The following is a 230686-nucleotide window of genomic DNA, read 5'->3' as shown; positions in this document are numbered from 1 at the left end:
CGATTTCCGATTGGGCACGCCACATGAAGTTCCGCTTCACAATGCAAAGGGGGAAATAGATGACCCGCACCCGCTATAAAATCTACAACGAGCAGCTGCCCCATTTCCTGACGATGACGGTGGTTGGATGGATCCCATTGTTTGCAAATCCTGGAATCGCCTCCATTTTGCTTGAATCGCTCCGTTTTGTGCAAAAGGAACGCGACGTCATTTTATACGCCTATGTCATTATGGAGCACCATTTGCACCTTATTGCATCGGCGCCAGAACTGGGGAAGACAATGAAAGAGTCCAAGTCATACACGGCGAGAAGGATCATAGATTATTTAGAAGAGAAGAAATTGCTGCCATTATTGGAGGATCTGCATCGGGCAAAACTAGCCCATAAGGCGAAAAGCGAGTATCAACTGTGGCAAGAGGGAAATCATCCCCAAGAAATTTATAGCGAGGCAATGCTCATACAAAAGATTGAGTATATTCATACTAACCCGGTGCGGCGGGGATATGTTGATGAGCCGAAATGCTGGCGTTATTCCAGTGCGAGGAATTATGAAGGTATGCAGGGTCTGCTGGATGTAACAATGGATTGGAGAAATTAAGCGGTGTGTCATAACTTCCCGTTCCCAACGAGACGTTGGGAACGAGATGACACAGGCTTTTGCGTTTCCAACGAAACGTTTGGAACGAGGTAAAAATATTCTTGGTGTTCTTCGTGCGCTTCGTGGATGGCTACTGTTTAGGCTTTGACGGCGGCTCTGGTTTCGGCGGGGCCGAAGGGGGATCGGGCGGTTTTGTGGAAGGAGAAGACTTCTCGTCGGAGGATGGCGTCGAAGCAGCCTTCGAGTTCTTTTTTGAGTTTGTTGACCCTTTCGTCTCCGGACTCGAGCCTTTGTAATCCGTTTGATAGAACCCGCTCCCCTTGAAGATCATACCTGCACCGGAACCGATGATGCGCTCCAAGTTCGGCGTTTTACACGAGGGGCATATGGTCAGCGGAGGGGCCGTTATCGACTCATATTCCTCAAATTCGTGCTTGCATTTCTTGCATCGATATTCGTATGTCGGCATATTCTCTCTTCAATTCCCGTTAAGTCTTTTGAACCCGCGCGTCATCCGCACCGCCGCTTTTTCCAATTCCTGCATCGAGCAGGCGTACGATATTCGCGCATAATTCTTTGCGCCGAACCCGCTTCCCGGAACGATCACCACGCGCTCTTCATCCAGCAAATACTGTGCGATATCATCTCCCGATCTCAGCGTTTTTCCCTTCGCTTTTTTGCCAATGAATCCGCTCAGGTTCGGAAAGATGTAGAACGCCCCTTTCGGCTTGGCGCAGGTGATTCCTTCGATCGACGTTACCGCATCGTAGATGAAGTTCCGCCGGCGCAGGAATTCCGAAGCCATCGAATTGACCTCGTCGTCCGACCCCGTCAGGGCTGCGAGAGCGGCGTGCTGCGAAATCGACGAAGCGTTGGAGGTCACCTGGCTTTGCACCTTCTCCGCCGCATCGACGATCTCTTTCTTCGCTCCAAGGTAGCCGATCCTCCAGCCGGTCATCGAGAAGGCTTTTGAGACGCCGTTGACCGTGATGACATGGTCGCGCACGTCGGGAATCGACCCGATGCTAAAGTGTTTCGCTCCGTCGTATATGACCTTTTCGTAGATCTCGTCCGAGATCACGTAGAGGTCGGCTTTTGCCGTGACTTTTGCCAGCGCCTCGATCTCTTCCTGCGAATACACTGTCCCTGTCGGGTTCGAGGGGGAACAGAAAAGAAGCGCTTTCGTTTTCTTCGTGATTGCCCTTTTCAACTGCACCGGCGTCATCTTAAAATCGTTCGCTTCCGTTGTGTTGATGATGACCGGCACGGCGTCGACCAGCTTCACCATTTCAGGATAGGTCACCCAGTACGGCGCCGGGATGATCACCTCATCCCCCTTGTTGCAGATCGCTTTCAGGGCGTTGTAGATGGAGTGCTTGGCGCCGTTGGAGACGAGGATCTGCGACGGATCGAACGAGAGATTGTTGTCGCGCTTGAACTTATCGGCGATCGCTTTCCGCAGCTCGACGATGCCGGCGTTGATCGTGTAGCCGGTGTAATTATTCTCGATGGCGGAGATCGCCGCTCTCTTGATGTGGAAGGGGGTCGGGAAGTCCGGCTCGCCGGCCGTCAGCGTCACGACGTCCACCCCCTCGGCCTTCAATTTCTTGGCAATCGCCGACATGGCCAGCGTCATAGATGGTTCGGCCTTCGCAACTTGTCTCGATAACGATTTCAATGCAGGGAGATGTCCTTTCTTACTGAGGTTAGACTTCTGATGTGAACAATCATCGTTCGATTATAATTCGTAATTCGGGACTTCTGAGAAATGCCTGAGTAATGTCATTCTGAGGAGCGTAGCGACGAAGAATCCAGTTTTTCTTTTGAAAATGAGCGAATAGATTCTTCGCTCCGTTCAGAATGACTTTTGGACACCGGTTTCTCAGAAGTCTCAATTCATAATTCCTAATTCCTAATTATTCACTGCTCTCAGCTAGAATCCCTTGACCTTTTTCTGTAACCGCGCATAGACATTCGGCGGAACGAACGACTTATAGTCGCCGTTCAGCCGCGCAAGTTCCCGCACGATACTGGAGTTAAGATACGTGTACCGTTCGTGCGGCATTAAAAAAACGGTGAAGATCTTGTTGTCCTGTTTCCGGTTGATAAGCGCCATTTGGAACTCGTACTCGAAATCGGATATTGCCCGCAGGCCGCGGATCAGCGCGACCGCTTTTTTCTTTCTGGCAAAGTCAATGAGCAGTCCGTCGAAGGCTTCGACGGCGACGTTCCGGTATTTGTTCCGCCTGATGACCTCCTCGATCATCTCCACCCGCTCGCGCTCGTCGAACATCGGAGATTTGCTGGAATTGTTCGCGACGGTGACGATCACCTTGTCGAACAATTCCATTCCCCGTTCGAGGATGTCGATGTGACCGTTGGTGATCGGGTCGAACGTCCCCGGATACAATGCAATTTTCATGGCCGGCTTTCGAGTCGTGATTGGAAAAATGTGACCACGGTCCTCCCATATTTCCTCACGTCCGCCGCTGCACATAACGGACTTTCTTCAAAACGCAATTCCTGCGGGTGTTCGATGATCAGATACCCATCCTGAGAGACCACCCCGCTCCGAAAAATCATCGACGGCAGCCGCTGCAGGACTTCAAACTCGTAAGGGGGGTCGGCAAAAACAACATCGAACTGGCCTCGCGGACGGGCAAGGTACTCGAACACGTCGGCTGCGATCACTTCGCATTCCGAGGCCGCGATCGCCGCGAGGTTCTGTCTCAGGTATTCGACCGCGCGCCGCGAGTTTTCCACGAACACGGCCCGCCGCGCTCCGCGGCTCAGCGCCTCTATTCCCAAACTTCCGCTTCCGGCAAACAGGTCGAGCACCTGCGCGAGCGGCCAGTCGACCCTGTTCTGCAGGATGTTGAAGACCGAGCCTTTCACCCGGCTGGTGGCGGGGCGGACCGACAGATCGGCGACGGTCCGGAGCTGTCTTCCCTTGTGCTTGCCGGCGATGACACGCATCGCTATTCCGTTCTCAGCGCAAGGCCGACCGCCGACGCGTATTCCTGTTTGCGCGATTCGATATCCCGGTAATTCTTCAACGTCCTCGGGAGCGAGACCTTCCTGAACGGGTCCATGATCTCGACCGGGATGGAGACCAGCTCCTTCAGGCTTGAGACCAGCGCCGGCGAAACGATCCTGCCGTGGAAATAGACCGATTCTGCGCCGACCTCCTTCACGTACTCGGCCAGCTGGGCCATGTCGTTCTCCGTGCTCCATTCCATCGAAACGAAATTTCTTGTCTGCCCGCCGGCGAGGACGCTGGCGTCGAATGAACGTTCGTCCACACCGGCCAGCAGAACGCGTTTTGCCGCGGCCTCCGGATAGTTGAAGAGGAGGGCGTTCTCCGCGCCAAAATGGTCGACGTCGACGATGTTCAGCGTTCCGCTGAGCTGCCTGCAGACGTTGGCCAGGAAGTTGAGGAAAATTTTTCGTACGGCAACGAGCACCGTCGTGTTCACCTGGGTCTCCTCGTTTGTCTCCAGCACCATTGCGCCGAGGTTGAACGCGTTGGTGTTCTTGAGCAGCGCGTACTGGCCGAGTTCCCATTGGGCATGCTGGTCCAGCTCCGACTCGGAAAGCGAGGCGTCGGTCGGAATGGATTCCGCCACGACCATCCTGCTGTTCAGGCCGAAGGTCAGCGTGCGCGAACCGCTGCCGATCGTCTTGAAAAACGTCTGGAGTTCCTGGGCAAAGCCGCGCTCGCGCTGCGATGCTCCCGGCTGGCTGAACGCGTCCTGGTCGTCGAAGTTGAAGGATGAATTGAATGAGCCGGCCGCGGTCAGCGTATGTCCTTTAGGACTTTGCGCAATTTCAACAGCGGTGACCTGCGATTGTTCGAGGATGAGGGCGATATGACGTTCGGTTGATTTCATTTGAGTACCACGCGTGGGCGCAATTTTTCGAGTTTCTTGACTCCGATGCCTTTGATCTTTCTCAACTGGTCGACGGAAGAGAAGCCGCCGTGTTCGTCGCGATAGATCAAGATCTGTTCTGCAATGCCGTCGCCGATGCCGGGAAGCGAACGGAGCTCGTCTTTCGTCGCGGTGTTAAGATTGATCTTCTTCTTGCCCTTCCTGTCCGGCCTGCCGGCGACGATCGTTCCCGAATCTGCGGCCGGAGGCGCGGCCGTCAGGTACCGCGAACGCTCCTCAAACTCCTTGTCGGAAGCGGAATAGTCGAACTGACGGACCGGCTCCGGCGAGAAATACGCTTTGTACGCCTTGACCGAGACTCCGACAAGAAAGACGACCGACAGAAAAAAAAAGATTCTCTGCTCGTTCTTTGTGAAAGCAGCAAACTCCTGCAGACGCTTCAGCAGTTTCATGGGTTGTGCAATTGTTGGGGGACGGAAAAGAGGGTTCTTTTTCCGTCAAGAAAAAGTATTCCGTACTTTTTCGAAGAACGACTTATTCGCGTTCTTCTCATCTTCCGTCGGCACGATATGCTCGCTCGACGAAAGCTCCCGCAGCAATTCTTTTTCCCGTGCGTTCAGCTTTGCAGGAACCCAGACTTGAATTCGGATCAATTGGTCCCCCCGTCCAAAACTGTTAAGGTGCGGAATCCCTTTTTCTTTCATCCGCAGCATCTTGCCGGGCATCGTTCCCGGGTCGATCTTTACCCGCGAGCGGCCGGTGAGGGTCGGCACCTCGATATCGCCCCCAGTCGCCGCGTGCGGAAAGCTGATGAGGGCGTTGTAAATGATGTCGTCGCCGTTCCGTACAAAGTGTTCGTGGCGCACCTCATGGAACTCGACGATGACGTCTCCCGGCGGTCCCCCGCGCCTTCCGGCATTTCCCTGTCCCTGCATCGAAATATAATTTCCCTCGGACACGCCGGCCGGAACGTTGACTTTGATCGTCGATTCTCCCTGTTCGCGCCCCTCGCCGTCGCACGCCGTGCAGCGGTCGCGGACGATCTGTCCTTCGCCGTCGCAGTTCAGGCATGTGGTAATATTGACGAATTGGCCGAACATCGAACGCGAAACCTGGCGCAGTTCTCCGGTGCCGTTGCACTGCGGGCAGGTCGTTTTCGACGAGCCCGGCTTTGCGCCGCTGCCGGAACACGTCTGGCAGGTCTTCCATTTTTTGATCTTGATCTTCTTCTCGACCCCCGTCGCGATCTCTTCAAGGGTCAGCTTCAGCTGCACTTTGAGGTCGGAGCCGGCCTGGCCGGTCGTCCGGCGGCGCTGCTGCCTGCCGCCGGTGAACACGTCGTCGAAAATCGAGCCGCCGAAAATATCCCCGAAGTTCGAGAAGATGTCGTTGATGTCGGCCGAGCCCCTGAAGTCGGTGCCGCGCATTCCTTCGTGCCCGTACTGGTCAAAGCGCTGGCGCTTGGCCGGGTCGCTGAGAGCTTCGTACGCCTCGGCGGCCTCCTTGAATTTCTCTTCGGCTTCCTTGTTGTTCGGGTTCCGGTCCGGATGGTACTGCAGCGCAAGCTTGCGGTACGCTTTTTTTATTTCGTCCTGGGACGCGGTCCGCGGAACGCCGAGCACCTCGTAAAAATCACGTTTCGTTGCCATACTCAGTCTTCAAAATTCTCCGTCTTTGTCTGCTGGACGGGCGCTTCCGCCGGCGCCGAGGAGACGATCACCTTGGCATGCCGTATCACTTTGTCGAACAGCAGGTACCCTTTTTCCACCTCCTCGAGCACCGTGTGCGGAGGGACGTCGGTACGCGGCATCTGCATGAGCGCGTCGTGCACATCGACGTTAAATTCCTGGCCGACAACATCCATCGCCTTCAACCCCTGGGCTTCGAGGACCTTGAGAAATTTCGCATAGATCAGCTCGACCCCTTTGTAGAAAGGATCGTTCCCGGATTTTTCCTTGCCGCTCTTCAGCGAGCGGTTGAGGTCGTCGAGGACCGGGACGAGCTGGGTAATGATATTCTCGGCGGCGAATCTTGTGAGCGAAGAAAAATCGTTCTCCGTACGCCGCTTGTAATTGTCGAATTCCGCCGCTTTGCGAAGGAGCTGGTCCTTCAACTGGGCAGCCTGCCTCTCTAAATCGGCTATTTTTTCGTTCAGCACCGCACTCTCCGGCTTTTTGTCGGCCGGCTGCGCCGTTTCCGGCGCTCCGTCTACCGTCTGTTCTTTCTTGATGTCGTTATTCTCTTCCGGCATGTTTCCTTGGATTGAATCAATACGGATGTATGTGTTCGCGATCGCTTACGGCCGCAGGGCCATCGAGATAAGCTTCGCCATATAGTCGACGAGGGGGATCATCTTCGAATAATCCATCCTCTTTGCGCCAATGATGCCGACCGTGCCGCTGACATCCCCCGCGGCATATTGGGAGGTGACAACGCTCAGTTCCCGCATCTTTTCTTCCTGATTTTCGGACCCGATCGAGACCGAAATATTTCCTTCTCCAAATTCTTTTTTTTCCAGAATATGAACGATGATGTCCTCATTATCCAGCAGTTCGATGATGCCGCGGAAATTGTCGGCGCTGTTGAACTCCGGCTGCGACAGCAGGCTCTGCGTCCCCCCGATATGGACCTTGTCCTTGTTGCGCGCCTCGTCGAAGACCTTGTCGACCGATTCGACGAACAATCGTATCAAACCCGTCTCTTCGTTCTGCATGTCCCGGACGCGGTCGCGGAAGGTTCGCCTGATCTGCCGCAAGGTCAGGCCGGAAAGCCGTTCGTTGAGAATCCTGCTCACCTCTTCCAGCTTTATTTTGGGGATCTCGGAATGAACTTCCATCATGATCGTCTTCACCAAACCGGAGCGGATGGAGATTATGACCATCACCTTTGAGGCGGAAACCGAGACCAGTTCGAGCTTATCGAAGACTCCGGCGCTCACACGGGGCGTGGAGACGATTCCCAGCTGGTGCGAGATCGTTCCCAAAATTTTTGATGTTTCTTTCAGCACTTCGTCGGGATCGGCGCTCCCGTGGATCTGGGATTGAATGGCGGTCCGGTCCTGTTCCGAAAGAGTTTCCAGCTCGATCAACGAATCGACGTAAAACCTGTAGCCTTTGTCCGTCGGAATTCTTCCCGCCGAGGTGTGCGGGTGGTCGATGTATCCCAAAAATTCCAGATCGGACATGACGTTGCGAACGGTCGCAGGACTCAGGTCGAGGCCGTGTCTCTTCGAAATATAACGGGAGCCGACAGGCGTAGCGGTCTGGATGAAGCTGTAAATAATGCTCCGTAAGATCGTTCTTTCCCGTTCGTTCAAGCTCTCAGTCATTGTCAATCTGCCCGGTATGAAAAAACGCCGATATTCTATGAAAAGTACGAATTTTTAGGCGCTGAGTCAAGGAAGGAGGGGGGGATGGTGATGTCTCAGTTTGAATTATGCCAAACCACTCTTTTTTCTCTGTAGCCAGAGAAAGAAGCAAAGTCCCACTTTATGGGATCCCGCCTTTCATAGTTTTGGAAAGCGGGAAGAGAGATAACACGATAAATTGAGTCCTATACGCTGAATGGCAGGACTCAAGTGCAGGAAGGATCACCGCAGAATGCATTAAAGATCCGCATGACAAATCAGCACATGGTCAGAAAAGCGGGAATCGGTCGTCTCCCGTGAAGGCCTGGATGACGATCCTTACAGAATCTTAGAAACCGGAGACAAATGGTGGATGCGATCAAACAAAGGGGAGTGAGATATCAAACAGCAGCGCGGGATATTATCTCGCGAGCATTTCGACCTTCTGCTCTTTCAGGCGTTCCAGATTTCTTTCGAGCTGAGCCCGGATCTCGATGATGTCCTGATCGCCGGCATATTTTGTGTACACGATGTCCGAAATTCCGACGAGCGACCGGACGATCGATTCCACGGTATCCGCCTGGCGGCGAAGATCGGTGACCAGCTTGAGGAGAGGGTTGGCAAGAGTCGGGTCGAGCATCTTCTGGACATTTCTTTCGCAGACAGACGATTGAAGCTTGAAAATTGCGAGGGCGTTGTTGATGTGATGGGCGATCGTCCGCACGGTGGTCTGGAACATCTGAACGGCGGCTTCCATCTTCTCTTTTTCCAGCTGCTCCTTGTCTCGCGCCTGTTTATCCTTGCGAAAGAGATATCGTTCGTACACGCCGTGGAGCAAAATAGGGAAGTGATTAATTTCGAGATGTTCTTTGCGGACATAGTCGTAGGCGCCAAGCTTCATCGCTTCGACGGCGACTTCTTCTGTTCCGGCGGCGGTCATCATAATGACCGGAGTTTCCATTTTTTGCTCGTTGATCCATTGGAGCACCTGCAGGCCGGAAATATCCCCCAGGTTAAAATCCATCAAAACGATATCAATGTCCTTGATTTCTTTCAAGCGCTCGATGCCTTCGGTGCCGTTGTAAGCCGTTGTGACCCGAAAATTGCCCGTTTCCTGTAATTCCATTGCCAACACGTCGGCAAATGATTCTTCATCTTCGGTAATAAGAACGTGCAACGGTCTTTCCATCGATCGCTCCTCTTGAAACGTATTAAAAAAATGGAATTATTTAGGGAAGTAAACTTATTCGCGAAACCTTGGTGCTGGCAATTGTTTAGAAGGCAGGCCCGTTTGCGATGAGCAAATGTAAGTTGATAGGTAAAGAGAGTCAAGGCGAAATAAAAGATTTTCATAAATGTATGCACTTAGAAGGGTGACAATCCTGATAAACGAAGGCTTTGCGACGGGAGTAGGGGGACGAACGGCGCACGCGAATCATTTGGTATCGATTCGCCCTCGCAGCTTAGAGGCTGATCAGGATTGCAACTCCGCCGGTAATTGAGGATATTTTGACCGAGATCAATTCAAGTATCGATAAGTTTTCTTCCGAAAGTTCCTGTGTCAGAATCCCTCCAGTCGCTTGCCGAAACGCACTACGAGAATTTTCCGGTCGGTTCGATATTGGTCGCCAAAGAATTCCGGTCCCCGATCAGGCTGGTCTATGCTTTTGCCCGTGTTGCTGATGATATTGCCGATGAAGGGGATGCCCCGTCGTCAGTCCGGCTGCAAAAACTTGACGATTGGGAAGGGGAGTTCAGGGAATCCTTGGCCGGCCTCAGCGATGTTCCGTTCTTCATCGAACTTGCAGAGGCTGTCAAAGAGTATAGTATTCCGTCGTCTCTCTTCATCGACCTGATGGCGGCGTTCAAAATGGATGCCGAGGGAAGGGAATATCCGACCTTTGCCGACGTTCTTGCGTACTGCAGCCATTCCGCCAACCCGGTAGGGAGGATCGTTCTTCACATCGTGAGCCATGCGAACGACGAAACGTACAGGTTCTCGGATTCCATCTGCACTGCGCTGCAGCTGACGAACTTCTGGCAGGATTTGAGTATTGATATAAAGCGAAATCGTCTTTATATTCCCCGTGAGGATCTTGAGCGGTTCGGCGTAACTCCGGACGCACTCCGAAACGGCGGAACCGACGCCATTGCCCCGTTGTTGAAATTTCAGGTTGAGCGGACGAAGAGATTTTTTCTTGACGGCAAGCCGCTGTTTCATCTGGTCGATGCCCGTTTTTCGTTTGAACTCCGGGCGACGTTCCACGGGGGAATGAGGATCCTGGAAAAGATCGAACAGCTCGGGTATGATACAACGCGCCGCCGGCCGGCCCTCTCGATCGCCGACTGGCCCCTGATCGGATTTCGAACGCTACTCACACGCTGACATGGAATCACTTCTTGTAGCCGACATTATAGAAAAGAATAAACGGAGTAATTTCTATTACTCGTTCTTTCTTCTTCCGAAGCCCAAGCGCGACGCCATCAACGTCGTGTACGCCTGGTGCCGCACGACGGACGACATCGTCGACGAGGACGAGAACGTCAAGCGGAAGTATGTCCGGCTGCGCCAGTGGTCGCGGGAGTTCGAGCAGGCGATCGCGGGGACGTCGCGCTACCCGCTGCTGAACAAGCTGAGCCAGATCATCCAGCGGTTCAACATTCCGCTGAACCATTTTCACGACCTGATCAAGGGAATGGAAATGGACCTGTTGAAAACGAGGTATGCCACCTTCGGCGAGCTGCGGGAGTATTGCTACCGCGCGGCGTCGACCGTCGGACTGATCTGCACGGAAATTTTCGGCTATAAGAACGAAGGGGCGAAGGAATACGCCGTCAACCTCGGCATCGCTCTTCAGCTCACCAATATTTTGCGGGACATCAAGGCCGACGCGGCGAAGGGGAGAATTTATCTTCCGCTCGAAGACCTGGCCGAATTCGGGTACACCGAGGAAGAATTACTGGCCGGAACATACAACGCTCAGTTCATCCGTCTGATGAAATTCGAATGCGAGCGGGCCCGCTCATTCTTCAAGAGCGCTCTCGAGAATCTTTCGGAAGAAGACAAGCCGCTTTTCCTCGCGGCGCAGATCATGGAAGCCATCTATTTCCGGCTTCTCCAGGATATCGGCCGGGCGGAGTACAACGTTTTTTCCAAACGCATCAAGCTCTCCAATTTTACGAAGCTTCTGATCACCATCGAAGTATGGTGGAAGAACAGAAGGCTCTTCACGCATGCAGCTTCCCGCACGTAGTGCTCCCGATGTCGTTGTGATCGGCGGCGGCGTCAGCGGACTGACGGCGGCGGTCAGCCTTGCCGGGTCCGGTTATTCAGTTTGTCTCATCGAACAGAAGCAGCATTGCGGCGGCAGGACGTATTCATTTGTCGAAAGAGCGACCGGCGACGAGGTCGACAACGGCCAGCATCTGATGATGGGCTGCTATCATTCCACGCTGAACTATCTCGCCGCCATCGGCGCGATGCCTCTCGTTTCGGTTCAGGAGCGACTTTCCGTCTCCTTCCGCCACGCAGATCGCGGCCTTTTCCGGTTGCGTTCGGCTGCTCTCCCCCCTCCTCTCAACATCTTGGCCGGTTTGCTTCGGCTGAAAAGCCTTTCCTTCAGCCAGCGGTTGTCGCTGCTCCGTGTCGGAACGGCGCTTCTCTCCGCCAAGCCCGATTCCGACGAGAATCTCCGGGCGCAGACGGTTACCCAATGGCTCGATACTCTCGGTCAATCAAAAGAGAACAAGGAGTATCTGTGGGATATTCTTGCCATCGGAACGCTGAACGACTCGCCGGATGTCGTCTCTGCGGCGCTCTTCATCAAGGTTCTTCAGTCGGCGTTTTTGGGGAAGAAGCGCGATTCTTCCATGGTCATACCAAAGAGGGGCCTGAGCGTTGTTTTGGTGGATAACGCGGTCGAATTTCTGGAGCGGAACGGCGGCCGGGTCCTAACGGAGACGACGGTTGAAAGGGCCGAACTGGATGGGATGCAGATCTCAAAACTTGAGTTGAATTCCGGAGCTGCCGTCTCTCCGCGGGCCGTCGTTTCGGCCGTTCCATACTTCGATTTGCCGAGAGTGTTCGGCGGGGGGACGTCCGCCGTTTTGCCGGAGACGTCGTCCGCCGGCAGTTTCATCTCCTCGCCAATCGTCACGATCCATCTCTGGTTCGACAGGAGCTTTGTGGATGAGGATTTTACGGCGCTTCTCGATTCGCCGATCCATTGGGTGTTCAACAAATCCAGAATTTTTGAAAAGGAGAGCGGCGGCGATTATCTTTCGCTCGTCATCAGCGGCGCGGGGGATTTCATTGCAAAAGAGAAAGAGGAACTTCTTGCGCTGGCGTTGTCGGAGCTTCGGCGGTTTTATCCGGCGTGCGGCCGGGCTTCCCTTGTTCACTCTCTTGTCGTGAAGGAAAAACGGGCGACCTTCTCGCCGCGGGTTGGAACGGAAAGCGTTCGTCCATCGCACGCAACATCGGTCAGGAATTTATTTTTGGCGGGGGATTGGACCGACACGAAACTGCCGGCAACGATCGAGGGAGCGGCACAAAGCGGATACCGATGCGGGGCGCTGGTGCGGAAATTCCTTGAAGGCGCATCAGGAGATAGCGCGCGGTAATCTTCCCCCCGGTGAAAAGCTACGTCAGCGGAAAGAGGAGGCGGATGGTCGTACCTTTTCCCATTTCCGTTTCGATCTCGATCTTCCCTTTGTGGTCGTCCATCACTTTCTTCACGATCGCCATGCCGAGGCCGGTGCCGTGCTTCTTGCCGTACGTCACGAACGGCTCAAAGATCCTCCGCTTCACTTCTTCGGGCATCCCGGTTCCGGTGTCCTTGAAGTCGACCTTCACCATGTCGCCGGCGCTTTCCGTCGTGACCAGGAGCGTTCCCCCCGTCGGCATTGCGTCCGCCGCGTTGCTTGCGATATTATAGAAAACCCGTACGACCTTATCCTGGTCGATCCGTACCTTCCCCTGAAAATTGAGGTTCTTTTCCAGCTTGATGTTCCGCTTCGTCAGGTCTTTCTCGATGAAGGCGAGGACCCCTTCCATCACTTCGCCGAATTCCGCCGTCTGGATGTTGGTGGCGCTGACGCCGCGGCTGAAATCGAGGATCTCCTGCGTCATGTTGACGAACCGGTCGACCTGATGGATCATTTCGTCGGCGAGCTTTCCCGCTTCCTCGTTCCCCGATTTTTTCTTCATCACCTGCGCATAGACCCGCAGCGTCCCCATCGGGTTCTTGATGTCGTGGATGATGGTGCTGGCCATTCTTCCGACGGCGGAGAGACGTTCGCTGTTCACCATCTCCTGTGCAAGACGGGCGTTCTCGATCGCGATCGACGCGTGGATCGACAGAGCGTTGATGAACTCTTCGTCCTGGCTGGTGAACGGTCCCCCTTTTTTGTTCAGCATCTGAAAGACGCCGATAATTTTTCCGTCCCTGTTGCGCATCGGCATGCAAAGCATGTTGTTCGTCCGGAAGCCGGATTTCCTGTCGACCTCCGGGTTGAAGCGCGAATCGTTGTATGCATCGGGAATGTTGATCGTCTCCCCGGTCTTCGCGACGTAGCCGGACAATCCTTTGCCGATGGGGAGGCGGATCTCGATGACCTCGGTTCCCCGCAGCGCCTTCGACCAGATTTCCGATTTCAGCTCATCGATGAGATAGAGCGTCCCGCGGTCCGCAGAAATAGATTTGATCGAGGTCTCAAGGATGACGTCGAGGAGTTTATCAAGGTCGAGGGTGGAGTTGACCGTCTTCGCCGCGTCGATGAGCAAATTCAGTTTTTCTACCTGCCGGTTGGAGGCTTCAAGGTTCTTTTCCAGTTCCGCCACCACGATCTCGTCCGTCGAACGAAGCCGTTTGCTGATCGCCTTCAGCAGATTCAGCGTCACGATATGATTGGTCTTGATGAGACTGTCAAAATCGTGATTGGAGATGCCGGCGACGACGGTATTTTCCAGCGCGGTGGTCCGGGCAGAGCGATCGAGGTCCTCGATAAGCTCCATCTCGCCGAAAAATTCACCCTTGCCGAGGATGGCAAGCGGAGTTTCCATGCCGAATTTCGTGATCTTGGAGATCTTCACTCTTCCGTCGAGGATCAGGTAGAGGCGTTCGCCGCGGGTCCTTTCGTTGAAAATAACCGTTCCTGCGCTGAAGGTTTCCTCTTTCAGAGTCTTGGAGATCTTTTGCAGATCGTTGTCGCTGATGTACTTGAAGAGAGAATTGACGCGAAGGTTCTCGATCGTGAGATTCGTATTTTCCATGCGCGGCCTGAGTGTTTCGGCGTGAAGAAATTTTCAAGCAAATTTTTTTACATCAGCAGAAATTTACATATAAGCGTTTCGAGAGTCAAGGTGAGGGGCGAAAGGGGAGTCTCAGCACGAATTTTGCCAGACCTCACTTCTTTCTCTTTAGCCAGGGAAAGAAGCAAAGTCCCGCTTTATGGGATCCCGCCATTCATAGCTTTGGAAAGCGGGAAGAGCCCTTCGGAATCGGAACCCTCATGCCGACTCACAAGCTTGCCGTTTTCCTTAGGCGCGCATCGCGCCCAACGCACATACCCGCCGATTCCTTGCTTAAAATTTCAGCCGCTATTTGATCGCTATTCGAAATCGTCGGGTACGAGCAGGGGGAAGGATTCAATCGAAGGGTTCCAATTTCGGTGCAAAAATTCCCATATGATGATGTTCAAAAAACTTGTTGGCACCGAAATTGGCGGAAGTGCGGTTGGGATTGAATCTGAGCGTTACGATTTCGAAGGATTTCTTTGGATCCTTTCTTTCTCGGAAAGAAAGGATCCTATCAAATTGAGACACCCAGCGCAAGGGGGACCGTTCCAGGCCCGCAATCGCGGCTTTTAGGGGACGGATTCACTCGTTCTCAATCTCCGATCGCGAACGGAATGGATCTCGTTCTCGATATTTTCAGCCGAATGACAAATAACCGGAGCGCGAGGGGAAATTCTCAAACTTCACCGCCCCGGAGCGAGCCGGCCCAACTGCTGCTTCGCACAACAGCCGTGGCGGGCTTGACATTCTCGCAGTAACCCCTAACTTTCATTCCCAGTGACACCCCTCCTCTGAATATGCCTTTTCAAAGATAAGCTCCAAGATTTCGTAAGCACTATAAGCAATCCGTTCGTCGCATACTGGCAACGCTCCGTTTTTCTGTAAATCGGTGGGGTGTTCAGGTCCAGTTCAACGCATCGAATCTGTCCAGCGGGATCTATTTTTCGGAGCTGGCGTTTGGCGGCAAGGTCCAGATCAAAAAAATGATGCTGTTGAAATAATGTTCCGCAGGTTCCGGCGGGCGATTTCAACAGGAGAAGGAGATGCCATTTGGGAAAAATGATCACCGTCGTCAGCATTCTTGGTTTCGTTCTGTTGACGGTATTGTCCACATGCGAGGCTTATTCGCAGGAGCCGAAAAGCGATCCGCGTGAATCGAATCACCCCGGAGGCGGGGCGAGGGTACCGCCGCTCCCATTTTTTTCCGGCGCTCGAGGAGGACCCCTCAACGTGCGGGAAATGCCTGCCGTTTCCGCATTCGCCAAAAAGATCCGGACCGGCGTATTGAACCCTTCCCGATCGTCCGGGGCCGCATTTTATGTCATCGACACCGTCACTGCCGTCAGCACATATGATACGACAAGATATACGTTTGCGCACGATGCATTTGGATCGGTGGTCTCCATTTCTGTGAAGAAATGGATCGACGGCGAGTGGGTTGACTCTTGCCGCTACTTCTATGCTGAGGCCGGATATGAGTTGACAGAAGTGCTTGAGGATTGGGCGCTCGGCCAATGGGTCAATGTCGACAGCGTGACATATACGTTCGATTTTTCCGGGGATGAGATCGCGCGGGTACATGAACAATGGACAAACGGAGATTGGGTCAGCGTTGACAGCGTGGCGTATTCCTACGATGTATTCGGGAACCTCTTCTCTGTCTGGGAGAATCTTTGGACGAACGGCCAGTGGGTGAGCGACTGGCGCGATACGTACGAATATGATGAGTACGGGAATACGTCCTCGGTATTGAAAGAGGTCTGGACGAACGGCCAATGGGTCAACGACCTTCGCTACACCAATACCGCCGGTTCGAACGGAAGAATCCTGTCGGGGCTGACTGAACAGTGGACGAACAGCCAATGGGTTAACGTCGAGAGAACGACCTACAAGTACTACACGACCGGAGAGGTTTTCGAGGAAGTGAACCAACAATGGGGGAACAGCGAATGGGCGAACGTCGATAGCTCCGTATACACCTACAATGCATTTGGACAAACGTTGTCGCAATCGGAGAAACAGTGGACGAACAGCCAATGGGTGAACTTCGATAGTACTGCGTACTCGTATGATGCGAACGGAAACTCGTTGACACAGCTGGATGAACAATGGACGAACGGCCGATGGATGAATGTCGACCGGACCTCATACTTGTACGATTCCGACGGACTTGAGACGAGCGCCAGCTTTGAAGTATGGCAGGATTCCCTTTGGGTTCCGGCTGACGGAAACCTCTATTTTTCCGACGGAGTCGGAGACTACAGCTATTACAACGCCTGCACGATCTACACCATCTACGCAAATACGGCAACCGGTGTAGCCTCGGGTGCCGCCGGCATCCCCTTGCAGTTCGCCCTGTCGCAGAACTACCCGAATCCTTTCAACCCGTCGACGATCATTCAATTCACCGTACCGTCGAACGGTCGGGCGGTTCTCAAAGTATACAACATCCTCGGTCAGGAAGTGGCGACGCTGTTCAACGGCAACGCTGCAGCCGGGAGCTATCATCAGGTTCAGTTCAACGCATCGAACCTCGCAAGCGGGATCTATTTTTCGCAGCTGGAGTTTGGAGGGAAGGTGCAGATCAAGAAGATGCTGCTGTTGAAGTAGCTTTGTTTTACGGATTGTCTAAGTCCGGCGCGTGCTTCGCGTCGGACTTTTTTTATTCCTTACAAGCGATGCCGTGACTTCCTAGAAGCTATCTCAAAAATCCTTTGTATTGTTATTCTGACAAAGATCGAGCCGAGTGCACCAGTACGGCATGTCACCCTGAGCGGAGCGAAGGGTCTACGACAGCGAACCTTCATCTTTCTGTGCTGCTGCCGTGAGGTGGATTCTTCGCCGCTGCGCTCCTCGGAATGACAAGATCTGGGTTTTTGAAATGGCGCCAGTTATCTCATCACTCATCATCGCCCGACTTTGAAGGTTCGCGCTGTTCATGCGGGGCCTGGAAAGAGATGATCGTCGCGTGCGCCTGTTTCAAGACCTCCCGCACATGGTTGATATTGCGGCTGCTCACTTTCGCCTTCACGATCACGCTGCCGTCTTCATAGACTCTCTCTTCGATCTCCGCAAGGTCGTGCAGCGCGGAAAGCAATTTATGTTCGGTGTGCGCGATGGAAAACGTCAGGTCGATGCGGGAATGATGGATCGTCCTCAGGATCATTTCCTTCAGCCCGAGGAGGTTTATTCCCCGCTCGGCTGATATGAACACCGAAGGAATAAACTGACGCTGCAGTTCCTGCAAATGTTCACGGTCTTGCAGGGCGTCGATCTTGTTGAAGACGTAAAGGGTCGGCTTCCCCGCTGCGCCAAGTTCCTCCAGCGTGGAAATGACGACGCGAATTTGCTCGTCGAATTTCGGGTGACAAACGTCGATCACATGGAGGAGAATGTCGGCCTCGATAACTTCTTCAAGCGTCCCTTTGAACGATGCGACAAGATGATGGGGAAGCTTCCGGATGAAACCGACCGTGTCGGAAAGGAGGATCTTGGTGGAAGGCGAAAGCACCGCCGTGCGCGTTGTGGTATCGAGCGTGGCAAAGAGACGGTTCTCGACGAAGACATCCGAATCGGTGAGCGCATTGAGCAGCGTCGATTTGCCGGCATTCGTGTAGCCGACAAGCGAGACGTTCACGAAATCCTTTCGCCCGCTCCGCCGGGTTTCGCGCTGCCGTCCGATCTTTTCGAGTTTTTCCTCGAGGTGCGAAATTCGCTGCCTGATCATCCGGCGGTCGGTTTCTATCTGGGTCTCGCCGGGACCCTTGGTCCCGATGCCGCCGAATTGTTTCGAGAGATGCGTCCACGCGCGCGTCAGGCGGGGGAGGAGGTACTGCAGCTGGGCCAGCTCCACCTGCGTGCGCGCCTCGTTGGTCTTCGCGCGGCTGGCAAAAATATCGAGGATCAGCCCGCTCCGGTCGAGAATTTTCCTGTTGATGTTCGTCTCCAGGTTCCTGACCTGGGCGGGAGAAAGGTCGTCGTCGAAGATGACGCTGGCGATGTCGTCGTCTTCCACGAGCTGCGCGAGCTGCTCGACCTTTCCTTTCCCGATGTAGAATGCCGGATCGACCTTGTTCCGCTCCTGCATGATCCGGTGGACCACCACCGCGCCTGCGGTATCGGCGAGGAGCGACAGCTCGTCGAGATATTCCGCAGCCTGAAGCTTGGGAACGCTTCTGCTGACCAGCCCGACGACGATGGCACGCTCTTTTTGATCCCGGACGAGATCGATCATGCGGTTCCTTCCTGCTGCGGTTCGCGCGCAACGATCATTTCAATAAGGGCTGTGATAAGCGCGGCGGCGAGGAAATAACTCCACAATTCCACGCCGAACCTGCTTTGGAGGACGACAGCGCCGAGCGTTCCCGGATCGCCGACGACCGAGACTGCTTTCCGCTCGAAGCCGATTTGCCCGAGCATCGTCATCACCTCGGCCGAGGTCGCCCTCTCGGGAGCCGATTCGGCCGGGTCGACGTTCACGGCGATCTGCTGCACAGTATCTTTTTCCCGAAGAAGAGTATAAATTCCCGGCTGCTCCGTGCCGTCGAATGAAATTACCCGCGGAGAATTTCTCTGCGGCCGGACCGCGGTCGGGGGGAGCAGTGTTTCTTTCCCTTCGGGATCCAGCATGCGAAATACCGGTGACTGGCCTTCGGACGTCCCCCCGTTTCTCCTGGTTAATGTTGAAAGAGGCACGTCGACCCTGTCTCCGGCGTTCAGCGACGGCTGGGCGATGATCGAGCTACCTCCGGACGCTGCGTACAGGATCGTCTGATACAACAGCGGTACAAAAATTCCCTTGAGGGGAAAATCTGACCATTCGGCATTCGCCGCCGTTGAAAATCCGAGCATCCGTGCCGCTGCCCTCCCGGCCGAAATTTTTTCCCAAAGAAACGGCGTGCCGTCCGAAAGCGCAATGATCGAGCGGAGTTCTTTTTCGGAAGCGAACCGGACCGACGTCATGACCCGCGGCGACTCTACCCCCTTTTTTTCCATTTGCCCGCCGGAGGCAGTTTCGAACATTCCCTGGAAAACAGGATGATTGAAGTCTATTTTCTCGAAGGATCGGTAGGTCCCCGGCCCCCTTTTGCTGTCGAACGGCATGAGCTGCGGAAGGCCGAGCTTCGGCAGGAGGGAGGAGTTATACTGATCGACGTTGAGCAGATTTCCCGGAAGAAGTATGATCCCCCCTCCGCCGGCGGCGAATTCACTCAGCTGGTCTGCCTGCAGCGGCGAGAGCGACGCGACATTGGAAAGAACGACGACATCCGCTTGGGCGAGGGCGGAGTACGTTATTTGCTGCGGCGAGACCTCCGTCAGCGCCACCGGCGTTGAAGCCTCGTCTTCGTTGTGAGCGGTCAATGCGAGTCGGAGGTAGGTCGAGCTTTTCGGGTCGGACGACGAAAGAAGGACGGCGATACGCTTCGGGACGTCGACGGTGAACGAGCGGGAGTTGTCCTCGTCGAACGCATCGTCCTCAAGCTCGATCCTTCCGGAAACATATCCGGTACGCCGGGGGACAGCGGTAAACTCGACAGCGGTTTCTCTTCCCCCGTCGACAGTCACGCTCTTTTGCATCACCCGCACTCCGTCGAGGTACAGATTGACGAGACGATTCTGCGCCGGGGCAGTCCCGAAATTACGGACATCGGCCTTCACTATGAAGGGCTTCCCCTTTTGAAAAAGGGTCGGCGGAATCTCTATTTTTACGACGCCGATATTCTCAAACGGGCGGTCCGTGAGTGGGACGAAAAAAATCCTGATGTTCGGGTCGAGGGGAAAATTTGGCTGCATTCCGTTCCCGGCGGAGGACTTGCCGAGAACGCTGGTTTTCTGGTTGTCGGTGAAGATGTAAATTTCCTTGTTAAAATTCTTTGACATGCCGAGGTACCGCAGAGCGCATTGGAGCCCCTCCTCGACCGTCCGGTGTTTATAGCTCGCTTGCGTCTGCTCGATCTCCCGCCGGAGCTGGCGGATATCGTGGGTCGGCTCGGCGATCGTCGCAGCCGGAAGGTCTGAAAGCCGGATGAAGAGCGCATCGTCCCCCTCTTTCAACAGATCGGCAATCGCAAGGGCTGACGATTGCGCCTGCTTCAAAAAGGGGCCGTGCTCGCCGCGGAGGGTCATGCTGTACGAATCGTCGAGGATAACGGCGACCGTGGTGCGGGCATGCGTTCCGAGGCCGGCGAGCGTTCCGCGGAGGGCGGGGCGCGAAAATGCGATGACGACAAAGATGATGATCAGCGTCCGCAGAAGCAGGAGGAGCCATTGGCGAATCTTCACTCTCCGCATCGTGTTCTTCTGCAATTCCTTGAGAAAAGTCAGCGTGCTGAATTCAATTTTCCTGAGCTTCCGGATATTCAGCAGATGGAGAAGAATGGGGATTCCTGCCGCCGCCAGGCCGAAAAGGACAAAAGGATTGAGGAAGGTCATCAGTGCCGTTGCTCAGAGGAGCGGTCTCGCCGGCTCCCGAAAAATACGTTTCAATGCTCCGTTCCATGCAATATCGTGATTGCCGTTTGATTTATCAACTGCGGGGGTTGCATTGGTTTGGGCTGCGCGGGGAGTGGTTCATTGAGGAATTTGTGTCCGCAGGACAGGCATTCTTGCCTGTCCACAGAACTAGTCGGAGAAGAATGTCTGAGCTATGCATGCCGAAAATGGGACACTCCATCGCACAGAATTAATTGACAATACTCTAAAATAATCACATATTCCCGCCGCAAGCGCCGCCTGATTTTCCCCCTGCGGCCGGGGAGACATCGCGGCATTGAACAACCGATCTCTACATCGGAGAAGGAGGAATTCATGAAGGACATTTTCAGACAATTGTGGAAGCTTGGCCTTATTACCGTCACCGGTGCTCTCGGCAGCATGACAGTCGGGCTGATCATGCACGGCACCGAAGTCTTCAATTACAGGGACATTTATTTCGCCTATATCGCGTTCGGCCTGACCGGGGCGTTCATCTTCGCCTTCTACCACATTCGCGGGTTGTCGGAAGCGATCACGGCGGCGGTGTGCACGAGCGCGGTGCAGTTCATCGTCGCAACGGCGTCGATGCCGGTGCTCTATTCGGGGTTCTGGTCGTTCGGAGTGAACTTGCCGGTGGTGTGGCTGGCGTTCGTCTTCGAGCGCCGGCTTGCGGCATTCAGCTGGGGAAAATTCATCGTGATCGGGCTGGTCTACGGGACGATGTTCGTTCTGCTGACGATGATCGTCGGCGTACTCCAGAACGTCTCCGCCATTCCGCCGTCGGTGTTCAGGGATAATTTTATCGACGGCGTTCTGATCGGCACAGGGGTCGGTCTCGGCGTGCAGGCAGGAGAAGCGTTCATCCATTCACTGCCAAAGACGAACGGATAATAATTCGCGGGAGAATCGTCGAGACTCTCCCGCGGCTTGTTAATTGGTTGCAGTTCGGGTGGTTCATTTCTTGCCACGCTCCTCCCGCATCCGTACCAAAATTCACGCTACAGGTTCAGAAGGAAGTACTGCACGATCTTTACAAGATGTGCGACATCCTTGATGTCCTGATTGTGGTAGTCTGTCCAGAGAAACTTTCCGCTTCCGAGATGGTTCTCGACGATGACGGCGATCCTCGGGTTGGTCCAGGAGATCGTCGCATAAACGACAGAGGTCGGAGGCAGGTCTGTGAAATGCTCATACCCGGAGAGCTCCCTGGAATCGCCTGATGAATCCCAGCTTGCGACGGTGAACCCTACATAACCGGCGAGCGGCGGGCTGACGATCCTGATGGAATCCTCTGCAGGGTTGTCCTGACTGTCCTCCAGCATATAGTACGGCGGCCAGATCCGTTCGAGGTGGTAATAGTTGTAATGCCCGCCGTACATTTTCCCGCCCCCCTGGATATACCTGCCGTACGTTCTTGAGAGGGCCGCATATTCATCATCCCCTTCCGTACCTCCGTCGCAATCCGAAAAGACCAGCGTGTATTGCTTCAGATAGTTTAGGACTTTCGTGGAATCGATGTTCGCTTCCTCTTCCAGAGTGTCAATGTAAACAGAATCGAAGGCCGTGTATCCGATCACGCGCAGAACGTCCTCCAACTGCTCCGCATCCGCCGTTACGACGAGAACTCTCCCGAGGGTCGTGTTCTGCTGCAAGTGGAGCGGTGTGGTGACCACTGTGCCCGAGGCGCTCGCGCTGACGTTCACGGTCAGGGTCGCCTGAAAGACCGTCCCTATCGACGCGATGATCGTATGCTGTCCGGAAGGCGATTCGATGGTCGCTTTTCCGGTGCTGTCGGTTATCGCGGAGAAAGTACCGCTTTCGGCCGGGGGGTTTTGCAGCGCGAGCGTGGCGCCCCCCTGCGGTTGTCCTTGCGGATTGACGACCGTGGCGGTGACGTTATAGAGGGGAGCGTTTACTGGATTCGTGGTCGAGTCGTTCTTCTTGCATCCGCCGAACGCTGCAAGGAAGCAGGCGACGATCACAATGAGAGTTGAACCGCGGTATAATGAGAGCATTATTCTTCTCCTTCGAGTTGATGAGTGTTGACGTGTGAGCCAGCGGGGATTGAAGTTGAATAATTTGTTCGCCGCATGAGCATGGATCGGCAGGACATTGGCGTGATGACGCACGCCGGCTGTCTGCTTGTCCGTTGAGAACTTCTCCGCCGATCCTGGGCACAGAAAAGGCCTTTTGCATCCCCCAAAAAAACGAAGACCTCCTTCATTCCGTGAACCGGAAATCCGGAGGTCTTTTGATATCCTCAGCTCAACCGCCCCGTCGTCTTCCCCAGGAAGTCGGTTGTTCTTATAGCGTTATGTTCGGGTTAAGATACTTCCTTTTCAGGGCTATTGTCAAGACATTTATGAAGAGGATAGAAGTGTTGCAGCCCCGCCTCCGAGCTTGTTGGGAGAGGAGTTCCCTCGCTTCCGATCTTCGATCGGGAACGTAACCCAGCCCGCTGAAAGGGAGTGTCAGAAATTGGCATTCCCAACGAGACGTTGGGAATGAGAGTGGAGACTCTCCTACTATGCAATGGAGTAAGGGGCACATCGATCCCTTCAAAGAACCTATATCGTTTGACCATCATCCATATCATCATTCTGTGTAGCCCTTAAAACAGCAAGCCCGGACTCATCATCCGGGCTCGCCTGTTTTGCCGAACAAGAACTGGCGCTATTTTAACAGCATCATTTTTTTCGTCAGCATTGTCCCGCCGAATTCCAGCCGAGCAAAATATATCCCGCTCGCGAGCCGGGATGCGTCGAACGTCGCCTGGTGGTATTCTCCCGCCTTCGCCCCGCTATTGAAAAGCGTCGCGACTTCCTGCCCGATCGCGTCGTAGATCTTCAAGCTCGCCCTTCCGTCTTCCGGCACCGTGAATTGGATCGTCGTCGAGGGGTTGAACGGATTCGGATAATTCTGACCGAGCGAGAAGATTCTCGGTCCGGCGGCAACGTTGACGGTGACAGTCTGAGAATAGGTGAACGCGCCGTTCCTGTCGATCTGCATCAGCCGGTATGAATAGCTTCCCGACGATCCGACGTTATCGGTGAAGGAGTAATTGTGCGGGGCGTTCGACGTTCCCGCCCCTCCGACAAACCCTACACGTTTCCAGCTGTTCGCCGCCGTTGGTTGCTTGTCGGTCATTCTCTCAATTTCGAACCCTGCATTCTGCACCTCCGTTGCCGTCTTCCAGCTGAGTACCGCATCAGCCCCCGTCGAGGTTCCGGCGAACGCCGTCAGCTCGACCGGAAGGGCGATGGTATCGTGGTCCTCCCACGAGAGGAACGGATATCCATGGTTGATGGCCTTGTGAGTGGTATCCATATCCCAATAGTCATTCGTTCCGTTGGCAGTCTCGAGAACAAAATCCCATCCGGCGCCGGTGAACGTCGAGAGAGTTTGCATCTGGCCCGAAGTTGCTCCTGTTGCACCGGAGCCGGAACCCGCCCCGACGCCCGTCGACCCGGAGGAATCGGTATTCCAGAAACTGTTGCTGATCGTCGCGCCGTTCCCGCCGACAAGTCCGCCGACCTGCGAGACGCCGCTCCCGATGAGTTTGCCGATAGCGTAACTATTTACGATCTGCGCGTTGGCAGGGGACGTGTAGGTGTTGTAACCGACGAGGCCTCCAATCCCGCTGCCGCTTCCGTTGACGCTCCCGGTACTGTAGCAGTTACTAATCACGGTCCCCTGGTCATTGTGGCCGACAAGTCCCCCGACCAAGTTCGCGCCGTTCACGAGCGCGGAGCTGTAACAGTTTCTTATCGTCGAGGCAGCCGTCGCCATGCCGACGAGACCGCCGGTTTCCTGTGAGTCGCTCCCGGTAATGACCCCGCCGGTCGAGCAACTGTCGATCAGCGAGGATCCGCTTCCGGTTGACATCCCGACGAGCCCTCCCACTTCGCTCCCCCCTGTGATGTTCTCATTGGTGAGCCGGAGATTCCGGATCGTGCCGTCCGAGACGAGCCCGAACATGCCGATATAGTCGTTATTGCTGTTGGAGATATAGAGGCTGTCGATCGTGTGCCCATTACCGTCATAGGTGCCGTCGAAACTGGTCGACTGCCCCCCGATCGGCGCGAAGCCGCTGCCGGAATTCCATCCGGAACTCGCCGACGCATCGATGTCCGCAGTTTGCCGGAAGAACGAACTCCACGACGTTGAGTTTTGCGTCACCCAATAGAGATTGCTGAGTGAATCGATCAGGTAGGGATCGCCGGCCGTGCCGCTCCCGGAGGGAGTCGTTGCCGTCTGCGCAAAGGAGAGCGTTGCCGCAAAAGAAACGGAAATTAGCTTCCCTAAAAGCTTGCTCCAATCACACCGCATACCCTGCTCCTTTCTCTTCACTATTCACTCTTCACCCTTTACTTTTCACTATTTACTATTTTACCGTCAGCATCTTTTTTAATAGCTGGAGAGAACCACTACCCAAACGCCCCGAATGCGGGGCATGCCGGAAAACCTGTCCATTTGCGTTCAGCGATTTTTCCCAAGAGACCGCCTTGGGGTGGCGCTGATATCGTTAAAAAAGTAAGTCGGCTCTGCAGAAAGGGGGGACTAATGATGAAATTACTTTTTCCTTAAAATAAAATCAAGGCAAATAAGGGGGATTTGACGGTGCGCACGCTGATCCTTCGTGGCGGCGATGGAAGAAGTTCAAAGGGGGGATGACGTTGTGCCGAGAGGGGGATTCGAACCCCCAATGCCTTACGGCGCTAGCTCCTAAGGCTAGTGTGTCTGCCAATTCCACCATCTCGGCTGAGAGAATTAAAAATAAGGATTTGGCGGACGAAATTCAATTTCATTTAAGTTGAAGCAGGATAGACCCTTCGTTGTTCTCGAGGTGACATGTGGTTGATGGTGGCTCCGATATTCTCAAGGAAGCTGAGTCTCTGTCATTCTGAGGAGGAGCGCTCTTTGCGACGACGAAGAATCTTTCTTACCGTATAGATTCCTCGCTGCGCTCGGAATGACATGTGGTTGTTGATGGCTCCAATATTCTCAATGGGAAAAATTGTTGCCGTCTTTGTCAGAACGCCCGTCCCCCGAAAACCTTGATCACTGATCGCTGTTCCCTGATCACTGTTACTTGTCTTTTATCTCCTCCAGCAGTTCCTTCGCCTCTTTGCGGAAATCGTTGTCCTTCTGGTTCTCGGTCGGAAGCGTCGCAATGCGCGTCAGCTCCGTCTTCGCTTTGTCGTACTCGTCCACTTCAACATACGCCCGCGCCGCGTCGAGACGATACATGATGAACGTCGGCCGGAGCGCGATCGCCTTCTCGTAATTCGCCTTCGCATCGTCGTAATTCGCCCAGCTCAGCCCGAGCGGCCAGCGGATGATCTTCGGCTTCTCGCACAGCTTCGCGTGCGTCCGGCCGAGCACGTAATACGCCGCGGGATTGCTCTTGTCCAGATCGATCGCCTTCTCGCAGTCGGCCCTCACTTCCTTCACCAGGTCGATGGAATCCCATACTCCCTTAAAAAGCGCCACCCGTCCCGTCGCGATCGCCCGCCGGGTGTAGCCCATCGTCCCGTTCGGGTTTGCCTTCACCGCGCGCTCGGCAAAATCGAGCGATTTTTCATACATGTCCAGCTGTTTCGTCTTCTGCTCCTGCGTTACCGTCGGAAGGATCTCGCCGATGTCGCTGTACGCCCGGCTGATGCGCCAGAGGACCTCGTAGTTGGTCGAATCGGCGGCATACGCCTTCATCAGCACGTCGAGCGACTTCTGGTTCTCGAACGTCTGGAGGGAATAGGCATCGCTCGCCGCGATGAGCGAATCGACGCCGGCCGGTTGAAGGGGCTGTGCAGCAAATCCGGCCGTCGATACCGCCAGCGCGGCAATGAGTATGAGTCGGTGCATAACGATTGTCTCCTTAACGTGAATTGGTTCTATAGCGATGTCATCGTCGGAATGAAAGGGACGGGAAATGGCCGCATATCCCCCTCTTCCGAGGATGACTGGGGCAAATTTGCATCCCCCCAAAAAACCTTGTCCACAGATAACTATCCACCATTAAAAGAGTTGCCGTTCTCCAAACGCCCCCCTGATTCCATCCCTCCACCATTCCATGTTTCCAATATTCCACCCTTCCCCCATTCCACCCTTCCACCACTCCATCCTTCCCCCATCCCCCATTTCCACCGCCCCATGATACATAATCATTCCCCTTTTCGCAAACGCATTTCCAAAAATTTTTGCGACTTCCAAAGAACGGCTTCCACAAAAACACGACGCCCCTACGGCAGTTCCTCTGCACTCGGGCGGCTGACGAAACCATCCCCTCGGGTCCTGTGCGGTGCGTTCTTTTCCAAAAAAATCCTGATTCGTAACACAAAATTAACTTGCATTTTGTCCCCCCAATGCGGATATTTTCCCCGAACTACCGCATGTGCTTCAGCTGATTTTCTGTTCGTCATCAATTCGATACTCAGGCATACTCCCTAATGCCCTTGCGCAAATCCTATTTTCTCTGGAAAAGAATTTTCGACGTCGTTCTCGCGCTGACGCTCATGGCCGCGCTTTTTCCGGCAATGGTTCTGCTCCTCCTCGTCGCAGCATGGGAGACTCGGGCATTCCCCCTCTATGTTCAGGACCGGGGTGTCTCGCTCGAACGGGAGCGGTTCCGCATCTATAAACTCCGGACGATGCGCGAACGGGATTCCCGCGCGCACATTCCCGGCGCGGCACAGATCTTCTTCAGGCCCGAATACGCCGGCGACGTTCCCCGTATCTGCAGATGGTTCCGACTGACCGGACTCGACGAGCTTCCGCAGTTGTGGAATATTCTGGTCGGGGACATGAGCTTCATCGGCCCGCGCCCGCTGGCGCTCGCCGACCTCGAAACGATGAAACGCGAATCCCCTTCGTTCTATGATATGCGCGCGGCGGTCACCGCGCCGGCGGGACTCTCGGGACTCTGGCAGCTGTACGGCAGCAGGGAAGAAGGAGTCGAGAACCTCGTACGCCTCGATCTGTTGTACGAGCAGACCCGTTCGCTCGCGCTCGACCTCGCGCTCGTGTTGAAAACGATCCCGACCATCCTCTTCGCCCTCCGCTCCGATGCGATCGTGGGGAAAGCGGGAGACAGAAGGGAGAATTCAGATGTGAGAATGAAGAGCACAGAAGCACGGGCGCTGACGTTAAGACTTGGCACGCAGGACTAAACAGTAGGCAGTAAGGAGTAAGGAGTGACTGGCGGAAGGCAATACCAGACACCGGACACTGAGGACCAAGAACTCCTTTCCCAAGATCGTAAATTGAAATTCGTAAATCGTAATTCTTATTAACCCACACCTCATCAATCTCAGAAAGGATCCACTTATGAAAAAACTGTTTACTGTATTATGCATCCTCTTCCTGCTCGGACTCGGCGCACAGTCGACGTTCGCGCAGATCTTCACGGAGGATTTCAATTATCCACTTCAAACGCTACTGACAGTCGATAACACGGGATGGCTCGCACATAGCAGCGCTGGCACAAATCCCGAGCAAATATCCGACTCAAATTTGACTTTGTCTGGAGTTACAACATATCCATCCGGCGGGAAAGCCCTCGTGCTCAAAAGGACTGGACAAGACGTCAACTACAGATTCGTGGCATCGGAGTCGGATAGTATCACGTGCTCGACTGGATCTGGCGTAGTATATGCATCATTCCTGGTCAATATCGATACTGTCGGAACCACTCCAAATAATAAGTTAAATGCTGTCGGTGATTATTTCTTTCACTTTGGAGATTACGGCGGCGGAGCGCAGGCAGTCGGTACTACTATGAACACCTCTGATTTTTGGGCTCGTGTGTACGTCCGGAAATCTACAAAGCCTGACAGCTCTTTAACGTTTGGGATTGCCAGGGGTGCCCTCGTGTCAGGAACTGGGCTTCCCGTGTTTACTGACTCGATTTATCAGCGTAACACCACCTACCTTCTAGTAGTAAAGTACGACTTTGGCGGAGCTCCTCTCGACACTTCCCTCAGTGGAGCCGGGAATGCCAGTCTTTACGTCTTCCAATCGGGCGATGACTGGACTTCCGAACCGGGATCGCCCAACGCTCAAGCGTATGGCGATGGCGCGGCTTCGCAGTTTGGGACAGGTTTAAGTGTCGCCCATGAAATTTCATTTATTGCATTGCGTCAGGGATCAGCCACGACCGCACCTTACCTTGTCATCGACGGAATCCATGTCAGCCAGGATTGGACAAGTTTGAACTTGCCGGTTGAGTTGAAGAGCTTCACTGCGACGCCCAACGGGAAGTCGGTGGAACTTGCCTGGTCGACCGCGACCGAAGTGAACAACTCCGGCTTTGCGATCGAACGGAAGACCTCGACCAGCTCCTATCAGCAGGTCGGGTTTGTGGCAGGAAACGGAACGAGCAACGTTGGTCATCATTACAGCTACACAGACCAGGTTGCCGCCGGTACGTATACCTACCGTCTGAAGCAGATCGACCATAACGGTGCGTTCGTGTACAGCGCGGCCGTGAATGCGACGATCGGCCTCACGCCGGCTGACTACGAACTGAGCCAGAACTATCCGAATCCTTTCAACCCGACGACCATGATCACCTTTGCCGTGCCAACGGATCAGAAGGCGACTATGAAAGTGTACAACATGCTCGGGCAGGAAGTGATGACGCTGTTCGACGGCACGGCGCAGGCGAACCAGCTGATTCATGTGAACATGAACGCAAGCTCGCTCAGCTCCGGAACATACTTTTACGTTCTGCAAACGGGAGAGACCCGTCAGATCAAGAAGATGATCCTGCTGAAGTAATGTTGTAGAAGAGCTGTAGTTTTTTTGAAAAGCCAGCCGGTTGAAACGCCGACTGGCTTTTCGTTTTATAAAGGGGATCGAAAAAGCTTGTTCACCCTGAGCGAACCTGTTCCGCTGAAAGCGGAACAGGGGAGTCGAAGGGCTCAAGATGTCCTTCGTCTCGTGCCGCGATAAAGCCGCGCCACTCGCTCAAGATGTCCTTCGTCTCGTGCCGCGATAAAGCCGCGCCACTCGCTCAGGATGTCCTTCGTCTCGTGCCGCGATAAGGCTGCAGCACTCGCTCAGGATGTCCTTCGTCTCGTGCCGCGATAAAGCTGCAGCACTCGCTCAGGATGTCCTTCGTCTCGCCTCGCTTCGCGAGGCTCGCTCAGGATGAGCAGATTTTTTAATTATAATAAATGCTTGTTCACCCTGTCCCCTAAGGGACCCCTTCGGGGAGCAAGCGATCCCGACGAAGTCGGGGGAGCGCGTCGAAGGGCGCAACTTGTCATTCGTCTCGTGGCACGATAAAGCCGCGCCACTCGCTCAGGATGTCCTTCGTCTCGCCTCGCTATGCGAGGCTCGCTCAGGATGTCCTTCGGCTCGCCTCGCTTCGCGAGGCTCGCTCAGGATGAGCAGATTCTTTAATTATAATAAATGCTTGTTCACCCTGAGCAAGCGACCCCGACGAAGTCGGGGGAGCGCGTCGAAGGGTTGACTTCTCAAAGCAGCCAAGTACCCAAATCCACTTGCATCTTATCCCACCAATTCCAATATTGGTCCAGTTACTCTCCCATCTTTTTTCTCCCCAAAACCATCTCCCCATTTTTGTTAATTGTTAGGTCAGACAAGAATGTCTGACCTACGCACGCTTGTTAATTGTTCATTGTTGATTGTTAGCTGATAACTGATAGCTGCTAACTGTTAACTGAAAAAAAAGGGGGCTCCATGAAACCATTCTATCTTTTTTTCTCCGCATTTTTTCTTCTCTCTCCATTGTTCGCGCAAACGCCGCTTCCGATGTCCTCGACTGCCGGCATGATGTACACCGAAAATTTCTCTGACATTGCAGACTGGACGAACGGCTTCGCCTCCGGCACCGGGGCGGAACGCTTCGGCGCCGTGGATACGAATTCGCGCGGCACGATCCCGGACGGCATCAGGATCACCGTCCCGACCCAAAAATTTTCCACCGGTACCTCCGCCGGCGTCCAGCGGGGGACCGGAAATATTCTTCTCCTCGCCACCGGCACGGCGGATAATTCCGCTTCGGCCGCGATCGATCTTTTTGTGGACTTCACCGGCGTTGCGCCGGGGATGCTCAGCTTTCGATGGGGGGACAGCACCAACGGCACCGTCGGCGCCAGCCCGCGCTGCGCATCGCTCCGCGTTTATACGAGCGGGGACGGCGCCGCCTTCACCGAACTGACCGCGGCCGCGGTGCTGAATCTCGTCAACGGCGCGTTGTCGTTCGGGACTCTCTCCGGGATTCCGCTTCCTCAAAATCTTAAGAACTGCTCGGCGGCGAGAATCCGGTTCTATTGTTATAACGGCACCGGCGGAACGACGGGGAGCCGTCCGAAGATCAGCATCGACGACATCACGATCACCGCAGGTCCCGAGTCCGAGCCGAAGTCGCAGCCGACCGCGCTCGTTTTTTCGAACGTCGGCTCGACGTCGATGCAGGTATCGTTCACCCCGTCCGCAACCGCGGAAAGCTACCTCGTTCTCCGCCGCACCAGCGCATTGCCGACGGGGATTCCCGCCGACGGCAATTCCTATATTGCCGGTCAAACCATCGGAGACGGCGTTGTGGAATATGCCGGCAGCGGAACATCATTCACGGAAGAAGGATTGACCGCATCAACCACGTACGGTTACGAGGTCTTCGCCTTCAACGGAAAAGGATACGGCACAAATTATCTGACTGCGGCCCCGCTGACCGGAAGCAAGACAACCGGAGCAACTGCCGCCGCATCGCTGAGCGACATCGTCGCTATCGCGGGTTCAGAAACGGCTGCGATCTCTTCCATCTCAAATCATCCTTCGCCGCTCACATCGACGACCGGGACCCAGGTGTGGCAGGTCAAGATCCGGGACGGGGGAGCGGCATTGTCGGACGGCGACGGGAAGCCGACCATTGTCACAGGGCTGACATTCACGCAAGGCCCGGCCAACAAGGTCGCCGATTGGTCGAGCGCAATTCTTGCGGCCGACCTGTTCGACGGATCGACGCATCTCGCAAGCGGGACGATCGGAGCGGCTTCGCTCGTGTTCGGTAATTTTACCGCGACCGCGCCAAGCAAGGGGACAAAAACACTCTCGCTCAGGATCTCGCTGAAGACGTCGGGACTCCACGACGGACAGGTCTTCCAGTTCAAGCTGACACCGGCCAACACCATCACGCAGAACGACGTGACAAGCTCTCAGATGAGTTTGTTCCCGGCCGCGGTCTCGGACTCCGCGAAAAATGCGATCGGAGTCATAGCGACGCAGCTCGTGTTTATCGCTGCTCCGGTCCAGTTCGCGAACCTGAACACGAACATCAGCGTTTCGCTTGAAGCGCGCGACGCGAACAACAATAAAGACACGGAAGCTCACGGGAATGTCACAATACTTCTTGCGTCCGGGACGGACGCGCCGGGTTCGGCATCCGGGTTAACGAAAGTTCTGTCGTCGGGGTCAGTTTCATGGGATGATATCAGATTCACGAAAGGGGAGTTAGGCGTCAGCCTGACCGCCTCGAACACCGGAGGTTTGATCAACCCGACCTCCGGCGTATTCGAGACGACGAACGCGATCGTTGTCGAGAATTTTCCGTACGCCGTTTCCGGGCCGATCACCGGCGACGGCTGGAGCGCTCACGGCGCGGAAGGGACGAACCCGATCTGCGTCGTTTCTCCCGGATTGACCTACGCGGGATATCATTCGTCCGGCATCGGCAATGCCGCGCAGCTGTCGTCCAGCGGGGAAGACGACCATGTCACGTTTTTCACGATCGCCAGCGGGTCGGTGTACGCGTCGATGCTTGTCAATGTGAGCGCAGCCCAAAGCGGCGGAGATTTCTTCTTCCATTTCAGCACCAGTTCCCTCGGAACGTTCACGGGGCGCGTCTTTGTGAAAGACAGCGCCGGCAAGCTTGCCTTCGGCGTAAGCAAGAGCAGCACGGAGCCGAACTATACGCGCGCTGTCTATTCGTACAACACGACGTATCTTCTCGTTTTGAAATACACGTTCAAAAATAAATCTGACACCGACGACACGGCCGATCTTTTTGTCGATCCGCCGTTGAACGCGCCGGAACATACCCCCTCGGCAAGCGCTCCCGCCGGGGAGAACGACGCCCAGAGCATCGGAGCCATTGCGCTGCGGCAAGGAGGAGCGGGGACGGCACCGACGCTGAGAATTGACGGCATTCGTGTCGCAACCTCGTGGGGGAATGTCCCGCTTCCCGTCGAGCTGAGTTCGTTCACGGCTCGCACAGCGGAGGATGGGGTCGAGCTTCGCTGGACGACGGCGACGGAGACGGAGAATTACGGGTTTGAGGTGGAGCGGAGTACAATGAACAATGAACAATCAACAATGAACGGTTGGGTGAAGCTTGGGTTTGTGGCGGGACAGGGGACGAGCAGCAGCATACATCGTTATTCTTTCAAGGATGTATCCGCGGTGGTTGGGAGCTACAATTACCGTCTGAAGCAGATCGACCGCAACGGAAACTTCGAGTACAGCGATGAAGTGGAAGCAACGATAACGTTGGCGCCGAATACGATGCTGCTCGGACAGAATTACCCGAACCCGTTCAACCCGGAAACCAGCATCGAATTTGCGGTGCCGACGGCGGGCATCGCGACGCTGAAAGTGTACAACACGCTCGGTGAGGAAGTGATGTCGCTGTTCGATGGAGATGCGGACGCGAACCTGCGATATCGTGTTCGGATGAATGCGGGATGCTTGAGCTCGGGGATATACTTTTATGTACTGCAGTCGGGAGGGAAACGGGACGTGAAGAAGATGCTTCTGCTGAAGTGATTACGCAGATGGCGCTGATTTTGCGCTGATTGCAGATTGCGCAGATTGGGGTCTGGATAATTAAGTAGCGGAGTCTAGTTCCGTCTCTTTCATTCTGAGGAGGAGCGTTCTTTGCGACGACGAAGAATCTTTCTAACGCCATAGATTCCTCGCTGCGCTCGGAATGACATGTAGTTGTTGGTGGCTCCGATATTCTCAAAGAAGCTGAGTCTCTGTCATTCTGAGGAGGAGCGTTCTTTGCGACGACGAAGAATCTTTCTTGCCGCATAGATTCCTCGCTTCGCTCGGAATGACATGTAGTTGTTGGTGGCTCCAATATTCTCAAAGAAGCTGGGTCTCTGTCATTCTGAGGAGGAGTGTTCTTTGCGACGACGAAGAATCTTTCTTGCGGTATAGATTCCTCGCTGCGCTCGGAATGACATGCAGTTGTTGGTGGTTCCAATATTCTCATGGAAGCTGAGTCTATGTCATTCTGAGGAAGAGCGTTCTTCTTCCTGTGTAGATTCCTCGCTGCGATCGGAATGACATGTGGTTGTTGGTGGATTTAATATTCTCAAGGAAGCTGAGTCTGTGTCATTCTGAGGAGGAGCGTTTTTTGCGACGACGAAGAATCTTTCTTACCGCAGGGACCCCTCGCTGGCTCGGGGTGACAAATAGTCTCGGTCCGCCTTTTGTTCTCAGGCACTCAGGCCTCATGAAAGCCATTCTTTAGGGGAGAAACATGCGCAAATACTACATCTATATAATGACAAATAGAAAGATGACGTTGTACACAGGGTTGACAAATAACTTAGAACGCCGGGTAGCCGAGCACTGCATGCATTCGAATCCCGGATTCACATCTCGCTATAAAATTTCGAAGTTAGTGTATTTTGAAGAGTACTCTGACGTGCGCGACGCAATTTCGAGAGAAAAGCAAATTAAGGGGTGGGGGAGGCAGAAAAAAATTGATCTCATCTCATCGATAAACCCTAATTTTGAAGAGGTCAGATTTTAAGATAGATTCCTCGCTACGCTCGGAATGACATGTAGTTGTTGGTGGCTCAGATATTCTTAAGGTTACTGAGTCTATGTCATTCCGAGGAGGAGCGTTTTTTGCGACGACGAAGAATCTTTCACACGGTGAAAAAGTGAAGGAACCGACGACAGCATAGATTCCTCGCTACGCTCGGAATGACATGTAGTTGTTGGTGGCTCCAATATTCTCAAGGAAACCGGGTCCTTGTCATTCTGAGGAGGAGCGTTCTATGCGACGACGAAGAATCTTTCTTACGGCGAAAGAGTGAAGGAACCGACGACAGCATAGATTCCTCGCTTCGCTCGGAATGACATGTAGTCGTTGGTGGTTTCAATATTCTCAAGGAAGCTGAATCTCTGTCATTCTGAGGAGGACTGTTCTTTGCGACGACGAAGAATCTTTCTAACGGCATAGATTCCTCGCTGCGCTCGGAATGACATATAGTTGTTGGTGGCTTCAATATTCTCAAGGATGCTGAGTCTGTGTCATTCTGAGGAGCGCAGCGACGGATGCTCCTTCCGAAGCATCCCTTTGGGAGAATCCATGACACTACGAATTGGTGACCGCAGGCGTTTCTGATGGTACATTCCAGTGTAACGGAAATGCAGCGTCATGGATCCTCCGCGGAGGTCTTGCAAAGCCATCCCCTCGAACCTTCGGGCGGAGGGGGTAACGGGGAATAAAACGGGGTTGCCGCTGGTATTTCTTCCGCCGTTTGTTTATTTTTTCATTATGCGTGCTGTTGGTCATCGTCCCGCCGGGTTGCCGTATGTACATTAAATCAACGCTACGCCGGGTACATTGTGGAATGGTCGGAATGGGCCGGCGCCGAACGATGGGATCTTACGTACGAAGAGATTCGTAATTCATAATTCACATTATTAATTCATCGCGGGGGGGAGAATGGTGCTGTTGCTGAATGGGCGCTGGTTTGAAATCTTTGAGAACATCGAGGAAGAGCCTCGGCGTTCTTGTCTCTCTGATCGTTCTTCAATCATTATCCCTCTGGGCGCAGCCCGGAACTTACTTCGACGGTATTTCCACATCAAGCGCGACCTTTGTCACTGACCTCCAGAACCTGATCAATCCTCACACCCGCATCACCTACGACAATTACGATGAGACGAACATTGCCAACTTCGCCTCGCGCGATACGACGAACGGGCAGAAAGTTGTGACGTGTGTGTATTCCGGGCTTAACTACGTTTACACGCCGCCCTTTAAATGGTGGGGAAACGCCGGAGTGAACAATGACTCGGGATTCAGCCGCGAGCACTCCTGGTGCCAGAGTTGGATGCCGAGCGCGCACGCATCCAATTTTACAAGCTTGCCTGAGTATTCCGACCAGCATCACCTTTTTCCCGTGAATCAGGTACACGCAAACGACCCGAGGAGCAATCATCCTGAGGGAGTCGTTGTTTCTCCAACATACACTTTTTTGGCGTGCAAGGTCGGAACGGATGCGAGCGGGCATACCGTCTTCGAGCCTCGTCAGTCGCACAAGGGGGATTTCGCACGCGCTCTTTTCTACATGGCCGTTTGCTATAACGGCGTGAATGGCTACGACTGGACATTCAATCATCTCAACAATGTTATACTCGATTCGCTGAGCGAAGCAGCACAGGATGTGAACCTTCTTTTGCAGTGGAATAAAGACGACCCTCCCGACGCGTGGGAAGTATCGCGGAACAACTATATCCAATCGATCCAGAACAACCGCAATCCGTTTGTCGATCATCCCGAGTGGGCGAACTATATCAACTTCAACGACCTCTCGAAACTGACTCCGACGTATGCCGTTGAACCTTCCAACCATGTGACGAACCTTGCGATAGGGAACGTCACTTCGTCCAGTCTGACGGTCAGCTGGACGAACGCCGCGGCAGGGAGTCAGCAGCCCTCCGGGTACCTGATCGAGCTCTACGCATCGGACGATTATTTCACGCCCGAAGACGGTTCGGTCTATGCCGACGACACGGACCTGACCGACAACCGTGCGGTAGTGAATGTGGCCAACAGCGGGGGGACGTCGCACCAGTTCACCGGCCTCTCGTGCGGAACGACATACTATGTGCATATGTATTCTTATAACGGCTCGTCGTCGCAGATCAACTACAAAATCGACGGGACGGTCCCTTCCTGCAGTGCAACGACAGGGTCGGCAACGCTTGCCGCCGAGCCATCAAAGTATCCGGGAGGGTTCAACCTTACGACACCGACGATCACGAACTCCTCAATCACGATCCGGTGGATCGACTCGGCCGGAGGTACCGTTCCCTCCGGCTATCTTATCCTCGCGAATACCACGAACGCGTTCAGCGACCCTGTGGACGGTGTAACGTATTCGAACGATACCAACCTCGGCGACGGTTCGGCGGTTGTCAATGTCCCGTACGGCAGCGGAGATTCGCTGCAGTGTACCGGCCTCCTGAGTCTGACCAGCTACTCGTTCAGGATTTATCCCTACAACGGAAGCGGTTGTCAGCGCAACTATAAGACGGACAATTTCCCTTCGTCGAAAGACCAGGTCACCTACACCACCGGAGCCGCTTCGTCGTCGCCAACCGTCGTAGTGAACGAGTATTTTAATGCATCGGCGCAAAGCGGGGAATGGGTCGAGCTTCTGGTCATCCAGAACAACCTGGATATGCGCGGGATGCAGCTTCGCGACTACAGCTCCGCCGGCAATGCGCAGACGCCGGTCGTGTTTTCGAATGCAGCACTCTGGTCATCAGTACCAAAAGGAACGTTCATTGTTCTTCTTGGAAAGGGAAACGCGCAAGCGCAGGACTTTGATATTTCGGATAAGAAACTCGTCGTCAGCGACACCAACGCGACGTACTTTACCGGCGGTGCAAGCGGCTTCGATATTTCCGGCACCGCCGATGCGCTTGAGATCCTGACTTCCGGCGGCGGCCATATTCATTCCCTCAGTCATGGCAGTAAACCGGGGAGCATCGCCTCGCTTGCGGCGCCGACCGCAAATTCAACGACGGCTCCGGCTTCGGGCCACGTGGTTCAATTCGTGAATATCGGGTCGGTAAGCGACTTCGGGCTCGATTCAAAAACATCGGCAGGAGGGGCTGGAACAGAGGGTTCAGCGAACGACGCTGCCGAGTCAAGTTTTGTCGCGACCAATCTTCCCGTCGAGCTGAGTTCGTTCACGGCTCGTGCGGCGGAGGATGGGGTCGAGCTTCGCTGGACGACGGCGACGGAGACGGAGAATTACGGGTTTGAGGTGGAGCGGAGTACAATGAACAATGAACAATCAACAATGAACAGTTGGGAAACAATAGGGTTTGTTCACGGGTATGGAACGAGCAGCAGCGTGCATCGTTATTCTTTCAAGGATGCATCCGCGGTGGTTGGGAGCTACAATTACCGTCTGAAGCAGATTGACCGCAACGGAAACTTTGAGTACAGCGATGAAGTGGAAGCAACGATGACGTTGGCGCCGAATACGATACTGCTCGGACAGAATTACCCGAACCCGTTCAACCCGGAAACCAGCATCGAATTTGCGGTGCCGACGTCGGGCATCGCGACGCTGAAAGTGTACAACACGCTTGGGGAAGAGGTTGCGACTCTCGTGAACGGCAGCGTTGAGGCGGGAGTGTTGAACCGTGCGGCGTTCAACGGAGCCAGCTTTGCCGGCGGCGCATATTTTTACACCCTCAGGTCTGGAAGGTTTATAGAGACGAGAAAGATGCTTCTGCTAAAGTGATTACGCAGATGGCGCTGATTTTGCGCTGATTGCAGATTACGCAGATTGGGGTCTGGATAATTAAGTAGCGGAATCTAGTTCCGTCTCTGTCATTCTGAGGAGGAGCGTTTTTTGCGACGACGAAGAATCTTTCGCACGACGAAAGAGTGAAGGAAACGACGACAGCATAGATTCCTCGCTGCGCTCGGAATGACATGTAGTTGTTGGTGGCTCCAATATTCTCAAGGAAGCTGGGCCTCTGTCATTCTGAGGAGGAGCGTTTTTTGCGACGACGAAGAATCTTTCGCACGACGAAAGAGTGAAGGAACCGAAGTCAGTATAGATTCCTCGCTACGCTCGGAATGACATATGGTTGTTAGTCGCTTCAATATTCTCAAGGAAGCTGGATCCCTGTCATTCTGAGGAGGAGCGTTCTTTGCGACGACGAAGAATCTTTCTTACGGCGATAGAGTGAAGGAACCGAGGTCAGTATAGATTCCTCGCTGCGCTCGGAATGACATGCAGTTGTTGGTGGCTCCAATATTCCCAAGGAAGCTGGGTCTGTGTCATTCTGAGGTGGAGCGTTCTTTGCGACGACGAAGAATCTTTCTTACGGCGAAAGAGTGAAGGAACCGAGGTCAGTATAGATTCCTCGCTTCGCTCGGAATGACATGTAGTTGTTGGTGGCTCCAATATTCTCAAGGAGGCTGAGTCTATGTCATTCTGAGGAGGAGCGTTTTTTTGCGACGACGAAGAATCTTTCTTACGGCGATACAGTGAAGGAACCGAGGTCAGTATAGATTCCTCGCTTCGCTCGGAATGACATGTTGTTGTTGGAGGCTCCAATATTCTCAAGGAAACCGGGTCCTTGTCATTCTGAGGAGGAGCGTTCTTTGCGACGACGAAGAATCTTTCTTGCGGCGATAGAGTGAAGGGACCGAGGTCAGTATAGATTCCTCGCTGCGCTCGGAATGACATGTAGTTGTTGATGGCTCCAATATTCTCAAGGAAGCTGGGCCTCTGTCATTCTGAGGAGGAGCGTTCTTTGCGACGAAGAAGAATCTTTCTTCCCGTATAGATTCCTCGCTTCGCTCGGAATGACATGTAGTTGTTGGTGACTCCGATATTCTCAAGGAAGCTGAGTCTCTGTCATTCTGGGGAGCGCGGCGACGGATGCTCCTTCCGAAGCATCCCCTTTTCACTCATGGCTATAAACTGCTAACTGCTAACTGTTAACTGTTAGCTGCTACCTGTTGCCGTTCCTTCTTGCTTCTCTCTCGTGATTCTGCTATAATGTTTTCCATCATGACCCCGCGCCGCGTTCTTATCGTGATGCTGTTCCTCTGGTGTGCGGCAATCGCCGCTGCGCCGCTATTGAGCTCGCTCGGCGGTCCGCTCGCAGCGTCGGGCGCATTCCTCTACCAGTTGTTTTCCCGCGTCTGCCATCAGATCGACGGCCGGTCGTTCCATATCGCCGGATACAAATTCGGCGTGTGCATCCGCTGCACGTCCATCTACGGCGCCTTTTTCCTCGGCGTCCTTTTCGCCCCTTTCGCTTCCAGAACCATCGGCCGCCGGCTTTCATCCCGGTCGTTGATCCTTCTCTCCGCGCTTCCGATGGCTGCCGACGTCGCCCTGTCGGCGTTCGGCATTCACGAGAGCACCGCCGTCACACGAATGTGCAGCGGCGCCCTCTTTGGTTTCGGACTGAGCGTTCCGCTCGCCGAGCCGCTCGAAGAACTTGTGCAAAAAATCCTATCACGATCGAAGAATATTCTACGGATACCGTATGCGACCAAAGCCGGATAGACTGATGCCCGCGCTCTACGGCGGACTGATCATCGCGGGAATTTCCGCAATTCCCGGACTGAACCTCATCAACGTCTGCTGCTGTGCGGGGATTCTGCTGGGGGGATTCCTTGCAGTTCTTTTTTACAGGCAGGAGCTGACGCCGGAGATGGACCCGCTGACGTCGAACGACTGCGTGCGGCTCGGCGCGCTGACCGGAGTGATCGCCGCCGCGGCCGGAGCCGTGATCTCGTTCGTCGTTGCGCTCGTCTTCGGCAACATCGCCATCGAGATGATGATGAACATCGTGCACCGGATGAACGTCGACCTGCCGCCGAACATCGAGCAGATGATCGACCAGGCGTCGGAGGAGAGGCCTTCGGTCATCGGGATGATCGCGTCGCTCTTCTTTACGATGATTATCGACGTGCCGTTTGCGATCCTCGGAAGTCTGATCGGATGGTCGGTGTTCAAGCCGAAGCAGCAGTTCCCGCAGCAGATCCCCTGATCATCCGCGGAGCTTGATGCGGAAGGTCGTTCCGACGCCGAGCTTGCTCTCTTTGATGGAGAGTTTTCCTTTATGGTAGGTTTCGACGATCCTTTTTGAAAGGCTGAGCCCGAGTCCCCATCCCCGTTTTTTCGTGCTGAAGCCGGGGCGGAAGACGTCTTTCCGGTACGCCGCATCGATCCCTTTCCCGGTGTCGGTCACGTCGATGACCGGCGCGTTCCCGGCGCGCGAGATCCTGAACGAGATCTTTCCCTTCCCGTCCTCCATCGCATCCAGCCCGTTCTTCACGAGGTTCTCAAGCACCCATTCGAACAATTCGCGGTTGATCTTCGCCTCTACCGGCTCGGACGGCTCCACGACGATGTCGACCCGTTTCCCCATCTGCGGTATTCTCTTCTGGAAGTAGCTGATCACGCTTTTCACGACCTCGCCGAGATCCTCCTCGCGCAGGTCAGGGCGCGAGCCGATCTTGGAGAAGCGGTCGGCGATCTTGTTCAGCCGGTGCAGGTCGTTCTCCATCTCCGCGATCGTTTCGGCGGTCTTGGCGTCGGCTTCGGGGCGGAGCTTCAGAATTTCGGTCCATCCCATCATGCTCGACAGCGGAGTGCCGAGCTGGTGGGCCGTCTCCCGCGCCATGCCGACCCAGATGTTGCTCTGTTCGCTCCGCTTGATGTAGCTGAAGCCGATGTAGCCGACAAAGATAAAGAGAGAGGCGATGACGATCTCGATGTAGGGCAGCCACCGGAGGCGCGTCACGAGAGGCGACTCGCCGTAATGGACACGGCTGAGGATGATCGTGTCCTGGTACGAGACGACGATGGGGCGGTTGATCCGGTCCATTTCCGGGATAAGCGACCGGACGTACGCATCGCGCTCCGCTTTTGGAAGCGTCGTATCGACGTCGATGTTGCGCGAGGCCTTGATCTCGAAGTTCCCGGCGTCCGATTCGATGATGGGGAAGTCGATCGCCCGGATCAGCTCGTCGAAAATAAAATTATATTCTGCGCCTGAAAAAGGGCTGTTGGCGAGGTACTCGACCGATTTGGCATACAGGGCGGCCACCTCGCGCTCTTTTTGCTGCAGCCGGTCGACCAGGTTGTGCGTGTAGATGAGAATGGGGATGATGATGACGAACGCCGCGATCAGCAGCGCAGCTTTGATATTTCCGGATTTTGGACTGCGGTCGCTGAGGTTCATAAGAGGATTGGCTTCTTCGGCATTCGCAGGTCAGACATTCGCTCCTTCGGAGCATCCCTTCGAGGATTGCCTGTCCTGCAAAAACAGTTTTCTAATCGAGTTGCTGTATTCCCCTCACCGCTCGACGGTCTGGTCGCGCCGCGCTCCGACCGAAACGATCGACACGGGGACTCCCGACAGCTTCTCGATCGCTTCGATGTATTGCCGTGCCCTGGCCGGAAGCTGCTTGTATTTTTTTGCCGTCGAAATTGTTTCCTTCCATCCTTTATAGGAGCGGTAGACCGGCTCGACGCGTTCGAGCGTCTGGAGGGCGGAGGGGAACGATTTGAGCGGACGCCTGTCGATCGAATATCCGGTGCAGATCCTGATCTCGTCGAATTCGTCGAGGACGTCGAGCTTGGTGAGGGCGATCTCTTTCACGCCGTTGATCTCGAGCGAGTATTTCAGGCTGACCATGTCGAGCCATCCACACCGCCGCGGGCGTCCCGTCGTCGCGCCGAACTCGTGTCCCACAGTGCGGAGCTTTTCGCCGATGCCGTCCGTGTGTTCGGTGGGGAAGGGGCCGTTGCCGACGCGCGTGGAATACGCCTTCACGATGCCGATGATGTTTTTCACCGACGTCGGCGGGATGCCGAGTCCCGTGCAGGCGCCGCCGCTGGTCGGGTTGGAGGAGGTAACGAACGGATACGTACCGTGGTCGACGTCGAGCAGCGCACCCTGCGCTCCCTCGGCGAGAATATTTTTTTTCTTCTTCAGGGCGGCGATCAGGTATGCGGAAGTGTCAGTCACGTACGGGTCGATCTTCTTGTCGAACTCCTCGTACTCGCTGATCATCTTGTCGACATCGAGCACGGCGGAGCCGTACACCTTGCTGAGAAGCTGGTTCTTTTCCTCGATGTTCGATTTCAATTTATCGCAGAGGACCTTCCGGTCGAGGAGGTCGACCACGCGGATGCCGGTGCGCATGTACTTGTCGATGTACGCCGGTCCGATGCCCCGTCCCGTCGTGCCGATCTTGTTCGCCCCCTGCTCGCGGATGCTGTCGAGCAGTTTGTGGTACGGCATGATCAAGTGGGCGTTGTGGCTGATGAAGAGCCTTCCTTCGATCTTGATGTTGAAGGATTTGATCATGGCGATCTCTTCCATGAGGGCCATCGGGTCGATGACGACGCCGTTGCCGATGACGCAGGTGACGTGCTTGTGGAAGATCCCGGACGGGATGAGGTGCAGGACGTATTCTTTTTCGCCGATAACGACCGTGTGTCCCGCGTTGGCGCCCCCCTGATAACGAGCGACGATGTCGATGTCGTCGCTGAGCAGGTCGACGATCTTTCCTTTTCCTTCATCCCCCCACTGCGCCCCCACGATGATTGTTACTGGCATAACGGTGGTCGTTGTTGTGATGAAAAACTGCTAAACAATGTGACTGTCCATAGTACAAAAAAAAGGATGGAATCTCAAGGCGGAAGTGATTACGCAGATGACGCAGATTTTGCGCAGATGACTGATTTCGCAGATGAGGCAGTGCATAAGCATTGGTTATCTCCGTCTTCCTCATGTACGTCCATACGGCGTGGTGCCCCGTCGCTCTCTGCAACGGCAGATTCTGCCGTGACGGCGGTGCAGTGTCGTGGATCCTTCGACTCGTCCTGAAAAACGGACTCGCTCAGGATGACATGGACTGGGGGAGTACCCGACTCCTTACTGCTTACTGCTCACTGTTTACTTCCTACTGCTCACTGCTCACTGCTTACTGCTCACTGCTTACTGCTCACTGCTTACTGCTTACTGTCTACTGACTCCTGTCTCCTCTCCTTGCACTTCCTGAATTTTTTGCCTACTTTCATCACAGGAACATCATCATTTCAAACCCATCTTCAATGACGAGAGCAAAAGCAGCTTCATCCTCACGTAAAACTCCGAAAACCCTTCCGCCAAAAGGCGATGCTCTCAGCCAGCGCAAACTCGACTCCCGTGCAGAGGACTCGCGGCTGATCGCCGCCGCGATCGACGGCAGCCAGCCGGCCTACCGCGCCCTCATGAAAAAATATCACGACCCGATCTGCAACCTCCTCTTCCGGATGATCCACGACAAAGACGAAGTGGAGGACCTCACCCAGGAGGCGTTCATCAAGGCATTCCAGTCCCTCTCCAGCTTCAACGAGGAATTCGCTTTCTCGACATGGCTTTTCAAGATCGCCACGAACAACTGCATCGATTACATCCGGAAAAAGAAGCTGCAGACCTTTTCGATCGACAAACCGATCGAATCATCCGACGGCGATTTCTCTTTTGAAATACCCGATTCGACCTACGAGCCCGACCGGGAGATGATCGCCCGGCAGCGGACCCGGCTGCTTGAGCAGGCCATCAAATCACTCCCCCCGAAATACCGGACCGTGATCCTGATGCGCCATACGGAGGAGAAGGATTATGCCGAAATTGCGCGGCAATTGAAGCTTCCCATCGGCACCGTCAAGGCCCATATTTTCCGCGCCCGTGAAATGCTCTATAAAAACCTCCGAAAAAAGATCCAGCTCTATTGAAAGAATGCGTAACTCTCCCCCCTTTTTTTCGTAGTACGAAGAGAGGAAATCCGCACAAGTTGAGTGCGGCATTCGCTGTCACCGAGTCGCCGGTGCTCGAAAGTATTCAGCTCCGTGAGGTCCAGGAGGTCACGCTGGACGTTGAGCAGAATGGAGAGCCACCATGGACATGAGAATATTACCTATCGTACATAAAGCTGCGCCGTTCATCTTCAGCGCTGCGGTTGCCGTGCAGGCAGTCGCGGGGGGACTCCACAAAGAGATCAAACGGACATCGGAGAAAGAGGTCCACATCAAGCTCGAATCGTCCTTCGGCACCGTGATCTGTTCCAAAGGGGATCCCGAGAAAGTGATGATCTTCGACCTGAAGACGGAGGAGGGGCGCAAGCCGAACGTCGACATCGACTACCGCATCAACAAGGATGTCGGGTATCTCGACATTTCGCATGAGTCGGACGGAGAGAATTCCGTATCGCTCAACATGAACGATGACGACGAAGAAAAGAACGACGGGAATTTCCAGAGCGGGAAATGGTACATGCGGTTCACCGATGCCGTCCCGCTGTCGATCGATGCGTCGCTCGGCGCCGGCCGCGGGGATTTCGACATGACGGGACTCGACATCAAAGATTTCACGATGTCGGCGGGGGCAAGCTCGACCACCCTGCTGTTCGGCGAGCCGAACAAGAGCGAGATCGAGGATTTTGAGATCAAGTCCGGGGTCAGCAAGTTCGAGGGGGAAAAACTATGCAACGCCAACTTCAGACGGATGACGTTCGAAGGGGGCGTCGGCTCGTACCATCTGAACTTCGACGGCGAGCTCCACCGCGAAGTTGAGGTCAGGATCAAGATCGGGCTGGGGGCGGTGACGATCCTGATCCCGAGGGACTACGGCGCCAAGATCCATTACCAGGAGAACTGGTTCTCCAATTTCTCGATCGACCATGATTTCGACGAAGAACGCAAGGGAGTGTATGTGACCTCGAATTATTCCTCGGCCGAAGGGAGGCTGAATATTTATGTCGAGTCCGGCCTGGGGAGCGTGAAGGTGAAGCTGGAGGAATAAGAGAATTTTCGCGATAAAATTTTTATCCCCGCATGCTGCTGGCATCGGGGATTTTTTTTGACGGCATGGACTCGGGTTCCCTGAGAATATTGGAGCCACCAACAACTACATGTCATTCCGAGCGCAGCGAGGAATCTATACTGAATTCGGTTCCTTCACTCTTTCGCCGTAAGAAAGATTCTTCGTCGTCGCAAAGAGCGCTCCTCCTCAGAATGACAGAGACTCAGCATCCTTGAGAATATTGGAGCCAGCAACAACTACATGTCATTCCGAGCGTAGCGAGGAATCTATACTGACCTCGGTTCCTTCACTCTTTCGCCGTAAGAAAGATTCTTCGTCGTCGCAAAGAGCGCTCCTCCTCAGAATGACAGAGGCCCAGTAACCTTGAGAATATCGGAGCCACCAACGACTACATGTCATTCCGAGCGCAGCGAGGAATCTATACGGCAAGAAAGATTCTTCGTCGTCGCAAAGAACGCTCCTCCTCAGAATGACATGGACAGCGATAGTATCTGCCTGCTCACTGCTAACTGCTTACTGTCTCCTGTCTTCTGCTTTCTGACATCTCACTTCCCAAACTTAAAGTACTGCGACCACTGGTAGGGGGCGCTGAACGCGGCAGACTTGCTCATGGCGATGACGGCGGAGCGGTAGGCGTCGTTCACGCTGCTCCCCCGGGCCAGCGCGGTATAAAATTTTTCGCTGAAGAATTTATTCGGCTTCACGTCGGACGGCCGCATGGTGAGGATGATGTTGGACGAGCCGTTCATCATCAGCACCGCGGCATAGAGCGGCGTCAGTCCCGAGACGCCGGGCTGCTCGTCGGAAAGATAGACGACGGGGTACGGATGCAGGCTCAGGAAATTCGCAACCGGAATTTCGGCATCCGGGTCCGTGATGCTTCCGCTCGCCAGGACGAACGATGAGCGGCCGGGGAAAAGCGTGTCGGTCGCGAAGTCGGTCGAAAGCTGAAGCACGTCCCCCGACGATCCGAACAGCTGTTTCTCGCCGGCGTTCTGCGAGACATAGACGGCCGTCTCGCGGAAGAAACTCCGGATGTCGCGCAATTCAAAGTCGAGCGGCCAGTTGTTCCCCCGCGAATTTCCCATGGCGACGACGGAGTTGATGAACCGGGGGGGAGGCGGAATGCTTTTCGCCGCGGCGAGGTACGGCAGGTAAGAGACATCGGCGATCTCCACCATCGGCTTCACCCCTTCGTTGGTCGAGCGGGTGAACGCATGGAACGGAATATTCTCCATCTCGCGCGGCGGTATGATGACCACGCGCTGCACGAACAGCCGCTCCACGGGGCGCAGAAAATAATTGTACAGCTCCTGCGACAGCCGTTCGATGTCGGTCGTCTGAAAATATCCCGTCCCGATGCTGTGGATGTGCTCGTTGAGCATCAGGTCGTACTGGCGGACCTTCTCAAGCACGATATCCTTGTAGATCGGCACTTCCACGACGCTGACCGGCATCTGCCGTCCCATGCCGTCGAAGGAAACCACAAAAATAACGATGCGGTCCTCGGCGATGAGATAATCGAGCACGACCGTGCCGTAGGTCAGCGCTGAACGGAACTCCGTTTCCTGGAATGCCGGCGTGCGGAAGAGAATTTCGAGCTGGGGATCCTTTTGTGCAAGCGCCGATGCATTGGCCGACAGCGCTGTGCGTGCGGATGCGATGTCTGTGGCAAGCGATGCGATCCCAGCACCGTCGCGTTGATTCGCATTCAACCCCTTCTGATAAGCGAGTTCTGCCTCTTTCACGCTGAGCGCATGCATTTGACGACGGACCGCCTCGACGCTCTGCTGCGTGCTCTTGTCCCGGTATTGGAAGGGGAATGAACGGAGCCGGGCCGCGAGAGATCCTGTCTTTCCCTGTTCGAAGATGTCGAGCGCCTCTTCCGCGCGCCCCTGGCGTGCAAGCAGAATGACCAGCGGCTCGTACCAGTACGTCTCATCGGAGAAGGAGATCCCTTCAGCCGCCTCCCCACGCCGCATCCCGAAAAATTCTTCGTCCTCCCCCCAGTTGTTGAACTCGCCGGACTGTCCGCTGCGCAGTTCGAACGCGCGCCGGTAGAATGCGAGAGCGCCGTCCGTGTTCCCCTCTTCCTCTTTCATCATTCCCAGCTTGTAGTTGGCGTACGCTTCGCCGGAGATGTTGCCGTTCCGCGAAAAGAGGTTCATCGCCTGCTCGTAGTATGTTCCGGCGGCGATCGTGGCCTGCTGGTCCGGGTTCACCGCTGTGATTTTCCGTTCGCAGTCGGCGATCGCGGTCAATAAATAGCCGATGGCGATTTTTCTGCCGGCGTCTTTGGCGAGCGAGTACCCTTCGATGAAGCTTTGCTTTGCGAGCTGGTAGGCAAAATTGTGGGCGTAGACCTTGCCGAGGGCCGTGTAGAGGAGAATCAGCAGGTCGTTCGTCTGTTCGTTCTTTTGACTGTTCGGGAGATCTTCAAGGATGCCGATGCCGTCGTGGAACGATTGCGCCGCATCGCTCCATTCTCCGAGCGCTTCGAGCCCCCTTCCTTTATCGTAATTGAATTCCCCCTTCACGATCACGTTCGGGACGGTGCTGACAATGTTCTCGACCGTTGCAAACGCGGTCAGGGCCTCGTCCCTTTTTCCAAGCCTGGCATCGGCATAGCCGACACCCGAAAGAGCCCGGACGACCGAAGGGGAAGACCGCCGTTTATTGAACACCGCCAGCGCGGAAGTGAACTGAGCGAGCGCGTTTTCGTATTGCCCCGACCAGCAATACGCGTTGCCGAGGTTCATGCTCGTTTCGGGGTCTGGCTCGTTGTTGGATGCGAGCTTGCTGACGTCGAGCGCGTTGGCGAGCATGCCGATCCCCTGTTCGAAGTCCCCCAGTTCCACGGATAGAATTCCGACGGCGTTCATCATCCGGACCTCGGCCGCATGGTTTCCGGACTCGCGGTAGTACTTCCACGCCTCGCTGTAATTTTCCGTGGCGGCGGAAAAGTGGCCGAGTGAGGTTTCAACTTTGGCGGCGGCGGCGCGGTCCTCGGCGAGCCGTTCCCACTGCTGCATCTGCTGGTCGATCGGGAAGAGCTGCGTGAGATGTTCTTCCGCATGAAGGAAGTCATGCGCTCCCGCCTCTTCTGCGGCTTTCGAGCGGAGCTCCTGCGATCGCACGACAGGATCTTCATTATCCTCTCCGATGTTGCAGCCGCCAAGCATCAGCGCGGCGGCGGGAATCATCAGCGTAGCAATTCGCAGAGCGGAGTACGTTTTCAACTGAATGTCACTGTGAGGATGGGTGTTACGAATGTGACGGCAACCGGATGCTTTACCGGGCCGCACACAATATACTAACCCGCGGCGAAAAAAGAAAAGGCCGAACCCGGAGGATTCGGCCTTTCGGTGTCAATGTTCGAAGAGAGTTAAATGATGAACATCAGCCCTGCGGTTTCCGAATTATATTTTCCGATGTTGTAATCCGCATTGATGTCGAGAAAGAGGATCTTGATGCTCAGGCCTACTGTGAGCCGCGATTTGTCGTCCCCAGTCAGCGGCAAGTTGACGTTGATCAGCTGCGTGCCGGCATTGTTAGGCAGCGTAAGCGTCGACGTATAGCTGAATGTCATCTTGGAACTCTCCAGCATAAAGCCCGCGTACGGAGTAATATTGAGGGCGCCGGGACCGAATGTCTTGCTGGCGTTGATGCCGAATGCCGTTGTTTTTGTGGTGAAGATACTTCCTGCATCCAGCGACTGCGTAAAGAAACTGAGGCAGAGGTTGACCGGAAGAGGCTGCGGGAACCAGATACCAGGGTTGTGTTGAATGCCGAAACCGAAATATTTCAGCTTGCCATAATCGGCGTTATTATAGCTCGGCAGCCATCGGAATGTGAGCTGTGTGCCGACGAGTGTGCCGATGCTCAATTGAGGAGCGGCAAGAGGAATCGTGGAGATCGTTCCGAGGTAACCGGTGACCGAAGTGTTGATGACATTGTCGGGAATTGTGAATGATTGTCCATTCACCGTGATGGTTTGTCCCGGAAATTTTACTTGTACGAAATCATCCTTGGATCCGACAATCGTCGGCCCGGTAAGTTGGACGTTGAACGGCGTCGTGGCGATCTTATTGATGATTGCCTGCTGCTGGGCTCCCGGAATTAGATTCCAATTCGGGATACTCTGGGCAATTTGCGCGCTTTGCTGGTCGTCGAACGTGAATTGTCCTCCCACGCCTCCCGGTATCGTTGTGTTTGCATTCTTCATTGAAGCTCCCATCGCCACAAGACCAAATTCAAGGTCGAATCCATACATCTCGGCCGCCGGAGCTCTGTGGAACCAGCCTCCGTTGAGGTCTGTCCCGAATGCCGTGACGATCGGACTGACGTATCCCTGCACCGCACTTCCCGCCATCTTCTGCAAGGTCTCATCCAGTGAACCGCCTGATGCGGAACCCGAAACAATCAGCAAGCAGCAGAGCGACAAGAGCAAGAGGTTTTTCATTGTTTGACTCCTCGATGTTAGTGTGTGAAATTAGCTACGATAGCGGAAAGGGGGAAGAATCAAGATCCCATCAGGCAATGAATGGTTTCGAATAATTCTTTGTCAAATATACGTTAAAATCGTCTAAACGCAAAATATTTTTTTTAAGAGCGGCGCCGCCGTGTCTCCGGGCACAATGATGATCAATATACATTTCTGGATCGGGACAATTCAATCACACAAAAGTAGTAATTTAAAGGGGTGAGAGCCGCTTTATGGTGGTGTCGCGATTTCATAAACCGCGCCTCTTTCCCAATCCCAGAGGGTTCCGATTCCAAGAAGCTCTTCCCGCTTTCCAAAACTGTGAAAGGCGGATCCCGTAATGCGGGAGTTTGCTTCCTTCCCTGCCTACAGGGAAAGAAGAGTGGTTATCGGAATTTAGGCCAAGGCGCTGCCTTTAGGTATCCTGTGTTGCAATTATCATCACTTTTTTATACTATTGCACTGGTTCCTTTTATCACAACAGCGAGGAAGCGATGAAATCCACTGGAATAAAAAAATTGTATTATTCCATTAGCGAAGTAAGCAAGATAACCGACCTTGAGCAGTATGTGCTGCGGTACTGGGAATCGGAGTTCGAGCAGTTGAAGCCGGCCAAGAACAGGGCGGGGAACCGGATTTATACGAACAAGGATATCAAGCTCATCCTCTACATCCGCCAGCTGTTGCGGGAAGAACGGTACACGATCGAAGGGGCAAAGCAGGTCTTAAAATCCTGGACACCGGAGGTGGAGAGCGGCGAGCAATTGCAGCTCTTGCCGGCCGACGCACAGCCCGCACATGCTCCCGCGCTGGAAGCTGCGGCAGTTCACGCCGGTTCGGAGCGGAATTTACGCGAGGATCTGCTGGAAGTGAAATCGCTGCTCGAAGAGCTGTTGGTGAAATTAAATTGAACAAGGCGGGTCTTTGCGTCTGCAGAAACGAAAAAGTCTTTGCCGAGCGGCAAAGACTTTTTTTGTCTTGACTTATGCAAGGTCGGAACAGCGGAATTCGGCATCGACTGAATCAAAAGAGGTTTGCCGTCGTAGGACAGGCATTCTTGCCTGTCCCCGTAAAAAGTAAAGGTCGGACAGGAATGCCCGACCTACGAACGCTGAATACGATCACCGTGAATCCCCCAACGGTGTTCTTTCGAAAAATGTCGGAACGGCGGGATTCGAACCCGCGACCCCTACCACCCCAAGGTAGTGCGCTAGCCGGGCTGCGCTACGTTCCGTGCCAGAGTGAAACTATTACGACGCCAATGTACTAATTATGTCCTCGAATGTCAAAAGAAGTTTCAAGATCTTGTTTCCGCTTTGTGCATTTGTCCTCTTTGCGCTGCCGCTTCGCTCTTCTGCACAAATCGAAAATGCAAATCAGCTTGTCTTCGTGATCACCCCCGATTGGAATTCCACCACCGGCTTGATGTACTTGTTCAACCGGACCGGCGACGGGTGGCTGCAATACAATATCCCGTGGAAGGTGGTCGTCGGCGACTCGGGCCTGGCATGGGGAATAGGCCTCCACAAGATCCCCGCCGGCGAGCGGATGAAAACGGAAGGGGACCGCCGTTCTCCCGCGGGTATTTTTGAACTGGGGGATTTTTTCGGATACGATTCGCTCCCGCCGCCGGGGATCAGGTTTCCGTACCAACAAGCCACGAAAGCGCTCCATTGCGTCGACGACACCGGCTCCGTCTTTTATAACTCGCTTATCTCCGAAAATGAAGTCAAAAGAGACTCGGCGGGAAGGCTTCCGTGGAGGTCATCGGAAGTGATGAAAATGGATTCGAATTACTATAAATTGGGAATTGTGGTCAGGCACAACCCGCGTTCAATCCCGGGTAAAGGGAGCTGTATTTTCCTCCATGTGACAGGCTCCGACAGCTCAACAACGTCTGGCTGCACGGCGATGCGCGAAGAAAATCTTCTTTTTCTCATGCAATGGCTCGACCCGGATGATCATCCTTTGCTCGTGCAGCTTCCGGCGTCGGCCTTTCGGGAATATTTGCTCGAGTGGAATCTCCCTCTCCTCCTGAAAAATTAGCGGCGGACGAAATTCCCTCCTCAAAAATCTATGAAGTCAAAACTTAAAATCTTCATCGGCATCGTCGGTTCTCTCCTTGTCATTACGCTCGTCACGCTTCTCATCCTCCGCTATCTTGTCACGAAATCGTTTCCGGTGGTGGACGGAACGATCACCGTCGCAGGGCTGCAGCAGCCGGTGACGGTCCAGCGCGACGAGTTCGGCATCCCCCATATTTTTGCGGGCAACGAACACGACCTCTTCTTCGCCGAAGGCTACGTCCATGCGCAGGACCGGCTCTGGCAGATGGACGTCTCGCGGAGAGCCGGCGAAGGACGGTTATCGGAGGTCTTCGGGGCTTCGACGCTCAGGTTCGACAAGATGTTCAGAACGGTCGGCATCAAACGGATCGCCGAAAAGATCGAACAGAACCTGCATCCCGAATCCCGCCGCGTTCTCCAGGAATACAGCGACGGGGTGAACGCCTTCATTGCCTCGCACCGGGGGAAATATCCCATCGAATTCGACATGCTGAACTACACCCCGGAAGAGTGGAAGCCCCTTCATTCCCTCATCGTCGCGCGGATGATGGCATGGGAGCTGAACATTTCCTGGTACGTCGACCTCGTCCTCGGAGACCTGTTCAAGACGTTCGGCGAAGAAAAGGCGAACGAGATCTTTCCGACCTATCCCGAGAACATGCCGGTCATCGTCCCCAAAGAGCTTCGCGCCGATGCAATGCCCGACGGGCTCCTTAAGCTGATCGACATCGACCAGGATTTCAGAAAATTCTACGGCACCACCGGCATTCACATCGGGAGCAACGCCTGGGCGGTCGGGCCTCAGAAGTCTCTGTCCGGCAGGGCGATGATCGCCAACGACCCGCATCTCGGTTTTTCCGCGCCGTCGAAATGGTACGAACTCCATCTCCACGGCGGCGATTACGACGTCGCCGGCGTTTCGCTGCCGGGGGCACCGACCGTCGTCATCGGTCACAATCAGCACGTCGCATGGGGAATGACGAACGTGATGGCGGACGACGCCGATTTCTATCTTGAAATGACGAACGCCGGCGGCGAGTATCTCTACCGCGGCGTCTGGAGTCCGATGCCGGTGACGCTGGATACCATTCTCGTGAAAGACTCCTCGATGGTCGCGCTCACGGTGAAATCGACGAACCACGGACCGGTCATCAACGATGTGAACGGCGTCGGCTCGATCACGAAGGATGTTCTGGTCGCGATGAGGTGGACCGGGCAGGACGTGAGCGACGAGTTGTATTCGCTGCTGCTCATCAACAAGGCCAAAAATTGGAGCGAATTCAAAAGCGGGGTGAAGGAATTTACGGTTCCGGGGCAGAATTTCGTGTATGCCGATGCGGACGGGAACATCGGGTACCTTGCCGGCGTCCGTCTGCCGATCCGGTCGGCGCAGAATCCGACGCTGCCGATGCCGGGATGGACGGGGGAATACGATTGGAACGGGTTCGTTCCGTTCGAGCGCCTTCCGTCGCTGTTCAACCCGCCGCAGCATTTTATCGCCACCGCCAACAACAAGACGACGAACAGCTCGTTTCCGTATCACATTTCGAACCTGTGGGAGCCGCCGTCGCGGATCCAGCGGCTGGACGAGCTTCTGCGCAAGCAGGAGAAATTTTCGGTGGAAGATTTTCAGAGGATCCAGGGGGATTATTATTCGTTTTTTGCGAAGGAGACGACGCCGTATATTCTCCACGCGTTCGATTCGGCGTCCGTCGCCGACCCGGATGTTCAGACGGCGCTGAGCTATTTCAGGAACTGGCATTTTCAGCTCACGAAGGACGACGTGCCCACGACGCTGTTCCACGTCTTCTTCACCCATCTCATGAAGAATATCTTCCAGAATAAAATGGGGGATGAGCTTTTCCAAAAATATATTTTTATCGCGAACATTCCGTACCGCACAGTCCCCGCACTGCTGAAAAATCCGACGTCATGGTGGTTCGACGATCCTTCCACCCCCCGGGTCGAAACGCGCGACGACGTCATCAGGAAAAGTCTGGCGGATGCGATCCGGGAATTGAAGGCCACGCTCGGGGGGGAGATGAAGACATGGCAGTGGGGGATGATCCACACCATTACGCTGCGCCACCCGTTCGGGTCGCAGCCGCCGCTCGGCTCCGTTTTCAACATCGGCCCGTTTCCGATCGGAGGATCGGGGACGACGCTCAACAACGGGGAATATTATCTGGCCGCGCCGTACCAGGTCACGCTCGGTCCGTCCATGCGGCAGATCGTCGATTTTGCGGATATCAACGGGGCGCTTTCGATCATCCCGACGGGCGAATCGGGGCAGCCGATGCACGAGCATTACTCCGACCAGACGCCGTTGTGGCTGAGCGGGGAATACCATCCGATGCCGCTCGACAGCGCCCGCGTGGCGGAGGCGGCGAAGCATACCCTCACTCTTCTTCCTGCACACTAACGAGAGGACACCGTAGCAATGGAAGCACATGAACTCTACGGAAAAACAAAGATCGTCTGCACGCTCGGACCGGCTTCGTCGTCCGCAGACGTCCTGGAAAAAATGATGCGCGCGGGGATGGATGTCGTGCGCCTCAATTTTTCTCACGGCACGCACGAGGAGCATCTCGCTGCCATGAAGGCCGTTCGAGAGGCGGCCGGACGGGTCGGCGAGCCGATCACGATCCTGCAGGACCTGCAGGGGCCGAAAATTCGGACGGGGAAATTGGCGTCACCGCAAGTGCATCTCGCCGACGGGCAGAAGTTCACGATCACGATCAACGAGGTTGCCGGCGATGAAACGCGGGTATCGACCACCTATCAAAACCTGCCGAAGGATGTGAAGCCCGGCGACACGATCCTGATGGACGACGGTCTGCTGCAGCTCACAGTACTGAGTTCGACGGCGACCGATGTTGTGACCGAGGTGGTGCACGGCGGCATTCTCAAGGAGCACAAAGGGATCAACCTTCCGGGGGTGACGGTCAGCGAGCCGTCGATGACGGCGAAGGACATGGAAGACCTTGACTTCGGCATCGCGAACGACATCGACTATGTCGCGCTTTCGTTCGTCCGCACCGGCGACGACATCCGCAGGCTGAGGGAGTTCATCATCGCGAAGATCGACAAGAGGAAGAAGCTTCCCATCATCGCCAAGATCGAAAAAAGGGAAGCGCTGGAGAACATCGACGACATCATTCGCGAGGCCGATGCGGTGATGGTGGCGCGCGGCGACCTCGGCGTGGAATGCGCGACCGAGGACGTGCCGATCGCGCAGAAGATGATCTGCAAGAAGGCCAACGCCGCCGGCAAACCGGTGATCATCGCGACCCAGATGCTCGAGTCGATGATCGAGAACCCGCGTCCGACCCGTGCGGAGGCGAACGACGTCGCGAACGCCGTCCTCGACGGCGCCGATGCGGTGATGCTGAGCGGAGAGACCTCGGTCGGAAAATACGTCGTCGAAGTGGTGCAGACCATGGATTCGATCATCCGCCGGGCGGAAGAAGAATACCGGGACCAGCTCGACCTTCCGGACGAAACGGGGGAGCAGCAGGCGGAGATCTTCAAGGCGCTCGGGCGCGCGGCGTGTGTGCTGGCGAAGCGCATCGGCGCCGCAGCCATCGTGCCGATCACGCATTCGGGGGAGACGGCAAAGACGATCGCAAAGTACCGGCCGTACGGCAAGATCATCGCCGCAACGGACCGCGAGCGCATCAGGCGGAGGCTGAATTTGGTCTGGGGGGTCCGGTCGGTTCTCGTGCCGAGCATCGGGGACACCGATTCCACGCTCGCCGCCATTCAGCAGGAGCTTCTGAGATCGGGGTACGTCAAGAAAGGGGATTTCATCGTGACGACCGCAGGTATTCCTCTCCTGGCGCGCGGCACGACGAATATGGTGAAGGTCGAAAAAATTTCGTAGCTGAAACGTCCCCCGTTCGGGTGCGCTTACAGGCTGCTCTCCGAAATGTAATCGTCAATGTCGTATCGGACATTGAGCGAACGGTAATGCGTGTTCTCATAGCGCCGCCTGATCAAGAAGGGGAGCGCCACGATTCCCGCGATCACCGCCGTCCACGTAATGACTTTAAGCATGGTTCTCATCTGTTATTGAATGGGGAGGACCACCTCTTCGCCCAAGATGACAGAGTATGTGATCGCATCCCACTGTTGTTTTTCCATCTCGTCGAGCAGAAGTTCTTCAATAGCCCGGCGTTCTTCCTGCGAAAGGTTCTCAAAACCGAATGACGTTTCCATACTCTTTTCCTCCTTTCTTCTCTCTTAGATAACGAAGAACCGGAGAAAAAGTTGTGCCCCTTGTCAAATATTTTCATCCGTGCGGCACGGTAAGGTCTCACACGTAGTATTTCTTGACGTACTCCGCGACCATGCGGTGCGTGTTGTAGCGCGGCACCAGCGTTGCGATCGACCGGCGCACGCGCTGCAGCCAGCGGCGGGGGATATTCCGTTCGTCGCGGTGATAAAATTCCGGGATGATGCTTTCCTTCATCACCGTAAAAAGATTCTCCGCATCGACGATGTCCTGCTGTTCTGCGTGAGCCGGCGGTTCGTCCTTTCCGATCGCCCAGCCGTTCGTGTTGTCGCACGCTTCGCGCCACCACCCGTCCATGATGCTGCAGTTCAATCCTCCGTGGATCGCGACCTTCTGTCCGCTGGTTCCGCTTGCCTCGAGGGGACGGCGCGGGTTGTTGAGCCAGACGTCGGCTCCCGCCACGAGATGCCGCGCGACGTTGATGTCGTAGTTTTCAAGGAAGACGACTTTTCCGAAGAGGCGGGGATTATTCGTCAGGTCGATGACCTGTTTGATGAATTTTTTTCCCTCATCGTCGCGGGGATGCGCTTTGCCCGCAAAGATCAGTTGCACCGGCCGGGCTTCGTCGCCGAACAGCTGGATCGCCCGCTCGAGGTCAGTGAAGAGAAGCGGCGCGCGTTTATAGGTCGCAAACCGCCGCGAGAATCCGATCGTGAGGACGTCCGGGTTGAGGACCTTCTCGTAGACGGCGGTGCCGTTGCCGAAGCGCGAATGCTGCACGCGGAGCGTGTGCCGCGCAAATTCGACAAGCTCCCGCCGCAGCTGATAACGCATTGACCAGAGCGCTTCGTCCGAGATCGCCGGATCCTGAGCGGCCTTCGTCCAGAACGCGGGGTCGAGAAAATGTTCCTGCCAATCGCCGCCAAGATGTTTGTTCCAGAACCGCTCGGACGTTTCGTTGAGCCACCCGCCGATGTGGACGCCGTTCGTGATCGAACCGATCGGAACGTTCTCGGCGGGCGTCTCCTTGTACAGCGTCTTCCACATTTCGCGGCTCACCTGGCCGTGCAGCTGGCTCACGCCGTTCGCTGCGCGCGACATCTTCAGCGCGAGGACCGTCATGCAGAACGTCTCGTTCGCGTCGGCCGGGTCGATCCGTCCGTATCCCATCAGCTCTTCGGTCGAGATCTTCATCGCCTTGCTCATCGATGAAAAAGAATGCTCCATCAGATCTATGGAGAACCGGTCGTGTCCGGCGGGAACCGGCGTGTGCGTTGTGAACACGCACTGCCGTTTCACGCTCTCCGCCGCGGCGCTTGCGGAGCCGTTCTTCTCGAGAGCCTCCCGCAGAAGCTCAAGCGTGAGGAACGCCGAATGCCCTTCGTTCATGTGGAAGGTCGACGGATGGATGTTGAGGGCGCGGAGCAGCCGGACCCCGCCGACGCCCAGGATGATCTCCTGCGAGATGCGGGTCGTGCTGTCGCCGCCGTAGACGTGTGCCGTGAGGTCGCGGAAGCGTTCTTCGTTCTCGCGGACGTTCGTATCGAGCAGGTAGACGACGCTCCTGCCGACGTTCAATTGCCACGCGAGGAAGCGGACCGTGCTGAACCCGATCTCGACCGAGCAGCGTATCGGCTCCCCCTTCTTGTCCGTGACGATGTTCAGCGGAAGCTTTGACGGGTCCGCGGAAACGTACATCTCATTTTGCCATCCGTCGGCCCCGATGCGCTGCTCGAAATATCCCTGGCGGTAAAAGAGCGAAATGCCGATGAACGGCACTCCGAGGTCGCTTGCCGACTTTGTATGGTCGCCGGCGAGGATGCCGAGGCCGCCGGAATAGGTTCTCAAGCTTTCGTGGAAGCCGAACTCCGCGCTGAAGTATGCGACGGGCCCCTTCAATGTCTTGGCTTCGGATACCGCCCATTTCTTTTTGCTGTTCATGTACGCGTCGAATTTCTCCCACGCGGACTCTATGCGCGCCGCCATTTCGCTGTCCCCTAGGCGCGCGCGAACTTCGGCATTCGACATCTCCGCGAGAAGGGCGACGGGATTGTGATGCGTTCTCTCCCACACCTGTGGAGAGAGGTCGCGGAAGATCGCCTGCGCGTCAAAATTCCAGGACCACCATAAATTTTCGGAAAGCGATTGAAGTTTTGTCAACAAGAGGGATGAATCAGGTGCGGATGTTCGTTCGCTCATTTCAGCCTGCACAATTGTGGACGGGGAAAAAGTCAAAAACTTAATCTACTCAAAAAAAGCGTTAGAATCCAGAGAAAGCGGGGGTAGTGTCCTAATTTGAATTCTCATATCCCTTTCTTCTTTCTCTGTAGCCAGAGAAAGAAGCAAAGAGAGCTTCGCGGAATCGGAACCCTGGCGATGCTATCCTTCACACAAGCCGAAGAAAACGGCCCCGCATGCCATCCCGCTTGCCTGCCGTTTTCTAAACGCACGCATCGCCCTCAACACACACACACGTCCGCCGATTCCGCGTTTTGAAAACCCGGCAGCTTTTGGGTCATCTATCGAAATCGTCGGGTGCGCGCGTTACGATTTCGAAGGATTTCTTTGGTTCCTTTCTTTCTCGGAAAGAAAGGAACATTGTGAAATTAGGACAATACCAAAGCGGGGGGAAATTTTGGGAGGGAAAAAACAGTCAGTCTTTCTTTCTCATCAACTGCATTTGTTCGTTGGTCAGGAGCCACAGGAGAACGCCGGAGCCCCGCTGAACGGTCGACCCGACATCGATGCAGGCGAGCGACGCCTTCTTGACGCCGACCTTCGATTCGGTGGCCATGCCGATGAGACTTGCGATGAGACTCACGATGAGCGGCTTATGCGTGACGAGGAGGATGCGGCTGTCGCGCGGATACGACCGGAGTTCTTGAAACAGCCCCTCGGGTCTCGACGCCGGCCCCAGCTGCTCAACGGGACGGACCTCAAGGGGAGGGAATTGTGCAGCGACTAATTCTGCCGTTGCTTTTGCGCGAGCCGTCGGGCTTGTGAGGATGGCAGTGAGACCCAACTTCATGGCATGGACGGCGCCAGCGACACATTTGGCTTCTTCAATTCCTTCTGGCGTCAGCGCTCGGTCTGCGTCGTGCGAGGTCCCTTGGGCTTCCGCGTCCGCGTGGCGGAGAATAAATAATCTCATGTGATTACTCAGATTCCTCAGATTTTACGCTGATTCCAGATTTCGCAGATTGGTCTCTGCGGACAGAATATACTTTTCGTCTGATTTGAACGCTGGGGGTTCCGAAATTGAGAAGCAATCCGGCCGGAAGGTTTGAGACTTTTAAATAGTGAAGCAGCTTGTCTTCGAATGTACTCTCCAGCATGTGGACCGCTTTCAACTCAACGATAACGCTGTTGCTTACTAAAATATCGACGATGAAATCTCCGACAGGCTCACCCCCATAGACAACTTTCATCTTCTTCTGCTGTTCTGCCATAAGCCCCGCGTTCCGCAATTCCTTTGCCAACGCATTTTCATAAACTTTTTCTACAAACCCGAAGCCTAATTTATTATGTACGGTGAACGCAGCCTTTATGATCTTTTCGGTTATTTCCTTTTTTGGATAGTTCTCTTCCGAATATTCTTTCATAGCTCCCCCCGTTGATAATTTTTGTGTGCTTAAATCTGCGCAATCTGCAATCTGCGCTGCATCAGCGTCATCTGTAAAATCAAAGACTATTTCTTCTTTCGCACTCCTCTCACCTTTGCAAACCCCGGTTTCAACACGTCATAAATGATCGCGATCCGCTGTTTGTACGGGATGAACGCGCTCTTCATGGCGTTGATGGTGATCTTCTCAAGTTCGTCGAGCGTCAATCCGAAGTGTTCGGCGGCGGTATGATACTCGTCGGTCAACGTTATTCCGCTCATCAAGCGGTCGTCCGTATTCAGCGTGACCCGGAACTTGTAGCGGTAGAAAATGCCGAACGGATGCTCGTCAATATTCGCGACTGCGCCCGTGTGGACGTTGCTCGTCAAGCAGATCTCGAGGGGGATGCGCTTATCGAGCACATACTGCGCCAGCGTCCCCATGCTCAGAACTTGCCCGTCCTTCACCCTCATGTCTTCGATCAGGCGGGTCGCATGGCCGATGCGGTGCGCGCCGCACCATTGGATCGCCTGCCAGATCGATTCCTTGCCGAAGGCTTCCCCCGCGTGAACCGTGATGTTGAAATTTTCGCGCTGGATGTAATGGAAGGCGTCGATATGTTTCTTCGGCGGATAGCCCCCTTCTTCTCCGGCAAGGTCGAACCCGACGACTCCCTGGCTCCGAAAATCGACCGCGAGCTCGGCAATTTCCTGAGAAATTTTCGGGTCCATGTTTCTCATCGCGCAGATGATGAGCCCGTACTCCACCCCGAAATCTTTCTTGCCTCGTTCCAGTCCGCGAAGAACGGCTTTGACGATCGTCTCGTTGTGCAGCCCCTTCTGGCGGTGAAAGACCGGAGCGAAGCGGGTCTCCAGATAGACGATGCCGTCGCGTTTCATATCCTCAAGAGTCTCGTACGCAACACGCTCGAGCCCTTCTTCGGTTTGCATGACGCCGCAGGTATGTTCGAACCCTTCGAGGAAGAGGGGAAGGCTCCCGCGCTGGGCTCCGCGCTGAAACCATTGCGCGAGTTCGCCGGCGTCCATTGTCGGAAGTTTCGTATAGCGTTGATCGCGCGCTAATTCGATGACGGTCTGGGGACGGATGCCGCCGTCAAGATGATCATGGAGAAGGACCTTAGGGACTGAGCGGAGAACATTTTTGGTGAGTTTCATAGGGGACGGGAAGCAATGTTGATGGAATCTCCTTTTCGTAATGTACGGACGAAAGTCCTTAGTTCCAACAGGAGTGCTGCTTTTTTACCCATTTGCTTTTCGAATTCTCTTTAAGTAAAGTTGACACGGATTCCTATTCGATGACCGGGTGAATACAATGGACCTTGAAACCGAGATACGGCGAGAGCATTCAAAATATCAATGCCGCAGAATTGCGCGGTGGGTTGGCAGCGACAAAAAACGGTTCAAAGAATTGATGGAGCTATTTTTGAGGGGAGAATATCGGACGACGCAACGCGCCGCGTGGATCGTGATGCACTGTGCCGATAGTGACAAAGAACTTGCTCCCCCTTACTTCAACCGGATGATCGACCGCATGCTTCAGCCGGGGGTTCACGATGCCGTCAAAAGGAACGTTCTTAGGATCCTTCAGGATGTCGAGATCCCGACGCGGCTGGCGGGAAAAATTGCGACGATCTGTTTTGACCTGCTGGGATCGGCGAAGGAGCCGATCGCCGTCAAAGTGTTCGCGATGACCGTTCTCGCGAACATCGCTCAGCGGGAGCCCGACTTGAAGCGAGAGATCACAATTCTCATCGAGCAGCAAATGCCGACGGGAAGCGCAGGCTTTCGTTCAAGGGGAAGGAAGATCCTGAAGCGGCTGGAGCAATTGTAGAATGCATTTCGCAGGAGAGGCATTTGCCGGGGCATCCCCTTAGGACTTGCGTGTCTTACAGTTATCGCAATAACATTTGAATAATTTTAATTAGAGGTTATCTCAATAATATGTCGCATCATCCTTCCCAACGCGTCTGCGACCCGCAGGGTCGTTGACGATGCGCTCTCCGCTCTTCGAGGGGTTGAAAAACTCGTCTCGGTGAGATCCGCTTTCTCCCCCGGAGGGGTCCTTTGGGGACAGGATGTCCTTCGTCTCGTGGCGCGAAAGAGCCGCGCCACTCGCTCAGGATGAACGATTGTTATAGCCGTAAAAAAGCATGTTCACCCTGAGCAAGTGAGCGGAGCGAACGCGCCGAAGGGTCAATCTAATTCCATTTTTGAGATAGTTTCTAATATGGCCAGACAAGTTCCAAGGAGATGCCCCGAAGGCGCCCCGTTGTGACCTGTCGGTCCTACGCCAGCTTTTTCACTGCCTGGGTGACACTGCGAAGAATCTCCCCGTCGAGGATAAGTTTCAGCGCTTTTTGAATATCGTTGTACAGCACGCGGTCGCGCGTGAGATGCGGAATTGATGCCCGGACCGCTTTGTGCGCAGCCCGCGTTCCCTTGCCGCACTGGAGCGGCGCATGGAAGTCGATAGCCTGCGCCGCGCACAGAAATTCGATGGCGATGACGGTCTGCGCGTTGCGGAGAATGCGCCAGCATTTTTGAGCGCTGATCGACCCCATGCTGTTGTGGTCCTCCTGGTTGGCGGACGTCGGGATCGAATCGACGCTTGCGGGATGGGCAAGGACTTTGTTTTCCGACACGAGCGAAGCGGCCGTATACTGGGCGATCATAAAACCTGAATTAAGGCCGCCGTCCCGAGTAAGGAATCGCGGAAGACCGCTCAGCGAGCCGTTCACCATCCGCTCGATGCGGCGCTCGGAAATATTCGCCAGCTCGGAAAGGGCGATCGCGGCGAAATCCATCGCGAGCGCGATCGGCTGCCCGTGGAAATTTCCTCCTTCGAGATGCTGCCGTTCATCCGGAAAGATCAGCGGATTGTCGTTCGCTGAATTGATTTCGACGGAAACAACTCCGCTGACGTACTCGAGCGCATCGCGCGATGCGCCGTGGACCTGCGGCGCGCAGCGGAGGGAATAGGCGTCCTGCACGCGATGATCGCTGTAGCGGTGCGATTCGCGGATCTCGCTCCCGTGCAGGAGTGTTCTCAGGTTGCCCGCCGACTCTCTCTGTCCCTTGAAGGGGCGCAGCCGGTGGATCCTCTCGTCGAACGGCGTATCGCTTCCTTTCAAAGCCTCCACACTCATCGCCGCCGCAATGTCGGCAAGAATACACAACTCTGTCGCCATCCGGGAGATCAACGAAGCGTACGCCGTCATCATTTGAGTGCCGTTGATGAGGGCGAGTCCTTCTTTGGCGGTGAGATGGAGAGGAACGAGCCGATGGCGGTGCAGCGCTCTCTTCGCAAGCTCAAATTCTACATGCGTTTTCTTCTTGTTCCTTCCGCCTTCCCCAAAAACCGTTCCCTTACCCATCATGGTCAGGACAAGGTGGGCCAGCTGCACAAGGTCTCCGCTCGAACCGACGGACCCCTGCGACGGAATCACCGGGACGATCCCCGCGTTGAAAAATTTCGCGATAAATTCCACGGTCTCCGGGCGAATGCCGGAGAATCCCTTCGCAAGCGCGTTCATCCGAAGGATCATCATCGCCCGCACAACTTCGGGGGGCAGCGGCTCTCCCGTTCCGGCGGCGTGGCTCGCAATAAGGTTGTGCTGAAGCTCTTCGATCTTGTCGAAGGGAATGCTGACGTTGCTGAATTCCCCGAAGCCGGTCGTCACGCCGTAGATGCGTTCCTTTTTTTGCAGCCATTCTTCGACAAGCGTACGGGAACGCTGCATCTTTCGTTTTGAAGAGGGCGCCAATGAAATACGGGCCGGCTGAGTTGCCGCGCTGAAAAGCTGGGGAATCGTAAGGCTGCTGCCGTCGAGCTGAATGCGGATCACGGGAGGAGGCGTGCTAGTGGAAAAATTTTCCCAAATGTAGCGAGCTATTCGTTTACTTTCAAGAGGAGGGGGCTGCTGGGCAGTGTTGCAGTTCGAGGATTTCACCCCTCGCTCCTAAACTCTCTTTGGGAGCAGCGTGCGTAACTCGTCTTTCTTCCGAAGGCATCCGGCACTCGATTCACTCGGCTCCCGATCAGAGATTGGGAACGAGGGAAATGTTCCCCCTGATCCCGCCAAAAAACGGCGGAGCCGAAGGTAAAAGCGTCTCCCGTTTTCTCCGACCTGCCTACTTAAAGGAGCCCGCTTTCAGGCCATTGAAACTCTCGGGAAAATGAGCTATTTTGGCCACACCATCGTCTTTATCGACACTCATTGGTAAATGGATATTTCTTCCCTCTTTCAACAGAGGCATCTCAAACCGTTATGGTCGTACTCCACTGCCGGCGTTCTGTGGCGGCTTCTTTTTTCTGAAACAAATTTCATCGTCGGAGAAGAGAGGGACACGGATGCAAAACAGGCATCGTTCTTCTGCCTGAACGCCGCGAACGGAGACGTCCTCTGGAAAAGCGCGTCGTTCGGCGAGCCGTGGTGGATCGGCATCGAGGGGATCGTTCACGATAAAGTTTTTCTTCACGGCTTCAGGAAGCCCGACATGCCCGAGCATGGAAAAATAATCGCCGTCGACCTTGGTACCGGCAAAGAGTTATGGCGGAACAACGATTTTGCTTTTTATTCCGCATCGCCCGGCCGTGTATTTGCCTACCGGGATTTTTTTGAGAAACGGTTGTTCTACGAACTCGATGCGGCGACGGGGGAGTTCATCCAGGAGTTCAGCGAGCCCCCCGTCGAACTTCCGGAGACGAAGAACAGATACCGCGGACGCGAAAATTTTCTCTTTCCCGAATTCCTGACCGAAGACACTCCGGAATTTCCGATCGTTGCACCTCTTGTTGAACGTTTTTGCGGAAGGAGCGCCATCCATGGACCGGTGGAGTACGTGCGGACGGGGGGAAAACTGGTGTTCAACTACCATGCAACGCTGTCGCACGACGAAGAAAAAAATGTGGACCTGCTGGAAAACAAATTGTGCATCGTGGACGAGGCGAACGGGAAACAGGTCTACGCCGATGTTGTAAATTCTTCGACGCCGGGAGCCGTCCCCGACTCCTTTTTCGTTGACGATACGATGATGTACTATATCAAGGAAAAGAAAACGCTTGTTGCTGTCCCGCTCGTGAACCGCTGACGCATGAAATCGCTGACCGTCAAACATATCGACGCCTTCACCGCCAAGCCCTTTGCGGGAAACCCGGCCGCGGTCGTCCTCTCGGGGGACGGCCTCACCGAGAAACAAATGCAGGACGTCGCCAGGGAAATGAACCTGTCGGAAACGGCGTTTGTCCTTTCGCCGTCGACAAAAAACGCCGATGTCCGCATCCGCTGGTTCACCCCCTCGAACGAAGTCGCCCTGTGCGGCCATGCGACGATCGCAAGCTTCCATGCTCTTGCCGAAGAACATTCTCTCGGCATGCAAAAGAACGGATCGTATCCGTTTCGCCTGGAGACGGCTTCCGGTATTCTCGACATCCTTGTGGTGAAGGAAAAAGGGAAGGCGACGGTGAAGTTTTCGCTCCCGATGCCGCACTTCAATAAGAACCAGCACTTGAAGACCGATTTCAAAGCGTCGCTGGGGATGGACGAGGCGGGCTTCGATAAACGTCTCCCCTGCGTTGTCAGCGTCAACGCGTATATCCCCGTCCGGCGTCTTTCCGACCTTTACGATCTGCGCCCCGATTTCCAGCTGATGAAAAAAATGCTTGCGAGGAAAAAAATCCTGGGCTTGTGCGTCTTCTCGACGGAGACCATTGACAGGGCTTCGACGTTTCACTCCCGCTTCTTTGCGCCGAACGACGGCATCGACGAGGACCCGGTCACAGGTTCGGCGAACGGACCGCTCGGCGTGTACATGGTCGAGCAGGGGCTCGTCGGAAAATCGGACGGCGCGATCGAGATGATCGGCGAGCAAGGGGATATCATCGGCAGGGCGGGGCGCGTGAAGGTGGAGGTCCGGGTCGAAGGGGGCAAACCGAAATCTGTCGCGATCGTCGGCAGCGGCGTCACCGTCCTCGAAGGAGCGCTGACGCTCTAGGTCTTCACCGTCTTTCGGATAAAATTTATGGGACTGTCAAACATCCTTTTTACCGCGCTCCTTGTTGCGTCGTTCCTTTTTTTTGGGACCAGCGTCCGGCGGCTCCTTGCATATCTCCAGACCGGAAAGCCGGAAGACCGGTTCGACCGTCCGTTCGTTCGTCTGAGGAACGTCGTCAAGGTCGCTCTGCTGCAATCCAAGATCCTTCGAGAACCGCTGGCGGGATTGCTGCATGTCGCGATTTTTTGGGGATTCCTCGCCCTCATCGCCGCGGTGGTTGAATCGATCGGCGAAGGGATCGCGGGACACTTTTCGCTGCGGTTTCTGGGCGGAATATATTCACTCCTCACTTTCACCCAGGAAATCTTTTGCCTTCTCGTCATTGTCTCGGTCGCGGTCGCGTTGTGGAGAAGGTTCGTCTCCAAGGTGAAACGCCTCCAGGTTGATGCGCATGGGAATGCCGATGCGGCGGTGATCCTCGTTTGGATCCTTCTGATCGTCTCATCGCTTCTCCTCCAGAACGCATCGCGCATTTCGCTGGGCGAGTACAGCGCAGGATTGAACTATCCGTTGTCGTCATCCCTCGCCGGTCTCTTTTCGGGGGACGCTGCGTCGTCGGTGTGGAGCAGGATCTTCTGGTGGATGCACATCGTGCTGGTTCTCGGGTTCCTCAATTACCTTCCGTACTCAAAGCATCTTCACGTGCTGACGTCGATTCCCAACGTGTATTTTTCCAGTTTGAAGGCGCGCGGAGCGTTGAAGCCGATCGACCTTGCGGACGAGTCCGCCGTGAAATTCGGCGCAGCCGACGTCGACGACCTGACATGGAAACAGTTGCTCGACGGCTACACGTGCACCGAATGCGGCCGCTGCGATTCGGTGTGCCCCGCAAACCTTACCGGCAAGAAACTTTCCCCGCGCAAGATCATTGTCGATACGCGGCGGCGTACAATGGAAAAAGCCCCTCTCGCTGCGGCCGGAGAGGAGAACAGCGACGTCATGGCACGCACGCTCGTCGATACGTACATCTCCGAAGATGAAATCTGGGCATGCACGACCTGCATGGCGTGTGTCAACGAATGTCCGGTGACGATCGAGCACGTCGACGAGATCGTCGATCTCCGGCGCGGCCTGGTGCTGAATGAATCGCGGTTCCCTGCCGAGCTCCGCGCGACCTTCGACAACCTGGAGCGGAATTTCACTCCGTGGGGATTCAGCCATTCTTCCCGCGCCGACTGGGCTGAGGGGTTGGAGATTCCGCGCACGTCCGACGGCGGCGGCGCCGACGTACTCTTTTGGGTCGGCTGCGCGGGAGCGTTTGACGCACGGTACAGAAAAGTAACGCAGTCTTTTGCAAAATTGATGAAGCATGCCGGAGTGAAATTTGCCATCCTCGGCGTTGAAGAAAAATGCAACGGAGATGCCGCGCGAAGGATGGGAAACGAATACCTGGCTCAGTCGTTGATGACCGAGAACGTCGCAACGTTGAATGGGTACGGGGTCAAGAAGATCGTCACGACCTGCCCCCACTGCTTTCACTCGCTCAAGAATGAGTATCCGCAGTTTGGCGGCACCTATGAGGTCGTTCACCACACCGATTTTCTTCTGAATTTGGTACAGTCGGGAAAAATTGCGCCCTCGCGCTCCCAGACCGGGGCAATAACGTTCCACGATTCATGCTATCTCGCCCGGTACAACGGCGTCGTCGATTCCCCCCGCTCGCTGCTGCGCGCCATCCCCCGGACCTCGCTTGTCGAGATGCCGAGGTCGAAGGACAGGGGCCTCTGCTGCGGAGCCGGGGGAGGGAGGATGTGGATGGAAGAAAAGGAAGGGAAGCGCATCAATATAGAAAGGACGGAAGAGGCGCTCTCGACGCACGCAGGGGCCATCGGCACCGCCTGTCCATTCTGCATGACGATGATGTCGGACGGCGTCAAAGCGAAAGAAGCAGGCGACCGGGTCCAGGTGAAGGATGTCGCCGAGCTTTTGTGGGAAGCCGTGGAACCAATCAAAGCATGAAAGAGTTCAATATCATTTCACAAGGAGGCGTATGACGTACAGAGTTTCGGTCTACAAATATCTGGAGGTCCCCAAGACTGTCGCCCACGACACGGTCGAGGGGACGGAAGCGGAGGCGATCGCTCGGGCAAAGGAATCGCTTTTGAAATCCGACGGGGATGTGGTGGTCGTTGCCCTCGTCACGGGGGGGGAGACGCGGGTAGTTCAACGTTTTGAAAAGGTGAAGAAAGCTTCGTGAGGGGGATCTTTTCGAGGAATCGAAAGCCATGCTGTCCAATGAATCGGTTATGAGTGACGCCGCAGCCGCCAGGCGAATGGAATGGATGAGGGAATTCGAAGAGAAGAAAAGCGTTCCTTCGATCTGCCAGAAATATTCCATCAGCCGAAAGACGTTCTATAAATGGCTGAAGCGGTACAAGAGATCGTCGAACGACGCGCTCAGCCTGGGCGACCGCTCGAGGCGTCCGCACCACAGCCCGCGGGCGACGCCGCCGCCGATCGTGCAGCGGCTGCGCGAGCTGCGCGAAAAGACCGGTTTCGGTCAAAAACGTCTGAAGCTGTATCTCTCGATCTGGTACGACATCGAGCTGTCGGAGAGCGCGATCTGGAAGCTGCTGAAGAAGTCCGGCGTCGACATGAAGCAGAAGAAGTCGCATCGCCGGAAACTCCGCCCGAACGATGCGCTCCTTCCCGGCGACCGCGTCATCCTGATGTTCAAGTTCATCGCCAAGGGGGAGGGGGAACAGCAGTACGTCCAGTACAGCGCCATCGACGAATGTTCCCGTCTGCGCATCACAAAGATCTACGGCCGTCATTCGACCCTGTCGGCGCTCGACTTTATCCAGTTCAGCCTGATGCATTTTCCGTTTTTAATTCGTTATATTCAAACGCCGCTCGACAGCGTGTTTGCGAGCGTTTCAAAGCCGCGGTCACGGACGCATGCGTTCACGATGAACCTGCGGCGGCTCGGCATCAAGCACGAGGTCCCGTCCAAAAAGAAGCTCGCCGTGAACAGGTTTATGGAACGCGTCAGGCGGTTCGACGAGGTCGAACCGTACACGACGAGGCCGTTCTCAGCGCCCGACGAACTGCAGCAGGAGGCGGCGCGGTACCTCTACCGGTACAACAACGAGCGCCCGAACCCGCTCATCGAAAACATGGCTCCGGTGGAAAAACTCCGGACCTACCAGCAGTTCAACGGGATCGCAGTGTTCGACCCTTATTCCCTTTCACGATAAAACTTGAAACCGGCCAATGCAAAAGACCATTCTTGTTGTCGACGACGAAAAAGACATTGTTGAGATGCTCCAGTACAACCTCGAGAAAGAGGGGTACAAAGTCCTCACCGCGCGGAACGGCAAGCAGGCGCTCGAGCAGGTCAAGAAACATGTGGATCTGATCCTCCTCGACATCATGATGACGGAGATGAACGGTCTCGACGTTCTCCGTGAACTGAAGCGCGTCGAGCGGACGAAATCGATCCCGGTCGTTTTCCTCACGGCAAAGGGCTCGGAGGTCGACGAAGTGATCGGGCTCGAGCTGGGCGCCGAGGATTATATCGTCAAACCGATTAGCATTAAGAAGCTCATTGCTCGGGTGCGCACCGCCATCCGGCGAGACGCGAAGGACGACGCGGCGTCGGAAGCGTCGAACCTTCTCCGCATCGACGACCTTGAGATCAACGTGCCGAATTATACGGTGACGCTCGGTGCAAAGGGGCTCGTCTTCCCCAAAAAGGAATTTGAAACGCTCGTGTACCTTGTCCGCCACCGGGGAAGGGTCATCTCGAGGGACGTTCTTCTCAATGCTGTGTGGGGAGAAGGAGTGTTCGTGGTGGACAGGACGGTCGATGTCCACATCAGAAAGATCAGGGAAAAGCTCGGTAAGTACGCAGACATGATCGAGACCGTCAAGGGGGTCGGGTACCGCTTCAAAGCATGACGATGATCCACATCCAGACCAAAATAACGCTTACCTATTTAGCGCTCGCCGTCGTCATCATTGTCGCGGTCGGTGTCATCACCAGCCTCGAAATAGAATCGCTGTTCGAGGACCGGCTGGTCCATCAGCTCGAGCAGCAGGCTGATATCGTGCATCATCTTTTGATGGACAGGCAGTTTGGGAACGACCGCGGGCGCGCCGCCTCGATCCAGCAATTGGCCGACGTGCTCGGCGCCAGGGTCACGCTTGTCTCCGCCGACGGGACGGTCGTCGCCGATTCCGACGTTCCGTTCGATAAACTCTCCGCCGTCGAGAATCATCTCCTCAGGCCTGAAATTCAGGAAGCGATCGCGAAGCCGATCGGGACGAACATCCGGCGCAGCGCCACGGTCGGCAGAGATTTCCTGTACGTCGCAAAACAATACCGCGACTCCGTCCCTTCCCCGGCGATGGACAGCATTCGTTTCATTCGCGTGAGCGCCCACATGGAAGAGATGAAGGAGAACGTCCGGGATATCCGCTGGAAGATCTTGTGGGCGGGGCTCATCACGCTGACGCTCGTGGTCGGCGTGAGCATGTATGTCTCCCGGAGAATTTCGCGTCCGATGGTCGCGATCGCGGAGAACGTCGAGAAGATCCGCCTCGGCGACCTGGAAAAGCACATCGAGACGACCACCAACGATGAGATCGGCCACGTCGCCCGCGCGGTGAACGAGCTTGTCGACAAGCTGAAAGCCGATATTGTCGAATTGAAAAAACTGCAGCGGGCGCGGAGCGAGTTCCTCGGCAACGTCTCGCACGAGCTCCGCACGCCGATCTTCACCCTTCAGGGATATCTGGAAACCCTTCTCAACGGCGCGGTCGACGACCCGGCGGTGAACCGGCTTTTCATCGAAAAGGCTTCGGCCCATGCGGCGCGGCTCAACGCCCTCTTGAACGACCTCATCGACATCTCGAGGATCGAATCGGGGGAAATGAAGATGAGCTTCAGGTACTTCCGCGTCAATGAATTTCTCGAGCTTGTGGTCAACGATTTTCAGCGGGCGGCGGCACAGCGCCGCGTCACGCTCCGGCTTTCGGCGGAGACCGGAGACGAGGTCGAAGTCTTCGGCGACAAGGAACGGCTCCGGGGCGTGCTGAGCAACCTGATCGACAATGCGATCAAGTACAACAGGGAAGGGGGAGATGTGCTCGTTTCCACAGAGCCCGAGGAGAACAAAGTGCGGATCGTCGTTTCGGATACCGGAGCGGGCATCGGCGAAGAACATCTCACGCGGATCTTCGAACGGTTTTACAGGATCGACAAGGACAGGTCGCGCGAGGTCGGCGGCACGGGGCTGGGCCTTGCGATCGTCAAGCACATCGTTGAGGCGCACGGCAGCAAGGTTGAAGTGCGCAGTGTGGTTGGAAAAGGGACATCGTTCAGCTTCCTTCTCAAGATCTGATCGTTTTCCCCCCGCATGCCTCTTTCCGTTTTTTTTCAAATGATCCCTTGCAGCTCTGCACCTCCTTAAACGTCCTAATTCAGGCGTCGCGAATGAAAACTTAACAATTTCTTATCATTGAAGGGGGGAACGTCACTTGCACATTTGATTTGCTTTGACAAAATTAAAGCGGCGCTTATGGCAAAACCTTGGAAAATTGTCGATCTCAACCCTGACGAAAGTCTCAAGCAGTGCCTGCAGAAGATCGCGCTGACGCGGATCCAGGAGACCTTTTCGCACGAGCCGGCGACGATGCGGGGAGACGACCCCGAAGCGCTGCACGACATGCGCGTGTCGGCGCGCAGGCTGAGGGCGGTGCTCCGGATTTTTCGGGATTGTTTTTCCAGGAAGAAGCTGAAGAAACACGACGCGCGGCTTCAGGCTCTCATCCGCGCCCTCGGCGCCGTGCGCGAGCGAGACGTTTTCCTGGAATCGCTTTCTGCGTACAAAAATACTCTTGCCGCCACCGACCGCAAAGTGATCGACCTTCTGATCGCCCGGGAGACCACAGCCCGGCTCGCCGACCGCAGAGCGCTTCTGCGGGAGATGAAATATCTCAGAAGGATGAATTTCGCGGATTCGTTTGCCGCGTTTGTGAAGTCTTCATTGTGAAGCGTCATGGCAGCGTCCGCCGGTGTGAAACCGAACAAGACTTTTCGCGAGAACGCACGTGTGCTGGTGCCGTCCCTGTTCGACGAGTTCTTCTCGTACAGGAACCGCGTGGTCGCCCACCCGAGGCTCAAGGACGACCTGCATAAGATGCGGAATGCGGGAAAGGTCCTCCGGTACGCGATGGAGTTTTTCGAGGATGCATTTGATGCTGAATTTTCGCTCTGCCTGAAGACCGTCAAGCAGCTTCTCGATGTGATGGGACAGGTGCATGACTGCGACGTGAACATTCCGGCGCTTGGCACACAGCTGAAAGAGATCCGGGCGTTCAACCGCGCAACGCCGAACCCGGACGACAGGATACGCACGAAAGCCCTGGTCGACCTGATCCGCGCGGAACAGCATCGCCGTGATACGATGTTCGCCGATGCCTGCGCGATGATCGCCGGATGGGAAACGGAAAATTTTAGGCTGCGCATCATCCAATCGATGAACAAGCCGTGAGAAGAGGTATCCTTCAATTTTAACCGGAGAGAGCATTTGTTTATTTATATTCTGAGGCACGGCATCGCCGTCCAGCGAGGCACCGCAAGCTTTCCGGATGACGACAGGCCGTTGACGGACGACGGCAAGGAGAAGATGCGGAAGGGGGCAAAAGGGATCGCGGCGGTCATCGGCAAGATCGACCTCATCCTGACGAGCCCGCTCATTCGCGCGCACGACACCGCCAAGATCGCTGCCGACGCTTTGGGAGCCGACCACAAAGTCGAAGTGTGCAGAGAACTGCTGCCGGGAAGCTCCGCAAAAAAGCTGATGCTCTACCTCGCAAAGTACAAGAACCTGGAAGACGTGATGCTCGTGGGACATGAACCCGACCTCGGGTTTCTTGCATCGGCCCTTCTCGGCTCCGAGCATTCCATCATTGAATTCAAGAAAGGGGCCCTCTGTTGTATCGAGGTCTCCGGCATGCCGCCGCGCAGCGCGGGAACGCTCCGCTGGCATTTGCAGCCGAAACAACTTCGTGACCTCAAATAAAACCATAGGACAAACGCATGGCGCGACTTTTTGACCAACCCCGTCCGTACCCCGGCATCCTGATCATCGTGGAAGGGATCGACGGGTCGGGGAAATCGACCCAGCTGCAGCTTCTGCAGAAATGGCTGCTCAACTCCAAATACAGGGTGTTCTTCACGGAATGGAATTCTTCCGCGCTCGTCAACGAGACGATCAAGCGCGGGAAGAAGAAGAATCTCCTCACGCCGACGACGTTCAGCATTCTGCACGCCACGGATTTTGCCGACCGCCTTGCGCACCTTATCATCCCGCCGTTGAAAGCGGGAATGATCGTCTGCGCCGACCGGTACGTGTATACCGCGTTCGCCCGCGACGTCGTCCGGGGCGTCCATCCCGAATGGGTCCGGAATCTCTACGGCTTCGCCGTCAAGCCGGACATCCAGTTCTATTTCAAAGTGCCGATCGAGGTCTCGCTCAAGCGGATCCTGAACGGAAGGATCGAACTGAAATTCCATGAAGCCGGGATGGACCTCGGACTGAGCGACGATCCCCGCGAAAGCTTCCGGCTGTTCCAGTCGAAGATCCTCGAGGAATACGACAAAATTTCGGCGGAGTACGGATTGACGGTGATCGATGCGACGGACTCGATCCAGAAGCAGCAGTCGATTGTGCGCGACATCGTCCGCGAGCGCCTGAAAGATTACAAGCCGACCCCGTTCCTCCAGAAGAAGGAGAACGTCTATGTCGCATAAGAAAAAAACATTTTACGGCATCGGGCTTCCGTATGTCGACGTGAGCGACCTGAGCGGCAAGCTGATCGTGATCGAAGGGACCGACGGCGTCGGACGCTCGACGCAGCTCGAGGAGTTGAAAAAATGGCTCGAGGTGAAAGGCTACGGCGTGACGACGACAGGCTGGACCCGCTCTCCGTTGATGGAAAAAGCGATCAACGAAGCGAAGTCGGGGCACACGTTGAACTTTGATACCTTCAGCCTGTTGTATGCCGCCGATTTTGCGGACAGGCTCGAGCACGAGGTCATTCCGGCGCTGCGGGCGGGATTCGTCGTGCTCGCGGACCGGTACATCCACACCGCGTTCGCCCGGTCGTCCGTGCGGGGCGGGGACCGTCAGTGGATCAGAAAGGTCTTCGGTTTTGCCGTCGAGCCGGACGCCGTTTTTTACATGCGCATCACCCTCGAGGACCTGATCCCGCGCGTGATCAACAGCCACACGCTGCACAAGCGGTACTGGGAAGAACAGTCCGGCGAAGGGCTCGATTACTGGGAGTCGGGAATGGACATGCGCCTCGGAGACGATTTCTATGACAGTTTTGTCGAGTACCAGAAGCTGATCCTGAAAGAGTTCGACAAGATGACCAACGAGTTCAATTTCCAGGTGATCGATGCCGCGAAAAGCTTCGAAGACACCAACCGTGCATTAAAACAGGGTATTCTCGCAGTACTCGAAGATGAAGAATCAGAAGAAAAACCTCGCCGCCATTGACGTCGGTACCAATTCGCTCCATCTGCTCGTCGCTGAAGTCTCCCCCGAATCGGGGAACTTCAAAATCCTCGAACGTGAAAAAGAGATCGTCCGCCTCGGGTCCGGTTCGACCGACATGAAGTACCTCGCGGGGAACGCCGTCGAACGGGCGATCCACGCCTTGCGCCGGTTCAGAATGATCGCCGACTCGTATCACGCCTCCATCCGCGCCATCGCCACCAGCGCCGTGCGCGAAGCGCTGAACCAGGACGAATTTCTCCGGCTCGTGAAAACGGAGGCGGGGATCAAGATCGAGGTTGCGTCCGGGTTCGAGGAAGCGCGCCTCATCCACCTCGGCGTTCTCCAGGCGCTGCCGATCTTCAAGAAACGGCACCTGATGCTGGACATCGGAGGGGGGAGCACGGAATTTCTTTTCGGCTACCAGAGGAATATTCTCTACACCAACAGCCTCAAGATCGGCGCCGTGCGGCTGACGCAGCGATTTTTCGAGGACGGGGTCGCTTCTTCAAAATCGATCCGAGATTGCCGGCAGTACGTGAGAGGAATGCTCAGCCCGATCGCGCGGGCGGCGCGGAAGAACAGCTACGAAGTCGCGGTGGGGACGTCGGGGACGATCACCAACATCGCCCACATCATCCGGCTTCGGCGGGACGAGGAGTCGGAATCCTCGATCAACAATTTTACCTTCACCGACGACGAGGTTTCCGAAGTGGCGGAGAGGATCCTCGAACGGCACGATCCCGACGACCGGACCGAGATCGACGGGCTCGACCCGGCGAGGGCGGACATCGTCGTCGCCGGGGTGATCATTCTGGAAGAAGCGTTCCGCGCGCTCGGCATCAAACGGATGACGATCTCGGAGTACGCGCTCCGCGAAGGGATCATCCTCGATACGATCGAGAAGTTTCACCGGAAAAAGAAATTCGACCATTTTCACGATATCCGGTATACGAGCGTGCTGCACATCGCGGAAAGTTTCGGGTATGAAAAGGAACACGCGCATCAGGTGAGCCGGCTCGCGCTCGATATCTTCGACCAGACCGCGCCGCTCCATAAGCTCGGCGAAAGCGAGCGGGTCTACCTCGAAGCGGCCGCGCTGCTCCACGAGGTCGGGTTGTTCGTCTCGCACGCCCAGCATCATCGTCACTCATACTACCTCATCCGCAACTCGGAGCTCCTCGGATTCACGGAGAATGAGAAAGAGATCATCGCAAACGTCGCGCGGTACCACAGGAAGAGCCATCCGAAGATGAAACACGAGGGGTACTCCAGGCTCAGCGCCGACGAACGGGATGTTGTGATGAAGCTCGCATCGATGCTGCGCATCGCGGACGGGCTTGACCGGACGCATTTCTCGGTCATCAAAAGTCTGCGATGCAAGCGCACGCGGTCGGCGGTGCTTTTCAAACTGCGGCGGTCGCACAAAGCAAAGATCGAGCTGGAGGTCTGGGGGGCGAACAGAAAAAAAGAGCTTTTCGAAAAAGCCTTCCGCGTCAAGGTCCGCTTCTCGCCCGCGGCATAACTTCTTCTCTCTGCCTCGCCGCCATTTCCTTAACACATTGATAATACCGCTGTAATACCCTAGTCACGGCATTCCCCTATCTTTATGCCGGTCAAAGCATTTCTTCCACCGTCCGGTTGATGGATGCACGGCAAATTTCTCGCGTTCCTTGTTGTACTCACACTTCCATTCTGCGCCCGGGGACAGGAGCTTGAAACGCTTCTGCAGTCGGGGGACGATCGCTTTTTCCATCAGGAAACCGACGAAGCGCTCCGTTACTACGAAAAGGCGTATGCGATCGCTCCCCGGAACGACGAAATTCTTCTCCGGCTCGTCAGGGCGCAATGCGATCTCGGCTGGCTCCATCTCCATACCGATACGAGCTCGCAGTCATACTACCTCCATGCCGCGGCGTTCGCCGAATCGCTGCTGGCGCTGAACCCGTCCTCCCCCGCGGCGCATTTTTGGGTTTCGCTGACGCAGGGGAGCCTCATTCCGTTCGGCAGCATCTCGGAAAAAATGAGCCGCGGGAAGGAAGTCCGATTTCACGCCGAGAGAGCGATCGAGCTCGACTCGACGTTCGCGCTCGCCTACGTCGTTCTCGCTGTGTTCGAGCGGGAGAGTTCGAAACTTTCCTGGTTCGAGCGGACCATCGCGCGGGTCATTTTCGGGGAGGATCTCCACGGATCGCTGGCACGCTCGGAAGAGCTGCTCGAAAAAGCGGTTCAATGCGACCCGGGCAGCTCATACGCATTTTACGAAATGTATTTTACGAAAATGGCGATGGGGGACAAGGACGGAGCGGCAGAATCGTTGAAAAAAGTCCTTTCGCTTCCGGTGCGGAGCGAACGGGAAGAGCGGCAGCACCAGCACGCCCAGGAACGTCTTGCCGAGCTCGATGTTTCAGCGCGATGATCGGGCTCGCTACTCGACGGGTCCGGGGCGGATCATTCATTTTTTTTCCCCGATGTTCGTTTCTTTTTCTTTATCAGAAATATTTGGCGGTTTTTCCACCCATTTGGCCTGTTAACAATTTCTTAACATACGAGTAATATAAAGCTATTGTATTAAGTGTATTTTAGCGCACTCAAAAAAGCACGCTGCGCATCTCTCAATTCAATCTTATCTTCACAATTCATCAATTACAGAAAGGATACACATGAAGAAGTTCTTGTTTCTGCTGGCGGTTGGGCTCTTCCTCGTGTCGGAGGCTGCATTTTCGCAGATGACGTTTAGCGGTTACATGTTCGGCGATTATTATTACAATGTCACACGGGACCCCGTTTTCAACGTGAAAGCACCAGCGGCCTCGGCGCTGAGTTCAGCAGCTCCTGGAGCGGAATCGATGCAAGCGTTTCAGTTCCGTCGTATTTATTTCACCATGGACGATAACATTTCCGAGATGTTCGCTGCGCGGTTGCGTTTCGAAGCAGATCAAGCGGCCAACCCGGGTGTAACGTCGCCTAATACGACAACTCCGCCGAGCTCCGCAGACGAACTCGCCAGCGGCAAAATGGCTCCGTTCGTAAAAGAGGCTTGGCTTACTTGGAAGAACGTGTTTGCAGGAAGCAATTTGACGTTTGGTACCCAGTTAACGCCAGGGTTCGCGATTTCAGAAGCGAACTGGGGGTTTCGATTCCTCGAGAAGACCATCATGGATCAGAAGGGGCTCGTTCCGGCGGTCGATCTCGGGCTCTCTCTCAGAGGGAGATTGACTTCGGACGGGACGTTTAATTATTGGTTAATGATAGGAAATAATTCTTCGAGCGGAACCATCCCCGAGAACAACAAATACAAACGGTACTACGCGGATATTCAATACGTGACCTCGAACACCTGGAATGCAACGGCGTACATTGACTATGCTGATGCCGGAGAACTCGCAACGAAAACAGGGCTTGTAGGCAACAGCACATTGACGGAAGCGGTCTTTGTCGGCTACGGACGATCGACGTTGACCGCAACAGTGCCGACCCAGACAAATCTTGGAGCGGAAGTGTTCATGCAGCAGACTGCCAACGGATACACAGCCACCGGTGCGACATCGCCTTCTTCGAAGAACGCGCTTGGGTACTGGGTGTATGCTCAGTATTATTTTGTCCCGGACTGGGGCATCGTCGCCAGGTACGACAGCTACGACCCGAACACGGCAAGCGACAATGCCGCAAAGGGCGATTCGCGCAACTATGCATTAGGCGGATTAGTGTATAAGCCGGACGGTCGAGTTTTTATTTCGCCCAACATTGTGTATGAGTCTTACGAGACACCGGTTGGCGGCGCATCGATCAAAGCATCGCTGACGGCTCGTCTGACGTTCTGGTACATTTACCTCTGATAGCGGATCATTGTTATCCATTAACTTGAACGTGAAGGGACAAAAAATGAAATCACTGACAATCGCATTACTGCTGCTCGTCGCATCCTTGGTTGCCGGCGAAGCTGCACTTGCGCAGATGAAGCTGAACGGAGCGGGGGCGACTTTCCCGTACGTCATTTATTCGAAATGGTTCGACATCTACAGCAAGAAGAGCGGCGTCGAATTCAACTACCAGTCGATCGGAAGCGGCGGCGGCATCAAGCAGGTGACGGAAGGGACGGTCGATTTTGGAGCTTCCGATGCGTTCCTCACCGAGGCACAGATGAGCGCGATCAAGGAAAAGCAGGGCTCGGATGTTGTCCATATTCCCACCGTTATGGGGGCTGTCGTGCTTTCCTATAATCTTCCTGCGGCCGGGAAGGACCTCCGTCTTTCGCCCGATGTGCTGGCAGGAATTTATCTCGGACAGATAACCAATTGGAATGATTCCAAAATTGCGGCCATCAATCCAGGCAAGAACCTTCCCGACCAGGCGATCATTGTTGCACACCGTTCCGATGGAAGCGGCACCACAAACATTTTCACAGATTATCTGATGAAAGTAAGTAAACTGTGGGCGCTGAGTGTCGGTAAGGGGACATCCGTGAATTGGCCCGTCGGCTTGGGAGGAAAAGGAAACGAAGGGGTTGCCGGTCTTATCAAACAGTCGGAAGGGGCGATCGGCTACGTTGAATTGGCGTACGCTGTGCAAAACAATCTCCCTTATGCCTTGTTGCAAAACAAGTCCGGTAATTTCGTCCAAGCATCTTTTGATGCCGTCTCGGCTGCTGCAGCTAGTTTTGCGGACAACATGCCTTCGGATTTTCGTTTGATGATCACGGATGCCGGTGGAAAAGATGCCTACCCGATTTCCGGATTTACGTGGCTCTTGATCTATAAGGACATGAAAGATAAAACCAAGGCACAAGAAATAACGAAGTTCCTGAAGTGGGCTATGACCGACGGACAGGCCTACGCAAAAGACCTTTACTATGCACCGCTGCCGGGAGCCGTTGCGAAACTCTGCCTGCAAAAAATCGACACCATCACAATTAATTGATGTCTTGTGGCTGATACCTTATCGAGTCTTGCATTGCCGCTGGGACAGAATGCAGGCGGAGGAGCCGAGAATGCTCCCCCGCCTGATATTCCCGCCGAAGCGAAAAAAAGGCAGAATATCAATTTTGGGGATCTGGTGTTTCAGGGTTCGACCGCGTTCTTTGCATTTCTCGTCTTCGCGCTCGTCTTCCTGATGGCCTACGAGATGTTCAAGGGTTCAAGCTTGTCGATCGAGAAGTTCGGCTGGTCGTTTCTCGCGCGCGAGATCTGGGACCCGGTCCAGGAAGAGTACGGCGCGCTGGTGTTCATTTTCGGGACGATCGTCTCGTCGGTTCTTGCGTTGATCATCGCGCTGCCGCTTAGTATCGGCGTGGCGGTGTTTCTCTCGGAGCTGGCCCCGTCCTGGCTTGAAAAACCGGTCTCGATGCTCATCGAACTCCTTGCCGCGATCCCGAGCATCGTGTACGGTCTCTGGGGAGTCTTCGTTCTCGTCCCCTGGCTGCGCATATCGGTAGAGCCGTTCCTGTCGAAGAGTTTGAAATTTCTACCGCTGTTCAAAGGCGCCCCGTACGGGTTCGGCATGCTCGCCGCAGGGATCATTCTTTCCATCATGGTTCTCCCGATCATCACCTCCATCTCGCGCGATGTGCTGAAAGCGATCCCCACAATGCAGCGCGAGGCGGCCCTTGCGCTGGGAGCAACACGATGGGAAACGACGAGGATCATATTATCGGATGCAAGGTCGGGTTTACTAGGTGCGACGCTGCTGGGTCTCGGGAGGGCGGTCGGGGAGACGATGGCCGTCACGATGGTCATCGGCAATCGTCCGGAAATATCGGCGTCGTTGTTTGCGCCGGGCTACACGATGGCGAGCGTCATCGCGAACGAATTCACCGAAGCGACCTCCGACATGTACATCAGTTCGCTCATCGAGATCGCCCTCATACTCTTCGCGGTCACGGTACTTCTTAACGCTGCAGCGCGGCTGATCGTCTGGAGTGTGACGAAAAAATTCAAGAACGCATGAAACACGGGTATTCAAAACTTCACTATTGGCGGAAGTCAAAGAGCGCGATCACGACGGCGCTGTGCGTCCTGAGCGCCCTGATCGCCATCATCCCGCTTTTCCTCATCTTCTTCTATTCTCTCTCGCAGGGAATCGGAGCGCTCAACCTTGACTTTTTCACCCAGATGCCGAAGCCGGTCGGCGAAAGCGGCGGCGGGATGGCGAACGCGATCGTCGGAACGGCGATCCTCATCGGCCTCGGCACCCTCTTCGGACTGCCGATCAGCCTCTTTACCGGAATTTATCTCGCCGAACACAAGCACGGCACGTTTGCCGCGGTCGTCAGGTTCCTGACCGACGTGCTCAGCGGCATCCCCTCGATCGTGGTCGGCGTCGTCGCGTACATCATCGTCGTCCTTCCGATGAAACGGTTCTCCGCTTTGGCGGGGGGCGTGGCGCTCGGCATCCTGATGATCCCGACGGCGACAAGGACAACGGAAGAGATGCTCCTGCTCGTTCCACAGTCGATCCGGGAAGCGGGGCTCGCCCTCGGTATCGCCCGGTGGAAGGTCACGCTGCGCGTGATTCTTCCTACCGCACTGCGGGGAATCACGACGGGGATCATTCTCGCCCTTGCGCGGGCGGCGGGTGAAACGGCCCCGTTGCTGTTCACCGCTCTTGGAAATCGTTTTTGGTCGACGGAGATCGGCCAGCCGATCGCTTCGCTCAGCGTTTTTATCTATGATTATGCAAAGGCCCCGTTCTCGGACTGGAACAGGCAGGCGTGGGCGGCGGCGTTTGTCCTCATCTTTTTTATTACGATCCTGAACATTATATTTCGACTTGTCACGAGAGGACGCTATGCAGGAAACGGTCATTGACGAAAAGGTCACACAGGCGCCGCTCGTCATCGGAAGCAAACGTGAACCGGAAAAAACTATGAACGTAAAAGTTTCCGCTGTCAACGTGGAAGCGTTCTTTGGCAAGAGCAAAGTGCTGCACGGGATATCGCTCGACGTGCGCCAGAACGCGGTGGTCGCGATCATCGGCCCGTCGGGATGCGGCAAATCTACGTTCCTCCGGTGCCTGAACAGGATGCACGAAGTTGCCGGCGGTTCGCGCAAAGGCTCCATTATGCTGGACGGGGAAAATATCGACGAGTATGACCCGGTGGTTCTGCGCCGAAGGGTCGGGATGGTCTTCCAGAAGCCGAACCCTTTTCCGACAATGTCCATTTTTGACAACGTTGCGGCGGGATTGCGGCTGAACGGGATGGTAAGGAAGAATTCACTCGCAGAAACGGTCGAACGCAGCCTCCGCCAGGCGGCTCTCTTCGATGAAGTGAAAGACATTCTCGACAGGTCCGGGATCAGCTTGTCCGGAGGACAGCAGCAGCGGCTTTGCATCGCCCGGGCTCTCGCCGTGGACCCGGAGGTCATTCTGATGGACGAGCCGGCCAGCGCCCTGGACCCGATCGCGACGGCAAAGATCGAAGAGCTGATCCAGGAATTGAAAAAGACGTACACGATCGTGATCGTCACGCACAACATGCAGCAGGCCGCCCGCGTGAGCGACGAGACCGCGTTCTTCTACCTCGGCCAGCTCATCGAGTTCGGCGAGACGGAGCGGTTATTCACCTCACCTCAGAAAAAACAGACCGAAGATTACATCACCGGCCGTTTCGGATAGTCATTCTTATTACCAGATCCTAAATTTGTAATTTTAATTTTTTCCTTTTCATTTTTAACTTTTACTTTATCCCTCATGCCCCGACATTTTGAAATAGAGCTCGACCAACTTCGCACGAATATCATCAAGATGGGAAGTCTTGTGGACGAACAGATCGACCTCGCAACGACGGCCCTGCTTGAATCGAACGTCGAACGGGCGCGGCTGGTGATGGATCGCGACGGCAAGGTCGACGGGTTCGACAACCTCATCGATGCGCAGTGCGAACGGATCTTCGCGCTCACGCAGCCGGTTGCCACAGACCTGAGGCTGATCATGGCGGCGCTGAAGATCAACCATGAACTGGAACGGATGGGGGACATTGCGGTCAACATCGCCGAGCGGGCGATATCGCTTCAATACAACCTTGAACTGCTGCGGAGATCCCGCGTCATCGAAATGTCGAGCATCGCGCGGGAAATGGTGAAGCATGCGATCGATTCGTTCGTGAATAACGATCCGGACCTCGCTCGCGAGATCCTTCCGAAGGACGACCTTGTCGACAACCTCAACAAAAATATTTTCAACTTCCTCGTTTCGGAGATGAAGTCCCATCCTGAGATCATCGAACCGGCGGCTCATATCATCGTCCTGTCGCGTCATCTCGAGCGCCTCGCCGACCATGCAACGAACATCTCGGAGGATGTGGTCTATCTCGTCGATGCAAAGATCGTAAAACACCACGCGCAAGATATCGAGTAGGTATTCCCCCCGGCCCTTCGACGCGTTCGCTCAGGTTGAAAACTCTTCTATTACCCCCCATAAAGTCTTTTCATCCTGAGCGAGTGCCATGAGGCGGCACGAGGCAAAGGAAAACCTGCCCCATGGAGATGCCTCTGGCTGAAGGATTCACAGCACGTCACCGTCGCTATGGGAGTATGTACGGACGGAAAAATCGGGGGTGCCAAGCGGTTTCAACGTCTTCTCCGTGGGGCGAGTTTCCAACTCTCCCACGGCCGAAAAGGATCTTCGGCCTGGCTTACGTCCCGGAATGACAGAAACGGTGAACCGGTCTCTTAATAATTGATGTACTCCCCCTGCTTGATGTTGTCGCCGGCTGCGGCGATCACGCTGTCGTTCGCGCTGAGGGTGCCGAACACTTCGATCATTCCGTCGTTCTCATTTCCGGTGGTCACGTCGACGATCCTGGCGAGATGTCCGCTCACTTTGACGACATACTTTTTTTCGGTTGACGTGACCACCGCTGACTGCGGCACCACGAGCGCGTTCGTGTGCCCCGCCACGGGAAGCAGGATCTCCGCATACATCCCCGGCATGAATAATTTCTCCGGGTTCATGACGTCGATCTCCACCGCTTCGCTCCGGTATTTTTCGTCCAGCGAATTCGCCTGACGGGCGATCTTTCCGGTGAAGAGCCGTCCCGGCAGCGCTTCGACCGTGAAGGATACTTCCTGGTCTGCGTTCAGCTGCGTCGCGTACGTTTCGGGAACTTTCACCTGCAGCCGGAGCCGCGAGATTTGCTGCAGCTCCAGCATCGGCACACCGTCCGTTTTTGTTCCGACCGTCACCAGCGCGCCGGGATGGATGTTGCGCTGCGTGATCGTCCCGTCGAACGGAGCTCGCACGATCAAATAGTCTTTCAGCGTTTCGGTCGCCTTCCAGCTCGCGTTCTCGCTGTTGCAGAGCGCTTTGTCCGAGAGCATCGTCGAATGCGCCGTCTCAAGGTCGTTCGGCGAGACGGCTCCCGCGGTTTTCGAGGCGCGGAGGAGCCGGTCGTAGCTGTCTTTGCTTGCGTCGTACGCCGCCTCTGCCTTCAGGAATCGTTCATGGGCCGCAAGTTCGTTCTCCTCGATCTCCGGGGCTTCCATCTCCATGATGATCTCCCCCTCCTTGACGACCGACCCGATGTCAACGTTCATTTTTTTGATGTAGCCGTTCACTTTCGGAAAGATGCTCACGGCCTCATACGCGCTGAATTGCGCAGGCAGACGGAGAACGTTCTTCACTGCCTGCGCTTTGATAACGTACAGGGGATGGGTCGTCGAATCGATCGATGCGGTTTTTTTATCCGCTGCGGCCCCCTCGCTTTTGCTGCAGGAAAATGAGGCAGCGGCGAGAAGGATGGCCGTGACGGGAAGATACAATGCGGTTTTCATGCGTGTGAACTTTCTAATGTAATTGATTGATCCGGCAAGAGCGACGGGTCTTCATACGACGCTTTTGCCTGAACGAGTGAATAGACCAACGGAACAAAATAGAGCGCGGCGGCCATTGATGCCGCCAACCCGCCGATGACCGCTCGGCCGAGCGGGGCGGTCTGGTCCCCCGCTTCGCCGAACCCCGATGCCATCGGGATCATGCCCGCGATCATCGCGATGCCGGTCATGAGGATCGGACGCAGCCGGACGCCGGCGGCCACCTGCGACGCTCTTACGACATCCCGGTATTTCAAACGCAGCTCTTCGGCGTTCGTGACGATAAGGATGGCATTCGCCACCGAGACGCCGATCGCCATGATGATTCCCATGTACGATTGAAGGTTCAGCGTCGACCCGGTGAGCAGCAGCGCGATGAGCGAGCCGAACAGCACTGCCGGCACGGTCGCGAGGACGACGAGCGAAAGCTTGAACGACTGATAATTGGCCGCCAGCAGAAGAAGGATGGTCACGACGGCGACCACCAATCCGCTCTGCAGGCTTGAAAAGGTCTCCGTCAGCAGGCTCGACATGCCGCGGATCTCGATTTTCATTCCCGGAGGAAGTTCGCCGAGCTGGCCGATCGCTCCTTCAACGGCCGCCGTCGCCGTCCCGACATCCTTTCTATTGATGTTGGCGCTCACCGTGACGAATCGCCGCGGACCCGACCGGTCGTATTCCCCCGCGATCGTGTCGATGGAGAATGTCGCCACATCGGAGAGGATCGGCCGGTTCATCCCCTTCACAAGCGGGATGGACTTGATCTGGCTCATGTCGTCCATCATGTACTCGGGAACCTCCCCCTGGGTCTGGTAAGTGTAGGAATTGTTGACGTCCAACCAGAGATTTTTTTCGGTGAAGCGGCTGGACGACGTCGCATCCGTCACCGAATGCGCGACATCGTAGAGGTTCAGTCCCATCTGGGCGATCTTCAGCCGGTCGAAGGTGACGTTGATGACCGGGAACTTCAGCGGCTGCTGGATCTGGACGTCGCGGAGATACGGGACGTCGGACAGTTTCCGGCGAAGCCGGCCGGCGTACGTTTCAATATCCCCCATATTTTTTCCCGCCACACGCACCTCGATCGGAGTCGACGCCCCCTGGCTCATGATCTTTTCCGTCAGCTCGATCGGCTCGAAGCTCAGCTTGATGCCGGGGAGGTCTTTGTTGATCGCGTACCGCAGCCGCTCTTTCAAGTCGTCCAGGTTCACCTTGTAGTCTTCATCCAGCGCAACCTGCAGCACGGCCTCATGCGTTCCGCTGTTGAAAACGTACAGGTTGCTCGTTCCGAAGCTTGACGGGATCAGGCCGACATACGCGGAACTGATGCCGATGTGCCCGTCCACCGTCGAATCGATGATCGCGAGGATCCGGTGCACCGCGTCTTCGGTCCGCTCGAGCCTCGTGCCGTCCGGCTCGCGTATGCGCAGCTGGAACTGGCCGGAGTTGACCTTGGGGAGCATGTCTTTTCCGATGATGGTAAAGCACGTGCCGGCGGCGACGATGGTGGCGGCGAAATATGCTGTCACCCACATCTTCCTTTTCGGGAAAAGCTTCTCGACCTGTTTCAGAAAACCCGTTTTCAGTTTCTGGAAGAAATCGTTTTCGTCGGGATGCTTCTCCTCGTAGTTAAGATGCGAGTCGATCTCTCCGACCTCCGTGTTGTCCAGCGCGAGGCCGGCGTGGGCGTGCCCCTTTCCGTGCGTATGAGTATACCGCTCCGTTTTCAAGATCCAGTTCGTCAGCACCGGGACGAGCATCTGCGCCGCGAGGAACGAGATGATCATGGCAAAGCCGATCGACAGCGAGAGGGGAAGGAACATTGCTTTTGGAACGCCGTTCATGACAAACGAAGGGGCGAATACCGCGAGAATGCACAGGAGGATCAGCAGGAGGGGGAAGGAAATTTCCCTGCAGGCATCATAGATGGCGAGTTTTTTATCCTTTCCCATCTCCAGATGCTGATGGATATTTTCTATGGTGACCGTGGCCTGGTCGACGAGAATTCCGATCGCCAGGGAAAGTCCGCTGAGCGTCATCAGGTTGATGGTCTGTCCCGCCAATTTCAGGAACATCACGGCGCTGATGACAGAGACCGGAATGGTCGTCACAACGATAAGGCAGCTCCGCCAATCGCGCAGGAAGAGGAGCACCATCAGGCCGGTGAGCAGCGCCCCCATGGCCCCCTCGGTGACGAGGCTCTTCACCGCGTTGATGACGAAGACCGATTGGTCGAATTCGTACGAAATGCTGACGTCCTTCGGCATCAGGTCCCTCATTTCCGGGAGCCGCGCCTTCAATCCGTTCACCACGTCCATTGTCGATGCGTCGGCCGTTTTCACTACCGGAATGTACACCGACCGTTTGTCGTTCACGAGGGCGTAGCCTACGGTGATGTCGGCGGCGTCCGAGACCGTCGCAACGTCGCTCATAAAGACCGTGGAGGCGCCGTTCGTGACGATCGGGATCTTCTTGAAATCTTCGACAGTCTGTTCCAGCGAGTTATTGGTCGTAATGTACATCGTGTTGCCGATGCGGACGTTTCCCGAAGGGGTGATGACATTATTCTTGACGATCGCCTGCACGACCTCGTCGGGGGTCACGTTGTAGCTGCGGATCTTCTCCGGATCGATGTTCATCAGGAGCGTCCGCGCGTTGGCCCCCATCGGCGGGGGGGCCGAAAGCCCCGGAACGGTGGCGAACATCGGCCGGATGCGGGTCATCGCCAGGTCGTAAATATCCTTCAGCGCGCGGGTCTGGCTGCTGAAGACGAGTTCTCCGACCGGAAGGGACGAGGCGTCGAACCGGATCACTTGCGGAGGGACCGCCCCCGGCGGGAAAAAGTTCATCGCTCGGCTCACCTGCAGCGCTACCTGAGCGGAGGCTTCCGCCATATCGGTGTTCTCATAGAACGTCAGCTGCAGGATCGTCAGCCCCTGAATGTTCCGGCTCTGGATGTTCTTCACTCCGGTGATATAGAGGAACTGATCCTGCATGCGCGTGGCAAAGAATCCCTCCATCTGCTGCGCCGACATTCCGCCGTACGGCTCGATGACGTAAATGGTGGGAGAGTTGAGTTTGGGAAAGATGTCGATCGGGATCGTGAAGATCGCGACGATCGAGAATAAAATAATTCCCAGGAAAATGACGATGATCGTGATCGGCCGTTTCAGTGCGAAGTCTACCATGGTCCTTGCTCAGAAATTTGTAAGAAACGCGTTAAGGGTGTTGTTGGTGACCGCTTTGTTCAAAAGCGTGTTCAACAGATCGGGCAAGAGCTCCACCTCGTCGATCTCGGCTTTGTAAAGGAGGTACGAGGCCTCTTCCAGCTCGGTGATGTTCGCGATGCCCGCGTTGTACTGCGCCGATTTTTGCGCGAACACATTCTGCGCCGCGCTCAGCAGGCGGGGAATTTCCCGCTCCCTCTCCATCACTGCCTGGATCGCGATGTCCGCCTGCTGGAGCTGATGCTCAAGTTCGGTTCTTTGCTGCACCGCATCCTGCTGCATCGATTCGGTCTGCAGGTGCTGGATCGTCGTCCGGTCGCTCTGGTGCAGAAGGTCGACGATGTTGTACGTCAACGCGATGCCCGCCATGTAATTGTAGCGGCTGTAGTCCAGGCCCGTCGACAAGCTGCCGAAGACGTCCTTCGGGGAAATGCTCGAGCCGCGCATCCATGCGCTCCCGACCAGATACAATTTCGGGAGATAGCTTTTCGAGATCAGGTTTTCCTGCGACAGGGAATATTCCCACCGGTTGTTGTAGAAGGCCAGCACCGGATTTCCGTTGTCCACCGATTCGCCGGCGACGCTTTGCTGCATACGGCCGAGACGCTCCTCGGGAAGTCCGTAGAGCGTCGTATCGATGTCGAAATCCGCGACCTTGTACCCGGTATAGTAGAGAAACTCCTGTTTCAGCTTCCGGTATGCTTCGGACGATTGCACGTATTCGATCCGGGCCCGCGAGACTTCGGCGTTCGCGATCGACGAATCGACCCCCGGTTTGATGCCGCTCTTCGTGAAAGCTTTGATATAATTATAGAGCACGCTGTAACGGTCGATGTTCTTTTGCTGCACGTTGACCAGCAGCCGGTACCGGAGCAGTTCGAAATAGAGCTGGGCGACGTGGTACTGCAGCAGGTACGTCGATTCCTGGTAATCCGCGTTGCTGAAATCGACGAGAGACCTTGCCGCGTCGATCCGCGCCCCGTTCAAGCCGAAATTATAGAGCTCGTGCTGAAGGTAGGCAACGCCGAGGTTGCCGGAGAATGTGCTCGTGATGTTGTCGGTGCGAATTCCGCCTGAGGTGGATGGGATGATTCCCATCGGGAAGTACGAACCGCCGACGCCGTTGTCGGTGCCGAGGTCGACCTGGTCGCTGAAGAAAAACGCCGGGAGTTCCTGATGTTCGGCGTCGGTCACCGTCGCTTCGGCGCTCGCGACGAGATACCGTTTCGATTTGAGCTCCGGATAATTCACCAGCGCCGTGTTCAACGCCCCTTTAAGACTGATGACGGCCTTTGTTTGCCCCACTGCTGCGGCAGTTGTCATAACAGCAAAAGCCATCAAGACTAACTTGGACATAGAGTGATCCGCTATGAAGGAGTTAATGTATGCTGACCTCAATCTGAATTAAATTAGGGTTTAATTCATTTTGATCGGAATGGAACCAAGGAACAACTGAGTTTACGACAACGAAGGGGGCGCCCGTAAGGAAGGGAGACTGGAATGATACTGGGAGATGAACAACGTCGTGACGGTCGAGACAACGCTGCATCGAGCGGGAGAATAGACTCCGAGGGAGATGATGAGGTATGCAAAGATCTTGTCGTTGTCTTCCTGCAAACCTCTGTGAGTCCTGAACGTCAGCTCGCGCTGAACTTCGACAGAATTCAAGGCTTTGCCGTTGAAACGGCCTTCTGCCGGTTTGCTGCACTGGTAAAGTGCGCTGCGGAATTGAGAGGGGGAAGAAACGATCGGCTTTCCGGACAGAGATCCCCATTGCAATAGCGAAGCCGCTATGACAAAAAATAATACTGACGTGATCTTCCTGCTGTCCATGAACCACTATTGAACGTTGAAGACTTTTTTTCTGTTCAGCGGGGTAACTGCCGGCAACAATAACATACGAAATACTGAGGACATTTGCACGCCGAAATTGATGCCTTTCCGGCGTCTCATACCGGCCGCCTATACTTCTTAGACACCGTCGGATTGTCCTGGTATTAGACTGGAATTTGAGCCAATGGTTCCTTGCCGTGATCTTGACTCGACGAGGAACGCTGCATCGGCGCCTTTTTCTTGATTCCCTCCGCTTTTTTCAATATTTTCTTGTTATCAACCACACAGCCTCCCCCAACAAATTTGGAGTCATTGCCGCATGCCAGTCATTACGCTTGCAAATGAAAACAAGACGATCGAAGTTCCGGTCGGTGCAAACCTCCGCCGTGCGTTGCTGAATAACGGCGTCTCGCCGTATATCGGTTTTGCCAAGATCATCAATTGCCGGGGTTTTGAATTGTGCGGCACGTGCCGTGTGGAAGTCGTCGATGGAAAAGGGGCCTCGGCACGAAGGGAAGACGAGGAGCAGACGCTTATCAGCAGCACGCCGTTCTACGCGCGCCGGATCGAAAAAAATATCCGCCTCTCCTGCCAGACGTCGGTCATGGGGGATATGACGGTGAAGACCTATCCCAAAGTCGCCATCGACAAGGAGCGGACGAAGGAGATGATGATCAAGTCGGGCATCTCCGCAGTCTTCATCCTTCTCTTCGGCATCTTCTTTCTGGCGATGTTTCTGGATATGATCAAAATAATTTGAGAAGACAGAAGTAAGGAGACAGAAGACAGTAATCAGTCAGCAGTAAGCAGGATGGAGTCGGATACTATCTCGGTTCCTGTCATCCTGTCCTGAGGGGGTCCCTTTTTGAAAGGCACTCCTTTGGGAACTTCGCTCCGGTCCGCTCGCTATGAGAGGGACGGAGGCTGTGTCTGTCTTGCTGGGCGGCTTTCCGAATCGCCCGAACACCAGTTGACAACTCGCGCTGCAGTCGGAATTTTTCCTCCATGAAAATTTTCCTCGCATATTTCCGTCTCCCTTCCGTCAGGAATGCCGCCGTTCTTTATTTTCTGATCGCGGGGGCGCTCACGCAGGTCCCTCTCTTTAATTACCTGGGCTACGAATTTTCCGCGGTCATGACGATCCCCGCCGCCGTCTTCAGCGGCCTCTTGACGATCGGTTTCCTGAAGGTCCACATGCATCAGGCGATCTCACGGAGGAAATTTCTTCTGGTGCTCGCTCATTACTTTTTGGTCAACGGGGTGCTTCTCCTTATTCCGCTCGCCGTTATTTCGGCGAACGCGCTCGTGGTGAAGAACTGCTCTTTCATCCACGGCCTGGAATACTATGCGCTCCTTCCGTGCTGCGCCATGGTGTTCGGGGTTTCGCTGGCCCTGCCGATCGCTGTTCTTTTTCAGCGCGCGCGCACGGTCTTTCTCTTCATCGTCCTCGCGATCCTTTCTCAGATCGTCGTCATCACGTACACCGAGCCGCAGCTCTTTGCGTACAATTTCGTGTTGGGATATTTTCCGGGCATCACGTACGACGAAACCTTGAACGACGTTTCTTCCATCGTGCTGTACCGGGAATTCACTCTCATCGCATCGCTTTTCTGCATCGTTGTATTCTTCCTTTCCGTCAAAATGTTCTGGCCGGATTACCGGTGGCACGAGAACGTCCAGGCATTCAGGGTGAGAAAAGGGGATGGATTCCTCTACGGCGCCGCGCTCGCCTGTCTTCTCCTTCTGGCGTGGGGACATCTTGAACGGGGTGCGCTCGGTTTTGAATTCTCGGCTTCCGAAATTCAGTCGGAGCTTGGGGGGATGGCAGCAACCCCTCATTTTATCCTCTACTATCCGAACAATGCTCTTTCGGTGAATGATCTTCAGTATCTCAAGGCCGAGGCGGAGTACCACTATGCCGTCGATGTCTCGCGCATGGACGAACCGCTCCGGCCCGGCGAGAAGATCTCCGTTTACCTCTACCCGAACGGCGAGGCCAAAAGGCGATTTATCGGTACGGCAACGACCAACATCGCGAAACCGTGGCGGAGGGAGATCCATATCACGCTCGATTCGTTCGAGGAGACATTCCGCCACGAGCTGGTGCACGTCCTTGCGGCGAACATCGGCCTTCCCGTCATCGGCGCGAGCGACCGGATGGGGCTCAACGAAGGCCTCGCCACGGCGATCGACTGGAACTGGCAGGAATTTTCGCCGCACGAGTATGCCGCCGCCATGCAGCGCGAAAAACTGCTCGGCGACCCGGCCGCCCTCTTCACCTACACCGGTTTTGCCCTGCAGCAGGGTTCGTACGCGTATGTCGTGGCCGCTTCGTTCTCTAAATACCTGATCGACCGGTTCGGCATAAAACGGTTCAAGGAGGTCTTTCCCTCCGGACGCTTTGTCGACGTTTACGGCGTTCCTCTCGACCTGCTCATCTCCGATTGGGAGGCGTTTCTGCGGACCGTCAACGCCTCGGCTCTTCCCCGCGAAACGATACGCACGCTGTTCGCGCAGCAATCGATCTTCCGGAAGACCTGCGCACGGGTGACCGCCGAGAGAAATTCGAATGCCGTGCAGGCGATCCGCGTGAAAAATTTTGCCGAAGCCGAGGTCGAGTTTTCCGCCTCCTTCGATGACGCGCAGACGGCCTTCGCGCTCCGCGGATTGTTTCAATCGCTCATCGGACAGAGGAAATTCCGCGATGTCATCGACGCCTACGGCGCGCTGGACAGCCGCTCGATGCTTCGGTTCAATCCGGGAGTCCTGCTGCTGCTCGGCGACGCATACTGGTTCACGGGAGACGTTCCGGAAGCTTTGCAGGTGTACCGGCACGTTGAGGGATTGAATTACAGCACCGCGTTCTCGGAAGCGGCCGCCGTTCGGTGCCTCATCGTCCGGGAACCGAGACTGAACACGGCACTGCGGGATTTTTTTTACGGCCCGGCGGCGGACTCTTCGCGTACGCTTCTCCTGAAAAACCTCCTCGGTTTCAGCGACTCGCGCACTGCGGCGCAGTATCTTCTGGCCGCAGAACAGTTCCGCACAAAGCATTTTCATGAAGCGGGCGCCTCGTTCCGCGCGGTGTCTTCGCGGCTATCGGACCCGGTGCTGTCGTTTTGCGCTTTGATGAACGGCGGAGAGGCATACTACCGGGCGGGAGAATTTGAAAGATCAAAGGCCATGTTTTGGGAAGCTCAAAATTTCACACAATCTCCGGCGACGGCACAACAGATCGGAGAATGGATAGAACGATGCGACTGGGTCTCGGCGGCGCTCGACTGAAGGTCCTGCTGCGGGGTTTCGCAATTCCGGCTGCGGCCGCTGCGTTGGCACTCCTGTGGGGATGCTCATCGAGCGTGAACACTTCCGGCGGATGCTATTATACGACGAGGGCGTCGCAGCATGCGCAGCCGGCCGGCGAATCGTTTACGCTCAACGTCAGCACGAAGGAGGGGAACCGGCTCGATGTCTATTTTCGGATCCCCTATACCCGCATTCATTTTGAAAAGGACGTCGATGTGTTCAAGGCGACGTATACCGTTTCGTTCGTCCTTCGTGACGCCGACGGTGCGATCGCACGTGCCAACGACGTCGACAGGACGGTGATCGCGCAAACCTACGCCGAATCGGTCTCATCGCTCTACGACGGATTTCTGAAGATGTTCTACGCGCCGGCGGGCGATTACACGCTCGAGATTGTCGTCGAGGACGACTGGTCGCACCAGATCTTTCGCCGCAGACAAAAGGTCGAAGTGGCGAATTTTTCGAAGGACGAATTCTCTGCGAGCGATTATTTGCTGTTCGAAAAAGCCACGTCGGAGCAGGGGAAAATCTCGCTCAAGCCGATTTTCCCTTCCGGACTTTCGTTCATCAAAGATTCGATCGGCATGTTCCAGGAGCTCTACAACGTGCGCCGCGGCGACTCGATTCATCTGTCGGTCTTGTATTCGTTCGTTGCAATGCGGGATACTCCGGACACAAAACATGTATCGCTCGTCCCCCCGTACTATGTCCGGTTTGCCGAGTGCGTGAATCCTCCCGATTCGGTCTACTACCGGTCCGATTCGGTGTTCGTCTCCCCCGCCGACGGCACTCTCCAGGTATTCCAGAGTTTTCCGCGGTTGATGAGAGGGACGACGACGCTCACGCGGAAGGTTTTTCTTTCGCGGAACGGAGCCGCCGACAGCAGCGTCACCGCGAAGAAGTTTTCGGTCTATGCTCCGGCCTTTCCGTGGCTGTACGGCGAGGAGGAGGAACTTGCCGCTCTCTCGTATATTGCCTGGCCGCCGGAGATCGACAGCATCCGCGCCGGGAAGACGCCCGAGGAGCGGTCGCGGCGGATCGTGCAGTTTTGGGAGGACCACGGCGGCGGCGTCCGGCGGAGAGAATTTTACAACCGCATCGCCGAAGCGAACCAGCTCTTTTCTTCCTGCATGGAAGGATGGAAAACTCCGATGGGAATTTCATATATTGTCTGCGGCCCCCCCGACTATGTCGATTGTCAGGGGGGACTGAATGAACTCTGGTATTACGACCTGGGGGGGAGTCGGAACTTCGTCATCCCATTCCGGCAGAACTACGCAAACACCGGCGAACGGTATTATGAAATTCCTCCGTTTTCGGTGAGCGGTCTTATATGGGGGGAATTTGTCAACCGCTGGAGAAGATAGCAAGGACTCAAGTTCCGATCCTGCCATTCTGAGAAGCGGACACGCTCAGGACGACGCTCAGAAGGTATTGCTCAAGTCGACGATGCACTTTCTATTTTTCATTTTTACTTTTTCACCTTTCATCTTTTCATGTCCGTTCACTACGACCGCATCCTCCTCACGCGCTTAAAGTTCATCGGAGACATCGTCCTGACGACGCCGTTGATTCATACCGTGCGGGATGCGTTCCCCAATGCGTACATCGCGTACCTCGGAGAAAAGAACGGCGTTTCGCTCCTTGAGCATAACCCGTACCTCGACGAACTATTCACGATCGACCTCAGCAGGAATGCCGGGTTCCAGCAGCTGCAGCTCTTCTACCGGCTCAACAGAAAACGGTTCGACCTCGTCGTGGACCTTTTTTGCAATCCGCGGAGCGCCCTTCTTTCGTACGCGACACGGGCGTCGGTGAGGGTTGGCGGAGATCTCCCAGGCAGGGGAAAGCTGTACACCGTCCGCATCAAGGACGACGGGACGCCGAAATCCGCGGTCGAATTCCATTACCAGTCGTTGAAAGCGGCCGGCATTGAGCCGAAATATTTCGCCCCCGAGATCTTCCTGACCGAGGACGAGAGAAAGGAATCGAAACGGTACCTTGAATGGCAGGGGATCGATTTTTCAAGGCCGCTCATCGCTCTCCACCCCGGCGGCACCTGGCCCGCGAAACTCTGGCCGGCGGAACGGTTTGCGGACCTGGCCGACCTTCTCACCGCAAAGCTCCATGCGCAGGTTATTGTGACACGAGGCCCGCAGGACGGACAAACGGTTCATGCGGTGGGGAGCGGTGTGGTCGGAGGGGTGCTTACGCTGCCAGTTCTTCCGCTTCGGCAGCTGGCCGCGATCCTCTCCCTCTGCTCGGCGTACGTCGCAAATGATTCCGGCCCGATGCATATCGCCGCCGCGGTCGGTACGCCGACGATCGGCATCTTTGGTCCCGGCGAGGAAAATATCTGGTTTCCGTATACCCCCGCGTTCCCCGGAGGCTCGGCAAAAAATCTCCCTCTCCGAAAAGACGTGCCGTGCCATCCGTGCCACCTCAATGTCTGCAACCGGGCCGGCGAAGAATATATGGAATGCATGAAGCTGCTGTCGGTCAGCGAAGTGTTCAACGCGGTGAAGGCGAGAATCTGATTCTTTTCCGCTCTAGAAAGAATCACTTTTATGATGAGCAAGTGCCCTTCGACGCGTTCCCCCGACCTCGTCGGGGTCACTTGCTCCCCGAAGGGGTCCTTTGGGGACAGGGTGAACAAGCATTTATTATAATTAAAGAATCTGTTCATCCTGAGCGAGCCTCGCGAAGCGAGGCGAGACGAACGACATCCTGAGCCAGACTCGCGAAGCGAGGCGAGATGAAGGACAACCTTTCCCGAAGGGATTGCGTCTCAAAGGGATCCCGTTGCGACAGGGTGCCCTTCGACGCGTTCCCCCGACTTCGTCGGGGTCACTTGCTCAGGGTGAACAATTTGCCTGTTAATCCTGAGCGAGTGCTGCGAAGCAGCACGAGTCGAAGGACATCCTGAGCGAGACTCGCGGAGCGCCGCGAGACGAAGGACGGTTTGCACAATTTTTTATCACCAGGGGGGAACAACTCACACTATGCCAGCTCCGACAACACGCCAACAACATACGCTCAGGGGAACCCTTCACAAGATCATCTTCACGAACAACGAGAACGGGTACCTCATCGGGCTGCTGAAAACCTCCGACGGAAGCGTCTCCGTCGTCGGCTATATGATCGAGCCGCGCGAAGGGGATGAGTATGCGCTGTCGGGCGCATGGACGACGCATCCGAAATACGGGAGACAATTCCAGTTTGAAACCTACGAGGTGAAGGAACCGACGACGCTTCACGGCGTCGAAGAATACCTGGCCTCCGGCCTCATCTACGGCGTCGGGCCGGCGCTCGCCTCGCGCATCGTCAAAAAATTCGGCTTCAAGACGCTCGACATCCTCAACAAGACCCCCGAGCGGCTTCTGGAGGTTGAGGGCGTCGGGAGAAAAAAGCTCGACAAGATCGTCGAGTCAGCATCGTCGCTTCGGGAAATGCAGGACGTGATGACGTACCTGAAATCGTACAACATCAGCACGAGCCAGTCGGTCAGGATCTTCAAAGCATACGGCAAAGGGGCGGCAGGCGTCGTGAAAAACAATCCGTACCAGCTCATTCAGGACGTGCAGGGAATCGGCTTCCAGATCGCCGATGCGATCGCACAGAAGGTCGGCGTCCAGCCCGAAAGCATGTACCGCCTCGAAGCCGGCATACGCTTCGTGCTGAACGATGCCTGCCGCGCGGCAGGGCACTGCTACCTCCCGAGGGAAGAGCTTGCCCGCCGTTCGGCGGAACTCCTGATGGTCGACGAGGCAAAGGTCGAGCGTGCCGTGGACGAAAGCATCCGCAACGGATTTCTCGTCGCCGAAGGGGATCGTCTCTTTCCCTTTCCCCTTCACCAGGCGGAAATGGAAGCGGCCGAGAAGATCGGACAGCTTCTGCGCAAAGGACCGAAGCCGTTTGCCGAACGAAAGCTCCTCGCATCGCTGTCGATCATCGAGAAACGCCACCGCATCGAGTTCGACGGAAAACAGCGGGACGCGATCCTCCACTCCATCCAGAAACCGATCACGATCCTCACCGGCGGACCGGGAACGGGAAAAACATTGTGCGTCAACGGCATCATCGAGCTCGCGGATGAACTCGGCGTCAATTACCTCCTCTGTGCGCCGACCGGCCGTGCGGCGAAACGCCTTTCGGAATTGTCGGACCGCGAGGCGAAAACGATCCACCGCCTGCTCGAATACGAACCGCAATCCGGCATCTTCCGCCGCGCCGCCGATGCTCCGCTCGAATGCGATATGCTGATCGTCGACGAAGTGTCGATGGTGGACATCGAGCTTTTTGCCGCGCTCCTCGACGCCGTGAAGCCGGAGACACAGCTCGTCCTCGTCGGCGACGTCGACCAGCTCCCCTCGGTCGGTCCCGGCCAGGTTTTGCGCGACCTGATCGATTCGAAAACGATCGGCACCGTCCGCCTCGATACCATCTTCCGCCAATCGGAGGAGAGCACGATCATCTCCAACTCGCACAGGATCGATGCCGGAGAAATGCCGGACTTCTCCCCCGATTTCAAACTCCTCGAAGAGACATCCCCCGAGCATATGCAGGAGACGATCGTCCGCCTCTGTTCAACGATCCTTCCGCAAAATTATCAGTACGACCCGTTCAGCGACATTCAGGTTCTTTCTCCGATGCACAACGGGGCGGCGGGGGTCCGCGAACTCAACAAGGAACTCCAGCGCGCCGTGAACGGACATGCGAAGGTCTGCTGGCAGGGGAGCGAACGGAAATTCCTTCTGGGGGATAAGGTGATGCAGACAAAGAACAACTACGACAAGGACATTTTCAACGGCGACCTTGGGCGCATCGCCGGGGCTGACAAGAACGACGGCATTCTCATCGTCGATTTTTACGGGAAGAAAGTGGAGTACACGTTCGAGCAGCTGGACGAGCTCACGCTCGCCTACGCGATGACGATCCACAAGAGCCAGGGAAACGAATTCAAGGGGGTGATCGTCCCGCTTTCCACCTCCCACTATATTATGCTGCAGCGCAACCTCGTCTATACGGCGGTGACCCGCGCCCGCGAGCTGCTGATCCTGGTCGGCGAAATGAAGGCCCTCGCCATCGCCGTCCGCAACGACGAGGTCCGCAGCCGCAACACAATGTTAAAGGAAAAATTAAGAATCAAAAATTAAGAATAATGTTCATTGTTAGCTGTTAATTGTTAATTGCTAACTGTTTACTGTTCACTGTAAAAGTCTGTCCGCCGTCACACCTCCCTGAACCGCCCTTGACAATCCCCTCTCCATTCTCTAATTTATTCGTAGAAAGTTTCATCTCGCACCACCGAAATCGGCTTTTGCCCGGATTATCAGGAGCTTAAACTCACCAAACCCACACATTTATCGATGACCACTATGAGAACTTTACTACTTCTTTTTGCGGCCCTTCTTTTTGCGGGCATTTCGGCCAACGCGCAGTTTAACGACGGGCAGGCGGCAGATTTGGTGTATGGACAGACAAACTTCACTCTCGCTTCGGCGGGCCAGACTGGACCCTCGAATACTACCGCGGTTGGATTGTGCGCCCCATACAGCGTTGCGGTGGCCCCGTTGACAGGAAAAGTATTTGTAGCGGATGCGAGCAACAATCGGGTTGTCCGCTATTCGGATACGACAACAACGAATAATATTCCTGATACAAGCGCAGCCGAGGCCGTGATCGGCTTTTCGACATTAACCTCTTGGTCAGGAGGTAGCGCCGCTCGAAATGCGTTGAACGATCCCACGGGGGTTTTTGTCGATAACGCAGGGAGACTATGGATTGCAGACGCGGGGAACAGCAGGGTCCTCTGGTTTAACAATGCTTCCAGCATCAGCAGCGGAGCGAACGCGGACGGAGTCCTGGGACAGTCTAGTTATACCGGCGGAACTTCCCATTTATCGAGGACTGGAATGTCTTACGTTGGCGGGATAGCTGTAGATAATGCTGGCAATTTATATGTTGCCGACGCAACTAACAATCGCGTGCTGAGGTTTGACAACGCGGCGAACGGAGGGAGTGGAGCTCAGGCAAGCGCCGTTTTTGGCCAGCCAGATTTTACGTCTAGCACCGCCAATACTGACGCCATAGGAGGCTCGCCCGTGACTGGTAACAGGGGAATGAACACTCCTTACGGTGTTGCAGTCGGTCCCGACGGGTCGCTCTACGTTGCCGACTGCGGCAACAGCCGCATTATGCGATTCGCGAACGCTGCATCGAGCGGAAACTTTCCTGCTGCAGCTTCCGTACTCGGAGAGCCGGATTCATTGACCAGTACAGGGGGTACAAGCAGCACTCTTCTGCAGAATCCAGTTGCCGTTGCAGTGGATGGAAATGGGACTTTGTACGTTTCTGACGGGTACGGTCCGGGAGGTGACGGATACAGCAGGATCGTTATTTTTGACAACGCGTCAAGTTTGTCAAATGGGGCTGCAGCCTCGCATGTTCTGGGACAAACAGACCTTAACTCTTCTGCTCCATATAGTACAACTAACGCCACTTTGGGTGGAACCTGGGGAATTAATGTTGAGAACGCCATCGGACAATTATGGGTTGCAGATGCTGGCAATAACCGCGTGATCCGCTTTACGTCTCCGACTGGTAGTTTGCCCGTTGAACTCACCACTTTTACGGCCGAAGTTCGGAACGGAGCTGTCAACCTCTCCTGGAAGACCGCGACCGAGATTAATAACTCCGGTTTTGAGATCCAGCGGAACTCCTCGAGCGGCTGGGCGAAGGTCGCCTTTGTGCAGGGACACGGAACGACCAACACGCCGCAGAATTATTCGTACACCGATGGCTCTGTGCGGGTCGGAACGTATTCGTACCGTTTGAAACAGATCGACCATAACGGAAACTTTGTCTATCATCAGGCCATTCAGGCAACGGTCGGCTTAACGCCGAGTACGATCTTCCTCGACAACAACTATCCGAACCCGTTCAACCCGTCGACGAAGATTTCGTTCGTCCTCGGCACGAGCGGCCATGCCTCGTTGAAGGTCTTCAACCTTCTCGGGCAGGAAGTTGCCACGCTGGCGGACGGCGAGTTCAACGGCGGAGATACTCAGACCTTTACCTTCGACGCGTCGAAATTATCAAGCGGAATTTATTATTACCAATTGAAAAGCGGCAACACCACGCAGATAAAAAAGATGATGCTGTTGAAGTGATCCGACCGGCACAACATGTGCATCGAAAAGCCTCCGTGAACAGCGGAGGCTTTTTTATTGAAGCAGTTTGGATCAGGATGGGACAATGACAGAGGCCGGATCCATGACAATGCACTACCGTCACGGTAGGATCCATCATCAGAAGAACTTGCGTATCACTGTGCCGTGGTGACATAGATTCTTCACTCCGCTTCACTCCGCTTCGCTCCGTTCAGAATGACAATGACTAAGGCCGGGTCCGTGTCATCCTGAGGAGGAGCGTCCTTTGCGACGACGAATGCCGAAAGCATTCCGTTGGAAGGATCTACGACAATGCACTACGTCATCTGTAATCTGCGTCATCTGGAATCTGCGCAAAATCTGCGCTATCTGCGTAATCACCGTTGCTTCACTCCCCGATCCTCCATATATTCCTTCAGCCAATATCAGAAAGGAGAACATGGAACGCCTTTTCTCTCCATGGCGGTCGGAGTATATCGGATCGTTTTCCAAAAAGCCGAACGACGAAGGATGCCTCTTCTGCGCTGCGGCAAAAGACAAGAACGATCCACGCCGCCTTATCCTGCTCCGCCGGAAATATTGCTTCGTGATGATGAACCTGTATCCGTACAACAGCGGTCATGTGATGGTCGTGCCGTACACGCATACGTCGGACTTCGGCCGCCTTTCGGCGGAAGAACACGCCGACGTCATGACCGCCGCGGCGCGGTTGATCGAGGCGCTCAACAAGACGATGAAGCCGCAAGGATTTAATTTCGGCGCAAACCTCGGGCGCGTTGCCGGCGCCGGCATCGACCAGCATATTCATTTCCACCTTGTCCCGCGGTGGAACGGCGATACGAACTTCATGCCCACCCTCGCGGACACGAAACTGGTCTCCGAGTCGATGCAATCGACATACAAGAAATTGAAGAAGGCGTTAGCCGCGAAGAAGTGAAGGAGGCCCCGGTCCTGTCATCCTTCTCCAGACAAAGAACGTCGGGAGAGGCATCCATGACTATCCAGCAGGGAATATCAACGATGCCGATTTGTTGGGAGAAACGAAAATGCGACTCATTCCTGCCGCCACTTACTGAGAACTAAGAAATGGAATATAGGATCACCAACCAATCCAAGGAGGCCGTTTTGAACTTTTCTTTCGGACGTTTTTTTGCCCCGTTCTTTCTACTCCTTTTTCTTTTTCCATCGTCGATCCTTTATCCACAGCCGGCGCCCGCATCTCCGTATGCCGATGCGGCATCCGCTTTGATGGCGAAAGGACTTACCGAGCTTCGCGCATTTTCGATGCTCTCGGAACTGACCGGAACGATCGGCAATCGTCTGAGCGGCTCGCCGCAGGCGGCCAGGGCTGTCGAGTGGGGTAAAAAGACGATGCAGCAGTGCATGTTCGACTCCGTCCATCTTCAGCCGGTCATGGTACCGCATTGGGTAAGGGGGAGCGAAGAACGCGCATCGATCATCGATGCGGGCAAAGAAACGCCCCTTGCGATCTGCGCCCTCGGCGGCAGCGTCGGGACACCGAAGGAAGGAATTTCAGCCGGCATCATCGAAGTCCACTCGCTTGAAGAGGCAAAGAATCTGGGGGAGAAAGCCAAAGGGAAGATCGTCTTTTATAATCGCCCCATGGATCCAACAAAATTTTCGACGATGGCGGCCTACGGCGGCGCCGTCGACCAGCGCGGCCAAGGAGCTATTGAAGGGGCGAAAGTCGGTGCGAGCGCTGTTCTCGTTCGTTCGATGTCTCTGGCGATCGACGATGTTCCCCACACGGGGGCAATGTATTACGTCGACGGCGTTCCGAAGATCCCTGCCGCGGCGGTCAGCACTGCGGGGGCGAATATGCTGAGCGAATTGCTGAGGTCGGGGAAAGATGTCCGCGTCAGTATGACCCTGAGCTGTGAAACTCTTCCCGACGTCGAATCGGCAAACGTCATCGGTGAAATTCGGGGGACGGAGAAGCCGGGGGAAGTGATCGTCGTCGGCGGACATCTCGACAGCTGGGATAAAGGACAGGGGGCGCACGACGACGGGGCGGGAGCCGTACAGTCGATGGAAGCGCTCCGGCTCCTGAAAGAACTCGGCTTGAAGCCGAAGCGGACCATCCGCTGCGTTCTCTTTATGAATGAGGAAAACGGCTTGCGCGGCGGGAAAGCATATGCTGCCGCAAAACGTCCCGCCGGAGAAAGGGACATCGCCGCCATCGAAACGGATGCCGGGGGGTTTGCTCCGCTCGGGTTCGGCATATCGACGGATTCTGTGAAGTTCGAAAAATTGAAAAAACTCTCTCCCGCTCTCGCCGAGATCGGCGCGGACCGCATTCTCAAGGGGGGCGGCGGTGCGGATATCTCGCCGCTGGCAGAATTCGGCGTTCCGATGATCGGGTTGGAGCCGGAAACCCAGCGCTACTTCGACTACCATCATTCGGATAAGGATACGATTGACAAGGTGAATCCGCGCGAACTCGAGCTCGGCGCCGTTGCGATCGCGATCTTTGCCTACGAGATCGCGGAGGAAGGGCTGTAAGCAGTGGTCAGTAAGCAGTGAGCAGTAAGGAGCGAACGGTGAACAGAGAATGAAGAAGAAGCAAGTATCGATCGGGAGTTTTTACCGTCCGCGAATCTTTTTTATTTTTCCTCTTTCATTTTTTATTTTTGATTCCCCATGTCTCCGGCCGCCGCACACACAACTCGCATAGGCGCTTTTTTCACTCCGCTCGCATGGGCGAAGTGGGTTGTTGAAAAGAATCGTCTCTTCGGGCAATGGCTGGAAGGGGGAGTAGTGTTCGACCCGACGGCAGGCGAAGGGAATTTTCTTGAGGCGTTCATCGCAATTGCCGTTGACCGCGGCATGCGGGTGACGGAGGAGATGACGTCACGGCTGACGGGGGTCGAAAGAGAAAAGGATTTCGTCGAGAACTTCTTCCGAAAGATGCGCAGCGTTTACGGCATTGATTTTCCCCGGAAAAATTTTTCCTGCGAAGACTACATCTCTTCCGGAAAGAAAATAAAAGCGGATGTCATTGTCGGAAACCCTCCGTGGCAGAATTTTTGCGACCTCCCTTCTTCCTACAAGGAATTTCTCAAGCCGTATTTCCGGCGCTACCATCTGGTGGAAAATGGGAAAGACGTGCTGCTGGGGGGATCGCGGATCGACATCGCGGCGCTCGTCATTGCAAAAAGTCTGACGGAGAACCTTGCGGAAAACGGGAGAGCATACTTCTTCCTGCCTCTTTCCATTCTCCTGAACGGCGGGGCGCATAGCACATTTAGAAACTACAAGCTCGGGGAAATACGCTTTGCGGTTGAACAGGTGTACGACTTTAAGCATCATCCTGTCTTCGACGGAGTCGGAACGAGATACGGACTGGCAGTTTTCCGCCGGGATGCGGAACAATTATTCCCCATCCCTTACTTTCTCTTCGAATCGGAGCGCTGGAAAAAATATTTTGCCCGGCCTGCCGGGAATGCGAATGATCCGCTCAGCGTTCAACCGAAGAGAGCCCCCGCCATGGAATCATTTTCCAGGATCGAAGTTCCTTCAGAATCGAAGCCGAGGCAGGGGGTGAATACCTGCGGTGCAAACAGCGTCTTCATCTTCGATTCGCTTGCTCCGATGGACGGGGATGTCGTATTGGCGAGCAGCGCTTCGAAGAAAGGGATTCCCCTTCCGTCGAAATATCTCTTCCCCCTTGCGGCGAAGGACAACTTCGAAGAGACCGAGCCAGTTCCGCACCGGTTTATTCTTTTGCCGTATCATGAACAGACGGGAAAACCGCTCGGCGCTGCAGACATTGAGAAAGAACCAACGCTTCATGCCTATTTGTTGTCGCAGAAATCGGTTCTTGAAAATCGAAAAGGAACGCTCATCAATTCATGGATTTCGAAAGGCTGCTGGTGGGCGCTCCTCGGAGTCGGCAGGTATTCTTTTTTGCGGCATAAGATCATGTGGGAAGCGTTCGGCAGAAAGACCTATCGTCCCAAGATCTTTTCCGGAAGATGGCAGGGAAACCAGGCGCTCCACGCGTACATCCCGACGGACGACCGGCTCAGTGCCGCGGACATTTGCACCCGGCTTCGCCACCCTGCGGTTCAGCGTTATCTATCCTCGCAGCAAATGGAGGGGACATGCAATTGGGCGCAGCCCGGAAGGATCAGCGGCCTTCTGAGCCTGACCGGAAAGCAACGGGTCCCGGCCCCCGCTTTTCCATCGAATTCACCATCTCAAGGGGAAAGCGCGAAGTGAATTCCATCCAGCATCTCAGGCGCGAAGACATCCCCCTCTTGGGAAATCTTGCAGTTCAGCAATACCGGCTTGCAAACGGATTGCAGATCGCCGTTGTGGTCGACAAAACGACGCCGATCTTCACCTATCAAACCTGGTTCAAGGTCGGCTCGGCAGATGAGCCTGCCGGCAGGCAGGGGCTCGCCCACCTGTTCGAGCACATGATGTTCCGCAAAACGGCCTCACGGCCGATGGGAGAATTTGAGCGGATCGTGAACAACAACGGCGGGACCGGCATCAACGCCTACACATCCCGCGACCAGACCGTCTACTTTTTCACCTTCCCCAGCGATAAGGTCGAACTCGCGGCCGACCTGGAATCCGACCGGATGGCGAACCTTGTCGTCGATGCCGAGATGTTTGAAACGGAAAAAGGGGCGGTCCTCACGGAGAAGAATCGCGGCCTCGACGACCCGAACCGGCTCCTGTGGGAAACGATGTACTCCCTGGCGTACACGGAACACAATTACCGTTACTCGACGATCGGAGAAATTGAGACGATCAAGAGCTTTTCCGTTGACGAAGCCCGGAAATTCTACGCAAATAATTATTCTCCCAACAATTCGCTGATCATTATTGCGGGGGACGTCGAACCCGAATCCGTTGTCCGCATTGTCGATGAAAAATACGGCCCGCTGAAACCGGCGGTTCCGGACAAGCGCGATGTGACGGCTGAGCCGGTTCAGCGGGAACCCCGTTCGACCGTCATCACTCACCCGAAAGCGACGCGGCGGCTTCTTGCGAAATCGTGGCATGTCCCGGACATGCTCCATCCCGATTATCCGGCGCTGGCTGTGGTCGGCAAGCTCCTGACCTCCGGGAAATCGGCCGTGCTGAACGAACGGCTCCTCAACACGGCGAAGGCGACGGAAGTGTTTTCCGACGTGTACGTGTCGCACGATATGGGGACGTTTGAGCTGTACGTGCAATGCGCCGACGGCGAGCCGTTCGAATCGGTCGACCAGACCTTTCTTTCGTGTGTGAGCGAGTTCGCGGAAGGGAAAATCAGCGACGAGCAGATGCAGATCGTGAGAAATAATTTGCAGCGCGAGATGTACCGTGCCGTAACCGTGCCGGCGCAACTCGCCCGGCTTCTCGGCGACGGTTTCATCAATACCGGAGACCTGTCGTTTCAGATAAAAGCAATGAAGCGCATCGAGGCCGTCGACAAGAACGATATTCAACGCGTGGCGGCGAAATATCTTCTGGAGGGAAAATCGACAACGGTACAACTTATTCCGGAACAGAAAGTGTAGCCCCGCATGCCTGTCGCTGATCACCATCTCTACTTTGAACGGGACCCGCGCGTACCGATGACGCATCTTACCCTCGTGTTTCACGGCGCCGGGATTCAGCAGGAAGCTGGCGCGAAAACGGGGCTTGCGCGGATGACAGCGAAAATGCTTTTCCGGGGAACACCCGGAATGAGCCGGGAAGCCATTGCGCGGAAATTCGAACTGCTTGGCGCAGAAGTGAATGCTTCGGTGTCCGAGACGGATTTCGTTGTTGCGGTCTCGTGCTTCACAAAGAACTTAAAAGCCGTTCTGGAAAATGTCGCATCGATCTTCCGCGAAGCAGATTTTCCGCAGCATGAACTCGACCTGCTGAAAAAAACGGAGCTCAATCAGCTTGAGGCAGCTCTCCAGGATCCCGAGCGCGTCCTCTCGGCGGCGAATCAGTTTGTTCTTTATGACGGAAAGAGCATCGGACGGATCGGCTCGAGAGCGGGGATCGCGAACGTCAGTCGGGATGATATCATTGATTTCTACGCAAAGGTCCGAAGCGTTTCGGTACTGTACTTCACCTCGATCTCCGATCTGACGTACGATGAGATCGAGCGGGAGACAGCGCGTTTTGTTTCGGGGAGGAGGGCGGACGGCTTTACGCTGAAACCGGAGGCAGATTTCAGGGAGACCGTCGGACGGCAGGCAGTCATCGTACATTCGGCGGAGGCAAAGAACGACCGGCTGATCTGGACGCAAAAGGGGATCGGTGCGACCGACGACCGGCGGTTCGACCTCAACCTCATCATCGACGCGCTCGGCAGCTTCGAAGGGTTCCTTTTCGACGAGCTCCGCAACAAGAAAGGATGGTGCTACGGCGCTTACGCCTTTGTCGTTCCCGCCACTACGCGCCCGGGACGGATCGGAGCCTACGCCGACCCGTCGCTTGAGACATCAAAAGAGTTGATCTCCGAATTGCTCCGGCTCCTGCGGGTTTTTTCCGAGGATCCCGGATTCCAGGAGCGGCTGCGTCAGCGGAACTCGACCTTCAAGAGCCGCTACTCGTATCAGCTCGACCTGAAATTCAAGCTGGCAAGCAGGGTGGGGAAGGACCGCTACGGGATCCCGATTCTCAGCCGGGATGAGTATAACAACCGCATCGATGCTGTCACGGAAACGACGACCCGCAAAGTCATTGACGAGCTCTTTGACGACCGCAATCTCTGCATGGTCTTTTACGGCGATGCCGGGAGACTCCAGACGATATTGGCTGAGTGCGATCCCCGCATTGCCTGCACGGTGCTGGAAAAAGAAGCTCTGATCGCGTAGAAAAATATTTTCAAAAAAGTACTTGACAAAAGCGATAACATGTATTAAATTTGAATAGTTTGAATTCAAAATAAATATCTTGAAAACGACGAGAAAATACGGGAAAAAGGCTGATTTAGCCCTCAGTCTTTGGGTGAAGCTGGCCCGGGCAAGCTCGATATTTGGCAGGCTGACCGCCTCGGATATCCAGACGTACGGTCTGACGCCCCCGCAATTCTCGGTGATCGAGACGCTCGGCCATCTCGGCCCGATGAAGATGGGAAGCTTCTGTTCAAAGCTGCTGACGAGCGGTGGAAACATCACCGTGGTGATCGATAACCTGGAAAAAGACGGGCTGGTAGAGCGCGTGCCCGTCCCCGAAGACCGGCGTGCGATCACTGTCCAGCTTACCGCGAAGGGGGAAAAGATGTTCAACGAGATCTTTGCGAAGCACGCGCAGTTCGTCACGAAAATGGCGTCGGTGCTGGATGAGAACGAGCAGATGGAGCTCTCGGCGCTGCTGAAGAAGCTGGGCATGGCCCTGCAGGAAAAGTTCTAAATTTTTTTTGGGCTTATATTTCAAATTTGAATATTATAGATTAGAACATATTAAACTTCTATGGAAACGCAAACTCAAGAATTACTAATTCGCTCTCTGAATGCGGAACAATTTCAGTTCCCCGTGCATCCGCTGCTGATGGCGCGGAAAAGTCCCCGTGCATTTGCCGACAGACCTGTCGAGCCGGAAAAACTGCGAAGCTTGCTCGACGCCGCGCGGTGGGCTCCTTCTGCCAGCAACACGCAGCCATGGCGCTTTATCGTTGCCTCGAAAGAGCGGCCGGAGGAACATCGCCGAATGGCAAACCTGCTCTTCGAGGGGAATAAAGTGTGGGCTGAAAAAGCTCCCCTCCTTATTCTCTCGGCCGCACAGGTCAACGACGCGTCCAGCGGCAAGACCAACAGGTTCGCTCTCTACGACGTCGGCTCCGCGACCCAGAACCTTCTGTTGCAGGCCTCGGCGCTGGGGCTCGCCTCCCATGTCATGGGAGGATTTCATGCCGAAGAGGCGAAAGCAACGTTCAATATCCCGGCGGAGTTCGAACCGGCAGCGGTCATCGCGGTCGGATATCAAGGGGAGACAGAATCATTGCCCCGTCATCTGCAGGAACGTGAGATGATGCCCAGAGTCCGCAAGCCGCTGACGGAGTTTGTCTTCGGAGAGATCTGGGGGAAGCCTTCGCCGGCATTGGCAGTCGAACAAAAAGAATTCCATCAATCAATCAACAATTAACATTCAAAGGAGTAATACCATGAACTTCACATTCGATCACATATCGGTCGGCCTCTTCTTGCTGCGGGTGATTCTCGGCGTCGTCTTTTTTGCCCACGGCGCTCAAAAAGTATTCGGCTGGTTCGGCGGATACGGCATTGCCGGCACGGTCGGCTATTTCAAGAACGTCGTGCATGTTCCCGCACCGCTCGCGTACCTCGGACCGTTCGTCGAGTTCCTCGGCGGCGTCGCACTTCTCTTGGGCTTGTTCACAAAGTTCGCAGCCCTCGGTATCTTCATCATGATGCTTGTGGCTACGCTGAAGGTTCATCTTCCGAGCGGGTTCTTTATGAGCGGTAAAGGGGATGGAAAAGGGACGGGATACGAGTACACGCTGACGCTGGCGGTGATCTCGCTCGTCCTTGTTCTTCTCGGCGGCGGCATCTACAGTGTCGATACGCTGATATACTAGGAGCTGGCTGAAAAGACGGTTTTCACGCTTGACGCGTATAAACATGTTGCAGAGCGCGTTGAATGACAACTATCCAGAAGACTCGAACGGAATGTGAGTACATGTCATCCTGAGGAGGAGCGTTCTCCGCGACGACGAAGGATCTATGACTCTGCACTGCCGTAACACTAGGAAGCGCCGTCAGAAAAGCCTGAGGGTCGCCAGGCTGCAGTATCATGGATTCTCCCGAAGGGATGCTTCGGAGCGGCATTCGTCCCGCTTAGAAGGGCAATGATCTGGATGGGTTCCTTCAGAATGACATCGTGAAGAATTTTTTCGATACCTTTACAAATTTGTCCAGCGCGTCAAGGAACTTTTCGTTCCGCAGACGTGTCTCGAATGAAAGAAACAAACCAAATGACAAACCGAACCGCTGTTCTTAATGATACGAAAGGCGACCCTGTGAACGATCTTCGTCTTCCCGCTCAGACTCACATCGGATACGTCAGTTTGCAGGTGGCGAACCTGGATCGGTCGCTGGAATTTTACAGCTCCTTATTGGGAATGAAGAAGGCGATCGACCTTGGGACGACTATTGTCCTCTCGGCGTCGGGAAGAGCTCCGTACCATATCTTGTTGACGGAGCGCCAAGGTGCGCGGCCGAAGCCCCCCCGTACGTCTGGGCTGTACCACGTCGCGATCCGCTATCCCAGCCGGCGCGAATTGGCGAAGGTCTTTCGGCGGTTCTACCATCATAACACCGAATTCCAGGGCTTTTCCGACCACCTGGTCAGCGAAGCGATCTACCTCGCCGATCCCGATGGTAATGGCGTGGAGTTGTATGTGGACCGCCCCGCGTTCAATGGGAGGTGAAGGGCAACCAGATCCAGATGGCAACGCTCCCCCTCAACCTCGAGTCACTAGTAAAAGAGCTTCGGGATGAGGATGCGGACACCGACCCGATCGATTCGAAGACCGACATCGGCCATGTTCATTTGCATGTTTCAGACTTGCAGACAGCGGACCAGTTCTACAATGTTCTTCTCGGTTTCGACGTAACGCAGCGGTCGTACCCGGGAGCCCTGTTCTTGTCCGCCGGCGGGTATCATCACCACATCGGCGCGAATGTCTGGGCAGGCCGCGGTGTTCCGCCGCCGCCGGACGACGCTGCCGGATTGCTGAGCGTTGGGATTGCTCTCCCCTCCGGGCGATCGGTCCGGGAGTTGGCGGAAAGGTTTGAAAAGCAAGGGGCTCAGTTTGAACTGAAGGATCACGAAGCGCTTCAAACGGAGGTGCTCCGCATCAAGAGTCCGGATGCGCTGGACATCGAGTTCTTCAGTTCCGAAAATAAACAGTAACCATCCATCATCCAAAAGAAAGGCCGTACTTTGAAAAAGAGCTTTGTCGTTTTCTTCGCACTCACTGTTGCCGCAGTCTCGGCGTTTGCCAAATCCGGAACGTGGTCGCTCGACCAATCCCATTCCAATATCAGCTTCAGCATCCAGCATATGGTGATCTCTGAAGTCACCGGCACTTTCAAAGATTTTAACGTATCGCTTCTTTCGTCGAAGGACGACTTCAGCGATGCAGCGATCTCCGCGACGATCGGTGTCAAGAGCATCGATACCCGCAACGAAATGCGCGACAACCATCTGAAGACGGACGATTTTTTCAACGCGGAAAAATTCCCGACGATCAAATTCCAGAGCACCTCGCTCGAGAAAGTAAGCGATGGGCACTATAAGATCAAAGGATACCTGACGATCCGGGACAGCACGAAAGCGGTGACGATCGATGCGGTTCTCAACGGCGTCATCAAGTCCTCCAAAGGAGCCCGCTCCGGCTGGAAGGCGACCCTTGCCGTTAACCGGTTCGATTACGGGCTGAAGTGGGACCGCACTATTGAGAGCGGCGGGCTTGTGGCCGGATCGATGGTGAATCTGACGTTCAATTTGGAATTCGTGAAGCAGTGATCATGTGACCGGCTTGTTGTTGTCGGCTCCCGTCGTTCACACGTCATCTGAAAATTTTCCCGGAGAGTAATATGGACCAGGTTCAAAAAAATCGTCCAGCGCTGAATGTCGTTCTTTGGATATTCCAAATTTTGCTGGCTCTGGTTTATGTAAACGCAGGTTTCTTAAAAACCTTCAAGCCGATTTCCGAAATAGGGGCGCAGATCTTTTGGGCCCCCCGGATGCCGGAGGCGCTGGTCCGGTTCATCGGCATATCCGAGCTCCTCGGCGCGATCGGCTTGATTCTCCCCGCGGCCCTCAAGATACGGCCGCAGCTGACGGCCCTTGCCGCTGCCGGACTCTGCTTGATCATGGTAATGGCAAATATTTATCATATTGCGGAAGGGGAATTCTTCGTTCTTCCGATGACGGGAGCCTTGTTCTTATTCGCTCTCTTTGTCGCATACGGGCGGTGGAAATTGTCCCCTCTCTCTTAGATTGAAAAAAAAATAGGGACCCCTGATCAGAGAGTCGTGGACTGATTGAATCGATCAGTTTTTAATGCTTATTGATTCCCTGCCGGAATGGCGCAAACTGAAGCCGGGTCCTGGTCATTCCGGTCCCCACCTCGTCGAAATTTCGAGCGGTGGGGGGATTCTGCTCGGGACAATCTTTGGAATCGGCAATCTTTAGAATCTGCAATCCGCGCAATCTGCAATCTGCGCAAAATCTGCGTCATCTGCGTAATCACTTTTACTCCGAAATTCCCGAAAAGCATTTTTTTCTTGTCCGAAAAAGTGTTACTATTCAGGGTAAACGCCGATTCCACGCCATTTGAAAGCGGCATGCCGAGCAGCCGCAAAACAACTGAAGTTTATCGATGGAGAGAATGCACTCAGAATACGGCCGTGTCTTTGACCTTCTGCCGGAACTCATTTTTATTCTCGATAAAAAGGGGACCATTCTCGATTTCAACCTGAGCGCCGCCAACCAGTTCTTTAAGGGGAAAGGCGCTCAGCCTGCGGAGTCCATTTTTGATCTGTTGAAGGGACCCCAAAAAGAGGAACTGGGGACCGCGCTGAAAAAGATCCGTACCGACCTCTACCTCCGCTCTCAATTCAGTTACGACGGCAAACGTCCGATGGATGTGGAGTTGACGATCAAAAGGCTCAATTCCGATTCCGCCGACGTTCTTGTGCTCATCGCAAAAGACATCACGGAACAGGAAAAGAAGGAGCTCGATCTTCTGAGGTTCTCGGAGGTCATGCAGCATACGATGAGCCCGATCCAGATCACCGATGCGCAGGGGAAGATCATTTTCGTGAACCCGGCTTTTGAACGGGTCAGCGGGTATTCAAAAGAGGAGCTGCTGGGGAAAAATCCGAACATCCTCAACAGCGGCAAGCTGGACCCGAAATATTGGCAGGAGATGTGGAATAATATTCTGAAGGGGAAGGAGTGGGTGGGCCAGATCCAGAACCGGCGAAAGGACGGCGAGCTGTTCCATACGGAGCTTGTCATTTCCCCGATCATCGACCAGCGGGGAACGGTCGTCGGTTTTTTGGGAGCCCATCGCGACATCACGGAACAGAAATTACTCGAGCAGCAGCTCGTCCGCTCGCAGAAAATGGAAACATTCGGAACGCTTGCCGCCGGCATCGCCCACGAAGTGGGAAACCCGCTCACCTCCATCTCCTCGATCGTGCAGGTGATCCAACGAACGACGAAGGACCACTTTGCCCAGGAGAAGCTCGAGTTGGTGAAGAACCAGGTGAACCGCATTGCGAAGATCATCAGGGAGCTTGTCGATTTCTCCCGGCCGTCGGCGTACGAGGTCAAGCAGGCGGACGTCAATACGATCATCCGCGACGCGGTCAACATCGTGCAGTACGGCAAGAAGGTCCACGACATCACCTTCGTGATCGAGCTCGATGAGAATCTCCCCCAGGTCTCCGTCGTTCACGACCAGCTTGTGCAGGTCTTTCTCAACATCGCGATGAACGCCGTCGATGCGTGCGAAGGGAATCCCGGAACGATCCGCATCTCGAGCCGCGTCGCCCCCGAGAACATCGAAGTCGTGATCGAGGATACGGGGAAGGGGATCCCCGAAGGAGATTTTGCAAAGATCTTCGACCCGTTCTATACGACCAAAGAGGTGGGGAAGGGAACCGGACTTGGATTGTGGGTGAGTTACGGGATCGTGAAAAATTTCGGAGGGGATATCCGCGTCGAAAGCAAAGAAGGAAGAGGGAGCACATTTACGGTTATCTTGCCATTGAAAGGAACGCCAAATGTCTGAACGATTACTCGTGGTCGACGATGAAGAAATTATCCGCGACTCGCTGACGTTCATCCTCCGCAAGGAGGGGTACGAAGTCGACGAAGCACGTAACGGCGTTCAGGCGCTCGAAAAGATCATGAGCGCGTCCTACGACATTGTCATCACCGACATCGAGATGCCGGAGATGCGGGGGACCGAATTGCTGGAGAAAATCTCACTCCGGTCGCCCCAGACCTTCGTCATCATCATCACTGCCTACGGCTCTATCGAGACGGCGATCGAGGCCCTCCGCAAGGGAGCCTACGACTACGTCCTGAAGCCGATCGAATTCGACGACCTGATCTTCCGCGTACGGAAGCTTCTCCAGCACCGGAGCCTGTCCCTCGAGAACACGCTGCTGCGAAAGGAATTGAACCGTCAGTACGATTTCCACAATATCATCGGCCAGAGTCCGGCGATGAAGAAGGTGTTCCAGACGATCGAGAAGGTCGCCGCGAGCGAGGGGACCGTGCTCATCACGGGGAAAAGCGGAACGGGGAAGGAACTCGTCGCGCGGGCAATCCATTTCAACAGCAAGCGGGCGGCGAAGCGCTTTGCGGCGATCAACTGCGGCGCGATCGTCGAAACCCTCGTCGAAAGCGAGCTCTTCGGGCATAAAAAAGGCTCGTTCACCGGGGCCGTGGCGGATAAGGACGGTGTGTTCAAGGTCGCGGACGGAGGGACGCTGCTGCTCGACGAGATCAGCGAGATGCCCCTCCATCTGCAGGTGAAGCTTCTCCGCGCAATCGAGCAGAGGGAGATCTTCCCCGTCGGTTCCAACGACGCGTTCAAGTTCAATGTCAGGATCATCGCTTCGACGAACAGGAATCTCCGCGAAGAAGTGGCGAACAACAAGTTCCGCGAGGACCTTTTCTACCGGTTGAACGTCGTCGAGATCCACCTCCCCTCGCTGGTCGAGCGCGTGGACGACATCCCTCTCCTCGTCGGACATTTCGTCAACACGTACCGGGGACAGATGGGAAAGAACATCAAGGGAGTCACGAACCAGGCGATGAACGTCCTGATGCACTATCAGTGGAAGGGGGAGGTTCGGGAACTGCAGAATGTCATCGAGCGCGCTATGATCTTTTGCGAGAACGAGTACGTGGACGTTGTCCATCTTCCCGACAACATGCAGAAGCTTTCGACCGCCGGCGACGCCGGACTTTCCGGCGAAAGTTCGACCCTCAAGGACGCGACGCGCGGCTTCGAGCGGCGCTTCATCGAGGAAACGCTGCAGCATCATGACTTCAACAAGGAACTGGCAGCGCGCGAGCTCGGCATCAGCCTCTCGTCCCTTTACCGGAAGATGGAGGAACTGAAACTGCCCGTCAAGCATTCATCATCGTCGAAGGACGAGTAGCATGAAGAACATCGCCTTTTTTGAGACGACGAGATCGGAAGAGCAATTCCTCCGGAAGAGGATCGGAAAAAATATTTCCCTGCAGTTTTTCCCCGACCCCGTTCACGAGGTCCCGGCGGGAAAATTCTCCAAGGCGGACGTCCTTTCGGTGTTCATCTATTCCCTCGTCAAAAAAGACCTGATGAAGAGTCTGAAAAATCTTCAGCTGATCGCCACACGGAGCACCGGCTTCAACCACATCGACATTCATGCGGCAAAGAAGCAGGGGATCACGGTCTGCAACGTTCCGTATTACGGCGAGAACACCGTCGCCGAACACACCTTCGCGCTCATCCTGTCGCTTTCCCGCAATATCCACAAAGCATACATGCGGACCTTGCGGAATGATTTTTCGCTGGAAGGATTGCGCGGGTTCGATTTGAAGGGGAAAACGCTCGGCGTGATCGGCGCGGGGAGCATCGGTCTGCACGTCATCAGGATGGCGAAAGGATTCGGCCTGAACGTCCTCGCGTACGACCTGAAGCCGAATCACTTCCTCGCGGAGACGCTCGACTTTACGTATGCCCCGCTGGAGGAGCTTCTTTCGCGGTCGGACATCGTTTCGCTCCACGTTCCGTCGAACTCGGCGACGCATCACCTCATCAACATGAAGAACGTTCGCCTCATCAAGAAAGGGGCGTTGTTCATCAACACCGCACGCGGAGACCTGATCGAAACGCAGGCGCTCCACTACGCGCTCAATTCGGGGATCTTCGCCGGCGCCGGGCTCGACGTGTTCGAAGGAGAAGAGCTGGTGAAGGACGAAAACCAGATGCTGACAAAGAACGTCCCGGTCGAGAAACTGCAGGCGCTCCTCCAAAAGAACATTTTGCTCAAAATGGAAAATGTCATTCTCACTCCCCACATGGCGTTCGACAGCGTCGAAGCGGTCGAGCGCATTTTGCAGACAACGGTCGATAACATCGCGGCCTTTGAGCGCAAGACGCCGCAGTTCGTGGTCAACCCGGGATAACCGCTTCATCTTCGTGAGCGCCGCCGCCGTTACCCCACGGCGCCGAATCTCATCAATACTCTTCGAACGGCAGTGAACTCGTTCTCTTCGCTAAAAAAAGTCTCGCTGATCCTTCTGGTCATCGTTCTTCTTCCGGCCCTGTTCTATTCCGGCTACGAGATCAGCTCGCTCAGCAGCAGCGAGGAGATGTTCGGGGCAATGTACCGCCAGCAGCTCGACGTCATCCTCTTTTCCGTCAATCAATATGCGTGGGACGCCGTCTCGTCGTGGGCCGGAACGCTGCAGAACATCGTCTCGGACCGGAGATCGCGCTCCGCCGTCGAGTTCGTCCAATCGCTGCACGATTTTATCAGGCAGCACGGGACCGTTCAGGCGGTCTTCAATTGCGACACCTCGTTCGCCGGCATCATCCTCGTCGAATCGGGCGAAGCGCGCACCCGCCTTCCCCGGTTTAACGAGACCACGCTTCGCGCGCAGCTCCGGAAGAACAGGGATAAGATCGGTCGGTTGATCGATTTTCAGCGCGTCGAGTACAGGAAGATCGAACCCCTTGCGTTCAACGATTCGCTTGAAAAAGAGGTCCCCGTCGTTCTGGCGTTCATCACGAAGGATTACGCCGCCGTGCCGCGTATCGTCGGGATCGTCCTCGATGAACGAAGCTTCATCCACGACATTCTCCTGAGAAAACTCGGCGAAGCGGCGGGGGACGAATTTGTCCTTGCGGCGATCAACCGGAAGACGGGAAAAGTCGCGGACGCAACCTCGCCGGTGCTGCGGGACGAGATCAAGCAGGAGAAACCTCTCTGGCTGTTTCCTGATTACACGCTCGGTATCCGGCTGAAGGGGAGAACGATCGACGAGCTCGTCGAATCCCGGTTCTACCGGAATATGACGATCATTATCATACTGGATATTGTCCTCCTCGCCGGGGTTTTCCTGATCTACCGGACCCTTCGCCGTGAAATGCAGCTCATCCAGTTGAAATCCGATTTTGTGTCGAACGTCTCGCACGAGCTGCGGACGCCCTTGTCGCTCATCCGGATGTTCGCCGAAACGCTCGAACTGAAGCGGATCAAGACCGAAAAGAAGAAGCACGAGTACTATCGCACGATCATCCAGGAGTCCGAGCGTCTGACGCATCTCGTGAACAACCTCCTGAATTTTTCCCGGATGGAGGCGGGCAAGAGAAATTATCAGCTCCGCGAACTCGACCTGAACGGGCTGACGTCGAAGGTCATCGGGTTCTATGCGCCGCAGCTCAGAAAGCAGCGGTTCAAGGTCGTCCTTGAACTTGCAGAGCACGTGCCGGCGGTCCTCGGCGACGAAGAGGCGATCGAAGAAGCCCTTCACAACATTGTCGATAACGCGATGAAGTACAGCGGCGATCGGCGGTACATCCGGATCGCGACCGGCACCTCCGAATCGTCCGCGTTCGTCGAAGTGCAGGACCACGGGATCGGCATCGCCCCTGAACATCACGCGAAGATTTTCGAGAAATTTTACCGCGTGTCGACAGGGTTGGTCCATACGACCAAAGGGAGCGGCCTCGGCCTGGCGCTGGTGGACCATATCATGAGAGCCCATAGCGGTTCCGTCGAACTGAGCAGCGCTCCGGGAGAAGGGAGCGTTTTTCGCCTTCTGCTCCCGATCAGAAAAGTTATAGACGAAGGAAATTCATCGGCCATCCAACGTGAACGAAAGCAGGCGCGAAGATCATGACGGCAATTTTGCTTGTTGAAGACGAACCCGAGATGCAGAAAGGGTTGAGAGACAATCTGGAATTCGAGGGGTATAAGGTGGACATTGCCGGCGGGGGCAAAGAGGGATTAAAAAGAATTCTGAATCATACGTATGACCTGGTTCTTCTTGATGTCATGCTCCCCGAAATGTCCGGCTTCGATGTCTGCAAGCGGGCGCGGGAAAAGGGGGTGCGCGTGCCGATCGTGATGCTGACGGCGAAAGGGGAAGAGGTCGACAAGGTGCTCGGTTTGGAGCTAGGGGCCGACGATTATATCACCAAGCCGTTCAGCCTTCGCGAATTGCTTGCGCGCATTAAGGCGGTGCTCAGGAGAAAAGAGGGGGGATCGGAACTGCCGGGGAAAACAAAGATCGGAAACCTTGAGCTCGACTTCTCGACGTACGAAGCAACAAAAAGAGGGAAAGCCGTCGAGATGACATCGAAGGAATTTGAAATTCTCCGGTTTCTCTGGCAGCACCAGAACCAGGCGGTCACACGCGACGCCCTGCTCACGAACGTTTGGGGATATGACGAATCGATCAGCTCCCGCACCGTCGACAATTTTATCGCAAAATTACGGCAGAAAATCGAGCCATCCTCATCCAAACCCCGCCATATCATCACCATCCACGGCACCGGCTATAAATTGCTTCCGTAGGGATCGTAGCCTACACCGCGCCAAGGAGCAAAGAGTAAGGAGTAAGGAGTAAAGAGTAAGCACTCTGAGTACTGCTTACTGCCTACTGCCTACTGCCTACCTCCTACTGCCTACTGATACTCCTCCGTGACAACTTTTTACATCTCTTTACTTCCCTGCGACACATCTCATCTCTCTTCATAATAGCTTTCAGGAGTTAACAAGGAGGATATATGCGATACTGGACCTTCATAGTATTTGCGCTTCTGATGATCGACCGCAGCGATGCGCAGGACTGGAAGATGCTTGTCGATTTTCGCGGGCAATGGAAGTTCAAACTGGGGGACAATCAGAAATGGGCGAAGCCGGAGTACGACGACAGCAAATGGGATGAGATCTTCGTTCCGGCAAATTGGGAGGATGAAGGCTATCCCGGATACGACGGCTACGCCTGGTACAGGAGACGCTTCCGCATTTCTCCCGACGAGCGCGACAAACCGGTCTATATCCATCTCGGCTGCATCGACGACGTCAGCGAAGTGTACCTGAACGGACGTTTTGTGAGTTTCACCGGCTCGTTTCCCCCGCATTATATCACGGCCTACAACGTCGATCAGAAATTCATCGTCCCGAAAGGATATTTGAATTTTTCGGGGGAAAACGTCATTGCTGTGCGCGTCTACGACGACCAGCTGAACGGCGGCATGAATCAGGGGAAGCCCGGCGTGTTCGAGATGAAGGATTATCTTTATCCCGATATCCCGATCGAGGGAACCTGGAGGCTCGAAAAAGGGGATGACGACGACTGGGCAAAGCCGTCGTACGACGATTCAGATTGGCCCGAAGTGATCGTGCCCGCGTACTGGGACACGCAAGGGCTGAAAGATTACGACGGATACGGCTGGTACCGCGTCCGCTTTACGATGCCGGAGAGATTCAAAGATCAGGATCTTGTGCTGCTGGTCGGAAAGGTCGACGATGTCGATGAAACGTATTTGAACGGCGAGCGGGTTGGCCGCACGGGGACCAGACATGTTCAAGGATGGGAGTACAAAAAATTCCGCGCCTATACCGTGCCGTCGGACCTCATCAAATTCGGCGGCGAAAATGTTCTGGCGGTCCGGGTGTTCGACCATTTCCTCCACGGCGGAATTTACGATGGGCCGGTCGGCTTTACGACGCGAGAGCATTACCGCCGGTGGGAGCGGAAACACACCGATAACGAGAACAACAATAATGATTGGAACGACAACTGGCATTGGAATATCTTCGACATCTTTCGATAACGGCCCGAATTTGCCAAAGAGCGGCAAATTCCTTCAATCATAAATTTACGAACGCAGTTCAACCCGTGAGGTAGATATGAGATACTGTCTTGTTATATTTGCAGTTTCATTGTGCGTCGCAAACACCTCCTTTACGCAAACCGGCTACAATGAGCCTCAGAAGCTGACACTTCGTGTGACATCGAGCAGCGAGAACTCAGTAGCTTTTGTCGCGTCGATATTTTTCAAGACAGACAAAGTAAGGCTTGACAATACGATACAACAAACTCCATACGAGATTACCGTTGAGTCGAATTATGTCAATGCAACAATTGTCAAGATGTCGGGAGGTGGAGATCTGGTCGTTGATTTAATAAGATCAAAGAAGGTCGGCGGTCAGCCGGATCTCAAGGCGAGCAGTTCTAGTGTTGTTGTGGTGGGGACGGTGATGAGGGGAGATGAAAGCTTATACTATCAGTCCACCTTTTAACTGAGGACCACTGCATAACCAGTCGCGGATCATGACGGTCGCGTTTTCCGCAGAAAGGCGGCTGCGGGCGGCCGCTCGATGAAGCTGCGACTCGCAGAGGTGCAGCAGCGTCGCTTCGGTTTGTTGTTTTCCTTCTTTGCGTGCGGCTCGTCGATCCTTGACGGCTGCACGTTGAGTTTTATCCCGTGACAATTCGTGACAACTCTTTACGCATCCGAGACATCTTTTACTGTGCGGCATCGTTCATAGAGTTGAAAAAAGAAATCGATCCACAACGAACACCACATCTTACAACGGAGGAAGTCATGAAAAAGCACACAATGATAGCAGCAGCGATATTGACGGCGGCAGCCTACACAGGAGCTATGGCACAAGCTCTTTCCACATCGGAACACAAAGTCAATAAAGCAATGGTGAATCTGGTCATCGCCTTGCGGTCCGAGAATCAGGGATTGACCGAATCGGCGATCAAGCAGATGGCTCAAATCGGCATCCTCTACCCCGGCTGCACGGTGGGAGAAGCACGGGAAGTGGTCGACAGCCTGATGGTTCATGCCGGGACCCCTTCGGTCCGTTACAAAGCATACCTCGCCTCGAATGTGTTCGACAACCCGGCATGGTTTGCCGGCAGCGTGAACGTGTACTCCGAAAAAGAGTTCTTCGAGTCGGTCGAGACACAGCTTCACCAAAGAATCTACAGCTCGCGGACGGACTAATAAACCCGACCTCCGTGTCCGTCCGGAAGCGGAGCGCCCCGATCTTTTGGGCGCTCCGCTTTTTTGTTTGTGGGGTCTTTTGAAGAGATGTCCGGCGTGAGGGGTGCAGGACACACTCGGCCCTTCGACTCCGCCGCGACGGCTCATCCTTTCCCCACAGGACTCCTTTTCGAGAAAGAGATCGTCGCGGCTTCGCTCAGGGTGAACCCCTTGGTTTCGCGCTGGTCAAGCCAAGAGAGCCATCACTGTTTTTTGTTGCACTCCACTCGAATTGTCTTTACATTTTTCCCCACACGGAAAGGAAACTGTCATGAATGCCCAGCACAAAAAGACACCACTGTTATTGCTCCCCTTTGCCCTCCTCTGGTCCCTCTTCAGTTTCGTGATGAGGCTGACCGGACGCATTATTGCCGCCGTTGCCGGGCTGGCATTCATGGTCATCGGGATTACGCTCTCCGTTACCATGGTTGCAGCCCCGATCGGCATCCCGCTGGCGATCTTCGGCTTTTTGCTCCTCCTTCGGAGCATTTTTTAGCGCCCGCGGCCTCTCTGCGCCCCCAACTATTTTTTCATCCCGCAGTCTAACTTCATAAGCACGATACCCTATGGCGCCAGACGATATCGAACTTATTCAAAAAGCACAGCGCGGCGATTTTTCCTCCTTCGAGCAGCTCGTGTTCCGGTACGACAAAGAGGTGCTGACCATTGCCGCCCGCTTTGTCCGGAACTCCGACGACGCGAAGGACATCTACCAGGAGGTCTTCCTTCGCGTCTACCAGGGGCTGCGCCGGTTCAAAATGCAGAGCGAGTTCGCGACGTGGCTCTACCGGATCACGACGAACGTCTGCCTGACGCACCGGTCGAGAAGGAAAAAGCAGGCGCATGTGTCCCTGGACGACGACCGCGAGGAGAATGAAGGAGAGCCGCACCCGGCGAATATAGCAGTGTCCGGCGATCCGCTCCCGGACCAGCGCGTCATAGACGGTGAAATATCCGGGCACGTGCAGGATGCGATGGATGCTCTTTCGCCGCAGCAAAAAATGGTCTTTACGCTGAAGCATTATCAGGGGTTGAAGTTGAGGGAGATTGCCGTGGTGATGCAGTGCACTGAAGGGACGGTGAAAAAACATCTCTTCACGGCAACCCAGCGGATGAGAGAGAGGCTGAAAGATGTTTTTGAATGAAGGGACAACACGATGCGACATGCACAGTTTAAGGAATGGCTTCACCTGTCGGTGATCGATGAGCTGGACGGCGACGCGAAGGAGCTGCTCCAGGAACACCTGAGCGGATGCGCGGAGTGCAGGGCTGAATTGAAAGAGCTCGGGAAATTTCGATCGGTCATTGCCGGAAATCCGCCGGTGGAAGTGTCGGGCCGGCTCCTCCAGGAAGCGCGCCGGCAATTACACTCGTCCCTGCTCGAATACCGGCTGAAGAGATCTGTGTGGGATGGGATCGTCGAGGCGGTCAGGGATCTTTTAGTTCGGGAATATAAAACTGCCTTTGGGGGAATCACCATGGCTGCGCTCGGCATTCTCATCGGCTATGCGGTCTTTTCCCGGCCGCAAATGGAAATGAAGGCGATTCCCCTCGAAACGCCGGCCGTCGAACAGGCGGTGCTGTCCGGCAATGCCGCGGAGTCATTCACCCAGGGAAATACCAGAACGTCCGACCTTCACCTGATCGACGCCGGAGGAAAAGACGGCTCTGTCGAATTCACCTTCGATGCCGTGACGCCGGTGCACGTCCGCGGAAACATCAATGACGAAAAGGTGCAGAAAGTCCTCGCCCGCGCGCTCGTGAACGAAGAAAATCCGGGTGTGCGGCTTCAGACGGTCAATGCAATTTCATCGCAAAGCTCCGGGCAAAAGAACCTTGACCCGGAGGTGAAAGCCGCGCTTCTCTCGGCGCTCAAAGGGGATGCGAACCCCGGAGTCCGGCAAGAGGCGCTGCGCGTGCTGCTAAGGCAACCGCTCGACGACGACATCAAACAGGCATTGGTCTATACTCTAACGCACGACAAGAACTCCGGGATGCGCATCGCGGCGATCAACGGCCTCGCGGCGGCAAGCGTGGACGGGCATCGCTTTGATCCGGACATTCTCGGCATCATCAAGAAGAAAATGGCATCAGACAACAATAACTACGTTCGCCGTCAAGCGCGAACCGTCATGGAGGAGGTTGAACACCGATGAAAACACTATTCACCATAGCGCTGAGCGCGCTCATTCTCGCCTCGGCGAATTCATACGCCGCGGTCCGCGGCGGCGAAGAAAGTAAGGAAGCAAAGACGTTCACCGTCACAAAAGGGGGGCAGCTCGAGGTCAACATCAGCGGCGGCGACATCCAGCTGAACACCTGGGACAAGGATGAGGTCAACGTTGTCGTCGACGGCATCGACGAAGAGGACATGGATTATGTGAAGATGACGCAGTCCGGGAACACCGTGCGCATTGATTACCGCCCGCGGTGGAATTGGTCCGGCGACGTGCTGTTCAAGATCAGCCTCCCCGCCCAGTTCGACGCCGACGTCCGCACGTCGGGAGGGAATATCGATGTCCGCGGATCGATGAAGGGAAAGTTGACCGGCTCGACGTCCGGCGGGGACATCCGGACGGCCGATATTGAGGGAACGACGGACCTGAAAACCTCCGGCGGCGATATCTGGCTCGGCACCGTCAGCGGCGAGGCCGATGTCAAAACGTCCGGCGGAGAGATCAGGGTCGAGAAAGTGGGAAAATCGCTGAAGGCTTCGACGGCCGGAGGAGATGTTGAAGTAGGCGATGTCGGCGGCGACGCCATTCTCTCTACGTCGGGGGGAGAAGTGAAGGTAGGGAAAGTTTCCGGAAACGCTTCGCTCCGGACGGCCGGCGGCGATATCGACCTGAGCAGCGCCAGCGGCACGGTCGAAGCGAAAACAGCCGGCGGCAATGTCCGGCTCCAGAATATCACCGGTTCGATCGACGCGAAGACCGCCGGCGGCGACGTCGAGGCAGAATTGATTCCAAGCGGAAAAGGTCCAAGCGAACTCCGCTCATCCGGCGGGAACGTGGTCCTCTCGGTTCCTTCGACGGCGAAAGCGACGATCGATGCAACGATCAGGCTTCGCGGCGGATGGATGCGCCATGAAGATGAATACGACATCCATTCCGATTTCAAGGAGGAGTTGAAGACCACCGATAAACATGAACAGGAGATTCATGCCGTCTATCAGTTGAACGGCGGCGGCGATCGGATCACGCTCGAAACAACCAACGGGAATATCGAGATCAGAAGGCTCGGGAAATAAAAGACCGGGGGGTAGTTCACGCGGGATAACCCAGAAGAACGAAGGCCGTCATCAGGACGATGACGGCCTTTTGTTTAAAACCCCTCCTTATAAAGTTTCAATTTGTTTTTCTCCCCATCTTTTTTCCGCGATGCCAAGTCTAACTTTTTGAAACAATTTTCTTCGCACGCCGTTTATTTTCTCAAGGGTACTTCTCTTTCCGCATCGCAAGATGCGGAGCATACGCGGTCAAACCCCAAAAGGCTCCTCATGAAACCACTCCTCTGCCTTTTATTCTGTTGCGTTATCGTGAAAGCGAATTCAGCGGATACAACGACAGTGCATAAAATTCAGGTCCATGCCGTGCGGCTTCAGGAGCCGATCGTCATCGACGGGATCCTTTCGGAATCGGTCTGGCATAACGACTTTGCCTTCACCGATTTCAAACAGAGCGATCCTGACCAGGGAGCTCCCGGAACGCAGCGGACGGAGGTGCGCGTTGCGTACGACGATGCCGCGATCTACATCGGGGCGCGAATGTACGACGCCTCGCCCGATTCTATCATGCCGATCCTCAGCCGCCGGGATCAATACCCGGTTGCCGATTGGGTCGGCGTTTTCATCGACGGTTATCATGACCAGCGGACGGGCAATCTCTTTGCGTTGAGCGCTGGCGGTTCTGTCATCGACGGAGTCATGTACAACGATGACTGGAATGACCTATCCTGGGACGGCGTATGGGAAGGGAAAACGCACATCGATGATCAAGGGTGGACCGCTGAGATCCGCATCCCGTTCTCGCAGCTTCGATTCAAGGATGAGAAAAATCTCATTTGGGGGATCAATTTTCAGCGAGACATAGGCCGCAGGCATGAGACTGATTGCCTGGTTTACACGCCGAGGAGCCAGAGCGGCTATGTATCGCGGTTCGCCGATCTGGTTGGATTAGAGGACATCAACCCGCCCGGACGCGTTGAACTGCTGCCGTATATCACCGGCAAAGGGGATTACACACATTTTCCCACTGGCGATCCGTTCAACGACGGCTCGCGGTACTCGCAAAATGTGGGAGCGGACGTCAAGGTCGGGCTTGGAAACAATTTAACATTGAATGCCACGGTGAACCCCGATTTCGGCCAGGTCGAAGTCGACCCCGCCGTCGTGAACTTGAGCGATGTTGAGACGTACTTTGACGAGAAGAGGCCGTTCTTCCTCGAAGGTGCGACGGTATTTAATTTTGGGCAGGGGGGGTCGAGGAATTATTGGAGCTTCAACTGGCCGTCCCCCACCATTTTTTACAGCCGGAGAATCGGCAGATCTCCGCAAGGAAGCCTCCCCGATAATGCCGACTTCACCGATGTCCCCGAAGGAACACATATCATCGGAGCGGCGAAGATCACGGGCAAGGTCATCGATGGATGGAACATCGGCGGCATCCAGGCGGTCACATCGCGCGAGATGGCCGACGTCGATACCGGGGGACACAATTTCCGCTGGGAAGTCGAGCCCGCTGCATACTACGGCATTTTGCGGGCGCAGAAAGATTTCAACGACGGGCACCAGGGACTCGGGTTCATTTCGACGATCGCGGCAAGGGATTTTTCGCAGACGAGCGTCCGCGACGACGTGAACAGCAACAGCGAAGTATTCGGTGTTGATGGGTGGACTTTTCTGGATGCTGACAAAGTATGGGTCGTGAGCGGATGGACCGGCGTGTCCCGTGTTGCCGGCGACCGGGAGCGCATGATCACTCTCCAGAGCAATTCACAGCATTACTTCCAGCGCCCCGACGCTCCGTACCTCGGGGTCGACAGCTCGCTCAATTCGATGAACGGATACGGACTCCGGTTATCGCTGAACAAGAACAAAGGGAATTTCTTTTCCAATTCGGCGATCGGCATCCTCAGCCCGAGTTTCGACGTCGACGATCTTGGATTCCAGTCCCGTTCCGATATCATCAACATGCACGCCGGCGGAGGATATTCATGGAGCGATCCGGGCAAAGTGTTCCGGTATGCGGAGATCGGCGGAGCGGTGTTTCAAAATTTCGATTACGGCGGGGCCGTCACATGGCGCGGAGCGTTCGAGTACGGCAATCTCCAGTTCCTTAATTATTACAGTTTTAACTGGAACCTCGCCTACAATCCGCAGACGTTCAACAATTTCAGGACTCGAGGCGGTCCCTTGACGCTCAATCCCCCCGGATACCAGGTTTCCGTCGATGCCAGTTCGGACAGCAGAAAGACCTTTCAGGCGGAGGTCAGCGCGTATACCTACCAATCCGGATGGCAGAGAGACGTGCAGGAATATGCGAGCCTAACGTGGAGGCCGGCGGCCAACATCTCGGTCAGCGTCGCTCCGACGCTCGACCGCGATCTTGAAGCGGCGCAGTGGGTGACGTCGGTGACCGACCCGACGGCAGCGGCGACGTACGGCGGGCGGTATGTCTTTGCGAACCTCGACCAGAAGACATTGTCGGCAAACATCAGGGTCGATTGGACGTTCACGCCGACGCTGAGCCTGCAGCTCTTCCTGCAGCCTCTCATTTCGTCGGGCAATTACACAAACTTCAAGGAACTGGCCCGTCCGCGTTCGTTTGATTTCGCGGTGTACGGAACCGGCTCATCGACACTCGCGGAAACCAAAGCCGCGGACGGGTCAGTTTCTTACACCGTTGACCCGGACGGCCCGGGCCCGGCCGCGCCGATCAGCTTTGCCAACCCCGACTTCAATACAAAATCCCTCCGGGGGAACGCGGTCCTGCGGTGGGAATTTGTCCCCGGTTCGGTCGTCTATTTTGTCTGGACGCAAAGCCGGTTCAACCAGACGAACTACGACGGAGATTTCCAGTTTGGAAATTCCGTCAACCGGCTTTTCGACACGGTGGCCGATAATATTTTTCTTGTGAAATTCTCTTACTGGTTCAGCGTGTGATGCGCTGCGAGGGGACGGTTTCTGATGATGAAGCCATTCCCCTCGCAGCTCCCGGAGGTGCTGAAATAGAGAATGCGTTCGTAGGTCAGACATTCTTGTCTGACTGCTCGCCGGTCAGGCAAAAATTCTTGTGCGACGAACACAAGATCCCCCCTCGTTGCTTCCGTTTCCAATTCTTTCTAACTTTCCTGCACTTCTTTCCAACGATAGGTCAACGGTATGATCGAGCGCGACTACATCATGAGGATGATCCAAATGCTCGTGCAGGCGCTGATCGATATAGTTTTCTACAGGGGGAAAAAAGATTTTCCGCGCGCACTTCAGGAGATCCGGACCGCGTCAAAAACACTCCTCAGCATCGACCTTGACATTTTCCGGAATCTTTCCGATGGACAGATCATCGAAATGCTGACAATGGTCAGGGAATTCGGCGGTCTGAAATGTTATCTGGCAGGAAGGCTTTTAAAGGAAGAGGCAGAGATCCTTGACCTCCAGGGGAAAAAAGAGGAGAGCAATGAAGCCGGAATAAAATCGTTGAGCCTTCTCACCGAATCGGTTATGATCGACGGAGTTCCTCTCGACGCAGACCATCAAGCAGCCGTAAACAGTGTGACGGAGCGGTTGAAATTTATCGACCTGCCTGTTCATATCAACAGGAAACTTTTTCATTACTACGAACTCGTGCATGAATACGGCAAGGCGGAGGATGCACTGTTCACTATTATAGAGAAGGAACCTGAATTCATCGAAGAAGGGCTCTCCTTTTACCAAAGACTGTCAAACAAAGCAGATGCCGACCTGTCCGCAGGAAATCTTCCGCGTGAAGAAGTCGAACGGGGAATGACTGAATTGCGTGACCGGAAAAAGCTCGTCTGACCGCCGCCGGTCGCTCCAGGTAGTGTTACAGTTTGCCTCTCGCTCCCAAACTCAGTTTGCGAGCGGCTTCGGTAACGTATTTTTCGGGAAGATATTCACTCCGTTCCCAATCGGAGATCGGGAACGAGAGTACCCTTACCCAAACGCTTCAAATGTGGAACTGCAACAGCACTTCGCTCCACGTGAACTTGACAACCTCCGCCGTTTTCGTTTATATTGATTTGCCTTGATTACGATCTTCGACAGCAAATAAATCAATTGAAGGATGCAGCTATGCGGAAAATAGATGCTTTGCCCCTCTTCCTTTTCGTTCTGGTTTTTTCCTCGGTCCTCTTCGGGCAGGAAAAATCCCCGCAGACCGATACCTCGGTGCCGCCGGGGGAGGAAAATGCCCGTGCGGCACTGGACAAGTCGCCAAGGCACGGCGAATGGATCGACATTTATTATGATGGAAAGACCTCCATTCGGACGTGGGTTTCTTACCCCGAGCGGAAAGACAACGCCCCCGTCGTGCTGATCATTCATGAGATCTTCGGGCTTACCGATTGGATCCGCGCTGTTGCCGACCAGTTTGCAAAAGAAGGTTACATTGCGGTCGCCCCCGACCTCATTTCGGGGTTCGGACCGAACGGCAAAGGAAGCGCTTCGGTCTCGAGCCGCGATTCGGTGGTGATGCTGATCCGTGATCTTTCGACCGAGGAGGCGTTTAAGCGGTTGGATTACGTGCGCGCGTTTGCTGTACGGCTCCCTTCTGCAAAACGTGAATGTTCCACCGTCGGGTTCTGCTGGGGGGGCGGGCAAAGCTTTGCCTACGCCTGCAACAGGCCGGATCTGAAAGCTGCGATCGTCTTTTACGGAACTTCCCCCGATTCGGCGCAGCTGAGGAACCTTAAGGTCCCCGTCCTCGGCTTGTACGGCGGAGATGACGCCAGAGTCGGAGCAACCGTCGGCCCCGCCGCCGCAGAGCTGAAGCAGCTGGGGAGAACATTCGAGCACGAAATGTATGACGGGGCGGGACACGGGTTCTTGAGAGCCCAGGGAGAACGCGACGGCGCGAACCTTCGCGCTGCGGAAAAAGCATGGCCGCGGGTGATCGAATTCCTGAAAAAATATTTCCAATGATCGACGGCTTCAGCTGATCGACGGCTTCAGCCGTGGGTTTGCGAACTGGATTTCGGGAAACCGGTTCAATCCATGAAAGAAGAACGTTTGACGGCCCGGATGAATCCGCGGAATCAAATTGCTGAGTTCCACTTGATGCTGAAGCATACTTTCGATATTTTGTATCCGCATCGCCGCGGTATTTTGAAGAACATCTGACAGGAGTTGACCAAGGATGGGAAACGGACTCAATAAGTACAGTTCTCAGTTGACGCAGAAGCGTTCGCAGGCCGGTTCGCAAGCCATGTTGTACGGCATCGGTTTGACGGACGATGACATGAAAAAAGCGCAGGTCGGCATCGCGAGCATGGGCTGGGAAGGGAATAACTGCAACATGCATTTGAACGACCTCGCTAAAATTGTGAAGCAGGGAGTGCAGGAGGCCGGCCTCGTCGGGCTGATCTTTCATACCATCGGCGTCAGCGACGGCATGGCCATGGGGACGGAAGGAATGAAGTCATCGCTCCCGTCCCGCGAGATCATTGCCGATTCCATCGAAGCGGTGATGCGCGCGCAATGGTACGACGCCAATATTTCTCTCCCGGGATGCGACAAGAATCTCCCCGGCTCCGTGATCGCGATGGGGCGGCTGAACCGTCCGAGCATCATGATCTACGGCGGAACGATCCGCGCAGGACATCACAACGGCAAAACGCTCGACATCGTCTCCGCGTTCGAATGCTACGGACAATTCATCGCGGGGAAGGCGAGCGAAAAGGAATTGAACGACGTGCTGCATCATGCGTGTCCCGGCCAGGGGGCGTGCGGCGGAATGTATACCGCGAACACGATGGCCTCTGCCATTGAGTCGCTGGGAATGACACTCCCCTACAGCTCTTCGACTCCCGCCTCGAGCGAAGAGAAAATTCTTGAGTGCCGAAAAGCCGGCAAAGCGATCCTGAATTTGCTGGAACACGACATCAAGCCGCGGGATATCATCACGAGAAAGGCGTTTCTCAACGCGATCACCGTCGTCATAGCGCTCGGGGGCTCGACGAACGCCGTGATGCATCTCATCGCGATAGCAAAATCCGTCGGAGTGAAATTGACGATCGATGATTTTCAGACGATCAGCGACCGTACGCCGTATCTCGCGGACCTGAAGCCGAGCGGCAAATACGTGATGGAAGATGTCCATACGATCGGCGGGGTCCCTGCGCTTCAAAAAATGCTGCTGAAAGAGAAGCTTCTCGACGGGAATTGCCTTACGGTGACCGGCAAAACGCTGGCAGAAAATTTGGAAGATCTCCCCGGCCTGAAGGATGGACAAAAAGTTATTTTTCCTCTTTCCAATCCGATCAAGAAAACGGGACACATTCAGATTCTCTACGGCAACCTTGCGAAAGAGGGAGCGGTCGCTAAAATTACCGGCAAGGAGGGGTTGCGGTTTTCCGGTCCTGCCAGAGTGTTCAATTCGGAAGAGGAGACCCTTGCCGCGCTGGAAAAAAACAAGATCAAGCCGGGGGACGTTGTAGTCATCCGGTATGAAGGGCCGAAAGGGGGGCCGGGGATGAGAGAGATGCTGACCGTAACCTCGGCGATCATGGGGGCCGGGCTCGGCAAAAGCGTTGCGCTGATCACCGACGGACGTTTCTCCGGCGGCACCCACGGCTTCGTGGTCGGACACATTACCCCGGAGGCACAGGTCGGCGGAGTTCTCGCGATCGTCAAGAACGGGGACGGCATCACGATCGACGGAGAGAAGAACACGATCACGGTCGACCTGCCGAAGAAGACGATCGCACAGCGACTTAAGAAATGGAAAGCCCCTCCGCTGCGTGCAAAGAGCGGCATGCTCTACAAATACAGCAAATTGGTTTCGTCTGCATCGGAAGGCTGCGTTACGGATGCTTTCAATTAAACGTTCGATTCATCGAGCCGCAAAGACGCGACGACACGAAACGGCCATGATGGTTTGTGCCTCCCCGCCTTTGTGGTACACTCAGTTGTTTTAGAGACTGTTATGACACTCCATCAACTTCTTCACGATCAATCAACCGAAATCCTATCGGACGCCGAGGCCGCGATCGCGCGGGCTCACCTCTCCCATTATGAAAAATCCGGTGCAGCGCACATCCACCAGAGGTTGAAAGCACTGCACACGCTCACGGCTCGCGCCGTGAAAGAGAGAAATTTAGGCCCCATGATCGCTCACGCCGAAACGATAGCCCGCGAACGCTTCGAAGCAGGGTTCGACCTCTCGGAGGTTCAAACGGCGTTCAACGTCCTTGAAGAGACGATCTGGGTGCGCATCTTGAAGAACCTTCCCCCCGGCGACCTTGGCGAGGGGCTCGGCCTCATCAGCACCGTCCTCGGCGCGGGCAAGGATGCGCTCGCACGGACGTATGTCTCGCTCGCAAGCAAGACGAAAACCCCTTCCCTCAATCTGCAGTCGTTGTTCTCCGGGACGCAGGGGTAACGGCGATCCGGACGATCGCGCTTTTGAGATTTATCTTCAAGGGCCTCTCCTTCGTGGTTTTTCGATGAACGAAAGGCAGATTTTTAGACATGTCATGTTGTTGATTTTCTCGGCCGCTTTTGTTACTTTCGACAATCAAATTAAAGGAGTTAGTGAATGAAAACCGTTCTCATCGTGGACGATGAACCCGCGTTTCGCAAAGCACTGGCCGCTTCGCTGAAGGTAAGGGGATACAATACCCTCGAAGCAGAAGACGGTATGGTGGGACTCGACTTTGCGGCGAAATACCGTCCGGACGTCATCCTCAGCGACGTCAACATGGATAACATGAACGGTTTCATGATGGTTGAAAGTTTGATGCAGGAACCGATGACGGCCCGCATCCCGGTCATTATGATGACCGCACAGGCCCAGGGCGCCGGCGCATGGCAGTCCGAAGCCAATATCACCTATCTCGACAAAGGATTTTCGACCCAGCAGCTGGTCGCGGCGATCGAAGCAGTGCTGAAGAAATGATCGCGCGATAACACCCCGTTCGAAAACGCTGTTCTCCATTCACCCGGTCGATCACAGTCTCGCAGAGAACCCTACTCACCAATCGAGGATTTCATCCGATGAAAAAAATATTGTTCGTGTTCTTGTCCGTCGCCCTGCTCGCCTCGGCCTTCGGCCAGAAGAAACCGTTCGCGATCGAGGACTTGTATAAATTGAAAGGGGTCGCCGACCCTCAGACCTCTCCGGACGGAAAAAGCATCGCCTTCAGCGTGACCGAATACAATCTACCCGAAGGAAAAGGAAAGACGAATATCTATCTCATGGAGGCGGGCGGCGAAAATCAGCGGAAGCTGACCGATAACGCCGTGTCGAGTTTTCACCCGCGCTGGTCCCCAGACGGAAAATCGATTCTTTTTCTTTCAGCCCGGCACGAAGGAATGCAAGCGTGGCTGCTTCCCCTGGAGGGAGGAGAAGCGATGCAGCTGACGCATTTTGCTCCGGGAGTTGGCGACGCGGAGTGGACCTCCGACGGCAGGCACATCATCTTTACGAGCGATGTTTTTCCGGAATGCGGCGCCGACGGCGACTGCAACAAGAAGATCGACGAGAGCATGAGCGACGGCCCGATCCAGGCGCACATGGCCGACCATCTGCTGTACCGCCATTGGACGACGTGGAAGGACGGGAGACGTTCGCACGTTTTTGCGTATGATCTCGACGCTAAAAAATACGTCGACCTTTCTCCGGGAGACTACGACGCGCCGGCCTTCTCGCTTGGTGGAGGCGGTGTCGCGGTTTCCCCCGACGGAAAAGAGGTCTGTTTCGCGTCGAACCATGACCCGAATGAAGAGGAGACGACAAACTCCGATTTGTTCATCGTTCCGACTACCGGGGGCGAACCGAAAAACATCACCGCTGAGAACAAGTCGTTCGACGGTGACCCGAGTTATTCACCGGACGGAAAATACATCGCCTACCGGATGCAGAAGATCCCGGGGTACGAATCGGACCTTTTCCGCATCGCGCTCTACGACAGGAAGACCGGCGAGAGAACGGTGCTGACCGAAAAGTTCGACAACTGGGTCAATTCGATAACATGGGCGCCCGATTCGAAGAGCATCTATTTTACTGCCGATGTGCAAGGGCACACTCCGCTCTATAAAGTCGAGCTGGGCTCGAAGGAAATATCCCAGGTCCTCGACGTTAAATCCATCGACGCCATCGACGTTGCCCCCGACGGAAAAACGCTCGCCGTGGTACGTCGCGCCGTCGGCGAGCCGGTCGACATGTGGCGTGCGACGACGCAGGGGAAAAATCTTCATCGGATCACGTTCTTCAATAAAACGATCGAAGATTCGGTCGATATTCGTCCGGCCGAAGAAATGTGGATCGCATCGCCGACGGGAAAAAAGATCCATACGTTCATCGTGAAGCCGCATAATTTTGACCCGGCGAAAAAATATCCGCTCATCCTCAACGTGCATGGCGGGCCGCAGTCGCAGTGGGCCGACGCTTTCCGCGGGGATTGGCAGGTGTATCCCGGATGTGGTTACATCGTCGCTTTTCCCAATCCGCATGGCTCGACCGGCTACGGACAGGAATTCACCGCCGAGATCTCCAAGGACTGGGGCGGAGCTGTGTACCAGGATGTCATGGCGGTAGCCGACTCGCTGGAAAAAGTTTCGTACGTGGATAAAGACCGCATGGGAGCGATGGGATGGTCGTACGGAGGGTATTTTATGATGTGGCTTGAAGGTCATACGACGCGCTTTAAGGCGATCGCCTGCATGATGGGGGTTTACGACCTGCCGGCGATGCATGGCTCGACGGAAGAGCTCTGGTTCCCTCAATGGGACCTTGGTGGTACACCGTGGAATTCGGACCTGTACACGAAGTGGTCCCCGAACCAGTTCGTCAAAAATTTTAAGACCCCCTGTCTCGTCATCACGGGCGAGAAGGATTACCGGGTTCCGTACACTCAAAGTCTTGAGTTTTTCACCGACCTCCAGAAAATGGATGTGCCCTCACGGCTGATCGTTTTCCCCAACGACGGCCACTGGCCGAACGGTGTGAAGTCGATGCCGCTCTATTATAACGCGCACCTTGATTGGTTCCATAAATATCTCGGCGGAGACCCCGCACCGTACGATATGGTAAAAATGGTTCGCAACCAGGCGTTCGATACAAAGTGAGGAGAGAATGAAAGAGACCCTCGAAGAATTCGGATCGGTCATACAGCAGTTTTCGGCGAAGCTCATGAAAATTTCCGAAACGGAGAGCGCTCAGCGTCGCGGGGCGGAAAAATGGTCGACGAAGGAGATCCTGGGACATCTCATCGATTCCGCCTCCAATAATCACCAGCGGTTTGTGAGGGGACAGCAGACGGCTGAACTGAGGACTCCGGGATATGAGCAGCAATTCTGGGTCTCGTCCCAGCGGTATCAATCGGAGCCGTGGGAGAATCTTGTCCAATTGTGGAAGAGCTACAACCTGCATCTTCTTCACGTCGTCTCAGCTGTTCCTGCGAGCGCGCTGAGCCATCAGTGCATCATCGGCGAGGACAAGCCTGAGACGCTGGAATTTGTCATCAAGGATTACGTGAGGCATCTGAAGCACCACCTCGAACAGGTTTTCCAATGAGGAAAAAGATCGAGCAGGCTCAGGAGCGTTCCGAGTGGACGAAGACCGAATTGAAGATCCTTTCGGCTCTGACGTCTCCCGTCAAGATCCAAGGCATTCTCGACACGCTCGAGTACAGCTCCGAATCGCGGTACCGCTCGCCGCGAACAGTGCTCAGGGACCGGAAGGCGCATTGTTACGACGGAGCGGTTTTTGCGGCGATGGCATTGCGGAGGCTCGGCTTCCCGCCGCTCCTTGTCGACATGGACGCGGTCCGCGATGACGACCATGTGATCGCTCTTTTTAAGAAGAACGGGCGCTTCGGCGCGATCGCGAAATCGAATTTTACCGGACTCCGGTACCGCGAGCCGGTCTATGCGTCGCTGCGGGAACTTGTGATGTCGTACTTCGAATCGTTCTACAATGTCGCGTACGAAAAAACGCTTCGCCAGTATACGCGCCCGCTGGATCTGTCCGCCTATGACGACTTACATTGGCCGACTTCGGACGCAGCTCTTGACGTCATCGGAGATAAGTTAGGCGCTATTCGCATTTACAAAATTATCACTCCCGCGATGGCCAGGTCGTTTGCGCCGGTCGACAAACGAACCTACGACGCGGGAATGCTGGGAGTGAACAGAGCGGGGCTGTACAGACCGTGAAGAACGATTAAGAATTATGAATTAGGAATTAAGAATTGGGACGCTTCTTTTTCGATCTATGGAGTTAGAAGAACATCGCGGTCAGTTTACGGTGTCGTGCGATCCAGACAAGCTGGATATTGCGGCGGTCCATGACTTTCTCACGCATTCCTACTGGTCCGAAGGGATTCCGCGGGATCTTGTAGAACGGGCCGTCGAGCATTCGCTCTGTTTCGGCCTGTTCGACGGTGCAACGCAGATCGGTTTTGCGCGGGTCATTTCAGACCGGGCAACCTATGCGTATCTGTGCGATGTCTATGTGCTCGAGCAATACCGCGGAAAGGGGTTGGGGACCTGGCTCATGTCGTGCGTGATAAAACATCCTGACCTGCAGGGACTTCGCCGTTTCGCGCTGCTGACCCGTGATGCTCACGGGCTGTATCAGAAGTTCGGGTTCGCTCCGGCAAAGAACCCTTCGCGGCACCTGGATCGGTACATGGAAATACATGTCGACGATATCTATAAAAAACTTTTGAAGGAGGCATAACATGGTGAGTGCAATCGTGCTGTTGACTGTCGCACGGGACAAGATCACTCCCGTAGCCGAGCAGCTCGCCGACATCGACGGCATCACGGAGGTTCATTCCGTTGCTGGCCGTTACGACCTGGCTGTGATCATCCGGGTGAAAGACAACGACCGTCTTGCCGAGCTGGTGACCGAGCACATCAGGAAGATCGCCGGGATAGAAAAATCCGAAACCCTCATCGCCTTCCGCGTTTACTCGAAACACGACCTCGAGGGAATGTTCTCGATCGGGATGGAAAAGTAGCCCCGCTGATTTTTTCATCTCCCTGTTCCTCCAATCGGGTTCCGGTTGGTGGTGAGCTTTTTCTCTCCTGATGCCCGGGAAATCCTTTGGATCAAAGGTTCGTTGAGCCAGACGGCGACATCCTGCTTGACTCTTAAGATTATCCTCGGTACTATTGCACCAGCTTTCCCACCACCGCATTGCGGGGCACCATGAAGAAGTTCACCTTCCGCATCTGGTTGTATTTTGCGATAGATTGTTCGATCCTTGCCGTTTCCCTTCTCCATATCCCTTCTCTCCTCCAGCGGGCGACAACCCCTTTTGGCGTGGTTGACGGGGGCGACCGGCTTACCGTCGGGCAAATTTCCGATGCGGCACTCAGCGGTGCATTGTGCGAAGGGGACAAGCTGGTTCGTTTTCGGGACCATTTTGTGCGGACGCCGGAAGAAATGGAATTTCTTGGGGATCTCGCGTCGATCGGAGAAAAAGCTCCCGTTGAGTATCAGCGCAGAGGCGAGACCGGAAGTTGTTTTGTCACGCTCGTACCGTACTACCCTAGTCTGCGATTCATCGTCATATCGCTCTTTGCGGGGATAGCCATTTGGGGGATCGGCATTTATATTTTATGGAACGGCTGGCATGAGCTTGTGGGGAGGGTCCTCCATTGGGTGATGGTCTTCTTCGCTGCCGACGTTATGCTGACATGGGGGGCGGTCCTCCCGAATACGGTTGAGACCGTCTACCGACCGGTCATCTTCCTATTCTCGTACGAGGTCGGGGTTCCAGTCTTTTTCTTTTTTACGGCCCTGTATCCGCGGCGGAAACACACCTCGGTCCTCCTGATTGCGGCGGCGACGTTCGTCCCGGCGGCGCTCCTCTGCACGGCGTCATCGTACTTCTATCTGAAGGCTCTGAGCCTTAGCTCGATCGAACATTTTGATTCGTTTCAGTCGGTCTACAATATTTTCCACGTGGCGATGATACTGTACATCGGCGGCGGGATTGTCAATATCGTCCACGCCTACACCACGTCCGAAACGTCCGAAGATCGATTGCGTCTGAAGTGGATCTTATGGGGACTGATCGTCGCTGCCGTACCGTTCCTAGCCCTTTACATCCTGCCTCAGATATTTTTTTCCCGGTACCTCATTGACGAAGAATTCACGACGATCTTCTTTCTCGTAGTTCCGTTTACCTTTGCCGTGTCGTTCATGAAGTACCGGTCGTTCGACATCGACGTTGTGATCAACCGCAGCGTCGTCTACTCGGTGCTGACGGTCTTCGTTGCCGCCTCTTATGTCCTGACCGTTCTGATCCTCGTTTCGCTGATCGGCGGCAAGGAGGTGTTTGAACATTACTTGTTCGTGGTCGGAGTTTCGCTGCTTGTGGCATGGCTCATGAACCCGCTGCGAAAGAAAGTTCAGCAATTCATCGATGAATCTCTCTTCGCTGCCCGCACTAATTTTCGTGCCGCGGTCATGGAAATGAGCGAAGGACTCCATGCCGTGATCAGTACCGAAGAATTGTTCAGGAAGCTCGCCTCGTCGGTGTGGAAGATCATTCCGGCAGAATCCGTCGCCGTCTACGGGATGGACAATGGCCAGCTTCTGCTGAAGGCTCGATCGGGAATGACGGCGCGGGAAATAATGCCTCTGCCGGACGGCTTCTCCGCTTCACTGCGAACGTCGCGCACGATGGCAAAACCCGGCGCACTCTCCTTTTCGGGCGCAGGAATAAACCTGTCCGAGTCGCAGTGTCTGGCCGAAATGGGCTATGCGGTATGCGTGCCGATCAGAACTGAAGGCGGCGAGGTCTACGGGGCCGTCGGGGTGCGTCCCCGCTCGCCGAACGACAAGTTCGATGAGAACGAGATCGGCTTTGTCGCGACACTGTGCGCTCAAACCGCCGACACGCTGGATCGCATGCTGTTGCAGGAGCGGCTGGTTCTGGAGCGTGAGGCGAAAAAGAGGAGTGAGGAACTCAACGCGCTGAAATCCGAGTTCGTCTCTTACGTGTCGCACGAGTTCCGTACGCCGCTCACGTCGATCAACATGCTCGTCGGCCTTCTCCGGCGGCGGGGATTGCGAAGGGCGAAGGCAGCGAGGTACCTCGACGTCATTCATGGCGAGGCCGAGAGGCTCGGGAGGATGGTGACCAATCTTCTCGACTCGGCCCGCATTGAAAATGGCATCAAAGAATATACGTTTTGCGGGATCGACCTATGCGCCGTCGTGAAGAAGAATGTCGATGCCATGAAGTATCAATTCAAAGCAAATAAATTCAGCGTGAGTGTTCACGTGCCGAACAAGAAGCTCACCATCCGCGCCGACGCCGACGCGGTTGGGGAAGCGATCGTCAATTTGCTCACTAACGCTGTCAAATACTCGTCGGGGAAGAGAACGATCCTTGTCGAAGTGAGAAAACAAAAAGGACGTGCGTTATGCAGGATCACAGACCGGGGGGACGGGATCTCCAAAGAGGCGCTGCCAAGAGTGTTTGAAAAATTCTATCGCGACCCGGCGCACAGCGGGCCTGTCCAGGGGATTGGGCTCGGCCTGTCGCTCGTAAAACACATCATGGATGTCCACCGCGGAGAGGTGAGCGTTCAGAGTGAACTGGGAAAAGGATCCGTTTTTACGCTCTCGTTTCCGTTGGATCATTCCTGATCGGTGCGACAAATAACGATCACACGGGGAAATGGTATGAAAACAATCCTGATCATAGAAGATGATACGGCTCTTCAACAGGTCTTGAGCGATGCGTTGACAGAGGAGCGGTTCTCGGTTCTCTCTGCAACGGACGGAGAAAAGGGTTTTCGTATGGCGGAAAGTGAGAGCATATCGCTCATCGTGTTAGACCTGATTTTACCCGGCAAAAACGGGAAAGACATTTGCCGCGATCTTCGGAGTAAAGGGGTCCAAACGCCCATCCTGATGCTCACGAATAAGAAGCGGGAGACGGATAAAGTGCTGGGACTCGAAATCGGCGCCGATGATTACATGACAAAACCGTTCAGCCTCAGAGAATTCATCGCGCGTATCAAAGCCCTGCTGCGCCGCCAATCCGGGATCCAGTCTGCCGTACGGGAGGTCCGATTCGGCGACGTGCACGCTGATTTTGAAAGACAAGAAGCCACGAAAGGGGAGAAGAAGCTGAAACTGAGCGCAAAGGAATTTCAGTTGTTGAAGTTTTTCGTCGAACGTGAGGGAAAGGTCATTTCACGCAGCATGCTGCTCGATGAGGTCTGGGGATACGATGCAATGCCGACGACCCGCACTGTCGATAATTATATTCTCTCCTTACGGAAGAAGATAGAACCATCCCCCTCCAGACCAATCCATCTCCTCACCGTTCATACGGCGGGCTACAAGTTCGTGAAGTAGCCTGAGCATCACCGGTGCATCCTTTCTGCCGTGCCCTTTCAGCGGCGGGAAGGCGTGAGAATGTTCGCACGAACCTCCCATCCGCTATGACATTTCTTTTACAAATCCTTGACAGATTCGAGACAAAAAGGAGCGAAACGGCCATTACATTGATCTCCAGATAATCCTAAGCCATGTGTTGTCGGGGAAATTTGAGGGGCTCGCATCATTCCTCATTCCGGGAGGACCATCATGAAAACACGTGCTTTGATTCTTTCATTGTCGGCTGCATTCATTTTCTTATTCGTCGCCGCCGGGAACAGCCGGATTGGCTCGAAAGCAGACAACAGCAAAAATACCGTTATGACCACGAACGGTAGAACCGTTTCCCGTACGTCAACCCGCGACAGCAGTTTGAGGGCACTCAGGGAGGCGAGCCAAAAATTCGATCGTCAGGTTCAAACCCTGAGGAAAATCCACCGCGGACGTGTTTTAGCGAAGAAAATCCATGAAGCTTCCGTGAGGGCCCGGCAAAAAGCTAAAGCTCGAAAAGCTGCTGCCGTTCAAACAAGCAAGCGCGTGACTATTTTCGGGAGGCCGACAAAATTCTTCACAGCACCGAAGGTTCACAATCCAGCCAAGGCAGGTTCAGGAATGCGCGTGCTGACCTCCAGCCTCTTCCTCAACGGTGTAGCAAATGACACCATCAATGTCGGCGACCCGATAACGCTGACGTTTTGTTTTTCGCCGAACGCCATTTCGGCATCGATGAGCATTTATCTGGATGCCGACGGCGACGGAATGCTCAGCGCCCAGGATGTTCTTATCCAGGAACGTATGCTTCTCATGGATAACGATGACAACGACTATGACCCGTCGCAAGGGAATTATAGAACGACGATTCAGACCGGTGAATTTCCGGCTATCGGAAATTTCATCGTTGTAGTGAATGATTATCAATCCGTCGCGACGGCAACGTTGACCGTCAAACCGGCGACGGGCTCGTCTGTTCTCCTCGGGACAGTGGTTCCAGCAACACCAAATGTTGCGATCATCGCGTATGATGCTGATGAACAAGTTGCGTTCACCGATTCAAGCGGAAAATTCGCCCTCTACTTTTCCGGTCTGGAAAGCACCGGCATAGATTTATTCGCGGATGCCTTCACGGGAAATTTAAGCGAATATCTTCCGCCTCATGATAGGGTAATTAACCTCTGGGGCGATACGACGGTCGTCAATCTTGTCTATACGGTTGCGCCGGCACTTATCGAGGGATACGTAAGGGATCAAACGGGTGCGGCAGTATCGAGGGCGTCAATCGTCGCCGAGATGAATAACACACCGAGTTCCCCCCCCACGATCGCGTATTCAGATTCGAACGGATACTACAAAATCGGCGCGAGCAAAGGGACATGGACTCTCTACGTCGAAGTTCAATGGTCGAACGATTATTTTGGGGAGAATTCATGCACCGTTCCGGTTCAGGCGAGCGGCGCCATCAACAAGGATATTTCGATCATCAAGGCGACCGGCGCGATTTCGGGAAACATCACCCTCGGTCAGTCCGGCATAGGGGGTGTTCCGATCAGTGCCCAAAGCGATACGCTCCCAAATTCGAGCGTTTCTTCTTCGAACGGGAGCTACAGTATTCCAGTCGACACAGCTTCGTCGCAGCTCTACATCGTCACTCCGTCTCTCCCGCCAGGATACCTACTCACGACCACCCCTCCGATTGTCAAGGCCGGAGCCGTCAATGTCAATTTAGTCGTAAAAAAAGTCCTGGGTGGGATTCGCGGCTTTGTCACTGATTCGAAGACGAAGGCCCCTGTTTCGGGCGCATCGATCTCGGTGTATGGATCGTCAGCATACGTTACCGCGGTGTCCAACGACAGCGGGTATTATCAAATGAGCCTCTCCGACGGTTCTTACTCGGTTGATGTTTCTTCAAGCTATTATTACGGGGCATCAGCTTCCGCGTCGATCTTCGGCGGCATTCAGCGAATAGATTTTCCGATGGTCCGTGGCGGGAGTTTTTCTGGAACGATCACCGATAATGGAGGAAGACCGATCCTGGATGCAGACGTGATCGCCTTTGACAGCGCAGGGCTTGAGGTCTCGACAGGGTGGTCCGGGGGATCTGGAAAATTTACTATCGGACCATTGAACACCGGGAAGTATTTTGCCTATACTCAGGCCGAAGGGTACGTTCGTCAGTGGTACCATCAGGCATCTACTCTTGCAACAGCGACCCCCATCCAGACCGTGCAAGGGTATAACACGCCGAACATTGATTTTGCTCTCTCCCTCGGAGGAAGTATTTCAGGAAGTGTTGTCGATAGGCAGGGGAAGGTGATACCGAACGTCCAGGTCGTGGTCTACGACAGTTTGTCCGTCTGGCAATCGTTTGCGTTTTCTGATGACTCGGGCTATTACAAGGCCACCGGGTTGATGACCGGGCACTACTTCGTCTCCGCCGTCGCATCATCATATCTCGATCAGTGGTATAACGGCGCTAGCAGCTTCGCCGATGCCACGCCGGTGAGCGTCACGACCGACCAAAATACCGGTAACATCAATTTCATCCTTGTTCGCGGAGGAGTGATTACCGGAACGACGCAAAGCCGGAAGAATGAATTGCTTTCAGGCACTGAGGTTTTTGCAACGAACCAGCTCGGTTCGTTCATCGCTTATGCGGTCACCGACGATACCGGGCACTATGAGGTAGGAGGCCTTCCCCCCGCAACGGACATTTATCTCGAGGCGGAAAAAGACGGCTACGCAGACTGGTGGTATAATAACGTCTCGACAAGGGATTCTGCCACGGCGATCGATCTGGGAATAGAGGAGACTCGGAATAACATCGACTTCAAGATGCCGCTCGGGTCAACGGTGATGGGGAAGGTACTAGATTCGTACGGAAGGGCGATTTCGGGGGCATATGTCGGCATCCAGAACGGTTCGTGTTACAAAATGGGCACATCCAACCTGACGGGGAATTACACGGTTCCAGGTCTTTCGCCCGGAATATACCTAGCAAGTGCATATGCGCCTGGTTTCACCACACAATGGTACAACCACAAGAACTCGTGGCAGAGCCCGGACAGCATACATGTTTCTGCGGAGTCCGTGGTGCGAAACATTAACTTCAATCTGAGTGAGGGGGCGGGGATCTCTGGAACGGCCATTGATGATTCAACGATTGCAAGGATAGCAGGAATAAAAATTGTCGCTGCGAGCGTTGATGGCGGTATCCAGGAATTCACGGAAACGGACGACGAAGGCTTTTACTTTCTTGCACTCCCGTCCGGAACCTATGTCCTCCGGGCATCCGACCCTGAACATCGCTACGCCGGGCAATTTTATTCACGTACCGGGGGAGTTCCGCTGCAGCAGTGTTCGGAACAAATAATTGTGAATGACAATGCGCAGAATCCCGCTGCCAATTTTAGCCTCCGTCGGAGATGCCCGTACGCCTCGCTCGTGACATCGAACCTCGGAATGACGATCACAAATACCGGACAGTTCGGGTACAATACGGTCGATACAACCCAGCCGAGCGGACGGTGGCCGAATCTTTCCAGTCCTAATTATTTATTCGAAGGGGATCTTTGGGTGGGGGGCTTGATCGATAATGATACCGTCGTCTCGGGGGGAGCCTACGAAGGTCCTGATTTCACCACATGGACCCCGCTCTCGAATTTTTCCCACTTGACAAGATCTTCAGTCTGCGGTCTCAGGACGTATTTCACGGACATGGACAATGAACGGCTTGACGACATCTCGCATCTTGTCGTCCGTTCGGACAATTATGGGCCGAAAATGTCCGACTTCACGATCCACAAATTCACGATTTATTATGAGCCCGGTTTCGGACCGTATTCTCAGCAGAACATAAACGATGCCTATATCGGATTGGCATTCGATTTCGATGTCTCCCAATACGGCGCACACGATAAGGTCGGGATTGACAAGAACAACTTCCTTATTTACATGTACGATTCGACGGCCCCGGAGGGAGTGACAATGGGGGTGCGCTTGCTTGATCGCAGGCCTGCCCGCATGACATGGTGGGTGAACCCGGATGATCCGATAACAGACGATGGACGGTACACAGCGATGAAGAAGGATACCTGTACATCTGTGTGTGATCTGGCAGGCGACTACCGCGTGCTGACGAGCGCCGGACCGTTTACTCTCAAGCCCGGTGATTCAGTGACTGTTGCAATCGCCGTTGTTGCCGGAAACGGGGCATCGGCAGTGACCGCCGCCGCGATAAGTGCGCAAACGCTGTACGACTCGGAAAACAAATTCAACGACCCTACCGGCGTGCAGTCAACCAGTCAGCTCGTCCCGCAGGAGTTCAAGCTCGAGCAGAATTACCCGAATCCCTTCAATCCGAGCACATCTATCCAGTTCGAGATCCCTGGAAGCGCACACATCACGCTGAAAGTCTATAACGTCCTCGGCCAGGAGGTTGCATCGCTCGTCGATGATACGCGCCCCGCAGGAAAGTATACCGTCCAGTGGAACGCGAGCTCTGTCGCCAGCGGCGTCTATTTCTATACCCTTCGGACCGGCTCGTTTGTCCAGACGCGCAAGATGCTTTTACTGAAATAATGAAAAAGGCAAGGCGCATCAGGAAGGATGCAGCGATTAAACGTGAACTCCAGCATATGTTCCGGAAAACGGAAAAGGGGTGTCTATTAATTGAGCAAGGATTTGCTGGAGACTTAACAAACGTCTGAGATGATTAGAAGCTGTCCCAAAAATGAAATGGGATTGACCCCTTCTTCCTAAGGCATGGCTTTGCCAGAGGAGTCCCCTCAAAGAGTCTCTGTTGTCCGGCGACCTTCAGGGGACTAGCTTCCCAAAGGGATCCCGTTGGGAAGGATGAAGTGACTATTTTTGAGATACCTTCTGGATTTTGTTTTTCATCAATGCAGGAAGCACGAGTCATATTGGGTTGTTCATTCCTTCTTTTGAGCCTGAATGGCAGTATTTTCGGGCAGACGAGATTTGTCGCGAGGGACGCGCTCTCGATTGAACTTGGCGGTAAAGGATTTTTATACTCTTTCTCTTACGAGCACCTCGAGACCGATAATCTCGGTTTCACGGTCGGCTTGTCGTTTGTTCCGCGCGTACTGTCCGCCCCGAGTGATGAAAGGCCTCTCGTCAGCGAGACGGGCGATACCGCCACAGTCACCGTACCGGTTTTCATAAGCTGGTATCCTGTCGGAGTGCGAGACCGGTTCTTCATCGACGCGGGGGTTGACCTGCTCTCATTACTGAAAAATAGGGTAATGACATTTGGAACGCTTGGAGTTCTCGCGTTTGGATATAGTTACCGCCCTCGGGAGGACGGAATGTGCGTGAAGGTAGGTCCGCTATTATTTTTCGGTGCCGGGGGAGGGCGGTCTCTGAAAATCCACGTGCTTCCCTGGTTCGGGATATCGGTCGGTGAAGTGTTCTAAGCGTTTCCATTCGTTTACCGGGAGATACGAAGCATCATTTGCCGGGGCGCGATCTACCCAAAAGCGCGCCCCTTCGCCATGACAATTCTTTTACAATTTCTTGACCCTTGCAAGACAACGGCGAGATATTCGTTGACTACATTGACACCCAGATCGCAGAAGATTCTGCGGATCATCCACAAAGCCAATGGAGGTCATATGAAAACGCATCATGTCTTAACATTCGCCCTCCCGTTCATCGTTGCCGCGCTGCAATCGTCAACGGTCCTTGCACAGTCGACATCGGGGGACGAGGTCACACTCGCCCAGCGGAATCTCGGCGGGCCGAGGCTCGGCATCACGTATGTTCCGGGAACCGGAGAGCTTGAGCGCGAGCTTCGACAGAAACAGATCGGTTCAACGCTCAGCCAGTTCGGCTGGCAGTTCGAGTATCAGGTCATTCCGGACGGCGGGGGGCCCTCGTTCGTTGTCCAGTTCGTGCCTCTTGTTGCCGGCGTCGAATACGGAACCCTCATTCCGAGCGCATCGCTGGCCCTGGGTGTCCGCATGCCGAGCGGCGTCGAATTTGGTCTGGGTCCCAACCTGCTCATCGGCGGGAACAAAGGATTAAATACCTCGCTGGTCGTCGCGGTCGGGAAAAGTTTCAACTACGGCGGAGTGAGCATACCCCTCGACTTCGTCTATGCGACGAGCCCGGATGGCAACAGGATCTCGATTATTTTCGGATATGCGATCAGAAAATAAGCAAGCAAATGATCGGTTATATCCACGACGATCCCTCACGGAGGCGTTATGAAAAAAGAATCAGTGGTAGCCGTCCTTTTTGGACTATGGAGTCTCTTCCGTTCGCAGCCTGTCATCGCGCAGCACGACCGCTTTTTTGAGGGGGGGGCCTATCGAGATCTTTCGACCGTGCGTGATTCGTTCCGAACGGTAGAGCAGGATCCGTGGCGGTTGACTCTTCTTTCCGACGAGGTCATCGCTGCAGGTACGCTTGACTCATTGCACGAGGGGGTCCTCTATGCGACAAAGGCCGGAAGGGCGCTCATCCTTCCGGTCGACTCTATTGCCGTGATCGAGAGACATGTTGAGGGACATTTTTGGACCGGGGCAATATTCGGTCTAATCGGCGGCAGTGCGCTTGGCGGGCTCTTTGCGGAGGCTGCTCATGGCCAGGATCCTGGAATTTCTCCCCCCGCATCGTCAGATGCGGGACACGCGCCCGCGTTGGTCAGCGGATTCGTGATCGGCGGTATGGGGGGTTTTGTGGTAGGGGGGATCATCGGGAGCTCCCCCTCTTCCGGCAACGGAACCTATACGCTGACCGGGAAAAAAATGAGAGAGAAAATTGCGGCGCTTCAAATGATAATCCTCGAAAACAACTAACATCTTTCTCTCGGAGGATACTATGCAACGAATATTGAATCTGTTTTCTCTATGTGCTGTGCTTGTGACGGCACAGATCGTGTATGGTCAAACCGACACGATCACGATCCTTCATGTGAACGATACTCATTCGAACCTCGCGCCGATCGGTCCGCGCGATAATAACCTGAGGGCCTCGCACGGCGGCATCGCCCGGGCGGCGACGGTCATCGGCATGACCAGGCAGACCGACTCAAACGTGCTGTTGCTTCATGCCGGCGATGCATTCATCGGTGATCTGTTCTTCAATCAGTACTTCGGGGTTCCCGAATTTCAACTGATGGCTTCTTTGGGCTTCGATGCGATGACGGCGGGGAACCACGAGTTCGATCTGGGGCCGGGAACGTTATTGCAATCCCTTCAGGCGGCGTTTCCGAGCGGCGGCTTCCCGTTCCTTTCAGCCAATCTTATTCTTCCCGATTCAACCGTTGCCCCTCTCGCAAATTACATTCATCCATACACGATCAAACAAGAAGGTTCTGTAAAAGTTGGAATTTTCGGGATGACAACGCCGACGACGAACTACCTGTCTAGTCCTTCTCCGGCGGTTTTTGACACGAGTCTTGTACCGATAGCTTCAGCGATGGTCGATACATTGCGAGCGCACGGTTGCACGATGATCATATTGCTTTCTCACCTTGGAAATGCGGTTGACAATGTGATCGCTCAGTATACTTCCGGCATCAACGTTATTGTCGGGGGACACGACCATATTCTCTTGAAAGCACCACAATGCGTTGTGAATCACTCTGGAGATACGACATTCATCGTGCAGGTCGGCGCTTTCTATCAGTACATGGGAAAACTTCAGTTCACTGTGAGTGCGAACAAGGTAAAATTGCTTTCGTACAAGGCCATTCCTCTCGACTCGACGATCGCCGAAGATCCAACGGTCGCTGCGACAGTGACGCAGCTGATCGCCGGCATCGAAGCGACGTACGGGCCGGTCTTTTCGCAGAAGATCGGCACTGCGACCGATTTCTTCGCAGAGGTCGCAGATTCTCTTGTCTGTAAGGGGTCGAAGGATACGCCCATCGGTAATCTCGTCACCGATGCATTCCGCGACGCGACCGGAGCGGACATTGCGATCGAGGCGGGGGGTTCGACGGCGCAGCCACTGTACAAGGGGCCGCTCGTAGGAGCCGATGTCTTCCGCGTTGTCGGGTACGGTTTTAATCAGGACAATGGCCTGGGCTTCCGCCTTGCAACATTTAAAATGACGGGCGCAAGCATCTATGCCGGGCTGGAGTTTGGCGTTTCAGCCATTGAACAAGATGATGAATATTTTTTACAAGTTTCTGGAATGAGGTATATTTATGACCCCGGGCTGCCGGACTCTTTAAGAATCCTCTACGTCGGCATAGGAGGTCAACCGCTCGATCTGGCGAAGACATACACCGTCGCATCAAACGAATACACGCTTTTGACATTAAACTTCTTAGATAGCGCTATGGGTCTTCCGATCACATACACCGACCCTCACATTTGTACGGACTCATCGGAGTTTCAGATACTATCTTCCTACATAGCAAAGAGGGGTACTGCATCTCCGATTTTTGCAGGAAGGATTCTCTCTGCCCCGGTAACGAAGGTCTCTCTCAAGAGTTCACTATTGCCGGCAAAATTCTTCCTTTCGCAAAACTATCCAAACCCTTTTAACCCGGCCACGACCTTCAGATTTTCAGTTCCTCAAGCGGGGCATGTGACGATCAAGATCTATGACGTGCTTGGCAAGGAAGTGGCCGAGTTGGTCGACGGTCAACTCAAAGCAGGAGAATATACGGTAACATGGAATGCCGGCAATTTTGCAAGCGGCGTCTATTTCTGCCGCATGGAAGCCGGCACGTTTATTTCAACGAAAAAATTACTATTATTGAAGTAGCGTGAAGACCAGGCGAGGGGATGCACAGCATCCCTTCGCCTCCTCACAGAAATCTTCTGAAAGCCGCACCGTGATTCCGGGGAATCAAAAACTGTTTGCCGCCGTCGCCGCCGCTCTTATTTTTATTCTGCCGCCTGCGTTACGTGCTTCAAACACTCCAGAACGGATAGATGTGGATTCGTCTCTCCAAGTCCCTGACCCTCCGGATAGTGTCGAAGCTCGCCATTCGAAGATAGAGCCTTTGCCGATCGCGTCGTACGACACCGACGTCGGCGTCGGCTATGGAGCGAAATGTTTTTTCCTCGATCAATTGAGTTCGAATGAATCGTTCGATTGCACCGCCTTCAACAGCACGAAAGGGGAGCGGTGGTACCGGTTTGTCTTTTCAATCCCCGATTTCGAGCTTCGTCAGGGAAAAACCTATCCTGCCGCGGTAGACCTTGCCGTAGACTATGACAAGATGATCAAGAACAGCTTTTTCGGGGTCGGAAATCGCTCGGAGTTCAGCAGCAGAGAGTATTATACCCGCGAACCGCTTGACGTCAGCATCACCGTAAGCCATGGGTTCTCGCCGTTGATTGTATTGCAGGAAGGAGTACGAATCAACTCCGTACGGAACTACCATTTTCAGGATTCCAGCGCATTTCGTTATCTCCCTCCGGACAATTCGGGCACGGCATCCCATCAATCCCTTTTCGTCAATTTTCGCTTCGACACGAGGAACAGCTTCATCAATCCGTCCGAGGGAATTGTAACAGAATGCGACATCGAGAAGGGGGTGCACACTTCGTTCAATAACTCTGAATTCACAAAGCTCACGCTTGCCCTGCAATACTACTCCCCTCTTTTTCTTCCTGCGACAGTCTTTGCTGCCCGCTTTCTGGGGGAAGGGGTATTTGGGAATGCGCTCCCGGTCCAGATGCTTTCTTCGATCGGCGGAAATTTGACTGTGCGCGGGTCGCCGCAGGACAGGTACCTCGACAATCTCGGTTCCGTCGTCAACGCCGAAGTGCGCTTTCCGCTCTACCGCCGTCTTGGCGGGGTTGTCGGTTTCGATGCCGGAAAAGTATGGAATGCATTCTCGGATCTCGACCTTGCCCGCTGGGCGGCGAACCCAGTGACGGGCCTCCGTCTGTATATGGACACTTTCGTCGTTCGGCTTGATATCGGCTACGGCCGGGAAGCTACCGGGGTTTATTTTAATTTTGGTCAGCTGTTTTGAATTGCAGCAGTAGCCTTTCGGAAGTGTTACAGTTTGAGAATTTCCCCCCTCGCTCCCAAACTCAATTTGGGAGCGGTTTTGATGACATGCCTTTTGGCCGAATCCATTGGGAACGAGCGAACCCTTGACCTAAAAGCCACGGATGTAAGACCGTAACACCGCCCTGTCTTTTCTCCGGTTGAATGTCTACTCCTCGTTCATTATCTTCCTTCATTGATTTCAAACAGTATTTCGTGTTGCCAATTATCTTTTTCCGTCGAATGGAGTTCGCTGCGGACCCTGTTGACAGTCCGCAAGAGAATATCTTTTCAATCACCGGAGGTCGGCATGCTTAAACGTGCTTTTGCTGTGTTGATAGGACTCATGATATTTTTCGTTCATGCTTTTTCGCAGAAGTATGAGATCTACGAAAGGACCCTGTCGAACGGGCTGAACGTGATCGTCGTCCAGAACCCGGCGGTTCCGCTCGTGACGGTCGAACTCGACGTGAAGAACGGAGGATACACCCAGCCGCCGGAGTACGAAGGATTGGCGCATCTCTACGAGCACATGTTCTTCAAAGCCAACGAGGCCATTCCCAACCAGGAACGCTATATGGAGCGCATCCGCGAGCTGGGCGCCTCGTGGAACGGCACCACGAGCGACGAGCGGGTGAATTATTTTATCACCCTCGGCAGGGACAGCCTCGAGCCGGGGATGCAGTTCATGTATGACGCGATCACCGCTCCTCTCTTTAAGGAGGAGGAACTGGTGAAGGAACGGCCGGTGGTGCTCGGCGAATACGACCGCAACGAGGCCAATCCGTCGTTTCTGCTGTTTCGCGCCATTCAACAAAAAGTGTGGTGGAAGTATTACAGCTACAAGGACGTTCTCGGGGACAGGAACGTCATCATCACGGCAACGCCTGAGAAGATGCACACGATCCAGCATCTTTTCTACATCCCTAACAACTCCGCGCTGATCCTCGCCGGGGATATTACGGCGAACGAGGGATTCGATCTCGCCGAAAAATATTTCGGCAAATGGAAGAAGGGGACGGACCCGTTCACAACGATCAAGATCCCGGAACATCCGCCGATACAACGAACCGAAACCATTGTTGTCGAGCATCCGGTGAGCGCTGCGAGCGTGTCGATCGAATGGCAGGGGCCGAGCGTCTCCAAGGATCCTAAAGCCACGTACGCGGCGGACGTCTTTTCATACATCCTCAGCCAGCAAACATCCACATTCTATAAAGACCTGGTTGAAAGCGGTCTGGCCTACGGTGTCAACTTCAGCTACAATACGCTGAACCATGTCGGCCCGATCACGTTGTCCTCGCGGATGTCGCCGGACAAATATGAAGCGTGCAAGAAAGCGATCTTCGCGGAATTGAGCAAGATGATGTCCGACGATTATTTTACCGATGAGCAGCTTGAGAATGCGAAGACAATTCTCGCGATTGACGAACAGTACGGCCGTGAACAGGCGTCGCAGTATGCTCACACCGTCGGCTATTGGTGGGCTGTCGCCGGGCTGGACTATTACCTCGATTACGTCGACAATGTCAACAAGGTGACGCGGGACGACATCAAACGGTATCTGGCGACGTACGTGATCGATAAACCGTACGTGATGGGCGTTCTCGTCTCTTCCGAGATGCGCAAACAGCTTGGTTTGTAATCAGAGCATCCTATCCTAAAGGAGATGTGCCATGAAATTCCGATGGAGTCTATTCATCGCGTTCCTCACCTGTGCGACGGTCCCGGTATTTGCGGCCGCACCCGAATCGTTCGTCCTCAACGGCCTTAAAGTCATCGTCAAGCAGAACACGACCACCGACATCATCTCGGCCGTGATGTGTTACCGCGGCGGGGCGGCGGTGTTGACGAGCCGCGAAGCAGGCATCGAAAAGTTCGCCCTTGCCGTCGCCGTGAAGGCGAGCGAACAGTATCCGAAAGAGAAATTGAATGCGACGCTCGAGCGGATGAACACAACGATCGGAAGCTCTGTGTCCGCCGACTACTCCACGATCGACCTTCAGTGTGTGAAGCAATATTTCGATACTTCGTGGAATGTCTTCGCCGACGTCATTTTGCATCCTGCGGTCACGAAGGAAGATGTCGAGCTTGAACGCCAGCAGCTTCTCTCGCAGTTGAAACAGACCCACGACAACCCTGATTCGTATCTTGACGAGCTCGGACGGAGAGCTTTTTATACCGACCATCCATACCAGACCGACGCTAACGGGGAAGAAGCGACCGTGGCATCGTTCACGCCGGAACAGCTGAAAGCATACCTGGCGAAACGGACCAGTTCCACCCAGCTTCTCTTGATCGTTGTCGGCAACGTGACCCGTGACCGTGTCGAGAAGCTTGTCAAGGCCTCGTTCGGTTCGCTTCCCGCCGGAGTGTTCGCTGCGCCGGTCCTTCCCGCCGTGAACCATGACGAAACTTCGGTGAAATTTGTCTATCGGAATCTTCCGACCAACTATATCGAGGGATATTTCAGCGCCCCTTCGCTCAATGCGGATGATTACTACGCGATGGCCGCGGCGGGAGCAGTCCTGCAATACCGCTTGTTCGAGGAAGTGCGGACGAAAAGGAGCTTGTCGTACGCGCCGGCGGGAGGCATCGGGCGGAATTTTTCCAACTACGGCTTCATTTATGTTACCGCGTTGAAACCGGATACGACGTTGAAGGTGATGATGGCGGAGCTGAAGAAAATGGCACGTCAAAAAATTTCCACGGAGGAATTGAGGAACACGGTGAACACGTTCATTACGACCTATTATCTCCGGAACGAAACGAACCGGTCGCAGGCGAATATTCTCGCCCGCTACGAACTATCGGGAGCCGGGTACCAGGCGGCTGATAAGCTGATCGACGATATAAAGAAAGTGACCCCCGACGATATCCAGAATGCCTGCAAGAAGTACATCAAGAATTTGCAGTTTGTCATTATCGGAAATTCGGAGTCGCTGGAAATAAAGGATCTTGTTTTTTGAATTGGGGCCGCAAGGACACTAAGGCACAACGAGGGTTGTTGAATCTGCATCACGTCTGCCGCTTCGTGCCTTCGTGGCAAAACATATGCGCGACATTTCACAAAAAATAACGACGCTCCGCACTGCGGTCGCTACGGCAACCTTGCGCGTTTCCGCGGCGACGGTCACCCTCATCCGGGAGAATAAGATCCCCAAGGGAAACCCGCTTGAGGTAGCGAAAGTAGCCGCGATCCAGGCTGCCAAGAACACGAGCCAGATCATCCCGTACTGTCATCCGCTTCCGATCGACTTTGTCGGCGTCGAATTTGAGGTCGGCGAGACAGCGATCACCGCCACAGTTCGGGTGAAGGCGATTTACAAAACCGGCGTCGAGATGGAAGCGCTGACCGGGGCTTCCGTTGCCGCTTTGACGCTCTACGATATGATGAAGATGCTGGATGATGGAATGGAGATCCTCGGCGTGAAGCTCGTCAGCAAGAAAGGGGGGAAATCGGATTTTGTCAAGGTAACCGGTGCGGGGTTTCGCGCGGCCGTCCTCGTAATGTCGGATTCGGTCTCGTCGGGGAAGAAAGAAGATGTGTCCGGAAAGGTCATCGTGGAGCGGCTGAAGGCGTTGAACGTTAACGTCGCCGAGTATGCCGTCATTCCCGACGACGCAAAAAAAATTGAAGCGAAGCTGCTGCAGTATTCCGACACAATGAAGCTCGATGCCGTGTTCACGACAGGCGGCACCGGACTCGGCCCGCGCGACACCACCCCGGAAGTGATCAAAAAAATCATTGAAAAAGAAATCCCCGGAGTGTCGGAGGCGGCGCGGGTGTTCGGACAGGCACGCACTCCGCTCGCGATGCTGTCGCGCAGCGTGGCCGGCGTCCGCGGCAAAACCATCATCGTTAGTTTTCCCGGATCGAAAGGGGGCGTCACCGACGGGCTCGATGCGCTTCTTCCGACGCTGATGCATATCGCTTCCATCGTCCGCGGCGGCGGTCATTGAGATCGTCAGTGCGCCGGTTTTCAAAATTCACTTTTTTTAAGTTTATCCTTGACAAACCTGAGCATTACAGTTATCTTTTACACAAGAAATTTCTGATCGTACACCGTCAGTGTGATAAGGGGAATTAAACTTTTCAAGTTTAATTATCATGACTGAATTCCATGCAAATATCTTTTCGCCGTAAAGCGCGCGCCGCAGTTTTGTTCGCTGCATTGTGTGTTGCTCTTGCCGGATCGACGATTTTTCTTTTTCGCATTTTTGCCCTCCCCCCTTTACCGCTCGGAAGCCCAATGCCAAGAATCGCTGCGGTCTCTTTGGAGAACCGCCCGTTCGCGTTCGACAGCGCATCGTCGAAAAAAAGGCTGGTGGTATTCTTCGCGCCGGCATGCAGCCATTGCCGCCGGGAACTGGCCAACCTTGCCGCACTTCTCCCTCGCTATGCCGGAAGGCTTGATATTTTCGGGGTCTCGCTCGACAACGGCAGCTCGACGAAGGCGGCGGTCGCCGAATTGGGCCTGAATTTTCCTGTCGTTATAGCCGACGCAGACAGCCTCAGAGAACATTACAGAATACATATTCTTCCGGCTCTTTTCTGTGCCGACGAATGTTGGCTGCTGCAAAGATTCTATTCCGGGGAGCATTCGCTGGCAGAAGATGCCCGGCTTCTCGACGATTTTGTCTTTTCTTCACGCGAATAAAAGAAGGGGCGGGGGGATGGTGAGCTGGAATCGTTGTCTTGGAATCTTCTGCGTGCTCTCCGCAGTCTTTGTCGTCAATTCATCCTGGATCCTTCTCCCTCGTTTTGCGGGACAAAAAATGCCGGACTCGTATGCCGGCGGCGAATATCTGGGGAATGTCGGGGTCGTCATGCAAACGAGCTACAATGACTGCGCCCCTGCATCGCTGCAGATGGTTCTCGATCGATATGAGATTCCCAGCACGGTCGGCGAGTTGACGCGGCGGCTCAAACCGGGAGTGAACGGTTCCACGATGCTCGCGCTCCGAGACCTGGCCGAAGCGAAGGGACTGCACGCCGAGGGATGGCGGTTGAGGCTGCAAGATTTTTTGACCGCGCAGTTTCCGGCAATTCTCTTCATCCCCAAGAATCATTTTGTTGTTGCGGACAGCGTTGGCTCCGGCAATGTCTTTTTACGCGACCCCGCCGTCGGGAGAATAAAACTGCCGGTATCGGAGTTGCCCGGAGTATGGAACGGGGAAGCTTTGGTGTTCAGAAAGGAATAAGATCTTGCTCGCCGGTTTTGACCGGACGAACAGTCACAGCGCTCTGCGGCTCGGGCGCTGCAGCGTGCGGTGAGTTTTGTGCGGAATGAACAGCCCGCGGTGAGCAGGAAATAATTCACAAAAGGAAAATTCAACCAAAAAGGGGGAGTTATGAAAAAAGCAATTTCGTTATTCATGGTGTTTCTGATCGCATTGACGCTGTTGGGGCCGGTCGGCGTTCAATCGAACGGCTCGGTCCAGCTGAATTCGGATGAGATGGCTCAGATCTCCGGAGGGAAATCGGGGTGCAATTCTTCCATGGGCTTCGCCTGCTGCTGCCTGGACCTCTGGATCGCTCAGATCTGCATTTGCGCCTACATTCCTTTCTTAGCGTAGTTGCCTGCTGCCCTTTCAGGTACGGAAGGGCAGCTGCTTTTTTTGCTTCTGCTCTGCAAGTTCACAGAGAATTAGAGTAAGGGAGGGAGTATGTGCCACTGCATGAAAAGGGGAATAACATTCGCTTCCCTCGGTTGTTTCCTCGCCTATACGGTTGTGAAGTGCCAGATCCCATTATCGGGCTCGGATGTGCCGTCGTTGTCGGCGGTTCATTGGGGAATGAGCAAGGATGAAGTCAAGCGGCAAATTCATCAGGACATCCAGCCGAGCGGCGACACTGCGCTGACGTTCCAGGACACCTTCATGGATTCGACCGTTCGGGTCGTGATGACGTTCGGGGAGTCCGACAGCGCTAAGGGACTCCGATTCATTGAAATTCAGTTCGACGACAAAAATGCCGAAAAGCTCCGGTCGTACCTCAAGTCCCGTTACGGGGATACATACGAAACGGAAAAAAAAGAGAGGTCCAAATGGTTCTTCACTATTCATTTTGAGGCGGCGAAATGGTTTTTGAAAGGCGAGAGCGTGGTGATGGTCGTTTTTTCTCAGGGGGAAGACGTGCTCGGCCTGAGTCTTTTGTACGGAAGAATTAAACAATAATTGCAGCCGGTCGATAAAGACACTCTAGGAGGGGAAATGATGCCGAAAATATTTTCAGGAGCTCTAAGACAGAACAATTTTGAACGGATCTCATTACAGCCGACATGGAAGCGCTCACTTATTATTGTCGTCTCGGGAATCGCGTTCTTGACATGGCTGAAAAGCTGCTGGCGGGGGACTTCGGTCGCTGCCGATCTCATCGTTTTCGGGGGCGCTTTTGTTACGGTTTTTATCTCCTTGATCATCCTCTGGTCAGTCATGGCGGCGTTATTATTTTTTTCAACGCCGTTGTTTAATCCGGTGAAAAAGGTGTCGTACGGAAACATGTTCTCCCTTGTCTCTCTCTGCGGGATTATCTTTTTAATCGGCGAAATGCTAAATTTCATCCTGGTGCGCTCTCACTTGATTTCCATCAGTTTGTACAGCTTGCCGGGACGTTTTCCGATCGGATTGGATGTGCTTTTTCTCGGGCGCAATCTTAACCTTCCGTTGACGATCGTTTTATACAGCGTCAATCCGATCATCATTTGGTATTTTTCGGCAATGTCAATCGGGTTGAAGACGATGACCGGGATCCGGTCACGAAATGCTGCTGTTATTGTTACATGCTTGTGGGGCGTCGGGGTCGGTTCGGCAGCAATGATCGCTTCGCTGATGGGGGGAACAACGTTCGGCATCCGCATAGGATAACTTGGCAGAGCGATGGCGCGTAGAAACCTTTTATCATTGTTGCTCCGCGTTTTCACGGGGAGCCTGATGGTTGTTGCCGGCGTTTCCAAACTGCTGGATACAGGATCTTTTTTCGCCGCCATCCGGCAGCTCGGCATTCTGCCGGCAGGGATGATTTTCCCGGCAATGATTGTTGTCCTTCAAAGCGAGCTGTGGCTTGGATTAGCGCTGGCCATCGGATATCGAACGAGAGTTGTTGCCGCCTGCCTCGCGGGGCTGATCGTTGTGTTTATCGCCGCGATCGCGGTCGCTCTGGCCCGCGGCGTGACCGGCGATTGCGGGTGCTTCGGCATCATCGGTTCGGATAAGATCGGACCTGGACTCATTCTCAGGGATCTTGTCCTTTTGATCTGCTGCCTTTGGCTTTCATTTCAGGACCGGCACAGTATTTCCGACGGGGCGGAAACTCGCCGCGATAAAACGACAGAGTATTCTTGAGCGGCGATAAGATCAACAATGAGATTCGTTTCATTCAACCTGCAGGTATTGTCTTTTTGGACCTAAGGGACTTTTAGCTCCTGGTGTTCTTAGATTATCAACTTTGGACGGATCAACATGCTTGAATTTCATGAAGCGCTCGAAAAGATTCTGAAACACGTGCGGCGCTCGCTGCCGGTCAAACTTCCTCTTGAGGACGCGCTCGGTTTCGTTCTCGCCGAAGAGGTCAAGGCAAGAGAGCCTATCCCGCTGTTTGATTCTTCGTCTGTCGACGGTTACGCTGTCCAGGTTCGGGACGTTCAGCATGCGTCGGAACTCCGTCCCGTGCGTCTGAAATTGCAATCGGTCGTCTCCGCAGGGGTTACCCCGCACCAGTCACTCAAACCGTTCCATGCGATAAAAATAATGACCGGCGCCGTCCTTCCTCAAAAAGCCGATGCCGTCGTCATGAAGGAATTGGTCGAAGCGAGGGGAGAGGAAATTATTTTTTCTTCGCCGGCGAAAGAAGGGGCAAGCCTCCGGCGGCGCGGAGAAGAATTCGCGAAGAGAGAAATTGTGTTTCAAAAAGGGGCGTGTATCACTCCCCCCGTCATTGGAATGTGCGCGACGCTTGGTCTGACGTCGGTCAAGGTGTACCGCAAACCCCGCATCGCGCTGGTCGTCAATGGCAATGAACTCCGGTCCCCTTCGTCGCCGTTGCGTCGCGGACAGGTCCGCGATTCCAATTCTTACGCTCTCGCCGCCGCACTGGAATCGGCGGGAGTGCGTCCGGTTCTCGTCCTGCATGCGGGAGACAATAAGAGAACACTGACGAAAGCGTTCGCGCGGGCGCTGAAAAGCGCCGACGTTGTTTTGTCGGCGGGGGGAGTGTCGGTCGGAGACTTCGATTTTGTGAAGGAGGTTCTCAGCGATCTTCGGGTACGGAAGATTTTTTGGCGGGTTGCGATGAAACCCGGGAAACCGAATTTTTTTGGAACAAGAGGAAAAAAGTTGATCTTCGGACTGCCGGGAAACCCAGTATCGGCGATGGTCTCTCTCGAAACGCTGGTGATGCCCGCGCTGCGGAAAATGATGGGGAGCTATACTCCTGACGTGCTGCATGACGCCGTGATGGATTTCGACCTTAAGGGAGCAAGCGGGCGTATCGAATTCGTTCGTGCATTTGCGGCATGGTCGAAAGAAGGCGTGTTAACTGTGAAGCCCGCTTCGAGGCAGGGTTCCCACATGATCGGCGGACTTGCCGATGCAAATTGTTTGATCGTTCTTCCCAAAGAACAAGACCGAGTCGCAAAAGGGGACATTGTCGCGATTCGATTCCTCTCGTGGAATAAAATCTGAATGTGCTTGGACCCGCCGCTACACTCCCCCTTGATCCTGCTCCATGCCTCTCATTAATGAGAAAAAAGACGCCTTTTTATGATTTTCTCAAAAAAGTGACAGGCGTTGTCTCTTTCAACACCCCGCAACATATTAAAACGAATTGCTTTACGGGGAATTTCCGCGGAAGGCGGGTGGCATAATAGTTGAAGCAAAAGTCAGAGCATCGCGCTGCGCAGCAGGATTTTTACGTCGATGTATGCTCAATTGTTATCAAAAGACAATGCAACGCGCCGGAAAAAAGACGGTTTTAAAAAAGAATATTCTCCTTCATTCTGCGGACAAGGATCTGGTCAAAAGCCTTTCCATCCTCATGCAGGATCAATACGAGATCGTAGCGACGGAGACCGTCGACCAGCTTGTGAATCAGAGGGGTAACACATGTATTTCTGTCCTCGTCGTTGACCTTGAGCGCTCAATTCCTGCCCTTTTAGCAGAATTCGAGCAGCGCCGTTTCGAACATCGCGATGCCCCCATCATCGTGCTCTATGCCTTCCGCCAGGGACAGCCGGAGTGGGAAAAGAAAATCCGGCAGCTTGCGAGCCAGGTGCTCTATAAACCTGTGCAAATTGAGGAGATCCTGGAAGCAGTGTCGGCCGAAAGCAGCCTCCAAAAAGAACGGCAAAAAGTCTAACCGGAACCTGTTATTTCCTTCAGTTGTTACCTCTCGTATGCCTGCCCGGCTTGCAGCGACGGGGATCCCTTTTTTCGAATGTGCAGGCTGTCACATTTCGCCCAGGGCGCAAACCCTATATTAGTATCCGTTACCTCCCGTAGAACATTTGCCATTTTCCAGTGAGCGGCTGTCTGTTCTTAAAGCAGACATGCAACAAGAATATCTTTTCCGGAGACGTTTCTCAATGCCGTTCGGCAGGAAATCAACCGTACTTTTCAATCACCTTAAGAAAGGATCGATGAGGATGTCCAAGAGATCACTATGGATCGAAATGTTGGCGTGTGCAGCCCTTTTCTCTTCAGCCATCTCGCAAACCAATCAGCCCTGGTTTGACTCGCCGCTCGACGGTCAGGTAAATAGTATTGTTGTCAGCGGTTCTAAGGCCTACCTTGGCGGCACGTTCACGAAGATCGGCTACGCCTGCGGCACCGGTGCGCTTCTCGATACGATCTCTGCCGCACCGGACCGCACATTTCCCAAGCTTGATCCGGTTCAGGGGAGAGTGTACGCTTCGGCCCCCGACGGGAACGGCGGATGGTACGTTGGCGGAAATTTTTCGTACGTCGGCGGACTTCCCCGAAAGTACCTGGTCCACATTCGCCCTGACCACACCGTCGACTCCTGGAATCCTTCGCCGAATGCTTTCGTCCAATGTCTGCACGTCAGCGGCAACCGGCTGTACGCTGGCGGATATTTTACGACGATCGCTGGCCAGACACGCGGATACGCGGCGGCATTCGATATCACAACGGGAGCGCTTCTCTCGTGGGATCCGAAAGCGGACGGTGAAGTGACCGCGATCCAGCAAGTGGGGAGCCTTGTTTACCTCGGAGGATATTTTTATGACCTCAATGGCCAGTCCCGGTTCACGATCGGCTCAGTCGACACTGCCGGGAACGTGACAAGCTGGGCCCCGGGGGCGACGATTCCCTACGGCGAGTTTTCCGTTACCCAGTTCATCTACGCGAACGGCTATCTCTACGCCTGCGGACCTTTCGTGAAGATCGACACCGTGACGCTGTATGGTCTCGCCAAGATGGATGCGTCCGGAAATGTGATACGAACATGGAAACCGGCCATTTCGATCAGCGGCGGCTTCGGCACGGTCGGCGCCATGACTCTTGCCAACGGGAAACTCTACGTCGGTGGGTCGTTCACTTCCATCGCCGGTCGATCGGTAACGAACCTTGCGTGCATCGATACCGGGACCGGTCTCGCCTCGTCTTGGAACCCCGCCCCAAACCAGCTGGTCAGGGCGATGACGGCGATCGGCTCTCGAGTTTATGTGGGGGGAGATTTCACGTCCATCGGCGGAAAGAATTGGAGCTGGATGGCTGCGGTCGACACGTCGACCGGCCTGGCGACGTCATGGGACGCAGAGGTCAACGAAGACCCGTACACCATGACAACGGACGGGACGTCCCTCTTTGCCGGAGGACTGTTCACGAGCACGGGAAATGTCACCCGCAATAATCTCGCGGCGGTCGATCTCACGACGGGACACATCACGTCTTGGAATCCGAACGCCAGCGGCGGCGTGAGCGCCCTCGCCGTCGTTGCCGATAAAATAATCGTCGGGGGGAATTACACTTCTCTGAACGGAATTTCGCACGCGAACCTCGCCGCAGTCGATACTATGAGCGGCACGATGGTTCCTTCTTCGGCATGGAATGCAACTGCCGGCGGTGCTGTCAACGCGATGATGGTCCTCGGAAACCGGCTCTATTTGGGCGGAAGTTTTGGAAATGTCAACGGAACCCCGCGCGGCGGACTGGCTGCGATCAATAAGAACACCGGCGCACTGCTTCCGTGGCGGCCGACGATGGATCAGTCTGGCATTTACTCGTTTGCAAGTTCCGGCTCGCTCGTATTTACGAGCGGATTCTTTACGCAGGTCTATGGTCAGCCGCGCAACTACGCCGCCGCATTCGACACGACCACTGACTCACTCACCGCATGGAACCCGAGCCCGAGCTATCTCTGCTGGTCCCTCGCGTCGCAAAATGGAGTGGTTTATCTCGGCGGTGGATTCACCACCGTTGGCGGCGTGACGCGGAAGAGCATTGCCGCGGTCGATACGGCGACCGGAGCGCTTCTCGCCAATTTCAACGCAAACTTCAACCTTCAGTTGAACGTCAATGCCATCCAGCCGATCGGCAGCCAGATCATTATCGGCGGACAGTTCGAGCAGATCGATACATTGACGCGCGAACAGCTGGCGTATCTCGACGCCAATACCGGCGCTGTCTCGTCGTGGAGTTCGAACATCAACAATAATATCGGCTCGGGAACGGTGTATTCCCTTGCGTTGGCCCCTCACACATTGCTCGTCGGGGGAGAGATCATTTCAATCTTGAATTTCCCGCAGCAGAATCTCGCCGTGCTGATCGATTCTTCGATCGTGCTGAAACCGGGACTCGGCGCATCGCCGCGGTTCATCAACTTCGGCAGCGTTGCGCTCGGCATGGTCAAAGATACGGTGCTGACGGTCGCCAACAGCGGAGCGGCGGCCTTGAACGTGACCTCCATCGTGTCGTCGGGGAACCCGTTCACCGTGCACACGGTTTCGGCGAGTCTCATGCCGGGGCAGTCTCTTGTCGATACGATCCAGTTCAAACCGGCGGCGCTCGGCGCGGCCTTCGGGTCGGTCGTCATCTCGAGCAATGCTTCCACGTCCCCGGACACGATACAAGTGTTCGGGACGGGAGTCGGCGGTCCGGTGCTTCAATTGTCGAGCCGCCTTGTTGCGTTCGGGAATATCACGATCGGGCAAACGAAAGATACGACCGTTACCGTGACCAACGCCGGCAACGATACATTGACCATCGTTGGAATAACGGTGACCTCGACGGCGGCCTTTGGCGCATCGCAGCCGCTTCATATTCTCCTTCCCGGTCAATCGTTCGATGACACGATCAGCTTCAAGCCGGTCAATGCCGAGCCCGCTCAAACGTACATCATTTTCGCCAGCAATTCCGCGGGTTCGCCCGACACGATAAAGGTGACCGGGAAAGGAACGTCCGCGACCGGAGTGGCTTCGGGTGGACCGGTTGTTCCCGATCATTATTCACTGGCGCAGAACTTTCCGAATCCGTTCAATCCGTCGACGACGATCCAGTACGGTCTGCCGGCGGCGAGCCGCGTCACGCTCCGGATCTACAACGTCCTCGGACAGGTTGTCGCGGACTTGACCGACGGCGAACAGCAGGCGGGGATGTATGAGGTGAACTGGAATGCGAACGTCTCCTCCGGATTATATTTCTGCCGGATTGAGGCTGTCAGCATCACCGATGCGAACAGCCGATTCGTGCAGGTGAGAAAAATGGTCTTGATGAAGTAATCATCATCGTCAAAGACGCCAGCGTTACAGTCTGAGAATTTTCCCTCCGCTCCCGAACTCCGTTTGGGAGCGGGTTCGCAACCTGTCGTTCGGCTGAAAATATCGAGAATCAGACTCACTCCGTTCCCGAGCAGAGGTTGGGAACGAGAGGGTCTTTGTCCCAAAAGCCTCAGACGCGGGACTGTAACACTGCCGCTCGCACGGCAAAGTTGCATGTAAACAGGTTTTTGATTATATAGCACTGCCATCCCCCTGTAACGCCAAAACCAAAGAATTCGATTTTTTAAGTTCGAAGAAGAGCATTCTTTACTGTAAAAAAGCATAGAGTCAAAACTTTCCTATTTAAAAGGAGGTAATGATGATGTGTAAAGCAGATGCTTCCTTCCTTCTTTTCGGGGCTCCTGCCGCTCGTTTTCTTTCTCACACGGATAATGAACGTTGTGTTGATCCTCCGAGATGCGGGTCATTCAACACAGCGTGATTCACCAGAGCTGAACTAACAATAGATATATCTCCGGATCTTTTGGCGATTGTTCATGTACAATAATCGAGGAGGATGTATGATCGTCCGTTGCGGCCGTACTTGCTGCGCGTTGCCTATTGGAGCGCCGCAAAAATTTTCGACCCTCATCCGCAGACTGTTGCTGGTGAGTGTGAGCATGACACTCCTTCTTTGTTCCCAGAATTCTCTTCGGGCGCAAGGCCATCTTCCCGAAGAAGATCCGGACGTTGCCAAAATCAACGGCGAGCCTGTCGTCGGTTCGGTGGATGTCAACGATGGGAGCAATCTCGAACCCGCCAGCGTCACATCCCGGGGAATTTACATTCGCAGGGACCATAAGCTCACCGGTACATACAACGACAAGATCTTTGATCTTCCTGCGGGAGTCGATTGTAATAATGTTAAGGTCAAGATAAAGTCCGATTCTAAAAAAGTCTATCTTCTTCTTTCCGATAACAGCATCCTTCAGTACGACGTCGCGGCTCAAACCGTTTCGCCGTACACTAATAATACCAATGCTCCCCCCGAAGAGCGGTGGAATGCAGTGGACGGAGATGCGACCTATTTGCTGGCGCTGAACGATATTGTCGTCTCGCGCGATTCAGGGGGAACGTGGCAGACCGATACTGCCGGAATCGAAGGGATGCAGTACAATGCTCTGGCAGTCGATACGCTGCAATTCGTCTATCTGGCCACTTCGGTCGGAGTGTTCAAACAACATCCCGATTCGAACGTGTGGCACAAGGTTACTTCGCTCCCTTCGGCATACTATGTCGGAATATTCGTCTCGCGAAAGAACAGGGTGTTCACATCCACGTATGGAGCTGTTTACTCGAGCAAAGATTCCGGCAACACGTGGACGATGAACAGCAGCGGACTGGGAGGAGGAGCTGTGACACGGTTCGGAGACGATTCCTTCAATAATATTTACGGACTGGTAAACGGAACGGTCGTGAGATCTGACACTGGCTTTGCTCCGTGGGTTCGCATCGATACGGCTGTTTCAAAAATGATCAGGGACCCGATCAATTCGTATGCATCTCCGTTCAATTCCATCGGCGGCGATACGTCGATCTATCTCGCCACGAATTACGGCCTCTTTGTGAGCACCGATCAGGGCACAACATGGTCCGAAGCCAACGAAGGACTTCAGGCGGTGACGCTGTACGGGTATGCCAGGTCCGCCACGTGCCAGTTCGCGTCGACCGGGCTCGGAGTTTACTACGAGAACAAGGGGGATTCTTCATGGACAAAGACGTTTCCGCCGGACGGATTCCAAGCCGGAAGCGTCGTCTTGATCGACGATGCGGGGAACTTATACACTCTGGGGCAAGGCATTAATGCCAATAATTCTCAGGGTCCCCGTGCAAACTGGAAAAGCACCGACAACGGAACCACCTGGTTTCCCGACACGGCCGGTCTGGGCGTTGCCGTGCAGGCAAGCATTCCTATATACTTTGCCGATGAAACCGGAGTACAGCATTACGGATTCACCAACGCCCCGGCGTATATCTACAAGAAATCTCCCGGATCGTCGTGGACTCCGGATACTGCCGGGCTGAGCGGGATCCCGCAGAATTATTCGAATGTTTTTGCCAGCGACGGGAAAGGGAACCTGTATTGGGCAATTACCAATACTATGACGTACGCCGGCCTTTTATACCAGAGGCCCATCGCCGGCGGGACTTGGGTGCTGGACACCGCCGGATTGCAGGGAGCAATCGTCTACAGCATCAGCGCGGATAAGAATGGAAATCTCTACGCCGGGACGTGGGGGGGCGGAATCTATAAGAAGACCGGGTCGACCTGGGCAGGATACTCGACGCCGAACGGGCTGGGAGGCAACTCGGCGTTCGTGACCGCGGTCGACGGCTCGGGAGCGCTCTGGGCCGGATTTGCAAGCCAGAACGGTTTTAATTATCTCTGGCACGGCATCTATTACACAACCGACGATGGTTCGACGTGGAATGATGCGGGGCTCGACAGCATTTCGGTGAGAGCATTGACGGTCTCTGGCGATTCGGTCTATGCGCTCACGTATGCAAGCGGACTGTATATTCTGACGAAGAACGTCTCGGTGAACAGCGTCAAAAAGGCCGGATCGGTTCCTAATGCATATGCACTCTCGCAAAATTATCCCAATCCGTTCAACCCGGCGACGATGATCGAATATCAATTGAAAGATAAGGGTTTCGTCACGCTGACGGTATTTGACGTCCTGGGGAGAAGAGTCGCGACACTGGTGAATGGAGAGCAGACCGGCGGGACTCATTCCGCGTATTGGGACGCTTCGACGTTCGCGAGCGGCGTCTACTTCTACCGGCTGAAAGCGGGGGATTTTATCGAGACGAAAAAGATGCTGTTGATGAAATAACACGGGGTGAACAATCAGGATGAAAATCCATGATCGTGCACCTTGCGACAGTCTCACTTTCAAACAAGGAGTGTTGCGATGAAACCAATACATTGTTCCCGGATGGTTTTGCTCCTGTTCACCCTCATTCTTTTGTTGCCGGGAAGTTCGAGAAGCCAGTTTAATTTTTCGGGCAAGGAGACTCTCCCGAACGGCAGTTCGATCCTCACCAGAGACTTCGGCAACATTGGATTCAACAGTTCCACCTATTTTGTGGACGAAGGTGACGAAGACGACCCCGAATATGGCTCTGTTTGGGATGCACCAAAGGGGCGGAGCATTTCCGACGTCGTGCACAAGCGAGGATCGGATGTGATTCTGATCCTTCTTGATGACGGCTCTGTCTATGAAGACTTCTTTGGTGAAGCGGAAGTTATTCCGGCCCTCCACAATGTGAGATTCAGGACAAAAATTACCGGTGCCTCGTTCAGCGAGGATTGGGAGAAGATAATCGGAGACGACCTTTATATGCTCTCGTCGTCGTACGTGTACGTCAGCCACGACACGGCGCTTACGTGGAACCTCGATACGGCCGGACTCGGTTCAGCACACGTTTGGGACATCGCGATCGATTCCGCAATTCACGTCTATGCTGCCACGACGAACGGGTTGTTCAAGGAAAGCCCGGACTCGGACACCTGGCATCGCGTCACGACGCTGACCCAGTCTACAAGTCTGTACCGCGTATTTGTCGACCGAAAAAACCGGATCCTCGTGGGAGGGAACGGCGCCGGTCTGTATTTAAGTACCGATAACGGCGGAACATGGTCCACGGACACCGCCGGCATCGGAACACAGACGCCGGACCTCTTCGCCGACGACATCTACGGAAACCTTTACCTGGTGACGAACAGTCCCTTCACGAACACCGTGGTCTATAAATCTGCCGGTGGAACCTCCTCATGGCAGGAGATCGATGGTCCGATCGCCGCCGTTGCCGGGACCAATTTCGGCATCAATTCGATCACCGGAGACAGCACACTCTTCATCGGAACACCGTACGGATTGTTTGTCAGCACCGACCAGGGGACAACATGGGGATTCACCTCTGCAGGCGTCCCCAACAATTATGCTTTCGGATTCTGGAAGTCTCCCGACGGGAAATGGTTCGCCAGGTCGACGATCGGCATTTTCTCGAAAGGCCCCTCCGACGCGTCGTGGACGAAGGATTTTCCTGTCCAGGGTTTCAACAGCAACGTTGCCTTTGTCGGCGATGCACTGGGAAACTTCTATGCCTCGGCCTCCCATACGAATCTGGGGGGACCGATCATCTTCAAAAGCACCGACGATGGCGGAACGTGGAACCTCGATACGGCCGGAGCGTCGCTCCTCCGGACGGGCGTTCTCTCTATCGATGAGAACGGCGGTCAGCATCTCGGCACAAGCCAGTGGGGAAGCAGTTATCCGAGTCTTCTCTTCACAAAGGCCCCCGGAGGAAGCTGGGTGTTCGACACGGTCGGATTTATGTCGAGCAATTACAGCTTCACCTATTCAATGGCCTCGGACCATCATGGGTACCTGTATATCACCGGTTCGTATTTTACCACAGGAGGATCGGTGCAGGTGAACGGCCGTGTGATGCGCAGGCCGATTGCAGGCGGAGCATGGCGAGTCGATACAACAGGCCTCCCGTCGTCGGTGAATTACCTTTCCAACCTCGCCCCCGACAAGGACGGCAATATGATGGGGCTTGCCGGCAGTACGCTCTACAAAAGAACCAACGGAGTGTGGGGAACGGTCCCTCTTCCTGCACGCGCCGCCGGGCTCTTCTACTACATTAATCAATTTACGGTCGATTCGGCCGGAACAATTTTTGCTTCCTTCTCGAGTTTCTTGAGCGGAGGCGGAGGAATTTACTCGACGACCGACGGGGGAACCTCGTGGACCTTTGCCGGACTTGACAGCCTCACCGTGAACGAAATGATCTCGTACGGCGACAGCACGTATGTCTCGACCGACCGCGGCCTTTTTGTCATCACCCGCAATACCGTCGGAACAGGCGTTCGGACATCACCGGTAACTCCGTCCGTTTTCGCCCTGGAACAAAACTACCCCAACCCCTTCAACCCGGCGACGAACGTCCGGTTCACGATCGGCAGCCAACAGTTCGTCACCCTGAAAATCTATGACATCCTTGGGAGGGAAGTGTCGACCCTCGTCCATGTGATCATGCAGGCGGGCAATTATACCGTTCCGTGGAATGCGTCGAATTGTTCGAGCGGGATCTATTTCTATCAGTTGAAGGCAGGAGACTTCATTCAGACAAAGAAGATGATTCTAATGAAGTGATTCCGAGCTGAAACTATTGTTCGATCATAAGAAATCCCGCGAGGCACAGCGGGATTTTTTATTTGTTGAATGAAGAAACAAGAAAATTGAAGGGGAAATCAGAACGGAAATTCTTCCGGCGTGGCCACCGGCGCCGCGATCTTGGTCTCTTCGCGCTTTTTTGCAATGGCATGAACCTCGTTCGCCATGACAAAGATCGCTTTCCGAGGGGTCACCGGGCAGGCATGTTCGCATGCCCCGCAGCCGACGCAGTATTGGTCGTCGACCTCGGGAATGAGGAGCTTGCCGTAGGGGACCATCTTCACCGCTTTGGTCGGGCAATGTTCGGAACAGGCGCCGCAATCCGTTTTCTTGGTCTCGACGATGCAGTCGGCCTTGACGAAATGCGCCTTTCCGATCTGCAGCAATTTCTTTTCTTCGTGAAGAACCGGCTGGAGTGCCCCGGTCGGACAGACCTGACCGCATAATGTACAGTCGAAATTGCAGTAGCTCACGGAATAATCCATCCGCGGCTGCATCATGCCCGCGATGCCGAATTCGAGGAACGACGGCTGCAGCACATGCGTGGGACATGTGCTTACACAGAGATGACAGGCCGTGCAATGGTCTGTAAAATGCTGAATGCTGCGTCCCCCCGGGGCAACGACCGGCGTTTTGCGGGTCTCGTCGTACGTCGGTTCGGCGGCGGATGCGGTTTCTTTCGGCATCGCCAGCCAGAACATTGATATGGATGCCGCAGTGAGAACTTTTCTTCTTTCAGCATCGACCGGCGCCGGAGCGGGCTGGTTGTTCTTCTTGTAAGAGTATTTCATCCCCACCGTGGGGCACGAACTAAGACAATCGAAACAGCCGACGCACGCCGCAAAATCGATCTCCCGTTTTTCGCTGTCGATGCAACGCGCGCGGCAGACACGCTCGCACAAACCGCAGTCGATGCAATGCTCGTTGTCGATCGTGATCCGAAAGATCGAGAACCGCGAAAGGAGACTCAGTACTCCGCCAACGGGGCAAATGGTGTTGCAGAAGAACCGCCCGTAAAAATACGAGAGCCAGAACAGGGCTCCGACGAACACGGTCGTTACGGCAACGACCGGAAGCGCAAGCCCTTTGAGCGGAATTTCATAAAGAAAGAACAGCTGCTGTTTCGTCAGAATGAGGGCGGCGGCATTATTCAACAGAATGAAAAGCGGCCGGACAATGTCGGAGAGGATCCTGCCAAAGGCGCTGAAAGGTTCGAATAGATCGAGAAGGAAAAAGCTTCCCGCGGCCGCCGAAGCGACGATGATGACCGAGATGACGTAATGGAGAAGGTAGCGCGGTTTGCTGTAAGGAAATTTTCGATGCTTGAAATTCTTTTTGGCGCTCCAGATGAAAATGTCCTGAAGCGTCCCGAGCGGACAGAGATGAGAACAATAGACTCGCCCCACCATGACGGTTGCCGCCAGCACGAAACCGACTCCGGCGAGAGCGGCTCCCCATCCGCTCAACAGGCGGATGAACGTCGGTCCTGCCTGCACGCTGAGGATCGAAGAAATGATGAACGGCGGTACGAGGTTGGCGAGATCCAGAAAAAATACCGACACAAGGACCAACGACACTGTTGCAACAACCCACCGGATCGTCCTGAGGTAACGCACGGCTCAGAGGGAGATTCGTTTGATGTTCAGATGGTCGAGATCCGCTCTCCCGGCTTTTTGCTGCGCGGCGATCTGAATGTACCGGATGTCGGACGGATTCAGGCCGAACAGTTTCGCCCCGGCAACGTCGATCGTGACCATGTCGGTCGAGATCAACTGCGACTTCATCGTGACAACATCCTCCTCCGAAACGCCTCGCGGTCCATTGCGCTTCATGACCGTGTACGCGTCGAGAATGTTCAGATCCGGCTTGCGGTACGCCGCAAAATCGGCGATGCATTGATGCAGGTCGTTGGCATGCCAGGCGCGGCGGTCCCAGACGACTCCCATGAGATTCTTCATCGACATGGTCAGCCGTGCGGAATTGTGATCCTTCAGGACCGGAACGTTGATGAACACGTCGGCTTCGAGGATCAACTCGTGCACTTTTGCTGACGTCAGGTTCTTTGAACCGGTGACCGTGACATCATGATAATATCCCTCGGTGTTTCCGGGAGCGACCTTTCCCCCCGCGTTGGTGACCGCCGATTCAATGCCGCTGTTCTTGTACGCACGCTGCCAGTTGTCGCAGGTGTTGTCGAAGACGACGACCTCTTTTGCCCCGGCTGCGTAACAATGCCTGATAATTTCGGAGATCAATTTTGGGTTCGTGTCTCCCCCCCGTTCCGGCGAAACATCCCACCCGATGTTCGGTTTGACGACAACTTTTTGCCCCTTTTTAACGAACGTTTTCATTCCTCCCAGGGCTTCAATTCCCTTGGCAAACATCAAATCAGCTTCTCCCCCCTTGATGGCAACGAGGTCGTAGGAAGCGGAAGGGGAAGAATCAAACATCTCACTGTTCAAAAACTTCAACTTTCCAAAAGCGGAGCTTGTCCCGGCAAGTACCGTGGCTCCGGCGGCACGCATCATAAACGATCTTCGATCCATATCAGCCTCGATCTATGATTTGAGAATTAGACAATCACATAGAAGAACGGGTAGCGTTGCAGTTTGAGAATTTCCCCTCTCGCTCCCAAACTCAATCTGGGAGCGGCTTCGGTAACTTGTCTTTCGGCGGAATATATCACTCAGTTCCCTATCGGGGATTGGAAACGAGAGAACGCTTGGCCAAACACCTCAAATGTGGAACAGTACCACTCCCGTAGAACGTGCAATTTTCTTGCCAATTTTACAGGTTAAATGGCCGACTGAAACTCGTGCAATCGACATCCTCCTCTAATGTTTTACGAACCGATTCTCATTTGCGAGTTGACAACACCGCATATTTCGCATTGCTGAGAAGCGCGATCGTGCCGTTCCGTTCATTCAAGGCCATGAAGCGGAGACTATTTTAGCGCGTCGATCAAATTCGCCGGCGACCAACGCTTGAAATGAAACAATCTCTCTCCACATCTTGCAATTCTTATGATATTTTCCGAAATAGCATTCGTAGTTTTAAAGTGGTCACTGCGCCGAGTGAATCAACTTTAGGTCAAATCTTCTTCTCATACCAGGAAATGAGGCTGCACTTTCTCATTTTTCGGGAAGTGACGCTTTTTCCGCGCTAATCTCGGAAAATCTTGGACAAAATCTCGATAAACCGTTGAAAAAAGGCATTTTTCCTGTTGAATTTATTGGCACAATCCTTGCCGAATTTTTCAACGCTTGATTTCTTCTGCAACTGTAAAGGCACTCTTAATTTTATGTTGATAAAAAGAACGCTCTTTCATTCTATATCTTTTCTCTTTGCCGCGATAGCGTTGTTTTCATTTCATCTCAATTCGCAGACGAAAGAGGAGTGCCTTGCTTGCCACTCCGATAGCACGCTGACGACTGAGAGAAACGGTAAAACAATTTCACTGTATGTAAACGATCAGATTCTCTCCCATTCCATCCATAGGACATTTGTTTGTGTCGCATGCCATACCGGTTTCGACCCGAACAATGTTCCGCACAAGGAGAAGATCACCCCCGTTCAGTGCCAAAACTGCCATAAGAATGTCATCTCGAAACATCCCTTCCATAGCGCCGTCTTCGCAAAAGCTGGTGCCAATGTAAGCCAGATGTGCAAAGATTGCCACGGCAAACACGACGTCCAGTCGCCGAAAACTCCGGGGACGAAATTCAACTCGGCGAACGTCGTCCAGAGCTGCGGCGAGTGTCATGGCGAAGAAAAAGGAAAATATCTTGCGTCGGCGCATGGCAAGGCGGTAATGTCCGGCAATTTGAACGCGCCGACCTGTGTTGCATGCCATTCCAAAAACATAACAGGCTCAAAAGCGGGAGTTGATTCCGCTCAGTTGAAGATCGCACAGGAGCAGGTGTGCATAACGTGTCACGTCAAGAACAAACAGACGCCTGAATCGGCCCCGTCGGCGAACTTTGTGATGTCGTACGAACAGAGCGTGCACGGGATGGCGCTCAAGAGCGGCAACGGCAGCGCTGCGAACTGCGTCGATTGCCACGGCAGTCACGAAATGAAAAAAGGGGGAGATCCGACATCCAGGGTGAACAGGCTCAATATTCCTAACACCTGTTCGAAATGTCATGCCTCCATCGCCGAACAGTATAAGGGGAGTATCCACGGCTCCGCGTTCTTCGCCGGAAACAAAGATGCGCCGGTCTGCACCGATTGCCACGGCGAGCACAAAATTCTTGCACCGACAGACCCCAACTCGCCGGTCTCGAAACTCCATATTTCAGCTCAAGTCTGCTCCCCCTGCCATAACTCGGTCCGCCTGAGCGAGAAGTTCGGACTTGCGGCTGAGCGCGGAAAGAGTTTTGACGACAGCTATCACGGTCTTGCGACGAAAGCCGGGAGCGTGGAGGTTGCCAACTGCGCGAGCTGCCACGGCGTACATGATATTCTCCCCTCGAGCAACCCGAAATCGCGCGTGAACAAAGCCAACCTTGCCGTCACGTGCGGGAAATGCCATCCCGGAGCAAATGAGAATTTTACGAAGGGCTCCGTCCATATTATGGTGACAGCGAAGGACAAAGACCTCCTCTACTACGTTACGTCCGGGTACATTCTTCTCATCGTCCTCACGATCGGCGGAATGTTTCTTCACAATGCGCTCGATTTTGTGAAAAAGTCGAAGCGAAAACTGCGGATGAGGCGGGGGACAATCTACGAAGAGGATCTCGGGCACGCGTTGTATGTCCGCATGACGATGGGCGAGCGGTTGCAGCATGGTACGTTGATCATCAGCTTTTTCACGCTGGTGATAACAGGATTCATGCTGAAATTTCCCGATGCCTGGTGGGTTTCTCCGATCAGATCGATCAGTCCAGCGGTCTTTGAAATTCGAAGCTTGCTGCACCGGATCGCAGGGGTTGTGTTGATCCTCGTCGGAATTTACCATGTTTATTATATTCTTTTTGTGCCGAGAGGGAAGCAGCTGCTGCGGGATATGATCCCGAAGTTGCAGGACGCGAGCGATGCTGTCGCCGTTGCGAAATACAATCTCGGCCTCAGCACTGTGAAGCCGCAGTTTGACCGGTTCAGTTATGTGGAGAAAAGCGAATACTGGGCGCTGGTGTGGGGGACGATCGTCATGGCCATGACCGGCTTCATTTTATGGTTCGATAATAGATTCCTCGGACTCATCGGAAAGCTCTGGTGGGATGTGGCGGGAACGGTCCATTATTACGAGGCATGGCTCGCGACGCTCGCGATCATCATCTGGCATTTTTATTTTGTCATCTTCAACCCGGATGTCTATCCGATCAACCTCGCCTTCCTTAAAGGAACAATCACCGAGGAGGAGATGCACGACGAGCATCCGTTGGAACTGAAGCGCATAAAGGCCGAGGAGATGAGGAAGATCGAAGAGGAAGAGAAAAAAGAGAACGAAAAGTGAAAAGTCATCAATGAAGAATTCAAAGCCCCGAACGCCGGACTCGACTTTTCATTTGCTTCTATTTTTCGATAACACTATTATCCTGCAGTCATGAGAAGGCTTGTTCCGAAATCTTTTTTTAATCCGACCAGTTTTGTTGGGGCCGCGATCGCCCTCGTATGCTTCGGGCTGATCTTGTTCCTCTTCCTGCTCGAAGCGTTCGCCGGACATCAGAAGCCGTACATGGGCATTATTGCCTTTGTCATCCTTCCGGGGTTTCTCCTCGTTGGTCTCGCGATCGCCGTTATCGGCATGATCCTCGAACGGAAGCGAGTGCACGTTACCGAGGACCGTTTCCCCCGTATCGATCTCAACAATCCGCACCATCGTTCGATGTTCGCTTTTTTCTCCGGTTTGGTGATCATCCTCCTTTTATGCTCGGCCTTCGGAAGCTACCAGGCGTATGAGTTCACAGAATCGGTACAGTTTTGCGGCGAGGTTTGCCACGCCGTGATGAAGCCGGAATATACCGCCTACCTCTTTTCGCCGCATGCACGCGTCTCATGCGCTGAATGCCATGTCGGCTCGGGAGCGGATTGGTACGTGAAATCGAAGCTCTCGGGGGCGTATCAGGTGTACTCCGTGATCTTCCACAAATATTCCAAGCCGATCGAGACGCCCGTCAGAAATTTACGCCCGGCCCAGGAGACATGCGAGCGTTGCCACTGGCCGAAACAGTTCTATTCGGAGAAACAGGTCATCAAGAATTATTTTCTTTCCGATGAAAAGAACACCGGATGGTGGATCTCCCTCCTGATGAAGATCGGCGGCGGCAACAGCGAATCGGGGCCGACCTCCGGCATTCATTGGCACATGAATATCCGCAACAAAATTACGTATGTCGCGGTCGATTCCCAGAGACAGGTGATCCCGTGGGTTCAATCAAAGAGGCCCGATGGGACGGTCGTCACATACACTTCGACCGACGGAGGCGTGACCAAAGAGCAGATTCAGGCGGGCGAGATGCGGCGGATGGACTGCATCGATTGTCACAATCGGCCGACGCACATTTACCGCCCTTCCAACGAATCCGTGAACGAAGCGATGACGCTCGGATGGATCGATCCGAAGATCCCGTCGATCAAAGCAGCCTCGGTGGAAGTCCTCGAACGGCCGTACGGAACGCAGGAGGGGGCCCTCGACAGCATCGGCATCCTTATCCGCGAGCATTATGCGCAGCATTACCCTGAGATCGCACAGACGATGAGGGTCAACATCGATTCCGCCGTGGAATGCCTCAAGAGGATCTACAGCAGAAATTTCTTCCCCGAAATGAACGTCTCGTGGAAGCATTATCCGAACAATATCGGCCATTTGTATTCTCCAGGATGTTTCCGCTGCCACGACGGAAAACACATCGGCGACAACGGTAAGGTCCTTTCGAGGGATTGCAATACGTGCCATGTCATTCTCGCGCAAAAACTCGACCACGACAACCTCCGCGTGTCGCTGACCGGCGTTGACTACCGCCATCCTGTCGATATCGGTGATGCGTGGAAGCAGATGAACTGCAGCGATTGTCACAGCAGCGGTCCGTGATGGCCGCTGGCGGATCTTCTGGCACGTGCTGAGGAACAAGGACAGATTTCCATTACATTTTTCCCCTTGCGCTCGAACGAGATGATTGAACATCCTCAAATGCAGGCTCACCAGTCCAAAAGAGATTTCCTCAAGGTCATTCTTGGCGGGAGCCTCCTCGCATGGGCGGGAACTATTCTTTATCCCATTCTTGCATACCTTAAACCTCCCAGCCAGGCGGAAGCGGAGGTCAGCAGCGTCAAAGCCGGCAAACTCTCCGATATCGAAAAAGACAGCGGCACGATCATCAAGTTCGGAAGCAAGCCGGTGATCCTTCTTCGCACGGCCGCAGGCGATCTCCGCGCCTTCTCAGCGACTTGCACTCACCTTGACTGCACCGTCCAGTACCGGAAGGACTTCGGGCTCATTTGGTGCGCATGCCACAACGGGAAATACGACATCAACGGCAGAAACGTCTCCGGTCCGCCGCCGCGTCCGCTCGATGAGTACAAGGTCAACATTCAGGGAGGGGAGGTTTTCATCTCCAAGAGATCATGAAGCGATCGTTGGAAAAATTCTATGATTGGCTGAATGAACGGGTCGAGCTCGACGACCTGATCAAATTCATGGGGAAGAAATATGTCCCCGTGCATCGGCATTCGATCTGGTATTATTTCGGCGGCGTGTCGCTCTTCCTGTTCATCATCCAGGTCGTCACGGGAATTCTTCTGCTGATGTACTATAAAGGGAGCGAAGAATTCGCGTTCGAGTCGATCCAGTTTATCATGTCGAAGGTCCAGTTCGGGTGGCTCATCCGCTCGATCCACAGCTGGACGGCGAACCTGTTTATCTTGACAGCGATGATCCACATGTTCAGCGTCTTTTTTGAAAAGTCGTACCGCAAGCCCCGCGAGATCACTTGGCTGACCGGCATGCTGATGTTCTTCCTGGCCCTCGCGTTCGGATTCAGCGGTTACCTGCTGCCGTGGAATGAACTGGCGTATTTTGCGACGAAGGTCGGAACCGATATCGCCGGCGTTGTCCCGTTGGTCGGCAAGCCGATCATGATGTTCCTCCGTGGAGGAGAAGAGGTGACCGGCGCGACCCTTTCGCGTTTCTTCGGATTTCACGTGGCGGTCTTCCCGGGAATCTTCACGGTGCTACTCGGGATTCACCTCCTGCTGATCCAGCGCCAGGGGATGAGCGAACCGCTCTCCTCGGAACACGAGCCCGTCTCCGAACAGAAAAGAATGCCGTTCTTTCCGAATTTTCTGCTGCGCGACCTTCTTCTCTGGCTCATCGTCCTGAATCTCCTGGCGATTCTTGCGGTCTTCTTTCCGTGGGAATTGGGGAAAAAAGCCGACGCGTTCGCCGCGGCTCCCGCAGGAATAAAGCCTGAATGGTACTTCCTCTTCATGTTCCAGTCGTTGAAATACATTCCCGGCAAACTGTGGATCTTTGACGGCGAAGTCTTCGGGATCATGCTCTTTGGCGCAGCCGGGCTGCTCTGGATGCTTGTGCCGTTTTGGGACCGCAAGAGTGCCCGCGGGGAAAAGAATCGCTTCATCACATACATCGGACTCTTTGTGATTTTCTATATCATCATTCTGACGATCATCGGATGGGCAACATGAAGCTTCGGCCTGGAATGCTGGTCGCTGCGTTGTTGGCTGCTGCGGTGTGCCGCGGTTCCGCCGCTGCGCCGGACCAGTGCGTGACGTGTCATGAGGCGCTCGACGATGCCCCGTCCAAACTGTTCAAGCATGATGTCCATTTCAAAAAGGGACTTTCATGCGCCGATTGCCACGGCGGAAATCCGAGGTCCGATGACGCAGAAACGGCGATGAGCAAGAAGGAAGGTTTCATCGGCGCCCCGAAGGGGGACGAAATTTCAAAGACCTGCGCCGCATGTCATGCCGACCCGGAGGCCATGCGAAAATTTGGTTCGCAGCTTCCGACCAATCAATGGGAAAACCTTCAGGCGAGCGTACACGGCAAACTTTCGACGACCGGAAAGGAACATATTGTCCAGTGCACGACGTGCCACTCCGCTCACGGCATCGTACATGTGAAAGATCCCTCCTCGCCGGTCTCCCCGCTGCACGTCGTGGAAACGTGCACCAAGTGCCACGCCAACGCCGCACTGATGCGTTCATACAACCCCTCGATGCCGGTCGACCAGCTCGATAAATACAGGACAAGCGTCCACGGCATCCGCAACGCCAAAGGGGACCCGAACACTGCAGAGTGCGCCAGTTGCCACGGCAGTCACGATATCCGATCGGCGAAGGACGTGAAGTCACGCGTGTACGCCACGAATATCCCGGCGACCTGCGCGCACTGCCACAGCAATGCGGCGCTGATGAAGGCTTATAGGATTCCGACCGACCAGTTCGAAAAATTTTCGCGCAGCGTGCATGGAGTCGCTCTCTTGCAGAAAAATGACGTCGGAGCCCCCGCGTGCAATAGCTGTCATGGCAATCACGGCGCAGCGCCTCCGGGGGTAGAATCGGTTTCGAAAGTGTGCGGGACTTGCCACGCTCTGAACGCGGACCTGTTTTCGTCAAGTCCCCATAAGAAAGCGTTTGACGACAGGAAACTGCCCGAATGCGAAACGTGTCACGGCAACCATGAGATCGTCGCCGCCTCCGATTCACTTCTCGGAGTAGCGGCGGGTGCAACGTGCGGCAGATGCCACACGGAGAAAGAAAGTACAAAAGGCTTTCTCGCCGCGAGATCGATGCGAACCTTGACCGACAGTCTTGTGAATTTTGAGCAGCATGCCCGGACGCTGATCGATGAGGCGGAGCAAAAAGGAATGGAGGTGTCGGAAGCGAAGTTCAGACTTCGTGACGTGCATCAGGCACGAATGCAGTCGCGAACGATGGTGCATGCATTCAATGAGGACAAATTCCACGACGCAATTCAAAAAGGATTGGTCGTCGCTGCAGCAGTTTCGCAGCAAGGCCAACAGGCGATCGATGAATATTATTTTCGCCGGTTCGGCCTTGGGTTTGCAACGATCATCATTACGATCCTTGCTTCCTCGCTCTATCTTTATATCAAAAGATTAGAACGAAAACAGGCAAGGAGCGAATCGGACCGGTCGGGATCATGAATCCAGCGCTCCTGATCTTTTCTCAATTGTTGAGATTGAAAAATCCGTTTTTTTAGGTCGTGGGGAATTGAATAAACTTCCTTTAACAAGGGAGTTTCTGAAGAGAAGGCTTATGGTGACGATTCTCATCCTTGCAAATTCAGCAGTAATGATCTTCTTGGATTTAAGACTATAAATGGCAGAAATCGACGAAAAACAGAGAAAAATCCACTGCCGTCGTCTCGGCACATTATTTGAGTAATAATGTGTTGAGGTTTTGAACGGTGCAAATAATAAAACCTGAACAGAAAGAATCCTGAGATGAAAAAGTTAGTTGAAATGTTGGTAGTGGCAGCGATGGTTGTCTTTCTTGCTCTTCCGTCTGAGGCACAGCATAAGTACGTCGGCGTCACAATGTGTTCTGTGTGCCATAAGACCGAGAAACAAGGAAAGCAATTCGATATTTGGAAATCTTCTGCACATGCAAGCGCGTTCAAAACTCTCCAGTCGCCGAAAGCAGACGAGATTGCAAAAGCAAAAGGCTTGAAGGTGAAAGCTTCTGAAGCTCCCGAGTGCCTCCAGTGTCATGTCACCGGGTACGCTGCCGACAAAGCGCTGACGTCCGCATTAAAGGTGGAAGACGGTATTCAATGCGAATCGTGCCACGGCCCCGGATCTGACTATAAATCGATCCCTGTCATGAAAGATAAAGCGAAGGCAGAAGCGGCTGGATTGGTTCTTGCAGCTGGCGATGCAAAACTCTGCACACAGTGCCACAACAGCAAGAGCCCGTCGTACAAAGAATTTAATTACAAAGAAGCCTGGGCGAAGATCAAACATCCTATCCCCGCAGCTGGCTAAGATAGTATTCGCTCCATTCGTGGGGCGATACTTCCCCCGCCGGTAACCTACATACCGGCGTTTATCCCACGAGGCTCGGCAAAGCCTCCAGACCGCAAAAACAATCCCGCTTCGTCTCCTGACGGAGCGGGATTCCTATTTTATAGAAGGGGGGAGAACGATTCTTGATACTTAGAAGGAAGTTTGTTATGATTGAAGAAATCTGTAGGAAATGAAAGCAATTCTTGCCGCGACGAATGGCACAATCCTTGTCTTTATTCCCACCACACGAGTAAAGGGAATTGCCGTTATGAAATGCAAAATAGTCTTCATCATTCTTTTGTTCATGACAGCGACGGCTTCTGCTCAGCTGGCAACCGGACGCTTCACGACTTCGTTCTACGGCTGGCAGGGACGTAACGCAGACCTCGACGTTCAAAATTACTTGCGTGGTTTTGAGAACGTTCAGTTCGACCTCAACCAGGAACATTTTTCGTTCAACACGAATTTTCAGTACTCAAAAGATTTCGGCACGACGATAGGCACCGACCCGGACCTGCAGCTCTCGTCCCTGGTATTGAGGGGGCGAAACATCGCTGATGTCGGCGACATCTCGGTAGGGCGGCAGTATGTGTTCGCGGGGGTCGGTGACGGCTTGATCGACGGTGCCGTGGCACGGGCAATGTTGTTTGACCGAAGGGTGGGCGTGACAGCGTACGGCGGCTACAATATCGTCGAGTCGCGCTCGATCGACCTGAAGGAAAGTTTGCCGGACAATTCTCTGTACGGCGGTCAGATCACGTTCGCGCCGATCGACAACGGGGTGGTCGGCGTGAGTTACATGAAACGGACCCGCAAGCCGGAGCCGTTCACCGCAGTCCGGGAGGATTCGCTGTTCAACCCCGAAGTGATCCTCATCGCTTACTCGCCGACCGAGGAGGAATATGCCAGCGTCGATGCACGGTACAGTTTTTTGACCAAAGCAAATCTCTACGCCCGCTCCGATTACGACCTCAATATGGAAAGGATCTCGCGCGCACAGATCGAAGGAAGCGTCGGCATCATGTCGTCGCTGAGCGCGACGCTCGATTATCTCTATCGCCAGCCGCGCATCGCCTACAACTCGATCTTCTCCGTCTTCAACACCAACAGTACGCAGGAGGTGGAAGCCGGCCTTGATTACGAAGTGATGCCGTTGTTCCATACGTTCGCCCGCTTTGCGACCGTTCAGTATACGGACGACAACAGCCGCCGCGTCACCGTCGGCGGGTCATACGATATCATCAACGTTTCCTACACTCAGAATTTCGGCTACGCCGGAGACTTGAACGGCATCTCTGTCCAGGCGGTCTATCCGATGATGGAACGGAAGTTCACCCCGAACATCGGCTTCGGGTTTGCCGATTACCAGATGTCGGATAACGCGCCGAAAAATAATGTCATGAACAGCAGCATCGGAGCCACCTACCGCCCGATGCCTTCCCTGTCGACCGATGCTCAGGTTCAATGGATGCGCAACCCGCTTTATGCGAACGACGTCCGCGTGTTTTTGAAAGTAAACTACTGGTTCAGTGACCGTCTCAGTTGGTTTTAAGGACCCCCTATGAGAAACAAAATTCTTTTGTTTGGAGCGTGTTGCGCGGCAGCGGTTGTTGCTGCGTTTGGCGGCGGATGGTCGGCGAATGATGGCGCCGGCGCTGCCGGCAACACGGTGCAGCCGATCAAATTCTCCCACCAGAAGCATATCAACGAGTTCGGTGTTGATTGCGCAACGTGCCATGCCGAGGCCGCGACCAGCAAGTTGTCGTCAGATAAGATGATTCCCGGTCATGCGGTCTGCCAGACGTGCCACGAAGACCAGGTCAACAAAACGTGCGGTTACTGCCATACCGACGAGAAGAATCCGAAAGGATTTGCGAGGGAGGCGCGCGAACTCCGGTTCAATCATAAGCAGCACGTCACAGACGGCAAAATGGAATGCGTCACGTGCCATGCCGGATTAGATAAGGTCGATTACGCTTCTGCGGCCAACATGCCGGCGATGACGACATGCAATACCTGCCACAATAATTTGAAGGTCAATAACCAGTGCGAGACGTGTCATTCCAACCTTGCCACGCTCCGTCCGGCCTCCCATAACGAAGGAAATTTTTTGAAGACCCATTCCGTCCTGGCCAAGCTGGGGGGGATCGATGCGCAATGCTCCACGTGCCATACGGAAAGCTACTGCGCACAATGCCACGACGGATCGAACCTGACCGCGCTGTCGGCCGCCGAGAAGACCGGCATGATCTCCCCGCGCACGATGGGAGACGACAAGTCCCAGGCGCTGAAGGGACAGTCTGTCCATGACATGAATTACCGTTTCACGCACGGCATCGACGCCCGCGGACATGCTGCGGATTGCCAGGTGTGCCACCATGAGCAGGCATTTTGCAACGACTGCCATCAGACGGGAAGCCAGGCGCTCGGCGGCACCATTCCGACATCGCACGAAGCCGCAGGGTTCGTCACCATCGGGGTCGGCACAGGCGGCGGAGAACATGCTCGGCTTGCCCGGCGCGAGATCGAAAGCTGCATGTCCTGCCATGATGTTGAAGGGTCCGACCCGGTCTGCATGAAGTGTCACGTCGATCCCGACGGCATCAAAGGGACGAATCCCCAGACGCATCCGAGCGGATTCATGAGCGGGGTTCACGGCGACTGGCATACGAATGCCGGTGCAACATGTTTTGCCTGTCACACCGACCCGAACGCGAAACCGCATACGATGGGGGGAATTGCCGGCGTGGGATTTTGTGGATACTGTCACGGAAAGAAGTGAGTGAACTATGAAAACAAGTGTGTATCGTGGAATTGTGCTCGTTGTCTCGATAGGCTTGCTCGCCGGCTGCAGCAAATTAAAAAATTCTGAGACGCCGACTGCCCCCGTGCTGAGCGTCCACCCGGAAGGATTTACGGATACTGCGTCGATGAACTTTCACGGCAATACCGTGAAGCAGCTGAACTGGAATATGACCGAGTGTAAGGGATGCCACGGCGCCAATTACTCGGGGGGTAGTGCGCAATTTTCCTGCACGACCTGCCATGTCCAGCCCAACGGTCCCGAAGCATGCAACACGTGCCATGGAACATTTAACGCTCCCGAAAGCAATATGGCTCTCTGGGCGCCGCCGCGTGGAGTGAACGGCGATACGTCGTCCACAAGCCGCGGTGTGGGGGCACATCAGGCGCATTTGCAGGCGACGTTAGGGAAGACGGTCAAGTGCCAGGAGTGCCATACGGTTCCCTCACATGTATATGCTGCCGGACATTTCGATTCTCCTCTCCCGGCAAAAGTTGCACTGAACGATACATTGGCGAATGTCGTGAGCGGCGGAGGGACATTCACACCGCATCCTGCATACGACGCAACCCAATTGCAATGCAGCAACACCTTCTGTCACGGAAACTGGCAAGTGTTGAAGTCGAACGCATCGCCGGACCATCAATACATCTACACGGATTCGATGATGGCCGGACTCAATCATTCCCCCAAATGGACTGGCGGGGCGGCCGAAGCGGCCTGCGGGACGTGCCACGACCTGCCGCCGAAAGGGCATGTCGGGTATCCTAACCAACTCCCCCTCTCGAGCTGCGGCAACTCGAGCTGTCACGAAGGCGTTGTCGATGCGAGTGGGAAGATCCTCAACCCGGCGTTGCACATTAACGGCAAGGTTGATATAGAGGGGACGCAAAGAAGTTTCTAGTTTCTTGAACGGAGCGAGTGATGGTCGGTACGATTGTTCTGGTTGTAGCGTTCGTCAGTGGCCTGGTTGCGGTCTGGTCGTATTACCAGACAGCCGCTGAGAGGCAGAATTTTTTGAAGCTTGGCAGGAGCGCTCTCTATGTCAGCGGCGCGGGAATCATCGCCGCTGCCGCGCTTCTGTTGAACAACATTCTGCAGCATGATTTTTCCTATTCCTACGTTTGGAGTTACAGCGACAGGAAACTTCCTCTTCATTTCCTGATCTCGACGTTTTATGCGGGACAGGAAGGGAGCTTCCTCTTCTGGGCGGTCTGCTCGGCGGTCATCAGTTTCTTCGTGCTGCGGTACACGAGAACGCGCCATTCTGAAGCTCATGTGCTGACGATCTTCCTGGCGACGCAGACATTTCTCGTCCTCCTCCTTTTGTTCAAATCTCCGTTCACAGCGATTTGGGATGCCTTCCCCGGACGGATCGCCCCCGGCCAGATCCCGCCGGACGGCAAAGGATTGAACCCTCTTCTGCAGAATTTCTGGATGGTCATTCATCCGCCGGTGCTCTTCATCGGTTTTGCAGTCACGGCCGTTCCGTTCAGTTTTGCGGTCGCGGCGTTGTGGCGGAAAGATTTTGCTTCGTGGATCTCCAGCGCATTCCCCTGGGTGCTTTTCTCCGGGCTCATTCTCGGCCTGGGGATCATGCTTGGCGCGTACTGGGCGTACGGCGTGCTTGGCTGGGGCGGTTATTGGGGATGGGATCCGGTCGAGAATTCCTCCCTGATCCCGTGGCTTGTGCTGATGGCCCTTGTGCACACGATGTTGATTCAGAAGAGGACCGGCAATTTCGTGCGGACGAATTTCGCTCTGGCCATTCTGGCGTTCCTTTTTGTTGTCTACAGTACGTTCCTCACCCGTAGCGGTGTGCTCGGCGATTCGTCCGTGCATTCGTTCACCGACCCTGGAACCGCAGTGTACACGCTGCTCATTGCATTCCTCGGGGTCTTTGCGTTTCTCGGTTTCGGCATGATGATCCTTCGCCGCGCCGAATTGAAGCAGAATGCACCGCCGCTGCAGTATCGTTCGCGGGGATTCATCGTGAGCCTCGGCTCGTTTGCCCTGCTTGCGTTGTCGGCCGTCGTGCTGTTCGGAACGAGTCTGCCGATCGTTTCGAAGACAAACGTTGAACCGTCGTTCTACGACACGATGAGCCTCCCGCTCGCTGCACTCATCGCACTCCTCATCGGCGGAAGTCTGCTTCTTCGCTGGGAAAACGAGGACGGCGCGGGGTTCTTCAAACGTTCCCTCAAATGGATCGTTGCCTCCTGCGCGGTCGCCGGAGCGATGGCGTATTTCGGAGTCCACGACGGAATGATGCTGGCGTTCGGGTTTGCATCGGCGTTCGCCCTCTTTGTGAACATTGAAATTGCATACTTCACGGCGAAAGGCGATCCTCGTTTGACAGGAGGGAAGATCGCGCACATCGGCCTCGCGCTGTTCTTTTTCGGGGTTCTTGCTTCGGGAAAGTACGGCGAGAAAGAACATCTGGCCCTTTCATTGAATTCGCCGCAGAGTATTTTTGGCTACACCGTGACCTATAAAGGAAACAGGCCGGTCGAGGGGCACAAGTTCGCATACGACATTGACGTTCAAAACGGAAATTCCCATTTTCAACTTTCTCCGGTGATGTATGAAACGGGGGAGCAGGGGACGATGCGCACTCCCGACATCAAATCGTTCCTGACGCAGGATCTGTATTGTTCTCCCGTTTCGCTGACTCATACGGAGAGTCTCGCCGGCCAGGGGGGAGAAACCGTCTCCATTAAAAAAGGAGAGACGGTATCGCTGGGAGACGTCAAGGCAAAGTTTGTGAAATTCGACATGGGGAGCCACGGCATGGATGCGATGACAACCGGCGGCGGGATGTCGGTCGGGTCCGTGATCGAGCTTTCTTCTCCCGAAGGAAAAGAAACAGTGACGCCGGTCGCAGTATACACGCAGCAGAGAACGCCCGCGTTCAAACCGGCCGCATCGAAGCTGCTCGGCGCAGATCTGGAATTGGTCAGCATGAATATCGACATGGGGTCGAAACAATCTACGGTGACGCTCGAGGTTGTCAAGCCTGGAGCAGCGGCTCCCGCGGGAGAAGTGCTGGAGGTTGAGGCGAGCATCAAGCCTTTTATTGATCTTGTTTGGACTGGCACGATACTGTTGTTCATTGGATTAATCATTTCTATGCTCCAGCGAAAGCAGGAAGCATAGACGTTTGAAAAAATATTCACAATCATCATCAAAAACTTTTTTGAATGGAGCTGCTATGATGACAGAAACGATGCCAAAACCGTTAACGGAAAATGTTCCGGGAAGATTTCACGTGATGGACAGCTGCAATGGGTGCGGGCTCTGCATGTCATATGCCATCCACAGCTTTACCTTCGATGATTCGGCATGTTTCTATTATGTGTACCGCCAGCCCGAAGGGGATGCTGAGGTCGAGGACGTGCTGCGCGCAATTTCCGTCTGTCCGATGGATGCGATTAAAGATCGGGGAAACTGACGATCGATGCTGCAATGCCGCTGCGGTGAGGATGGTGCCGCGGCGGCAGACCTTCCAAACCACGCACTCTTATGATCATCGGTATTCTTAAAGAGACCGGCCTTCTCGAACGACGCGTCGCTCTTTCTCCCGCCGGAGTTCAGGCGCTCTCCGCCATGGGGCATACGGTCTATGTCGAGCGCCTTGCCGGGGCCGCCGCCCTTTTCACCGACGAAGAGTACATCGCCGCCGGCGGAGTGACCGCCTACAGTACGGAAGAAGCCGTCAATCGTTCCGAACTCGTGCTGAAAATTTCCCCTCTGTCCGAAAAAGAACTCCAGCTCCTCTCCAAGGGTCAGGCCATCTTTTCGTTTCTCCATCTCGCGATGTCGCAGCGGAAACAGATCGAGACGCTCCTCCAGCGCGAAGTGACCGCCGTTGCCTATGAGCTGATCGAGAACGCTCAGGGAGAACTTGGCGTGCTGCAGGTGATGAGCGAGATCGGGGGCCAGGTGTCCATGCACGTCGCTGCCCGTTATCTCCAGGGAAAAGAGGGGGGACGCGGAATTTTGCTCGGATCGATTCCCGGCGTACCCCCGGCATCGGTCGTTATCCTCGGCGCCGGAACCGTCGGCCGGACGGCTGCCCGCATTGCCGTCGGAATGGGGGCTTCGGTCACCCTGCTCGATAAGGATATTTCCCGCCTTCGCCAGGTTGAAGAATTGCTGCAGTGGAAGATCACCACCGAAACGTCCACGGATTACAACGTCAGCCGGGCGGTTCGCTATGCCGATGCGGTTATCGGAGCCGTCTTGATGAAGGGGGAAAAAGCTCCGCATATCGTGACGGAAGAAATGGTGAAGCAGATGAAAGCAGGGGCGGTGATCGTGGACGTTTCGATCGACCACGGGGGATGCGTGGAAACGAGCCGGCCTACATCGTTGAGCGACCCTGTCTTTGTCCGTCACGGTGTCGTCCACTACTGTGTTCCGAATATGACCGCATCCGTCGGCCGCACGGCAACGGCAGCGTTGACGAATGCGATGGTCCCTTATTTGCTCGAGACCGCCAACGCCGGTTTCGAAAGGTCTTTCCAGGCGAATCCCGGATTAGCAAAGGGTGTGTGCACGTTCGCGGGCCGCTGTACGAACAGCGGCGTCGCAAGAATTTTTGACCTCCCGCTTGCCAGTATAGAGCGCCTTCTGGCCGGCCGTCATCAGTCGGAGTCCGTCGTATGAACTGGCTCGACCAGTACAAATCGAAAGTAGTTTCGGTCGAAAATGCGGTCTCGACCGTCAAGTCCGAGGACCGGATCTTCGTGAGCGGCAATGCCGCGACTCCGCTTCTCCTGATGCGGGCGCTGGCGGACCGGAAGAACGATCTTCTTCATGTGGAAGTGAACCACGTGCTGCTCATCGGCGATGACCCGTTGTCGAAGCCGGGGATGGATACGCATTTCAGGCATAATTCGCTGTTCGTCGGCCCTGCGGACCGCGCTGCGATCGCTGACGGAAGCGCCGACGGCGTTTCCGTCCACCTCTCGCAGATCCCGGCGTTATTCCGGCAGGGGATCATTCCGCTGGATGTGGCGATGATCCATTGCTCACCCCCCGACGAGCACGGATTCGTGAGCCTCGGCGTGGAATGCGCCGGAACGAAAGCCGCCGTCGAAAGCGCGAAGATTGTCGTGGCGCAGGTGAACGAAAGAATGCCCCGGACGCTCGGCGATGTGTTCGTCCATATCTCCCACATCGATAAGATCGTTGAATGCTCCGAAGAACTTGGTACGCTGCCGCACGGGACGGCATACTCGGATGTTGAATCAAAGATCGGCTCGCACATTGCGGGGCTGATCGAAGACGGATCAACGCTGCAGCTCGGCATCGGCGGAATTCCCGACGCCGTGTTGTCCAACCTCGAAGGGAAGAACCATCTCGGCGTTCATACGGAGATGGTGTCGGACGGCGTCGTGCGGGCGATTGAAAAGGGGATCATCACGAACCAGAAAAAAACACTCCACCCGGGGAAGGTGATTGCCACCTTCGTCCTGGGCACGAAGGAGCTGTACGAGTACGTTCACAACAACCCGTATTTTGAGATTCATCCGTGCGATTATACGAACGACCCGTTCATCATTTCGCGGAACGAGAAGATGGTTGCGATCAATTCGGCCATCGAAGTGGATGTGACCGGCCAGGTCTGCGCCGATTCGATCGGGCACACGATCTACAGCGGCTTCGGCGGACAGGTGGATTTCATCCGCGGCGCCGCCGGATCGAAAGGGGGCAAGCCGATCATCGCCCTGCCCTCCACGGCAAAGAACGGAACGGTGTCGCGCATTGTCGCCCAGCTCTCCCCGGGAGCCGGTGTCGTGACCTCGCGCGCCGACGTTCATTACGTCGTCACCGAGTTCGGTGTCGCTTCTCTCCACGGAAAAAATATGCGGCAGAGAGCGGACGCGCTGATCGCCATCGCTCATCCCCGGTTTCACGACGAGCTTCTCAATGCCGTTCGTTCGAGATACAAAACATACGCTGTGCATTCTTAGCGTTTTCCCATTGACCATGAAGGACCCCAGACAATGAACTGTGTGCATGTTCCAAAAGAAAAACTCGACTGGATCGCCAGAGAAAGCAACCATGTCTTCGTGCTGACCGTCGAGATGGAAAAAGTGCTCGACTGGTACCGCGACCATCCCCACCATCCGCTGGATTTTGACAAGGTGCGCGCCAAGGTCATGGAAGCACACACGCGGATTGAAGGAATCACTACTGTGATGAACGAGATTCTGACGCCGAAGGCGGCCCACGTTGTCGAGGACGCCGCCACGGACGTTTGGCTCTGAGCGGTGATGCAATAAAAGGAGAGCGCTGCATGCGCCGTTGTTTCCGCGCCGCGCGCGGTCGTGGGTGACGGTGACCGGTTCACTCCGATTCAAGCATAACGATGAAAGCAAGGAACGTTGAAATATCATACGAAGATGATGACGATGAACAAAGGGATACGGTCCGCGTTCACAGCCGCACGGAAGCGTTGGTCCGGCGGAAACAGGCGCGGCCGTGAGTACGGCAATTTCAATTCATTCCCGATCGAGACCCTCGGAGAGGGAGTGCGACGATTGGCTTTCATAATTACTATGGAGGAGCGTTATGCTTAAAGAATATTGGAAAGCAGTGCAGGATAAGGTGTGCGTGAAATGTATCGACGGGGATCGCTACGGAAACTGCCGCCTCTCCCCTCAGTTTGACTGCGGACTGAAAAAATATTTTTCGAACGTCGTGCATGTTGTTCAAACGACCCACAGCGACAACATGCTGGACTATTCCACTGCCCTGCGGCGCGAAGTTTGTGCGCATTGCCAGGAACAGACCTCGGAGGGACAGTGCTACGTCAGAAACATGCTGGATTGCCCGCTTGACAGATATTTCCCGCTGATCGTTTCGACGATCAACCAGGTGCAGGAAATGCAGTTGTCCCGCTGAAAAGCATCGTGAAACACTGCGCCGGGCGCTGACAGGACTCAAGGTTGATCGCATCCTGACGTGCGGCATGCTGTGAACACGGTTCGACCGTCGTGATGGGGTGCCGGCCGCTAAAGCCGGCGCCTGTCCTTCCCCATCGTTCTTGTCCCTCCCTCGATGTCCCCCGTTTCTTGTGTCTGTACCGAAAAAACTGTACCATACCCTGAACTCCAGCCCAAACTTCGTCGTAAGGAAGCCTTGTTTCCGAGGGCGCAACGAAATTCTCAGGAGACCGTCGATGGTCAAGAGCATCTGGAAAAAATTGCTGCTGTGGGTCAACACCTATCCCATCGTTTTTTCCGTCGTGGGGATTTACGCCTATTACCTCTTCACGACGTTGAATGTTTTCAAAAAGTCCACCGTTACCCATCTCTCGCTCCTCGATTTTATCTTTCAATACGACTCTCTCATCTGGATGTGGCTCGTCGTCTATGTCGTTTCTCGCGCGCAGGCCATGAAACAGAAATACGAACAGGATGAGTCGAATAAAAGGCTCATCCTCTCGGAAGTCGAAAAGTCCTCCATCGCGTCGACCGTTCTCCGGAACGTCATCCGAATGCTGCAGGATGCCGTGAATAATCCCCTCGCGATCATCGCGTCCACAACGGAGGAGATCCGCAGACAAAGCCCGTCCGACCCATCCCTCGGCCGGCACTTCGACCAGATTGAGGCATCGCTCCAGCGGATCCATAATGCCATCAAAGACGTTCAGGTCCATGAATCGACAGAGCTCTTGGAACAGTTGCACAAGCAAGTAAGCACCTAGCGGTACCCGAAAGACAAACAAAATGAGTCACTGCCGGCGTGTTACACGTTTAACGGTTGGCGTCACATGTCATCCCCCAGGATGAAGGCCGTACCACAGGTGGAAAAATCGCCGGCCCCGGCTCACGCGATAGGGTATTCTGTATTCACGACGGTGATGAGCCGGCGGAACCTGTTTGCTCATCTAGCGGTGTTCTGCTGCGTCATCGTCATGCACCAAACATCGCATTCTTGACCCGTTCCTCACGACGTTCACGGTTTATTTTCCGCATGTACTCGTGCAGAACGTTTTCAAAAAGAGCGATAAAGGTCGATAGATCGGTCCACGAAACAAAGTATGGATTCAAAGGTAATGATATTGCTTGTTGAAGACGAGGCGATGCTGCAGGAACTTCTGAAGGCGGTTCTTGAAGAAGAGGGATACCAGGTTGAGACCGCCTCGGACGGAGAAGCTGCGGTTGAAATTTTTCGGCAGAAGAAAAATGAGATCAGCCTCGTCCTCTCGGACATGGGGCTCCCCAAACTCGGGGGATGGGAGATGTTCGAAAAACTTCGCAGCATTCAACCCAGCGTCAAGGTCATTCTCGCAAGCGGCTATGTCGATGCGGAGATGAGGGAAGAGGCCATAAAAAAAGGGGCAAAAGATTTCGTCCAGAAGCCATACATCCCGGCGGCAATTCTTCAACGCCTTCGCGAAGTTCTCGACTCTGAATAGCGTTTCCTTTCTCCGCGTCCAGCACTTTCATCCTTCCTGTTATTTTGCTTCCCACTTTTAAGAATCACCCAAACTGCATTTCTACAATTGGTAAATATTTTTTTTCGCACACTTTTTTCATCCGCTTTTGCGCGGCAAAAAGTAGCACGATATTTGTATTTTTTGCTGCAGAACAAGATCAATTTCAAGCATCTCACATTGCAACAAAGGACAATTAAAAATGGCTAGCAACGATGTTTCAGATAAGAAGCGGGCAATGGTGACGATCGACGGCAACGAAGCCGCGGCGTACGTTGCGCATAAAACGAATGAAGTTATAGCGATCTATCCCATCACTCCTTCGTCAGGCATGGGCGAGTGGTGCGACCAGTGGTCCGCTGAAGGGAAGAAAAATATTTGGGGAACAGTTCCTCTTGTTGCAGAGATGCAAAGCGAAGGGGGTGCGTCCGGGGCAGTGCATGGCGCGCTGCAAACCGGATCGATGACGACGACGTTCACGGCGTCGCAGGGGTTGTTGCTGATGATCCCGAACATGTACAAGATCGCGGGAGAATTGACGCCGACGGTCTTCCATGTCTCGGCCCGCTCCCTCGCGACACAGGCTCTTTCGATTTTTGGCGACCACAGCGATGTGATGTCCGTCCGGTCGACGGGCTTCGCCCTTTTAGTCTCGAATTCCGTTCAGGAAGTCATGGACTTCGCGTTGATGGCGCAGGCGGCGACGCTGGAGTCGCGGGTTCCCTTTCTTCATTTCTTCGACGGCTTCAGAACCTCCGCCGAAGTCATGAAGATCGAACAATTGACCGTCGATGACATTCGCGCGATGGTCGATGACGAACTTGTCTTTAAGCACCGCCAGCGGGCATTGACTCCGGATAATCCGGTTCTCCGCGGCACTGCGCAAAATCCCGACACGTTCTTCCAGTCGCGTGAGACGGTGAATCCGTTCTATGCTGCGTGTCCTGAGATCGTGCAAAAAACCATGGACAAATTCGCGAAGATCGCCGGCCGCCAGTATCATCTGTTCGACTATGTTGGCGCCCCTGATGCCGAGAGGGTGATCGTTGTGATGGGTTCGGGCGGCGAGATCCTTCATGAAACAGTCGAATCGCTGACGGCAAAGGGGGAAAAGGTCGGCGTCGTTAAAGTGCACCTGTTCAGGCCGTTTTCGGTCAAACACTTCGTCGCGGCACTTCCAAAAACGGTGAAATCGATCGCCGTGCTCGACAGGACAAAGGAGCCCGGATCCGCCGGTGAACCGCTCTACCAGGATGTCGTGACCGCGTTCGGCGAAGCGTTGTCGGAAGGCTTCTCCCCGGTCAAAACTTTCCCGCGCATTATCGGCGGACGCTACGGATTGTCGTCGAAGGAATTTACTCCGGCGATGGGGAAAGCGGTGTTCGACGAGCTGAAAAAATCAGCCCCGAAGAACCACTTTACGGTCGGCATCAACGACGACGTGTCGCACACAAGCCTCGACTACGACAGGACATTTACGACGGAAAAGGATGACGTCGTCCGTGCGATGTTCTACGGTCTCGGCGCCGACGGAACGGTCGGAGCGAACAAGAACTCGATCAAGATCATCGGCGAAGATACGACGAATTACGCCCAGGGATACTTCGTGTACGACTCAAAGAAATCCGGCACGACCACCGTTTCCCATCTCCGGTTCGGCCCGCGCCCGATCCGCTCCTCCTATTTGATCGACAAAGCTAATTTTGTCGGATGCCATCAATGGCTGTTCCTGGAGAAGTATAACGTCCTGCAGGAATTGGTGGACGGCGGAACATTCCTCTTGAATAGCCAGTACCCGGCGGATGAAGTGTGGAGCAAGCTGCCGCGGATCACGCAGGAGGAGATCATCAGAAAGAAACTGAACTTCTACGTCATCGACGGTTACGCCGTCGCCGCCAAGACAGGCATGGGAGGACGAGTTAATACGATCATGCAGACCTGCTTCTTTGCGATCTCCGGCGTTCTTCCGAAAGAGGAAGCGATCGAAGCGATCAAGCGCTCTATTAAGAAGACATACGGAAAAAAAGGGGAAGACATCGTGAAGATGAACTTCGATGCGGTCGATCACACCCTCGCGAATCTTTTCAAGGTAAACGTTCCGGCGAAGGCCGAGAGCACTCTTGAGCTCCCTCCCGTCGTCTCGGAGAAGGCTCCCGACTTTGTCAAAGAAGTTCTAGCAAAGATCGTCGCCGGATTGGGCAACGACCTCCCGGTGAGCGCAATGCCGGTGGACGGGACTTTCCCGACGGGAACCGCGGCATGGGAGAAGAGAAATATCGCCCTCGAGATCCCGGCATGGGACGAAAAAATCTGTATCCAATGCGGCAAGTGCGCGCTGGTCTGCCCGCATGCAACGATCCGCATCAAAGTGTTCGACGAGAAGCGGCTCGCCGGCGCCCCCGCGACGTTCAAGAGCACCGATTATCGCGGCAAGGAATATGAAGGGATGAAATATTCGATCCAGGTCGCACCGGAAGATTGCACCGGCTGCGGACTCTGCTTCGAAGTCTGCCCGGTAAAGAACAAGGCCGAGACACGCCTCAAGGCGCTCAACATGGTTCCGCAGCTACCTCTGCGTGAACAGGAACGGGCGAATTGGGATTTCTTCCTCACGCTTCCCGAGGTCGACCGCAATACGGCGAAAGTCGATACCATCAAAGGATCGCAATTCCTCCAGCCGTTGTTTGAGTTTTCGGGTGCCTGTTCGGGTTGCGGTGAGACTCCGTATATCAAATTGGTTACCCAGCTCTTTGGCGACAGGACCATCGTAGCGAACGCCACCGGCTGTTCGTCCATTTACGGCGGCAACCTTCCGACCACCCCGTGGACAAAGAACTCGGACGGACGGGGACCGGCATGGTCGAATTCGCTTTTCGAAGACAATGCTGAATTCGGCCTCGGCTACCGGCTCTCGATCGACAAACACACCGAGTACGCGTGCGAGCTGCTGAAAAAACTCTCTCCGGCTGTCGGCGAAGAGCTGACCAATGCGCTCCTCAACGCCGACCAATCCGACGAAGCAAAGATCTACGAGCAGCGCCGCAGGGTCGAAACACTCAAGGATAAATTAAAGAATGAAACCTCCGCGGACGCCAGGCAGCTTCTCTCTCTTGCCGATTATCTGGTGAAAAAGAGCGTCTGGATCATGGGGGGCGACGGCTGGGCATACGATATCGGCTTTGGCGGGCTCGACCACGTGATCGCCTCCGGCCGCAACGTCAACATCCTCGTGCTCGATACTGAAGTGTACTCGAACACCGGCGGTCAGATGTCCAAGTCCACGCCGCGGGGGGCGGTCGCAAAGTTCGCCGCCGGCGGGAAACCGCTCGCGAAAAAGGACCTGGCGTTGATCGCGATGACGTACGGCAACGTCTACGTCGCCCGCGTTGCGATGGGAGCGAACGACCTTCATACGGTCAAGGCCTTCCTCGAAGCCGAGGCCTACAACGGTCCGTCAATGATCATTGCCTACGCGCACTGCATCGCTCACGGCATCAACATGAAAATGGGGCTCGAGAGCCAGAAGGCGGCAGTTGAGTCGGCGCACTGGCCGTTGTTCCGCTACAATCCGGACCTCGCGAAGCAGGGACAGAATCCGTTCCGGCTCGATTCGAAGGCGCCGAAGATGAAGTTCGAAGAATACGCATACAAAGAAATACGCTACAAGATGCTGACGAAGAGCGCGCCCGAAGAAGCGAAGCGGTTGATGAAGCTTGCCCAGGAGGACGTTACTTCGAGATGGCATTATTATGAAGAGCTCGCGGCGATGAAGTTTGACGGGACGAACGGCGGGCACAATAAATAGGCAGGTTCCATCGCGGGGCCGGAAGGCCCCGTGTGTAACTATCGGCTCACTCTTAATGAAACAGCAATTACGAGGAATCAATGGACCTCTCCACAACATATCTTGGCTTCAAACTGAAGAACCCGGTTGTCCCTTCCGCCTCACCAATGTCGCGCACGGTCGACGGCATCAAAGCGATGGAAGACTACGGCGCGTCGGCCGTCGTCCTCTATTCGCTCTTCGAAGAACAGATCCGCCACGAGACGAAGGAACTCGACCATTTCCTTTCGTACGGAACAGAAAGCTATGCCGAAGCGATTTCCTACTTTCCAAAGAAGGAAGATTATTTCCTCGGCCCTGAAGAATACCTGAAGCATATCCAGAACGTGAAACGCTCCGTCGGCATCCCGATCATTGCAAGCCTTAACGGCTCGACGGTCGGCGGATGGACGGACTATGCGAAGGAAATACAGGACGCCGGGGCGGATGCGCTGGAGCTGAATATTTATCACATTTCGACCGACCCCGAGAAAAACGGAAGCTTCGTTGAACAGATGTATCTCGAAATTCTTCAGGCGGTGAAGGCGAAGGTGACGATCCCTGTTGCCGTCAAGCTTTCGCCGTTCTTCAGCTCCATGGCAAATATGGCGAAACGGCTCGATGAGCGGGGCGCGAGCGGTCTCGTGTTGTTCAACCGGTTCTATCAGCCGGATATCAACCTCGACGAGCTCGAAGTCGAGCCGAGCGTCGTGCTGAGCAGCTCGGATTCTTCCCGGCTTCCTCTTCGCTGGATCGCCATCCTCTATAAAGCGATCAAGGCCGACCTCGCCGCGACGACCGGAATTCATACCGGCGAAGATGTGGTCAAAATGACGATGGCCGGAGCGAACGTCACGATGGTCTGCTCGGCGCTGCTGCGGAACGGTCCGAAGAGGATCGGCGAGATCCTGACCGGAGTCCAGAAATGGATGATCGAGAAGGAATATGAATCGCTCGACCAGATGCGCGGAAGTATGAGCCACAAATCGGTCGCCAACCCTTCTGCGCTCGAACGAGCAAATTACATGAAGGCGTTGAACAGCTACATGTAAGATCTTTTGGGCCGCCGCAGTGAGGCACGCGGCGGCAGTTCGTTACCCCCCGTTCCAATTTTCAATTTCACTCTTTATGGGGCCGCAATGATGCGGCCCTTCGCTATTTGACTTTGCGCCAATTTCTTGGTAAATTTTTGCTGCACTTTGAATTTTATCAACATCACGACCTTACATCGTTGCTTATTATTTTTTGGAGGATCGAATGGCTGTTAAAGTAGGTATCAACGGATTCGGCAGAATCGGAAGACAGATCATCAACGTCATGGCGGACAAGGGATATCTCGGGAAAGAGATCGATGTGGTTGCCGTCGTTGACGTGAGTACAGATGCACAATATTTTGCGTACCAACTGAAATACGACTCGGTTCACGGTCATTTTCGAGGGACACTCGCGAGCGAAAAGAGCAATGCGTCGTCGGAAAGCGACGATGTTCTCGTCGTCAACGGCCACAAGATCAAATGCGTTCTGGCCCAGAAGGACCCGTCGCAGCTCCCGTGGAAGGACCTTGGAGTTGACATTGTGATCGAATCGACAGGATTGTTCACCGATTCGGAAAAGGCAAAAGGGCATATTACGGCGGGGGCAAAACGAGTGCTCATTTCTGCTCCGGCAAAGGGGGAAGTGAAAACTCTTGTTATCGGCGTGAACGACAACGAGTATGATCCGGCAAAGCACCTGATCGTGTCGAACGCTTCCTGCACGACGAACTGCTTGGCGCCGGTCGTCCATGTCCTGCTGAAGGAAGGCATCGGCATCGAAACCGGTTTGATGACCACCATCCACTCATACACTGCCACGCAAAAGACCGTCGACGGACCTTCCAAGAAAGATTGGAGAGGCGGACGGGCGGCAGCGATCAACATCATTCCTTCATCGACCGGCGCGGCAAAGGCGGTCGGCGAGGTCCTTCCCGCGACAAAGGGGAAACTGACCGGCATGTCGTTCCGCATTCCGACGGCGGACGTTTCCGTGATCGACCTGACGTTCCGTTCCACCAGGGACACGTCGATTCAGGAGATCGATGAGCTGATGAAGAAGGCATCCCAGACGTATCTCAAAGGAATTTTAGGGTATACCAACGAAGAGGTCGTGTCGACAGACTTCATTCATGACGACCGCTCTTCGATCTACGATTCCCGTGCGACGCTCGAGAATAATTTGAAGGGCGAAAAGAGATTCTTCAAAGTTGTCTCCTGGTACGACAACGAGTGGGGTTATTCGACCCGCGTTGTCGACCTCGTGAGAAAAATGGCGGGAATTACGAAGTAACTCTTCCAGCGGCTACTGATCAAGGGCTGAAGCTCGTAGCGCGAGTTCAGCCCTTTTGTTTCTTGTATTAATCCGTGAGGAACCGCTCGACGGTGTTCCTCTTCATCACCAACATGACAACCGACCACGACAATGAATAAGCTCACTATCAACGACATCGATGTCCGCGGCAAGCGCGTACTCGTGCGCGTGGACTTCAACGTGCCGCTCGACGAAAAGCAGAATATCACCGATGATACCCGCATCGTCGAATCACTTCCAACGATCAAAAAAATTCTCTCGTCAGGCGGCAGGGCCATTCTCATGAGCCATCTCGGACGCCCGAAAGGGAAGCCGAAACCGGAATTCAGCTTGCTGCCGGCAGCGGTGCGCCTCGAAAAATTGCTCGGCACGAAGGTAGCGTTCGCCTCCGACTGCATCGGCGAACCCGCCGAGAAGGCGGCGGCGGCCTTGAAAGACGGCGAATGCCTTCTCCTCGAAAACCTGCGATACCATAACGAGGAGGAGGCGAACGACCCCGGTTTTGCGAAATCTCTCGCCAAGCTCGGCGACGTGTACGTTAACGACGCCTTCGGCAGCGCCCATCGCGCGCATGCCTCGACCGAAGGGATCACGAAATTCATCTCTGTTTCCGTCGCCGGCCTCCTGATGCAGAAGGAACTCCAGTACCTCGGCGCCGCGGTCGAGAATCCAGTCCGTCCGTTCACCGCGATCCTTGGCGGAGCCAAAATCTCCGGCAAGATCGATGTGATTCAAAACCTGTTGTCGAAGGTCGACACGCTGATTATCGGCGGAGGGATGGCGTACACTTTTTTCAAAGCCCAGGGCCTTGAGATCGGAAAATCCCTGCTCGAAGCGGACAAGGTCGATCTGGCAAAACAAATATTGTCGGACGTCCAGAAGAAGTCCATGAGATTTCTGCTCCCCGTCGATTGTGTCGTTGCGAGCGATTTCAAGAACGAAGCCGAACGCAAGGTTGTTGCTAAAGATAAGATCCCTGCCGGCTGGCAGGCGCTTGACATCGGCCCGGCGACGGCCGAACTTTTTTCCAGCGAGGTCAAAAAATCCAAGACAGTCGTCTGGAACGGCCCGATGGGCGTCTTTGAATTCCCGAATTTTGCCGTCGGAACGAATGCCGTTGCCCGCGCGTTAGTAGAAGCGACCAAACAGGGAACGACGACGATCGTCGGCGGCGGCGATTCTGCCGCCGCAATCTCGCAGGCAGGCATGGCGAAGAGCGTCACCCACGTGTCCACCGGCGGAGGCGCTTCGCTCGAGTATCTCGAGGGAAAAATTCTTCCGGGTGTCGCCGCATTGACGGACAAGAAATAAGGGACGAACTCACGACTGCGGCCAGTTGCCTCTCAGGCCGCAGTCGTTTATATTGCAAAAGGAGAAAAGTTCACGAGATGGCGTACAACCGATACCAATCAGGCAATTACTACAGGCCCAGTTTCTTCGGCGGTTTTAGCTTTTTCCCGCCGGTGATCAAAGGGCTCCTTATTTCCAATGTAGGAGTTTTCCTTGGAATGCTTTTCTTGGGAAACTTTCATATCGGCGATTATTCATTCTCTCTTCTCCTGAACGAGTGGTTCGCCCTGCAGCCGCTGGGCCAGGGATTTCAGGTATGGCAGCTCTTCACGTATCTGTTCATGCACGGAGGGTTCAGCCATATTTTCTTCAACATGCTCGCCCTCTGGATGTTCGGGATGGAACTGGAAAATACCTGGGGTTCCCGGAAGTTCCTGACGTACTATCTCGTGTGCGGCGTTGGAGCCGGGTTGGCAAACCTCCTCGTTGCGCCGCTGTTTACCTCGGTCGGACCGACGATCGGCGCGTCCGGAGCGATTTACGGGGTATTGCTCGCGTTCGGGTTGATGTTTCCCGACCGGCTGATTTTCATCTACTTTTTCATTCCGTTAAAAGCGAAGTATTTTGTTGTGCTGTATATGGTGATTGAATTTGTCTCCGTCGGAAGCATGGACGGTGTTGCGCATTTTGCCCACCTTGGCGGCGCGCTCGTCGGCTTTATTTATCTTCTTGCGGATGGTTTCCGTTTTTCCACTTCGACGAGTTCAAGGCGCACGCGAAATGTCTTTGAAGGATGGACCGCGCCGCGCCGTTCGAAGGAAGATTACGAAAATGTGTCCGAAGCTCAAGTGTATGACATCAGAGATTATCAGCAGAAGGAAGAAGCGCAGGTAACCCAGCAGCGGATCGACGATATTCTCGACAAGATCAGCAAGGCGGGATACCAGAGCCTGAGCGACGAAGAGAAGAAGATGCTGTTTGAAGCGAGCAAGAAATTAAACTAAAAGGTGACCGGAGAGTATGGAGACGCTATTACCTATTCTTGAGCAGCCGCGCGTTGAAGAGCCGCACGACCATTACAGGGTCGGCGTACGACGGAAAACGCGGCAGGTCAATATTGGCGGGATAAAAGTGGGGGGCGGGGCCCCGATTTCCGTCCAGACGATGACGAAGACGAAGACGGATGATGTTGCCGGAACGGTCAGGCAGATCACGGAGGCGGCCGATGAGGGATGCGATATTGTCCGCGTAACGGTGAACGACAAGGAAGCCGCCGAAGCTATGGCGGAGATCGTCCGGCAGTCGCCGATTCCCGTCGTCGCGGATATTCACTTCAACCACGTCTTTGCCCTGAAAGCGATTCAGGCAAATGTCGCGAAAGTTCGGATCAATCCAGGCAACATCGGCTCGAAAGACCGCATCCGCGAAGTGCTGACCGCTGCGAAGGACAAAGGCATTCCGATACGCATCGGCGTGAACTCGGGCTCGCTCGAAGAGGACATTCTCGAAAAACACGGATACCCGACGGCGGAAGCGCTGTACGAAAGCGCGATGCGCCATGTCGGGATCTGCGACGAATTCAATTTCCGTGACGTGATCATCTCGGTCAAATCGACCGACGTTCGCCTGATGATCGAGGCGTACCGTCTGGTCGCGGCCCGCACGGATATTCCGCTGCACCTTGGAGTGACGGAAGCCGGGCTCACCCGCATCGGAACGATCAAGTCTGCCGTCGGCATCGGGACGCTTCTCGCCGAAGGAATCGGCGATACGATCCGAGTTTCGCTGACCGACGAACCGGTGAAAGAGGTCGAGGTCGGGAAGGAGATCCTCCGTTCGCTCGGACTCGCGTCGCGCAATGTCGAGTTGATCGCCTGCCCGACATGCGGGCGGATCGAGGTCGACCTCTTCAGCATTATGGCGCAGCTGGAAGAGAAACTTCAGGGAGTCAAGAAGCCGGTGAAGATCGCCGTGCTCGGCTGCGTGGTCAACGGCCCCGGCGAGGCGAGCGAAGCAGATATCGGCATCGCGGCAGGAAAAGGCGTCGCTATTCTCTACCGCAAAGGTGAAATGATCAAGCGGGTGAAAGAGAGCGAAATCGTCAGCACCGTCGTCGAAGAGGTGGCGAATTTTCAGCCAAAGGTGTGACGAAAGAGGAAATGAGTGAAACGAAGAGGGCCGGATTCTTCTCCGGCCCTCTTTCTTTTTTAAAAAATCACCGCGGAGTTTTTTGCCGATTGATATCTCAAAAATGAACCTAACCCGACACTCAGAGTGGACAAACAGGCGGTTCATCTTGTTCGCGAGGAACCCTCCGGAGGATAAACGAACGAGGTGAGCGCATCCGGCAAAGCCGCCCCTCCGGGAGAGGGATGAAGTGACCTATCCTTGAGACAGCTTCTACAGATGCAGCCGCAAAAACCGCTTTCCAAAAATTCTGTCTGCGACGATCAGCACCCCGGCCGTCAATCCGATAAAGAAAAGCACCTGCCAGAATTGCGGACTGCCCGCGTTCTCAATTGCCCGGCTGATCGTGGCCGTTCGAGCCGCAAAGCGATCCAGACCCATCGCGTAGAGATCGGAGATCGGAGTCACAAACTGGGTTATCGCCGACGGCGTTCTCTCCGGCTGGCCGGTCGTTTCGGATTCGTGAACAACGGCTAATCCGATAACGGCGAGCACAACAATCATCGCGACGACACTCCCCAGCTTTCCGAGGAGTTTCAGGATGAAGGGATCTCCCGCCGGCGCTGCGAGATTGACCATCACCGATGCCGAAAATCCCTCCCGTACCTTATCGAGCGGTGCCGATTGCACAACGGCCTTTGTCGAACGTTCCAGCTCGGCCTCCCGCCGGCATTGGGCGCATTCCGAAAGATGCAGAGTTATTTCTTCCGCCCGTTTCTTCTCAAGCCGTCCATCGATGAATTCGAAAAGTTCTGACCTTGTCGGATGACTCATAGCATAAGCTCCTTGGCGCCGGTTCGGCGCAAGACTTCTTCCCGCAGCATCGCCCGCGCCCGGAACAGTTGCGCTTTGACCGTTCCGAGCGGTGACCCGGTGATCGCTGCGATTTCTTCGTAGCTCAAATCGTCGAGATAGAACATCGTGGTGATGCCGCTGTAGAGAGGAGGGAGTTCGTTGATCGCGTCAAGAACATGCTGCCGAAACTCTTCTCCTTCAAGCGCCAGATCGGGCATTTCGCCGCTGTCGGGAATTTCCTTTTCGTTCCCCTCCTCGCCGTTCTCGGAAAAGGGGAGTTGCGCTTTCGTTCGTTTCGACAGCGCGGTTGAACAGACGTTGAACACGATCCGGTACAGCCATGTCGAGAATCGAGAACGCCGTTCAAATTTATCAAGCGCGCTGAAGGCCTTAACGAAAGCATCCTGGACGGCATCTTCCGCCTCCTCCCGGTTTCGCAGCATCCGCATGGCCAGCGTCATCGCCTTGTCCTGGTGCCGCTCAACAAGCCCGGCAAACGAACGGGTGTTTCCGCTCAGAACCCGGTTAATGATCTCATTGTCGGACAGCGATTCCATCAATTTTGCCGCATGGGTGTATACTTTGTTAGACCGGAAAACCCGGTCCAAGGTTGCTCTCCGTGGATCAAACCAGACGCAACCTTAAACGCGAGATTCAAGTCAAAGATAGTAAAGAGGTCAACGAACATCAATGAACATCACCAGGAGGATGCTATGATCGGAATACTGGTTCCCATTATTCTCTTTATTGTTGTTGGAGCGGTCGTGTGGAAACACATCGAGTCAAGGCACATGGAGCGAATCGCGATCATCGACAAGGGATTGAACCCCGCCGACTATAAAGAACTCTACAAACATCACGCGTTTACCATCAACCCCTTGTCGAACTTAAAGTGGGGATTGCTGGCGATCTTTGTCGGGCTGGGATCTCTGACCGCAATGTATTTGTATAATGCGTATCGGCTGGAAGAAACAATTTATCCGGGCGTTATCCTTGTTTTCGGCGGCGTCGGCCTGGTTGTGTTCTATTTTATTGCCTCCAAGAAACTCAAGGAACCTTCATAACGCTGACGGGAGGTACAGAATAATTTCTCACGCGGAATCGGAAGTTCGAAGAACCGGCTTCTGCTTCGCGTGAGAAACTTCTTTTATTTGACCTCAATTTCTTCTATATTTCTTGTGTAGGTGCTTCGTACGTTCACACAAGGAATCGACCTTTGCCTTCCCATTTGAATATCCTTTTTATTGGCGACATTGTCGGCAAGCCCGGCCTCGAGATGACCTCGACCATTCTCAAGAGCCTTCTCGAAAAATACCGCATCGACTTCTGCATCGCCAACGGTGAGAATCTCACGGATGGCAAAGGACTCTCCGAAGAAGATGCGAAAAAGCTCTTCGACCTCGGCGTTCACGTTATCACATCCGGCAATCACGTGTGGGATCGCTGGGATTCCCGGAAAGTGCTCGGCGGGAACCGAAATATTCTGCGCCCGCTGAATTATCCGCGCGAGAATGCGGGCAATGGTTTCGTCGTGTATGAGCTCGAAGGGAAAGCGAAAGTCGGCGTATTGAACGTGCAGGGAAGAACGTATATGCAGCCGATCGACGACCCGTTCAAAAGCATCGACTGGGCGCTCGGAAAGATCAACGAGCAGACGAAGATTTCGATCATCGACTTTCACGCTGAAGCGACGGCGGAAAAAATGGCGATGGGGTGGTACGTGGACGGACGGGTCAGCGCGCTCCTCGGAACGCACACGCACACTCCGACTGCCGACGCCAAGATCCTTCCGAGAAGCACAGCGTATATCACCGACGTCGGAATGTCCGGTCCATACGATTCGGTCATCGGAATGAACAAAGAGCAGGCGATTCAACGCTTTCTCAAGCAGACCCCGCACAAGTACGAGACCGCCTCGAACGACGTCCATCTCTGCGCAGTGATGATCGGAGTCGAGGTGGAAACGGGAAAAGCCCTGACGATAGAACAAGTGATATTTCCTAAATTTTGACCGTCCTTCCATTGCATTATGGACACGACCATGCCGGCTTCTATTATCGACGGGAAAAAAATAGCTGAAGAGATCCGCGCGGAGGTTAAAGAGTCCGCGGCGCGATTGAAGAGCCGCACGGGCATCGTTCCTGGGATTGCATTCATCCTTGTCGGCGAAAACCCGGCATCGCAGTCTTACGTGAAGAGCAAGGGCAAAGCGTGCGCGGAACTCGGCTTCTATTCGATCACAGAACAGGTTCCCGCATCGATCTCCGAAGAAGAAGTTTTGGCAATGATCGGCGCGTTCAACAAGGATAAGAAGATCCACGGCATCCTCGTCCAGCTTCCGCTCCCCAGGCACATCAACGAGCAAAAAATAATCGAGGCGATCTCTCCCGAAAAGGACGTGGACGGATTCCATCCGATCAGCGCTGGCCGAATGATGGTCGGCGCCGATACGTTCTTCCCTTGTACGCCGGCCGGAATTCTGGAGCTGCTCAAACGAAGCGGCATCAATCCCTCCGGCAAGCACGTCGTAGTTGCGGGACGGAGCAACATTGTCGGCAAGCCGATCGCCAATATCCTTCTTCAGAAAAAAGAATGGTGCAACGCCATCGTCACCGTCGCTCACACCGGCGCGGCAGACCTCGGTTTCTATGCGCGCCAGGCTGATATTCTGATCGTGGCCATCGGAAAGCCCCGGGCGGTCACCGCGTCAATGGTGAAGCCGGGCTCTATTGTCATCGATGTCGGCATCAACCGCATCGAGGACCCCTCGACGAAAACAGGGTATCGGTTGGTCGGCGATGTGGATTTTGACGCTGTGAAAGATGTTGCCGGCGCAATAACGCCGGTCCCCGGCGGGGTCGGGCCGATGACGATTGCCATGCTGATGGTGAACACGTTGAAATCGGCATCTCCTTCCTGAATCTCCCTGAGATCTTTTCGCGCCGGCTGCATCAATTATTTAAACTGTCGATTGTCATGAAAGCGCTCTTTCTTGCGTTCGTTCTGGCGTGGTGTTCTGCTCTCCTGGCTCAGACTCAGGATGACGTGAACAAAGTCCGCCTGGCGAAAAATTTCGAGCAGGCCGGGGAATTCGACCAGGCGCGTTTGGTTTACGAGGAACTCGCCCGGGCCGATTCGACAAGTTATGTTTACTTTGACGGACTCCGCCGCTGTTATGAGCAACTGAAAAATTATGATGCCGCGATTGCCCTGAATCTGCGATGGTTGAAACGCCAGCCCAATGACCTCAACCTTCTTGCCTCGCTTGGCACTCTTTATTATAAATCGGGAAGCGAGGCGCGCGCGGACTCGGCATGGAATGCCGCGATCGCCGCCGCACCGAAGAGCGCCATGAGCTATACCATCGTCAGCCTGGCTCAATCCGATAACCGGCTTTTTGAAAAGTCGATCGGTACCTACCTTCGGGGAAGAAAAGAGATCGGCGAACCGACCCTGTTCGTAGGAGAGATGGCGATGTTGTACTCATTGATGATGAACTATGGCGAGGCGACTCGTGAGTACATGACCATGCTGTCTCTCAATGAGCATGAGCTGGAGCTTGTGGAATCCCGGCTGTCGGGGTTTACCGCAAAAGGGGAGGGTCTCGCAGCGGCGACGACGGTCGTTGAAGAAGCGGCCGCGCGGGATTCCAGGAACGTGGTGGTCCGGCGTTTGCTTCTCTGGCTTTATATGGAAGGGAAGCGCTTTTACAAGGCGCTTGAAATCGCGAAAGAAATTGATGCGCTGACGCATTCCAACGGCGTTGAAGTGATGTCCTTTGCCGGTTTGGCGTTCAAGGAAAAAGCATACGACGCTGCCGCCATGGCGTATCGGTCCTTCGTTGAAAACTATCGCGCGACGGCTCAGACGCCGAACGCCATGTTCGGTTACGCACGCGCCATGGAGGAGCTTGGTCCGGCCGCAGATACCTTGAACGATCTTCGGTCGGTGCCCGGAGCGCTCCTTTCGGAATCTCATCCTGGTTATCAGGGTGCGATGGAGCTGTATCTTTCGTTATCCAGAGATTATCCGCACACGGAGGTGAGCGTGCAGGCGCTGTACCGCGCTGCGATGATGCACTTCGAGCGCTATTTTGATTTGGATGCTGCCGAAGCGATCCTCGACTCGCTGCTCATGCTTCCCCAGGCTCAAAAAATGTCCCCGGCAATTCTGTCCGCGACGGGAGCGGTCAAGGTCGCACAAGGGAAGCTGGCTGAAGCCTCCCACCGGTATGCAATCGCCGCCGCGTCCCCCTATGCTCTGCCGGAAGAAAAGACACGAGCCCGCTTTGCCCTGGCTGAAATTCAATTTTTCCAGGCACAGTTTGACAGCGCTTCATCGCTCCTTCGGGATATCGCCCAGGCTCTTTCCGACGACGAATCGAACGACGCGCTCCGTCTCCTTCATTTTATTAAGGAGAATCAGACGGGAAGCGGGCCCGCCTTAAAAGAATATGCGCATGCGGCGCTGCTGGACCGCCGGAAAAAATATTCGGAGGAGATAGCATCACTCTCGTCCATCGTGCAGACTTTTCCCGACGCTCCGCTCGCGGAAAATGCGCTCCTCAAGAAAGCCGAGCTCTCTGTCGTTGTCGGTCAGCCGAACGACGCGCTTGCGTCGTACGAGAAGCTTCTCTCCGATTACCCAAAGAGTATCATGCGGGATAAAGCGCAATTCGGTATCGGCGAGTTGTATCAATTCCAGTTAAAGGACAAGGAGAAGGCGATCCATGCCTATGAGCAATTGCTCGCTTTGTTCCCCAATTCGCTGCTGGTCGAACAGGCGAGAAAGAGGATCCGCGGACTGCGCGGCGATGTCCTGTGACAACTTGACATCAATGTTCCGGCTGCGTACCTTCTGGAAGTACTTCTTAGCGGAGGTTGGTTATGAAGAGCGTCGTAGGTATTCTCCTTCTTGCGGCCAGCGCGACGATGATCGCGCAGACGTCGTATCCCGTCGGAGACGATCAGGTCCGCTCCGAGATGTCGTCCAGCGAGATCCGGCTGTCTCAGGCAAACAATCGGGCCGATTTCGGTATCACTACTGGGTATGCCGGATTCAAAATTGACGATGTCGCCCGCAGCGGCTTCAACGTCGACCTCCACGCGCTTGTATCCAGGATTTCTTCCGTGCGCCTTGAAGTGAACGCCGGAGTGATCTTCTACGGTTCCCCGTACTCCGCGGCGAGCCGATCATCGTTCTATTCCCCCTTCATTTATCAGTCGAACGTCTATTCCGCCTCTCAAATCTCGGACCCGCGATTCGACCTTAATTTTGGCGTCGGTTATCTCGGGACCGATGCGCTGTATTATTTTTCCAACGGGAAGATACGCCCGTATGTCGCCGCCGGTGTCGAAGCGGTTACGTGGCAAATGAATCAGGGGTTCGCCGCGACCCTGGCCCCGTCGCTTCGGGCCGGAATAGAAGTTGCCGTGAGCTCCTCGTTCTCGGGATTTGTGGAAGCACGCTACATGTATGGCTTCCCGAATTTCTTGAACCAATATTCATCGTCGCTTAACTACGTGACAGATGTGGCGTTCGGTGTTTCATACGCGCCTCATTTGTAAGGTGCCGATGAAGACCTCTCTCTGTCTTCGAAAGAGAGAGGACATTTTTGCTTCGACTTTTCTTTCGTTTCCCATCCGTCGCTGTCCTTGCACATAAACCGTGCGATAGTATCATGCCATTGAACCTCGAGTCTATCCGAACATACTGTTTGAAGAAAGAGGGGAGAATCACAGAGGAGTTTCCGTTCGACGAGGTCGTGCTGGTGTTTAAGGTGAACAGAAAAATTTTTATTCTTATCATGACCGATGCACATCCGCTCACGATCAACCTGAAGTGCGACCCTGAACGTGCCATCGAGCTCCGGGAACAATACCCCGCCGTCATCCCGGGGTATCATATGAACAAGAAGCACTGGAACACCGTCCTGCTCGACGGCACCATTCCCCCGAAGGAAGTGTATGCAATGATCGACCATTCATTCGAGTTGATCGCAAAAGGTGTGAAGCCGATAAAAAGGAAAAAGACCGTCAAGAAAAACTCCCGATAGATATCCTCTGATACCCTATGAACCGGAAAAATTTCGTTCTTGTTCTTCTTTGCGTTTCAATTCTCGTTCCCGCACGATCCTTTTCGCAGGGGCTAAAATACCTGACCTATGATAAGGATCAAACCCCGAGCTCCGAGCACAAGGAGAGACGCGAGCGATTTATGCACGATATTGGCGCCGACGCTGTCGCAGTTTTCTTTTCGGCAACGGAAAAAAGCAGAAACGGCGACAATGGATACCCCTTCCGGCAGGATGATAATTTCTATTATCTCACGGGATTCAACGAGGAGAATGCAATTCTGGTCTTGAATCCTAAAGGAGTTGTCCTGCGCGATGAACGGGATTCGACGAAGAGTGACACGGTTCGTGAGATCCTTTTTGTTCAACCGCGGGATCCAAGCATGGAACGGTGGACCGGCCGGCGCTTTGGTCCGGAAGGAGCCGTCGCTCTTCTGGGCGTTCAAAGGGCGTACACAAATGAACAGTTTAAGAAGATGTTCAACTCCGTTTTTCCGTATTGGGGAGCGAAAACTGTATACATTGCGGCCTTCCCCGAAACAGGGGGCGAATTGATGGAACTTCTTCAACCGGTGCGGGAGTGCGTGGATAACCTGAAATCGTATAATTTAACGACAGAGCTCCGTGACCCCTCGGCGATCATAAAGAAATACCGCGTCATCAAATCCCCCGCTGAAATTTCCTTGATGACGAAGGCCGCGCATATCAGCGCCGTGGCGCATCGGCAGGCGATGATGTCGTGCAAACCGGGAATGACGGAGTACGGTATTCAGGCGGTGTACGAATATGTGTTCCGGAGGATGGGCTCCGAGTACAATGCATATTCATGTATCGTGGGAGCGGCGGAAAACTCGGTCATCCTCCATTATGAATCCAACCGCCGGCCGATCAACGACGGCGATATCGTACTCGCTGATTGCGGCTGCGAATACCATGACTATGCAAGCGACGTCACGCGCACATACCCAGCGAACGGAAAATTCAGTCCGGCGCAGCGAAAGATCTACCAGCTTGTTCTCGACGCGCAAAGTGCGTGCATTGCGATGATGAAGCCGGGGACGGCATGGAAGGACGTGAACACGACGGCAGATTCCGTTCTGCTGAATGGATTATTATCGCTCGGCATCGTGAAGGAAAAAAATCAACACGAACTGAGAAGGTTTTTTCCTCATGGCCTAGGCCACGCGGTAGGGCTTGACGTCCACGACGTGAACGCAGGCATGATGGTCCCGGGAATGGTCTATACCGTGGAGCCGGGGATCTATATTCCTGAGAATGCCGACGGTGTCGACCCTAAGTTTTACAATATCGGGGTACGGATCGAGGACGACATCCTGATCACCCCGGAAGGTCACACAAACCTCTCCGGCGAGGCGCCGCGTGAAATCGATGAGATTGAGTCGCTGATGCAGAAAAAAGGAATCGGCGACGCGCCGATAGAATAAGCCGAAAGACCGACATTCCCCGAAATTCCCGCCGAAAAGCCGCTTCGTTTTTCGACTCGTAAAAACCTGCATTCTTCCATCGGTTTTGCCGTGTGAACATTACAATAAATTTCTTTGTTCTTCGTCTTAGGATATAAACAAGGACTTGATTTGACCGACGCCCTTACCATTTCAAAAGAAGCTGCTGCGACGCTTGACCACACGGTCCGGTCGGAACGCAAACGCCTGCTGGACTTCATCCGGAAGCGGGTGCGGAACCAGTCGGATGCGGAAGATATTCTGCAGGATGTTTTCTACCAGCTGGCGGCAAGCTACAGCGTCACCGAGCCGATCGAAAAAATGACGGCGTGGCTCTTCACCGTAGCACGGAACAAGATCATCGACTGGTACCGCAAACGCCGTCCGGATGCGCTGCCGTCGGCGGGAGACGATCCCGATGCGCCGTTGAACCTCGAGGAGATCCTTTTCGACCCCCGGCAGAACCCGGATCAGGTCTATGCGCGCTCGCTGGTGTGGTCGGAGTTGTCCGAAGCGCTGGATGAACTTCCGGAAGAGCAGCGGGAGGTCTTTGTGATGCACGAACTGGAAGGAAGAAGTTTCAAGGAGATCGCCGAAATAACGGGCGAGCCGTTGAACACGCTTCTCTCGCGCAAACGGTATGCGGTCCTTTTCCTGCGCGAACAGCTTCAAGAATTATACGAAGAAACAGAAAACTTATAGGAGGATGTGATATCATGAAATCTTGGTGGATGTTAAGAGCAGTAAAATTTTTGGCGATGATCGTTGTCGGTATGACGATCCTCGGAGCCATCGTCATGGAGCTGTGGAATGTCTTGATCCCCGATATTTTCCACGGGCCGGCGTTGACATTCTGGCAGGCGCTCGGCTTGCTCGTCCTCTCCCATATTCTTCTTCGCGGATGGGGACCGTGGCGGCACGCCAACGGATGGCGCCGCGACCGATGGAAACACCGGTTTGAAGAGAAGCTTTCCGCGATGACTCCCGAAGAACGGGATAAATTCAAAGAAGAATGGCGCCGGCGGTGCGGGTGGTCTCACGAGGATATGCACTCGCCGAAAGAGCAGTCAAAGGCCTGAGGCGCGAGAGTGAAGCCCGGTGTGGATGCGGCGATGAAAATTCAACAAACGGTGGCGGCGTGGGAAGGGGTTTCTTCCCACCCCCACCGTTTTGGCGGAATAGAGTTCCGGCTTGGCAAAAGGGAGCTCGGCCATTTGCATGGAAATGTTTTGCTCGATATTCCTTTTCCGAGGAATGTTCGAAACGATCTTGTGGTATCCGGGCGCGCCGCCCCTCATCACATTCTTCCGGAAAGCGGGTGGATAAGCTTTTATATCAGACGGGACGAGGATGTCGATGAAGCGATCAAGCTTTTGAATCTCTCGTTTGATCTTGCGAAGGACAAAATTAAAGATGGAGATCAATGAAGCATTGATGCAATATGCAGAAGGAGATGAGTATGGTGCAGATATTTCCCCTGTCAACAAACGGTGCGGGACAGTCGAATTCCCGTTCCGAAGCCAGCATTCCGCACGACGACTCAGGCTTGCTGGATGCCTATTCGTCCACGGTAACGTCGGTTGTCGAAAATGTCTCCCCTGCCGTCGTCAAAATCGATGTGACACATCATTCGATTCGCAGGCGGAGGCGCGGAGAGAACGGCGGCGCGCAGCCGGTGACCGGAAGCGGCTCAGGAGTCATATTCACTCCCGACGGATTCGTTCTCACGAACAGCCACGTGATTCACGATGCGGCTTCCATCAACGTGATCCTTGCTGACGGGCGAGAACTCAAGGGGGAATTGATCGGCGAAGACCCGTTCACCGACCTGGCCGTCGTGCGCGTCAGCGGCCAGGACCTGCCGAGTGCGAAGCTCGGCGACTCGCAGGCGATCCGCATCGGGCAGCTGGTGATCGCGCTGGGGAATCCGTTCGGCTTTCAGGCAACGGTCACCGCGGGAGTTGTCAGCGCACTTGGACGTTCGTTGAGGGTCGGCGGCGGAAGGCTGATCGACAATGTGATCCAGACCGATGCGGCCTTGAACCCGGGCAATTCCGGAGGTCCGCTCGTCAATTCCCGCTCGGAAGTTATCGGCATCAACACCGCGATTATTCCGTGGGCACAGGGAATCTGTTTTTCGATTCCGGTCAACACGGCCAAAAATATCGCTGCTCAGCTGATGAAACACGGAAAGATCACGCGCGCCTTTCTCGGCATTGCGGGGCAGGTCATCGATATCTCCCGGGCAGCCGTGCGCATTCATTCGTTGACAGGATCCAGAGGAGTGATGATCGCAAACGTGGAACATGGAGGGGCCGCCGACCATGCTGGCCTGCTCAACGGCGACGTGATCGTTGAGATGAACGGCCATCGCATCGAAAGCATCGATGATCTCCATCGGCTTCTGACGAATGATCTGATAGGCAAAGAGACCGGCTTGACCGTTCTGCGGCTGGAGAAAAAGCTTTTTGTGAAAGTCGTTCCGGAGGAATTGAATGTTCGTTAGATGGGTAGGATGCGCGGCGGCCTTATTGCTCCAACTGCTTGCGTAAAAAACGAACGGCGTCCTGCGGTGATGGCGCCGTTGTGATGTACTGAGTGCATGACGCTTTCCCCTCGAACATCAGCTCCTGGTTTAAGGTGTCGATAACGCTGTCCCAAAATTTCCCGATGACAACGACCGGTTTCTGTTCGATAACGCTTTTATTCATGAATTCCCAGACGCTGGCGAGCTCGAGGAGCGTACCTGTTCCCCCCTTCAAAACGATATAGCCGTCCGCCAGAGAGACCAATTCCATCAGCCTGTCCGTTAATGAGTTGACCTCGATCTTCTTGTCGATCCATCTGTTCGGCTGAGAGCTGAAGAAGCCGCTCACCACGCCGATGGTTTTTCCTCCAGACTCTTTCGCCCCGCGGGCAGAGGCTTCCATCGTGCCGCCGTAGCCGCCGTTGCATACCGTGAATCCGGCTGCTCCAAGTTCACGCCCGAGCAGTTTCGCCTCTTCGTAGAACGGATCGCCGTCGACCGGCCGCGAGCTGCCGAAGACGGTAATAATCGGTCTTGTGTTGCCCTTGTCGCTCATAGAATTTAATTCCAGAACTCCCAGGATACGCCGAAGCGGATGTTACGGCTGTACATCGGATAAAAGGGGGTCAACAGATACTGGTTGTCCGACAAGTTCTCCCAGATCAGGTGAAGATACGCGTCGCCGAGTTTTGCAATGACGAAGAAATCTGCCGTCCCGCTCGGTCCGAACGATGCCAAGAGCGTGTACGGAACATAGAATCCTGATTCGCTCAACGGCGCCATGCCGCTCTGCTTTGAAGTATACCTTCCGCGAAAACCGACCTTCAGTTCGAGGTTTCCGTTCACGAGCTGGTTCCTGTAGTACACCGACCCGTCAAGATACAGTTCCGGGAGAAGCGTGAGATCGGCCTCTTCATGGAGATAAGCGGGCTGCTTCAGGTAGGTGCCGTTTCCTTCGGCGTAAAAATAGCTGTAGTGAGCTTTGAGCGACACGTTCACGCCGTTGTAAACGTTCAGCGAGGGCTGAAGGAACTCAAGCATATAACCAGTGGAAGAAGCTCCGGGAGGGATGGTCGTATCGATAAGGATGGGGTTTTTGATCTCCCGTCTTTCGAGCGAGACCGTTCCGCTGAGAAGATCGAAAAGGGAAAACCTCGTCCCCACTTGAACAAGCGTGTGCTGTTCATCTTTTAGCCAGAGCCGGGGAGTCGGAAGATGGGTGGAATCGCTCGACCAGTACAGCTCCTGCAGCGTTGGAGTCCGGTGCGAGACAGACGCTCCCCCGAACAACGACAGAGACGGACCGAGTGCAAGCTGGGCATCGGCGCCGGCACCCGGTAAATTTTTTCCCCGCCAGTAATCTGTCCGGCCAAAAACGGCAAAAGTGACCGGCGATAACGCAAGGATATCTTCTTTTGCGCTCGCGCTGAATTTGTTCTCCTTGTGCCCGCCGGCTTCCGGGCTCGATTCAACCTGAATCTCTTCCGCCTGGGCGGTCACGCTGAAATTCTGGAAGCTGCTTTCGAGTTCATGGCGCAGGAGAATGCCAGCGTTGGAGCTTCGATTGTCGTCATGAGCGAGCACTCCGTTGAATGGCAACAAGTCGGCATATTCCCTCGGCTCGTCGCGGTACATTCGCAGCTGATTCGAATAATACGCCGTCAGCGTGGTGACCTGCATGGTATCGCCGGTAAGATGCGCCGCCGCCGTGAGATCGAGGTGATGGTCGTATATTTTTTCGTACGCTTCATTATTTGCGACAAACGCCGTGCTCGGATCGCCGAAATATCCTCCGGGAGGAGTCATGAGATAATCAACCCCTCCAAACAATCCTGTGATCGCTTGTTCGTAAAGGTGGGTGAAGACAATGTTGAATGAATTGGAAATGTCGTACCGGAGTTTTGTCCTGAACGACCATGCATCGTAGTCAGCGTTCGTATAGCGCGCCCGATAATCCTGGTCGATCTGATCGAATCCGAGCGCATGGCGTTCCAGCCCGAACATGAAATTAAAATGAGAGAAAATATTCTGGCTGAACATGGCGTCAGTCTGCGCGTAGTCGTCGACCCCCTGGCTGTACCGCAGGCGGGAATACGGTTTGTTATTAGAGAAGCTCTTCGTGACGATGTTGATCGCTCCGCCTGTTGAGTTCATTCCGTAGAGCATCGCACGCGGACCGGTGATGAACTCGATTCGTTCGATGTAGTCGGTGGGGAAGAGGTACATGTCGTAGGTTCCCGTGATGGGATCAGCCTGACTTCTCCCGTCGACGAGAAAAGCGATTCCTCGCTCGTCGACCCCGCCGATCGTCAATTCGTTGTGTTGACCGGGGCTCCCCATATCGCGGATATACATCCCCGGCTTGCTCCACAACAGATCGCCGATGTACCGGTATTCGATCCACGGGATTTGAGAATCAAGAATTGCGCGGCTTGAGTCGCCGTACGGCTCCAGCGCGCCGATGAGCGGGATCGGTTTGATGTGTATGACCGAGTCCTTTGCCGGTTCGTTGCCGGCCGCGATCATTCCGACAGAATCTTTCGCAAGGGCAGAAACGGTCTTTGTCGAATCACGGACGGGAGGGTCTTGGGCGGCAGAATATTGTCCGAGGAGGAGCGTCAGGAATGTGAACAATGATATGCGCGCGAGAACCGTGTCGAACATCAGAGTCCTGGAATAAAATGTGGGGGGGTCACCGAGACAAAATACTTGGGGCTGAATAAATCCGCCGCTTTATGCGCGCTTCCTTCATCATGAAAGAGTCCGAACACCGAAGAACCGCTTCCGGACAAGAGGGCATACACCCCCCCGTGTTCGAGAAGTTTCCGCTTGATGTCGGCGATCTCAGGATATGCCGCGAAGACCACCGATTCAAAATCGTTCTCCATCAGAGAAGAGACGGTTCCGACGGTGCACGTGGCCCCGTCGTAAAATGGAGTCCGGTGTGCCGGGATTCGCCGTTGTTTCGACAATTCCCCGTATGCCCACGCAGTCGAGACACGGAGATGAGGAGTCACGACGAGAACGGCATAGGGGAGTGAGAGCCTCACGAAATTCAACCGTTCGCCCCGTCCCTCGGCGTACGCACTTTTGTTGTGAAGAAAGAACGGTACATCCGAACCGACGGCAAGTGCAATGCCTGTGAGGGTCGACGCATCGACCGGAATACTCCACAGGCCGGGAAGAGTGTTCAAGACCGCTGCGGCGTCGCTGCTCCCTCCGCCAAGGCCTGCGCCGACCGGAATAGCCTTCTGTAAATGAATCGACGCTCCGTGCGAGGTGCCAAGCTCGGCTCGGAGAAGCTCGACAGCCTTCCAGCAAAGGTTGCGCTCGTCCACGGGGAGTGTTTTGTCATTCGATGAAACTGAGATTGAAGACTCTGCTGGCTCGATGGTCAATTCGTCGAAGAGGTTGATACGATGGAAAATTGTCTCGATATCATGAAATCCGTCACTTCTCTTTTTTAGAACGCGGAGTCCCAGATTTATTTTCGCATACGCCTTCACCAGCATGGTGCAAGATACGAGGAGATTGCCGAAGTTTCAAGATGGGGTGCCATTGTGTAACGCCTTATTTTGAGCGAACATCTAAGTATCCCTCAGAAATGTCATTCAGGATGACAGAAAGGGAAGCCGAGGCCATGTCATCCTGAGGAGGCGCGTTCTTTGCGACGACGAAGAATCACAGCAGAATAATAAAAATCCCCTCGTCAAATGGAGCCAAGACGCGCAGTTGCGGAGCGGTGCGTTTTTCAATGAGGGGGGATGATAATTCTCCCAAAACCATCTAGACATGCCAAAAGCCGCTGGCGAGTCAATCCATTGAGAGTCATGCGGAATGTTGGTATATTTTCAAGACCGTAATTTCAGAAACCTACTTAACAATCTTTCTTTGACACAATGAGCAAACGGGAAGCTGTTGTACGGCACGTTCAAAATCTTACATTTATCGGCAAAGCCGGCTCAAATCATTGGACGACAGTTGATTCATCGCATGGAGAGGTGGCTGCTGCTGCCACCTCGCCGATGGAGCTTGTCCTGATCGCGCTGGGGGGATGTACAGGAAGTGATGTAGCGGGCATTCTGGAAAAGAAGAGGGTCCGTTTCTCAAAGCTGGAAATCAAAGTGACCGGCGAGCGGGCTGCCGCGGACCCCAAGGTCTATACTTCGATCCACATTGAATATTGCGTCGAAGGGGCTGGCATCAAGGAGAATGACGTGGCCCACGCCATTGAACTCTCAATGACAAAGTACTGCTCGGTGAGCGCCATGCTGAAAAAATCGGTGACGCTGACTCATTCGTTGACGATCACGGACACAGGTCGAGCGGAGGGCTGATTCAGGCGGGCAAGTTGATGTCGCGAAGCTTGATGATTTCTTTTTCGATGCTGCGGATATTGCTGTCAAGCTGCTGAATGACGGCGCGGTCAATCTCGTTCAATTTCTGTCGCGAAATAATATCCGCGCTGATCTTGATGGCTGCAAGGGGGTTGTTGAACTCGTGGCAGATGGTCACCACCAGCTCTTTGATCGCCTCACTCCGTTTTTGCCCCAGAATCTTATTCTTTTCCACCTGGGCGATTTGCCTTTTCAGCTGGACCCGGTTGAGTACGGTGAGGAGTGTCCGGGGAAGGACCGACTCGACGATCTCATCCTTGACAAGAAAATCCTCCACGCCGAGCTTCATCGCTTCGACGGCAAGTTTGAAATCCTTCCCCGACGCAATGAAGACGAGGGGCACGTCGATCGTTAAGCTGCGGATCTCTTTCGCAAGCTCGAGCGCCGTCATCTCGCTCAGGTCATAGTCGACCAGAGTGACGGCAATCGTCGGGTCCGTCTTCAGGCGTTCAATGCCGGCCGCGCCAGTTTTTTCCCACGTGATCCGAAAATCATTGCCTTGAAATTTCTTGAGCTGAGACTGGGCGGTTTTGGCGTATGAAATATCGTTGTCGATAAGCAATACGTGAATCAAGGGCTCGTTCACTCTTTTCTTGACCGTGCTAGGCATGGCACAAAGTAGCACAACTTTGTCTTTTAATCAACAGAAAGCCCATTTTTTCAAATTTGTTGTTGATTTTAATAAACGGATTGTCTATTATTTACAGCCGAAAAACCGAATATTCGAGGAGTTCCAATGGCAGAAAAGAACAGCATTCTTGTAGTTGACGATGAAGATGCTTTACGGACAGTATTAAGCAGTGAGCTCGAGAGCGAAGGGTATGTTGTGGCGACGGCGGGTGACGGCGACGAGGCAATTTCCGTTTTGCAGGGGAAATCATTTGATTTAGTACTGCTCGATATCAAGATGCCGCGGGTTGACGGCTTCGAAGTGTTGCGCTTCATTAAAGAACGCTACCCCGCCACAAAGGTCATCATGCTCACCGGTTTTGCTGACTTGAAAAATGCGATTGAGTCAAAAAAGTTGGGGGCTGAAGATTTCGTCAGCAAGCCGTACGATCTCGTCGATCTCCTGACGACCATCGAACGGGTTCTTACCAGCGAATAATCCCAGCTCTCCCCGCTTCTTCCTTTCCCACGGGCATTGCCATGGCTCGCACTTACAACATTCTCGTAGTCGATGACGAAAAGAGCGTCGCCTTTCTTCTCAAAGAAGAGCTCTCGGAGTTGGAGAAGTACGAAGTGACCGTTGCGTACGATGGCGCTGAAGCGATCAATCTCCTCCAATCCCAGCCCTTCGATGTTGTTCTCCTTGACGTCAAGATGCCGCGGGTCAGCGGCATCGAGGTGCTGAAGTATATCCGCGAACAGCATCCGACGACCATCGTCCTTATGCTGACGAATTTTGCCGATGTGAAGACGGCGATCGAGACCATGAAGCTCGGCGCTTACGACTTCGTCAGCAAACCATACGAACGGGAAGAGCTCCTCGCGACCATTGACCGTGCGCTTGAACTGCGCCGGCTGACCATCGACAACAAGCTGATGGAATACGAGCTGAACCGGCAGGGTTTGGCCCGCGACTTCATCGGAACAAGCCCCGCCATCCAGTCCCTCATTCGCACAGCACAAAAAATTGCGGACAGCACCGCGATCGTCCAGATCCAGGGACCGAGCGGAACCGGCAAGGAGCTCATCGCCCACCTCATCCACACCTCAAGCCCGAGGAAAAATCGGCCGTTTGTCATCGTCAATTGCGCATCGATTCCCGATGCGCTCCTGGAAAGCGAGCTGTTCGGGCACGAGAAAGGGGCATTCACGAACGCCTATGCGATGAAGCAGGGACTGGTGGAAGTTGCGAACGGGGGCACGCTCTTCCTCGACGAGGTCGGCGACATCAGTCCGATGATCCAGCCAAAACTCTTGCGGTTCCTCGAAACGGGGGAATTCCGACGCGTTGGCGGAACGAACGCCATGAAGGTCGATGTCCGGATCGTTTCGGCGACGAACAAAGACCTGCAGAAGGAGGTCGAGGCGGGAAGGTTCAGGGATGATCTCCTTTATCGGCTGAATGTGGTGACGCTGAGAATTCCGCCGCTCAAAGACCGCAAAGAAGATATCCCTCTTCTCATCGAAAGTTTCTTGGAGAAAAGGGCAAAAGGGAAAGCACAGAAACGCCTCAGCGACGAAGCGCTGCAGGTGCTTCTGCAGTACGACTGGCCGGGGAATGTGAGGGAACTGGAACACGTCATCGAGGGAGCGATCATTCTTTCCCATGACGACGTCATCACCTCGCGGGACCTGACCTTGACCGCGTCGGCAGGAATTCAAAAATCGAACCCGCTTCCACTACCACAAAAAGAAGGGGAGTTTCTTACGCTCGAAACGATGGAAAAAATGCAGATCGAGCTTGTCCTGCAAAAAAATAATTTTAACCGCTCCAAAACCGCGCAAGTGCTCGGCATCACGCCAAAAACACTCTACCTCAAGATCAAACGGTACAGCATCAACACCCCCGCAAAAGAGTAGCTCTTCGTAAAGATTCCCTGAAACTTTTCCCTCCTTTTTTCGAATACTATACAGAGCCGAATCCACCAACATTTTAATGAGGAGGTCGTATGGAGAAGGGATTGACAAAACAGCGCTTGATAGCGGTTGTTGCCGCAGCCGTTATTGCTTGTGCGTCCGCTGTTGCTTCACAACCGATGGTTTCGCGGTCCGGGGAAGTCGATTGGAAAAAGGCTGAGGTGAACTACGTAGCTGCACTCACTTCGGATAACCTCGGCATCAGACTGAGCGCAGCAAGCTTTCTTGCCGAATATCAGCTTAAAGGCGGCATTGGGCCGTTGATTCAAGTGCTCAAGACCGATAAAGTGGAAACTGCGCGGATGTCCGCTGCCCTGGCGCTTATTACGCTGGATGACCCGCGCGGACGTGCTGCGGTCGAGGAGGCGTCGCTGTACGACGGAAGCGATAAAGTGGTAAAATTCTGTGAATCGCTGCTCAATGCATCGCCGCAGAAATTCAGTTTACTGCAATAACAGTTGCTTTCATTCTCTCCCCCTAAGCCAGAGCGTTACCCGCGAGTTATACGGGTAGGGCTCTGGCTCTCACTTTTTTAAATACAGCATTTCACTCCGGCCGGTCCAGCATGCCGTGTCTCGAGACAAATGGAGTTTCGCATATTGCAAAGAGGAAATGTCGGGTTTTCTCCTGCGGATTGACTTTCGTCCGTTTTTTCGGTAATTTTTGAAAAATTTTTACTTCCCCCGGGCTCGTTCGTAACAGAAAGCTCCCATGTCGAAGTTTCAAGGCCTCGATTACTACGGAATCGATCTACAGTTGAGCGAAGAGGAAACTCTTGTCCGCAACACGGTCCGCGAATTTGTCGACGACAATGTGCTGCCGGTCATCGAACAACATAATCGTGAGGGGACGTTTCCGGTCCACCTCGTAAGCCAGATGGCGGAACTCGGTCTTTTTGGTGCGACCCTCCCGGCTAAGTACGGCGGGGCAGAGTTGAACAATGTCGCGTACGGGTTGATGATGCAGGAACTGGAACGGGGGGACAGCGGCATCCGCAGTTTTGCCTCCGTGCAAAGTGCCCTCGTGATGTATCCGATCTTTACCTTCGGCTCCGACGAACAAAAGGACTGCTGGCTTCCGAAATTGGCAAAGGGGGAAAAGATCGGCTGCTTTGGGTTGACGGAACCGGACTTTGGGTCCAACCCCGGCGGGATGATCACCCGCGCGGAAAAAAAGGGGGATGGCTTTCTCCTGAACGGCGCAAAAATGTGGATCACAAATGGGACGATCGCCGACCTCGCTGTCGTCTGGGCAAAGCTGGACGGCGAAATCAAAGGGTTCCTCGTTGAAAAAGGGACAAAGGGGTTTGAAGCCCCCGAGATGCACGGCAAGCATTCGCTTCGGGCGTCGATCACGTCGGAATTGATTTTCCAGGATTGTTTCATCCCCCAAAAAAATTTGCTGCCGAAATCGGGTGGTCTAAAATCACCATTGATGTGCCTGAGCCAGGCCCGCTATGGCATCGCGTGGGGGGCGCTGGGGGCTGCAATGGCGTGTTATGACGCAGCGCTTCAGTATTCGCTTTCCCGCGTGCAATTTGATAAGCCGATTGCCGCATACCAGATCACGCAGGAAAAATTGGTCTACATGCTCACCGAGATCACCAAAGGTCAGCTCCTCTGCTTGCAATTAGGCAGGTTGAAGGATCAGAACAAGGCGACGTTCACGCGGATCTCTTTGGCAAAGCGAAACAATGTCTACCATGCGCTGGAAATCGCGCGGACGGCGCGGGAAATATTAGGGGCAAACGGCATTCTCGATGAATACCCCGTGATGCGGCATGCCGCGAACCTCGAATCGGTGAAGACGTACGAGGGAACGCATGAGATGCACACCCTCATTCTCGGAGAGGATATCACCGGTATTGCTGCGTTCAACTAACTATGACGGAAAATGTATTGTTACGCTAGCATGAAGGATGCACTCTGCATCCTTTGTTGTTTTTACCGGTTCTGAAATACTTACAGGAACGATATGAAGTCAAAAAAAATTGTCGGTGATGCGATCACGTATGACGACGTCCTTCTTCTTCCGGCCAAGTCGTCGGTCCTTCCGCGCGACGTGGACGTCACGACCCGTCTCTCCCGTTCGATCAGGCTGAACATTCCTCTCATTTCTGCAGCGATGGACACGGTGACCGAATCGGAGATGGCCATTGCCCTCGCGCGCGAAGGGGGCATCGGCATCATCCACAAGAATCTGCCGATTGCGAAACAGGCCGAAGAGGTCGATAAGGTGAAGAGGTCGGAGAGCGGAATGATCCTCGATCCGATCACGCTGACGGCCGACAAGACGGTCGGCGATGTGCTCGACCTGATGGCCAAATTCAGCATCTCCGGCATCCCGATCGTGCGCGACGAGAAATTGGTCGGCATCCTGACGAATCGCGACCTCCGGTTCCAGCCTAACCGGAACTTGAAAGTTGCGGAAGTGATGACGTCGCAGAACCTCATCACCGCTCCGGTCGGCACGACGCTCGAAGAAGCAGAGGTCATTCTCCAGCGGCACAAGATTGAAAAACTTCCCGTTGTCGACAAGGCGGGAAAACTCCGCGGCCTCATCACCTTCAAAGACATCCAGAAGAAAAAGAGGTTTCCGCATGCGTGCAAGGACAAACACGGCCGCCTCCGCGTCGGCGCTGCGGTCGGCGTGACTGCGGATACGCTCGAGCGGGTCGATGCGTTGATCAGGGAGGGAGTCGACGTCATTGTGATCGATACTGCCCACGGCCACTCGCAAGGGGTTCTCGAGATGGTCAAGCGTGTGAAAAGAAAATTTCCCGGCGCGGAGATCATCGCCGGAAACGTCGGTACCGGCGAGGCGGCCCGCGACATCATCAAAGCAGGCGTCGATGCCGTCAAGGTCGGCATCGGTCCCGGTTCGATCTGCACGACGAGAGTTGTTGCCGGCGTCGGCGTTCCGCAGGTGACGGCAATTATGGAATGCGCTGCCGTAGCGAGAAAGTATGACGTTCCGCTGATCGCGGACGGCGGCATCAAACAGACAGGCGATATCGCGAAGGCGATTGCGGCGGGGGCCGACTCGATCATGATCGGCGGACTTTTTGCAGGGCTGCAGGAAAGTCCCGGCGAAAAGATCCTGTACGAGGGACGAACCTACAAAGTATACCGCGGCATGGGGTCGCTTGGAGCGATGAAAGAGGGGAGCAGGGATCGGTACTTCCAGGATGTTGAGGACGACCTTCAGAAACTCGTGCCGGAGGGGATCGAGGGACGAGTTCCTTTCATCGGCGAGCTGAGCGCAACTGTCTACCAGATGGTGGGCGGTCTGCGCGCTGCGATGGGATACTGCGGGGCGGCTTCCGTCGCCGAGATGCAGAAAAAAGCTCAATTTGTCCGGATGAGCGATGCCGGCCTTCGTGAGAGCCATCCGCACGATGTCCATATTACAAAGGAAGCGCCGAACTACCATATCTAGACCTCGCCGTTGATGTTCGATTACCAAGAGAGAATCAGGCTGCTGAGAGATGCGTTGGAGAAAAATCGCTGCGACGCATTCATGACTTCGTTCATGCCGCATCTTCGCTACCTGACGGGATTCTCCGGGTCGAACGGTCTCTGCGTTGTCACCCGGAGCAAGGTTTTTTTTCTTACCGATTTCCGTTACAAGGAGCAGATACAGAACGAGGTCACCTGCTCCCGTTCGTTCATTACCAGCGGCGAGCTGATCGAGAAAGGGGCCGATGAAAAGCTCCTCGAGGGATGCAAACGGGTTGGCATCGAAAAAGATTATCTCTCGTACGGACACCATGAAGACATGAGAAAGTATTTTCCTCGAGTCCGGCTTGTCCCGACCTCCGAGATCGTCGAATCGGTTGCATCGGTGAAGGCGCAGCCCGAAATTTCGCTTATCAAAAAAGCCGTTGCGATCACCGACGAGGTCTTTGACCAGATTCTCAGGATGATCAAGCCGGGGATTTCCGAATTGGATGTTTCCGCAGAGATCTCTTATCTCCATAAAAAATTAGGCGCTGAGAAGGATTCATTCGAGCCGATCGTGGTGAGCGGCCGCCGCAGCTCTCTTCCTCATGGCCGTCCTTCTTCGAAGAGAATTCAACGCGGGGAATTGGTTACGCTCGACCTCGGCTGCTTTTACAGCGGATATTGCAGCGACCTCACTCGGACCATCGCTGTGGGGAAGCCTTCCGGCGAAGCGCGAAAAGTGTATGCGGTCGTTTTGGATGCTCAGCAAAAAGGGATAGATTCGGCCCGCAGCGGACTTGCCGCAAAGGCGCTGGATGGGATATCACGCGGCTCTATCCGCAAGGAAGGATATGGAAAATACTTTGGGCACGGACTCGGCCACGGCATCGGCATGCAAATACACGAGTTTCCGCGCCTTTCTCCTCGAAGCGCGCATACCCTGAGGGCGGGCAACGTCGTTACTGTCGAACCGGGGATCTATCTGCCGGGAAAATTTGGCGTACGGATCGAGGATGATATTGTCGTCCGCAACGGTGGTTGCGACGTGCTGACGAAATCGCCGAAGTCGCTGATCGTTGTATAGTTGTCGAAAGAAGCTTTGACCAAATTCCGTTCTTAAATTGATCTTTCATGCGTAAGGTTCTTGTCATTGCGTACTATTTTCCTCCGATGGGATTGAGCGGCGTCCAGCGCACGCTGAAGCTCGTCAAGTATTTTCCGAAATTTCAATGGATGCCGACGGTCTTGACGGTCACGTCGACCGGATACTTTGCGAAAGACGAATCGCTGCTCAAAGAGATCGTCCCGCTCGGGATCGAGGTTGTCCGGACCAATTCGTTCGACCCGAACCGCCTCTTCCGGAAACAGGAGGTCGTCAAAATGCCGGCGGAACGGACTCGGAAAATACTCAGCCGCATCAGCGATTCGATATTTATCCCGGATAATAAGGTCGGATGGAGGGGCCCGGCGTTGAAAAGAGCGTCGGAGCTTCTTCGGAAGGAAAAATTCGACGCGATTTTTGCCACCGCACCCCCCCAGACTGATTTCCTCATCGGCAAAGCGTTGAAGGAAAAATTCCGCCTGCCGCTGATGATCGACTACCGCGATTCGTGGGTCGATTATCCGTTCAAGTTTTATTTGACGCCGCTCCACAAGTATATCAATTACCGGATGGAGAAAGGGGTGCTCCATGTTGCCGACGCCATCATAGTCGCAAGCCGGCGGACCAAAGAACTTCTCCTTCGCCGCTATAAATCCCTGACGTACAACGATGTCCAGATCATCTCTCAGGGGTTCGACCCCGAAGATATGAAGGTAGGGCCGTCGGTGAAGCTTCCGCGTGTCGATAAAATGCGCATCACCTACTCGGGGGTCTTCTACGAAGACCGGACGCCCGAGTACTTCCTCGAGGCGCTCCATCTTGTCTATAAGAACAACGCGAAGCTTCGGGGCAGAATAGAAGCCTGCTTCATCGGCGCGTTCCGCGACGAACATGTGAAAATCATCAACCGGCTGGGGCTGCAGAACTCCGTCAACGTGCTCGGCTACCTCGACCATGCCGAGTGCGTCCGGTACCTGCTCGCTTCCGATGTTCTCTGGCTGATGATGGGAGACGATAAGAGTTCGCCGGGGAAAATTTTCGAGTACATCGGCGCGAAGAAAAAGATCCTCGCATGCGTTCCGCAGGGAATGATGCGTTCGGTCATCGAGGAAGCGGGAGGCATTTGCGTCGAGCCGCGTGACGTGGGGGCCATCGCCGAATCGATCGTCAAGCTCTACGAACAGTACGAGCGCCGGCAGCTGCGCGGTCCGCGCCCGGAAATTGTCGAGAAATACAACCGCGTCACGCTCGCGGGCGAAGTTGCGAGAACATTGTCAGCATTGACCGATTGAACGATGAACGTTCTCGTCATAGGATCCGGCGGACGCGAACACGCCTTCGTCTGGAAATTGAAACAGAGTCCGAAAGTGCAGTTGCTGTACTGCGCTCCCGGCAACGCCGGCATCGGGTCCATCGCGGAAACGGTGAAGATCAGCGCCGACGACATCGACGGATTGTTCCAATTTGCAAAAAGGAAGAAGATCGACCTCACCGTGGTCGGCCCCGAGATCCCTCTTGTCAAAGGGATCGTCGATCTGTTCGAAAAAAACGGCATGCGCATCTTCGGTCCATCGAAGTACGCCGCGCAGCTTGAAGGAAGCAAGGTCTTCGCCAAGAATTTCATGAAGAAATACGGCGTACCGACCGCTGCGTATTCGACGTTCGCCCGTTCGCAGCATGCAGAAGCTCAGCAGTTCATCATGAAGCACCCCGCGCCTTTGGTGCTCAAGGCAGATGGCCTGGCCGCCGGAAAGGGAGCCGTCGTCTGCCACTCGACAGGCGAGGCGCTCAACACGCTCCAGGATTTTTTTGAAAAGAATATTTTCGGCGATTCGGGGAGCAATGTTGTCGTCGAAGAGTTTATGAAGGGAGAAGAAGCTTCCGTTTTTGTGCTGACCGATGGGACGGACTATAAGCTGCTGCAGCCGGCCCAGGATCATAAGCAAATCCTTGACGGCGATAAGGGGAAGAATACCGGGGGGATGGGAGCCTACGCGCCGGCACCGATCGTCTCCCAGACCATTCTTCGAAGAGTTGAAAGGGAAATCATCAAGCCGACGCTGAACGGCATGCGTTCCGACGGGAAGCCGTACAAGGGCTGTCTCTACGTGGGGTTGATGATGACTGCCGCCGGCCCCAAGGTCGTCGAATTCAACTGCAGACTCGGTGACCCGGAGGCGCAAGCAGTGCTTCCGCTCCTGGAGACCGATTTGTATGACCTGTTGTTCGCTTGCTCTGCTGGAACTCTCCGGACGATCGATCTCCGCCACCACGCCGCTTCGGCAGTGTGTGTCGTCATGGCGTCGAGAGGGTATCCTGATTCCTATGAAACGGGGAAACCGATAACCGGCCTCGATTCGATCCGGCCGGAGAGCGGAGTTGTTGTCTTTCATGCAGGGACGAAGAATGAAAACGGCAAGATTGTTTCGTCGGGGGGACGCGTGCTTGGAGTCACTGCGATCGGTTATGGGGACGACCTCGAAGGGACCATCGGCTCGGCATACACCGCAGTGAAGAATATTTCGTTCGACGGCGCGTACTACCGAAGCGATATCGGACGGAAGGGTTTGAAGAACTAAGTACAATCAATCGTTGACTAATCTGACACTACCATGAATATCCTTTTGACCGGAGGGGCCGGGTTTATCGGTTCGAACATCGCCGACGCGTATCTCGAAGCGGGGCACAATGTCGTCGTCGTCGATGATCTGTCGACCGGCAACATCGGAAATGTCAACCCTAGAGCGAAATTGTCCAGGCTCGACATTCGAAGTCCGGAAATTGAAAACCTCTTTAAAGAGACGAAGTTTGACGTGATCAATCACCATGCCGCCCAAATGGATGTGCGGAGATCCGTCGCCGACCCGAAGTTCGACGCTTCCGTGAACGTCCTCGGCATGCTGAATGTCCTCGAGTTTGGACTAAAATACGGTGTGAAAAAAGTAGTCTTTTCATCCACCGGCGGAGCGATCTACGGAGAACAAGATTATTTTCCGGCCGACGAGCAGCATCCGCTCCGCCCACTTTCTCCGTACGGCATTACAAAACTTGCCACGGAAAAATATCTTTATTATTACCAGGCAGTGCATGGAATTCAGCACGTGATCCTGCGGTACGCGAATATTTACGGGCCGAGACAAAATCCCCACGGCGAGGCGGGCGTCATCGCGATCTTTGCGGACAAAATGCTTCGCGGCGGAACGCCGGTCATCAACGGAGACGGCAAGCAAACGCGCGACTATGTCTACGTGAGCGATGTTGTGAAAGCAAACCTGCTCGCATTATCTCCTTCATCCTCCGGCATCTTTAATATCGGCACCGGCATCGAAAACGATGTTAATACGCTCTTCCGCTTCATTAAGAAATTCAGCGGTGCGGCCTGCGAAGAGCGGCACGGCGAAGCCAAGATCGGCGAGCAGCTTCGAAGCGTGATCGACCATTCCAAAGCAAAGAAAGTTCTTGGCTGGGAGCCGACCGTCGCTCTCGAAGACGGCCTGAAGAAAACGGTGGAGTTTTTCAAGGAGAAGCTGAAAAAAGGGTGAGCTGACGGACTATCTTTTGATGCGAGGATGAACGACTCATTTTCCATAGAACGCCTTTTGCAGGGGGATAGAAGAACCGTCGCGCGTGCGATCTCCTCCATCGAAAACGGCGAAAAAAGCTCTGAAGAAATTCTTTCCGCGATTTACCGCTGCACCGGCAAAGCATACCGCATCGGCATTACCGGCCCCCCCGGCGCCGGAAAAAGCACCCTCACGAACAAACTTGCGCAGTGGTACCGTAAGCAGAATTTACGCATCGGCATCTTGGCTGTTGACCCGACATCTCCCTTCACCGGCGGCGCTCTTCTCGGCGACCGCATCCGGATGACCGATGTCGAACTCGACGACGGAGTGTTTATCCGCAGTATGGCATCGCGCGGGAGTCTCGGAGGGTTAAGTAAGAAGACCCGCGAAGCTGCCGACGTGCTCGATGCAAGCGGCGCCGATGTCATCCTCCTCGAGACTGTCGGCGTCGGACAATCGGAGCTCGATATTGCGGGGGCTGCCGACACAACGGTTGTTGTTCTTGTTCCCGAATCAGGAGACGGCATCCAGGCGATGAAGGCGGGACTGATGGAGATCGCAGACTTCTTCGTGCTCAATAAGGCAGACAGGCCCGGCGCCGAGCAGGCGGTTATGTCGCTAAAAATGATCCTCGGCTTCCGCCCTCACGATGAAACGAGCTGGCTCCCCGAGGTGTTGAAGACCGTAGGCAGCGAGGGAAAGGGGATCGGCGAAATGGCGGAGGCGGTAGCTAAACATCGCTCGTATCTGGAGAAGAACGGCGGACTTTCGGCCAGGCGAACGGAGAGAATGAAAAATCGGATTGAAGAGATCGTGCAGGATCAGTTGAAAGTGGAGTTCTGGAATGACGAGCGGAAACGGAAGCTTACGGCGAGTCTCGATGCCGTCATGAAACTTCGGCAGTCCCCCTATGAACTTGCCCAAGAATTGATCAATTCTTTGTAGAACCTATCTTGAAAATGAAATTAGATTGACCTTTCGAGGCGCCCCCTCAAAGAGTCGCTTTTGTTCGGCGACCTTTGAGGGACTTGATCCCCAAAGGGATCCCGTTGGGAAGGATGAAGTGATATATTTCTGAGATAGCTTCTTTGAACATCGTACTATCGTCCCGCAAGATCCTGCACCTCGGGTTCTGTATCATACAGAAATATGACCATTAGCAGAGTATCGCTGCTCGTTTTATTTGTTGTTCAAGAAGGTGTGTTTGGGGGGAATTCCGCTGCTCAAACTTCCGGCAATTCTTTCCGGCAGAATTCAGCCGATTCACTCTGCATCCCGGAATATTCGACCGAAGATTCCTCTCTCATCAGTTTTCAGTATTTTCTTCCGCCAGTCTTGAGGGACGAGGGGACGCTCAAGAGATATATCCGCGATCCCCGCTTCCAGCAGCTCCGGCGATCATGCAGCGACACGCTTGCAGTCGATGCGATCTTCGCCCGGGCGTTTGAAATAGCCGACGGGACGATGAGCCATGCCTTGCTCGTTGCAACGCTCGCGACGTTCGACCATTTCCGGCTGGGATTAAAAATCCCTCTCGTCGGGCCGCTGTATTTGCCCCTGACAGTCGTCGAATCGCGGAAGGAGTTTTCCGACCGCTACATGCATTTGCCGAGGCGTGTGCTCCCCGATTCGGCCGGACGGCTCAGGAGGGACAGGGACAAACTTCAGCATTTTTTCGGCTCGGCGTACCTTACCTATGTTTTCAACTCAAGAACGATCGCGAATTTTTTCGGCGATTTTGTCGAGTGGGGGGAACCCCTGTTTGTCGTGGGAGGGGACTATGATGACCGGGATAAATACGCAAATCATCTCGGTCAGGAATTCGGCATGCGTCTGCTCGACGGCGAAGAGGTGATGCCGTCCGATGTTTTATGGAAGAAGTAGAAGCTATCTCAAAAATTCCTCATGGCGCTATTCTGAAGAAGAGCAGCCAGATCATTGTCATTCTGAACGGAGTCCCGCATTAGGGGGGCGGAGTGAAGAATCCATGTCAATGCAGCTTTGAACTTCTTTCGCTGGCTCAGGTTGACAATTGCATGAGCATTCTTCGTGGGCACTATTTTTGAGATTCCTTTTGGAATGTGCAAGCCGATTTTATCGAGGCCCGCACTTCTTTTGATCACCGCACTATCTTGTAGTTGAAATTCGGGGTCTGGAATGTTCCCATCAGGCGAATCCAGAAGGGCATCAGCATTTCCATTCCGCGGGCAGCGGTAAGGTCTCCAAGGTCGATGACGCTTTTCCAGCCGAACCAATTCTTCAAGATATCCGTGACTTTCGCTTTGGCGACAATGTCGTTGCCGCTCACAAAAACGTCATGATTCCCCGGCACGAGCGAAGGGTTGACCATCAAATTGCAGTTCAGGGTATTCAGGCTTTTCACGACCTTGACCTGCGGGAACGTCCGCTGGATCTGCTCTGCCAACGAATCGGTGTTGCAGACAAAAAGGGTCGGGGGCATTCCCTTGGAAAAATCGAGGGCATTGGCGACATCGACCAGAACTTTTCCGTTCATATTTTTTTCCCCCGCCATTTTCAGCGCCTCAAGGGATGCCATGCCCGAGGTGCAGTTGAAGAGAATCTCGCCGAACTCGGCGGCATCCGCGAAGGTCCCCTGCGAAGCTTTCATGCCGTTCGCTTTGACCCATTCCGCCGCTTTCTCGTTGTTCGCGGTGCGCGAGCCCATTTTGACCTGATGATTAAGCTGGACCAATTTCGTGGCGATGACTTTTCCTACCATGCCGGTCCCGAGTACGCCGATTTTCATTTTTACTCCCTGAAGTTAAACAGACGTGAAAAATATTTTTTAACTGTCTCCTGAAACAATATTGATAACGCGGGAGGGGGTCACTCAGTTCCCGGACCGCGTCATGATCTGATAGAATAATTAATGGAGCACGATCTGCTTTGTATCCACGGTATACGCTGCAAAATATCCGAGCGAGCCGTTGCTGATGTTGGTTGTCGGGTTTGCCGGCGAGAGGGATGTCGGAGCTCTGTCCGACATGAGAATATCATTGAGGGTGTTGAAATAATTATACGCCGCTTCGTCTATCGAGCAGAGCGATACGGTTATGGTATCGCCGGCTGTGACTAATGTTCCCGCTCTGATCCGTTCCACCATTTCATTGCCGTTCGTGAATTTATCGGTAAAGAGACGGTATCTCCTTCCGTCGATCGAATCGGTCGGGATAACAACGCTCGAAGTTGCGTTGATTCGGTAATAGTTGCCCGGCTCGGGGGGGTCCTTGAACCCGACATAAATGTCGTACCCGGGACCTTCACCGCGCGATGCATTTCTTGCCAACGCATACAACGTGTCGATAAATACTTTTTTGGGCATGGAAGAGGCTGCGTTGTATTGATCCCCGTCAACGCTGACGAACATCGAATACGAACTTCCTCCAACGCCAAGCAAGGTCGACGATAAATAGGTTCCGCTTATCGATTCCTTCAGCGTATCAACCTGGCCGAAATTGTCGGCAAGAACGACGACGGCGCCGGACACGGGAGGATAATAGAGCGTCGGGGCAAAATAGTCGGCCGACTTGCTCAGCTTCACCGAGTAGGGCCCGGCTTGGTCGGTCACAACTCCTTCAATGACGAGCCGCGGGTTGGCGTTATTCAGGTCGATCGATACAACCTTCTGGCATCCGAAAAACAAGGTTGTCGCGGCATATGCTGCAAGCGCTCCTTTTTTTACGGTGATCATTGACATCTTCATGGGAATGGCGCTCTCCGTCCTAAAAATTGAAGTTATACGTTACCGATGGAATGATGGGGAAAAAGGTCGTCTGCACGGCTTCAGTTTGATTCGGGTTGTTCGGGTTCACGATGAAATTGATCGCGTATGCATTCCATCTGTCATACGCGTTGTAGAGCGAGAAATTGAGGTTCGAATGCGGTCCGAGCGTCCATGTGGCGGACAGGTCGAGACGGCTGTAGGGGGGCATGCGGTATCCATTCCGTTCGGTGTAAAGGGGAATGGCTCTGTTGTCCACGTTATAGATTCCACTTGGGAATGTGACAGCGTTGCCCGTATAATACACCCACGTGGCTGAGAAGGTCCACGCGGTGCTGTAATCATAGATCGCCACGATCGAAATGTCGTGAGTCCGGTCCTGCGTCGCAGGATACGGCTGTCCGTTGTTGATATCGGGGAACTGCTGCCGCGTTCTCGCCAACGTGTAGGCGACCCAGCCGCTGAATTTGCCGTATTTTTTCCGTATCAGCATTTCAACTCCGTAGCTCCATCCTTTGCCGTACCTGAGCAGGGCTTCAACGTTCGGGTTGAGCTGAAGGTCCGCGCCGTTCGCGTAATCGATCAGGTTCTGCATGTTCTTATAGTACAGCTCGAGAGACGCTTCGTACTCGTTGTCGTCAAAATTCCTGAAATACCCCAGCGAAGTCTGGTCGGCATACTGCGGCTTTACATTGTTGCTGCTCGGTACCCAGACATCGCTCGGGTTCGAGACTGTCGAATTTGAAAGCAGGTGGAGGTACTGCGCCGTTCGCGCGTACGAAGCTTTAATTGAACTCGTTTCGTCAATGCTTAGGTTTGCCGCGATCCGCGGCTCGGGGCTCGCGTATGTTTTGATCACCTGGCCGGAGCCGTATGTCGCTGTGTCGAGCGTGTTGCCGCTGTTGTCGTACGTATAAATGTGCGCCGGCCCGAAGAGCGTAAAGGCGGAGAATCGCAGACCGTAGTTCAATTTCAGTCCGGTGAGAATGCTGACCTCGTCGGCGACATACGCGGCGTTTTCCGAAGCATATCTGTTTTCAATGCTGAAGGAGTTGAACGACCCCGCCGATGTTGCCGTAACGCTTCCGGGCAAAAAGGTATGGTAGATAGAACTGATGCCGAATTTCAACGTATTCGAGGAGTTGATAAAATACTGGAGATCTGTTTTGAAATCATAGTCGCGAATGCCGGAAGTGATGATCGCCTGCGACGTTCCCGACGTGACATTGTTGCTGTACTCATAGTTGCTGTAAATAAGAGAGACGTTGGAAAAAAGATTGTCAGCGAAAATATGATTCCACCGCCACGTCGCCGCAGTGTTCCCCCAGTTGAAGCCGAAAACGTTCGGGTAATCGAAATTATCCCTGCCAAAATATCCGGAGATGAACATCTTGTCTTTTTCTCCCAGCGCGTAATTCGCCTTCGCATTCAGGTCGTAGAAATACAGGCTCGCCCGATTGATCGTCGTGTCGCTCGACAGCCTCAGAAAGAGGTCGGCGTAGGTCCTCCGCGCAGAAATAATGAAAGAGCCTTCATCCTTCACGATCGGTCCGTCGACCGTGAGCCTGGATGCCAGAAGCCCGATGCCCCCCGTTCCCTCGAACTCCTTCGTGCTCCCGTCGTTTGTGCGAATATCGAGCACCGATGAAAGCCGCCCGCCGTACTCCGCCGGCATACCCCCCGTGATCACTTTGACGTCTTTCACTGCGTCCGAGTTGAAGATGGAAAGAAAGCCGAGCAAATGGGATGAATTGTAGACGGTCGCCTCGTCAAGCACGATCAGATTTTGATCGATCCCGCCGCCGCGCGCGTAGAATCCGGTGCTTCCTTCTCCCGCCGCCTGAATGCCGGGAAGAAGCTGGATCGTTTTCAAAATGTCCTTTTCCCCCAGAAGGACGGGGATCGATTTTACTTCGTGGACCTCGAGATTGTTCGCCCCCATTTCTGTCGAGGTCACGTTCTTGTTGGATCTCTCCGCGGTCACAACCACCTCGCCGACTTTGATCAACTCCTGCGAAAGCGAGAAGTTCATCGTTTGATCCTTATCCAGGACGATCGTATCGATCCTCGATTTATAGCCGACGAACTGGACAACGAGGGTGTAAGTTCCTTCCGGAATGGTGAGCGAGTAAAAGCCGTACGCGTTCGTGGAAGCGCCGACGGTCTTTAGCTCTCGCACGATGATGGAAGCTCCTATGAGCGCCTCTCCGGTTTCGGCGCTCTTGATTGTTCCGCTGAACGAGTGGCTGACCTGGCCGGCGGCTGAGCTTGGGATCGAAAGAAAAGAGATGCAGATGCACAGGAGGAAGCACACAGATGGTTTCATGCATGGATGCAACGTTGCAGAGAAGAGTGAAGTTCCTCTGCGAGAGGCGCGGGAGCTGCAAGAGATTAATTCAATGTTGTGCAATGGCCCTGTTTGATATGTTGTTCTTTGCGAAGGAAAAAATCCTATTCATCGGCCGGAGAACCCCCTGCCGTGATGCACGGATGAATATTAATGGAGAAGGAAAATTCCCAAAGGGACAATCGTCTCTGCTGAAAGTATCCGGTCTAATGTAGTATCAACTGAGACTAGTATGCCGCTCCTTTAGGAATTAAGGGGAGAAGAGCTTCGACACTTGGCAATGGATTCGAATGCCGAAGCTGGGTCGGGACCGAAAACGCCCCATCCTGAATGTTTGACAAGCAGGATGGTCCGAATATTCCCTCATGAAGCGCAAAGTTCATGCAAAAACTGGACTGCTCGGCCGACAAAAATGAATAGCTTCTAATTCACGTAAAGATAGCGTTTTATCTTCTGCGTCGGTGTTTTTTCGAAGGGCTCCGTTTGCTCAATCACCCTTGCTAATCTGGAAAAGGACGACACCTGATCGTTCACCTGCTTTCGAACGCCCTCAAGAAGCGTCTGAATGTGCTCATGGATCTCTGTTTCGCTCAGATGCTTCT

Annotated in this window: 191 protein-coding genes, 2 tRNA genes and 2 pseudogenes (1 of these 195 only partly in view); 149 read left to right on the top strand and 46 right to left on the bottom strand. The window is 54.6% G+C overall.

What is annotated here, in order from left to right:
* Window positions 1-59 precede the first annotated feature (59 nt).
* Entirely contained in the window at window positions 60-599 is a 540-nt protein-coding gene (locus VMF88_04630) for a transposase (GenBank protein ID HTY10340.1), read from the top strand.
* A gap of 101 nt (window positions 600-700) precedes the next feature.
* Window positions 701-895, top strand: a complete 195-nt coding sequence (locus VMF88_04625; GenBank protein ID HTY10339.1) for a hypothetical protein — start codon at window positions 701-703, stop codon at window positions 893-895.
* A gap of 26 nt (window positions 896-921) precedes the next feature.
* On the opposite strand, the pseudogene VMF88_04620 reads toward VMF88_04625, so the two are convergent.
* The 10 genes and pseudogenes from VMF88_04620 to VMF88_04575 all read right to left on the bottom strand — a co-directional run bounded on the left by VMF88_04620 (window position 922) and on the right by VMF88_04575 (window position 9024).
* Window positions 922-1068, bottom strand: a pseudogene (locus tag VMF88_04620) (zinc ribbon domain-containing protein).
* 9 nt (window positions 1069-1077) lie between these two features.
* Window positions 1078-2277 carry a pyridoxal phosphate-dependent aminotransferase gene (locus tag VMF88_04615; GenBank protein ID HTY10338.1) on the bottom strand — a complete coding sequence of 400 codons (1200 nt, stop codon included), beginning with the start codon at window positions 2275-2277 and terminating at the stop codon, window positions 1078-1080.
* Window positions 2278-2532: 255 nt separating this feature from the next.
* Window positions 2533-3021: a pantetheine-phosphate adenylyltransferase gene (gene coaD / locus VMF88_04610; GenBank protein ID HTY10337.1), complete on the bottom strand. Its 489-nt coding sequence runs from the start codon at window positions 3019-3021 to the stop codon at window positions 2533-2535.
* On the bottom strand, window positions 3018-3575 hold the full coding sequence (gene rsmD / locus VMF88_04605; protein HTY10336.1) for a 16S rRNA (guanine(966)-N(2))-methyltransferase RsmD: 558 nt from the start codon (window positions 3573-3575) through the stop codon (window positions 3018-3020). Before rsmD ends, coaD begins: the two co-directional genes overlap by 4 nt.
* A 2-nt stretch (window positions 3576-3577) precedes the next feature.
* Complete coding sequence (locus VMF88_04600) at window positions 3578-4489, bottom strand: hypothetical protein (GenBank protein ID HTY10335.1); 912 nt, start codon at window positions 4487-4489, stop codon at window positions 3578-3580.
* A complete protein-coding gene (locus tag VMF88_04595; GenBank protein HTY10334.1) occupies window positions 4486-4941 on the bottom strand; it encodes a helix-hairpin-helix domain-containing protein in 456 nt (151 codons plus the stop codon). The genes VMF88_04600 and VMF88_04595 overlap by 4 nt, the downstream gene beginning before the upstream one ends.
* Before the next feature lie 45 nt (window positions 4942-4986).
* Window positions 4987-6138 (bottom strand): molecular chaperone DnaJ, encoded by a 1152-nt coding sequence (gene dnaJ / locus VMF88_04590; protein HTY10333.1) that lies wholly within the window; start codon window positions 6136-6138, stop codon window positions 4987-4989.
* Window positions 6139-6140: 2 nt separating this feature from the next.
* Window positions 6141-6740 carry a nucleotide exchange factor GrpE gene (locus VMF88_04585; GenBank protein HTY10332.1) on the bottom strand — a complete coding sequence of 200 codons (600 nt, stop codon included), beginning with the start codon at window positions 6738-6740 and terminating at the stop codon, window positions 6141-6143.
* Window positions 6741-6785: 45 nt separating this feature from the next.
* The gene (gene hrcA, locus VMF88_04580) at window positions 6786-7817 is read right to left on the bottom strand and encodes a heat-inducible transcriptional repressor HrcA (GenBank protein HTY10331.1); all 1032 of its coding nucleotides are present in this window, start codon (window positions 7815-7817) and stop codon (window positions 6786-6788) included.
* Window positions 7818-8256: 439 nt separating this feature from the next.
* Window positions 8257-9024 carry a response regulator gene (locus VMF88_04575; GenBank protein HTY10330.1) on the bottom strand — a complete coding sequence of 256 codons (768 nt, stop codon included), beginning with the start codon at window positions 9022-9024 and terminating at the stop codon, window positions 8257-8259.
* A 369-nt stretch (window positions 9025-9393) separates the two neighbouring features.
* Between VMF88_04575 and hpnC the strand changes: the two genes are divergently transcribed.
* Genes hpnC through hpnE form a run of 3 tightly spaced genes read left to right on the top strand, consistent with a single transcriptional unit; the run spans window position 9394 to window position 12458 of the window.
* Window positions 9394-10221 (top strand): squalene synthase HpnC, encoded by an 828-nt coding sequence (gene hpnC / locus VMF88_04570; protein HTY10329.1) that lies wholly within the window; start codon window positions 9394-9396, stop codon window positions 10219-10221.
* A gap of 1 nt (window position 10222) precedes the next feature.
* Window positions 10223-11089: a presqualene diphosphate synthase HpnD gene (gene hpnD / locus VMF88_04565; protein HTY10328.1), complete on the top strand. Its 867-nt coding sequence runs from the start codon at window positions 10223-10225 to the stop codon at window positions 11087-11089.
* Window positions 11070-12458, top strand: coding sequence for a hydroxysqualene dehydroxylase HpnE (hpnE, locus tag VMF88_04560; protein HTY10327.1), 1389 nt, complete (start codon window positions 11070-11072; stop codon window positions 12456-12458). The genes hpnD and hpnE overlap by 20 nt, the downstream gene beginning before the upstream one ends.
* Window positions 12459-12477: 19 nt before the next feature.
* Here the strand turns inward: hpnE and VMF88_04555 are convergent, their stop codons facing one another.
* Window positions 12478-14109 carry an ATP-binding protein gene (locus VMF88_04555; protein ID HTY10326.1) on the bottom strand — a complete coding sequence of 544 codons (1632 nt, stop codon included), beginning with the start codon at window positions 14107-14109 and terminating at the stop codon, window positions 12478-12480.
* A 1083-nt stretch (window positions 14110-15192) separates the two neighbouring features.
* On the opposite strand from VMF88_04555, the gene VMF88_04550 reads away from it, so the two are divergent.
* On the top strand, window positions 15193-16743 hold the full coding sequence (locus VMF88_04550; GenBank protein ID HTY10325.1) for a T9SS type A sorting domain-containing protein: 1551 nt from the start codon (window positions 15193-15195) through the stop codon (window positions 16741-16743).
* A gap of 289 nt (window positions 16744-17032) precedes the next feature.
* On the opposite strand, the gene hflX is transcribed toward VMF88_04550, so the two are convergent.
* Both hflX and VMF88_04540 read right to left on the bottom strand, forming a co-directional pair.
* Window positions 17033-18367: a GTPase HflX gene (gene hflX / locus VMF88_04545; GenBank protein HTY10324.1), complete on the bottom strand. Its 1335-nt coding sequence runs from the start codon at window positions 18365-18367 to the stop codon at window positions 17033-17035.
* The gene (locus VMF88_04540; protein ID HTY10323.1) at window positions 18364-20565 is read right to left on the bottom strand and encodes a BatA domain-containing protein; all 2202 of its coding nucleotides are present in this window, start codon (window positions 20563-20565) and stop codon (window positions 18364-18366) included. Before VMF88_04540 ends, hflX begins: the two co-directional genes overlap by 4 nt.
* 375 nt (window positions 20566-20940) lie before the next feature.
* On the opposite strand from VMF88_04540, the gene VMF88_04535 reads away from it, so the two are divergent.
* Window positions 20941-21498 carry a hypothetical protein gene (locus VMF88_04535; GenBank protein HTY10322.1) on the top strand — a complete coding sequence of 186 codons (558 nt, stop codon included), beginning with the start codon at window positions 20941-20943 and terminating at the stop codon, window positions 21496-21498.
* Between the two features lie 107 nt (window positions 21499-21605).
* On the opposite strand, the gene VMF88_04530 is transcribed toward VMF88_04535, so the two are convergent.
* From VMF88_04530 to VMF88_04510, 5 genes are all read right to left on the bottom strand, one after another.
* The gene (locus VMF88_04530; protein ID HTY10321.1) at window positions 21606-22622 is read right to left on the bottom strand and encodes a carboxypeptidase-like regulatory domain-containing protein; all 1017 of its coding nucleotides are present in this window, start codon (window positions 22620-22622) and stop codon (window positions 21606-21608) included.
* 658 nt (window positions 22623-23280) lie between these two features.
* Window positions 23281-24936 (bottom strand): GLUG motif-containing protein, encoded by a 1656-nt coding sequence (locus tag VMF88_04525; GenBank protein HTY10320.1) that lies wholly within the window; start codon window positions 24934-24936, stop codon window positions 23281-23283.
* 350 nt (window positions 24937-25286) lie between these two features.
* Window positions 25287-25369, bottom strand: a tRNA-Leu gene (locus VMF88_04520).
* A 326-nt stretch (window positions 25370-25695) separates the two neighbouring features.
* On the bottom strand, window positions 25696-26472 hold the full coding sequence (locus VMF88_04515) for a tetratricopeptide repeat protein (GenBank protein ID HTY10319.1): 777 nt from the start codon (window positions 26470-26472) through the stop codon (window positions 25696-25698).
* 153 nt (window positions 26473-26625) lie between these two features.
* Window positions 26626-26775, bottom strand: a complete 150-nt coding sequence (locus tag VMF88_04510; GenBank protein ID HTY10318.1) for a hypothetical protein — start codon at window positions 26773-26775, stop codon at window positions 26626-26628.
* A 281-nt stretch (window positions 26776-27056) separates the two neighbouring features.
* Between VMF88_04510 and VMF88_04505 the strand changes: the two genes are divergently transcribed.
* The 7 genes from VMF88_04505 (at window position 27057) to VMF88_04475 (ending at window position 40413) form a co-directional block, all read left to right on the top strand.
* Complete coding sequence (locus VMF88_04505; protein ID HTY10317.1) at window positions 27057-27776, top strand: sugar transferase; 720 nt, start codon at window positions 27057-27059, stop codon at window positions 27774-27776.
* A gap of 157 nt (window positions 27777-27933) precedes the next feature.
* Window positions 27934-29385 carry a T9SS type A sorting domain-containing protein gene (locus VMF88_04500; protein HTY10316.1) on the top strand — a complete coding sequence of 484 codons (1452 nt, stop codon included), beginning with the start codon at window positions 27934-27936 and terminating at the stop codon, window positions 29383-29385.
* Window positions 29386-30312: 927 nt separating this feature from the next.
* Window positions 30313-33396 (top strand): T9SS type A sorting domain-containing protein, encoded by a 3084-nt coding sequence (locus VMF88_04495; protein HTY10315.1) that lies wholly within the window; start codon window positions 30313-30315, stop codon window positions 33394-33396.
* A 721-nt stretch (window positions 33397-34117) separates the two neighbouring features.
* Complete coding sequence (locus VMF88_04490; protein ID HTY10314.1) at window positions 34118-34393, top strand: GIY-YIG nuclease family protein; 276 nt, start codon at window positions 34118-34120, stop codon at window positions 34391-34393.
* Between the two features lie 961 nt (window positions 34394-35354).
* A complete protein-coding gene (locus VMF88_04485) occupies window positions 35355-38138 on the top strand; it encodes an endonuclease (protein ID HTY10313.1) in 2784 nt (927 codons plus the stop codon).
* Window positions 38139-39422: 1284 nt separating this feature from the next.
* Window positions 39423-39926 (top strand): DUF2085 domain-containing protein, encoded by a 504-nt coding sequence (locus VMF88_04480; GenBank protein HTY10312.1) that lies wholly within the window; start codon window positions 39423-39425, stop codon window positions 39924-39926.
* On the top strand, window positions 39907-40413 hold the full coding sequence (locus VMF88_04475) for a hypothetical protein (GenBank protein ID HTY10311.1): 507 nt from the start codon (window positions 39907-39909) through the stop codon (window positions 40411-40413). Before VMF88_04480 ends, VMF88_04475 begins: the two co-directional genes overlap by 20 nt.
* Here the strand turns inward: VMF88_04475 and VMF88_04470 are convergent, their stop codons facing one another.
* Window positions 40414-41610, bottom strand: a complete 1197-nt coding sequence (locus VMF88_04470) for a HAMP domain-containing sensor histidine kinase (protein ID HTY10310.1) — start codon at window positions 41608-41610, stop codon at window positions 40414-40416.
* 114 nt (window positions 41611-41724) lie between these two features.
* Complete coding sequence (locus tag VMF88_04465; protein HTY10309.1) at window positions 41725-42993, bottom strand: adenylosuccinate synthase; 1269 nt, start codon at window positions 42991-42993, stop codon at window positions 41725-41727.
* 497 nt (window positions 42994-43490) lie between these two features.
* Here VMF88_04465 and VMF88_04460 point away from each other — a divergent pair, with 497 nt between their 5' ends.
* Both VMF88_04460 and VMF88_04455 read left to right on the top strand, forming a co-directional pair.
* Window positions 43491-44156 carry a sigma-70 family RNA polymerase sigma factor gene (locus VMF88_04460; protein ID HTY10308.1) on the top strand — a complete coding sequence of 222 codons (666 nt, stop codon included), beginning with the start codon at window positions 43491-43493 and terminating at the stop codon, window positions 44154-44156.
* A gap of 163 nt (window positions 44157-44319) precedes the next feature.
* On the top strand, window positions 44320-45222 hold the full coding sequence (locus tag VMF88_04455; GenBank protein HTY10307.1) for a LiaF domain-containing protein: 903 nt from the start codon (window positions 44320-44322) through the stop codon (window positions 45220-45222).
* Window positions 45223-45788: 566 nt separating this feature from the next.
* On the opposite strand, the gene VMF88_04450 is transcribed toward VMF88_04455, so the two are convergent.
* Both VMF88_04450 and VMF88_04445 read right to left on the bottom strand, forming a co-directional pair.
* Window positions 45789-48482, bottom strand: coding sequence for a tetratricopeptide repeat protein (locus tag VMF88_04450; protein HTY10306.1), 2694 nt, complete (start codon window positions 48480-48482; stop codon window positions 45789-45791).
* Window positions 48483-48628: 146 nt separating this feature from the next.
* Complete coding sequence (locus tag VMF88_04445; protein ID HTY10305.1) at window positions 48629-49705, bottom strand: DUF6588 family protein; 1077 nt, start codon at window positions 49703-49705, stop codon at window positions 48629-48631.
* Window positions 49706-50220: 515 nt separating this feature from the next.
* Here VMF88_04445 and VMF88_04440 point away from each other — a divergent pair.
* Window positions 50221-50637: a MerR family transcriptional regulator gene (locus tag VMF88_04440; protein ID HTY10304.1), complete on the top strand. Its 417-nt coding sequence runs from the start codon at window positions 50221-50223 to the stop codon at window positions 50635-50637.
* Window positions 50638-50885: 248 nt separating this feature from the next.
* On the opposite strand, the gene VMF88_04435 is transcribed toward VMF88_04440, so the two are convergent.
* A tRNA-Pro gene (locus VMF88_04435) sits at window positions 50886-50960 on the bottom strand.
* 71 nt (window positions 50961-51031) lie between these two features.
* Here VMF88_04435 and VMF88_04430 point away from each other — a divergent pair.
* Genes VMF88_04430 through pyk form a run of 3 tightly spaced genes read left to right on the top strand, consistent with a single transcriptional unit; the run spans window position 51032 to window position 55675 of the window.
* Complete coding sequence (locus tag VMF88_04430; GenBank protein HTY10303.1) at window positions 51032-51772, top strand: L,D-transpeptidase family protein; 741 nt, start codon at window positions 51032-51034, stop codon at window positions 51770-51772.
* Between the two features lie 30 nt (window positions 51773-51802).
* A complete protein-coding gene (locus VMF88_04425; GenBank protein HTY10302.1) occupies window positions 51803-54214 on the top strand; it encodes a penicillin acylase family protein in 2412 nt (803 codons plus the stop codon).
* A gap of 18 nt (window positions 54215-54232) precedes the next feature.
* A complete protein-coding gene (gene pyk, locus VMF88_04420; protein ID HTY10301.1) occupies window positions 54233-55675 on the top strand; it encodes a pyruvate kinase in 1443 nt (480 codons plus the stop codon).
* Window positions 55676-55701: 26 nt separating this feature from the next.
* Here pyk and VMF88_04415 read toward each other — a convergent pair whose 3' ends face one another.
* From VMF88_04415 to VMF88_04390, 6 genes are all read right to left on the bottom strand, one after another.
* Entirely contained in the window at window positions 55702-55848 is a 147-nt protein-coding gene (locus VMF88_04415) for a hypothetical protein (GenBank protein HTY10300.1), read from the bottom strand.
* Between the two features lie 12 nt (window positions 55849-55860).
* Window positions 55861-56010 carry a hypothetical protein gene (locus tag VMF88_04410; GenBank protein ID HTY10299.1) on the bottom strand — a complete coding sequence of 50 codons (150 nt, stop codon included), beginning with the start codon at window positions 56008-56010 and terminating at the stop codon, window positions 55861-55863.
* Between the two features lie 97 nt (window positions 56011-56107).
* Window positions 56108-58225: an alpha-glucan family phosphorylase gene (gene glgP / locus VMF88_04405; protein HTY10298.1), complete on the bottom strand. Its 2118-nt coding sequence runs from the start codon at window positions 58223-58225 to the stop codon at window positions 56108-56110.
* Between the two features lie 454 nt (window positions 58226-58679).
* A complete protein-coding gene (gene sixA, locus VMF88_04400) occupies window positions 58680-59177 on the bottom strand; it encodes a phosphohistidine phosphatase SixA (protein HTY10297.1) in 498 nt (165 codons plus the stop codon).
* 4 nt (window positions 59178-59181) lie between these two features.
* The gene (locus tag VMF88_04395) at window positions 59182-59628 is read right to left on the bottom strand and encodes a GxxExxY protein (GenBank protein ID HTY10296.1); all 447 of its coding nucleotides are present in this window, start codon (window positions 59626-59628) and stop codon (window positions 59182-59184) included.
* Between the two features lie 86 nt (window positions 59629-59714).
* A complete protein-coding gene (locus VMF88_04390) occupies window positions 59715-60803 on the bottom strand; it encodes an adenosine deaminase (protein HTY10295.1) in 1089 nt (362 codons plus the stop codon).
* 157 nt (window positions 60804-60960) lie between these two features.
* On the opposite strand from VMF88_04390, the gene VMF88_04385 reads away from it, so the two are divergent.
* The gene (locus VMF88_04385) at window positions 60961-61479 is read left to right on the top strand and encodes a hypothetical protein (GenBank protein HTY10294.1); all 519 of its coding nucleotides are present in this window, start codon (window positions 60961-60963) and stop codon (window positions 61477-61479) included.
* Window positions 61480-61933: 454 nt separating this feature from the next.
* On the opposite strand, the gene hutH is transcribed toward VMF88_04385, so the two are convergent.
* A complete protein-coding gene (hutH, locus tag VMF88_04380) occupies window positions 61934-63493 on the bottom strand; it encodes a histidine ammonia-lyase (GenBank protein ID HTY10293.1) in 1560 nt (519 codons plus the stop codon).
* A 379-nt stretch (window positions 63494-63872) separates the two neighbouring features.
* On the opposite strand from hutH, the gene VMF88_04375 reads away from it, so the two are divergent.
* The 19 genes and pseudogenes from VMF88_04375 (at window position 63873) to phoU (ending at window position 82564) form a co-directional block, all read left to right on the top strand.
* Window positions 63873-64739 (top strand): DUF4905 domain-containing protein, encoded by an 867-nt coding sequence (locus tag VMF88_04375; protein ID HTY10292.1) that lies wholly within the window; start codon window positions 63873-63875, stop codon window positions 64737-64739.
* Window positions 64740-64742: 3 nt separating this feature from the next.
* Window positions 64743-65642 carry a PhzF family phenazine biosynthesis isomerase gene (locus VMF88_04370; GenBank protein HTY10291.1) on the top strand — a complete coding sequence of 300 codons (900 nt, stop codon included), beginning with the start codon at window positions 64743-64745 and terminating at the stop codon, window positions 65640-65642.
* A 27-nt stretch (window positions 65643-65669) separates the two neighbouring features.
* Window positions 65670-67661 (top strand): (Fe-S)-binding protein, encoded by a 1992-nt coding sequence (locus VMF88_04365; protein HTY10290.1) that lies wholly within the window; start codon window positions 65670-65672, stop codon window positions 67659-67661.
* Between the two features lie 31 nt (window positions 67662-67692).
* Entirely contained in the window at window positions 67693-67899 is a 207-nt protein-coding gene (locus tag VMF88_04360; GenBank protein ID HTY10289.1) for a hypothetical protein, read from the top strand.
* A gap of 49 nt (window positions 67900-67948) precedes the next feature.
* Entirely contained in the window at window positions 67949-68899 is a 951-nt protein-coding gene (locus VMF88_04355) for a helix-turn-helix domain-containing protein (GenBank protein HTY10288.1), read from the top strand.
* Window positions 68900-68915: 16 nt separating this feature from the next.
* Window positions 68916-69602: a response regulator transcription factor gene (locus VMF88_04350; GenBank protein HTY10287.1), complete on the top strand. Its 687-nt coding sequence runs from the start codon at window positions 68916-68918 to the stop codon at window positions 69600-69602.
* A 2-nt stretch (window positions 69603-69604) separates the two neighbouring features.
* Entirely contained in the window at window positions 69605-71047 is a 1443-nt protein-coding gene (locus VMF88_04345; protein ID HTY10286.1) for an ATP-binding protein, read from the top strand.
* Between the two features lie 177 nt (window positions 71048-71224).
* Window positions 71225-72199 (top strand): annotated as a pseudogene (locus VMF88_04340) (CHAD domain-containing protein).
* Between the two features lie 36 nt (window positions 72200-72235).
* Window positions 72236-72730, top strand: a complete 495-nt coding sequence (gene sixA / locus VMF88_04335; protein HTY10285.1) for a phosphohistidine phosphatase SixA — start codon at window positions 72236-72238, stop codon at window positions 72728-72730.
* A 17-nt stretch (window positions 72731-72747) separates the two neighbouring features.
* Window positions 72748-73461 carry a dTMP kinase gene (gene tmk, locus VMF88_04330; protein ID HTY10284.1) on the top strand — a complete coding sequence of 238 codons (714 nt, stop codon included), beginning with the start codon at window positions 72748-72750 and terminating at the stop codon, window positions 73459-73461.
* Window positions 73451-74212, top strand: coding sequence for a thymidylate kinase (locus VMF88_04325; GenBank protein ID HTY10283.1), 762 nt, complete (start codon window positions 73451-73453; stop codon window positions 74210-74212). The genes tmk and VMF88_04325 overlap by 11 nt, the downstream gene beginning before the upstream one ends.
* Complete coding sequence (locus tag VMF88_04320) at window positions 74178-75734, top strand: Ppx/GppA phosphatase family protein (GenBank protein ID HTY10282.1); 1557 nt, start codon at window positions 74178-74180, stop codon at window positions 75732-75734. Before VMF88_04325 ends, VMF88_04320 begins: the two co-directional genes overlap by 35 nt.
* A 123-nt stretch (window positions 75735-75857) precedes the next feature.
* Window positions 75858-76628: a tetratricopeptide repeat protein gene (locus tag VMF88_04315; GenBank protein HTY10281.1), complete on the top strand. Its 771-nt coding sequence runs from the start codon at window positions 75858-75860 to the stop codon at window positions 76626-76628.
* 244 nt (window positions 76629-76872) lie between these two features.
* Window positions 76873-78048 (top strand): hypothetical protein, encoded by a 1176-nt coding sequence (locus VMF88_04310; GenBank protein ID HTY10280.1) that lies wholly within the window; start codon window positions 76873-76875, stop codon window positions 78046-78048.
* A gap of 46 nt (window positions 78049-78094) precedes the next feature.
* Window positions 78095-79129: a phosphate ABC transporter substrate-binding protein PstS gene (pstS, locus tag VMF88_04305; GenBank protein HTY10279.1), complete on the top strand. Its 1035-nt coding sequence runs from the start codon at window positions 78095-78097 to the stop codon at window positions 79127-79129.
* A gap of 6 nt (window positions 79130-79135) precedes the next feature.
* Window positions 79136-80155, top strand: a complete 1020-nt coding sequence (gene pstC, locus VMF88_04300) for a phosphate ABC transporter permease subunit PstC (protein HTY10278.1) — start codon at window positions 79136-79138, stop codon at window positions 80153-80155.
* Complete coding sequence (gene pstA, locus VMF88_04295; protein HTY10277.1) at window positions 80152-81015, top strand: phosphate ABC transporter permease PstA; 864 nt, start codon at window positions 80152-80154, stop codon at window positions 81013-81015. The genes pstC and pstA overlap by 4 nt, the downstream gene beginning before the upstream one ends.
* A 58-nt stretch (window positions 81016-81073) precedes the next feature.
* The gene (pstB, locus tag VMF88_04290) at window positions 81074-81823 is read left to right on the top strand and encodes a phosphate ABC transporter ATP-binding protein PstB (GenBank protein HTY10276.1); all 750 of its coding nucleotides are present in this window, start codon (window positions 81074-81076) and stop codon (window positions 81821-81823) included.
* A 75-nt stretch (window positions 81824-81898) separates the two neighbouring features.
* Complete coding sequence (gene phoU / locus VMF88_04285) at window positions 81899-82564, top strand: phosphate signaling complex protein PhoU (GenBank protein HTY10275.1); 666 nt, start codon at window positions 81899-81901, stop codon at window positions 82562-82564.
* Window positions 82565-82878: 314 nt separating this feature from the next.
* Here the strand turns inward: phoU and VMF88_04280 are convergent, their stop codons facing one another.
* From VMF88_04280 to VMF88_04265, 4 genes are all read right to left on the bottom strand, one after another.
* Window positions 82879-83979: an efflux RND transporter periplasmic adaptor subunit gene (locus VMF88_04280; GenBank protein ID HTY10274.1), complete on the bottom strand. Its 1101-nt coding sequence runs from the start codon at window positions 83977-83979 to the stop codon at window positions 82879-82881.
* Window positions 83976-87206 (bottom strand): efflux RND transporter permease subunit, encoded by a 3231-nt coding sequence (locus VMF88_04275; GenBank protein ID HTY10273.1) that lies wholly within the window; start codon window positions 87204-87206, stop codon window positions 83976-83978. Before VMF88_04275 ends, VMF88_04280 begins: the two co-directional genes overlap by 4 nt.
* A 9-nt stretch (window positions 87207-87215) precedes the next feature.
* Window positions 87216-88601, bottom strand: coding sequence for a TolC family protein (locus VMF88_04270; protein ID HTY10272.1), 1386 nt, complete (start codon window positions 88599-88601; stop codon window positions 87216-87218).
* A gap of 102 nt (window positions 88602-88703) precedes the next feature.
* Complete coding sequence (locus VMF88_04265) at window positions 88704-89078, bottom strand: hypothetical protein (protein ID HTY10271.1); 375 nt, start codon at window positions 89076-89078, stop codon at window positions 88704-88706.
* Between the two features lie 319 nt (window positions 89079-89397).
* Between VMF88_04265 and VMF88_04260 the strand changes: the two genes are divergently transcribed.
* The 63 genes from VMF88_04260 to VMF88_03950 all read left to right on the top strand — a co-directional run bounded on the left by VMF88_04260 (window position 89398) and on the right by VMF88_03950 (window position 166127).
* On the top strand, window positions 89398-89838 hold the full coding sequence (locus VMF88_04260; GenBank protein HTY10270.1) for a 2Fe-2S iron-sulfur cluster-binding protein: 441 nt from the start codon (window positions 89398-89400) through the stop codon (window positions 89836-89838).
* Between the two features lie 245 nt (window positions 89839-90083).
* Window positions 90084-92363: a hypothetical protein gene (locus tag VMF88_04255; protein HTY10269.1), complete on the top strand. Its 2280-nt coding sequence runs from the start codon at window positions 90084-90086 to the stop codon at window positions 92361-92363.
* The gene (locus VMF88_04250; protein HTY10268.1) at window positions 92333-93751 is read left to right on the top strand and encodes a GWxTD domain-containing protein; all 1419 of its coding nucleotides are present in this window, start codon (window positions 92333-92335) and stop codon (window positions 93749-93751) included. The genes VMF88_04255 and VMF88_04250 overlap by 31 nt, the downstream gene beginning before the upstream one ends.
* 129 nt (window positions 93752-93880) lie before the next feature.
* The gene (locus VMF88_04245; GenBank protein ID HTY10267.1) at window positions 93881-94921 is read left to right on the top strand and encodes a glycosyltransferase family 9 protein; all 1041 of its coding nucleotides are present in this window, start codon (window positions 93881-93883) and stop codon (window positions 94919-94921) included.
* A gap of 465 nt (window positions 94922-95386) precedes the next feature.
* On the top strand, window positions 95387-97540 hold the full coding sequence (locus VMF88_04240; protein HTY10266.1) for an ATP-dependent RecD-like DNA helicase: 2154 nt from the start codon (window positions 95387-95389) through the stop codon (window positions 97538-97540).
* A gap of 222 nt (window positions 97541-97762) precedes the next feature.
* On the top strand, window positions 97763-99556 hold the full coding sequence (locus VMF88_04235; GenBank protein HTY10265.1) for a T9SS type A sorting domain-containing protein: 1794 nt from the start codon (window positions 97763-97765) through the stop codon (window positions 99554-99556).
* A gap of 439 nt (window positions 99557-99995) precedes the next feature.
* On the top strand, window positions 99996-100493 hold the full coding sequence (locus VMF88_04230) for an HIT domain-containing protein (protein ID HTY10264.1): 498 nt from the start codon (window positions 99996-99998) through the stop codon (window positions 100491-100493).
* 188 nt (window positions 100494-100681) lie between these two features.
* The gene (locus VMF88_04225) at window positions 100682-102079 is read left to right on the top strand and encodes a M20/M25/M40 family metallo-hydrolase (GenBank protein HTY10263.1); all 1398 of its coding nucleotides are present in this window, start codon (window positions 100682-100684) and stop codon (window positions 102077-102079) included.
* A 138-nt stretch (window positions 102080-102217) separates the two neighbouring features.
* Window positions 102218-103798, top strand: a complete 1581-nt coding sequence (locus VMF88_04220) for an N-6 DNA methylase (GenBank protein ID HTY10262.1) — start codon at window positions 102218-102220, stop codon at window positions 103796-103798.
* Complete coding sequence (locus VMF88_04215; GenBank protein HTY10261.1) at window positions 103795-105093, top strand: pitrilysin family protein; 1299 nt, start codon at window positions 103795-103797, stop codon at window positions 105091-105093. Before VMF88_04220 ends, VMF88_04215 begins: the two co-directional genes overlap by 4 nt.
* A gap of 6 nt (window positions 105094-105099) precedes the next feature.
* Entirely contained in the window at window positions 105100-106389 is a 1290-nt protein-coding gene (locus VMF88_04210; GenBank protein ID HTY10260.1) for a pitrilysin family protein, read from the top strand.
* Between the two features lie 79 nt (window positions 106390-106468).
* Window positions 106469-106927: a MarR family transcriptional regulator gene (locus VMF88_04205; GenBank protein HTY10259.1), complete on the top strand. Its 459-nt coding sequence runs from the start codon at window positions 106469-106471 to the stop codon at window positions 106925-106927.
* A gap of 60 nt (window positions 106928-106987) precedes the next feature.
* Window positions 106988-107659: a nitroreductase family protein gene (locus VMF88_04200; protein ID HTY10258.1), complete on the top strand. Its 672-nt coding sequence runs from the start codon at window positions 106988-106990 to the stop codon at window positions 107657-107659.
* Between the two features lie 19 nt (window positions 107660-107678).
* On the top strand, window positions 107679-108110 hold the full coding sequence (locus tag VMF88_04195) for a DoxX family protein (GenBank protein HTY10257.1): 432 nt from the start codon (window positions 107679-107681) through the stop codon (window positions 108108-108110).
* A gap of 396 nt (window positions 108111-108506) precedes the next feature.
* Window positions 108507-108962, top strand: a complete 456-nt coding sequence (locus VMF88_04190; protein ID HTY10256.1) for a VOC family protein — start codon at window positions 108507-108509, stop codon at window positions 108960-108962.
* A 17-nt stretch (window positions 108963-108979) separates the two neighbouring features.
* The gene (locus VMF88_04185; GenBank protein HTY10255.1) at window positions 108980-109447 is read left to right on the top strand and encodes a VOC family protein; all 468 of its coding nucleotides are present in this window, start codon (window positions 108980-108982) and stop codon (window positions 109445-109447) included.
* Window positions 109448-109477: 30 nt separating this feature from the next.
* On the top strand, window positions 109478-110062 hold the full coding sequence (locus VMF88_04180; GenBank protein HTY10254.1) for a YceI family protein: 585 nt from the start codon (window positions 109478-109480) through the stop codon (window positions 110060-110062).
* Between the two features lie 71 nt (window positions 110063-110133).
* On the top strand, window positions 110134-110538 hold the full coding sequence (locus VMF88_04175) for a DoxX family protein (GenBank protein ID HTY10253.1): 405 nt from the start codon (window positions 110134-110136) through the stop codon (window positions 110536-110538).
* A gap of 392 nt (window positions 110539-110930) precedes the next feature.
* The gene (locus VMF88_04170; protein HTY10252.1) at window positions 110931-112340 is read left to right on the top strand and encodes a PAS domain S-box protein; all 1410 of its coding nucleotides are present in this window, start codon (window positions 110931-110933) and stop codon (window positions 112338-112340) included.
* On the top strand, window positions 112333-113724 hold the full coding sequence (locus VMF88_04165) for a sigma-54 dependent transcriptional regulator (protein HTY10251.1): 1392 nt from the start codon (window positions 112333-112335) through the stop codon (window positions 113722-113724). The genes VMF88_04170 and VMF88_04165 overlap by 8 nt, the downstream gene beginning before the upstream one ends.
* Before the next feature lies 1 nt (window position 113725).
* Window positions 113726-114736: a hydroxyacid dehydrogenase gene (locus VMF88_04160; protein ID HTY10250.1), complete on the top strand. Its 1011-nt coding sequence runs from the start codon at window positions 113726-113728 to the stop codon at window positions 114734-114736.
* A 72-nt stretch (window positions 114737-114808) separates the two neighbouring features.
* The gene (locus VMF88_04155; protein HTY10249.1) at window positions 114809-116455 is read left to right on the top strand and encodes an ATP-binding protein; all 1647 of its coding nucleotides are present in this window, start codon (window positions 114809-114811) and stop codon (window positions 116453-116455) included.
* Window positions 116452-117132: a response regulator transcription factor gene (locus VMF88_04150; GenBank protein ID HTY10248.1), complete on the top strand. Its 681-nt coding sequence runs from the start codon at window positions 116452-116454 to the stop codon at window positions 117130-117132. Before VMF88_04155 ends, VMF88_04150 begins: the two co-directional genes overlap by 4 nt.
* Window positions 117133-117344: 212 nt before the next feature.
* On the top strand, window positions 117345-118397 hold the full coding sequence (locus tag VMF88_04145) for a beta galactosidase jelly roll domain-containing protein (GenBank protein HTY10247.1): 1053 nt from the start codon (window positions 117345-117347) through the stop codon (window positions 118395-118397).
* A 76-nt stretch (window positions 118398-118473) separates the two neighbouring features.
* Entirely contained in the window at window positions 118474-118866 is a 393-nt protein-coding gene (locus VMF88_04140; GenBank protein ID HTY10246.1) for a hypothetical protein, read from the top strand.
* Between the two features lie 305 nt (window positions 118867-119171).
* A complete protein-coding gene (locus VMF88_04135) occupies window positions 119172-119582 on the top strand; it encodes a hypothetical protein (protein HTY10245.1) in 411 nt (136 codons plus the stop codon).
* Between the two features lie 310 nt (window positions 119583-119892).
* Window positions 119893-120117, top strand: a complete 225-nt coding sequence (locus tag VMF88_04130) for a hypothetical protein (GenBank protein HTY10244.1) — start codon at window positions 119893-119895, stop codon at window positions 120115-120117.
* A 70-nt stretch (window positions 120118-120187) separates the two neighbouring features.
* Window positions 120188-120766 carry an RNA polymerase sigma factor gene (locus VMF88_04125; protein HTY10243.1) on the top strand — a complete coding sequence of 193 codons (579 nt, stop codon included), beginning with the start codon at window positions 120188-120190 and terminating at the stop codon, window positions 120764-120766.
* A 12-nt stretch (window positions 120767-120778) separates the two neighbouring features.
* Entirely contained in the window at window positions 120779-121777 is a 999-nt protein-coding gene (locus VMF88_04120) for a HEAT repeat domain-containing protein (protein ID HTY10242.1), read from the top strand.
* Window positions 121774-122871, top strand: coding sequence for a DUF4097 family beta strand repeat-containing protein (locus tag VMF88_04115; protein ID HTY10241.1), 1098 nt, complete (start codon window positions 121774-121776; stop codon window positions 122869-122871). Before VMF88_04120 ends, VMF88_04115 begins: the two co-directional genes overlap by 4 nt.
* A gap of 318 nt (window positions 122872-123189) precedes the next feature.
* On the top strand, window positions 123190-125784 hold the full coding sequence (locus VMF88_04110; protein HTY10240.1) for a DUF5916 domain-containing protein: 2595 nt from the start codon (window positions 123190-123192) through the stop codon (window positions 125782-125784).
* A gap of 219 nt (window positions 125785-126003) precedes the next feature.
* Window positions 126004-126660, top strand: a complete 657-nt coding sequence (locus VMF88_04105) for a DUF6483 family protein (GenBank protein HTY10239.1) — start codon at window positions 126004-126006, stop codon at window positions 126658-126660.
* 273 nt (window positions 126661-126933) lie between these two features.
* Window positions 126934-127782 carry a dienelactone hydrolase family protein gene (locus VMF88_04100; GenBank protein HTY10238.1) on the top strand — a complete coding sequence of 283 codons (849 nt, stop codon included), beginning with the start codon at window positions 126934-126936 and terminating at the stop codon, window positions 127780-127782.
* Between the two features lie 214 nt (window positions 127783-127996).
* Window positions 127997-129682: a dihydroxy-acid dehydratase gene (gene ilvD, locus VMF88_04095; protein ID HTY10237.1), complete on the top strand. Its 1686-nt coding sequence runs from the start codon at window positions 127997-127999 to the stop codon at window positions 129680-129682.
* Window positions 129683-129784: 102 nt separating this feature from the next.
* Window positions 129785-130240: a hypothetical protein gene (locus tag VMF88_04090; GenBank protein HTY10236.1), complete on the top strand. Its 456-nt coding sequence runs from the start codon at window positions 129785-129787 to the stop codon at window positions 130238-130240.
* A gap of 156 nt (window positions 130241-130396) precedes the next feature.
* Window positions 130397-130756: a response regulator gene (locus VMF88_04085; GenBank protein ID HTY10235.1), complete on the top strand. Its 360-nt coding sequence runs from the start codon at window positions 130397-130399 to the stop codon at window positions 130754-130756.
* Between the two features lie 98 nt (window positions 130757-130854).
* Window positions 130855-132927 (top strand): S9 family peptidase, encoded by a 2073-nt coding sequence (locus VMF88_04080; GenBank protein HTY10234.1) that lies wholly within the window; start codon window positions 130855-130857, stop codon window positions 132925-132927.
* Window positions 132928-132934: 7 nt separating this feature from the next.
* On the top strand, window positions 132935-133375 hold the full coding sequence (locus tag VMF88_04075) for a DinB family protein (protein HTY10233.1): 441 nt from the start codon (window positions 132935-132937) through the stop codon (window positions 133373-133375).
* Window positions 133372-134016 (top strand): hypothetical protein, encoded by a 645-nt coding sequence (locus VMF88_04070; GenBank protein ID HTY10232.1) that lies wholly within the window; start codon window positions 133372-133374, stop codon window positions 134014-134016. The genes VMF88_04075 and VMF88_04070 overlap by 4 nt, the downstream gene beginning before the upstream one ends.
* Window positions 134017-134074: 58 nt before the next feature.
* On the top strand, window positions 134075-134542 hold the full coding sequence (locus tag VMF88_04065; GenBank protein HTY10231.1) for a GNAT family N-acetyltransferase: 468 nt from the start codon (window positions 134075-134077) through the stop codon (window positions 134540-134542).
* 1 nt (window position 134543) lies between these two features.
* Window positions 134544-134825: an Lrp/AsnC ligand binding domain-containing protein gene (locus tag VMF88_04060; GenBank protein ID HTY10230.1), complete on the top strand. Its 282-nt coding sequence runs from the start codon at window positions 134544-134546 to the stop codon at window positions 134823-134825.
* Between the two features lie 191 nt (window positions 134826-135016).
* Window positions 135017-137470 (top strand): ATP-binding protein, encoded by a 2454-nt coding sequence (locus VMF88_04055; protein HTY10229.1) that lies wholly within the window; start codon window positions 135017-135019, stop codon window positions 137468-137470.
* 36 nt (window positions 137471-137506) lie between these two features.
* Window positions 137507-138187 (top strand): response regulator transcription factor, encoded by a 681-nt coding sequence (locus tag VMF88_04050; GenBank protein ID HTY10228.1) that lies wholly within the window; start codon window positions 137507-137509, stop codon window positions 138185-138187.
* Between the two features lie 231 nt (window positions 138188-138418).
* Window positions 138419-142783, top strand: coding sequence for a carboxypeptidase regulatory-like domain-containing protein (locus tag VMF88_04045; protein ID HTY10227.1), 4365 nt, complete (start codon window positions 138419-138421; stop codon window positions 142781-142783).
* A gap of 341 nt (window positions 142784-143124) precedes the next feature.
* On the top strand, window positions 143125-143637 hold the full coding sequence (locus VMF88_04040; protein ID HTY10226.1) for a hypothetical protein: 513 nt from the start codon (window positions 143125-143127) through the stop codon (window positions 143635-143637).
* Between the two features lie 198 nt (window positions 143638-143835).
* The gene (locus VMF88_04035) at window positions 143836-144381 is read left to right on the top strand and encodes a hypothetical protein (GenBank protein ID HTY10225.1); all 546 of its coding nucleotides are present in this window, start codon (window positions 143836-143838) and stop codon (window positions 144379-144381) included.
* Window positions 144382-144429: 48 nt separating this feature from the next.
* Entirely contained in the window at window positions 144430-145023 is a 594-nt protein-coding gene (locus tag VMF88_04030) for a hypothetical protein (GenBank protein HTY10224.1), read from the top strand.
* A gap of 22 nt (window positions 145024-145045) precedes the next feature.
* Window positions 145046-146944 (top strand): 5'-nucleotidase C-terminal domain-containing protein, encoded by a 1899-nt coding sequence (locus tag VMF88_04025; protein HTY10223.1) that lies wholly within the window; start codon window positions 145046-145048, stop codon window positions 146942-146944.
* Window position 146945: 1 nt separating this feature from the next.
* Window positions 146946-148166, top strand: a complete 1221-nt coding sequence (locus VMF88_04020; protein HTY10222.1) for a BamA/TamA family outer membrane protein — start codon at window positions 146946-146948, stop codon at window positions 148164-148166.
* 327 nt (window positions 148167-148493) lie between these two features.
* The gene (locus VMF88_04015) at window positions 148494-149828 is read left to right on the top strand and encodes a pitrilysin family protein (GenBank protein HTY10221.1); all 1335 of its coding nucleotides are present in this window, start codon (window positions 148494-148496) and stop codon (window positions 149826-149828) included.
* Window positions 149829-149859: 31 nt separating this feature from the next.
* A complete protein-coding gene (locus VMF88_04010; GenBank protein HTY10220.1) occupies window positions 149860-151152 on the top strand; it encodes a pitrilysin family protein in 1293 nt (430 codons plus the stop codon).
* 85 nt (window positions 151153-151237) lie between these two features.
* The gene (gene moaCB / locus VMF88_04005; GenBank protein ID HTY10219.1) at window positions 151238-152146 is read left to right on the top strand and encodes a bifunctional molybdenum cofactor biosynthesis protein MoaC/MoaB; all 909 of its coding nucleotides are present in this window, start codon (window positions 151238-151240) and stop codon (window positions 152144-152146) included.
* Between the two features lie 290 nt (window positions 152147-152436).
* Window positions 152437-152844 carry a TlpA disulfide reductase family protein gene (locus VMF88_04000; protein HTY10218.1) on the top strand — a complete coding sequence of 136 codons (408 nt, stop codon included), beginning with the start codon at window positions 152437-152439 and terminating at the stop codon, window positions 152842-152844.
* Between the two features lie 52 nt (window positions 152845-152896).
* On the top strand, window positions 152897-153388 hold the full coding sequence (locus VMF88_03995) for a cysteine peptidase family C39 domain-containing protein (protein HTY10217.1): 492 nt from the start codon (window positions 152897-152899) through the stop codon (window positions 153386-153388).
* A 150-nt stretch (window positions 153389-153538) separates the two neighbouring features.
* Window positions 153539-153763: a hypothetical protein gene (locus tag VMF88_03990; protein ID HTY10216.1), complete on the top strand. Its 225-nt coding sequence runs from the start codon at window positions 153539-153541 to the stop codon at window positions 153761-153763.
* Between the two features lie 102 nt (window positions 153764-153865).
* Window positions 153866-154363 (top strand): hypothetical protein, encoded by a 498-nt coding sequence (locus tag VMF88_03985; GenBank protein ID HTY10215.1) that lies wholly within the window; start codon window positions 153866-153868, stop codon window positions 154361-154363.
* A gap of 36 nt (window positions 154364-154399) precedes the next feature.
* Window positions 154400-155053, top strand: a complete 654-nt coding sequence (locus VMF88_03980; GenBank protein ID HTY10214.1) for a YIP1 family protein — start codon at window positions 154400-154402, stop codon at window positions 155051-155053.
* 12 nt (window positions 155054-155065) lie between these two features.
* Entirely contained in the window at window positions 155066-155530 is a 465-nt protein-coding gene (locus VMF88_03975; protein HTY10213.1) for a MauE/DoxX family redox-associated membrane protein, read from the top strand.
* 117 nt (window positions 155531-155647) lie between these two features.
* Complete coding sequence (glp, locus tag VMF88_03970; protein ID HTY10212.1) at window positions 155648-156868, top strand: gephyrin-like molybdotransferase Glp; 1221 nt, start codon at window positions 155648-155650, stop codon at window positions 156866-156868.
* Between the two features lie 262 nt (window positions 156869-157130).
* The gene (locus VMF88_03965; protein ID HTY10211.1) at window positions 157131-157541 is read left to right on the top strand and encodes a hypothetical protein; all 411 of its coding nucleotides are present in this window, start codon (window positions 157131-157133) and stop codon (window positions 157539-157541) included.
* A 286-nt stretch (window positions 157542-157827) separates the two neighbouring features.
* Window positions 157828-160923, top strand: a complete 3096-nt coding sequence (locus VMF88_03960) for a choice-of-anchor D domain-containing protein (GenBank protein HTY10210.1) — start codon at window positions 157828-157830, stop codon at window positions 160921-160923.
* A gap of 659 nt (window positions 160924-161582) precedes the next feature.
* Entirely contained in the window at window positions 161583-163799 is a 2217-nt protein-coding gene (locus VMF88_03955; protein HTY10209.1) for a T9SS type A sorting domain-containing protein, read from the top strand.
* Between the two features lie 78 nt (window positions 163800-163877).
* Entirely contained in the window at window positions 163878-166127 is a 2250-nt protein-coding gene (locus VMF88_03950) for a T9SS type A sorting domain-containing protein (protein HTY10208.1), read from the top strand.
* Between the two features lie 98 nt (window positions 166128-166225).
* On the opposite strand, the gene VMF88_03945 is transcribed toward VMF88_03950, so the two are convergent.
* Window positions 166226-167764, bottom strand: coding sequence for a 4Fe-4S dicluster domain-containing protein (locus tag VMF88_03945; protein HTY10207.1), 1539 nt, complete (start codon window positions 167762-167764; stop codon window positions 166226-166228).
* 3 nt (window positions 167765-167767) lie between these two features.
* A complete protein-coding gene (locus tag VMF88_03940) occupies window positions 167768-168694 on the bottom strand; it encodes a DUF362 domain-containing protein (protein ID HTY10206.1) in 927 nt (308 codons plus the stop codon).
* A gap of 812 nt (window positions 168695-169506) precedes the next feature.
* Between VMF88_03940 and VMF88_03935 the strand changes: the two genes are divergently transcribed.
* The 23 genes from VMF88_03935 (at window position 169507) to ispG (ending at window position 198004) form a co-directional block, all read left to right on the top strand.
* Complete coding sequence (locus tag VMF88_03935; GenBank protein ID HTY10205.1) at window positions 169507-171609, top strand: cytochrome b/b6 domain-containing protein; 2103 nt, start codon at window positions 169507-169509, stop codon at window positions 171607-171609.
* 90 nt (window positions 171610-171699) lie between these two features.
* Entirely contained in the window at window positions 171700-173187 is a 1488-nt protein-coding gene (locus tag VMF88_03930; GenBank protein HTY10204.1) for a NapC/NirT family cytochrome c, read from the top strand.
* Between the two features lie 81 nt (window positions 173188-173268).
* Window positions 173269-173724, top strand: a complete 456-nt coding sequence (locus tag VMF88_03925; protein HTY10203.1) for a Rieske (2Fe-2S) protein — start codon at window positions 173269-173271, stop codon at window positions 173722-173724.
* A complete protein-coding gene (locus VMF88_03920; GenBank protein ID HTY10202.1) occupies window positions 173721-174800 on the top strand; it encodes a cytochrome b N-terminal domain-containing protein in 1080 nt (359 codons plus the stop codon). The genes VMF88_03925 and VMF88_03920 overlap by 4 nt, the downstream gene beginning before the upstream one ends.
* The gene (locus VMF88_03915) at window positions 174797-176284 is read left to right on the top strand and encodes an ammonia-forming cytochrome c nitrite reductase subunit c552 (protein HTY10201.1); all 1488 of its coding nucleotides are present in this window, start codon (window positions 174797-174799) and stop codon (window positions 176282-176284) included. Before VMF88_03920 ends, VMF88_03915 begins: the two co-directional genes overlap by 4 nt.
* 300 nt (window positions 176285-176584) lie before the next feature.
* Window positions 176585-177124: a cytochrome c family protein gene (locus VMF88_03910; protein HTY10200.1), complete on the top strand. Its 540-nt coding sequence runs from the start codon at window positions 176585-176587 to the stop codon at window positions 177122-177124.
* A 211-nt stretch (window positions 177125-177335) separates the two neighbouring features.
* Window positions 177336-178697, top strand: a complete 1362-nt coding sequence (locus VMF88_03905; GenBank protein HTY10199.1) for a hypothetical protein — start codon at window positions 177336-177338, stop codon at window positions 178695-178697.
* A gap of 9 nt (window positions 178698-178706) precedes the next feature.
* On the top strand, window positions 178707-179927 hold the full coding sequence (locus VMF88_03900) for a cytochrome c3 family protein (GenBank protein HTY10198.1): 1221 nt from the start codon (window positions 178707-178709) through the stop codon (window positions 179925-179927).
* A 7-nt stretch (window positions 179928-179934) separates the two neighbouring features.
* The gene (locus tag VMF88_03895) at window positions 179935-180852 is read left to right on the top strand and encodes a CxxxxCH/CxxCH domain-containing protein (protein HTY10197.1); all 918 of its coding nucleotides are present in this window, start codon (window positions 179935-179937) and stop codon (window positions 180850-180852) included.
* A 20-nt stretch (window positions 180853-180872) separates the two neighbouring features.
* Window positions 180873-183104 (top strand): cytochrome c biogenesis protein CcsA, encoded by a 2232-nt coding sequence (ccsA, locus tag VMF88_03890; GenBank protein HTY10196.1) that lies wholly within the window; start codon window positions 180873-180875, stop codon window positions 183102-183104.
* A 55-nt stretch (window positions 183105-183159) separates the two neighbouring features.
* On the top strand, window positions 183160-183399 hold the full coding sequence (locus tag VMF88_03885; protein ID HTY10195.1) for a ferredoxin: 240 nt from the start codon (window positions 183160-183162) through the stop codon (window positions 183397-183399).
* Window positions 183400-183470: 71 nt separating this feature from the next.
* A complete protein-coding gene (locus VMF88_03880; GenBank protein HTY10194.1) occupies window positions 183471-184616 on the top strand; it encodes an alanine dehydrogenase in 1146 nt (381 codons plus the stop codon).
* A complete protein-coding gene (locus VMF88_03875) occupies window positions 184613-185926 on the top strand; it encodes an acetyl-CoA hydrolase/transferase C-terminal domain-containing protein (GenBank protein HTY10193.1) in 1314 nt (437 codons plus the stop codon). The genes VMF88_03880 and VMF88_03875 overlap by 4 nt, the downstream gene beginning before the upstream one ends.
* Window positions 185927-185959: 33 nt before the next feature.
* Complete coding sequence (locus VMF88_03870; protein HTY10192.1) at window positions 185960-186223, top strand: hypothetical protein; 264 nt, start codon at window positions 185960-185962, stop codon at window positions 186221-186223.
* Between the two features lie 304 nt (window positions 186224-186527).
* Window positions 186528-186860, top strand: coding sequence for a hypothetical protein (locus VMF88_03865; GenBank protein ID HTY10191.1), 333 nt, complete (start codon window positions 186528-186530; stop codon window positions 186858-186860).
* 277 nt (window positions 186861-187137) lie between these two features.
* Window positions 187138-187665 carry a hypothetical protein gene (locus VMF88_03860; protein HTY10190.1) on the top strand — a complete coding sequence of 176 codons (528 nt, stop codon included), beginning with the start codon at window positions 187138-187140 and terminating at the stop codon, window positions 187663-187665.
* A gap of 336 nt (window positions 187666-188001) precedes the next feature.
* Window positions 188002-188379, top strand: a complete 378-nt coding sequence (locus VMF88_03855; protein ID HTY10189.1) for a response regulator — start codon at window positions 188002-188004, stop codon at window positions 188377-188379.
* A 220-nt stretch (window positions 188380-188599) separates the two neighbouring features.
* Window positions 188600-192202, top strand: coding sequence for a pyruvate:ferredoxin (flavodoxin) oxidoreductase (gene nifJ / locus VMF88_03850; GenBank protein HTY10188.1), 3603 nt, complete (start codon window positions 188600-188602; stop codon window positions 192200-192202).
* An 80-nt stretch (window positions 192203-192282) separates the two neighbouring features.
* Window positions 192283-193272 carry a dihydroorotate dehydrogenase-like protein gene (locus tag VMF88_03845; GenBank protein ID HTY10187.1) on the top strand — a complete coding sequence of 330 codons (990 nt, stop codon included), beginning with the start codon at window positions 192283-192285 and terminating at the stop codon, window positions 193270-193272.
* A 205-nt stretch (window positions 193273-193477) separates the two neighbouring features.
* The gene (gene gap, locus VMF88_03840) at window positions 193478-194545 is read left to right on the top strand and encodes a type I glyceraldehyde-3-phosphate dehydrogenase (GenBank protein HTY10186.1); all 1068 of its coding nucleotides are present in this window, start codon (window positions 193478-193480) and stop codon (window positions 194543-194545) included.
* A 132-nt stretch (window positions 194546-194677) separates the two neighbouring features.
* On the top strand, window positions 194678-195877 hold the full coding sequence (locus tag VMF88_03835) for a phosphoglycerate kinase (GenBank protein ID HTY10185.1): 1200 nt from the start codon (window positions 194678-194680) through the stop codon (window positions 195875-195877).
* Window positions 195878-195954: 77 nt separating this feature from the next.
* Window positions 195955-196860, top strand: a complete 906-nt coding sequence (locus VMF88_03830; GenBank protein ID HTY10184.1) for a rhomboid family intramembrane serine protease — start codon at window positions 195955-195957, stop codon at window positions 196858-196860.
* 16 nt (window positions 196861-196876) lie between these two features.
* Complete coding sequence (gene ispG, locus VMF88_03825; GenBank protein ID HTY10183.1) at window positions 196877-198004, top strand: flavodoxin-dependent (E)-4-hydroxy-3-methylbut-2-enyl-diphosphate synthase; 1128 nt, start codon at window positions 196877-196879, stop codon at window positions 198002-198004.
* Between the two features lie 252 nt (window positions 198005-198256).
* Here the strand turns inward: ispG and VMF88_03820 are convergent, their stop codons facing one another.
* Both VMF88_03820 and VMF88_03815 read right to left on the bottom strand, forming a co-directional pair.
* On the bottom strand, window positions 198257-198817 hold the full coding sequence (locus VMF88_03820; protein ID HTY10182.1) for a zf-HC2 domain-containing protein: 561 nt from the start codon (window positions 198815-198817) through the stop codon (window positions 198257-198259).
* Entirely contained in the window at window positions 198814-199446 is a 633-nt protein-coding gene (locus VMF88_03815; GenBank protein HTY10181.1) for a sigma-70 family RNA polymerase sigma factor, read from the bottom strand. The genes VMF88_03820 and VMF88_03815 overlap by 4 nt, the downstream gene beginning before the upstream one ends.
* 105 nt (window positions 199447-199551) lie before the next feature.
* Here VMF88_03815 and VMF88_03810 point away from each other — a divergent pair, with 105 nt between their 5' ends.
* The 11 genes from VMF88_03810 to VMF88_03760 all read left to right on the top strand — a co-directional run bounded on the left by VMF88_03810 (window position 199552) and on the right by VMF88_03760 (window position 208880).
* The gene (locus VMF88_03810) at window positions 199552-199902 is read left to right on the top strand and encodes a DUF6249 domain-containing protein (GenBank protein ID HTY10180.1); all 351 of its coding nucleotides are present in this window, start codon (window positions 199552-199554) and stop codon (window positions 199900-199902) included.
* A gap of 152 nt (window positions 199903-200054) precedes the next feature.
* Window positions 200055-200849, top strand: coding sequence for a TIGR00282 family metallophosphoesterase (locus VMF88_03805; protein HTY10179.1), 795 nt, complete (start codon window positions 200055-200057; stop codon window positions 200847-200849).
* 30 nt (window positions 200850-200879) lie between these two features.
* Window positions 200880-201758 carry a bifunctional methylenetetrahydrofolate dehydrogenase/methenyltetrahydrofolate cyclohydrolase FolD gene (gene folD / locus VMF88_03800; protein ID HTY10178.1) on the top strand — a complete coding sequence of 293 codons (879 nt, stop codon included), beginning with the start codon at window positions 200880-200882 and terminating at the stop codon, window positions 201756-201758.
* 56 nt (window positions 201759-201814) lie between these two features.
* Window positions 201815-203662 carry a tetratricopeptide repeat protein gene (locus tag VMF88_03795; GenBank protein ID HTY10177.1) on the top strand — a complete coding sequence of 616 codons (1848 nt, stop codon included), beginning with the start codon at window positions 201815-201817 and terminating at the stop codon, window positions 203660-203662.
* Window positions 203663-203724: 62 nt separating this feature from the next.
* On the top strand, window positions 203725-204405 hold the full coding sequence (locus VMF88_03790) for a hypothetical protein (GenBank protein ID HTY10176.1): 681 nt from the start codon (window positions 203725-203727) through the stop codon (window positions 204403-204405).
* 113 nt (window positions 204406-204518) lie between these two features.
* Complete coding sequence (locus tag VMF88_03785) at window positions 204519-204893, top strand: MmcQ/YjbR family DNA-binding protein (GenBank protein ID HTY10175.1); 375 nt, start codon at window positions 204519-204521, stop codon at window positions 204891-204893.
* Between the two features lie 17 nt (window positions 204894-204910).
* Window positions 204911-206356: an aminopeptidase P N-terminal domain-containing protein gene (locus VMF88_03780; GenBank protein HTY10174.1), complete on the top strand. Its 1446-nt coding sequence runs from the start codon at window positions 204911-204913 to the stop codon at window positions 206354-206356.
* A 150-nt stretch (window positions 206357-206506) separates the two neighbouring features.
* Complete coding sequence (locus VMF88_03775; protein ID HTY10173.1) at window positions 206507-207076, top strand: RNA polymerase sigma factor; 570 nt, start codon at window positions 206507-206509, stop codon at window positions 207074-207076.
* Between the two features lie 14 nt (window positions 207077-207090).
* Complete coding sequence (locus VMF88_03770; GenBank protein HTY10172.1) at window positions 207091-207453, top strand: hypothetical protein; 363 nt, start codon at window positions 207091-207093, stop codon at window positions 207451-207453.
* 33 nt (window positions 207454-207486) lie between these two features.
* Window positions 207487-207801: a luciferase family protein gene (locus VMF88_03765; protein HTY10171.1), complete on the top strand. Its 315-nt coding sequence runs from the start codon at window positions 207487-207489 to the stop codon at window positions 207799-207801.
* A gap of 32 nt (window positions 207802-207833) precedes the next feature.
* A complete protein-coding gene (locus VMF88_03760; GenBank protein ID HTY10170.1) occupies window positions 207834-208880 on the top strand; it encodes a trypsin-like peptidase domain-containing protein in 1047 nt (348 codons plus the stop codon).
* A gap of 22 nt (window positions 208881-208902) precedes the next feature.
* Here the strand turns inward: VMF88_03760 and VMF88_03755 are convergent, their stop codons facing one another.
* The 3 genes from VMF88_03755 to ispE are packed head-to-tail and all read right to left on the bottom strand — an operon-like array spanning window position 208903 to window position 212413.
* Window positions 208903-209457: an LOG family protein gene (locus tag VMF88_03755; GenBank protein ID HTY10169.1), complete on the bottom strand. Its 555-nt coding sequence runs from the start codon at window positions 209455-209457 to the stop codon at window positions 208903-208905.
* Window positions 209458-209462: 5 nt separating this feature from the next.
* A complete protein-coding gene (locus VMF88_03750; protein ID HTY10168.1) occupies window positions 209463-211565 on the bottom strand; it encodes a putative porin in 2103 nt (700 codons plus the stop codon).
* On the bottom strand, window positions 211565-212413 hold the full coding sequence (ispE, locus tag VMF88_03745; protein ID HTY10167.1) for a 4-(cytidine 5'-diphospho)-2-C-methyl-D-erythritol kinase: 849 nt from the start codon (window positions 212411-212413) through the stop codon (window positions 211565-211567). Before ispE ends, VMF88_03750 begins: the two co-directional genes overlap by 1 nt.
* A 387-nt stretch (window positions 212414-212800) precedes the next feature.
* Here ispE and VMF88_03740 point away from each other — a divergent pair, with 387 nt between their 5' ends.
* The gene (locus VMF88_03740; protein HTY10166.1) at window positions 212801-213238 is read left to right on the top strand and encodes an OsmC family protein; all 438 of its coding nucleotides are present in this window, start codon (window positions 212801-212803) and stop codon (window positions 213236-213238) included.
* A gap of 1 nt (window position 213239) precedes the next feature.
* Here the strand turns inward: VMF88_03740 and VMF88_03735 are convergent, their stop codons facing one another.
* Window positions 213240-213908 carry a response regulator gene (locus tag VMF88_03735; GenBank protein HTY10165.1) on the bottom strand — a complete coding sequence of 223 codons (669 nt, stop codon included), beginning with the start codon at window positions 213906-213908 and terminating at the stop codon, window positions 213240-213242.
* A 126-nt stretch (window positions 213909-214034) separates the two neighbouring features.
* On the opposite strand from VMF88_03735, the gene VMF88_03730 reads away from it, so the two are divergent.
* From VMF88_03730 to VMF88_03680, 11 genes are all read left to right on the top strand, one after another.
* On the top strand, window positions 214035-214406 hold the full coding sequence (locus VMF88_03730) for a response regulator (GenBank protein ID HTY10164.1): 372 nt from the start codon (window positions 214035-214037) through the stop codon (window positions 214404-214406).
* 41 nt (window positions 214407-214447) lie between these two features.
* The gene (locus tag VMF88_03725) at window positions 214448-215827 is read left to right on the top strand and encodes a sigma-54 dependent transcriptional regulator (GenBank protein HTY10163.1); all 1380 of its coding nucleotides are present in this window, start codon (window positions 214448-214450) and stop codon (window positions 215825-215827) included.
* Between the two features lie 89 nt (window positions 215828-215916).
* Window positions 215917-216339: a hypothetical protein gene (locus tag VMF88_03720; GenBank protein ID HTY10162.1), complete on the top strand. Its 423-nt coding sequence runs from the start codon at window positions 215917-215919 to the stop codon at window positions 216337-216339.
* A 256-nt stretch (window positions 216340-216595) separates the two neighbouring features.
* Entirely contained in the window at window positions 216596-217765 is a 1170-nt protein-coding gene (locus VMF88_03715) for an acyl-CoA dehydrogenase family protein (GenBank protein ID HTY10161.1), read from the top strand.
* 93 nt (window positions 217766-217858) lie between these two features.
* Window positions 217859-219322 (top strand): IMP dehydrogenase, encoded by a 1464-nt coding sequence (gene guaB / locus VMF88_03710; protein HTY10160.1) that lies wholly within the window; start codon window positions 217859-217861, stop codon window positions 219320-219322.
* A gap of 12 nt (window positions 219323-219334) precedes the next feature.
* Window positions 219335-220411: an aminopeptidase P family protein gene (locus VMF88_03705; GenBank protein HTY10159.1), complete on the top strand. Its 1077-nt coding sequence runs from the start codon at window positions 219335-219337 to the stop codon at window positions 220409-220411.
* A 47-nt stretch (window positions 220412-220458) separates the two neighbouring features.
* Window positions 220459-221721, top strand: coding sequence for a glycosyltransferase family 4 protein (locus tag VMF88_03700; GenBank protein HTY10158.1), 1263 nt, complete (start codon window positions 220459-220461; stop codon window positions 221719-221721).
* Between the two features lie 3 nt (window positions 221722-221724).
* Entirely contained in the window at window positions 221725-223008 is a 1284-nt protein-coding gene (purD, locus tag VMF88_03695) for a phosphoribosylamine--glycine ligase (protein ID HTY10157.1), read from the top strand.
* A 33-nt stretch (window positions 223009-223041) separates the two neighbouring features.
* Window positions 223042-223971 carry an NAD-dependent epimerase/dehydratase family protein gene (locus tag VMF88_03690; protein HTY10156.1) on the top strand — a complete coding sequence of 310 codons (930 nt, stop codon included), beginning with the start codon at window positions 223042-223044 and terminating at the stop codon, window positions 223969-223971.
* Window positions 223972-223998: 27 nt separating this feature from the next.
* A complete protein-coding gene (gene meaB / locus VMF88_03685) occupies window positions 223999-224940 on the top strand; it encodes a methylmalonyl Co-A mutase-associated GTPase MeaB (GenBank protein HTY10155.1) in 942 nt (313 codons plus the stop codon).
* A 204-nt stretch (window positions 224941-225144) separates the two neighbouring features.
* Complete coding sequence (locus VMF88_03680; GenBank protein HTY10154.1) at window positions 225145-225879, top strand: hypothetical protein; 735 nt, start codon at window positions 225145-225147, stop codon at window positions 225877-225879.
* A gap of 235 nt (window positions 225880-226114) precedes the next feature.
* Here the strand turns inward: VMF88_03680 and VMF88_03675 are convergent, their stop codons facing one another.
* The 4 genes from VMF88_03675 to VMF88_03660 all read right to left on the bottom strand — a co-directional run.
* The gene (locus VMF88_03675) at window positions 226115-226762 is read right to left on the bottom strand and encodes an NAD(P)-binding domain-containing protein (protein HTY10153.1); all 648 of its coding nucleotides are present in this window, start codon (window positions 226760-226762) and stop codon (window positions 226115-226117) included.
* Window positions 226763-226882: 120 nt separating this feature from the next.
* Window positions 226883-227719 carry a DUF4249 domain-containing protein gene (locus VMF88_03670; protein ID HTY10152.1) on the bottom strand — a complete coding sequence of 279 codons (837 nt, stop codon included), beginning with the start codon at window positions 227717-227719 and terminating at the stop codon, window positions 226883-226885.
* Window positions 227720-227738: 19 nt separating this feature from the next.
* A complete protein-coding gene (locus tag VMF88_03665) occupies window positions 227739-230063 on the bottom strand; it encodes a TonB-dependent receptor (GenBank protein ID HTY10151.1) in 2325 nt (774 codons plus the stop codon).
* 444 nt (window positions 230064-230507) lie between these two features.
* On the bottom strand, window positions 230508-230686 hold the end of the coding sequence (locus VMF88_03660; protein HTY10150.1) for an AMP-binding protein. 1513 nt of this gene lie beyond the right edge of the window; 179 of the gene's 1692 nt are visible here — the last part of the coding sequence; the start codon falls outside the window, past its right edge; it ends in the stop codon at window positions 230508-230510.

Source organism: Bacteroidota bacterium (assembly GCA_035506275.1).
Classification (GTDB): Bacteria; Bacteroidota; Ignavibacteria; order UBA10030; family UBA8401; genus JAGVPT01.
The sequence above is the reverse complement of the archived record's forward strand: the minus strand, read 5'-3'. Positions and strand labels throughout refer to the sequence as shown.

What these genes read in the sequence shown, in the direction of transcription:
- VMF88_04630 (HTY10340.1), top strand. Translation starts at nt 60, where the DNA reads ATGACCCGCACCCGCTATAAAATCTACAACGAGCAGCTGCCCCATTTC.
- coaD (HTY10337.1), bottom strand. Translation starts at nt 3,021, where the DNA reads ATGAAAATTGCATTGTATCCGGGGACGTTCGACCCGATCACCAACGGT.
- rsmD (HTY10336.1), bottom strand. Translation starts at nt 3,575, where the DNA reads ATGCGTGTCATCGCCGGCAAGCACAAGGGAAGACAGCTCCGGACCGTC.
- VMF88_04600 (HTY10335.1), bottom strand. Translation starts at nt 4,489, where the DNA reads ATGAAATCAACCGAACGTCATATCGCCCTCATCCTCGAACAATCGCAG.
- VMF88_04595 (HTY10334.1), bottom strand. Translation starts at nt 4,941, where the DNA reads ATGAAACTGCTGAAGCGTCTGCAGGAGTTTGCTGCTTTCACAAAGAAC.
- dnaJ (HTY10333.1), bottom strand. Translation starts at nt 6,138, where the DNA reads ATGGCAACGAAACGTGATTTTTACGAGGTGCTCGGCGTTCCGCGGACC.
- VMF88_04585 (HTY10332.1), bottom strand. Translation starts at nt 6,740, where the DNA reads ATGCCGGAAGAGAATAACGACATCAAGAAAGAACAGACGGTAGACGGA.
- hrcA (HTY10331.1), bottom strand. Translation starts at nt 7,817, where the DNA reads ATGACTGAGAGCTTGAACGAACGGGAAAGAACGATCTTACGGAGCATT.
- VMF88_04575 (HTY10330.1), bottom strand. Translation starts at nt 9,024, where the DNA reads ATGGAAAGACCGTTGCACGTTCTTATTACCGAAGATGAAGAATCATTT.
- hpnD (HTY10328.1), top strand. Translation starts at nt 10,223, where the DNA reads ATGGAATCACTTCTTGTAGCCGACATTATAGAAAAGAATAAACGGAGT.
- hpnE (HTY10327.1), top strand. Translation starts at nt 11,070, where the DNA reads ATGCAGCTTCCCGCACGTAGTGCTCCCGATGTCGTTGTGATCGGCGGC.
- VMF88_04555 (HTY10326.1), bottom strand. Translation starts at nt 14,109, where the DNA reads ATGGAAAATACGAATCTCACGATCGAGAACCTTCGCGTCAATTCTCTC.
- VMF88_04550 (HTY10325.1), top strand. Translation starts at nt 15,193, where the DNA reads ATGATCACCGTCGTCAGCATTCTTGGTTTCGTTCTGTTGACGGTATTG.
- hflX (HTY10324.1), bottom strand. Translation starts at nt 18,367, where the DNA reads ATGATCGATCTCGTCCGGGATCAAAAAGAGCGTGCCATCGTCGTCGGG.
- VMF88_04540 (HTY10323.1), bottom strand. Translation starts at nt 20,565, where the DNA reads ATGACCTTCCTCAATCCTTTTGTCCTTTTCGGCCTGGCGGCGGCAGGA.
- VMF88_04535 (HTY10322.1), top strand. Translation starts at nt 20,941, where the DNA reads ATGAAGGACATTTTCAGACAATTGTGGAAGCTTGGCCTTATTACCGTC.
- VMF88_04530 (HTY10321.1), bottom strand. Translation starts at nt 22,622, where the DNA reads ATGCTCTCATTATACCGCGGTTCAACTCTCATTGTGATCGTCGCCTGC.
- VMF88_04525 (HTY10320.1), bottom strand. Translation starts at nt 24,936, where the DNA reads ATGCGGTGTGATTGGAGCAAGCTTTTAGGGAAGCTAATTTCCGTTTCT.
- VMF88_04515 (HTY10319.1), bottom strand. Translation starts at nt 26,472, where the DNA reads ATGCACCGACTCATACTCATTGCCGCGCTGGCGGTATCGACGGCCGGA.
- VMF88_04510 (HTY10318.1), bottom strand. Translation starts at nt 26,775, where the DNA reads ATGATTATGTATCATGGGGCGGTGGAAATGGGGGATGGGGGAAGGATG.
- VMF88_04505 (HTY10317.1), top strand. Translation starts at nt 27,057, where the DNA reads ATGCCCTTGCGCAAATCCTATTTTCTCTGGAAAAGAATTTTCGACGTC.
- VMF88_04500 (HTY10316.1), top strand. Translation starts at nt 27,934, where the DNA reads ATGAAAAAACTGTTTACTGTATTATGCATCCTCTTCCTGCTCGGACTC.
- VMF88_04495 (HTY10315.1), top strand. Translation starts at nt 30,313, where the DNA reads ATGAAACCATTCTATCTTTTTTTCTCCGCATTTTTTCTTCTCTCTCCA.
- VMF88_04490 (HTY10314.1), top strand. Translation starts at nt 34,118, where the DNA reads ATGCGCAAATACTACATCTATATAATGACAAATAGAAAGATGACGTTG.
- VMF88_04480 (HTY10312.1), top strand. Translation starts at nt 39,423, where the DNA reads ATGACCCCGCGCCGCGTTCTTATCGTGATGCTGTTCCTCTGGTGTGCG.
- VMF88_04475 (HTY10311.1), top strand. Translation starts at nt 39,907, where the DNA reads ATGCGACCAAAGCCGGATAGACTGATGCCCGCGCTCTACGGCGGACTG.
- VMF88_04470 (HTY10310.1), bottom strand. Translation starts at nt 41,610, where the DNA reads ATGAACCTCAGCGACCGCAGTCCAAAATCCGGAAATATCAAAGCTGCG.
- VMF88_04465 (HTY10309.1), bottom strand. Translation starts at nt 42,993, where the DNA reads ATGCCAGTAACAATCATCGTGGGGGCGCAGTGGGGGGATGAAGGAAAA.
- VMF88_04460 (HTY10308.1), top strand. Translation starts at nt 43,491, where the DNA reads ATGACGAGAGCAAAAGCAGCTTCATCCTCACGTAAAACTCCGAAAACC.
- VMF88_04455 (HTY10307.1), top strand. Translation starts at nt 44,320, where the DNA reads ATGGACATGAGAATATTACCTATCGTACATAAAGCTGCGCCGTTCATC.
- VMF88_04445 (HTY10305.1), bottom strand. Translation starts at nt 49,705, where the DNA reads ATGAAAAACCTCTTGCTCTTGTCGCTCTGCTGCTTGCTGATTGTTTCG.
- VMF88_04440 (HTY10304.1), top strand. Translation starts at nt 50,221, where the DNA reads ATGAAATCCACTGGAATAAAAAAATTGTATTATTCCATTAGCGAAGTA.
- VMF88_04425 (HTY10302.1), top strand. Translation starts at nt 51,803, where the DNA reads ATGAAGTCAAAACTTAAAATCTTCATCGGCATCGTCGGTTCTCTCCTT.
- pyk (HTY10301.1), top strand. Translation starts at nt 54,233, where the DNA reads ATGGAAGCACATGAACTCTACGGAAAAACAAAGATCGTCTGCACGCTC.
- VMF88_04415 (HTY10300.1), bottom strand. Translation starts at nt 55,848, where the DNA reads ATGCTTAAAGTCATTACGTGGACGGCGGTGATCGCGGGAATCGTGGCG.
- VMF88_04410 (HTY10299.1), bottom strand. Translation starts at nt 56,010, where the DNA reads ATGGAAACGTCATTCGGTTTTGAGAACCTTTCGCAGGAAGAACGCCGG.
- glgP (HTY10298.1), bottom strand. Translation starts at nt 58,225, where the DNA reads ATGAGCGAACGAACATCCGCACCTGATTCATCCCTCTTGTTGACAAAA.
- sixA (HTY10297.1), bottom strand. Translation starts at nt 59,177, where the DNA reads ATGAGATTATTTATTCTCCGCCACGCGGACGCGGAAGCCCAAGGGACC.
- VMF88_04395 (HTY10296.1), bottom strand. Translation starts at nt 59,628, where the DNA reads ATGAAAGAATATTCGGAAGAGAACTATCCAAAAAAGGAAATAACCGAA.
- VMF88_04390 (HTY10295.1), bottom strand. Translation starts at nt 60,803, where the DNA reads ATGAAACTCACCAAAAATGTTCTCCGCTCAGTCCCTAAGGTCCTTCTC.
- VMF88_04385 (HTY10294.1), top strand. Translation starts at nt 60,961, where the DNA reads ATGGACCTTGAAACCGAGATACGGCGAGAGCATTCAAAATATCAATGC.
- VMF88_04375 (HTY10292.1), top strand. Translation starts at nt 63,873, where the DNA reads ATGGATATTTCTTCCCTCTTTCAACAGAGGCATCTCAAACCGTTATGG.
- VMF88_04370 (HTY10291.1), top strand. Translation starts at nt 64,743, where the DNA reads ATGAAATCGCTGACCGTCAAACATATCGACGCCTTCACCGCCAAGCCC.
- VMF88_04365 (HTY10290.1), top strand. Translation starts at nt 65,670, where the DNA reads ATGGGACTGTCAAACATCCTTTTTACCGCGCTCCTTGTTGCGTCGTTC.
- VMF88_04360 (HTY10289.1), top strand. Translation starts at nt 67,693, where the DNA reads ATGACGTACAGAGTTTCGGTCTACAAATATCTGGAGGTCCCCAAGACT.
- VMF88_04355 (HTY10288.1), top strand. Translation starts at nt 67,949, where the DNA reads ATGAGTGACGCCGCAGCCGCCAGGCGAATGGAATGGATGAGGGAATTC.
- VMF88_04350 (HTY10287.1), top strand. Translation starts at nt 68,916, where the DNA reads ATGCAAAAGACCATTCTTGTTGTCGACGACGAAAAAGACATTGTTGAG.
- VMF88_04345 (HTY10286.1), top strand. Translation starts at nt 69,605, where the DNA reads ATGATCCACATCCAGACCAAAATAACGCTTACCTATTTAGCGCTCGCC.
- tmk (HTY10284.1), top strand. Translation starts at nt 72,748, where the DNA reads ATGGCGCGACTTTTTGACCAACCCCGTCCGTACCCCGGCATCCTGATC.
- VMF88_04325 (HTY10283.1), top strand. Translation starts at nt 73,451, where the DNA reads ATGTCGCATAAGAAAAAAACATTTTACGGCATCGGGCTTCCGTATGTC.
- VMF88_04320 (HTY10282.1), top strand. Translation starts at nt 74,178, where the DNA reads ATGAAGAATCAGAAGAAAAACCTCGCCGCCATTGACGTCGGTACCAAT.
- VMF88_04315 (HTY10281.1), top strand. Translation starts at nt 75,858, where the DNA reads ATGCACGGCAAATTTCTCGCGTTCCTTGTTGTACTCACACTTCCATTC.
- VMF88_04310 (HTY10280.1), top strand. Translation starts at nt 76,873, where the DNA reads ATGAAGAAGTTCTTGTTTCTGCTGGCGGTTGGGCTCTTCCTCGTGTCG.
- pstS (HTY10279.1), top strand. Translation starts at nt 78,095, where the DNA reads ATGAAATCACTGACAATCGCATTACTGCTGCTCGTCGCATCCTTGGTT.
- pstA (HTY10277.1), top strand. Translation starts at nt 80,152, where the DNA reads ATGAAACACGGGTATTCAAAACTTCACTATTGGCGGAAGTCAAAGAGC.
- pstB (HTY10276.1), top strand. Translation starts at nt 81,074, where the DNA reads ATGAACGTAAAAGTTTCCGCTGTCAACGTGGAAGCGTTCTTTGGCAAG.
- phoU (HTY10275.1), top strand. Translation starts at nt 81,899, where the DNA reads ATGCCCCGACATTTTGAAATAGAGCTCGACCAACTTCGCACGAATATC.
- VMF88_04280 (HTY10274.1), bottom strand. Translation starts at nt 83,979, where the DNA reads ATGAAAACCGCATTGTATCTTCCCGTCACGGCCATCCTTCTCGCCGCT.
- VMF88_04275 (HTY10273.1), bottom strand. Translation starts at nt 87,206, where the DNA reads ATGGTAGACTTCGCACTGAAACGGCCGATCACGATCATCGTCATTTTC.
- VMF88_04270 (HTY10272.1), bottom strand. Translation starts at nt 88,601, where the DNA reads ATGTCCAAGTTAGTCTTGATGGCTTTTGCTGTTATGACAACTGCCGCA.
- VMF88_04265 (HTY10271.1), bottom strand. Translation starts at nt 89,078, where the DNA reads ATGGACAGCAGGAAGATCACGTCAGTATTATTTTTTGTCATAGCGGCT.
- VMF88_04260 (HTY10270.1), top strand. Translation starts at nt 89,398, where the DNA reads ATGCCAGTCATTACGCTTGCAAATGAAAACAAGACGATCGAAGTTCCG.
- VMF88_04255 (HTY10269.1), top strand. Translation starts at nt 90,084, where the DNA reads ATGAAAATTTTCCTCGCATATTTCCGTCTCCCTTCCGTCAGGAATGCC.
- VMF88_04250 (HTY10268.1), top strand. Translation starts at nt 92,333, where the DNA reads ATGCGACTGGGTCTCGGCGGCGCTCGACTGAAGGTCCTGCTGCGGGGT.
- VMF88_04245 (HTY10267.1), top strand. Translation starts at nt 93,881, where the DNA reads ATGTCCGTTCACTACGACCGCATCCTCCTCACGCGCTTAAAGTTCATC.
- VMF88_04240 (HTY10266.1), top strand. Translation starts at nt 95,387, where the DNA reads ATGCCAGCTCCGACAACACGCCAACAACATACGCTCAGGGGAACCCTT.
- VMF88_04235 (HTY10265.1), top strand. Translation starts at nt 97,763, where the DNA reads ATGAGAACTTTACTACTTCTTTTTGCGGCCCTTCTTTTTGCGGGCATT.
- VMF88_04230 (HTY10264.1), top strand. Translation starts at nt 99,996, where the DNA reads ATGGAACGCCTTTTCTCTCCATGGCGGTCGGAGTATATCGGATCGTTT.
- VMF88_04220 (HTY10262.1), top strand. Translation starts at nt 102,218, where the DNA reads ATGTCTCCGGCCGCCGCACACACAACTCGCATAGGCGCTTTTTTCACT.
- VMF88_04210 (HTY10260.1), top strand. Translation starts at nt 105,100, where the DNA reads ATGCCTGTCGCTGATCACCATCTCTACTTTGAACGGGACCCGCGCGTA.
- VMF88_04200 (HTY10258.1), top strand. Translation starts at nt 106,988, where the DNA reads ATGGAAACGCAAACTCAAGAATTACTAATTCGCTCTCTGAATGCGGAA.
- VMF88_04195 (HTY10257.1), top strand. Translation starts at nt 107,679, where the DNA reads ATGAACTTCACATTCGATCACATATCGGTCGGCCTCTTCTTGCTGCGG.
- VMF88_04190 (HTY10256.1), top strand. Translation starts at nt 108,507, where the DNA reads ATGACAAACCGAACCGCTGTTCTTAATGATACGAAAGGCGACCCTGTG.
- VMF88_04185 (HTY10255.1), top strand. Translation starts at nt 108,980, where the DNA reads ATGGCAACGCTCCCCCTCAACCTCGAGTCACTAGTAAAAGAGCTTCGG.
- VMF88_04175 (HTY10253.1), top strand. Translation starts at nt 110,134, where the DNA reads ATGGACCAGGTTCAAAAAAATCGTCCAGCGCTGAATGTCGTTCTTTGG.
- VMF88_04170 (HTY10252.1), top strand. Translation starts at nt 110,931, where the DNA reads ATGCACTCAGAATACGGCCGTGTCTTTGACCTTCTGCCGGAACTCATT.
- VMF88_04165 (HTY10251.1), top strand. Translation starts at nt 112,333, where the DNA reads ATGTCTGAACGATTACTCGTGGTCGACGATGAAGAAATTATCCGCGAC.
- VMF88_04160 (HTY10250.1), top strand. Translation starts at nt 113,726, where the DNA reads ATGAAGAACATCGCCTTTTTTGAGACGACGAGATCGGAAGAGCAATTC.
- VMF88_04150 (HTY10248.1), top strand. Translation starts at nt 116,452, where the DNA reads ATGACGGCAATTTTGCTTGTTGAAGACGAACCCGAGATGCAGAAAGGG.
- VMF88_04145 (HTY10247.1), top strand. Translation starts at nt 117,345, where the DNA reads ATGCGATACTGGACCTTCATAGTATTTGCGCTTCTGATGATCGACCGC.
- VMF88_04140 (HTY10246.1), top strand. Translation starts at nt 118,474, where the DNA reads ATGAGATACTGTCTTGTTATATTTGCAGTTTCATTGTGCGTCGCAAAC.
- VMF88_04135 (HTY10245.1), top strand. Translation starts at nt 119,172, where the DNA reads ATGAAAAAGCACACAATGATAGCAGCAGCGATATTGACGGCGGCAGCC.
- VMF88_04130 (HTY10244.1), top strand. Translation starts at nt 119,893, where the DNA reads ATGAATGCCCAGCACAAAAAGACACCACTGTTATTGCTCCCCTTTGCC.
- VMF88_04125 (HTY10243.1), top strand. Translation starts at nt 120,188, where the DNA reads ATGGCGCCAGACGATATCGAACTTATTCAAAAAGCACAGCGCGGCGAT.
- VMF88_04120 (HTY10242.1), top strand. Translation starts at nt 120,779, where the DNA reads ATGCGACATGCACAGTTTAAGGAATGGCTTCACCTGTCGGTGATCGAT.
- VMF88_04115 (HTY10241.1), top strand. Translation starts at nt 121,774, where the DNA reads ATGAAAACACTATTCACCATAGCGCTGAGCGCGCTCATTCTCGCCTCG.
- VMF88_04105 (HTY10239.1), top strand. Translation starts at nt 126,004, where the DNA reads ATGATCGAGCGCGACTACATCATGAGGATGATCCAAATGCTCGTGCAG.
- VMF88_04100 (HTY10238.1), top strand. Translation starts at nt 126,934, where the DNA reads ATGCGGAAAATAGATGCTTTGCCCCTCTTCCTTTTCGTTCTGGTTTTT.
- ilvD (HTY10237.1), top strand. Translation starts at nt 127,997, where the DNA reads ATGGGAAACGGACTCAATAAGTACAGTTCTCAGTTGACGCAGAAGCGT.
- VMF88_04090 (HTY10236.1), top strand. Translation starts at nt 129,785, where the DNA reads ATGACACTCCATCAACTTCTTCACGATCAATCAACCGAAATCCTATCG.
- VMF88_04085 (HTY10235.1), top strand. Translation starts at nt 130,397, where the DNA reads ATGAAAACCGTTCTCATCGTGGACGATGAACCCGCGTTTCGCAAAGCA.
- VMF88_04080 (HTY10234.1), top strand. Translation starts at nt 130,855, where the DNA reads ATGAAAAAAATATTGTTCGTGTTCTTGTCCGTCGCCCTGCTCGCCTCG.
- VMF88_04075 (HTY10233.1), top strand. Translation starts at nt 132,935, where the DNA reads ATGAAAGAGACCCTCGAAGAATTCGGATCGGTCATACAGCAGTTTTCG.
- VMF88_04070 (HTY10232.1), top strand. Translation starts at nt 133,372, where the DNA reads ATGAGGAAAAAGATCGAGCAGGCTCAGGAGCGTTCCGAGTGGACGAAG.
- VMF88_04065 (HTY10231.1), top strand. Translation starts at nt 134,075, where the DNA reads ATGGAGTTAGAAGAACATCGCGGTCAGTTTACGGTGTCGTGCGATCCA.
- VMF88_04060 (HTY10230.1), top strand. Translation starts at nt 134,544, where the DNA reads ATGGTGAGTGCAATCGTGCTGTTGACTGTCGCACGGGACAAGATCACT.
- VMF88_04055 (HTY10229.1), top strand. Translation starts at nt 135,017, where the DNA reads ATGAAGAAGTTCACCTTCCGCATCTGGTTGTATTTTGCGATAGATTGT.
- VMF88_04050 (HTY10228.1), top strand. Translation starts at nt 137,507, where the DNA reads ATGAAAACAATCCTGATCATAGAAGATGATACGGCTCTTCAACAGGTC.
- VMF88_04045 (HTY10227.1), top strand. Translation starts at nt 138,419, where the DNA reads ATGAAAACACGTGCTTTGATTCTTTCATTGTCGGCTGCATTCATTTTC.
- VMF88_04035 (HTY10225.1), top strand. Translation starts at nt 143,836, where the DNA reads ATGAAAACGCATCATGTCTTAACATTCGCCCTCCCGTTCATCGTTGCC.
- VMF88_04030 (HTY10224.1), top strand. Translation starts at nt 144,430, where the DNA reads ATGAAAAAAGAATCAGTGGTAGCCGTCCTTTTTGGACTATGGAGTCTC.
- VMF88_04025 (HTY10223.1), top strand. Translation starts at nt 145,046, where the DNA reads ATGCAACGAATATTGAATCTGTTTTCTCTATGTGCTGTGCTTGTGACG.
- VMF88_04015 (HTY10221.1), top strand. Translation starts at nt 148,494, where the DNA reads ATGCTTAAACGTGCTTTTGCTGTGTTGATAGGACTCATGATATTTTTC.
- VMF88_04010 (HTY10220.1), top strand. Translation starts at nt 149,860, where the DNA reads ATGAAATTCCGATGGAGTCTATTCATCGCGTTCCTCACCTGTGCGACG.
- moaCB (HTY10219.1), top strand. Translation starts at nt 151,238, where the DNA reads ATGCGCGACATTTCACAAAAAATAACGACGCTCCGCACTGCGGTCGCT.
- VMF88_04000 (HTY10218.1), top strand. Translation starts at nt 152,437, where the DNA reads ATGCCAAGAATCGCTGCGGTCTCTTTGGAGAACCGCCCGTTCGCGTTC.
- VMF88_03990 (HTY10216.1), top strand. Translation starts at nt 153,539, where the DNA reads ATGAAAAAAGCAATTTCGTTATTCATGGTGTTTCTGATCGCATTGACG.
- VMF88_03985 (HTY10215.1), top strand. Translation starts at nt 153,866, where the DNA reads ATGAAAAGGGGAATAACATTCGCTTCCCTCGGTTGTTTCCTCGCCTAT.
- VMF88_03980 (HTY10214.1), top strand. Translation starts at nt 154,400, where the DNA reads ATGATGCCGAAAATATTTTCAGGAGCTCTAAGACAGAACAATTTTGAA.
- VMF88_03975 (HTY10213.1), top strand. Translation starts at nt 155,066, where the DNA reads ATGGCGCGTAGAAACCTTTTATCATTGTTGCTCCGCGTTTTCACGGGG.
- glp (HTY10212.1), top strand. Translation starts at nt 155,648, where the DNA reads ATGCTTGAATTTCATGAAGCGCTCGAAAAGATTCTGAAACACGTGCGG.
- VMF88_03965 (HTY10211.1), top strand. Translation starts at nt 157,131, where the DNA reads ATGCAACGCGCCGGAAAAAAGACGGTTTTAAAAAAGAATATTCTCCTT.
- VMF88_03960 (HTY10210.1), top strand. Translation starts at nt 157,828, where the DNA reads ATGTCCAAGAGATCACTATGGATCGAAATGTTGGCGTGTGCAGCCCTT.
- VMF88_03955 (HTY10209.1), top strand. Translation starts at nt 161,583, where the DNA reads ATGACACTCCTTCTTTGTTCCCAGAATTCTCTTCGGGCGCAAGGCCAT.
- VMF88_03950 (HTY10208.1), top strand. Translation starts at nt 163,878, where the DNA reads ATGAAACCAATACATTGTTCCCGGATGGTTTTGCTCCTGTTCACCCTC.
- VMF88_03940 (HTY10206.1), bottom strand. Translation starts at nt 168,694, where the DNA reads ATGGATCGAAGATCGTTTATGATGCGTGCCGCCGGAGCCACGGTACTT.
- VMF88_03930 (HTY10204.1), top strand. Translation starts at nt 171,700, where the DNA reads ATGAGAAGGCTTGTTCCGAAATCTTTTTTTAATCCGACCAGTTTTGTT.
- VMF88_03925 (HTY10203.1), top strand. Translation starts at nt 173,269, where the DNA reads ATGATTGAACATCCTCAAATGCAGGCTCACCAGTCCAAAAGAGATTTC.
- VMF88_03920 (HTY10202.1), top strand. Translation starts at nt 173,721, where the DNA reads ATGAAGCGATCGTTGGAAAAATTCTATGATTGGCTGAATGAACGGGTC.
- VMF88_03915 (HTY10201.1), top strand. Translation starts at nt 174,797, where the DNA reads ATGAAGCTTCGGCCTGGAATGCTGGTCGCTGCGTTGTTGGCTGCTGCG.
- VMF88_03910 (HTY10200.1), top strand. Translation starts at nt 176,585, where the DNA reads ATGAAAAAGTTAGTTGAAATGTTGGTAGTGGCAGCGATGGTTGTCTTT.
- VMF88_03905 (HTY10199.1), top strand. Translation starts at nt 177,336, where the DNA reads ATGAAAGCAATTCTTGCCGCGACGAATGGCACAATCCTTGTCTTTATT.
- VMF88_03900 (HTY10198.1), top strand. Translation starts at nt 178,707, where the DNA reads ATGAGAAACAAAATTCTTTTGTTTGGAGCGTGTTGCGCGGCAGCGGTT.
- VMF88_03895 (HTY10197.1), top strand. Translation starts at nt 179,935, where the DNA reads ATGAAAACAAGTGTGTATCGTGGAATTGTGCTCGTTGTCTCGATAGGC.
- ccsA (HTY10196.1), top strand. Translation starts at nt 180,873, where the DNA reads ATGGTCGGTACGATTGTTCTGGTTGTAGCGTTCGTCAGTGGCCTGGTT.
- VMF88_03885 (HTY10195.1), top strand. Translation starts at nt 183,160, where the DNA reads ATGATGACAGAAACGATGCCAAAACCGTTAACGGAAAATGTTCCGGGA.
- VMF88_03880 (HTY10194.1), top strand. Translation starts at nt 183,471, where the DNA reads ATGATCATCGGTATTCTTAAAGAGACCGGCCTTCTCGAACGACGCGTC.
- VMF88_03875 (HTY10193.1), top strand. Translation starts at nt 184,613, where the DNA reads ATGAACTGGCTCGACCAGTACAAATCGAAAGTAGTTTCGGTCGAAAAT.
- VMF88_03870 (HTY10192.1), top strand. Translation starts at nt 185,960, where the DNA reads ATGAACTGTGTGCATGTTCCAAAAGAAAAACTCGACTGGATCGCCAGA.
- VMF88_03865 (HTY10191.1), top strand. Translation starts at nt 186,528, where the DNA reads ATGCTTAAAGAATATTGGAAAGCAGTGCAGGATAAGGTGTGCGTGAAA.
- VMF88_03860 (HTY10190.1), top strand. Translation starts at nt 187,138, where the DNA reads ATGGTCAAGAGCATCTGGAAAAAATTGCTGCTGTGGGTCAACACCTAT.
- VMF88_03855 (HTY10189.1), top strand. Translation starts at nt 188,002, where the DNA reads ATGGATTCAAAGGTAATGATATTGCTTGTTGAAGACGAGGCGATGCTG.
- nifJ (HTY10188.1), top strand. Translation starts at nt 188,600, where the DNA reads ATGGCTAGCAACGATGTTTCAGATAAGAAGCGGGCAATGGTGACGATC.
- VMF88_03845 (HTY10187.1), top strand. Translation starts at nt 192,283, where the DNA reads ATGGACCTCTCCACAACATATCTTGGCTTCAAACTGAAGAACCCGGTT.
- gap (HTY10186.1), top strand. Translation starts at nt 193,478, where the DNA reads ATGGCTGTTAAAGTAGGTATCAACGGATTCGGCAGAATCGGAAGACAG.
- VMF88_03835 (HTY10185.1), top strand. Translation starts at nt 194,678, where the DNA reads ATGAATAAGCTCACTATCAACGACATCGATGTCCGCGGCAAGCGCGTA.
- VMF88_03830 (HTY10184.1), top strand. Translation starts at nt 195,955, where the DNA reads ATGGCGTACAACCGATACCAATCAGGCAATTACTACAGGCCCAGTTTC.
- ispG (HTY10183.1), top strand. Translation starts at nt 196,877, where the DNA reads ATGGAGACGCTATTACCTATTCTTGAGCAGCCGCGCGTTGAAGAGCCG.
- VMF88_03820 (HTY10182.1), bottom strand. Translation starts at nt 198,817, where the DNA reads ATGAGTCATCCGACAAGGTCAGAACTTTTCGAATTCATCGATGGACGG.
- VMF88_03810 (HTY10180.1), top strand. Translation starts at nt 199,552, where the DNA reads ATGATCGGAATACTGGTTCCCATTATTCTCTTTATTGTTGTTGGAGCG.
- folD (HTY10178.1), top strand. Translation starts at nt 200,880, where the DNA reads ATGCCGGCTTCTATTATCGACGGGAAAAAAATAGCTGAAGAGATCCGC.
- VMF88_03795 (HTY10177.1), top strand. Translation starts at nt 201,815, where the DNA reads ATGAAAGCGCTCTTTCTTGCGTTCGTTCTGGCGTGGTGTTCTGCTCTC.
- VMF88_03790 (HTY10176.1), top strand. Translation starts at nt 203,725, where the DNA reads ATGAAGAGCGTCGTAGGTATTCTCCTTCTTGCGGCCAGCGCGACGATG.
- VMF88_03785 (HTY10175.1), top strand. Translation starts at nt 204,519, where the DNA reads ATGCCATTGAACCTCGAGTCTATCCGAACATACTGTTTGAAGAAAGAG.
- VMF88_03780 (HTY10174.1), top strand. Translation starts at nt 204,911, where the DNA reads ATGAACCGGAAAAATTTCGTTCTTGTTCTTCTTTGCGTTTCAATTCTC.
- VMF88_03770 (HTY10172.1), top strand. Translation starts at nt 207,091, where the DNA reads ATGAAATCTTGGTGGATGTTAAGAGCAGTAAAATTTTTGGCGATGATC.
- VMF88_03765 (HTY10171.1), top strand. Translation starts at nt 207,487, where the DNA reads ATGAAAATTCAACAAACGGTGGCGGCGTGGGAAGGGGTTTCTTCCCAC.
- VMF88_03760 (HTY10170.1), top strand. Translation starts at nt 207,834, where the DNA reads ATGGTGCAGATATTTCCCCTGTCAACAAACGGTGCGGGACAGTCGAAT.
- VMF88_03755 (HTY10169.1), bottom strand. Translation starts at nt 209,457, where the DNA reads ATGAGCGACAAGGGCAACACAAGACCGATTATTACCGTCTTCGGCAGC.
- VMF88_03750 (HTY10168.1), bottom strand. Translation starts at nt 211,565, where the DNA reads ATGTTCGACACGGTTCTCGCGCGCATATCATTGTTCACATTCCTGACG.
- ispE (HTY10167.1), bottom strand. Translation starts at nt 212,413, where the DNA reads ATGCTGGTGAAGGCGTATGCGAAAATAAATCTGGGACTCCGCGTTCTA.
- VMF88_03740 (HTY10166.1), top strand. Translation starts at nt 212,801, where the DNA reads ATGAGCAAACGGGAAGCTGTTGTACGGCACGTTCAAAATCTTACATTT.
- VMF88_03735 (HTY10165.1), bottom strand. Translation starts at nt 213,908, where the DNA reads ATGCCTAGCACGGTCAAGAAAAGAGTGAACGAGCCCTTGATTCACGTA.
- VMF88_03730 (HTY10164.1), top strand. Translation starts at nt 214,035, where the DNA reads ATGGCAGAAAAGAACAGCATTCTTGTAGTTGACGATGAAGATGCTTTA.
- VMF88_03725 (HTY10163.1), top strand. Translation starts at nt 214,448, where the DNA reads ATGGCTCGCACTTACAACATTCTCGTAGTCGATGACGAAAAGAGCGTC.
- VMF88_03720 (HTY10162.1), top strand. Translation starts at nt 215,917, where the DNA reads ATGGAGAAGGGATTGACAAAACAGCGCTTGATAGCGGTTGTTGCCGCA.
- VMF88_03715 (HTY10161.1), top strand. Translation starts at nt 216,596, where the DNA reads ATGTCGAAGTTTCAAGGCCTCGATTACTACGGAATCGATCTACAGTTG.
- guaB (HTY10160.1), top strand. Translation starts at nt 217,859, where the DNA reads ATGAAGTCAAAAAAAATTGTCGGTGATGCGATCACGTATGACGACGTC.
- VMF88_03705 (HTY10159.1), top strand. Translation starts at nt 219,335, where the DNA reads ATGTTCGATTACCAAGAGAGAATCAGGCTGCTGAGAGATGCGTTGGAG.
- VMF88_03700 (HTY10158.1), top strand. Translation starts at nt 220,459, where the DNA reads ATGCGTAAGGTTCTTGTCATTGCGTACTATTTTCCTCCGATGGGATTG.
- purD (HTY10157.1), top strand. Translation starts at nt 221,725, where the DNA reads ATGAACGTTCTCGTCATAGGATCCGGCGGACGCGAACACGCCTTCGTC.
- VMF88_03690 (HTY10156.1), top strand. Translation starts at nt 223,042, where the DNA reads ATGAATATCCTTTTGACCGGAGGGGCCGGGTTTATCGGTTCGAACATC.
- meaB (HTY10155.1), top strand. Translation starts at nt 223,999, where the DNA reads ATGAACGACTCATTTTCCATAGAACGCCTTTTGCAGGGGGATAGAAGA.
- VMF88_03680 (HTY10154.1), top strand. Translation starts at nt 225,145, where the DNA reads ATGACCATTAGCAGAGTATCGCTGCTCGTTTTATTTGTTGTTCAAGAA.
- VMF88_03675 (HTY10153.1), bottom strand. Translation starts at nt 226,762, where the DNA reads ATGAAAATCGGCGTACTCGGGACCGGCATGGTAGGAAAAGTCATCGCC.
- VMF88_03670 (HTY10152.1), bottom strand. Translation starts at nt 227,719, where the DNA reads ATGAAGATGTCAATGATCACCGTAAAAAAAGGAGCGCTTGCAGCATAT.
- VMF88_03665 (HTY10151.1), bottom strand. Translation starts at nt 230,063, where the DNA reads ATGAAACCATCTGTGTGCTTCCTCCTGTGCATCTGCATCTCTTTTCTT.